At 62.9% G+C, this 211,427-nt stretch carries 173 protein-coding genes, 9 tRNA genes, 1 pseudogene and 1 riboswitch; of the genes and pseudogenes, 79 read left to right on the plus strand and 104 right to left on the minus strand.

Annotated elements, in window-relative coordinates; translation table 11 throughout:
• From BCL93_RS11455 to BCL93_RS11520, 15 genes are all read right to left on the minus strand, one after another.
• Positions 1–450, minus strand: a 450-nt coding sequence (locus BCL93_RS11455; RefSeq protein WP_112055419.1) for an IS1595 family transposase, incomplete at its 3' end; no start/stop codon positions are given.
• Positions 451–512: 62 nt separating this feature from the next.
• On the minus strand, positions 513–1,685 hold the full coding sequence (locus BCL93_RS11460; RefSeq protein WP_112055420.1) for a DGQHR domain-containing protein: 1,173 nt from the start codon (positions 1,683–1,685) through the stop codon (positions 513–515).
• Between the two features lie 2 nt (positions 1,686–1,687).
• Positions 1,688–2,194 carry a hypothetical protein gene (locus BCL93_RS17135; RefSeq protein WP_146742488.1) on the minus strand — a complete coding sequence of 169 codons (507 nt, stop codon included), beginning with the start codon at positions 2,192–2,194 and terminating at the stop codon, positions 1,688–1,690.
• Between the two features lie 615 nt (positions 2,195–2,809).
• Positions 2,810–2,897, minus strand: a tRNA-Ser gene (locus BCL93_RS11465).
• A gap of 109 nt (positions 2,898–3,006) precedes the next feature.
• On the minus strand, positions 3,007–3,504 hold the full coding sequence (locus BCL93_RS11470) for a YiiD C-terminal domain-containing protein (RefSeq protein WP_112055421.1): 498 nt from the start codon (positions 3,502–3,504) through the stop codon (positions 3,007–3,009).
• A 3-nt stretch (positions 3,505–3,507) separates the two neighbouring features.
• Entirely contained in the window at positions 3,508–4,068 is a 561-nt protein-coding gene (locus BCL93_RS11475; protein ID WP_112055422.1) for a nitroreductase family protein, read from the minus strand.
• Between the two features lie 87 nt (positions 4,069–4,155).
• The gene (gene queF / locus BCL93_RS11480; RefSeq protein ID WP_112055423.1) at positions 4,156–4,992 is read right to left on the minus strand and encodes an NADPH-dependent 7-cyano-7-deazaguanine reductase QueF; all 837 of its coding nucleotides are present in this window, start codon (positions 4,990–4,992) and stop codon (positions 4,156–4,158) included.
• A 2-nt stretch (positions 4,993–4,994) separates the two neighbouring features.
• Positions 4,995–5,768 (minus strand): ABC transporter permease, encoded by a 774-nt coding sequence (locus tag BCL93_RS11485; RefSeq protein WP_112055424.1) that lies wholly within the window; start codon positions 5,766–5,768, stop codon positions 4,995–4,997.
• The gene (locus BCL93_RS11490; RefSeq protein WP_112055425.1) at positions 5,765–6,703 is read right to left on the minus strand and encodes an ABC transporter ATP-binding protein; all 939 of its coding nucleotides are present in this window, start codon (positions 6,701–6,703) and stop codon (positions 5,765–5,767) included. Before BCL93_RS11490 ends, BCL93_RS11485 begins: the two co-directional genes overlap by 4 nt.
• A 194-nt stretch (positions 6,704–6,897) precedes the next feature.
• Positions 6,898–6,972 (minus strand) — tRNA-Gly (locus BCL93_RS11495).
• Between the two features lie 21 nt (positions 6,973–6,993).
• Positions 6,994–7,069 (minus strand) — tRNA-Glu (locus tag BCL93_RS11500).
• A 3-nt stretch (positions 7,070–7,072) separates the two neighbouring features.
• Positions 7,073–7,147 (minus strand) — tRNA-Gly (locus BCL93_RS11505).
• A gap of 40 nt (positions 7,148–7,187) precedes the next feature.
• Positions 7,188–7,263: transfer RNA gene (locus BCL93_RS11510), tRNA-Glu, on the minus strand.
• Positions 7,264–7,266: 3 nt separating this feature from the next.
• Positions 7,267–7,341 (minus strand) — tRNA-Gly (locus tag BCL93_RS11515).
• Positions 7,342–7,376: 35 nt separating this feature from the next.
• Positions 7,377–7,452, minus strand: a tRNA-Glu gene (locus tag BCL93_RS11520).
• A gap of 320 nt (positions 7,453–7,772) precedes the next feature.
• On the opposite strand from BCL93_RS11520, the gene msrB reads away from it, so the two are divergent.
• The 4 genes from msrB to htpX all read left to right on the plus strand — a co-directional run bounded on the left by msrB (position 7,773) and on the right by htpX (position 11,637).
• Positions 7,773–8,174: a peptide-methionine (R)-S-oxide reductase MsrB gene (msrB, locus tag BCL93_RS11525; RefSeq protein ID WP_112055426.1), complete on the plus strand. Its 402-nt coding sequence runs from the start codon at positions 7,773–7,775 to the stop codon at positions 8,172–8,174.
• Positions 8,175–8,266: 92 nt separating this feature from the next.
• On the plus strand, positions 8,267–9,238 hold the full coding sequence (gene ylqF, locus BCL93_RS11530) for a ribosome biogenesis GTPase YlqF (RefSeq protein ID WP_112055427.1): 972 nt from the start codon (positions 8,267–8,269) through the stop codon (positions 9,236–9,238).
• A gap of 144 nt (positions 9,239–9,382) precedes the next feature.
• Positions 9,383–10,615 (plus strand): pyridoxal phosphate-dependent aminotransferase, encoded by a 1,233-nt coding sequence (locus BCL93_RS11535; RefSeq protein ID WP_112055428.1) that lies wholly within the window; start codon positions 9,383–9,385, stop codon positions 10,613–10,615.
• 122 nt (positions 10,616–10,737) lie between these two features.
• On the plus strand, positions 10,738–11,637 hold the full coding sequence (gene htpX, locus BCL93_RS11540; protein WP_112055429.1) for a protease HtpX: 900 nt from the start codon (positions 10,738–10,740) through the stop codon (positions 11,635–11,637).
• Between the two features lie 147 nt (positions 11,638–11,784).
• On the opposite strand, the gene nhaC is transcribed toward htpX, so the two are convergent.
• Positions 11,785–13,302: a Na+/H+ antiporter NhaC gene (gene nhaC / locus BCL93_RS11545; RefSeq protein WP_112055430.1), complete on the minus strand. Its 1,518-nt coding sequence runs from the start codon at positions 13,300–13,302 to the stop codon at positions 11,785–11,787.
• Positions 13,303–13,490: 188 nt separating this feature from the next.
• A complete protein-coding gene (pdxB, locus tag BCL93_RS11550; protein WP_112055431.1) occupies positions 13,491–14,681 on the minus strand; it encodes a 4-phosphoerythronate dehydrogenase PdxB in 1,191 nt (396 codons plus the stop codon).
• Between the two features lie 227 nt (positions 14,682–14,908).
• Between pdxB and BCL93_RS11555 the strand changes: the two genes are divergently transcribed.
• Positions 14,909–15,190, plus strand: a complete 282-nt coding sequence (locus tag BCL93_RS11555) for a hypothetical protein (protein ID WP_112055432.1) — start codon at positions 14,909–14,911, stop codon at positions 15,188–15,190.
• Positions 15,191–15,225: 35 nt separating this feature from the next.
• Here the strand turns inward: BCL93_RS11555 and BCL93_RS11560 are convergent, their stop codons facing one another.
• From BCL93_RS11560 to rlmKL, 3 genes are all read right to left on the minus strand, one after another.
• A complete protein-coding gene (locus tag BCL93_RS11560; RefSeq protein ID WP_112055433.1) occupies positions 15,226–15,633 on the minus strand; it encodes a glutaredoxin family protein in 408 nt (135 codons plus the stop codon).
• Positions 15,630–16,286, minus strand: a complete 657-nt coding sequence (gene tmpT, locus BCL93_RS11565; protein WP_112055434.1) for a thiopurine S-methyltransferase — start codon at positions 16,284–16,286, stop codon at positions 15,630–15,632. Before tmpT ends, BCL93_RS11560 begins: the two co-directional genes overlap by 4 nt.
• A 242-nt stretch (positions 16,287–16,528) precedes the next feature.
• Entirely contained in the window at positions 16,529–18,892 is a 2,364-nt protein-coding gene (gene rlmKL, locus BCL93_RS11570) for a bifunctional 23S rRNA (guanine(2069)-N(7))-methyltransferase RlmK/23S rRNA (guanine(2445)-N(2))-methyltransferase RlmL (RefSeq protein WP_112055435.1), read from the minus strand.
• A gap of 276 nt (positions 18,893–19,168) precedes the next feature.
• Here rlmKL and rmf point away from each other — a divergent pair, with 276 nt between their 5' ends.
• On the plus strand, positions 19,169–19,375 hold the full coding sequence (gene rmf / locus BCL93_RS11575; RefSeq protein ID WP_092526096.1) for a ribosome modulation factor: 207 nt from the start codon (positions 19,169–19,171) through the stop codon (positions 19,373–19,375).
• Positions 19,376–19,516: 141 nt separating this feature from the next.
• Here rmf and BCL93_RS11580 read toward each other — a convergent pair whose 3' ends face one another.
• Together BCL93_RS11580 and BCL93_RS11585 are read right to left on the minus strand one after the other, a co-directional pair.
• Positions 19,517–20,539, minus strand: coding sequence for a quinone-dependent dihydroorotate dehydrogenase (locus tag BCL93_RS11580; RefSeq protein ID WP_112055436.1), 1,023 nt, complete (start codon positions 20,537–20,539; stop codon positions 19,517–19,519).
• Positions 20,540–20,752: 213 nt separating this feature from the next.
• The gene (locus BCL93_RS11585) at positions 20,753–21,043 is read right to left on the minus strand and encodes an encapsulin-associated ferritin-like protein (RefSeq protein WP_112055437.1); all 291 of its coding nucleotides are present in this window, start codon (positions 21,041–21,043) and stop codon (positions 20,753–20,755) included.
• A gap of 112 nt (positions 21,044–21,155) precedes the next feature.
• Here BCL93_RS11585 and mgtE point away from each other — a divergent pair, with 112 nt between their 5' ends.
• A complete protein-coding gene (gene mgtE / locus BCL93_RS11590; protein ID WP_112055438.1) occupies positions 21,156–22,511 on the plus strand; it encodes a magnesium transporter in 1,356 nt (451 codons plus the stop codon).
• A gap of 148 nt (positions 22,512–22,659) precedes the next feature.
• On the opposite strand, the gene BCL93_RS11595 is transcribed toward mgtE, so the two are convergent.
• From BCL93_RS11595 to BCL93_RS11610, 4 genes are all read right to left on the minus strand, one after another.
• On the minus strand, positions 22,660–27,501 hold the full coding sequence (locus tag BCL93_RS11595; protein ID WP_112055439.1) for an NAD-glutamate dehydrogenase: 4,842 nt from the start codon (positions 27,499–27,501) through the stop codon (positions 22,660–22,662).
• 160 nt (positions 27,502–27,661) lie between these two features.
• Entirely contained in the window at positions 27,662–28,768 is a 1,107-nt protein-coding gene (gene trmA / locus BCL93_RS11600) for a tRNA (uridine(54)-C5)-methyltransferase TrmA (RefSeq protein WP_112055440.1), read from the minus strand.
• A gap of 16 nt (positions 28,769–28,784) precedes the next feature.
• Positions 28,785–29,630, minus strand: coding sequence for a glutamate racemase (murI, locus tag BCL93_RS11605; RefSeq protein ID WP_112055441.1), 846 nt, complete (start codon positions 29,628–29,630; stop codon positions 28,785–28,787).
• 382 nt (positions 29,631–30,012) lie between these two features.
• Entirely contained in the window at positions 30,013–30,558 is a 546-nt protein-coding gene (locus tag BCL93_RS11610; RefSeq protein WP_112055572.1) for a hemerythrin domain-containing protein, read from the minus strand.
• A gap of 396 nt (positions 30,559–30,954) precedes the next feature.
• Between BCL93_RS11610 and BCL93_RS11615 the strand changes: the two genes are divergently transcribed.
• Positions 30,955–32,292 carry a replication-associated recombination protein A gene (locus BCL93_RS11615; protein WP_112055442.1) on the plus strand — a complete coding sequence of 446 codons (1,338 nt, stop codon included), beginning with the start codon at positions 30,955–30,957 and terminating at the stop codon, positions 32,290–32,292.
• Between the two features lie 176 nt (positions 32,293–32,468).
• Here BCL93_RS11615 and lolA read toward each other — a convergent pair whose 3' ends face one another.
• Both lolA and BCL93_RS11625 read right to left on the minus strand, forming a co-directional pair.
• The gene (gene lolA / locus BCL93_RS11620; RefSeq protein WP_112055443.1) at positions 32,469–33,098 is read right to left on the minus strand and encodes an outer membrane lipoprotein chaperone LolA; all 630 of its coding nucleotides are present in this window, start codon (positions 33,096–33,098) and stop codon (positions 32,469–32,471) included.
• Positions 33,099–33,254: 156 nt separating this feature from the next.
• Positions 33,255–36,548 carry a DNA translocase FtsK gene (locus BCL93_RS11625; protein WP_309251231.1) on the minus strand — a complete coding sequence of 1,098 codons (3,294 nt, stop codon included), beginning with the start codon at positions 36,546–36,548 and terminating at the stop codon, positions 33,255–33,257.
• Between the two features lie 223 nt (positions 36,549–36,771).
• Between BCL93_RS11625 and aat the strand changes: the two genes are divergently transcribed.
• From aat to infA, 3 genes are all read left to right on the plus strand, one after another.
• Positions 36,772–37,506, plus strand: coding sequence for a leucyl/phenylalanyl-tRNA--protein transferase (gene aat / locus BCL93_RS11630; RefSeq protein WP_112055444.1), 735 nt, complete (start codon positions 36,772–36,774; stop codon positions 37,504–37,506).
• On the plus strand, positions 37,499–38,239 hold the full coding sequence (locus tag BCL93_RS11635) for an arginyltransferase (protein ID WP_112055445.1): 741 nt from the start codon (positions 37,499–37,501) through the stop codon (positions 38,237–38,239). The genes aat and BCL93_RS11635 overlap by 8 nt, the downstream gene beginning before the upstream one ends.
• Positions 38,240–38,430: 191 nt before the next feature.
• The gene (gene infA / locus BCL93_RS11640; protein WP_007111068.1) at positions 38,431–38,649 is read left to right on the plus strand and encodes a translation initiation factor IF-1; all 219 of its coding nucleotides are present in this window, start codon (positions 38,431–38,433) and stop codon (positions 38,647–38,649) included.
• Positions 38,650–38,874: 225 nt separating this feature from the next.
• On the opposite strand, the gene clpA is transcribed toward infA, so the two are convergent.
• The 3 genes from clpA to BCL93_RS11655 all read right to left on the minus strand — a co-directional run bounded on the left by clpA (position 38,875) and on the right by BCL93_RS11655 (position 44,186).
• Complete coding sequence (gene clpA / locus BCL93_RS11645) at positions 38,875–41,157, minus strand: ATP-dependent Clp protease ATP-binding subunit ClpA (RefSeq protein WP_112055446.1); 2,283 nt, start codon at positions 41,155–41,157, stop codon at positions 38,875–38,877.
• Between the two features lie 156 nt (positions 41,158–41,313).
• Complete coding sequence (gene clpS / locus BCL93_RS11650) at positions 41,314–41,700, minus strand: ATP-dependent Clp protease adapter ClpS (protein ID WP_112055447.1); 387 nt, start codon at positions 41,698–41,700, stop codon at positions 41,314–41,316.
• Between the two features lie 251 nt (positions 41,701–41,951).
• Entirely contained in the window at positions 41,952–44,186 is a 2,235-nt protein-coding gene (locus tag BCL93_RS11655; RefSeq protein ID WP_112055448.1) for an NADP-dependent isocitrate dehydrogenase, read from the minus strand.
• Between the two features lie 285 nt (positions 44,187–44,471).
• Between BCL93_RS11655 and BCL93_RS11660 the strand changes: the two genes are divergently transcribed.
• The 10 genes from BCL93_RS11660 (at position 44,472) to BCL93_RS11705 (ending at position 54,124) form a co-directional block, all read left to right on the plus strand.
• Positions 44,472–45,185 (plus strand): pseudouridine synthase, encoded by a 714-nt coding sequence (locus BCL93_RS11660; RefSeq protein ID WP_112055449.1) that lies wholly within the window; start codon positions 44,472–44,474, stop codon positions 45,183–45,185.
• Positions 45,182–45,631 (plus strand): NUDIX hydrolase, encoded by a 450-nt coding sequence (locus BCL93_RS11665; protein WP_112055450.1) that lies wholly within the window; start codon positions 45,182–45,184, stop codon positions 45,629–45,631. The genes BCL93_RS11660 and BCL93_RS11665 overlap by 4 nt, the downstream gene beginning before the upstream one ends.
• A gap of 162 nt (positions 45,632–45,793) precedes the next feature.
• Entirely contained in the window at positions 45,794–46,966 is a 1,173-nt protein-coding gene (gene mnmA, locus BCL93_RS11670) for a tRNA 2-thiouridine(34) synthase MnmA (protein ID WP_112055451.1), read from the plus strand.
• Positions 46,963–47,598: a high frequency lysogenization protein HflD gene (gene hflD / locus BCL93_RS11675; protein ID WP_112055452.1), complete on the plus strand. Its 636-nt coding sequence runs from the start codon at positions 46,963–46,965 to the stop codon at positions 47,596–47,598. Before mnmA ends, hflD begins: the two co-directional genes overlap by 4 nt.
• 78 nt (positions 47,599–47,676) lie before the next feature.
• Complete coding sequence (purB, locus tag BCL93_RS11680; RefSeq protein WP_112055453.1) at positions 47,677–49,044, plus strand: adenylosuccinate lyase; 1,368 nt, start codon at positions 47,677–47,679, stop codon at positions 49,042–49,044.
• A 104-nt stretch (positions 49,045–49,148) separates the two neighbouring features.
• Positions 49,149–50,351 carry a cupin domain-containing protein gene (locus BCL93_RS11685; protein WP_112055454.1) on the plus strand — a complete coding sequence of 401 codons (1,203 nt, stop codon included), beginning with the start codon at positions 49,149–49,151 and terminating at the stop codon, positions 50,349–50,351.
• Positions 50,348–50,791 carry a GNAT family N-acetyltransferase gene (locus BCL93_RS11690; RefSeq protein WP_112055455.1) on the plus strand — a complete coding sequence of 148 codons (444 nt, stop codon included), beginning with the start codon at positions 50,348–50,350 and terminating at the stop codon, positions 50,789–50,791. Before BCL93_RS11685 ends, BCL93_RS11690 begins: the two co-directional genes overlap by 4 nt.
• Before the next feature lie 340 nt (positions 50,792–51,131).
• Positions 51,132–52,730, plus strand: a complete 1,599-nt coding sequence (locus tag BCL93_RS11695) for an isocitrate lyase (protein WP_112055456.1) — start codon at positions 51,132–51,134, stop codon at positions 52,728–52,730.
• A gap of 418 nt (positions 52,731–53,148) precedes the next feature.
• Positions 53,149–53,367: a hypothetical protein gene (locus BCL93_RS11700; protein WP_112055457.1), complete on the plus strand. Its 219-nt coding sequence runs from the start codon at positions 53,149–53,151 to the stop codon at positions 53,365–53,367.
• Between the two features lie 274 nt (positions 53,368–53,641).
• Positions 53,642–54,124 (plus strand): glycine zipper 2TM domain-containing protein, encoded by a 483-nt coding sequence (locus BCL93_RS11705; RefSeq protein WP_112055458.1) that lies wholly within the window; start codon positions 53,642–53,644, stop codon positions 54,122–54,124.
• 201 nt (positions 54,125–54,325) lie between these two features.
• On the opposite strand, the gene BCL93_RS11710 is transcribed toward BCL93_RS11705, so the two are convergent.
• Positions 54,326–54,610: a hypothetical protein gene (locus tag BCL93_RS11710; protein WP_112055459.1), complete on the minus strand. Its 285-nt coding sequence runs from the start codon at positions 54,608–54,610 to the stop codon at positions 54,326–54,328.
• 217 nt (positions 54,611–54,827) lie between these two features.
• On the opposite strand from BCL93_RS11710, the gene BCL93_RS11715 reads away from it, so the two are divergent.
• The gene (locus tag BCL93_RS11715; protein WP_112055460.1) at positions 54,828–55,310 is read left to right on the plus strand and encodes an FKBP-type peptidyl-prolyl cis-trans isomerase; all 483 of its coding nucleotides are present in this window, start codon (positions 54,828–54,830) and stop codon (positions 55,308–55,310) included.
• 142 nt (positions 55,311–55,452) lie between these two features.
• On the opposite strand, the gene BCL93_RS11720 is transcribed toward BCL93_RS11715, so the two are convergent.
• From BCL93_RS11720 to BCL93_RS11730, 3 genes are read right to left on the minus strand one after another with little or no spacing between them, the layout of a single operon-like run.
• The gene (locus tag BCL93_RS11720) at positions 55,453–56,148 is read right to left on the minus strand and encodes a DUF3047 domain-containing protein (RefSeq protein WP_112055461.1); all 696 of its coding nucleotides are present in this window, start codon (positions 56,146–56,148) and stop codon (positions 55,453–55,455) included.
• Entirely contained in the window at positions 56,145–56,771 is a 627-nt protein-coding gene (locus tag BCL93_RS11725) for a CDP-alcohol phosphatidyltransferase family protein (protein WP_112055462.1), read from the minus strand. Before BCL93_RS11725 ends, BCL93_RS11720 begins: the two co-directional genes overlap by 4 nt.
• A complete protein-coding gene (locus BCL93_RS11730) occupies positions 56,749–59,010 on the minus strand; it encodes an FAD-dependent oxidoreductase (RefSeq protein ID WP_112055463.1) in 2,262 nt (753 codons plus the stop codon). Before BCL93_RS11730 ends, BCL93_RS11725 begins: the two co-directional genes overlap by 23 nt.
• Positions 59,011–59,303: 293 nt before the next feature.
• On the opposite strand from BCL93_RS11730, the gene msrA reads away from it, so the two are divergent.
• A complete protein-coding gene (gene msrA, locus BCL93_RS11735) occupies positions 59,304–59,972 on the plus strand; it encodes a peptide-methionine (S)-S-oxide reductase MsrA (protein WP_112055464.1) in 669 nt (222 codons plus the stop codon).
• Positions 59,973–59,979: 7 nt separating this feature from the next.
• Here msrA and BCL93_RS11740 read toward each other — a convergent pair whose 3' ends face one another.
• From BCL93_RS11740 to BCL93_RS11750, 3 genes are all read right to left on the minus strand, one after another.
• Complete coding sequence (locus BCL93_RS11740) at positions 59,980–61,152, minus strand: MFS transporter (RefSeq protein WP_112055465.1); 1,173 nt, start codon at positions 61,150–61,152, stop codon at positions 59,980–59,982.
• 57 nt (positions 61,153–61,209) lie between these two features.
• Positions 61,210–61,818 carry a C40 family peptidase gene (locus BCL93_RS11745; protein WP_112055466.1) on the minus strand — a complete coding sequence of 203 codons (609 nt, stop codon included), beginning with the start codon at positions 61,816–61,818 and terminating at the stop codon, positions 61,210–61,212.
• A gap of 196 nt (positions 61,819–62,014) precedes the next feature.
• Entirely contained in the window at positions 62,015–64,492 is a 2,478-nt protein-coding gene (locus BCL93_RS11750; protein WP_112055467.1) for a YbeU/YbeR family protein, read from the minus strand.
• Between the two features lie 309 nt (positions 64,493–64,801).
• Between BCL93_RS11750 and BCL93_RS11755 the strand changes: the two genes are divergently transcribed.
• Both BCL93_RS11755 and gabT read left to right on the plus strand, forming a co-directional pair.
• The gene (locus BCL93_RS11755; RefSeq protein WP_258396503.1) at positions 64,802–66,223 is read left to right on the plus strand and encodes an NAD-dependent succinate-semialdehyde dehydrogenase; all 1,422 of its coding nucleotides are present in this window, start codon (positions 64,802–64,804) and stop codon (positions 66,221–66,223) included.
• 29 nt (positions 66,224–66,252) lie between these two features.
• On the plus strand, positions 66,253–67,551 hold the full coding sequence (gabT, locus tag BCL93_RS11760; protein ID WP_112055469.1) for a 4-aminobutyrate--2-oxoglutarate transaminase: 1,299 nt from the start codon (positions 66,253–66,255) through the stop codon (positions 67,549–67,551).
• A 109-nt stretch (positions 67,552–67,660) separates the two neighbouring features.
• Here the strand turns inward: gabT and BCL93_RS11765 are convergent, their stop codons facing one another.
• Together BCL93_RS11765 and BCL93_RS11770 are read right to left on the minus strand one after the other, a co-directional pair.
• Positions 67,661–67,903, minus strand: coding sequence for a GlsB/YeaQ/YmgE family stress response membrane protein (locus tag BCL93_RS11765; RefSeq protein ID WP_112055470.1), 243 nt, complete (start codon positions 67,901–67,903; stop codon positions 67,661–67,663).
• 303 nt (positions 67,904–68,206) lie between these two features.
• Positions 68,207–68,755, minus strand: a complete 549-nt coding sequence (locus BCL93_RS11770; RefSeq protein WP_112055471.1) for a DUF924 family protein — start codon at positions 68,753–68,755, stop codon at positions 68,207–68,209.
• Positions 68,756–68,898: 143 nt separating this feature from the next.
• On the opposite strand from BCL93_RS11770, the gene BCL93_RS11775 reads away from it, so the two are divergent.
• The 6 genes from BCL93_RS11775 to BCL93_RS11800 all read left to right on the plus strand — a co-directional run bounded on the left by BCL93_RS11775 (position 68,899) and on the right by BCL93_RS11800 (position 75,419).
• Positions 68,899–69,183, plus strand: coding sequence for a hypothetical protein (locus tag BCL93_RS11775; protein ID WP_112055472.1), 285 nt, complete (start codon positions 68,899–68,901; stop codon positions 69,181–69,183).
• Between the two features lie 272 nt (positions 69,184–69,455).
• Positions 69,456–71,051, plus strand: a complete 1,596-nt coding sequence (locus BCL93_RS11780) for a solute:sodium symporter family transporter (RefSeq protein ID WP_112055473.1) — start codon at positions 69,456–69,458, stop codon at positions 71,049–71,051.
• Between the two features lie 194 nt (positions 71,052–71,245).
• On the plus strand, positions 71,246–72,424 hold the full coding sequence (locus BCL93_RS11785) for an MFS transporter (RefSeq protein ID WP_112055474.1): 1,179 nt from the start codon (positions 71,246–71,248) through the stop codon (positions 72,422–72,424).
• 25 nt (positions 72,425–72,449) lie between these two features.
• Positions 72,450–73,841 carry a YcjX family protein gene (locus BCL93_RS11790; protein ID WP_112055475.1) on the plus strand — a complete coding sequence of 464 codons (1,392 nt, stop codon included), beginning with the start codon at positions 72,450–72,452 and terminating at the stop codon, positions 73,839–73,841.
• Positions 73,838–74,890, plus strand: coding sequence for a TIGR01620 family protein (locus BCL93_RS11795; protein WP_112055476.1), 1,053 nt, complete (start codon positions 73,838–73,840; stop codon positions 74,888–74,890). Before BCL93_RS11790 ends, BCL93_RS11795 begins: the two co-directional genes overlap by 4 nt.
• A gap of 88 nt (positions 74,891–74,978) precedes the next feature.
• A complete protein-coding gene (locus BCL93_RS11800; protein WP_112055477.1) occupies positions 74,979–75,419 on the plus strand; it encodes a universal stress protein in 441 nt (146 codons plus the stop codon).
• Between the two features lie 136 nt (positions 75,420–75,555).
• Here BCL93_RS11800 and BCL93_RS11805 read toward each other — a convergent pair whose 3' ends face one another.
• From BCL93_RS11805 to BCL93_RS11835, 7 genes are all read right to left on the minus strand, one after another.
• Positions 75,556–76,677, minus strand: a complete 1,122-nt coding sequence (locus BCL93_RS11805) for an ABC transporter ATP-binding protein (protein WP_112055478.1) — start codon at positions 76,675–76,677, stop codon at positions 75,556–75,558.
• 58 nt (positions 76,678–76,735) lie between these two features.
• The gene (locus tag BCL93_RS11810) at positions 76,736–77,614 is read right to left on the minus strand and encodes a carbohydrate ABC transporter permease (RefSeq protein WP_112055479.1); all 879 of its coding nucleotides are present in this window, start codon (positions 77,612–77,614) and stop codon (positions 76,736–76,738) included.
• Positions 77,607–78,536 carry a carbohydrate ABC transporter permease gene (locus tag BCL93_RS11815; RefSeq protein ID WP_112055480.1) on the minus strand — a complete coding sequence of 310 codons (930 nt, stop codon included), beginning with the start codon at positions 78,534–78,536 and terminating at the stop codon, positions 77,607–77,609. Before BCL93_RS11815 ends, BCL93_RS11810 begins: the two co-directional genes overlap by 8 nt.
• Before the next feature lie 92 nt (positions 78,537–78,628).
• Entirely contained in the window at positions 78,629–79,900 is a 1,272-nt protein-coding gene (locus BCL93_RS11820) for an ABC transporter substrate-binding protein (RefSeq protein WP_112055481.1), read from the minus strand.
• Between the two features lie 236 nt (positions 79,901–80,136).
• Positions 80,137–81,555: an ATP-binding protein gene (locus tag BCL93_RS11825; RefSeq protein WP_112055574.1), complete on the minus strand. Its 1,419-nt coding sequence runs from the start codon at positions 81,553–81,555 to the stop codon at positions 80,137–80,139.
• Between the two features lie 146 nt (positions 81,556–81,701).
• Positions 81,702–82,436, minus strand: a complete 735-nt coding sequence (locus BCL93_RS11830; RefSeq protein WP_112055482.1) for a response regulator — start codon at positions 82,434–82,436, stop codon at positions 81,702–81,704.
• Between the two features lie 228 nt (positions 82,437–82,664).
• Positions 82,665–83,462 carry a Cof-type HAD-IIB family hydrolase gene (locus tag BCL93_RS11835; protein ID WP_112055483.1) on the minus strand — a complete coding sequence of 266 codons (798 nt, stop codon included), beginning with the start codon at positions 83,460–83,462 and terminating at the stop codon, positions 82,665–82,667.
• Between the two features lie 192 nt (positions 83,463–83,654).
• Between BCL93_RS11835 and BCL93_RS11840 the strand changes: the two genes are divergently transcribed.
• Entirely contained in the window at positions 83,655–85,595 is a 1,941-nt protein-coding gene (locus BCL93_RS11840; RefSeq protein WP_112055484.1) for an exoribonuclease II, read from the plus strand.
• 114 nt (positions 85,596–85,709) lie between these two features.
• Here the strand turns inward: BCL93_RS11840 and BCL93_RS11845 are convergent, their stop codons facing one another.
• Entirely contained in the window at positions 85,710–86,966 is a 1,257-nt protein-coding gene (locus BCL93_RS11845) for a phospholipase D-like domain-containing protein (protein WP_112055485.1), read from the minus strand.
• 173 nt (positions 86,967–87,139) lie between these two features.
• Between BCL93_RS11845 and BCL93_RS11850 the strand changes: the two genes are divergently transcribed.
• Both BCL93_RS11850 and BCL93_RS11855 read left to right on the plus strand, forming a co-directional pair.
• Positions 87,140–88,258, plus strand: a complete 1,119-nt coding sequence (locus BCL93_RS11850; RefSeq protein WP_112055486.1) for a glycosyltransferase family 4 protein — start codon at positions 87,140–87,142, stop codon at positions 88,256–88,258.
• Between the two features lie 91 nt (positions 88,259–88,349).
• The gene (locus BCL93_RS11855; RefSeq protein WP_220086275.1) at positions 88,350–89,426 is read left to right on the plus strand and encodes a lysylphosphatidylglycerol synthase transmembrane domain-containing protein; all 1,077 of its coding nucleotides are present in this window, start codon (positions 88,350–88,352) and stop codon (positions 89,424–89,426) included.
• A 300-nt stretch (positions 89,427–89,726) separates the two neighbouring features.
• On the opposite strand, the gene sucD is transcribed toward BCL93_RS11855, so the two are convergent.
• The 9 genes from sucD to sdhC all read right to left on the minus strand — a co-directional run bounded on the left by sucD (position 89,727) and on the right by sdhC (position 101,339).
• Positions 89,727–90,599: a succinate--CoA ligase subunit alpha gene (gene sucD, locus BCL93_RS11860; protein ID WP_112055488.1), complete on the minus strand. Its 873-nt coding sequence runs from the start codon at positions 90,597–90,599 to the stop codon at positions 89,727–89,729.
• Positions 90,599–91,765 (minus strand): ADP-forming succinate--CoA ligase subunit beta, encoded by a 1,167-nt coding sequence (sucC, locus tag BCL93_RS11865; RefSeq protein ID WP_112055489.1) that lies wholly within the window; start codon positions 91,763–91,765, stop codon positions 90,599–90,601. The genes sucD and sucC overlap by 1 nt, the downstream gene beginning before the upstream one ends.
• Positions 91,766–91,905: 140 nt before the next feature.
• Positions 91,906–93,342, minus strand: coding sequence for a dihydrolipoyl dehydrogenase (gene lpdA, locus BCL93_RS11870; RefSeq protein ID WP_112055490.1), 1,437 nt, complete (start codon positions 93,340–93,342; stop codon positions 91,906–91,908).
• A gap of 49 nt (positions 93,343–93,391) precedes the next feature.
• Positions 93,392–94,993 carry a 2-oxoglutarate dehydrogenase complex dihydrolipoyllysine-residue succinyltransferase gene (gene odhB, locus BCL93_RS11875; protein ID WP_112055491.1) on the minus strand — a complete coding sequence of 534 codons (1,602 nt, stop codon included), beginning with the start codon at positions 94,991–94,993 and terminating at the stop codon, positions 93,392–93,394.
• 43 nt (positions 94,994–95,036) lie between these two features.
• Positions 95,037–97,871, minus strand: coding sequence for a 2-oxoglutarate dehydrogenase E1 component (locus BCL93_RS11880; RefSeq protein WP_112055492.1), 2,835 nt, complete (start codon positions 97,869–97,871; stop codon positions 95,037–95,039).
• 251 nt (positions 97,872–98,122) lie between these two features.
• A complete protein-coding gene (locus BCL93_RS11885; RefSeq protein ID WP_112055493.1) occupies positions 98,123–98,833 on the minus strand; it encodes a succinate dehydrogenase iron-sulfur subunit in 711 nt (236 codons plus the stop codon).
• A gap of 11 nt (positions 98,834–98,844) precedes the next feature.
• Complete coding sequence (sdhA, locus tag BCL93_RS11890; protein ID WP_112055494.1) at positions 98,845–100,617, minus strand: succinate dehydrogenase flavoprotein subunit; 1,773 nt, start codon at positions 100,615–100,617, stop codon at positions 98,845–98,847.
• A gap of 3 nt (positions 100,618–100,620) precedes the next feature.
• A complete protein-coding gene (gene sdhD, locus BCL93_RS11895) occupies positions 100,621–100,968 on the minus strand; it encodes a succinate dehydrogenase, hydrophobic membrane anchor protein (RefSeq protein WP_112055495.1) in 348 nt (115 codons plus the stop codon).
• Positions 100,962–101,339 carry a succinate dehydrogenase, cytochrome b556 subunit gene (gene sdhC / locus BCL93_RS11900; protein ID WP_112055496.1) on the minus strand — a complete coding sequence of 126 codons (378 nt, stop codon included), beginning with the start codon at positions 101,337–101,339 and terminating at the stop codon, positions 100,962–100,964. Before sdhC ends, sdhD begins: the two co-directional genes overlap by 7 nt.
• Positions 101,340–101,742: 403 nt before the next feature.
• Here sdhC and gltA point away from each other — a divergent pair, with 403 nt between their 5' ends.
• Positions 101,743–103,032, plus strand: a complete 1,290-nt coding sequence (gene gltA / locus BCL93_RS11905; RefSeq protein ID WP_112055497.1) for a citrate synthase — start codon at positions 101,743–101,745, stop codon at positions 103,030–103,032.
• A 120-nt stretch (positions 103,033–103,152) separates the two neighbouring features.
• Entirely contained in the window at positions 103,153–104,079 is a 927-nt protein-coding gene (locus BCL93_RS11910; protein WP_112055498.1) for an NAD(P)-dependent oxidoreductase, read from the plus strand.
• Positions 104,080–104,935: 856 nt separating this feature from the next.
• Here the strand turns inward: BCL93_RS11910 and BCL93_RS11915 are convergent.
• The 3 genes from BCL93_RS11915 to gltX form a co-directional block, all read right to left on the minus strand.
• Positions 104,936–105,011 (minus strand) — tRNA-Glu (locus BCL93_RS11915).
• A gap of 46 nt (positions 105,012–105,057) precedes the next feature.
• A tRNA-Ala gene (locus tag BCL93_RS11920) sits at positions 105,058–105,133 on the minus strand.
• 79 nt (positions 105,134–105,212) lie between these two features.
• The gene (gltX, locus tag BCL93_RS11925; RefSeq protein ID WP_112055575.1) at positions 105,213–106,691 is read right to left on the minus strand and encodes a glutamate--tRNA ligase; all 1,479 of its coding nucleotides are present in this window, start codon (positions 106,689–106,691) and stop codon (positions 105,213–105,215) included.
• 164 nt (positions 106,692–106,855) lie between these two features.
• On the opposite strand from gltX, the gene BCL93_RS11930 reads away from it, so the two are divergent.
• Positions 106,856–107,596, plus strand: a complete 741-nt coding sequence (locus BCL93_RS11930; RefSeq protein ID WP_112055499.1) for an SDR family NAD(P)-dependent oxidoreductase — start codon at positions 106,856–106,858, stop codon at positions 107,594–107,596.
• A gap of 55 nt (positions 107,597–107,651) precedes the next feature.
• On the opposite strand, the gene BCL93_RS11935 is transcribed toward BCL93_RS11930, so the two are convergent.
• The 4 genes from BCL93_RS11935 to BCL93_RS11945 all read right to left on the minus strand — a co-directional run bounded on the left by BCL93_RS11935 (position 107,652) and on the right by BCL93_RS11945 (position 110,093).
• The gene (locus tag BCL93_RS11935) at positions 107,652–108,548 is read right to left on the minus strand and encodes a LysR family transcriptional regulator (RefSeq protein ID WP_112055500.1); all 897 of its coding nucleotides are present in this window, start codon (positions 108,546–108,548) and stop codon (positions 107,652–107,654) included.
• Positions 108,549–108,650: 102 nt separating this feature from the next.
• Positions 108,651–108,785, minus strand: a complete 135-nt coding sequence (locus BCL93_RS17500) for a hypothetical protein (RefSeq protein WP_258396483.1) — start codon at positions 108,783–108,785, stop codon at positions 108,651–108,653.
• A 226-nt stretch (positions 108,786–109,011) separates the two neighbouring features.
• Positions 109,012–109,374: a hypothetical protein gene (locus tag BCL93_RS11940; RefSeq protein WP_146742489.1), complete on the minus strand. Its 363-nt coding sequence runs from the start codon at positions 109,372–109,374 to the stop codon at positions 109,012–109,014.
• Positions 109,375–109,760: 386 nt separating this feature from the next.
• Positions 109,761–110,093, minus strand: a complete 333-nt coding sequence (locus BCL93_RS11945; protein WP_112055502.1) for a TraR/DksA family transcriptional regulator — start codon at positions 110,091–110,093, stop codon at positions 109,761–109,763.
• Between the two features lie 329 nt (positions 110,094–110,422).
• On the opposite strand from BCL93_RS11945, the gene BCL93_RS11950 reads away from it, so the two are divergent.
• From BCL93_RS11950 to dusA, 3 genes are all read left to right on the plus strand, one after another.
• Positions 110,423–110,812, plus strand: a complete 390-nt coding sequence (locus tag BCL93_RS11950; RefSeq protein WP_112055503.1) for a tautomerase family protein — start codon at positions 110,423–110,425, stop codon at positions 110,810–110,812.
• A gap of 649 nt (positions 110,813–111,461) precedes the next feature.
• Entirely contained in the window at positions 111,462–111,815 is a 354-nt protein-coding gene (locus BCL93_RS11955) for a hypothetical protein (RefSeq protein WP_112055504.1), read from the plus strand.
• Positions 111,816–112,358: 543 nt separating this feature from the next.
• Positions 112,359–113,384, plus strand: coding sequence for a tRNA dihydrouridine(20/20a) synthase DusA (gene dusA / locus BCL93_RS11960; RefSeq protein ID WP_112055505.1), 1,026 nt, complete (start codon positions 112,359–112,361; stop codon positions 113,382–113,384).
• Between the two features lie 88 nt (positions 113,385–113,472).
• Here the strand turns inward: dusA and BCL93_RS11965 are convergent, their stop codons facing one another.
• The gene (locus tag BCL93_RS11965) at positions 113,473–114,504 is read right to left on the minus strand and encodes a succinylglutamate desuccinylase/aspartoacylase family protein (RefSeq protein WP_112055506.1); all 1,032 of its coding nucleotides are present in this window, start codon (positions 114,502–114,504) and stop codon (positions 113,473–113,475) included.
• 270 nt (positions 114,505–114,774) lie between these two features.
• Here BCL93_RS11965 and BCL93_RS11970 point away from each other — a divergent pair, with 270 nt between their 5' ends.
• Positions 114,775–115,431: a TetR family transcriptional regulator gene (locus BCL93_RS11970; RefSeq protein ID WP_112055507.1), complete on the plus strand. Its 657-nt coding sequence runs from the start codon at positions 114,775–114,777 to the stop codon at positions 115,429–115,431.
• A 213-nt stretch (positions 115,432–115,644) separates the two neighbouring features.
• Here BCL93_RS11970 and BCL93_RS11975 read toward each other — a convergent pair whose 3' ends face one another.
• The 3 genes from BCL93_RS11975 to BCL93_RS11985 form a co-directional block, all read right to left on the minus strand.
• Positions 115,645–118,821, minus strand: coding sequence for an efflux RND transporter permease subunit (locus BCL93_RS11975; RefSeq protein ID WP_112055508.1), 3,177 nt, complete (start codon positions 118,819–118,821; stop codon positions 115,645–115,647).
• Positions 118,822–118,824: 3 nt separating this feature from the next.
• Positions 118,825–119,997, minus strand: coding sequence for an efflux RND transporter periplasmic adaptor subunit (locus BCL93_RS11980; protein WP_258396484.1), 1,173 nt, complete (start codon positions 119,995–119,997; stop codon positions 118,825–118,827).
• 329 nt (positions 119,998–120,326) lie between these two features.
• Positions 120,327–121,793 carry a TolC family outer membrane protein gene (locus BCL93_RS11985; RefSeq protein ID WP_112055509.1) on the minus strand — a complete coding sequence of 489 codons (1,467 nt, stop codon included), beginning with the start codon at positions 121,791–121,793 and terminating at the stop codon, positions 120,327–120,329.
• A gap of 497 nt (positions 121,794–122,290) precedes the next feature.
• Here BCL93_RS11985 and BCL93_RS11990 point away from each other — a divergent pair, with 497 nt between their 5' ends.
• Positions 122,291–123,202: an alpha/beta fold hydrolase gene (locus tag BCL93_RS11990; RefSeq protein ID WP_112055510.1), complete on the plus strand. Its 912-nt coding sequence runs from the start codon at positions 122,291–122,293 to the stop codon at positions 123,200–123,202.
• Positions 123,203–123,275: 73 nt separating this feature from the next.
• Here BCL93_RS11990 and BCL93_RS11995 read toward each other — a convergent pair whose 3' ends face one another.
• Both BCL93_RS11995 and BCL93_RS12000 read right to left on the minus strand, forming a co-directional pair.
• A complete protein-coding gene (locus BCL93_RS11995; protein ID WP_112055577.1) occupies positions 123,276–124,145 on the minus strand; it encodes a fructosamine kinase family protein in 870 nt (289 codons plus the stop codon).
• A gap of 191 nt (positions 124,146–124,336) precedes the next feature.
• Positions 124,337–124,846 (minus strand): fasciclin domain-containing protein, encoded by a 510-nt coding sequence (locus tag BCL93_RS12000; RefSeq protein WP_112055511.1) that lies wholly within the window; start codon positions 124,844–124,846, stop codon positions 124,337–124,339.
• A gap of 208 nt (positions 124,847–125,054) precedes the next feature.
• Here BCL93_RS12000 and BCL93_RS12005 point away from each other — a divergent pair, with 208 nt between their 5' ends.
• Positions 125,055–125,366: an NGG1p interacting factor NIF3 gene (locus BCL93_RS12005; RefSeq protein WP_112055512.1), complete on the plus strand. Its 312-nt coding sequence runs from the start codon at positions 125,055–125,057 to the stop codon at positions 125,364–125,366.
• Positions 125,367–125,382: 16 nt separating this feature from the next.
• Here BCL93_RS12005 and BCL93_RS12010 read toward each other — a convergent pair whose 3' ends face one another.
• On the minus strand, positions 125,383–125,829 hold the full coding sequence (locus BCL93_RS12010) for a DUF302 domain-containing protein (protein ID WP_112055513.1): 447 nt from the start codon (positions 125,827–125,829) through the stop codon (positions 125,383–125,385).
• A 242-nt stretch (positions 125,830–126,071) separates the two neighbouring features.
• Entirely contained in the window at positions 126,072–126,977 is a 906-nt protein-coding gene (locus tag BCL93_RS12015) for a LysR substrate-binding domain-containing protein (protein ID WP_112055514.1), read from the minus strand.
• A 97-nt stretch (positions 126,978–127,074) separates the two neighbouring features.
• On the opposite strand from BCL93_RS12015, the gene BCL93_RS12020 reads away from it, so the two are divergent.
• Complete coding sequence (locus BCL93_RS12020) at positions 127,075–128,118, plus strand: YeiH family protein (protein ID WP_112055515.1); 1,044 nt, start codon at positions 127,075–127,077, stop codon at positions 128,116–128,118.
• A 206-nt stretch (positions 128,119–128,324) separates the two neighbouring features.
• Here the strand turns inward: BCL93_RS12020 and BCL93_RS12025 are convergent, their stop codons facing one another.
• Together BCL93_RS12025 and purE are read right to left on the minus strand one after the other, a co-directional pair.
• Complete coding sequence (locus tag BCL93_RS12025) at positions 128,325–129,503, minus strand: 5-(carboxyamino)imidazole ribonucleotide synthase (RefSeq protein WP_112055516.1); 1,179 nt, start codon at positions 129,501–129,503, stop codon at positions 128,325–128,327.
• 12 nt (positions 129,504–129,515) lie between these two features.
• Positions 129,516–130,022, minus strand: coding sequence for a 5-(carboxyamino)imidazole ribonucleotide mutase (gene purE / locus BCL93_RS12030; protein WP_112055517.1), 507 nt, complete (start codon positions 130,020–130,022; stop codon positions 129,516–129,518).
• Between the two features lie 276 nt (positions 130,023–130,298).
• Here purE and BCL93_RS12035 point away from each other — a divergent pair, with 276 nt between their 5' ends.
• Entirely contained in the window at positions 130,299–130,979 is a 681-nt protein-coding gene (locus BCL93_RS12035) for a YbaY family lipoprotein (RefSeq protein ID WP_112055518.1), read from the plus strand.
• Between the two features lie 178 nt (positions 130,980–131,157).
• On the opposite strand, the gene BCL93_RS12040 is transcribed toward BCL93_RS12035, so the two are convergent.
• From BCL93_RS12040 to BCL93_RS12055, 4 genes are all read right to left on the minus strand, one after another.
• The gene (locus BCL93_RS12040; protein ID WP_112055519.1) at positions 131,158–133,167 is read right to left on the minus strand and encodes a TRAP transporter permease; all 2,010 of its coding nucleotides are present in this window, start codon (positions 133,165–133,167) and stop codon (positions 131,158–131,160) included.
• Positions 133,168–133,279: 112 nt separating this feature from the next.
• On the minus strand, positions 133,280–133,681 hold the full coding sequence (locus tag BCL93_RS17505; RefSeq protein ID WP_112055520.1) for a DUF1850 domain-containing protein: 402 nt from the start codon (positions 133,679–133,681) through the stop codon (positions 133,280–133,282).
• A gap of 382 nt (positions 133,682–134,063) precedes the next feature.
• Positions 134,064–135,023, minus strand: coding sequence for a TAXI family TRAP transporter solute-binding subunit (locus tag BCL93_RS12050; protein WP_112055521.1), 960 nt, complete (start codon positions 135,021–135,023; stop codon positions 134,064–134,066).
• A 202-nt stretch (positions 135,024–135,225) separates the two neighbouring features.
• A complete protein-coding gene (locus BCL93_RS12055) occupies positions 135,226–135,768 on the minus strand; it encodes a YaeQ family protein (RefSeq protein ID WP_112055522.1) in 543 nt (180 codons plus the stop codon).
• Between the two features lie 183 nt (positions 135,769–135,951).
• Here BCL93_RS12055 and BCL93_RS12060 point away from each other — a divergent pair, with 183 nt between their 5' ends.
• The 5 genes from BCL93_RS12060 to BCL93_RS12080 all read left to right on the plus strand — a co-directional run bounded on the left by BCL93_RS12060 (position 135,952) and on the right by BCL93_RS12080 (position 142,071).
• Positions 135,952–136,239: an XRE family transcriptional regulator gene (locus BCL93_RS12060; RefSeq protein WP_092525639.1), complete on the plus strand. Its 288-nt coding sequence runs from the start codon at positions 135,952–135,954 to the stop codon at positions 136,237–136,239.
• A gap of 216 nt (positions 136,240–136,455) precedes the next feature.
• Positions 136,456–138,759, plus strand: a complete 2,304-nt coding sequence (gene selD, locus BCL93_RS12065) for a selenide, water dikinase SelD (protein WP_112055523.1) — start codon at positions 136,456–136,458, stop codon at positions 138,757–138,759.
• Between the two features lie 202 nt (positions 138,760–138,961).
• Positions 138,962–139,816, plus strand: coding sequence for a putative selenate ABC transporter substrate-binding protein (locus BCL93_RS12070; protein WP_112055524.1), 855 nt, complete (start codon positions 138,962–138,964; stop codon positions 139,814–139,816).
• Positions 139,816–140,469: an ATP-binding cassette domain-containing protein gene (locus tag BCL93_RS12075; protein ID WP_112055525.1), complete on the plus strand. Its 654-nt coding sequence runs from the start codon at positions 139,816–139,818 to the stop codon at positions 140,467–140,469. Before BCL93_RS12070 ends, BCL93_RS12075 begins: the two co-directional genes overlap by 1 nt.
• Positions 140,470–140,499: 30 nt before the next feature.
• Complete coding sequence (locus BCL93_RS12080) at positions 140,500–142,071, plus strand: PhnE/PtxC family ABC transporter permease (RefSeq protein WP_112055526.1); 1,572 nt, start codon at positions 140,500–140,502, stop codon at positions 142,069–142,071.
• Positions 142,072–142,201: 130 nt separating this feature from the next.
• On the opposite strand, the gene ilvD is transcribed toward BCL93_RS12080, so the two are convergent.
• Positions 142,202–143,890 (minus strand): dihydroxy-acid dehydratase, encoded by a 1,689-nt coding sequence (gene ilvD, locus BCL93_RS12085; protein WP_112055527.1) that lies wholly within the window; start codon positions 143,888–143,890, stop codon positions 142,202–142,204.
• A gap of 137 nt (positions 143,891–144,027) precedes the next feature.
• Positions 144,028–145,452 carry a sodium:solute symporter gene (locus BCL93_RS12090; RefSeq protein ID WP_112055528.1) on the minus strand — a complete coding sequence of 475 codons (1,425 nt, stop codon included), beginning with the start codon at positions 145,450–145,452 and terminating at the stop codon, positions 144,028–144,030.
• Positions 145,442–145,575, minus strand: a riboswitch (TPP riboswitch). It overlaps the preceding gene by 11 nt.
• 265 nt (positions 145,576–145,840) lie before the next feature.
• On the opposite strand from BCL93_RS12090, the gene BCL93_RS12095 reads away from it, so the two are divergent.
• Positions 145,841–146,512 carry a hypothetical protein gene (locus BCL93_RS12095; protein WP_112055529.1) on the plus strand — a complete coding sequence of 224 codons (672 nt, stop codon included), beginning with the start codon at positions 145,841–145,843 and terminating at the stop codon, positions 146,510–146,512.
• Positions 146,513–146,680: 168 nt separating this feature from the next.
• Here BCL93_RS12095 and BCL93_RS12100 read toward each other — a convergent pair whose 3' ends face one another.
• Positions 146,681–148,180 (minus strand): CoA-acylating methylmalonate-semialdehyde dehydrogenase, encoded by a 1,500-nt coding sequence (locus BCL93_RS12100; RefSeq protein WP_112055530.1) that lies wholly within the window; start codon positions 148,178–148,180, stop codon positions 146,681–146,683.
• Between the two features lie 279 nt (positions 148,181–148,459).
• Between BCL93_RS12100 and BCL93_RS12105 the strand changes: the two genes are divergently transcribed.
• Together BCL93_RS12105 and katG are read left to right on the plus strand one after the other, a co-directional pair.
• On the plus strand, positions 148,460–149,461 hold the full coding sequence (locus tag BCL93_RS12105) for a LysR family transcriptional regulator (protein ID WP_092525625.1): 1,002 nt from the start codon (positions 148,460–148,462) through the stop codon (positions 149,459–149,461).
• Between the two features lie 252 nt (positions 149,462–149,713).
• Complete coding sequence (katG, locus tag BCL93_RS12110) at positions 149,714–151,891, plus strand: catalase/peroxidase HPI (RefSeq protein ID WP_112055531.1); 2,178 nt, start codon at positions 149,714–149,716, stop codon at positions 151,889–151,891.
• Positions 151,892–152,013: 122 nt separating this feature from the next.
• Here katG and BCL93_RS12115 read toward each other — a convergent pair whose 3' ends face one another.
• Together BCL93_RS12115 and BCL93_RS12120 are read right to left on the minus strand one after the other, a co-directional pair.
• Positions 152,014–153,525 (minus strand): protein adenylyltransferase SelO, encoded by a 1,512-nt coding sequence (locus tag BCL93_RS12115; protein ID WP_112055532.1) that lies wholly within the window; start codon positions 153,523–153,525, stop codon positions 152,014–152,016.
• A gap of 70 nt (positions 153,526–153,595) precedes the next feature.
• On the minus strand, positions 153,596–154,282 hold the full coding sequence (locus BCL93_RS12120) for a GntR family transcriptional regulator (RefSeq protein WP_112055533.1): 687 nt from the start codon (positions 154,280–154,282) through the stop codon (positions 153,596–153,598).
• A gap of 169 nt (positions 154,283–154,451) precedes the next feature.
• Between BCL93_RS12120 and dctP the strand changes: the two genes are divergently transcribed.
• From dctP to BCL93_RS17140, 10 genes are all read left to right on the plus strand, one after another.
• A complete protein-coding gene (gene dctP, locus BCL93_RS12125) occupies positions 154,452–155,456 on the plus strand; it encodes a TRAP transporter substrate-binding protein DctP (RefSeq protein WP_112055578.1) in 1,005 nt (334 codons plus the stop codon).
• Positions 155,457–155,564: 108 nt separating this feature from the next.
• Positions 155,565–156,086: a TRAP transporter small permease subunit gene (locus BCL93_RS12130; protein WP_220086277.1), complete on the plus strand. Its 522-nt coding sequence runs from the start codon at positions 155,565–155,567 to the stop codon at positions 156,084–156,086.
• Between the two features lie 2 nt (positions 156,087–156,088).
• Positions 156,089–157,429, plus strand: a complete 1,341-nt coding sequence (locus tag BCL93_RS12135) for a TRAP transporter large permease (RefSeq protein WP_112055534.1) — start codon at positions 156,089–156,091, stop codon at positions 157,427–157,429.
• 114 nt (positions 157,430–157,543) lie between these two features.
• Positions 157,544–158,905: a malonyl-CoA decarboxylase gene (locus BCL93_RS12140; protein ID WP_112055535.1), complete on the plus strand. Its 1,362-nt coding sequence runs from the start codon at positions 157,544–157,546 to the stop codon at positions 158,903–158,905.
• Positions 158,902–160,425 (plus strand): malonate--CoA ligase, encoded by a 1,524-nt coding sequence (locus BCL93_RS12145; protein WP_112055536.1) that lies wholly within the window; start codon positions 158,902–158,904, stop codon positions 160,423–160,425. The genes BCL93_RS12140 and BCL93_RS12145 overlap by 4 nt, the downstream gene beginning before the upstream one ends.
• Positions 160,426–160,651: 226 nt before the next feature.
• A complete protein-coding gene (locus tag BCL93_RS12150) occupies positions 160,652–161,287 on the plus strand; it encodes a methylated-DNA--[protein]-cysteine S-methyltransferase (protein ID WP_112055537.1) in 636 nt (211 codons plus the stop codon).
• A 121-nt stretch (positions 161,288–161,408) separates the two neighbouring features.
• Positions 161,409–165,101 (plus strand): exodeoxyribonuclease V subunit gamma, encoded by a 3,693-nt coding sequence (gene recC, locus BCL93_RS12155; RefSeq protein WP_112055538.1) that lies wholly within the window; start codon positions 161,409–161,411, stop codon positions 165,099–165,101.
• The gene (locus BCL93_RS12160; RefSeq protein ID WP_112055539.1) at positions 165,098–169,183 is read left to right on the plus strand and encodes a UvrD-helicase domain-containing protein; all 4,086 of its coding nucleotides are present in this window, start codon (positions 165,098–165,100) and stop codon (positions 169,181–169,183) included. The genes recC and BCL93_RS12160 overlap by 4 nt, the downstream gene beginning before the upstream one ends.
• Entirely contained in the window at positions 169,180–171,444 is a 2,265-nt protein-coding gene (recD, locus tag BCL93_RS12165) for an exodeoxyribonuclease V subunit alpha (protein ID WP_258396495.1), read from the plus strand. The genes BCL93_RS12160 and recD overlap by 4 nt, the downstream gene beginning before the upstream one ends.
• A 301-nt stretch (positions 171,445–171,745) precedes the next feature.
• Positions 171,746–172,123 carry a Rap1a/Tai family immunity protein gene (locus BCL93_RS17140; RefSeq protein ID WP_146742490.1) on the plus strand — a complete coding sequence of 126 codons (378 nt, stop codon included), beginning with the start codon at positions 171,746–171,748 and terminating at the stop codon, positions 172,121–172,123.
• Between the two features lie 64 nt (positions 172,124–172,187).
• Here BCL93_RS17140 and BCL93_RS12170 read toward each other — a convergent pair whose 3' ends face one another.
• The 6 genes from BCL93_RS12170 to BCL93_RS12195 all read right to left on the minus strand — a co-directional run bounded on the left by BCL93_RS12170 (position 172,188) and on the right by BCL93_RS12195 (position 179,735).
• Positions 172,188–174,020: an ATP-dependent helicase gene (locus BCL93_RS12170; protein ID WP_112055540.1), complete on the minus strand. Its 1,833-nt coding sequence runs from the start codon at positions 174,018–174,020 to the stop codon at positions 172,188–172,190.
• A gap of 3 nt (positions 174,021–174,023) precedes the next feature.
• Positions 174,024–175,778, minus strand: coding sequence for an ATP-dependent nuclease (locus BCL93_RS12175; protein WP_112055541.1), 1,755 nt, complete (start codon positions 175,776–175,778; stop codon positions 174,024–174,026).
• Between the two features lie 633 nt (positions 175,779–176,411).
• A complete protein-coding gene (locus BCL93_RS12180) occupies positions 176,412–176,855 on the minus strand; it encodes a GNAT family N-acetyltransferase (RefSeq protein WP_112055542.1) in 444 nt (147 codons plus the stop codon).
• A gap of 198 nt (positions 176,856–177,053) precedes the next feature.
• Complete coding sequence (locus tag BCL93_RS12185; RefSeq protein WP_220086278.1) at positions 177,054–177,551, minus strand: hypothetical protein; 498 nt, start codon at positions 177,549–177,551, stop codon at positions 177,054–177,056.
• The gene (locus BCL93_RS12190; protein WP_112055543.1) at positions 177,548–178,768 is read right to left on the minus strand and encodes an AAA family ATPase; all 1,221 of its coding nucleotides are present in this window, start codon (positions 178,766–178,768) and stop codon (positions 177,548–177,550) included. Before BCL93_RS12190 ends, BCL93_RS12185 begins: the two co-directional genes overlap by 4 nt.
• A gap of 97 nt (positions 178,769–178,865) precedes the next feature.
• On the minus strand, positions 178,866–179,735 hold the full coding sequence (locus BCL93_RS12195; RefSeq protein WP_112055544.1) for a LysR family transcriptional regulator: 870 nt from the start codon (positions 179,733–179,735) through the stop codon (positions 178,866–178,868).
• A 93-nt stretch (positions 179,736–179,828) separates the two neighbouring features.
• Between BCL93_RS12195 and BCL93_RS12200 the strand changes: the two genes are divergently transcribed.
• Positions 179,829–180,893, plus strand: coding sequence for an NAD(P)H-dependent flavin oxidoreductase (locus BCL93_RS12200; RefSeq protein ID WP_112055545.1), 1,065 nt, complete (start codon positions 179,829–179,831; stop codon positions 180,891–180,893).
• Positions 180,894–181,022: 129 nt separating this feature from the next.
• On the plus strand, positions 181,023–182,018 hold the full coding sequence (locus BCL93_RS12205) for an ion transporter (RefSeq protein ID WP_112055546.1): 996 nt from the start codon (positions 181,023–181,025) through the stop codon (positions 182,016–182,018).
• Positions 182,019–182,075: 57 nt separating this feature from the next.
• Here BCL93_RS12205 and BCL93_RS12210 read toward each other — a convergent pair whose 3' ends face one another.
• Entirely contained in the window at positions 182,076–183,182 is a 1,107-nt protein-coding gene (locus BCL93_RS12210; protein WP_258396496.1) for a DUF2235 domain-containing protein, read from the minus strand.
• Positions 183,183–183,390: 208 nt separating this feature from the next.
• On the opposite strand from BCL93_RS12210, the gene BCL93_RS12215 reads away from it, so the two are divergent.
• Positions 183,391–184,407: a TauD/TfdA dioxygenase family protein gene (locus BCL93_RS12215; protein WP_112055548.1), complete on the plus strand. Its 1,017-nt coding sequence runs from the start codon at positions 183,391–183,393 to the stop codon at positions 184,405–184,407.
• A gap of 188 nt (positions 184,408–184,595) precedes the next feature.
• On the opposite strand, the gene BCL93_RS12220 is transcribed toward BCL93_RS12215, so the two are convergent.
• From BCL93_RS12220 to BCL93_RS12235, 4 genes are all read right to left on the minus strand, one after another.
• Positions 184,596–185,231, minus strand: coding sequence for a LysE family translocator (locus BCL93_RS12220; RefSeq protein ID WP_092525593.1), 636 nt, complete (start codon positions 185,229–185,231; stop codon positions 184,596–184,598).
• 139 nt (positions 185,232–185,370) lie between these two features.
• Complete coding sequence (locus BCL93_RS12225; protein ID WP_146742491.1) at positions 185,371–187,176, minus strand: sensor domain-containing diguanylate cyclase; 1,806 nt, start codon at positions 187,174–187,176, stop codon at positions 185,371–185,373.
• 113 nt (positions 187,177–187,289) lie between these two features.
• Positions 187,290–187,634: a DUF427 domain-containing protein gene (locus BCL93_RS12230; RefSeq protein WP_112055550.1), complete on the minus strand. Its 345-nt coding sequence runs from the start codon at positions 187,632–187,634 to the stop codon at positions 187,290–187,292.
• 131 nt (positions 187,635–187,765) lie between these two features.
• Positions 187,766–188,455 carry a nucleotidyltransferase family protein gene (locus BCL93_RS12235; protein ID WP_112055551.1) on the minus strand — a complete coding sequence of 230 codons (690 nt, stop codon included), beginning with the start codon at positions 188,453–188,455 and terminating at the stop codon, positions 187,766–187,768.
• A 259-nt stretch (positions 188,456–188,714) separates the two neighbouring features.
• On the opposite strand from BCL93_RS12235, the gene BCL93_RS12240 reads away from it, so the two are divergent.
• On the plus strand, positions 188,715–189,485 hold the full coding sequence (locus BCL93_RS12240; protein WP_112055552.1) for a DUF1499 domain-containing protein: 771 nt from the start codon (positions 188,715–188,717) through the stop codon (positions 189,483–189,485).
• A gap of 40 nt (positions 189,486–189,525) precedes the next feature.
• Here BCL93_RS12240 and blaOXA read toward each other — a convergent pair whose 3' ends face one another.
• Positions 189,526–190,332 carry a class D beta-lactamase gene (blaOXA, locus tag BCL93_RS12245; protein ID WP_112055553.1) on the minus strand — a complete coding sequence of 269 codons (807 nt, stop codon included), beginning with the start codon at positions 190,330–190,332 and terminating at the stop codon, positions 189,526–189,528.
• A gap of 238 nt (positions 190,333–190,570) precedes the next feature.
• Between blaOXA and BCL93_RS12250 the strand changes: the two genes are divergently transcribed.
• The gene (locus tag BCL93_RS12250; protein WP_112055554.1) at positions 190,571–190,864 is read left to right on the plus strand and encodes a coiled coil domain-containing protein; all 294 of its coding nucleotides are present in this window, start codon (positions 190,571–190,573) and stop codon (positions 190,862–190,864) included.
• Positions 190,865–191,023: 159 nt separating this feature from the next.
• Here BCL93_RS12250 and BCL93_RS12255 read toward each other — a convergent pair whose 3' ends face one another.
• Complete coding sequence (locus BCL93_RS12255; protein ID WP_112055555.1) at positions 191,024–192,532, minus strand: MFS transporter; 1,509 nt, start codon at positions 192,530–192,532, stop codon at positions 191,024–191,026.
• Positions 192,533–192,911: 379 nt separating this feature from the next.
• On the opposite strand from BCL93_RS12255, the gene BCL93_RS12260 reads away from it, so the two are divergent.
• Complete coding sequence (locus BCL93_RS12260) at positions 192,912–193,439, plus strand: YgjV family protein (protein WP_112055556.1); 528 nt, start codon at positions 192,912–192,914, stop codon at positions 193,437–193,439.
• 61 nt (positions 193,440–193,500) lie between these two features.
• Here BCL93_RS12260 and BCL93_RS17645 read toward each other — a convergent pair.
• Positions 193,501–193,578 (minus strand): annotated as a pseudogene (locus tag BCL93_RS17645) (oxygen-insensitive NADPH nitroreductase); the annotation flags it as partial.
• Between the two features lie 118 nt (positions 193,579–193,696).
• On the opposite strand from BCL93_RS17645, the gene BCL93_RS12270 reads away from it, so the two are divergent.
• Positions 193,697–195,409, plus strand: coding sequence for a chloride channel protein (locus tag BCL93_RS12270; RefSeq protein ID WP_112055557.1), 1,713 nt, complete (start codon positions 193,697–193,699; stop codon positions 195,407–195,409).
• A 34-nt stretch (positions 195,410–195,443) separates the two neighbouring features.
• A complete protein-coding gene (locus BCL93_RS12275; RefSeq protein WP_112055558.1) occupies positions 195,444–196,514 on the plus strand; it encodes an ABC transporter substrate-binding protein in 1,071 nt (356 codons plus the stop codon).
• Positions 196,515–196,719: 205 nt separating this feature from the next.
• On the opposite strand, the gene nfsA is transcribed toward BCL93_RS12275, so the two are convergent.
• Positions 196,720–197,451: an oxygen-insensitive NADPH nitroreductase gene (gene nfsA, locus BCL93_RS12280; protein WP_112055559.1), complete on the minus strand. Its 732-nt coding sequence runs from the start codon at positions 197,449–197,451 to the stop codon at positions 196,720–196,722.
• Between the two features lie 176 nt (positions 197,452–197,627).
• Here nfsA and BCL93_RS12285 point away from each other — a divergent pair, with 176 nt between their 5' ends.
• Positions 197,628–199,154: an FAD-dependent oxidoreductase gene (locus BCL93_RS12285; RefSeq protein WP_112055560.1), complete on the plus strand. Its 1,527-nt coding sequence runs from the start codon at positions 197,628–197,630 to the stop codon at positions 199,152–199,154.
• A 98-nt stretch (positions 199,155–199,252) separates the two neighbouring features.
• On the opposite strand, the gene BCL93_RS12290 is transcribed toward BCL93_RS12285, so the two are convergent.
• Positions 199,253–199,885: an SDR family oxidoreductase gene (locus BCL93_RS12290; protein ID WP_112055561.1), complete on the minus strand. Its 633-nt coding sequence runs from the start codon at positions 199,883–199,885 to the stop codon at positions 199,253–199,255.
• 222 nt (positions 199,886–200,107) lie between these two features.
• On the opposite strand from BCL93_RS12290, the gene BCL93_RS12295 reads away from it, so the two are divergent.
• On the plus strand, positions 200,108–200,323 hold the full coding sequence (locus BCL93_RS12295) for a DUF3820 family protein (protein ID WP_112055562.1): 216 nt from the start codon (positions 200,108–200,110) through the stop codon (positions 200,321–200,323).
• Between the two features lie 37 nt (positions 200,324–200,360).
• Here BCL93_RS12295 and BCL93_RS12300 read toward each other — a convergent pair whose 3' ends face one another.
• Both BCL93_RS12300 and BCL93_RS12305 read right to left on the minus strand, forming a co-directional pair.
• Complete coding sequence (locus BCL93_RS12300; protein WP_112055563.1) at positions 200,361–200,669, minus strand: antibiotic biosynthesis monooxygenase family protein; 309 nt, start codon at positions 200,667–200,669, stop codon at positions 200,361–200,363.
• 143 nt (positions 200,670–200,812) lie between these two features.
• Entirely contained in the window at positions 200,813–201,277 is a 465-nt protein-coding gene (locus tag BCL93_RS12305) for a hypothetical protein (RefSeq protein WP_112055564.1), read from the minus strand.
• Between the two features lie 214 nt (positions 201,278–201,491).
• Between BCL93_RS12305 and BCL93_RS12310 the strand changes: the two genes are divergently transcribed.
• Both BCL93_RS12310 and BCL93_RS12315 read left to right on the plus strand, forming a co-directional pair.
• Positions 201,492–202,433 (plus strand): hypothetical protein, encoded by a 942-nt coding sequence (locus BCL93_RS12310; RefSeq protein WP_146742492.1) that lies wholly within the window; start codon positions 201,492–201,494, stop codon positions 202,431–202,433.
• Positions 202,434–202,569: 136 nt separating this feature from the next.
• Entirely contained in the window at positions 202,570–204,552 is a 1,983-nt protein-coding gene (locus tag BCL93_RS12315) for a serine hydrolase domain-containing protein (protein WP_181463091.1), read from the plus strand.
• A gap of 15 nt (positions 204,553–204,567) precedes the next feature.
• Here BCL93_RS12315 and BCL93_RS12320 read toward each other — a convergent pair whose 3' ends face one another.
• The 3 genes from BCL93_RS12320 to BCL93_RS12330 form a co-directional block, all read right to left on the minus strand.
• Entirely contained in the window at positions 204,568–205,536 is a 969-nt protein-coding gene (locus BCL93_RS12320) for a magnesium transporter CorA family protein (RefSeq protein ID WP_112055567.1), read from the minus strand.
• Between the two features lie 86 nt (positions 205,537–205,622).
• Positions 205,623–206,855, minus strand: coding sequence for a DUF3422 domain-containing protein (locus BCL93_RS12325; RefSeq protein ID WP_112055568.1), 1,233 nt, complete (start codon positions 206,853–206,855; stop codon positions 205,623–205,625).
• Positions 206,856–207,021: 166 nt separating this feature from the next.
• The gene (locus tag BCL93_RS12330) at positions 207,022–207,735 is read right to left on the minus strand and encodes a DUF3581 domain-containing protein (RefSeq protein ID WP_112055569.1); all 714 of its coding nucleotides are present in this window, start codon (positions 207,733–207,735) and stop codon (positions 207,022–207,024) included.
• Positions 207,736–208,310: 575 nt separating this feature from the next.
• Between BCL93_RS12330 and nhaD the strand changes: the two genes are divergently transcribed.
• The 4 genes from nhaD to BCL93_RS12350 all read left to right on the plus strand — a co-directional run.
• Positions 208,311–209,732 (plus strand): sodium:proton antiporter NhaD, encoded by a 1,422-nt coding sequence (gene nhaD, locus BCL93_RS12335; RefSeq protein ID WP_258396502.1) that lies wholly within the window; start codon positions 208,311–208,313, stop codon positions 209,730–209,732.
• A gap of 467 nt (positions 209,733–210,199) precedes the next feature.
• Entirely contained in the window at positions 210,200–210,598 is a 399-nt protein-coding gene (locus BCL93_RS12340) for a hypothetical protein (RefSeq protein ID WP_112055571.1), read from the plus strand.
• Positions 210,567–211,133 (plus strand): hypothetical protein, encoded by a 567-nt coding sequence (locus BCL93_RS12345; protein WP_425339120.1) that lies wholly within the window; start codon positions 210,567–210,569, stop codon positions 211,131–211,133. The genes BCL93_RS12340 and BCL93_RS12345 overlap by 32 nt, the downstream gene beginning before the upstream one ends.
• Before the next feature lie 33 nt (positions 211,134–211,166).
• The coding region (locus BCL93_RS12350; protein WP_146742478.1) for a transposase at positions 211,167–211,427 on the plus strand (261 nt) is incomplete at its 3' end.

Raw genomic sequence — 211,427 nt, forward strand, 5'->3', positions numbered from 1 at the left:
CCGTTCACCGCCCAGATAGGCGTCATCCAGCTCGATGCGTCCAGAGAGCTTTTCGCCCTGGTTGTGCTCATGCATGACCTGCAGCAGCTTGTGCTTGAGCTTCCAGGCGGTGTTGTAGCTGACGCCGAGTTCCCGGGACAGCTGCAGCGCTGAGATGCCGCTCTTGCGCTGGGTCAGCAGATAGATGGCCAGAAACCAGGTGGTTAATGGCAGGTGCGTGGCATGGAAGATGGTACCGGCGGTCAGCGAGGGTTGATGATGGCAGCGATGGCACTGGTAGAGCCCCCGCGACAGCTGGCAGCCCGTGTTGTTGCCGCAGTCGGGGCACACGAACCCCCTAGGCCAGCGATGCTGGAAGAGGGCTGCCTGGCACTGCGCTTGGGTGCCGTACTGCTCGAGAAATGCCGGCAGCGACAGGCCGGGCTGGAACTGGATAGGATTGCGTGCCATGACGCGACCTCCTCTACTGGACATAACATCAGTATAGGAGAGCCTGGCGAGATGGTGGCTGATCAACATGAGTAATCAGGAAACTCTTTCAGAGTCCTATAAAGGGCAGCCTCGCCACTTGATCCTGGCTTATAATTTTCAGTCGTGAAATGATCGTCTTCAAGATTGATCTCCTCAAGAATACTCAAGAAATCCTCTTTCCTTGGCACCTCTTTTTCTAAGTATAAATAAGAATCCTTTAAAAGCCTCATCAATGCCATAAACCCGTTCGTCTTATTAAGCATCACACCTTTATGCTCAGACTCCCAAGCATCGGGCCATCTCTCCTTCACAGCCGAAAAGTAATTCCAAATAATATCGGTAAGCTCAAAATCTTTCTTCTGAATCATGAAATCTCGAAAGATAAGCTTCTTCTCTTCGCGCCCTGACGCTGGAGGTATTGACTTCTTTCTTATATAAAGATCTCTATCATATTGAGGGTTAGAGCTAACGTACTTCATCAGAGATTCTACAAAAGCAGCCTGCGTGATAGCACCAGGAATACTATGTGGTCCAGCAACACCTAAGCGCTTGATCCTATTTTCAAGGGGGCTACCGTCAGTGCTATTTAATGCTACCGCGATCTGGTGGCATAGCTTTTGTGGGCTTCGTGATTCAGCGAGCTCAAAAAGGTCGTAAAGAAGGCTTTTATTGATTTTTGTCTGAGCAATATTCACCGTTGAAAAAAGATATGCCTCCGAAGCGACATCAATATCAACAAAAATAGATACATTGACTTCAAAAGCCTCTTCCCCCTTGTAACCTTGCAGACCAGCTATACGGTGCTGACCATCGATAACTTTGGCGATTTTGTGAAGAGGAATGTCCACATCACCTTCTTCGTCAGTTTCACGATGGTAAGGCTCAAGAACAAGAACGTTTTTATCTTCATCAAAAAAAGCACACCGAGAGTCTACGGAAATAATAACAGCTGTTGGAAAGCATGCATCAGCAGTATTTACATAATCAGCAATCTCTTTACTTCTTTTCTTACTAAGAGGGCGCTGAATACCCAAATAGCTTTCAAAGCCACGCTCGCCTTCAATCCTTCTTACGTCAGTGTGAGTTATCTCTATTAAATCATTTGAATCTATGGCGCCGACAAAAAATTGCCCTAAAGGCTGACTGACAGGAACACAATTTAATTCGACGCGACCTTCGGCTCTAGCCGTGGGAAACTCCTTTTGAGAAAACATACTTATCCTCTTCCCTTCACATGGGCCGCATAGCTATTTGCGTACTCTTTATTTTGATCGGACATCACTTCACCCGGATCTTTTTTCTGAGTATTATTATAGTAAATAACACCAAAAAGCATGACACATGAAACAACCACAGAGATCCATGACGAATGCATCAAAATACTTGTATCAGTGCTACCCGGAGACTTGACGCTAATATACAAAAGCCCCCACCAAGCACAAAAAGAGAACAAAGAAATCTGAATAATCCCTTTGAATTTTATAGGAGGATCACCGACCACCGAGTATGCTACAGGCCCCAACAGGGCTATAGAGGCAATCAACACCTCTCCATCAGAAAAGTTGGCATAGAGCGCATCATGAAGCGTCGTTGATTCATTAAAAGTTAGCCATAAAACACTCAGGCCGATTGATGCAAAGGCAAACAGCGCCGTGATCAAGAATTCGAAAAAGCTTGATGCTACCCTCTTCCTAAGAGCTCGCTTTACGTCAAAAAGGCTCATGCCATTATCACACCCATTTGCCAATATTTGAGACCAAAAACATGCCCGAATCTCCTGCGTAAAATGCATTTAATTAATTTTAATCAACTAACCTGCCCAATCCGAATCTCACATCGCCCCTAGGTATCCAGGTTTTTCATGTCCTGCGGCTTGATCAACTCCTTCTCGCAGCGCTGGTTGTCGCTAATCAGCAGCCAAGCGCCGCCGCCGACACGCCGCTGCACGCGCATACTGTGCCGCTCACCTAGCGTGGCCCCCTTCCGGCTGTACTCACCAACTCCCAGCCGCTTTTGGAGGACTAACGTCGTACTCATTATGACCTCAGCTTTGGCGTGGTCACAGCGTTCAGAATGCTCATCAAGTTCGCCCCCATGATTGGTATTACATCAGGTTGACAGTATCGAAAGCCAAGGCGGCTGTCATTACCGAATCAGGTAAAAGCAAACCTCGACGGAAATGGTATACGGGAAGAGAAGCGCTCAGGAAATGCAGGTAATTGGAAGACGTTCAGGAATGAACTGAGAAAAGACGACCCAAAGGTGTGGCTCAAAGTGTAGGTCAAAAAGATACAGAAAAAGAAAAAGCCGCTGAAATCAGCGGCTTTCTCGATATTCGTGGCGGAGGGGGAGGGATTCGAACCCTCGAAGCCTTTCGACTTACACACTTTCCAGGCGTGCTCCTTCGACCACTCGGACACCCCTCCGCAATTTTTAGCTCTGCCGTGGGGGCTGCGCCTTCCGCGTCAGAACGGCGCATACTATATCGAGATCAGGCGGCGATTGCAAGCCGGGCGCGAAATTTTCCCAATATCTTCAGGGCAATACCGCATAGTCGCCGCGAGCGGTAAGGCACAGAGTGTCGTCGCAGTAGAGCTCTTGAACTAGCGCGATGCGTCCCTTGCCACGGCTGGCGAGGCGGTCGGCCAGGGTCACCTGCCCTTCCCGGTCTTCCGGGCGGCACAGGATGCGGTAGTCGCCGCTCACCGGCGCCTTGAAGCGCTGGCTGGCGTCGGCGACCACCACGTTTTGCTCGCGACCCCGGGAGCGCAGCCAGAGCGTGACCCAACTCCAACCGATCAGGGTGGTCTGGGCGGCCAGCGAGCCGCCAAAGCCGGTGCCCTTGTCGTTGAGGTTGGGCGCAAGCGACAGCGACCACACCAGTGTGTCGTCCTGCCAGTGCATATCCTGAATGCCCAACTGCGACACCAGCGGAATAGCCGCCTCTAGCCAGTCCCGAAAGGCGCTCAGGTCATCGCCCTGCCCGGCCGCAGGCAGCGGCAGACGCGGATGCAGCACACCCACCTCACGCACGGCTCAGGTCCAGCGCTCGACGAAGTCGGCCGGGTCGCGCTCCGGCAGCGGCTTGTGGCGCCCGCCCATCTGCCCCAGGTACAGGAAAGCCACCAGCTCGTCGTGCTCGCCAAGCCCCAGGCCCTTCTTCACCGTGGGGTCGAAGGCGTAGTGGCCGGTGCGCCACATCGCGCCTAGCCCCAGCGCCTGGGCCGCTAGCAGCATGCCATGGGCGGCGCAGCCGGCAGAAAGCGACTGCTCGAGGGGCGGCACCTTGGGCTGGTCCGGCGTGATCTTGGCAACCACGGCGATGATCATCGGCGCCCGCAGCGGTTTCTTGCGCGCGGCGTTCAGGGCGGCATCGTCGATATGCGGGTTGTTGTGGAACTCGGCCTCGGCGAATAGCTCGCCTAGGCGGGTAAGCCCCTCACCCGAGAACTCGATAAACCGCCAAGGAGTGAGCTCCTTGTGATCCGGTGCGCGCAGGGCGGCGCGGTAGATGGCATCCAGCTGGTCGGCGTCGGGGGCCGGGCTGCACAACTTGCCCATGGAGCTGCGTTCATGCAGCAGCGTCATTGCATCCATCCGGGTCTCCTTGCAGCAATGGGGTGGCGGGCCGTTTAAAGCGTGAAGCCCGCCTAAAAGCGTCTAGCGTGACTGTACGCCAGATGGCTACTGGCGCGCTAGGCGCAGCGGCTCGGGCGGGCGCTCGCCAGGCGTTGCCCGCCAGGGGCTGATATCCAGCCCACCGCGACGCACGTAGCGGGCCAGCACCAGAAGCCGCTCGGGGCGGGCACGGGCCATCAGGTCGGTGAAGATATGCTCAACGCAGTGCTCGTGGAAGTCCTGGTGCTGACGATAGGACACCAGATACTTCAGCAGCCCTTCGCGATCGATCTGCGGGCCGCGATAGCGAATCAGCACGCTGCCCCAGTCGGGCTGACCGGTAACCGGACAGTTGGACTTGAGCAGGTGCGAGTGCAGGGTTTCTTCAACGACCTCTTCACCCACGCTGAGCAGCGCGGGATCGGGCGTATAGGCATCGATCTCGACATCGAGATCGTCGATGCACTCGCCGGGTAGGCGCTGGGTAGCCAGGGCCTGATCATCGACGCCGAACAGTTCGACCGAGACCGGCGCCCCGGCAGCGGCGGCAAGGTCCTGTTCCAGCGTGGCACTCACCTCCGCGCGAGAGGCAAAGCGCGTCTGGTTGTAGCTGTTCAGGTACAGCTTCCAAGACTTCGACTCGATCAAATTCGGCGATTCGGCGGGCAGCCGAAAACGGGCCACCGCGACCACCGGCTTGCCACGCGGCGTCAGCCAGGAGACCTCGAAGGCGTGCCACTCATCTTCGCCGACGAACGGCAGGGCATCATTGGTGATGCCCAGCGGCGCCCGGTTGGCGGCCCGAGGAATGGGATACAGCAGCGCCGGATCATAGTGTTCCGGGTAAGCCGACTCGCGCCCCAGCGGGGCCTCGGCAAGCGTTTCTGGACGGTCGTGAGTCATGATCAGCCCCTGATGCCCTTGCCGCGCTCCAGCATCCATAGCGCGATGGCAAACAGCACCGTAATGAAGCCACCGATGGCGGCCAACGCCCAGCCCACCGGAATATCGGAGACACCCAGGAAGCCGTAGCGGAAGACATTGACCATGTAGAGGATGGGGTTAAGCATCGATACGCCCTGCCAGAAATCAGGCAGCAGCGAGATCGAGTAGAACACCCCGCCCAGGTAGGTCAGCGGCGTCAGAATGAAGGTCGGCACGATGGAGATATCATCGAACTTCTTGCCGAGCAATGCGTTGATAAAGCCACCGGTGGCGAACAGCGCCGCCGTCAGCACCACGACCCCAATGGTCAGTAGTGGATGCGCCACATCGATACGGGTAAAGAACAGCGACACCCCGGTGACGATGATGCCCACGCCCAGGCCGCGCGCCATGCCACCCAGGATGAAGCCCGCCAGTATCACCCAGTTGGGCATCGGCGAGACCATCATTTCCTCGATCGAGCGCTGAAACTTGTTCGAGAAGAAGCTCGAGGCCACGTTCGAGTAGCTGTTGGTGATCACCGCCATCATGATCAGGCCGGGCACGATGAAGTCCATGTAATCGTAGCCGTCCATCGCGCCGATCCGCGACCCGATAAGGTTGCCGAAGATGATGAAGTACATGGTCATGGTGATAGACGGCGGCAGCAGCGTCTGCGGCCAGATACGGGTAAAGCGACGCACTTCCTTGCCGACCAGGGTCCATAGCGCCACGGCTATCTGCATTGGATTCATTTCGCGGCCTCCGCGTTGGACTCTTCCACCATCGAGACAAACATTTCTTCCAGCCGGTTAGCCCGGTTGCGCATCGACACCACGGTCAGCCCCTGCTCGGAAAGCTGGCTGAACAAATCGTTGAGGCGCTGACCGCGCTTGACCGACACCGCCAGTTGGCTTGAGTCGACTTTCTCGATCTGGAAGTCGTCAAGGGTCGGCACCTCGCTTACCTGCTCGGCCAGGTCGAGCAGGAAGGTCTCGGTATTCAGCTGACCGAGCAGCTCACGCACGCTGGTGTTCTTAACGATCTCGCCGTGATTGATGATCGCAATGTTGCGACACAGGCTCTCGGCTTCCTCGAGATAGTGCGTGGTAAGGATGATCGTGGTGCCCTCCTCACGGTTGATGCGGCGCATGTAATCCCACATCGAACGGCGCAACTCGATGTCGACCCCGGCGGTGGGCTCATCGAGGATCAACAGCTTGGGGCGGTGAATCAGGGCGCGGGCGATCATCAGGCGACGCTTCATGCCACCGGAGAGTGCGCGCGCGCTGCCGTCGCGCTTATCCCAAAGCCCCAGATCCTTGAGCAGCTCTGCGGCGCGAGGCTTGGCCTCGCGATGCGACATGCCGTAGTAGCCGGCCTGAGCGAGGATGATGTCCTCGACCTTCTCGAACTGGTTGAAGTTGAACTCCTGGGGCACCACGCCGAGGTTGTTCTTGGCCCGAGCGAAGTCCTTGTCGATATCGATGCCGAACACCGACACCTTGCCGGCGGTTTTTTGCACCAGCGAGCAGACCACCCCGAGGGTGGTGGACTTGCCGGCCCCGTTAGGGCCCAGTAACGCGAAGAAGTCACCCTGCTGGACATCGAGATCGATGCCTTTCAAGGCATGAAAGCCGTTGCCGTAAACCTTGGTCAGGCCACGGATGGACAGCGCCGGTTCAGCCATCAGGACACCTGTGAGATGGTTAAAAAATTAGGACACTAAGGATAGGGGCGAGTGCTCAGAATTCAATGCCGGGGACGGAACTGAGGCGCAAACACGCGAAAAAACAGTGGAAAAACGGATGTTAGACTTGCTAAGGACGTGTAGCCAGGGATGGCCGGGGAGTCACGATTGAGCAAAGCAAATGGGGAGACGATTGGAGCGGAAAAGGAGATTCGAACTCCCGACCCTCGCCTTGGCAAGGCGATGCTCTACCACTGAGCTATTTCCGCTTATCGATGTGCGTTGTGAAGTGGCGTCCCATAGGGGGTTCGAACCCCTGTCACTGCCGTGAAAGGGCAGTGTCCTGGACCACTAGACGAATGGGACGCATGGAGCGGGAAAGGAGATTCGAACTCCCGACCCTCGCCTTGGCAAGGCGATGCTCTACCACTGAGCTATTCCCGCTTATCTCACAAACGCTGTGCTGCTTGTTGAATGACCGAAGTGGCGTCCCATAGGGGGTTCGAACCCCTGTCACTGCCGTGAAAGGGCAGTGTCCTGGACCACTAGACGAATGGGACGCATGGAGCGGAAAAGGAGATTCGAACTCCCGACCCTCGCCTTGGCAAGGCGATGCTCTACCACTGAGCTATTTCCGCATTTACTTCCCGGTCATCCGGCATCTTATAGAGGATGGCGTCCCATAGGGGGTTCGAACCCCTGTCACTGCCGTGAAAGGGCAGTGTCCTGGACCACTAGACGAATGGGACGTGGCCAGACCTCTTTAAGATGGCGCGTATGTTACTGAGCACACCTAACACTGTCAAGCGCCTGTTGTGCCGCGCGTTTCCTCATCGACAGGCTACCCTTTAAATCGTAAGGCAGGCCATCAAGCCGCTAGGCATTGAGCTTAGCAGACGTGAAAGGCGGCCATCCAAACTGGCCGAAACCAGAGGGCGCGCCGCGCATTGTGAGGCAACGGCCAGCGGTGGCACAGTAAGCTATCGGCGTGAAGGACGCGTGTCGGCTGATGTTTTCACCCGACCGCCTTCGCCCGACAGCGATCATTTCTGATATCGGAAGGTACGCCATGCGCAAGAAGATAGAGAAAAGCGACACCGAGTGGCGCAGCCAGCTCAGCCCCGAGCAGTACCGGGTCACGCGTGAGAAAGGCACCGAACGGCCCTTTACCGGTGACTACCAGGTAAAAGACGCCCAGGGCATCTATCACTGCGTCTGCTGCCATGCCCCGCTGTTCGAGAACGAGCACAAGTTCGATGCCGGGTGCGGCTGGCCAAGCTTCGACCGCCCGCTAGGCAAGGGCTCGGTCGAGGAGCATGACGACACCAGCCATGGCATGCAGCGTACCGAAGTGGTCTGCTCGCACTGTGATGCCCATCTGGGCCACGTCTTCCCGGACGGCCCGCCGGAGTCCACCGGCCTTCGTTACTGCATTAACTCGGTGGCCATCGACTTCAACCGCGACGAGTAGCACCAGAGGCCCGCCGCCCTTCCCCGCTGGCCCCAGCCCGCCGTCCATCTGCTAAGATGGGCGGCCGTTAGAAACGCGCAGGAGAAGAGGCCATGCTGGGCTGGTACCCGGGACACATGCACAAGGCACGCCGCCAGATTACTGAGGCGCTGCCGGAAATCGACGTGGTGCTGGAGGTGCTGGACGCCCGCCTGCCCTATTCCAGCGCCAACCCGATGCTGGCCGAGCTCACCGAGCACAAGCCGGTATTGAAGATCCTCTCTCGCGCCGATCTCGCCGACCCGGAGCGCACCAAAGAGTGGGTGGCCTATTTCGATGCCCAGCCCAACACCCGGGCCCTGGCGGTGACCACCACCCAGGCCCGCGAGCTCAAGCGCATTCCCAAGCTGTGCCATGAGCTCGCCGGTGAGGTGCGTGCCGACCGCGACGTGCGAGTAATGGTGATGGGCATTCCCAACGTCGGCAAGTCGACCCTGATCAATGGCCTTGCCAAGCGCAAGATCGCCAAGACCGGCAACGAGCCGGCGGTCACCAAGCGCCAGCAGAAGGTGCGCATCGATGGCCGGGTAGCACTGACCGATACCCCCGGGGTGCTGTGGCCCAAGATCGAGGATCAGGCGAGTGCTCACCGACTGGCCGCCAGCGGCGCGATCCGCGATACCGCCATCGACTACCTGGACGTCGCCGTGGTCACCGCCGCCGAACTGGCCAAGCGCTACCCCCAAGCGCTGAGCAATCGCTACAAGCTCAAGGCGTTGCCGCCTTACCAGGGCAACCCCGCCGCCGATTCGGTGGAGGCCGATGGCCCGGCACGCATCGATCTGCTGGCCCTGGCCGGCTTCGACGGCAACGCCATCGTGCGCGACATCGCCGCCAAGCGCGGCGGCCTTCGCCCGGGTGGCGAGGTGGACCTGCACCGGGGCGCCGAGGTGCTGCTGCACGAACTGCGCGATGGCAAACTGGGACGGCTGACGCTTGAGACCCCGGCGGATATTCCGCCGCCCCCGGCTCCCGAAGCCGATGAGGCCGACAGCGAAGATGCCGCGGCCAACGCCGACTCTTGAGAGCAGCTCTTTGTATTGGCTCTTTTGAGCGGCAATTGAGAACACCGCCCCTGAAGCAGAAAGCTACTTCCGTCTTGCGCCGACGATACGCGCGCCGGGCCCCGTTTAGCGGGGCCACCCCTGGACTCACTACCCGGACACCCCATGGATACCCCGACGCCCATCAACAAGTCCCAAAAGCTGCACAACGTCTGCTATGACATTCGCGGGCCGGTGCTCGACCACGCCAAGCGTCTCGAGGACGAAGGCCAGCGCATCCTCAAGCTGAACATCGGCAACCCGGCGCCGTTCGGCTTCGAGGCCCCGGAAGAGATCCTTCAAGATGTGATGCGCAACCTGCCTACCGCCCAGGGCTACTGCGATTCCAAGGGACTCTATTCGGCGCGCAAGGCGATCATGCAGGAATGCCAGCGCAAGCGGATTCCCGGCGTCGGCATCGAGGACATCTTCATCGGCAACGGCGTCTCGGAACTGATCGTGATGGCCATGCAGGCGCTGATCAACGACGGCGACGAGGTGCTGATTCCAGCCCCCGACTACCCGCTGTGGACTGCCGCCACCAACCTGTCCGGAGGCCGGGCGGTGCACTATCGCTGCGACGAGCAGGCCGACTGGGCGCCGGACATGGACGACATCCGCGCCAAGGTGACCAGCCACACCAAGGCCATCGTGCTGATCAACCCCAACAACCCCACCGGCGCCGTCTATGCACCGGAAGTGATCCGCGAGCTGTTGGAGATCGCCCGTCAGCACCACCTGGTGGTGTTCTCCGACGAGATCTACGACAAGATCCTTTACGACGAGGCAGAGCATGTCTCCACCGGGGCCCTGGCCGGCGATGACCAGTTGGTAGTGACCATGAACGGCCTGTCCAAGAGCTATCGCTGCGCGGGCTTTCGCTCCGGGTGGATGATTCTTTCCGGCAACGTCGCCAAGCAGCGCGCCGCCGACTTCATTCAGGGCCTCAACATGCTGGCCTCGATGCGCCTGTGCGCCAACGTGCCGGCCCAGCACGCCATTCAGACCGCCCTGGGCGGCTACCAGTCGATCAACGACCTGATCCTGCCCGGCGGGCGGCTCAAGGCGCAGCGCGACATCACCGTCGAGAAGCTCAACGACATCCCCGGGGTGTCCTGTGTCACTCCCAAGGGCGCCCTCTACGCCTTCCCCAAGCTCGACCCCAAGGTGCACCCGATCGTCGATGACCAGAAGATGGTGCTCGACCTGCTGCTGCAGGAAAAGATCCTGTTGGTGCAGGGCACGGCCTTCAACTGGCCGGAGCCTGACCATGTTCGCATCGTCACCCTGCCCTGGGCCGACCAGCTGGGCGACGCCCTGGAGCGCTTCGGGCGTTTCCTGTCGCGCTACCGTCAGTGATCACTTGAGGCATCTCTGTCTATAGGACTTGAAACCAGCACCCATAAGACGTATCTAAGCTAACGTATTGAACGCGCCGGCGACCGCCGGCGCCCAGCACTCAAAGCGGGAGCTTCCTCCACATGATGCGCATCCTTCTCTTCCTGGCCACTAACCTGGCGGTGGTGCTGATCGCCAGCATCACCCTGCGCCTGCTCGGGGTAGAGCCCTACCTGAATGCCCAGGGCATGAACATGAACAGCCTGCTGATCTTCTGTTTCGTGTTCGGCATGGCAGGCTCACTGGTCTCGCTGTTCATCTCCAAATGGATGGCCAAGCGCAGCACAGGCACCCAGGTCATCGAGCAGCCAAGCAACGCCACCGAAAAGTGGCTGCTGGAAACCGTCGCCGAACTGGCCCGTGAGGCAGGCATCAAGACCCCCGAGGTCGGCATCTTCCCGGCTCAGCAGTCCAACGCCTTCGCCACTGGCTGGAACAAGGACGACGCCCTGGTAGCCGTTTCTGCGGGCCTGCTCAACCGCATGCGCCCGGAAGAGATCCGCGCCGTACTGGCCCACGAGATCGGCCACGTTGCCAACGGCGACATGGTTACCCTGGCGCTGATCCAGGGCGTGCTGAACACCTTCGTGATGTTCTTCGCGCGCGTCGTCGCGCAACTGGTCGACAGCTTCTTGCGCAAGGACGACAACGGCGGGGGCCTGGGCTTCTTCGGCTACTTCGCGGTAGTGATCGTCGCCGAGATCGTCTTCGGCCTGATCGCCTCGATCATCGTCGCCTGGTTCTCGCGCTTTCGTGAGTACCGTGCCGACTCGGCCGGCGCCAAACTGGCCGGCAGCGGCGCGATGATCAACGCCCTGTCCCGCCTCAAGGCCGAGCACGAGATGCCGGACCAAATGCCCGACACCCTGATGGCTTTCGCCATCACCACCGGCCAGACCCGCAAGCTGATGGAGAAGCTGTTCGCCAGCCACCCGCCGCTGGATGATCGCATTCGCGCGCTAAAGGAATCGGCCTACCGCTAACCCAAGCCGGCGGCCCTTGCACCACCACAAGGCAGCGATAACGCAGCAATTATGAAAAGGGCCCGCCCTCATGATGAGGGCGGGCCCTTTTGCGTCAGGTCAGTGTCTGCCGGCATCGACGCCCTGCGTCACAGCGGCAGTTTCCGCCTAGCGGGCCTCGCTGACCAGCGACTCGGCCATCGGCGTCGGCTCGCTGTCCTCGGCCTCGGCGGCGGCCAGCGGCACCATCTTGAAGCCGACCATGGCATAGACGATCGCCAGGCCGAAGTTCACCAGATTGAAGATGGCGAACGGCAGGTAGGAAAGAGTCGCCACGCCGAGAGTGGCCGCCATATAGGCGCCGCAGCTGTTCCAGGGAATCAGCGGCGAAGTGATGGTCCCGGAGTCCTCAAGCGAACGCGACAGGTTGACCGGCGCCAGCCCGCGGCGGCGGAATTCGGCCCGGTACATGCGCCCCGGCAGAATCACCGAGATGTACTGATCACCGGTGATGATGTTGGACGAAAGCCCGGTGCCAAGCGCGGTGATGATCAGCGCGCCCGCGCTCTTCGTCACGCCCAACATGCCGCGTACCAGCCGCTCGAGCAGCCCCAGGCGCTCGATCACGCCGCCAAAGGCCATCGCCGAGAGAATCAGCCAGACGGTATTGAGCATGCTCGCCATACCGCCCTTGCTCAGAAGGTCATCGAACACTTCATTGCCGGTATTGGCCACGTAACCATCGAAAAGCGCCATCCACACGCCCTTGAGCAGCAAAAGCGGCGTGGCCAGGTTGGGCCCGCCAGCCAGGGAAAGCACTGCCTGGGGCTGGAAGATCACCGCAAACACCGCCCCCATCAGGGCACCGATCACGATGGTCGGAAAGGCCGGCCAGCGGCGCACCGCCATCACCAGTAGCACCGCCAGCGGAATCAACAGGTGCGGCCCGATGGCGTAGCTGTCATTCAGCCTACCCTGCAGCGTCAGCACCTGCTCGGGCGTTGCCTGGCCTGCCTCCGCCTGCAGGCCCAGCACCCAGAAGGCAATCAGCGCGATGACCAGGCTCGGCACCGTGGTCCACAGCATATGGCGGATGTGATCGAAGAGCTCGACCCCCGCCGCGGCCGGCGCCAGGTTGGTGGTATCGGACAAGGGCGAAAGCTTGTCGCCGAAATAGGCACCGGAGATCACCGCACCGGCACTTACTGCCGACGACAGGCCGAGGCCATCGGCGATACCGATCAGGCCAATGCCCAGGGTGCCGGCGACCGTCCAGGAACTGCCCACCGACAGCGCCACCACAGCGCACAGCAGGCAGGCGCTGGCATAAAAGTACTGCGGGGCGATCACGTCGAGCCCGTAATAGATCATCGACGGTACCACCCCGCCGAGAATCCAGGTGCCGATCATCGCCCCCACGGCCAGAAGAATCAGGATGGCACCCAGCGAAATCTGGATGCCGTGGTTGATCGCTTCCTCGATGTCCTGCCAGCCGTGGCCGTTCTTCATGCCCACCAGGCCTGCCAGCAAGGCGCCCAGCAGCAGCACGACCTGATTGGGGCCCCAGGAGGCATCGGCACCGAACAGCACGACCGCCAGCACCAGCATGGCCACCACCACCGCCACCGGCATCAGCGCATCGAGAAAGGAAGGAGCGCGCACCTCGCGCGACTGGGTATCAGACATGATCTTGCTTCCCTCGAACAATGAGCGGGCAAGCTTGCCTGTCCGCGCAGGGCGAGGGCAGCCCCAGTGTCCCGATCCTAGAGACGATGTCCCAGGATCGAAAAAACACGGAGCATTTTTATAAGACTAAGGTCGCATACGCCGACACCGCTCGGCTTAGTACCCCATCACCCCGTCTGTCCGCCGGATCAACCATCGACCACCACGGCGAAGCCAGCGGCGGTGAGCAACGGCTCGAGCGACGCCGCCGCCGGGCGCAGCCGTACCGTCAGGGTAGAAAACTCGCGGCGCAGTGGGTACTCGCTGCGGTAGGCGTCGAACCCGGCCGTCAGACCCTTCTGCTGCTGATAGCGGATCAACGCATCATGGTCCCGGCGCACGTCATAGCAGGCGCGCACACAGAGCCTTAGCGCCTCCCAGGGCGAGAGGCCGGCGTCCAGGGTCAGAGATGGCAGGGCCGGCGGCGGCGCCAGGTCCGCAAACGCGACCCGCACCGGCGAACCGAAGTATTTCATCGCCGACCGATAGACCTGATGAGTGCCGCGCAGCTTGCCGTCCAGGCTATGGCCGGCGATATGTGGGGTGGCGATATCGGCCAGCCGCCACAGAGCCTCGTCGATGGCGGGCTCCTCCTCGAACACGTCCAGCACGCTGCGCAGGTCGCCCCTGGCCGCCAACCGCGCCAGCAACGCCTGACCGTCGAGACAGTCACCACGCCCGGCGTTGAGCAGCCAGCTGCCCGGCTTGAGGGCCTCGATGCGCGCCTCATCGAGCAGGTGATGGGTGCGGTGCTCGCCCTCGCGCACCAGCGGGGTGTGCAGGCAAAGCACGTCGCACTCCTCGATCAGGGTATCGAGATCATCGAACGGGGGGCTTTGCGGATCACCGGCTTCTCGCTCAGCCACTTCTTCGGCTTCTCGTTCGGCCCTCGGCGGATCGCAGACCCGGCAATTCAGGCCCAGCGCTGTCAGGCGTCGATAGAGTCGCCCGCCCACGTTGCCGGCGCCGACGATGCCGATCCGACGTTGATCGAGCTCGGTGCCCTCACGTTCGGCCAGGGTCAAAAGGCTCGAGAGTACGTAGTCGACCACCGCCTCGGCGTTGCAGCCCGGCGCATTGGCAAAGCCGATACCCCGCGCCTCGAGGGCCGCCTGGTCAATGTGGTCGGTGCCGATGGTGCAGGTGCCGACGAAGCGCAGCGTCGAGCCCTCGAGCAGCGCTTCATCGACCCGGGTGATCGAGCGTACTACCAGCACCTCGGCCTGGGCGTCGCGCACCGCCTGACCATCGATCTCGCGGCCGGGCAGCCGGGTGATCGAGCCAAGATCGGCGAAGCAGGCCTCGGCCTTGGGTACATGGGAGTCGATAAGCAGACGCATGGCGATTCCTTGCAGCTTGCGAAACGGGTTGGCGGGCCGGTGCCCGGCACGACCGTGGCCAGTGAGATGGGTTGTTCATGCCGGTCAGGCCGTTACAATAGCATGCGAGCCACGCCCACTAGGGCGGGGCCCGTCTCGTTTTAGTCCCGTTTTACTATCGTTTTCACCCCCGTTTCCGCGCCCCCATTTTTTTGTTGCGCGCGCGCGGAATGCCGCCAGGAGCCGCCGTGATCGTTCGCTGGGAAAGTAACCACGACTATGTGCTGGTGCACGTACATCAGGACATGTTCGGCGATTGGATCTTCAGCCGCGCCTGGGGGCAGATCGGCACCCAGTTCGGCGGCCTGCAGCACCGGCTGGCCGACGACTATGCCCAGGCCATGCTCTGGCTCGAAGACGTCGCCACCATCCAGACGTCCCGCGGTTTCCACAAGATACTGGAAGCGCAGGACGATACCCCCGAAGGCCGCGACGCCGTGCAGCAGCTCTCGCTGCTCGACGCCCTCTAAGCACGACGCCTCAATCAGCGCCACGCCTCTAGGCGCTAATCCTCACCGCGCGAACCGCCAAGGCCGCCAAGATAGCGCCGGCCGTTATGCATCACCGCCCCTTCGGACTCAGGCTCGGCAGGGGCATCGACTCCTTGCGCCCGCTGCCAGGCCGCATGATCGAGCCATCCCCGCGCCTCAAGCCAGGCGGCTAACCGCGCGGGCTCGAAGCCCCGCTCCAGCTCGTTTCCCGACGCATCCCTGAGCACCGGAATCCGCTCGCCGTAGCGCTGAAGCAGCGCCGCATCGTCGGCGATCTCGATGCGGCGAAGCGCCGGCGTCTCTGGCCCCAGCAGCGCAAGCCAGGTCTCCAGCTCTTCGCAGAGATGACACCCCAGCGTGGTATAGAGCGTCAGGCCCGCGCGGCTGTTGATAACACAACCTCCATAAGGCCCACCTGTCATACCGCAGGCGTCAGCCGCCAGGCGACTTCCACAAAGCGGGTCACCCCTGCCTCGCGGAAGCGCTGCTGATTGGCGATCACGTCCTTGCGCGACAGCTCGGCAAGCGCGTGTGAACCGCCATAGAGGCGCTCCAGCTCATCGGGCAGCACCGGAAATGGCGGCCCATCCATCTCTTGTGGGTCGTATTCGAAACTGATCAGCAACTGCGGTGCGCCGTCCGATAGGGCCCGTAACTGTGCCACATAGGCCTGGCGCATCGCCGCCGGCAACGCCACCAGCGCTGCCCGATCGTAGACCAGCGCCACCGCCCCCAGGTCCACCGGTTCAAGCGCGAAGATATCGCCCTGATAGACTGTCAGCGCGCCATGACAAAAGCGACGACCGCCCTTCCAGGCATCGATCTGCGGCTCTACGCCCAGCTCGGCGAACAGCTGGCTGACTGCCCTTTCACTGAGCTCCGCGCCGACGACCCGGTAGCCCTGATCCAGCAACCAGCCGATATCCAGCGTCTTGCCGCACAGGGGCACGAAGACCCGCGCTCCGGCGGGCAAATCGTAGCCCGCCACAAATCGTGTGAGAATCGGATGAACGAAGGGCAGATGAAAGCCCAGTTGGTCGTTTTGCCAACGCTCTTGCCAGAACGCTTGCTCCATCGCGAGGCTCCAGGTGACGGGGTGAATCCCGATTATGGCGAATTGGCGTCGCAATGGCACCGCCGAGAGCAACACATCGCCGCTGATGCCATGCTCAGGCCTCGACACGACCCTTCTGTTCGCGGACATCAAGGACCCAGCAGCGGGCCCGTTATTTCATGCCGCCTCGTCCCGATGACGAATCAGGAAGCAATGGTGCCGGTCGGGGCGGCGTTGGCCATATCAAGAGTGAGTCGAAGGTCTCATGCTGCATCGTCCCGATGGCGGATCAGGAAGCAATGGTGCAGGTCGGGACGACGGGTGAAATCCGGGTCGAACGTCTTGGCCGAGATATCCTCCACTGCGAAGCGTTCCTCAAGCGACGCATCGAGCACGAAGCGGCGCTGGTTGTTGGAGAACACCAGGGTGCCTCCCGGCGCCAGGCGCGCTATGGCCAGCTCGACGAGCCGGCCTTGATCGCGCTGGATGTCGAGGGTCGCCTCCATCTTCTTCGAGTTGGAGAAGGTCGGCGGGTCGAGGAAGATCAGATCGAACTCGCTGCCGGCGGTTTCGAGCCAGCGCAGGCAGTCGTCACGCACCACCCGATGGCGGCTGGGGTCGAGACGGTTCAAGGCGAAGTTCTCCCGCGCCCACTCGAGATAGGTGTTCGAGAGATCGACGCTGACGCTGTCGCTGGCTCCACCCTCGGCCTGGGTGCCCAGCGCTGCCTGCACGGTCGCCGTGGCGGTATAGCAGAACAGGTTCAGGAAGCGCTTACCCGGCGCCATCTCGGCCAGCATCCGGCGCACCGGCCGGTGGTCGAGGAAGAGTCCGGTGTCCAGGTAGTCGCGCAGGTTCACCCACAGCTGGGCGCGGCCCTCGCGGACCTGAAAGCGCTCGCCGCTGGCGGCGTGCTTCTGGTACTGCGCCTTGCCGGACTGGCGCTCCCGCTGCTTGATGTAGACGTGCTCCGGCGAGACCTCGAGCACCTCGGGAATCACGCCCAGGGCGTCGAGCAGTCGGCGCTGAGCCTGGTTGGCATTCACCGACTTGGGCGGCGCGTACTCCTGTACATGCACCCGATCGCCGTAGACATCGATCGCCAGCGCATACTCGGGCATGTCGGCGTCATACAGCCGATAACAGGGCTCACCGCTGCGCTTGAGCCACGACTTGAGGCGCTTGCGATTCTTCAGCAGGCGGTTGGCGAACATCTGCGCCCCTTCCGAGCGCGCCGGGCGCTCGTCAGAGTGAGCGGCCGCCCCCTTGGACGACTTAGTGGCTGGCTTGGTGGCTGAGTTAGTGGCTGAGTTAGAGGCCGCCTTGTGGAACTCGTCGCCGGACGCGTCGCCATCATGATCGTCCCCGGATGACTGACCACCAACGGCGCGGCGTTTGGCAGGCGCCGCCTGATCAGGGGTCGGCGCCGACGCCTGGCCCTGATCCAGCTCGATCAGCAGCAGCTTGCAGTCCAGCGGACCGTTCTTGAAGGCATACTGCTTGCCGGCCCTGAGCCCGGTGCGATGACCAAGCTCCGGGTTACCGGTCAGCATCGCCAGGCGCCAGCCGGGAAAATGCGCCTGGGCGCGGGCACCGAGCGCGGCATAGAGCGGCACCAGTTCCGGCAGCTCGCCGATACGCTCGCCGTAGGGCGGGTTGGTGATCAGCAGCCCCAACGCTTCGGCGGGCAGGTCGGCGGGGCGCACCAGCTGCTTGACCGATGCCCCCTGGAAGTCGATCAGCGCCGGAATACCGGCACGCATGGCGTTGGCGCGGGCCGCCGAGATCGCCTGAGGGCTCTGGTCGCGACCATAAAGCTTGGCCTTGCAGCGCTTGCGCCCCAGGCTCGCCCGGGCTTCTGCCTCTCGCTTGAGCTCCTGCCACAGGGTGGCGTCATGGCCCGCCCAGCCGTGAAAGCCGAAGCGCTCGCGCAGTAAGTTCGGCGCCACATCGGCAGCCATCAGCGCCCCCTCGATGACCAGGGTGCCCGAGCCACACAGCGGGTCGATCAGCGCTTCGCCGGCCTTGGCGCGAGCCGGCCAGTCGGCTCGCACCAGCAGCGCCGCGGCGAGGTTTTCCTTGATCGGCGCATGCCCAAGCTCACGCCGATAGCCGCGACGGTGCAGGCTATCGCCGGACAGGTCGATGCCCAGGGTCAGGCGCCCGCGGTGCAGGTGGGCATAGAGACGCAGGTCCGGGTCCCGCGGGTCGACGCTTGGCCGTTCGCGGCCGGCACTTCTCAGGGCATCAACGACCCCATCCTTGACCGTCTGGGCGCCGAAGCGGGTGTGGCGGATAGCCTCGGACTGACCGTGGAAATCCACCGCCAGCGTCTTGCCCGGCGCCAGGTGGCCACGCCAATCGATGGCTTCGGCGCAGCCCTTGAGCTGGTCGGGTGTCTCGATGCCTTCTTCCCGCGACAGGCAGAGCACGATGCGATTGGCGAGGCGCGACCACAGGCAAGCGCGATAGGCGGCCTCGAGGGAACCCGTGAGGTGCACCCCGGCCACCGTCGTCTTGGTGACCGTCATCCCCAGACTGCCAAGCTCGTCGGCCAGCAGAAGCTCCATGCCTTTGGGGCAGGTGGCGAATAAGGTCATAGTTTCAATAGCTTGCTGATCTTTCATGAAAGAGCCACCTGGCGCGACGCGCCGTCATATTACTGAAATGCTATTTTGGTACTGCGCTTATTCCAAATCGCCTGTCGACATCGACTAGGCGGGTGCGCTAGTTGTAGAGGGGTAGCTACGCGGTACGCATGTGTTATCTGGTCCAAGGACGCTATCGGCATCAGGCGCTGAGCCTCGGGATTGCGGTTAGCCTTGTGCAATCTGTGCTCGTCCCAGCCTATGCCCCATAAACACTGGTTTGCATAAAAAACTGGTTCATCAAGAGGCCATCCGATGAAACGACAGAAACGTGATCGCTTCCAGCGCGCTTATGTTCACGGTTACAAGGCAGGGGTCAGCGGCCGTTCCCGTGATGAATGTCCCAGTCAGGATGTCAATCTTCGCGAATACTGGATGAGCGGTTGGCGTGAAGGTCGAGGGGATCAATGGTCGGGCATGACAGGCGTGTCCGGCATTCACAAAAATCCCATGGTCATGTAGTTCCCCATTTTCAATGCCCTAAGGCCCGTGAACCCACGGGCCTTTTTATATCCAGCCCTGTCTTAACTTCAGCCCTATCGCAGTATCCCGGCTTATTGCCGCATCCCGCCATATCGCCATCGCGCCTGCTCCTGCCTGCCTTCAGTCGGCGGCAAGCTTCAATGCCCGGGCGCATTCGCCCACCAGGGGCGGGCCACGATAGATGAAGCCCGAATAGAGCTGCACCAGATCTGCCCCGGCCCGACGCTTGGCCACCGCCGCCTCGCCGCTGTCGATACCGCCGACGCCGATGATCGGCATGTCCGGCAGCCGGCGCCGCAGTTCACGAATCACACGATTGGACGATTCAAATACGGGACGACCGGAAAGGCCCCCCGCCTCATCGGCGTGGGGCTGCCCGGTCACGGCATCGCGCGCCACCGTAGTGTTGGTGGCGATGACCCCATCGATGCCGTTGGCGACCAGCGCCTCGGCCACCAGGCCGACCTCCTCGTCGCTCATGTCCGGCGCGATCTTGACCGCCAGAGGCACACGCCGACCGCTGTCATGATCGAGTCGCAGGCTTTTCTCGCGCAGCGCACCGAGCAATCTGTCCAGATGCTCGCCGAACTGCAGGTTGCGAAGCCCTGGCGTGTTGGGCGAAGAAATATTGACCGTGATGTAGTCGGCGTGGGCATGCACCCGCTCGAGACAGAACAGATAGTCGTCGACGGCCTGCTCCACCGGGGTGGTCAGATTCTTGCCGATGTTGATACCGATCAAACCGTCATAGCGGCTCTTCTTGACCCGGGCAATCAGGTGCTCGACGCCTGAATTGTTGAAGCCCATGCGGTTGATGATCGCCCCGCTCTCGGGCAGGCGAAACAGGCGTGGCTTGGGGTTGCCCGGCTGCGGCTTGGGGGTGACGGTGCCGACCTCGACGAAGCCGAAGCCGAGGGCGCCAAGGGCATCAAGGTGATCGGCATTCTTGTCGAGCCCAGCGGCGAGGCCCACCCGATTGGGGAAGCGCAGTCCCATCAGCTCGACGGGATCGTCGACCCGCGCGCCGCCGCCCAACTTGCCAGACAGGCCCAGGCGATGCGCCATATCGAGCGCCATCAGCGTCACGCCATGGGCAGTCTCGGGATCAAGGCGAAAGAGGATCGAGCGGGCGGCGGCGTACATGGCACTCCCTAAACTGGTGAACACGAACGAAGCAACGCACACGAGTGAGCCACCTCGGATAACATCGCGGATGGCAACATGGCGGATAGCAACGTCGCGGGTAGAAAAAGCGGCGGGGATTATAGCGCATCGGCCCCATTAACGACGAACCCCGCGCGAAGCGGGGCCGTCGATAATATGGGTAATCAGGGGAAATCACACAGCCTGTCTGGCTCAGTGGGCGATCTCGCCGTCGGTAAACAGGAATTCCCGAAGATGCGCATCCAGCGTCTTGTCCTGGCGACGGAGCCACTCCAAGGTCATGACCGCATGCTCCTTTTCTTCATCCCTGTTATGAATCAGTATCTTGCGTAACTCTGGATCCTGACAGGCATCGACACGCTGGTTATACCAATCGACCGCCTCCAGTTCCTCCATTAGCGAAACGATGGCCCGGTGATAATCGCGGGTAGCGGCGCTAAGTTCTTCCACCGGCTCGTGATAGCTGTCACTGCTGCCTGCCATGGGCCTCTCCTTTTGTGGTCTACTGGGTGTATCCAACGTTAGGCCAAAGCGGCGTCGCTGTCAGCTTTCACCGTCAACGCGGCCACGCCCCGCTTCATCTCAGGGAGATCCTATGACCGACACCACTGACACCCTGGAAGGCCGGCTATCGCGCATTCATGAAGCCCTGGTCGATAATGATTTCGCCGTCATCGACGAGGTGCTCGATGACCTCGAACCGGCTGAGATCGCCCTTCTGCTCGAATCCCTGCCTCTGTCCGCGCGTACTCGGCTATGGGAACGGGTTTCGCAGGACGTCGACGGCGAAGTCCTGCTGCACGTCCATGATGAGGTTCGCAGCACCCTGATCGAGGACATGGACGACCATGAGATCGTCGCCGCCACCTCGAACATGGACACCAGCGACCTGGCCGAACTCTTCGAGGACCTGCCTCAACAGGTCGCCGAAGACATGCTGCGCTCGATGGACGAGCTGCAGCGCGCGCGTCTCAAGGAAGCGCTGGCCTTCGAGGAAGATTCCGCCGGCCGTCTGATGCGCACCGACACCGTCAGCGTGCGTGCCGACGTGACGCTCGAAACCGTGCAACGTTTCCTGCGCTGGAAAAACCAGTCCATCCCCGACAACACCGATGCCCTGATGGTGGTCGACCGCAACGGCGTCTTCCTGGGCGTGCTGCCGCTGGCTCGGCTGGTCTCGCAGTCATCGGAGCTTGCCGTAGCCGACGTGCTGGAAAGCGACATCGACAGCGTATCGGTGACCATGAAGTCGTGGGACGTGGCCACCCTCTTCCAGACGCACGATCTTGTGTCGGCGCCGGTGGTCGACGAGCACGGCCTGCTGCTGGGGCGCATCGTCATCGAGGACATCGTCGACGTCATCCGCGAGGGCTCGGACCAGGCACTGATGAACATGGCCGGCCTCGACGAGGAAGAGGACCTGTTCGCCCCGGTCATTCCCAGCGCCAAGCGCCGGGCGGTGTGGCTCGGCATCAACCTAATGACGGCCTTCCTGGCGGCTTGGGTGATCGGCCGCTTCGAGGCAGCGCTCGATCAGATCGTCGCCTTGGCGGTGCTGATGCCCATCGTCGCCAGCATGGGCGGCATCGCCGGCAGCCAGACCCTGACCCTGGCGATTCGCGGCCTGGCGCTGGGTCAGATCAGCCGCACCAACAGCAACTGGCTAATGCGCAAGGAAATCGGCATCTCGTTGATCAACGGCGTGCTGTGGGCACTGGTGGTCGCCGTGATCGCCACCCTGTGGTTCCAGGATGTGCGCATTGGCGGCATCATCGCCGTTGCCCTGGTCATCAACATGCTCGCGGCCGGCATCGCCGGCATCGCCATTCCCCTTGGCCTCAAGCGTCTGGGCATCGATCCAGCACTGTCGGGTTCTGTGGTGTTGACCACCGTCACCGACGTGATCGGCTTCATGGCCTTCCTGGGCCTGGCGACGGTCTTCCTGCTGTAAAGTGACCGATACGCGCCCCGCCTAAACGGGTGGGGCGCGTCCATGGCGCACCCGTTTCGCGCCTGTATCACGTCCCGACATTTCGTTGCCCCCAACGCAAACGACCCCGCCAATGGCGGGGTCGTTGCGTTGAGGACTATCGGCAGGATCAGCTTTCGGCGTTGCCTTCGGCCAGATCCACCAGCTCGCGAATGGCGACCGCAAACAGAGGGAAGCCGCCCTGGGAGCCGGAGTGGACCTCGACCAGCAGACGGCACCAGCGCTGGTACATGGCCGCATGGTTCTCGAACCACTGCTCGACGCGCTGCTCGACCTCGCGCGGTCCGCTCTCCATGCGCAGTACGCCGACGGTCAGCGCCAGCTGCTGGCGATCCAGATCATCGCGGAAGGTCTCGCGGGCCTGCGCCTGCCAGCTGTCGCGCACCTCGAGGGCGTTGATCTGCTCGGTCATCCACGGCAGTTCCAGGCGATGGCCGACCTCGTAGAAGACCTCGGCGACGCGCTGAATCTTCTCGTTGGTCTGCTTGGCGGCCTCGATGATGCCGAGTCCCGCATAGAGGCTGCCCGTGGCCGCCACCACGTTGGCGAGGCTGCCCGGCACGCCGGCTGCCGTCAGCTCGTCACGACGCGCGGCCCAGGCTTCGCGCTCGTCGCCACGCAGGCGCTTGCCGATGCTTTCCTGCAGCTGGGTCAGCCGTGGGGCGAAATGGGTGATGCAGTCCTTGGCGGTCATGCCGGTGCGCTGACGCAGGAACCAGCGAGTGGCACGGCGCAGCAGACGCATCAGGTCGAGCATCATGCGGTACTGAACCTGGCTTGGCACCTGGTTATCCAGCGCCTCGACCTGCTGCCACAGAGCGTCCAGGTTGAAGCTGTCGCGGGCCACGATATAGGCCCGTGCGATCTCGGCACGGCCAGCGCCGGTGGTATCGATCAGACGACGCACGAAGACGACGCCCATATGGTCAACCAGGTCATTGGCGATCTGGGTCGCGACGATCTCGCGCTTCAGGCGATGCTCGTACATCTCATCGTGGAAACGCTCGACCAGCACGCTCGGGAAGACCCGCTCCAGATGCTGCTGAATGTAGGGATCGTCCGGCACGTCGGAGGCAATCAGGTCGCCCTTGAGCGCGCTTTTGGCGTAGGAGATCAGCACCGACAGCTCAGGCAGGGTCATGCCCTGGTTGGCATTGGCGCGCTCCAGCATCTCCTCGTCGTTGGGCAGGAACTCGAGTTCGCGGTCGAGTTGCCCGGCCACTTCCAGCTCGTTGATGAAGCGACGGTAGGGGCCCAGTCCCTCGTGGGAGAGGATCTCGGACAGCGACAGCGCCTGGGTCTGGCGGTAGTTGTCGCGGATCACCAGCTCCGAGACCTCGTCGGTCATGCTCGCCAGCAGCTGATTGCGCTGCTTGTCGGTCATGTCGCCGCGCTTGACGATATCGTCGAGCAGGATCTTGATGTTGACCTCGTGGTCGGAGCAGTTGACCCCGCCAGCGTTGTCGATGAAGTCGGTGTTGACCCGCACGCCCTTGTGCGCGGCTTCCATGCGGCCACGCTGGGTCAGACCCAGGTTACCGCCCTCGCCGACCACACGGCAGTTGAGCTCGTTGCCATTGACCCGCAGCGCATCGTTGGCCTTGTCGCCCACGTCGGCATCTGTCTCGGCCTCGGCCTTGACGTAGGTCCCGATGCCGCCGTTCCAGATCAGGTCGATCTGCGACTTGAGCATGGCGCGAATCAGGTCGTTGGGCGACAGCTTGTCTTCGTTGATGCCGAAGGCCTTCTTCATCGCCGCCGAGATCGGGATCGACTTGGCGCTACGCTTGAAGATGCCGCCGCCCTCGGAGATCAGCGAGGCGTCATAGTCTTCCCAGCTGGAGCGCGGCAGCGCGAAGAGACGCTGGCGTTCGGCGAAGGAAGCCGCGACGTCCGGCGTCGGGTCGACGAAGATGTGCATGTGGTTGAAGGCACCCAGCAGGCGAATCTTTTCGGACAGCAGCATGCCGTTGCCGAAGACGTCGCCGGCCATGTCACCGATGCCCACCACGCTGAACTCGTCGGCCTGGATGTTCACGCCCTGCTCGCGGAAGTGGCGCTTGACCGACTCCCAGGCCCCCTTGGCGGTGATGCCCATCTTCTTGTGGTCATAGCCGTTGGCGCCGCCGGAAGCAAAGGCGTCACGCAGCCAGTGGCCATATTCCAGCGAGATCTCGTTGGCAATGTCGGAGAAGGTCGCGGTGCCCTTGTCGGCCGCGACCACCAGGTAGGGGTCGTCGGCATCGTGACGCACCACCTTGACCGGCGGCACGACCTCGCCGGCTTCCAGGTTGTCGGTGACGTCGAGCAGGGCGCGAATGAAGGTCTTGTAGCAGGCGATGCCTTCCTGCTGGATGGCGTCGCGATCGCCGCCTTCCGGCAGACGCTTGCAGACGAAGCCGCCCTTGGCGCCGACCGGCACGATAACCGCGTTCTTGACCTGCTGGGCCTTGACCAGGCCGAGCACCTCGGTGCGGAAGTCTTCGCGACGATCCGACCAGCGCAGGCCGCCACGGGCCACCTTGCCACCCCGCAGGTGAACGCCCTCGACCTGCGGCGAATAGACGAAGATCTCGAACATCGGCCGCGGCTTGGGCATGCCGGTGATCTGGGACGGGTCGAGCTTGAAGGAGAAGTAGTCCTTGAGCTCGCCGTCGTCTCCCGGCTGATAGTAGTTGGTGCGCAGGGTCGACTGGATAAGCTCGATGTAACGACGCATCAGCAGGTCGTCGTTGAGACTCGCGACATCATCGAGCAGGGCCATCAGACGTGCCTGGCAGGCTTCGGCCTCGGCGGCGCGGTCGCCTTCCTGCTCAGGATCAAAGCGCAGCTCGAACAGGGTCACCAGCTCACGGGTGATCTGCGGGTGGCTCGCCAGAGTGGTGGCGATATAGAGCTGGGACAGCCCGAAGCGAATCTGCTTCAGGTAGCGGCCATAGGCCCGGAGCATGGCAACTTCGCGCCAGCTCAGGTTGGCGCCGATCACCAGGCGGTTGAAGGGATCGTTCTCGGCCTGACCGCGCCAGATGCGCTGGAAGGCATCGGTGAAGGGCTCGCGCATTTCCTGCAGGTTGACGATTTCGCTGCCGTGATGCTCGAGGTTGAAGTCGTGAATCCAGTAGCTGCCATCGCGAGTCGTGATCTCGTAGGGGCGCTCACCGATCACGCGCAGGCCCAGGTTCTCCATGACCGGAAGTACGTCGGACAGCGGGATCGGACGGTCCTTGTGGAAGAGCTTCAGGTTGACGCCATCGACGTCTTCCTCGACCAGGCGATACAGGGACAGCGACAGCGGTGCGCCCTGCTCGACTTCGGCGCAGTGATGAATATCGTAGACCGCGGAGCGGGCACTGAAGTCCTCGCGGTAGCCGGCCGGGAAGGCATCGCGATAGATATCCAGCAGGCGATTGGCCTGCTCCTCGCCGAAGCCTTCCACCATGGCGTTGTGCAGGTCATCGCGCCAGCTGGTCGCCAGAGCGCTGACCTTTTGCTCCAGGCGCGCCAGGTCGTAGTCCACCGGGGCGTCGTCGTTGAAGCGCAGGATCAGTTGAATGCGCGCCAGTACTGACTCGGATAGATAGGTATTGAAATCACCGAAGCTGGCATTGAGCTCTTCGCAGAGCAGATTCTGAATGCGCACGCGCAGGTCGGTGGAGAAGACATCGCGCGGCACGAACACCAGGCAGGAATAGAACTTGCCGAAACGGTCTTCGCGCACGAACAGACGCACCCGACGACGTTCGCGAATATTGAGAATTCCCACCGCGGTGCGGGTCAATTCCTCGTTGCTGATCTGGAACAGGTCATCGCGCGGATAGACGTTGAGAATCTGGCGCAGCTGGTGGCCGTCGTGGCCGTCCGGATCGACAGCAGCGGCTTCCATGACCGCATTGATCTTGCGGCGCAGTACAGGGATGTGGCGCGGCGAGTCGTTGTAGACGGTGGCTGCGAACAGGCCCAGGAAGCGGCGCTCGCCGATCACATTGCCCTGCTCGTCGTAGCGATCGATGGAGATGTAATCGGGGTAAGTCGGACGGTGCACCCGAGCGTGATAGGCACTCTTGGCAAACGACAGCAGCTCCGGCACCAGCACATAGTGATCGCCATCGATGCCCTGATCGTTACGGATCCGCTCCTGATAGCGTGACGCATCGAGCGTGAAGACACCAAGCTCGCTGCCCTTGCGCTTCTTGAGCTGATCCTGACCATTGACCTGAACGACGTCGTAATCGTCATAGCCAAGGAAGGTGAAGTTGTTCTCGAGCAGCCACTCGAGGAAGGCAATCGCTTCCTTGTGGTCAGCGGCGGCAACCTTGGCCGGCTTGACGGCCTTGAGCTCGGCAAGGGATGCCTTGACCTGCTCGCGCATCGGCTCGAAGTCGGCTACTGCCGTGCGCACATCGGACAGCACATCGTGCAGGCTTGCTTCGATGTCAGCCAGCAGCTCGGGATCTGAATGGCGGTCGACCTCGATGACAATCAACGACTCACGCCCTTTCGGCGCATCCTTGGCATGGGTGCCCGTCATGTACTCGAGCTGATATTTGGCATCGCGCTTGGTGGCCAGCACCGCATTATAGATGGAGTGCACGGTGATGCCGCGGCGATTGAGCTCGATGCGCACCGAGTCGACCAGAAACGGCATGTCGCGTCCGATCACCTCGACCTGGGTGTGCGTCGACTGCCAGCCATGCCCCTCGAAGTCGGGGTTGAAGACCCGCACGACGGGCTCGTCGGGGTTGTGCTGCTGCATGAGATGCCAGGCGGAGAGCACGGCCCCGTAGAGATCCTCGAGACGGCGCTCGGCCAGATCGGCATAGGGGGCGTTGGCGAAGAATACCTCGGCGAAGGAGGCGATGGCCTTCACCTTGTCTTCGTCCAGACGGTGCGCCAGCTGTTCCTTAAGCTGGGCCAGCAATTCCTGCTTGTCATCGATCGCGACGTGTTGCATCAATCACCTCGGCTGACACCAACCCTCCTGGGTCGGCGGGAAATTCGTAGACACGTCCATGACGGTCATGGAGGCCTTAAGGATACGTCAGAGCCGCAACGGGCCCTACTGAATTAACCCTTTGTCATGGAGCATGTCAGTTACGCATCGGTCCTTGACTTCATGCCCGGCGCTCGAGAAGCACCCCACATTCACAGTGGTGCGTCCAGGGGAACTGGTCGAACAGGGCGAAGCGCGTGATGTCATGGGTCTGGGTCAGGCGCGCCAAGTTGGCTACCAGGGTATCCGGATTGCATGAAATGTAGATGATACGGTCATAACCGCTGAGCTGATCGCAGCTCTCGTCATCAAGGCCAGCGCGGGGCGGGTCGACCAGCACGGTAGAGAAATCGTAGTCGGCAAGCCCCATCTCGGCCACCCGGCGGCCGCCCTTCTCGCCCTTCAGCGCCAGGGAGAACTCCTCGGCGGACATCCGCGACACATGCACATTATCGACGTCGTTGGCGGCGAGGTTAGCCTTGGCCGACGCCACCGAGGTGCGCGAGATTTCGGTGGCCAGCACGCGGCGAAAGTTCTCGGCCAGCGCCACCGTGAAGTTGCCATTACCACAGTAGAGCTCGACCAGGTCACGCTCCTCGCTGTGGCGCGTGGCGTCCAGTGCCCAGCCAAGCATCGACTGGCAGATCGCGGCATTAGGCTGGGTGAAGCTGTTCTCGACCTGCTGATAGTTAAGCTCGCGCCCCTCGACGGTGAGGCGCTCCCAGACATGATTGCGGGTCAGTACCAGGCGTTGCTTGCGAGAGCGGCCGATGATCATCACCCCGAGACGCTTCTCCAGCGCCCGGGCCGCGGATTCCCAGTCCTCGCCCAGGGGGCGATGATAGATCAGAGTGATCAGTGCCTCGCCGGACAGGGTGGTGAGAAAATCGACCTGAAACAGCTTGCGGCCGAGCACCTGATCCTCGCGCACCGCCTCGAGCAGCAGGGGCATCAGCTCATTGATCCGCTCGCTGGCCACCGGGAACTGGTCGACTCGAACCGGGAGTTTCTTGCCCGGGCGCTCCGGGTCAGGCTCGAACATGGCATAGAAGAGCTCGTCGCCCTCGCGCCAGATGCGAAACTCACAGCGCATGCGGTAATGGCTCGCTGGCGAGGCAAAGACCTCGAGCTCAGGCGTCGCCAGGTGCGAGAACTGGGTGGTGATGCGCTCGCGTTTGGCCTCGAGCTGCTCGCCATAGCGGGCGGGGTCAACAACGGGTACGGCCACAGAGTCTCCTTGTGAATCAGTCAGTCGGTCTATCAAATGCGCAAACAGGGGGGCAGGCCTCGAACGCCGTCGTCGCCACCATGAGCTTTTGCGGGGCGGCAAAGCCATAGCCGGCCAATACCGAGGCGAGAGAAACACTCGCCGCGGTCACCCAGGCGGCGCCGAGGCCTTCACCGCCGGAACCTTCTGCGCGCGGCAGCGGCGCGACTACCTGCGCCACGCGGCGAGCAATCGCATCGCCTGAGTCGATCCAGGTGATCGGACGCGGCGCGGCCGCGGCAAGCGCTCGCGTCAGCAACGGAAAGTGCGTGCAGCCCAGCACCACGGTATCCAGTGCCGGGTCCTCCCACAGCGGCGCCAGGCAATCGGCGATCACTTGATCATCCAGCGGTTCGCCGGCCAGCTGACGCTCGGCTTGCCCGACCAGCGGGTCGGCGGCCAGTCGCATCACCTGGCAGTGACCCGCGAAGTCCTCGATCAGCCGGCGCGTGTAAGGTCGATGCACCGTCGCCGAGGTCGCAAGCAGTGCCAGATGGCCGCTGCGACTGGCCGCTGCTGCCGGTTTGATGGCCGGCACGGTGCCGATCACCGGAATCGCCAACCTATCGCGCAGTGCCTCGAGCGCCAGGGTGCTCGCGGTGTTGCAGGCCACCACCAGGGCACTGGCTTGGCTTGCCTCCACGGCCGCCTGGCAGACCGTTACAATGCGCGCCACCAACCAGTCATCGGGCTTGGTCCCGTAGGGCAGCATGGCATTGTCGCAGGCATAGCAAAGCGCCGCCTCGGGCAGGCGCTGGCGAATGGCGGCGACCACCGAAAGGCCACCGACACCTGAATCGAAGATCAGAATAGGACCGCTCATCCGCAACGGTCCTGAATCGACTGCATGGACTAGGTCTCCTTGGCGTGATGGTGCGCCCACTCCGAGGCTTTCTAAACGGTATTTCTCCAAGCGTCTTGTCCCGTCAACGACCTGCCTCGCTGGGTCAGGCCTGCTGAGAATGGCACTGAGGTCAAGAGCGCCGCAAAGGGAAGCATTCTACCCCAGCCGCCGGCCAGGGGCCGAGCCCATCGAACCGAATGGCGCCGCCGATACGACACCGCCCGGCCAAGTGGCCGGGCGGACAGGGCGATACGCGATTTCTGTCTATGAAAGACTCTATCTATGAAGGTCTCGATCTTAGAAAGCCGGTACAAAGCGTTCGTCTAAGGTCTCGGTCAGGAGACGCAAGGAAAGAGGCAGATCAGACCATCGGGTCCGGCGCCGCGCAAAGCTCGGCATAGAGCTCCGGGTAGGCTTCTTGAAGGCTTTCAAGCTTGGCTGCTGCACCCTCGGGCAGCGATTCGGCGAGAACCTTCATGGCCTCCTCATCAAAATGTTCACGAATCAGCGGGAAGAGCTCCTCGCGTTCGTCGCGCAGGTAGGCGCGGTGTGCCTCAAGGTAGGCACCTAGATCATCGGCGAAGCGGTCCATGGGGATCGCCACGTCCATCAGCACCATGTCCAGATCGTGAGACAGACGCATCAGGCGCTCATGCAGGGCATGGTAGTTATCAGCCAAGCGCTCGCTGAGCCCCTGGGCTTCGGGCGCCTTGTCCATCAACTCCTGACCGAAGACCTTCTCCAGCGGCACGGTAAAACCGTCCATGTACTCGAGGATGTAATCGACGACCTCGCGCACCAGTTGAAAATCTGGGCGCTCACCCTCCGCCAGCGTTTTATGTTTGAGCTGCAACACGTGCAGCAGCCGCGCCATGTTGGCATGGTCCAGGCGCAGTTGATTCAGCATCGGCATGACGGGACCTCCTGTGCTGTCCGGGGCGAACGTCTGTATGGTCATTGGATTCTCCGAGCGTCTCCGGGTTCGATAATCTTTCAGCGCAAGCATCTCTGACCGCTAATGTCTCACTCAACGATCTGGACAACCAGCATGAAAGCAGATGCAGTCCCCACTGGTGCAACGGCGACATAGGCGTTACGGGCGCTGCTCACTAGTGCCCCGATACTGGCCCCCGTCTGGATACGCCTAATAGGATGCGCCTATGGTGACCCTCCTGCTGCCAGCCTAGAATATCTAACCCTAGCGCCTCCTTCACCGATATGCCTAGCGCTAGAAGCTATATACATATAGACCTTAGCACTAAAAGCGACGCTGAACTCTACTCGTCACAGGACACCGCTAATCATGGATCTCTTCAGCCAGCAGCACGCCCAGGAGCACGCGCCCCTGGCCTACCGGATGCGCCCCCGCCAGCTGAGCGACTATGTCGGTCAGCTGGCGCTGGTCGGCCCCGGCAAGCCGCTGCGCCGCATGGTCGAAACCGCCACCGTGCGCTCGATGATTCTGTGGGGGCCGCCGGGGGTCGGCAAGACGACCCTGGCCGAGATTCTGGCCAATGAATCCGGTGCCGAGCTCGAGCACATGTCGGCGGTGATGGCGGGGGTCAAGGATATCCGCGCCGCCGTGGAGCGGGCGGGCGTCGCTCAGGGCCAGAACCGCCCCACGCTGCTTTTCCTCGACGAGATCCACCGCCTCAACAAGAGCCAGCAGGATGCCCTGCTGCCGCATGTGGAGTCGGGCCTGCTGACGCTGATCGGCGCTACCACCGAGAACCCGTCTTTCGAGGTCAACTCGGCACTGCTCTCCCGGGCTCGGGTCTATGTACTCAAGGCGCTCGGTGAAGAGGAGCTGCTCGCGGTGCTGCGCCAGGCGCTGGAGGATCGCGAGCGAGGCCTTGGCGCGCGACGCATCCATGCCGAAGACGACGTGCTCAAGCTGCTTGCCCATGCTGCCGGTGGCGATGCCCGCCGGGCGCTGGGACTGCTGGAAACCGCCTGCGACTTCACCCATCCCGACGGCGACGGCGAGCGGCTCGAGAAAGAGGGCCTGGCCGAGGTGCTCGGCCATCAGGCCAGTGCCTTCGACAAGCAGGGCGATCACTTCTATGACTTGCTCTCGGCCATCCACAAGTCGATCCGCTCCTCGCGCGTCGATGCGGCCCTGCTCTATATCGCCCAGTTCACCCAGGGCGGCGGCGACCCGCTGGATGTGATCCGGCGACTGACGGCCATTGCCTCTGAAGACGTCGGCAATGCCGATCCGCGGGCGCTGCCGTTGGTCATGGCGGCCTGGGATGCCTACCTGCGCCTGGGCGATTACGAAGGCCAGCGAGCCATCGCTCAGGCCGCCATTCATCTCGCCATCGCCCCCAAGAGCAATGCCATCGACCAGGCCTGGAAGAAGGCCAAAGCCTTTGCCGCCGAGCACCCCACCCTCGACGTCCCGAGCTACCTGCGCAATGCCCCCACCAAGCTGATGGAATCCCTCGGCCACGGTCAGGGCTATCGCTATGCCCATAACGAACCCAACGGCTATCCGGCCGGTTCGTCACATGATTGCTGGCCGGAGGGCGCGCCGCGCACCAGCCTCTACGCTCCCAGCGAATACGGCCAGGAGAAGCGCTTCAAGCAGATGCTCGAGTGGCGCGCCGAGCTCGACGCACAGGCCGATCAGCAGCAGTGACAATACCTGCCACTGCTGATGAACGTCCCTGACCAGGCAACGCTAACCAAAACGCCCCTGGCCTTGAGGCTCAGGGGCGTTTTGTCAGAGGCTTAGTTATTTCAGATGCTTAGCTATGTCAGGGACTGTAGCGTGCCAAAGGCTTCAGCGTGTCAGAGGCTTAAGCGTGCCAGAGGTTAGCGCGCGGTCTCGCGGATAACATCGACCCCTTCGGGAATCTCGAACGTGAAACGCGCGTCATCGATGGCAGCGTTCTGTTCCACGTTATCGAAGGCGATAGCGGTACGCTGGCCGGTGCTGTCGGTCATCTGCAGCATGCCGAGTTCCTCGGCGTAGAAGGTCAGCTGCAGTTCCTCGAAGAGCGTATCGGGACTGCGTGGGTCCAGGGTGAAGGTCTCAGCGGTTCCCTGCTGGCGACGTTCGACGTCGTAGTTCGTCGTGAGCTCATCGGCGCTACCCGAGAGCAACAGGGCCGGGGTATGGGTGACCCGCGTATCCAGCGGCTGCACGGTGACCTGCTCCAGGTCTGGGTCATGCAGGTAGATATCTTGACCGTCAGAGACCACCACCTGGCGGTAGGGTGACTCGACCTCCCAGCGGAAGCGGCCCGGACGCGACAGCCACATGCGCCCGCTGGCCTGCTGCAGACGCTGGCCGCTGCCGTCGAGGATCTGTTGCTCGAAATCGGCCTGGTAGGTGTTGATCGGCTCCAGCAGCTGCGTCAAGCGCTCGGCGTCTTCGTCGGCCAGCGCCGTAAGCGGCATCATCAGGGCGAAGCCGAAGGTGGCAAGGCGTGTCGGTGTCATGGCGTCTCCTTGGCCGGCAATCGCCGGCAAATGTATCCCGTCTCCGCGTGCATCCAGCAAGGGTGCACTACTGAGACCGGCGACGCGGCGCCGGGTTGCCCCGGCAACGCGCCTTCCTTGTTTGCTGCACGGTTTGTCGAATCACGATCACCGGCGTCAGTTGCCCACCGGCGGCGGCGCCAGCACTTCGCGGGAGCCGTTGGTGCCCATGCTCGACACCACACCGGCGCCCTCCATGGTCTCGACCAGGCGCGCTGCGCGGTTATAGCCGATCTTGAAGCGGCGCTGCACGGCCGAAATCGAGGCGCGACGGGACTCGGTGACAAACATCACCGCCTCGTCGTAGAGGGCATCCTGCTCGGCATCGTCATCGCCGCTGCCACTATCGCCCTCGAGGCCAGCCAGGGCATCCGCCGAGACACCGCCGGAGAGAATTTCGTCGATGTACTCAGGCTCGCCGCGACGCTTCCAGTCCTCGGCGACCCGGTGCACCTCGTCGTCATCGACGAAGGCGCCGTGCACGCGCATCGGCAGGCCTGCGCCGGCCGGCAGGTAGAGCATGTCACCGTGACCGAGCAGGTTCTCGGCACCGCCCTGATCGAGGATGGTCCGCGAGTCGATCCGCGAAGACACCTGGAAGGCCATGCGGGTGGGAATATTGGCCTTGATCAGACCGGTGACCACGTCCACCGAAGGCCGCTGGGTGGCGAGAATCAGATGAATCCCCGCCGCACGGGCCTTCTGGGCCAGCCGCGCGATCAGCTCCTCGACCTTCTTGCCGACGATCATGAACATGTCGGCAAACTCGTCGATGACCACCACGATGTAGGGCAGCTTCTCGAGCACCGGCGGCGATTCATGCATCTGCCAGGGCTGCGGTTCCCACAGCGGGTCGGCGACCTGAGCACCGGCCCGTTCGGCCTCGTCGAGCTTGGCGTTGAAGCCGGCGATGTTGCGCACGCCCATCGCCGCCATCAGCTTGTAGCGCCGCTCCATCTCAGCCACGCACCAGCGCAGGGCGTTGGCGGCCTCCTTCATATCGGTCACCACCGGCGCCAGCAGATGCGGAATGCCGTCATAGACCGACAGTTCGAGCATCTTGGGGTCGACCATGATCATGCGAACTTCGTCGGGTGTGGCCTTGAGCAGCATCGAGATCAGCATGGCGTTGACGCCCACCGACTTGCCCGACCCGGTGGTACCGGCAACCAGCAGGTGTGGCATCTTGCCAAGATTGGCCACCACCGGCGCCCCGCCGATGTCCTGGCCCAATGCCATGGTCAATGGCGAATTCGCATCCTGATAACTGTCGGAGTCGATGACCTCGCGCAGGCGGATCATGGCACGGTGCGGGTTGGGAATCTCGATGCCCACGGTGGGCCGCCCGGGGATGATCTCGACCACCCGCACGCTCTTGACCATCAGCGAGCGCGCCAGGTCCTTGGCCAGATTGCTGATCTTGGAGACCTTCACCCCGGCAGCGGGCTTGATCTCGAAGCGCGTGATGACAGGCCCCGGCCAGGTGTGCACCACCTCAGCCTTGACGCCATACTCCCGCAAGCGGACCTCGAGCAGCTCGGCCATCTCGGCGAGCTGTTCCTCTGTGTAGTTGGGCTGATGGGCTTCTGCCGGGGTCAGCAGCCGGAGCGAGGGCAGCTCCCCGTCGATATCCGGCAGGTCATCCATTGACGAGCGCTGGCTCTGCAGGTGCTCGACGGTCCAAAGCGCGGGCTCATCCGGATGATCCGCCGCCGCGCGAGCCTGCTCGGCGCTAGCGACCCGGGGCGCGGCGGGAGTCTCTGGCACTTGAGCGGAGCTTTCTGGGGTGGAGCTTTCTTGAGCAACGCTTCCTTGGGCCGACACTGGCTGCGCTGAGCGTTCTTCAGTCGACTCTTGGTGTCTCGCCGACTGTTGAGCTGTCTCGTCTCGCTGCTCCAGAGGCGGCGTAACAGACGCCGCAGGCTGCGCAACAGAGGGCGTGACAGGTGGCGGCACGGGCGCGGGAGATGACGCCACTTCGGATGCCTCGCGGCGGGGCTCATTCTCTTTCCCGCGCTCTTCCCAACTCTCTGTCTTGCTGTCTGCCTGACGCTCTTTTGCCATTTGAGACGGCTTGTCATCGTCCCAGTCCGCGTCCTGCCAGCTGATCATCGGCTCACGGCGGGCATGACGTGCAACGGACTGCGGCGAAGACCCCGAAGACGCCATGGCCGGCGCAGGGCGGTCATCCTGGTCTGCTGCGTCGTCAACGGGCCCAGGCGCTGTCGGCGTCTCTGAAACCGACTCTGATGCCGGTTCTGGTGCCTGTGTTTGAGCCGGCTCCGGGGGGGCTTCCGGTGCCTTGGCGGGCATATCGCGCTCGGCCCGCAGCGACATGCCGGTCCAGGGCGGCTCGTCGTCTTCCGGCAACACCGGCTCGGGAATCGTCTCAGCCCTCAGCGGGGGCGCCTTCGCGGGCTCGGGCTCGGCGCGCCGAGAGTCCGGTGACGCCTGCTCATTGGCGTCCTTCGGGGCCATCCGCTCGCTGTAAGCGGCGCCTGGCTGTTTGGCCGAAGGCGTGCGTTCGGGCACCTCCCAGGGAATATCGGTGCCTTGATCAGGATTCCACTGCGGCTCGCGAAGCCCAGCTTCCTCAGCGGGTATCTCGTCGTCGCTATAGCGACGGCTCCAGGGCCACAGGCGCTGCCACCAGCTAGGCGCCTGTGCCGCATCATCATCTTCGCCGCTGACTTCCGCGGGCTGAGGCTCAGACTCAGCAACAGGTTCCTGGGCATCGGCTTCTTCGCGTGCACGCTGCGACCGATCACGGCACCAGCCAATCACCCGCTGCACCAGATGACCGGACTCGTCCATCACCCGTAGCCAGGAGACTCCGGAGAAAGGCGGGAAACCGCATAGCAGCGCGACCAGTGACAGCAGCGTGGTACCGTGACTGCCGACCAGCGGCGTCAGGCTACGCACCATCTCTTCGCCGACGATACCGCCAGCGGCATAGGGCAACCCGCTTTCGGGATTGAAAAAATGCAGGGCCCCGAGGGTGGTGGTGCCCAGCATCAGCAGGAAGAGCCCGCCGGTACGCACGGCCAGCCCCAGCGTATCCCACTGCAGGTGCACCTGACGTACCCGGCTCATCCGCCAGCCGGCAAAGCCCAGCATGCCTGGCCACCAGAGAGCACTGGCGCCGAACAACGAATACAGTACATCGGCAAGCCAGGCGCCCACCGGCCCCATCCAGTTGTTAACGGTTACATCCGGGCCACTGTGCGACCAGCCGGGATCCGAGGCCTGATAGCTGAACATTGCCAGCAGCAGGAAAACGCAGGCCGCCAACAGCAGAATCACCACGCCCTCGCGGGCAGCTCCTTGCAGTCGCACCCCGAAGCGGCGCGCCCTCTCCTTGGCGCCGGCCGCCGCCTCGCGGCGGCTACTCGCCTTGTTCTTGACACTCAAGTCGCCATTCCCCTTGCGCCGTCTGTGGCGTCTTCGTGTGTCCTACATCGACAAGCATGATACCGAGCCTTGGGGCCAGGGCACAGGGGCCATGCCACACTTCACTCCTGTCGCCGCAGAACATCGGCCAGCCATGGCCACGCCACGCTTGAGGTGGACTGCGAAGCCCGTCACACTGAGCTTTCGACACCTTCGCTCCTCTACCAACGAACACGCTTCCGCCATGCTGCCCTGGTTGCCCACTTCTCCCGTGCAATTCCCGTCGCTCAATCAGGCACTTGACGAGCCGGATGGCCTGCTCGCGGCGGGTGGAGACCTGACGCCTGACTGGCTGATCGCGGCCTATCGATGCGGCATCTTCCCCTGGTTCAGCGACGACCAGCCGATCCTGTGGTGGAGCCCCAGCCCACGCATGGTGCTGTTCCCAGGCGAGATCCGCATTCGCCGCAGCCTGGCCAAGCGGTTGCGCAACGCGGGCTTCAAGGTGACCTGGAACACCGCGTTCCCGGCGGTCATCGAGGCCTGCGCCGCCACCCGATCGGCTGACGAGGGCACCTGGATCAGCGATGACATGCGCAAGGCCTATGTCGCTCTGCATTCACTTGGCTATGCACAGTCGGTCGAGGTCTGGCGCAACGGCTGTCTGGTCGGCGGGCTCTACGGCGTCGGCATGGGCCGGGTGTTTTTCGGTGAATCGATGTTCAGCCGTGTGCCGGATGCATCCAAGGTTGCCCTGGTCTATCTGGCCCGCCACCTGCAGGCGCTGGGGGACGGCCTGATCGACTGTCAGATGCACACCTCGCATCTTGCCAGCATGGGCGCCCGTGAGATCGCCCGCCAGGAGTTCATCAACTATCTTGATCTGTACATTCAGGGGCAAGATGGCACCGCGCCACGAATGGCCGCGAAGCCCCCAAGGATGACATCATTAACGAAGGGGGCCGTTGAACGTGAGTAGTCGCGCGCCACAACATCCGGTTCGGGATCTGCGTTTCTTCCTGACGGTTCCCCATGCTTGCAGCTATCTGGAGGGTCATGAGGCGACCACCCTCTTTCTGGATCCCCAGGAATCCCCCGGCCAGAGCGTCTACGATGCCCTGACGCTGCTCGGTTTCCGCCGCAGCGGCAGGCATCTCTACCGGCCTCATTGCGAAGGCTGTCGCGCCTGTGTATCGGTGCGCATTCCGGTCGCCGAGTTTGCGCCCAGCCGCAGCCAGCGCAAGATCATCAATCGCAATGCCGATTTAACCGTGCACGAACGGGGCGCCAACTACGATCCCGAGCACTATGAACTCTATGCGCGCTACGTTCGCACCCGCCACGCCGATGGCGACATGTTCCCGCCGAGTCACGAGCAGTATCGCACCTTCCTGACGCTGGACCATGCCTATGCGCGCCTGTTGGAGTTTCGCCTCGACGGCCGACTGGTGGCCGTCACCGCCATCGACCGCTTGGGGCATGGCCTGTCCGCCATCTATACCTTCTTCGAACCCTCTCCAACCCTCGACCGTCGCTCGTTGGGCACCTTCGCGGTGCTGAGCCTGATCGAACGCGCCCGCGCCGAGGACCTGCCTCACGTTTACCTGGGCTACTGGATTCGGGAATGCAGGAAAATGGACTACAAGCGCTACTTTCAGCCGCTGGAATACCTCGATGGCCGCCACTGGCGACGCTCGATTCCGACGACTTGATGCCTCGCGCTTAACCGTTGACCCACAGCATGTTTTGCCTTGACGTCCGGCATACGGCACAATACCGCGCTATATTGATGATCGGTGACAGACGTTGCCGTCCCAATCCCGGCCGTTCCGGCCGCGATGCTACCGGCACTGTCATCGTCGACACATCGCTTTGCAAAAAACCATCATGAGGAAATGCCTATATGGCTCGTGAAGACCATATCGAAATGGAAGGCGTCATCGTCGATACGCTGCCCAACACCATGTTCCGCGTCGAGCTGGAAAACGGCCACGTAGTCACCGCCCACATCTCGGGCAAGATGCGCAAGAACTACATCCGCATCCTCACCGGCGACAAGGTCAAGGTCGAGCTGACTCCCTACGACCTGTCCAAGGGCCGCATCGTCTACCGCTCGCGTTAAGCGTTCCGGGCCCCGCGCCTTTCGCCAACCGACCGGCCAAAAAAAGACGCCCCGTCATCAGACAGGGCGCCGGTCGGTGGTGGCTATTTCGGTAGTAGCCTAGTCAGTGGCAGCTAGGTCTGTTGTAGCCTAATCAGTAGTAGCTAGAGTCAGTGTCAATCGAGAAAGTGTCAGACAATGGCTCAAGCTACCGCTTGAACCATTGCCTTGGCCCTCACCCGACCCTCAGGGTTCCGCCAGCTCTTCCTCGGTGGCGAGATTCAACTCGTCGCTGCCCTCATCAAGCGTGACGTGCACGACCCCACCTTGATCGGCCAGATTGCCGAACAGAATCATCTCAGCCAGCGGTTTTTTGAGCTTCTCCTGGATCAGGCGAGCCATCGGCCGCGCGCCCATCTCCGGATCATAGCCACGCTCAGCCAACCAGGCGCGAGCGTCCTCGTCCACATCGAGCTGAACCCGCTTCTCGTCAAGCTGTGCCTGAAGTTCGACCAGGAACTTGTCGACCACGTTGCGCACCACTTCGGCGGGCAGCGAGCTGAACGGGATAATGCCGTCCAGGCGGTTGCGGAACTCTGGCGAGAAGGTCTTGCGAATCACCTCCATGCCATCGGTCGAATGATCCTGCGGATTGAAGCCGATGGAGCGACGCGAGATCTGCTCGGCCCCGGCGTTCGAGGTCATGATCAGCACCACGTGTCGGAAGTCCGCCTCACGGCCGTTATTGTCGGTCAGGCGGCCATGGTCCATGACCTGCAACAGCAGGTTGAAGACATCCGGGTGAGCCTTCTCGATCTCATCGAGCAGCAGCACGCAATGCGGCTGCTTGGTGACCGCCTCGGTCAGCAGGCCGCCCTGGTCGTAGCCGACATATCCCGGCGGCGCACCGATCAAGCGCGATACGGTGTGGCGCTCCATGTACTCGGACATGTCGAAACGCACAAGATCGACTCCCATCAGCGAGGCCAACTGGCGGGCCACCTCGGTCTTGCCCACCCCGGTGGGGCCGCTGAACAGGAAGCTGCCCACGGGTTTGTCCGGCGACTTGAGACCGGCACGCGACAGCTTGATAGCCGCCGACAGACCGGTGATCGCTTCGTCCTGACCGAACACCAGCATCTTCAGGTCGCGCTCGAGGTTCGCGAGTAGCTTGCGATCGGAGTTCGAGACGCTCTTCGGCGGAATCCGGGCGATGGAGGCCACTACCGCCTCGACCTGATCGACGTCGATGGTATCCACCCGCATCTCCGGCGGTAGCAGCCGCTGGTGTGCGCCGGCCTCATCGATCACGTCGATGGCCTTGTCCGGCAGGTGACGATCATTGATGTAGCGATCGGCCAGCCTCGAGGCACTTTCAAGCGCGCCATCGGTGTACTTGAGCTTGTGGTGCTCTTCGAAGCGGCCGCGCAGTCCCTTGAGAATGCGGATGGTGTCTTCGACCGACGGTGCCGGCACATCGACCTTCTGGAAGCGCCGTGCCAGGGCCCGATCCTTCTCGAAGATCCCGCGGAACTCCTGGAAGGTGGTCGAGCCGATGCAGCGCAGCTCACCCGAGGAGAGCAGCGGCTTGAGCAGGTTGGACGCGTCCATCACGCCGCCGGATGCCGCACCGGCGCCGATCACGGTATGGATCTCGTCAATGAAGAGAATGGAGTTGGGCTGTTTCTTGAGCTCGGCCAGCAGGCTCTTCAGGCGCTTCTCGAAGTCGCCACGGTACTTGGTGCCGGCCAACAGGGCGCCCATGTCCAGCGAGTAGACCACCGCATCGGCGATCACGTCGGGCACGTCTTCCTCGACGATGCGCTTGGCAAGCCCTTCGGCGATGGCCGTCTTGCCCACCCCGGCTTCACCCACCAGCAGCGGGTTGTTCTTGCGCCGCCGGGCGAGGATCTGCACCACACGCTCGAGCTCATGATCACGACCGATCAGCGGGTCGATCTTGCCAAGGCGTGCCTGCTCATTGAGGTTGGTGGCATACCCTGTCAGCGGGTGCGTATTGCCCTCGCTGACGCCCTCTTCGGCCTCTTCAGCATCGTGAGACGGCGAAGACGACGGCGACTGACCGTGACCAGACACCTTGGAAATGCCGTGGGCAATGTAGTTGACGGCATCCACCCGCGCCACGTTCTGCTGCTTGAGGAAGTAGACCGCCTGGCTTTCCTGCTCGGAGAAGATCGCCACCAGCACATTGGCCCCGGTGACCTCGCTCTTGCCGGAGGACTGCACGTGGAAAACTGCCCGTTGCAGCACGCGCTGGAAGCCCAGGGTCGGCTGGGTTTCCCGGTCGTTCTGGTCCTCGGGAATCAGTGGCGTGGTGGAATTGATGAAGTCCTGCAGATCCGAGCGAAGCTTGTCCAGATTGGCGCCGCAGGCACGCAGCACATCAGCCGCTGAGGCATTGTCCAACAACGCCAACAGCAGGTGTTCGACGGTCATGAACTCATGACGCTTGGAGCGCGCCACGGTAAAGGCCGTATTCAGCGTGAGTTCGAGTTCTTTGCTCAGCATGGCAGTCCCCTTCTCGCCACCTCGGGCGTCGGCCGGCGATCGCCGGCAATTTCACCATCGGGTACATTCTCGGGATTCGCAAGCTCGAGTTCGAGCCGGTCACGCCGATCCTGCACTGGCTGTCTTCCGCTTGCCTGACAATCAGCTTGCCAGTCGTCAGTCGGCCCTATCGATATCGCACAGCAACGGATGCTGGCACTCTTTGGCGTATTGATTGACTTGATGACTTTTGGTTTCCGCGATGTCGCGGGTAAAAATGCCACAGGTCGCCTTTCCCTGGGTGTGAACCGCCAACATCACTTGCACGGCCTTCTCGCTGTCCATGTTGAAGAAGGTCTGCAACACCTCGACCACAAATTCCATGGGCGTGAAGTCATCATTGTGCAGCACCACCTTGAACATCGGCGGCGGCGCCAGGTCCGGCTCGGCACGCTCGACCGCCACGTCGTCCTCGCCCTCTTCCTGAGGACCCGAAGGGCGGGTCATGCCGGCTTCCAGCGACGCCGTGACATAGCGTTGGTAAGGATCATCTATCTTGAACATAAAAGGCGTTACCCATCCTCTCAAGCCTGTGAGCCTTCAACGCATCAACTATGGTTGGACGCCAAGGCCCGCTGAGGGTTCAGTTATAAGATGCGGCCGTGATGAGCCGCTTGCAAGGGGCGCTGACCATCGAGCGCTGTCAAACATGCTCTCTAAGGCTGTTATTCAGCGCCCCTAGAAACGTAAAGGGCCCTCGCCCGCTAGGCGGACGAGGGCCGGGGACACATGCGTGCCGAGGGCGGCTAAGGGGGTTAACCCTTGGCCACCAGCGCCAGGGCCGCATTGAGTGTCGCACTGGGGCGCATGGCCTTCTCAGTCAGCTCACCGTTGGGGTGGTAATAACCCTGGATATCCACGGGCTGCCCCTGCACCGCATTGAGTTCCTCGATGATCACCGACTCCTTGGCGTGGAATTCTTCGGCCAGCTTGCCGAATAGCGCCTTGAGTTCAGCATCCTCGTCCTGGGCGGCCAGGGCCTCGGCCCAGTAGACGGCCAGGTAGAAGTGGCTGCCGCGGTTGTCCAGCTCACCGACCTTGCGCGACGGCGACTTGTTGCTGTCGAGGAACTTGCCGTTGGCCTCGTCAAGCGCCTTGGCCAGCACCCGAGCGCGGGCATTGTCGAAGGTCTTGCCCAGGTGTTCGAGGGAAGCGGCCAGCGCCAGGAACTCGCCCAGGGAATCCCAGCGCAGGTGGTTCTCCTCGAGGAGCTGCTGAACGTGTTTGGGCGCGGAGCCACCGGCGCCGGTCTCGAACAGACCACCGCCGTTCATCAGCGGCACGATGGAGAGCATCTTGGCGCTGGTGCCCAGCTCCATGATCGGGAACAGGTCGGTGAGGTAGTCACGCAGCACGTTGCCAGTGACGGAGATGGTGTCCTCGCCGCGACGGATCCGCTCCAGGCTGAACTGCATGGCATCCACCGGGGCCATGATGCGGATATCCAGGCCACTGGTGTCATGATCCTTGAGGTAGGTCTCGACCTTCTTGATCAGCTGTGCATCGTGAGCGCGCTGGGCGTCGAGCCAGAACACCGCCGGCGTCTCGCTGTCGCGGGCACGGGCCACGGCCAACTTGACCCAGTCCTTGATCGGGGCGTCCTTGGTCTGGCACATGCGCCAGATATCGCCCTGCTCCACGGTGTGTTCGAAGAGCACCTCGCCAGAATCGCTGGTGACGCGCACGGTGCCGTCGGCGGGAATCTGGAAGGTCTTGTCGTGGGAGCCGTACTCTTCGGCTTTCTGCGCCATCAGGCCGACATTGGGCACGCTGCCCATGGTGGTCGGATCGAAGGCACCGTTGGCCTTGCAGTCGTCAATGGTGGCCTGATAGATGGTGGCATAGCAGCGATCCGGGATCACCGCCTTGGCATCGTGCAGGGCATCATCGGCGCCCCACATCTTGCCGGAGTCACGAATCATCGCCGGCATGGAGGCGTCGATGATCACGTCGCTGGGCACGTGCAGGTTGGTGATGCCCTTGTGGGAATCGACCATTGCCAGGGACGGACGCTCGGCGTAGAGCGCTTCGATATCCGCCTTGATCTCATCCTGCTTCTCGGCAGGCAGCTTGGCGATGGTCGCATAGAGATCGCCGATGCCGTTGGTGGCATCGAAGCCGACCTCGTCCAGCACCTCGGCGTGCTTCTCCAGCACGTCGCGATAGAACTCGTTGACCACCATGCCGAACATGATCGGGTCAGAGACCTTCATCATGGTCGCCTTGAGGTGCAGGGAAAACAGCACGCCCTGCTTCTTGGCATCAGCGATCTGCTCGGCGACGAAGGCGGAGAGCGCCTTGCGGCTCATCATGGAACCGTCGATCACCTCGCCGGCCAGCACCGGGGTTTTCTCCTTGAGCACCGTAGTGGTGCCGTCCTTGCCAACCAGCTCGATCTTGACCACGCCCTCGGAAGCCAGCGTGGCGGACTTCTCGCTGCCGTAGAAGTCACCGTCGCTCATGCAGGCCACGTGAGACTGGGAATCGGCAGTCCACTTGCCCATGCGGTGCGGGTACTTGCGGACGTAGCTCTTCACCGACTGGGGCGCGCGACGGTCACTGTTACCTTCACGCAGCACCGGGTTCACGGCGCTGCCCTTGACCCGGTCGTAGCGCGCCTGGATATCGCGCTCTACGTCGCTGGTCGGCTCATCGGGATAGTCGGGCAGCTTGTAGCCCTGGCTCTGCAGCTCGCGAATGGCCGCCTTGAGCTGCGGCAGCGAGGCACTGATATTGGGCAGCTTGATGATATTGGCTTCGGGGGTCTTGGCCAGCTCACCGAGCTCCGCCAGATGGTCACCGAGTTTCTGCTCGTCGTTCAGGTATTCCGGGAACAGGCAGATGATGCGGCCGGCCAGGGAAATATTCCGAGTCTCCACGCTGATACCGGCGGAGTCGGTGTAGGCATCGATGATCGGTAGCAGGGAAAAGGTAGCCAGGGCCGGCGCTTCGTCGGTGAGCGTATAGATAATCTTCGGCGTTTTTGACATGTTGGCGTTGATCTCTCTGGTCACTGCGGTGGCATGAAACTGGATCGGTAGCGCGCGATCACGATGTCCGCCTCAGGGGCTCGGTGCGACCCACCCGGCAAGGTGATGAAGCCAGGTATCGCAGGGAACATCGGCGCCCAGCAGGTTACTCTTAGCAGGCCCCGATCGAGTCGAGGGCGCTCCCAGCAAGCTGCAGTATTATACCAGCGTGCCCGGCTCGGCGCATAAGCAATAATAGTGAGACGCCCCTGCCATCCCGCCCCGCTTGCCGGTAAGCTTGCGCTTATGAGTACTCTCTATCTCCTTCACAAGCCCTTCCGCATGCTCTCCCAGTTCACCGACAGCGGCGCCGGTGACGGAGAGCGACGCGCCACGCTTGCCGATATCATCAAGGTGCCGGGCATCTATCCGGCTGGGCGTCTCGACTACGACTCCGAGGGCCTGCTGCTGCTCAGCGACGACGGCGAACTGATTCACCGCATCACCCACCCCAAGCACAAGCAGCCCAAGACCTATTGGGTACAGGTAGAGGGTGAGCCTAGTGAGTCGGCGCTGGAAGCCCTCCGCAAGGGCGTGATGCTCAACGACGGCCCGACCCGGCCATCCAAGGTGCGTCGCCTCGACGCGCCACCGGTCGGCCCGCGCACCCCGCCGGTGCGTGAGCGTCGCCATATCCCCACCCACTGGCTGGAACTGACCATCAGCGAGGGCCGCAATCGTCAGGTGCGCCGCATGACCGCCGAGGTCGGCTATCCCACCCTGCGCCTGATTCGCGCGGCGATAGGCCCCTGGCGCCTCGACCACCTGGCCCCCGGCGAATGGCGCCAGGAAACCCTTCATGCTCCTGCCAAGCCGCAGCGCGCCGGCAAGGATGGCAAGGGCGGAAAAGCGAAAGGCACCGGGGCCAAGGTCATGAGCAAGCATTTGAGCAATAACCAGAGCAAGAGCGACACCAGGGCGAAGGCTCGAAAAGCCAAGACGCCGAGAGGGCCACGATGAGCCGCTGGTCACCCAGGGTCACGGTGGCCACCGTGATCGAGCGCGCCGGACGCTTCCTGATGGTCGAGGAGGATCGCGGCGGGCCTCATACGGTCTTCAATCAACCCGCGGGCCACCTGGAGTCGGGCGAGGGAATTCGGGCCGCCGCCGAGCGCGAGGTCCGCGAGGAGACCGCCTGGCACGTGGGCATCACCGACTACCTGGGCCTCTATGTCTACCGTGCACCGGATGGCCTGACCTTTCACAGCCACGGCTTTTCCGGCATGGCACTAGCGCACCTGGGCAACGATCTGGACCGGGACATTCTTGCCACCCACTGGCTGACATTCGATGAGCTGGAAGATCTGGAACGAGCCGGGCGCCTGCGAAGCCCGCTGGTGATGCGGCGCATCCGTGACGTGCAGCGTGGCCGCACTTTCCCGCTGGATGTGATTCAGGAACGCTGAGCCAGGGTCCTGGCAGCCCAGCCACCGAACACAGCCACCAGCGAGGTGCGACCCGGCGCGTTTCTGCCTGGCGAAAGCGTGGTCGAAGCGGCCGGCCACTATCGTGTATAATCCCCGCCCATTTAACGCCATTCCACTCCCCTCATGACGTCGAGAGCGCCTATGTCAGTTGCTGCGTCAGTCGCTGCCGGATCATCCGCCGCGCGCACCCCCGCGGCGGGCAAGGTCATCGTCGGCATGTCCGGCGGTGTCGATTCCTCCGTGTCCGCCCTCCTGCTCATCGAACAGGGCTACCAGGTCGAAGGCCTGTTCATGAAGAACTGGGACGAAGACGACGGCACCGAATACTGCACCGCCAAGGAAGATCTGGCGGATGCACAGGCAGTCTGCGACAAGCTAGGCATCAGGCTGCACACCGCCAATTTCGCCGCCGAGTACTGGGATAACGTCTTCGAGCATTTCCTGGCCGAGTACCAGGCCGGTCGCACCCCGAACCCGGACATCCTGTGTAACCGCGAAATCAAGTTCAAGGTGTTCCTCGAGTATGCCGAGATGCTCGGCGCCGAGAAGATCGCCACCGGTCACTATGTGCGTGAAGGGCAGGTCCGCGGTCATGTCGATGGCGACGAACGGCCGCGTCTGCTCAAGGGCCTCGACACCAACAAGGATCAGAGCTACTTCCTGCATGCCGTGCCGGAAGCCGCCATCGCCCGCACCCTATTCCCGGTGGGCGAACTCGAGAAGCCCGAGGTGCGCGCCATCGCCGAGCGCCATGACCTAGTGACCGCGCGCAAAAAGGACTCCACCGGCATCTGCTTCATCGGCGAGCGGCGCTTCTCTGACTTTCTGCGCCAGTATCTGCCGGCTCAGCCCGGGGTCATCGAGACCCCGGAGGGCGAAGTGATCGGCGAGCACATCGGGCTGATGTACTACACCCTGGGCCAGCGCCAGGGCCTGGGCATCGGCGGTCTGCCAAACCACCCGGATGCGCCCTGGTACGTGGCCCACAAGGATCTCGAGCGCAACGTGCTGATCGCCGTACAGGGCAAGCATCATGACCTGCTCTACAGCGATGTGCTGATCACCGAGCCGATGGACTGGGTCGCCGGTGAGGCGCCGGCGAGCGAGGGCCGCTTCATGGCCAAGACCCGCTATCGTCAGGAGGATGTCGCCTGCAGCATGCGCACTCGCGAGGATGGCGGCGTCGAGGTGATCTTCGATGAGCCGCAGCGCGCCGTGACGCCGGGTCAGTCGCTGGTGCTCTACGACGGCGAGATCTGCCTCGGCGGCGGCGTGATCCTGAACACCTGGCACGGCAAGGAGCGTCGCTCATGACCACCCCGATTCACCGCGCCCCGGATTCCCCCGTCAGCCGCCAGGTACTGGCGCTGGCCGGCGTCTTTCAGGCCGCCGTGGTAGTCGACGAGCTGGCCCGCACCGGTCAGGTCGACGAACGCGCCTGGCAGACCCTGATTCGCGCCACGGTCGACACCGACCCGGAAAGCTTCGAGGCCATCTACGGCGGCCATCCCAACCACCTGCGCCAGGGACTCGACACCCTGAGCGCCGTGGTCGGCAAGCAACAGGCCAACCCGGTGGTGCTGCGCTATGGCTTCTCGCTCTTGCTGCTCTCGCAGAAGCTGCGCAAGAGCCCGCAGATGATGGACACCCTCGGCACCCGACTGACCCGCGTTCAGAGCCAGGCCGGCCACTTTGGCGACACCCACGAGAACGTGGTGGCGAGCCTCGGCGAGATTTATCAGGACACCATCTCGACCTTCCGCTACCGCATCGTGGTGCAGGGTGAACCAAGCCTCTTGCAGCAGCGCATGATGCCGGAACGCGTGCGGGCTGCCCTGCTGGCCGGCGTGCGCTTTGCCCTGCTGTGGCATCAGCAAGGCGGTCGGCGCTGGAAGCTAATCTTCCAGCGCGGCGCCATGCGACGCGCCCTCGACGAGTTCGGCTAGCCCCTGATTAGCCGCTGGCTTATAGCGCCCACGCCCTTAACTCCAGCTCCCTTTTCCTCACCGCACTGGATGACTGTCATGCAACTCTCAGCCCTCACCGCTCTTTCCCCCGTCGACGGCCGCTACGGCACCAAGACCGAAGCCCTGCGCGAGCACTTCAGCGAGTTCGGCCTGATCCGCGCCCGCGTCACCGTCGAGGTTCGCTGGCTGCAGCGCCTGGCCGCTCATGACGGCATCAAGGAAGTGCCCGCCCTGTCGGCCGACGCCAGTGCCTGGCTCGACGCCATCGTCGCTAACTTCAGCGTCGAGGATGCCCAGCGCATCAAGGACATCGAGCGCACCACCAACCATGACGTCAAGGCGGTGGAATACTTCCTGAAGGAGAAGGTCGAGGACAACGCCGAACTCAACGCCGTCACCGAGTTCATCCACTTCGCCTGCACCAGCGAGGACATCAACAACCTGTCCCACGCCCTGATGCTGCGTGGCGGTCTGAAGGATGTGCTGCTGCCGGTGATGCATGAGGTCACCGAATCCATCGTCGCCCTGGCCCACGAGCATGCCGACCAGCCGATGCTGTCGCGCACTCATGGCCAGACAGCGAGCCCCACGACCCTTGGCAAGGAAATGGCCAACGTTGCCGCGCGCCTGCGCCGGCAGCTCAAGCAGATCGAAGCCGTCGAGCTGCTGGGCAAGATCAACGGCGCCGTGGGTAACTACAACGCTCACCTAGCGACCTACCCAAGCATCGACTGGGCGGCCAACGCCGAGACCTTCGTCGCCGAGCTGGGACTGACCTTCAACCCCTACACCACGCAGATCGAGCCCCACGACTACATCGCCGAGCTGTTCGATGCGGTATGCCGTTTCAACACCATCCTGATCGACTTCGATCGCGACGTCTGGGGCTATATCTCGCTGGGCTACTTCAAACAGCGCACCGTGGCCGGCGAGATCGGCTCCTCGACCATGCCGCACAAGGTCAACCCGATCGACTTCGAGAACTCCGAGGGTAATCTGGGGATCGCCAACGCCGTGCTGACGCACCTGGCCCAGAAGCTGCCGATCTCCCGCTGGCAGCGCGACCTGACCGACTCCACCGTGCTCAGGAACCTCGGCACCGGCCTGGCACAGGGCCTGATCGCCTACCAGGCGTCGCTCAAGGGCATCAGCAAGCTCGAAGCCAACCCGGAGCGCCTCGACGCCGACCTGGACAACAGCTGGGAAGTGCTGGCGGAGCCGATCCAGACCGTGATGCGCCGCTACGGCATCGAGAAGCCCTACGAAAAGCTCAAAGAACTGACCCGCGGCAAGCGCATCGACCAGGTCGGCTTCGCCACCTTCATCGATACTCTGGAACTGCCGGCCGAGGTGAAGACCGAGCTCAAGGCCATGAGCCCGGCCACCTATATCGGCAATGCCGCGGCCCAGGCCAAGGCGCTCTAAGTCGCTAAGGCCCGCGCCCACGCCCCGGTCATCCACCCATTGCGTCACCGACAGGCGCTGGCTCGCGCCAGCGCCTGTTTGCCTTCATCTGAGGACACCACACCATGACTGCCGACACGCCCTTGCCCATGCTGGGCGGCCTCAGCGCCGCCGACTTCCTCGGCCAGTACTGGCAGCGCAAGCCGCTGCTGATCCGCGGTGCTTTCCCGGATATCGAAAGCCCGCTGTCACCCGATGAACTGGCAGGCCTTGCCTGCGAGGAAGGCATCGAGGCACGCCTGGTCGAAGAACACGGCCACGATACCAAGGGTAATCCACAGCCCTGGCAGGTCAGTCATGGCCCCTTTGATGAGACCACCTTCTCGCGCCTTCCCGAGCGTGACTGGACCCTGCTGGTACAGGCCGTGGACCACTACGTGCCCGAGGTCGCCGAACTGCTGGAAGCCTTCAGCTTCCTGCCCCGCTGGCGTCTCGACGACATCATGATCAGCTACGCCCCGCCGGGCGGCAGCGTTGGCCCCCACGTCGATCAGTACGATGTCTTCCTACTACAGGCCAGCGGCCAGCGCCGCTGGCAGCTAGGCGGTGCCGTCGACGAGGATGCCCCGATCATCGACGGCATCGACCTGCGAATCCTCGAGCACTTCGAGGTAACGCCGAACAAGGACTGGGTGCTCGAGCCCGGCGACATGCTCTATCTCCCGCCGGGCCACGCCCACCACGGTGTCAGCCAGTCGGAAGACTGCATGACCGTTTCGGTGGGCTTCCGGGCGCTGTCCGCCGACGAGTCGGTGACCTCCTTCGCCGACTATCTGGGCGAGACGCTGCCGGCCTCCCAGCGCTACAGCGATGCCGGGATGACGCCGCCCGCCGATCCCGGCGAGCTGAACGACGAGGCGCTTGAGCGCATGCGCCGGCTGATCCTCGACACCCTGGATGATCCTGCCCAGTTGGCCCAGTGGTTCGGCCGGGTGATGACACAGCCCAAATATGTCGACCAGCTGGTGCCACAGGAAGAACCGACGCCGGTTGATGAGCTTACCGCCGAACTCGAGGCCGGGGGGTATCTGGAGCGCACCCTGGGCTCGCGCTTCGCCTGGCGCGGCCAGGACGCAACCCAGGCGACCCTGTTCGTCGACGGCGATGGCCTGCCCTGCACGCCGGGCCTGGCCCGGGCCCTTGCCTCGCAGACGCCCATCGACGCCGAGCTGCTCGCCTACCCCGGTGCGGCAGCACTCATTGCCGGCCTGCTCGACCGCGGCAGCCTGAGCTGGCCGCAAGACGGCGAGGATGAGGATGAGGAATGAGTCAGCAGCGACAGGATGAGATAACGCTCCAGCAGGGCAGCTGGCACGAGCTTCGCGACATCGCCAGCGAAATCCGCCGCCTGGTGTTCATCGAAGAACAGGCTGTCCCACAGCACGAGGAATGGGACGGCCGCGATGCCGACTGCCTGCATTTCCTGGCCTGGCGCGGCACCACCGCGCTGGGCACCGCCCGTCTGCTGCCCGATGGCCATGTCGGGCGCGTCGCCGTGCTGGCCGAGGCCCGTGGCCTAGGCATCGGGGTGGCACTGATGCAGGCAACCGTCGAGGCCGCTCGCTCTCATGGACATGCTCATGTAGAGCTCGCCGCCCAGACGCATGCACTTCCCTTCTACGAACGTCTGGGTTTCGTCGCCTTCGGTGATGAATTTCTCGATGCCGGCATACCGCACCGCAATATGCGCCTCACGCTAGGCGACTGATTCGAAAGCTCTTCCCTTGCGCCCCGGAAATAAGACTACATTCATGGCCGAAAAAGGCCTGGCTTGTAGTCTTACTACAACGCTCCCTACCGCTAAGTAATCATGGTGAGGCCCCGATGTCATGGGCCATAGTCTTTATCAGGGCGACATTAAAACAACCGTTTTAGATGCTGAATTCTGCAGGTCTATTACACCGAATTTAATGCTACGCCCCCTTCGACCAAGGCAGCACAGACAAGACCGTCTGCCTGACTAACGCTTGACATATCCTGCAGCGCAGCATGAAGCACTCGACGCGACATGCCGCCGTCAGGCACAACCGATCGATGAGGATGGCTCCATGTCAGCATATCAAGATGCAATCCAGACCCTGACCGCCCTGCGCGAGGCCCAAGGCGGCAAGTGGGACACCATCAACCCCGAGTACGCGGCGCGCATGAAGGCCCAGAACCGCTTTCGTACCGGACTGGAGATCGCCCGCTACACCGCCGGCATCATGCGTCGCGACATGGCCGCCTACGACGCCGATACCAGCCAATACACCCAGTCGCTGGGCTGCTGGCACGGTTTCATCGGGCAGCAAAAGATGTTGGCGGTGAAGCGCCACCACGGCACCACCGACAAGCGTTACCTCTACCTGTCCGGCTGGATGGTGGCGGCGCTGCGCTCCGATTTCGGCCCGCTGCCGGATCAGTCAATGCACGAGAAGACCAGCGTGCCGGCACTTATCGAGGAGCTCTACACCTTCCTGCGCCAGGCCGATGCCCGGGAACTGGGCCACCTGTTCAAGGCGCTGGACGAGGCCCGCGCCGAGGGCGATGAAGTCGGCGCCCGGGCCGCACAGGACAAGATCGATAACTTCGAGACCCACGTGGTGCCGATCATCGCCGACATCGATGCCGGCTTCGGCAACGAGGAGGCCACCTATCTGCTTGCCAAGAAGATGATCGAGGCCGGCGCCTGCTGCATCCAGATCGAGAACCAGGTCTCGGATGCCAAGCAGTGCGGCCACCAGGCCGGCAAGGTCACCGTGCCCCACGAGGACTTCCTCGCAAAGATCAATGCCGTGCGCTACGCCTTCCTGGAACTCGGCGTCGACGACGGCGTAATCGTCGCCCGCACCGATTCCCTGGGCGCCGGCCTGACCCAGAAGATTCCGGTCTCCCGCGAGCCCGGCGATCTGGCCAGCCAATACAACCGCTTCCTCGAGACCACACCCGTCGCCTCGGCGGACGATGTCGCCGAGGGTGACACCCTGATCAAGCTCGACGGCGAGCTCAAAAAACCGCTGCGTCTGGCCAACGGCCTCTACCAGTTCAAGCCGGGCAGCGGCGAGGATCGGGTGGTGCTGGACTGCATCACCTCGCTACAGCATGGTGCAGACCTGCTATGGATCGAGACCGAGAAGCCCCACGTCGGCCAGATCGCCGGCATGGTCAACCGCATCCGCGAGGTCTGCCCGGACGCCAAGCTGGTCTACAACAATTCGCCCTCCTTCAACTGGACACTCAACTTCCGCCAGCAGGTCTTCGATGCCTGGGAACAGGAAGGCCGAGACGTCAGCGCCTATGATCGCGCCGACCTGATGAACGCGGCCTACGATGACAGCGAGCTTGCGACGCTCGCTGATGACTGGACCCGCAACTTCCAGCGCGATGCCGCCCGCGAGGCCGGTATCTTCCACCACCTGATCACCCTGCCGACTTATCACACCGCAGCCCTGTCCACCGATGACCTGGCCAGGGGCTATTTCGGCGAGGAAGGCATGCTGGCCTACGTGGCGGGCGTTCAGCGTCAGGAGATCCGCAAGGGCCTGGCCTGCGTCAAGCACCAGGATATGGCCGGTTCCAACCTCGGCGATGATCACAAGGAGTACTTCTCGGGCGAAGGCGCCCTGAAGGCCGGCGGCAAGGACAACACCATGAACCAGTTCGCCTGATCGACGAACTCGCCACACCGAGCGAGTTATCACCAAGGGGGAGGCCATAGGCCTCCCCTTTTTGATGTCTGTTTTCCATGGCCCCGGGGCCATGAAAGATATCGACAAGTTCGCCGACGTTCCTGACACCTTGTAGTCGGGTTACAACACGAGCTGCGGCCAATGAGGCATGGTCGATTCTGCTGTGCTGCACCATAGTCAAATCACAGCGCAAGCCAGTGTCGCTACCCCGACCCAGGATCCCTTGCACTGAGCTACAACGAAGGCGCTCCGATCGATGACCCAGGCGCCTTGAGCGATGGTCTTTCCAAGCGTGTGACCACTTCGCCACTGCAGCGACGGGCGCTTACCCGGCCCGGCATGAGTAGCCAACGCTCCATAACGCCATCGCCGATGGCCACTGCACGAGGTGTTACACATGAACTGCATCGAACTGAGCCACCAAGCCGATCTGATCGCCGACACGTTCAGCAAGCAGGAACTCGCCAAGCTGGTGGTGGCCCTGAAAGGCCAGCGGGAATCCCTGCAGCACGCCGTCGAGGTCATCGACACCGTTGACAGCCGCGCGGGTTACTCGCTCGACGACGCCTGGGACGAAGTGTTGGCCGGCGACGCGCCATTGCTCGAAGAGGAATGACCCGCCAGCCCGGCGGCCAACAACGAAACAACGCATTACGTGACTGACCATGACCCATTCCGCACTGCGGGATGGGTTTTTTCATGTCTCGATAAGTGCCAACCAGGACGATATTCTTTCAGTTAGCGCCGTCAGGCACTCCGACGTGACTTTTCGGTCAAAGCATCGCTGGTCGAGCGCCGGGAATAGCGTTAGACTAGTTAAAGAACACTGTTTCCCAATGGCGATACGCACGCCTTGAGTTTCATATCGCGTAAGCGAAGGAGGATCTCCCATGCGCTACCTCAAATCACACGCCCTGCTCCCCGTGCTGGCCGCCGGTCTACTGACGCTTGCCGGCTGCGCCAACACCAGCCCCTATTCAGGGGACGTGTATCGAGGCAACCAAGCACAGACCGCCCAGACGGTCAGCTATGGCACTATCACCGCCTTGCGCCAGGTGCAGATCCAGGCCGGCGACCAGAACAGCGGTGCGCTCGGCGGCATCGGCGGCGCCGTTATTGGCGGCCTGTTGGGTAACCAGATCGGCGGCGGTTCCGGCCGTACACTGGCCACTGCAGCCGGCGCCATCGGCGGCAGCGTGGCCGGCAAGAAGATCGAGGATTCCGCCAACCGGACCACCGCCTGGGAAATGGAGATTCGTCGCGATACCGGTCAGAGCGTGGTCGTGGTACAGAAAGCCGACCGCGCCTTCCAGGTCGGCCAGCGCGTGCGCCTGATCGGCAGCGGCTCCAACCTCAGCGTGGCACCCTACTGATAACGGGGAACGCAGAAAGGGCGACTAGGACCGAACGATCCAGGGCCTAGCAGGAACTTGCAAGAAAAAGCCCAACAAGCCCTCAGAACGCAACAAGGCCCGCGAGCATGCTCGCGGGCCTTGTCGTTTCTGGCTGGCGGGACCTTGAGATAGGTCCCAGCAGCCAACACCAGCACACAGCGGTGGTGGCTGCGCATGGGTTCAGTGCAGCTTGACCCGGTTCATGGCCCAACTGATCAGGCTCTTGCCGAGCCACACGATCAGTGCCAGCAGCAGCACAGTGAACACCATGTCGACCGGGCGCACCACGGTGGTCGCGCCCAGCACGGCAATCGCCGGGCACCAGACCCAACGGTCATCACCACCGCTGAGCAACAGCGACGGCATCTTGCGCTCGAAGAAGGTTCCCAACGCCCCGCTCCAGCTCTTAACGGTCAATAACAGGATCACGGCAAAGGCGATCAGCCAGATCAGCGTCACGGTCATGGACATTCTCTCCAGCGGCATTCGTAGTCGGGTGAAAGGATGATGAACAATCGAATTCAGGGTATCCCTGCCTCGGGTGACACGCAACTGCGGCTCACAGGCTTGAATCAACATCATGATAGCCCCGAACAAGCTGAAAAATACCCAGACGCCCCTGACAGCCCTTGGGCCATCGCGTTACCATTGATGAGACATGCACTCACCGAAAGGTCCATCAATGCAAATTGCGCAGAACACCGTAGTCGCGTTCCACTACACCCTGAAAAATGATTCTGGTGAGGTGCTGGACAGCTCCGAAGGTCGCGATCCGCTTACCTACATGCACGGCTCCGGCAACATCATCCCGGGTCTGGAAAAAGAGCTGGAAGGTAAGGCAGACGGCGACAAGCTGCAGGTGGCCGTTACACCGGAAGAAGGTTACGGCGAAATCCAGGAAGGCCTGGTGCAGGAAGTGCCGCGTGATGCCTTCCAGGGTGTCGAAGACGTGCAGCCGGGCATGCAGTTCCAGGCTCAGACTCAGGGCGGCCCGCTGATGGTCACCGTGACTCAGGTTGAAGGCGACACCGTTACCGTCGACGGTAACCACCCGCTGGCCGGTCAGAACCTGAACTTCGACGTCGAAATCGCCGAAGTGCGTGAAGCGAGCGAAGAAGAAGTCGAGCACGGCCACGTGCACGGCGAAGGTGGCGTAGAGCACTAAGCTCGCCCACAGCGCTCAGCACACGCTGATCAAGAAAGGGGCAGCCCATTGGGCTGCCCCTTTTTTGTGCCTCTGCCTTTTGCATCTGCCGCATACCATGAGCATGAGCCGCGGATTAGGCTAGCGCCTTGCTATCCGCCCTTCACTGCCCCGGACAGCGGGGAGGCGCAGAAGAGTCGGAAAACGCCAGGCGGGCATACCAGGCGGTGGCATCGCCCCCTGCATTGTCGCCATCGGTCATCAGCGCGACGCCGCTCAGGCGCTCCGGGCGCTCACCGAACAGGCGGCTGAAGTCCTCACGCACATCGCGCACCTCGGCTACCCACTGGCCGACCGGGGCCTCCTTGCCCTTGAGCGCCAGCAGCTGGGCACGTTCGGTGAAGGCATTCGGCCAGGCGCTACCCGCCGCCTGGTTGGATGACCAGACATAGTTCACCGACTGCACCTGAAACGGCAACCAGCCGGTCTTGTGCGCCACATAGACTCGCGCCGGATAGTCATCGCCGGCCTTGGTGGTTTCCACAAGCCCCGGGTAGGTCGACGAAACACGCCAGCACCAGTGCAGATAGGGGGTGCGGTACAGGTCGATCTCCTGCTCCAGATACTTGGCCGAGGCCTGGCCGCGAGCCTGCGCCCTGAGCACCTGCTCTCCGTCCAGTTCCACCAGCCGGTAGTCTGTTTCGCCATCGAAGGCACGCGTCGACCAGGCCTGGATGTCACTTGGGCTGAAGGCGGTCTCGGCCGCCTTCAGCGGCCCAGCAGGAACGGTCAGCCCCAGGCCTGCCACCAGCAGTCCGGTCAGCGCCGAGGTCGGCTTACAATATCGTTGATGCTTCATGCGCTGCGCTCCCGCGCCTTGACGGTATGAAAGCCGCCCCATAGCCGAGTGCCGGTGGTCAGCAGGCAGGCAGCGGCAAAGATCGATGCCAGTAAGGCGAAGTGCTCAGGCCACAGGCAGAAGACCACGAAGGCCAGAATGGTTTCGGTGCCCTCGGTGAGGCCATGCAGGTAGTAGAACGCCTTGTTCTCGAAGCTAGGCCGTGCCAGGTCGTGCTTGGCGGCCATGATCGCGAAGGCCAGAAACGAGCTGCCGGTGCCGACGAAGGCAAACAGCAAGAGCGCTGCCGCCAGCGCATTGGCCGCCGGGTCGGCCAGAGCGAAGCCCAGCACCACGGCGGCATAGCACAGGAAGTCGAGCCCGATATCCAGAAAACCACCGGCATCGCTCGACTTCCCGGTATGCCGGGCCAGGGCGCCATCCAGACCGTCGCCCAGGCGGTTGACGAGAATCGCCGCCAGCGCCCAGCCATAGGCCTGCTGCGCCAGCAGCGGAAGCACCAGCATGCCGATCAGGAAACTGGCTACCGTCACCTGGTTGGGGGTCACGCCGCGCCCGGCCAGGCCCTTGGCGAGCCGGGCCAGCGGCGGCTTGATCCATTCACTGGTCCAGCGATCGAGCATGGGTTTCGCTCCTTGTCGCCGAACTCGTGGCCGAGCTAGTGGCGGCGGCCGAGGTTTTTGTGGTGGCCGACGAATGGGCACTGCGGCGCCGCCAGGCAAAGTAGCGCTCGAGCCAGCCCAGCAGACGCTCGGGCTTGTGGGCATTCTTCCACACGCCGGCGCTGGCCTTGGCGGCCTCCGAGAAGGTCGGATAGGGATGAATGGTACCGAGAAGCTTGTTGAGGCCGATGCCGTGGGTCATGGCCAGGGTGTACTCACCCAGCAGCTCGCCGGCGCCATGTCCGACAATGCTGGCGCCGAGGATGCGATCCTTGCCCGGCACCGTCAGCACCTTGATGAAACCCTCGGTGTGCTGGTCGGCGATCGCCCGGTCAAGCTCGGAGAAGGCATAGCGCGTCACCTCGACCTCCACGCCTTGGGCGGCGGCCTCACGCTCGTTGAGCCCGACCCTTGCCACCTCGGGGTCACAGAAGGTCACCGCCGGCAGGTTGCGATAGTCGACGGTGAAGCGTTTGAACTCGCCGAACAGCGCGTTGACCGTGGCGTGCCAGGCCTGATGGGCGCTGGCATGGGTCAACTGGAAGGGGCCCGCCACGTCGCCGCAGGCCCAGATATTCGGGTGCAGGCTGCGCAGGGTGCCATCGACATCTATCGTGCCATTGGCGCGGGGCAGCACGCCGAGCCCCTCTAGGCCGAAGCCACTGACGTTGGCCACCCGGCCCACCGCCACCAGCAGCCGATCGAAGACCAGATGTTCGGTCTCCACGCCCTGCGGGCCATCGCGCTCGATGACCAGCACCCGGCCACGGTCGCCATGGCTCGGGCCTGGCTCGACCCTTACCGCCCGCGCGCCCAGCGCCAGCCGCACGCCTTCGCGCTCGAGTCGCGTCTCGACGACCTTAGCGATATCGCGATCCTCTCGCGGCAGCAGCTGGGCCCCCATTTCCACCAGTGTCACGCGACTGCCCAACCGGGCGAAGCTCTGGCCCAGCTCGCAGCCGATTGGCCCGCCGCCGAGCACCACCAGTCGCTCGGGCAGCGCCTCAAGCTGCCACAGGTTGTCGGAGGTCAGCACGTCGCTATCTTCAAGCCCTGGCAGCTCGGGTACCCGCGGCCGGGCGCCGGTGGCCACGATCACATGACGGGTGGTCAGCACCCGCTCGCCGACGCGCACCTCCCAGGGCGTCTGCAGCCAGGCGTCGCCGTGAATCACCTCGACGCCGAGGCCGCGATAGCGCTCGGGGCTGTCATGGGGCTCGACCTCCTCGATGGCGCGATGAACGTGACCCATCACCGCTGGGAAGTCGACCTCGGGTTCACCCATCGTGAGGCCGAAGCGCTTGGCCTCGCGCATTTCCTGAGCGAGTCGCGCCGAGCGAATCAGCGCCTTCGAGGGCACGCAGCCGGTATTCAGGCAGTCGCCTCCCATCTTGTCGCGCTCGACCAGCGCCACCCGTGCCTTGACCGCCGCGCCGATATAACTCGCCACCAGACCGGCCGAGCCAGCCCCGATCACCACGATGTCATAGTCGTAGTGCCTGGGCTTGTCATACTGGCGGGCAATGCGGCGACGCTTGGCGATCTCCACTCCCCAGCGGGCCAGCCAGGGGAAGACACCGATCAGCGCGAAGGAGACCAGGAGCCCAGGGGACAATATCCCGCCCAGTGACTCGAGGGTTCCCAGCTCGCGTCCCGCATTCACGAACACGGCGGTGCCCGGCAGCATGCCCAGTTGGCTGACCCAGTAGAAGGTACGCAGGCGCATCCGGGTCAGGCCCATCACCAGGTTGATGACGAAGAACGGGAACAGCGGAATCAGACGCAGCGTGAACAGATAGAAGGCACCTTCCCGCTCGATGCCGCGATTGATGCTATCGAGCTGGCGGGAAAAACGCCGCTCCAGAGGCGTGCGGGCCAGCGTGCGAGCGATCAGGAAAGCCAGGCTCGCGCCGAGCGCGCTGGCAAACGAAATGATCACCAGACCCAGGCCAAGCCCGAACAGCGCTCCACCGAGCAGCGTCAGCAGCGTGGCCCCGGGCAGCGACAGCGCGGCCATCGTCACGTAGAGAGCGAAAAAGCCACCGATCACCGTCAGCGGGTCCTCGGCAAGCCAGGTCTGGAACCGCACCTGTTCGGCCTTGAGGGCATCCAGGGTCAAGAGTTGGTGGGCGCCGCTCAAGAAGAAAGCGCCGACCGCCAGGGCGATGAGGGCAAGAATCACGAGGCGTTGTCGGTTCAACGGATATACTCCTTAAATGACGGATTCGGCAGCGACCCGGGACCGGCCATGCCCATTGAGTCGCACGCCTGGATGCTTCCTTACAGACCCACGGCGGGATTTTTCATACCGCGCTGATCGAGACCCACGCCGACTGCCTGACGCCGGACTCTCGGTTCTGGGCTTTCGATTCTGGACTCTGGCTGCATCGCTTGCGGGAATGCCCTCGTCGGGCGAACGTTTAGCGCTATGGCAGGGAACCCTGAGCTCAAGTTCCCATCCAACCAGCATCTGCTAACAGATCGGGAGTGATCATGGCGCACAATCCGCATGCTGCTACACGCTTTGCTTTCCTGGCCACTCATCGCTGGTTCAGAGCCCTGCCACTGGCACTCGCCATTGGCGCCTCGGCAGACGCACTCGCCGCTGATCCCAAGGACGCCGTCTTCGCCGGTGGCTGCTTCTGGTGCATGGAAGAGGCCTTTGACAAGGTGCCGGGGGTACTCGAGACCACCTCAGGCTACAGCGGCGGCACCGCCGATACCGCGACCTACTCGCAGGTATCTGCCGGGCGCACCGAACATGCCGAGGTGGTGCAGGTGGAATACGACCCGGACGAAGTCAGTTACGAACAGCTGCTCAACGTATTCTGGCGCAACATCGATCCTTTCGCCGTTGATCGCCAGTTCTGCGATGTCGGCACCTCATACCGCAGCGCCATCTTCCCCATGAACGAGGAAGAACGTGTCCTTGCGAAGGACAGTCTCGACGAGATGCAGGCCCGCTTCGAGCGCGATATCGCGACCCAGATCGAAGCCTTCAAGGCCTTCTATCCCGCCGAGGATTACCACCAGAACTACTACAAGACCAACAGCTTAAGGTACCACTTCTACAAGTCTGCCTGCGGACGGGTCGACCGCCTCGAACAAGTCTGGGGCGATGAAGCCGGCACCCAGGGTGCCCTCAGCGCCAGCGCTCAATAATCGATCTTCAGCCGCGACGCCACAGCCAGGCACTCAGGGCAAGCGTCACCAGCAGGATCAGTTCGGCGGCCAGGGTCACGCCTCCCCAGCCGCCGAACTGCCAGAACGGCTCCAGATAAAAGCCCCCGAGGCTCGCCCCCAGATAGTAGAAAACCAGATAGAGCGCCGTAGCGGTGCCCCGGGCCCGCTTGGCGTTGCGCCCGACCCAGCCCGACGCCGTCGCATGACACAGAAAGAAGCCGAAGGCGTTGATGGTCAGCCCGACCACGATCACTCCAAGCCCTTCAGCCAGGGTGACAAGACTTCCCAGCATGAAGATGACGATGCCCGCCATCATGCACAGCGGCGATGCCCAGCGCTGTGACAGCCGCCCCGACCAGGCCGAGCCCAAGGTACCGCCCAGATAGGTCAAAAACAGCATGCCGAGCCACTGAGACCCCAGCCCGAAAGGCGCCTCGCTTAACCGGAAGGTGATGTAGCTGTACTGGTTGATGAAGACCATGAAATTCAGGCCGCCAATCAGACAGGCCACCAGCAGTACCGGGGTTTTCAGATGGCCCCGAATGCTTGCCAGCGCCTCTGCCAGGCGAAAGCGCGACGGCGTGAAATGCCGCGCCGGCGGCAGCAGCCGCCAGAATACCGCGACGCCTACCAGGCTGATGGTGCCTACCACCAGAAAGCTCAGGGACCAGCCGCCGGCCTCTCCCGCCCAGCCACCCATCACCCGGCCACCGATGCCGCCCAGGCTATTGGCGCTGATGTAGAGTCCCACCGCCAGCATCATCGCCTGGGGCTCGAACTCGTCGCTCATCCAGGCCACGGCTACCGCCGGCAGACCGGCAAGCACCAGTCCCTGCAGCAGACGCAGTCCCAACAGCCCTGCAAAGTTGGGCACCAGCGCAATCGCCAACGAGCAGAGCGCGACCAGCAGAAGGCTGACGCGCATGATGGTGCCTCGCCCCAGAGCATCGGAGAGGGTGCCATAGATCAGCAGCGAAGCCGCCAGCGCCAGGGTCGCGCAGGACATGACTAGGCTCGCCATCAGCGTCGAGACGCCGAAGGTGTTGCGCAGCTCAGGCAGCAGCGGCTGCGGAGCATAGAGATTGATGAAGACGATGAAAGAGCCCAGGCAAAGCGCCAGGGTGGCTCGCCACCAATCGCGAGTGTGGGCCTGAATCATAAGGCGTCAGTCATGTGGCATCCGAGGGTGGCGGGCTCGCCTGAAGGCGGACCCGTTTCAGCCGCTGGTGGCCAGGAGAGCTCGCTGGGCGAGTTGTGTCGGCGCCAACGGGCGGCGGGCCTGCCAGAAGTAGCGGCGCCAGTAGCTGTTGTCGAGGCGTGACAGGGCAACCCCCTGAGACGACGAGGCATGGAGGAAGAAACCGTTACCGACATAGATGCCGGCATGGCGATAGCTGCCCGGCGGACGGAAGAACACCAGGTCACCGGCCTTGAGACTGCCTCGCTCGACGCGCCGCCCCTGGTGGACCTGCTGCGAGGTAGTGCGGGGCAGCTCGGTCTCGAAGCGCTCACGGAAGATGGTCTGGATCAGCGCCGAGCAGTCGATGCCATGTCGGCTCTCCCCTCCCAGCCGATAGGGGGTGCCCAGCCAGCGTTCGTGCTCTTCAAGCAAGGCATCCCGGATCACCTCGCGACTCGGCTGACGCAGCCCCTGATGGTCGAGCAGCGGGTTATCCACCGGCGACATGGGACCGCGGGAGAGTCCCGGCAGCTGCATGGCGAAATAATCCGGTGGCACCTCAGAAGCCGGCGGCGGCGACGTCGTACAGCCCGCAAGCCCGGCTACCAGCGCCAAAAGCGCTGTAGTGACGGCAATCCGCGACATCGCGCTGACCTCCTCCCTGTGGTCCGGATCTCGCCGCGGCGACTCCGAGATAAAAGGCTGACGTGCTCAAGCATTTTGCAGGCCAAGAGCAGTAAAACATGCATGATAGCGACTGACGGTTGGCATGACGAGTCCTTATGGCCCGCCTCACGGGGACAGGCCCTCGCCAACGGCCTGGGCCAGTGCTTACTCATCCCTAATGAAGGGTGCGCGCATCTCCCGGCAGCGTATCGATATGCATCGGCGCCCAATGGCGGGGGCGGGCGCCGGGGAAATCCAGGCTCGCCCAGGGACCTGCCAGCGGCGGCGCGCCGGTCAGCCAGCCCACCAGTGCCTCACGGAAGCTCGACAGGAACGCCTTACGTTCATCGGTCTCGCCCATGAAAAACGAAAAGCCGGCATAAAGCCCCCGGGCGTAGGCCTGCCAGCCCGGATAATGCTTCGCGGCCAACGCCGAGGCCCGGTCGAGGGCGGAGCTGAACTGCGCCTCGCTCAGCCACGCAAGCTGGCGTCCGGCAATCGCCAGATCCACGGCCTGGGCGATATCCCAGGCGGCCATATCGAAGGCATTGCAGCCTGCATCGTTGTCTCGCACCCGCTTCAGGCGCAGCAGGTGGTTGCGTTCATCCTCGCTGCAGTCATCGCTCTCGAGGATCGCGATCTCTGCCTTGAGCCGCGCGGCATTGAGGGTATAGGGCGCATAGTTGATCTGATATTCCTGACGATCGCCGACCGTCAGCAGGTAATCGAGAAACTCCCTGAGTGCCTCGCCATCCTGCAGGCCGTAATGACCATCTATCCACTCCCGGATGGCCGCCACCTCACGATCGCTCTCGGGCAGTGGCTCACTCCAGGCGCCGCCGTTGAGCGGCCCCACCAAGGCAAGGGCAGTGAAGCTTGGCAGGCTGAGCCGTGGGCCGGGTTCCTGCCAGCTGTCCCCTGCCCGCCAGTCGAGCCAGTGAAAGGGGCTGCCGGGGTCGTCCCGATGCCAACGAATCTCGTGGGCCAGTGATACCGGGGTGCTATGCTCGAGCGGCGGCTCGGGCAGTGCGGCTTCCCAGCAAGCCCAGGCGTTGAGCAGCCGGCGTGCATCCGGGTAGAAGTGGCACAGCACGCCGCGCAGCGACGCCGCCAGTCGTGACAGGCCTTCGGCCTCGAACTCTTCGCTGTCACCGGCCATCTGCAGGTAGAAAGCATACTTCTCGGCCATGTGAACGGTGGCCGAGAAACGACTGCAGCCCCGCAGAGCATCGCGCTGAGCAAGCCCTTCCGCGACGGGCTGACCAAAGGGCGTGGTCAGACTCGGCAGGGCGCCATGATCCGCATCAGCGGCCAGTTGGTTGAGGTGATGCGCCTGCGCCGGCAGCCAGTAGCGGGCGAGCCCGGCCACGCCGTCATCGGGGTAGAGCCCGAGCACCTCCTGAAGATAGTGGCGCGCCTCCTTGCGGATCTGCTCAGATACTGAAGGCGCCGGCCCCTGACGCAGCAGCAGCTCGGGCTCGCGCACCGAAGCCAGCGCCAACACCCAATGACGCGCATCGGCGCGCCAGGCCCGCATCGCCATGCGCGATGCTTCAAGGCAGTCTTGGTCCTGCAGGGTCTTGAGCGGCTCCCGCCAGGGGCTTGCCGGTGACTGCAAGAGCAGCCCCCAGTCCCGGTTGAGCTCGCCCAGGCTGTCGCGTCCCTCGAAGAGGCTGCGCCCGCGCTGATAGGCCGTCACCATCGCGACCCAGTCGCTGTAGCGGCGCGTGATCAAATCCAGGGCATGGTGAGCAAAGGCCTGTGCTTCGGCTTGGTCGAGCCAGCCAAGCGCCAGGCCGGTATAGGCCAGATCAACCAGCCGCAGCCAGTCCCAGGCCGCCCATTCCAGGGTTTCGCCGCGCGCGAGGAAACCCAGCAACACCTTGCCGGAGGCCGTCGTTTCGCCCTTCTGCCCGGCAAGCCACACCTCACGCTGCTCGCGCGAGGCCTCGAGCAGCCGGGTGGCATCCAGATCCCAGGCATAGCGATCACCCTGCCCTGCCAGCCACAGCAAGAGGCGCACCAGACCATCGCGGTTACTGACCTGCCACTCATCGGCGAGAAAGGCTCGGGCCTGAGGGGCATCCAGCGCCTCATCGGCATCGGTCACCAGCACAGGAGCAAAGGCAGCGCGCAGTCGCCAGGCCTGCTCTCCTGCAGCCGACGGCCACAGCGGCGCCTGACGACGCCGCCTGACGGTCTCGGCGAGCAACTCCCAGGTAATGCCGGCGCCTTCGCGCTCCAGGGACGACAGGGCCGCGCAGGCTTCCAGGAAACCATCGTCCCCGCGCTCCCAGCCCAGCGCACTGCGTGCCTGACGCAGTACGGCCAACCAATCCTCGAGACTGTTGCAGTGCGCGCAGATGTCGACAGCGATACGGGCCACCCAGGCATGGGCCTGCTCGACGGGCAACCAGCCGGCTGCCGTCGCCAGGGCCAGCAGCTCCAGGCTTTCCAGGTGGCCCAGCGGGTTCACGTTCCCGGGCGAAAAGGCCTCGACCAGCCGCCAGCCCAGCTCGCCGCGATCCGCGACTTGCATCTCAGCGAGCCGCTGGACCGCCAGTTCCGGTTCCACGGCCGTCGGGTCGGGCGAAAAGGCCCAGTCGCACAGCACCAGTTGTTGAGCCCACCAAGCACTCAGGGGATCGACCAAGACTCACCTCACCACGCGCAGCTTGTCATCAAGACAACCATAGGAATTTTTGGCGCCTAGTTTAGCGGAAACTGGGGGATTCGCCGATGCCTAGCATACAGGGACACGCCCCGCACCGGCAGGAAAGAGGCCCAGGATGCCCGTACGATTCATCCATAACGCCGCGAACCAAGCCTCAAGAGTCTGCTTGTAAAGGCCTTGACGAAGCGTCTCGATAAGGCTTGGCGGATTGTTTTAAATAATGCACACTCGTTGAATATGATGACAACACCCCCTGGAGGCCTGTCGACGATGTCGTCCGATCTACTGATGTCCAATGCCTATATCAACGGTCAGTGGTGCGAGGCGCCGACGCGCTTTGCGGTGACCAACCCCGCCACCGGCGACACCATTGCCGAGGTCGCAGACCTTGATGCCGACGCGGCCCGCGATGCTGTGGCCGCCGCCGACGCGGCCTGGCCTGCCTGGCGCAAGCGCTCGGCCAAGGAACGCTCAGCGCTGCTGCGCCGCTGGTTCGACGCCGTCATGGCGCATCAGGAGCCACTGGCTCGCCTGATGACCCAGGAACAGGGCAAGCCGCTGGCCGAGTCGATGGGCGAAGTGGCCTATGGCGCCAACTTCATCGAATACTACGCCGAAGAAGCCAAGCGCATGGCCGGCGAGACCTTGCCTAGCCACAGCGACGACAAGCGCCTGATGGTAATGCGTGAATCGATCGGCGTGGTGGCAGCCATTACGCCCTGGAACTTCCCGCTGGCGATGATCACCCGCAAGGTCGCTCCAGCCCTGGCCGCTGGCTGCACGGTGGTCATCAAACCCGCCGAAGCCACACCGCTGACCGCCCTGGCGCTGGCCAAGCTGGCCGAAGACGTTGGCCTGCCGGCCGGCGTGTTGAATGTCGTCACCGCCAGCAAGCCGGCGGCGATCGGCGAAGTGCTGACCACCGACCCGCGTGTACGCAAGGTCTCTTTCACCGGCTCCACGCCGGTCGGCAAGAAGCTGCTCGAGCAGTGTGCCGGCACGGTCAAGAAAGCCTCCATGGAGCTTGGCGGCAATGCGCCCTTCATCGTCTTCGACGACGCTGACCTGGACGCCGCCGTGGAAGGCGCCATCGCCTCCAAGTTCCGCAACTCAGGCCAGACCTGCGTGTGCACCAACCGCTTGCTGGTTCAGGACGGTGTCTATGACGCCTTCCTCGACAAGCTCGCCGCCCGTGTCAGCGAACTTCGCGTCGGCAATGGTCTCGAAGAAGGTGTCGACCAGGGACCGCTGATCAATGCAGCGGCCGTGGAAAAAGTGCAGTCCCACGTGCGTGACGCGCTGGAACACGGTGGCCGTCTGATCTGTGGTGGCGAATCTCACTCACTTGGCGGTACCTTCTATCAGCCCACGGTGATTGCCGACGTGACGCCTGAGATGCGGGTCGCCCGGGAAGAGACCTTTGGCCCCCTGGCACCCGTCTTCCGCTTCACCGACGATGCCGAGGCCATCGCCATGGCCAATGCCACCGAGTTTGGCCTGGCGGCCTACTTCTACGCCCGTGACTATGCCCGCATCTGGCATGTGATGGAGGCGCTGGAATATGGCATGGTGGGAATCAACGAAGGGATCCTCTCGACCGAGCTGGCGCCCTTCGGTGGCATCAAGGAATCCGGGCTGGGCCGTGAGGGATCACGTCACGGACTGGACGACTACACTGAACTTAAGTACGTCTGCATTGGCGGCCTCTGAGCGCCAGGTGACTCTGACAGGAGAGATTGATGAATAACGCCCAACTCAACGAACTCAAGCAGCGCTACGTAGCCAACGGCGCAGCCAGCCCGGCCACTCAGTTTGCCGACCGTGCCGAGAATGCCCTGATCTGGGATGCCGACGGCAACCGCATCATCGATTTTGCCGGCGGTATCGGCGTACTCAACATCGGTCATCGCCATCCGAAGGTCGTGCAGGCGGTCAAGGACCAACTCGACAAGGTCATGCACACCTGCCAGACCGTGATGCCCTATGAAGGCTACGTGAAAGTCGCCGAGAAACTCAGCCAGGTCACGCCGGTTCGCGGTCATGGCAAGGTCATGCTGGCCAACTCCGGTGCCGAGGCTCTGGAAAACGCGGTCAAGATCGCTCGTGGCGCCACCGGCAAGAACAACGTCATCTGCTTTGACGGCGGCTACCACGGCCGTACCTTCATGACCATGGCCATGAACGGCAAGGTCGCGCCCTACGCTACCGATTTCGGCAGCATGCCGGGCAACGTCTTCCGCGCGCCCTATCCGGTGCCGTATCACGGCGTCAGCGAAGATGAAGCCCTGCGCGGCCTGAAGATGGCGCTCAAGACCGATGCCAACCCCAAGGATACCGCCGCCATCGTGCTGGAGCCGGTTCTCGGTGAGGGTGGTTTCTACCCGGCGCCGACCAGCTTCCTCAAGGCGATCCGCGAGATCTGCGACGAGCACGGCATGCTGATGATCATCGACGAAGTGCAGTCCGGCTTCGGTCGTACCGGCAAGATGTTCGCCATCGAGCACAGCGGCGTCGAGCCCGACATGATCACCATGGCCAAGAGCATGGCCGACGGCATGCCGATCTCCGCCATCGTGGGCACCGACAAGGTCATGGATGCCTGCGGCCCCAACTCTCTGGGCGGCACCTATACCGGCAGCCCGGTCTCCTGTGCGGCGACCCTCGCGGTGCTGGAAGTCTTCGAGGAAGAAAACATCCTCGGCAAGAGCCAGGCGCTGGGTGACAAGCTGGCCAAGCGTTTCGCACAGTGGCAGCAGGACTTCGATTGCGTCGACAACGGTCGCAACATGGGCGCCATGGCCGCCATCGACCTGGTGACCGACAAGGCCAACCACACCCCGGATGCCGACCTGGCCGGCGCCCTTTGCAAGAAGGCGCGCGAGAAGGGACTGATCCTGCTGTCCTGCGGTCTTTACGGCAATACCATCCGCTTCCTGATGCCGGTCACCATCGAGGACGAGATCCTTGAGGAAGGCCTGGCCATCATCGAAGAGACCCTCAAGGAACTGGTCGGCAGCAAGAGCGCCGCAACCGCCTGATCGCCATCTGCGGATGACGCGGCTGGACCAGCCCTGAAACGAAACCGCCCGGCCAATTGGCCGGGCGGTTTTTTTGCTGCCGATAAAGCGGCAAGGCAAGGCGATGGCGTCAGCCACTCTTGACCTTGGAAATGATCCACAGCAGAACCACGGCGCCCACCGTTGCCGTGACCAGCGAACCGATGAAACCGCCCGCGGATAGCCCCAGCAGGCTGAACATGAAGCCGCCCACCAGGGCACCGACCACACCGACCCCGATGTTACCCAGCACACCGAAGCCGCCGCCACGCATGATGTTGCCGGCAATCCAGCCGGCCAAACCACCGATGATCAACCACGCAATGATTCCCATAGATTGCTCTCCTTTGCTGTGAGGTGCTGCCTGACTACCTTCAGATAGCGCCGTTAAGTGGGTACCTCTGACACCGTGCATCTGACACCGTGCTTATAAAACGCTACTTATAAACCGGTACTAATAAACCGGTACTAATAAACAGTCTATGACACAGTGCCCGGAAAAGGCGGCGTCTGAAACACGCTGTTGAAAATAACCTCTGTTCGCTTTCGTACCCTTGCCTGTTCATCCATGCGGTTACGCCTTGCAGAACGGTGGACCACATGGCTTGCGGGCACTGCAATGCCCGATGCCAACGACTCAGAATCCTGAGCCCGGCTGCTCGAGAAAGGCCAGTTCCTCGGTGCTGGAATCACGACCCAGGATGGCATTGCGGTGCGGATAGCGCCCGAACCGCAAGAGGATGTCGCGATGGCGATGCTCGAAGCGCAGATTCTCCTCGAGACCCGGCTGATCAAAGAGCCGCAGCGCTTCTTGATGCACGGGCAGGGATTCACTGTGCATGTAGGGCATGTAGAGGAAGGGCCGCTGGCGGGTCGTCAGCGCCTGATCATCGCCCTGGGCCACCGCCTCCTGAGCCAGCACCAGTGCCAGCGCATCCTGAGCGAAAGCCAGCGGATGATCGCGATGCATGTTGCGCGAGAATTGATCCAGCACCAGGATCTCGGCCAGGCGCCCCTGCGGCGTCGCCCGCCAGGCCCATAACTCGGCGCGACAGGCGGCGCCCCAGGTCGGCTCGAAGCGCGTCGCGATCAAGGCATCCAGGGCCTCGTCCTTGGCGAACCACTGCTTGGGGGTCAGTTCCTCGAACCAGAAATCGATTACCGCCTCGGGCCCGGCGTCGGCCATGATCCTCTCCTCCTCGGCTATGACGATCAGGGCTGATACCGGCCGCCATGCCGGCGACCGAAACACCTTGATATGATGGGATTTCTATTTCCATCCTAGCCGACTCTCCACCCGGCCCCAAGCCACACTCAACGGGACGCCCTATGCCACTGCATGATCTCTTGCCCGCCCTGACACTGGTGCTGCATACCCTGGGTCTGGTCATCTGCCTGGTGGGGCTGACGATCGCACGTCAACCGAGTCGCAAGCGGCTCGGTCAGTTGCTGGCCGGCCTTGGGTTCCTAATAGCCGCCAGCCCGATGTTCGGCCAGCTGGCCGGTGTGATCCCTCCGCCACCGGCCACCCCCCTCGGGGGGGGGGGGGTGACTGATATATTGAACGTTGATCACAAGCCGTTCATGAAGATCGCCCTTAAGCGCCGTGCCTAACGAGCGTGCTTGAACTCCGGGCTAAGAACGGGGCGGCAAAACCGGGCAGCAAAACTGAGCATAAACACTATGCTGACGAGCCAGGGTGACGCATACAGAGGCCGACGATGATGGCAAACTTAGCCGCCATGGCGGGCCTTAGACCAAAGATGCATAGAGCTTTAGTCTAAGGCTCCCTAGCATCACCTCCCACGCTCGTAAAGTTACTCCATTCCTTGGCAAAAAAACGCTGAAGGTGCCGCTTTTGCCCGCAGTTTAAGGATTACTCCACCGTGCATGCCCTGACCCTGGCGTCGTTCGTGTTCTTTACCGGTCTGGTCGCCTTCATCACCTGGCGGATCACCCGGCGCGACGACCATAAAAGTACCCAAGGCTATTTCCTGGCCGGCCGTTCCCTGACCTTTCCGCTGATCGCCGGCTCACTGCTGATGACCAACCTGTCCACCGAGCAGATGGTGGGGCTCAACGGGGCGGCCTTCAGCGATGGCCTCTCCGTGATGGCCTGGGAGGTCGTAGCGGTCATCGCCCTGGTGGCGCTGGCGCTGTTCTTCCTGCCGCGCTTTCTCAAGAGCGGCATTGCCACCCTGCCCCAGCTGCTGTCGATCCGCTTCGATGCCGGCACTCAGCTGATCACCAACGTGATCTTCCTGATCGCCTATGCGGTGATCCTGCTGCCGATCATTCTCTACTCCGGGGCCATAGGCCTGCAGGGCATGCTTGACCTGTCAGGGCTGACCGGCATCGAGTCCAGCACCTCTCTGCTTTGGCTGACCGTCTGGGTGGTGGGCCTGATCGGCTCGGTCTACGCCCTGTTTGGCGGCCTGCGCACCGTCGCCGTGTCCGATACGCTCAACGGTATCGGCCTGCTGGTCGGCGGTTTCGTGATCGTGTACTTCGGCCTGCAGGCCGTCAGTGCCGACGGCGGCGTGCTCGCCGGCTGGGAGATTCTCAAGGAGACCAATCCGGAAAAGCTCAACTCGATCGGCGGTTCGGAGCAGCAGGTTCCCTTCTTTACCCTGTTCACCGGTGTCTTCCTGATCAACGTGTTCTACTGGACCACCAACCAGCAGATCATCCAGCGCACCTTCGCCGCCAAGAACCTTGCCGAAGGTCAGAAGGGCGTGCTGCTGACCGGCTTCTTCAAGCTACTGGGGCCGCTCTACCTGGTGCTGCCAGGCATTATCGCCTATCACCTCTATGCCGATCAGGGCGTGGCGGCGGATGAAGCCTACGGTCGTCTGGTATTCGACGTGCTGCCGCCCTACCTCACCGGTTTCTTCGCCGCGGTCATGGTCGGCGCCATTCTGTCGTCCTTCAACTCGGCGCTGAACAGCACCACCACCATCTTCAGCCTGGGCATCTACAAGGGGGTGTTCAAGAAGGACGCCACCGAAGATCAGGTCGTCAACTGCGGTAAGGTGTTCGGCTGGGTCATGGCCTTCGTCTCGATGACCATCGCCCCGCTGCTGGCCGGTCAGGAAAGCCTGTTCGGCTACCTGCAGAAGATGAACGCCATCTACTTCATCCCGATCCTTGCCGTGGTAGTCGTCGGCCTGCTGACCAAGCGCGTGCCGCCGCTGGCCGCCAAGGTCGCCCTGGTCGGTGGCTGTCTGCTGATCTTCGCCGGCTACTTCGTGCCGCCGTTCAACAAGCTGCCGACCATCATGCATGAGTTCCACTTCGTGGCCGCGGTCTTCGTGCTGCTGGTGGCGGTCATGCTGATCATCGGCAAGCTGCGTCCGCGCGCCACCGACTGGGTGCAGGAAGATAGCCAAGCCGTCGACCTGACGCCCTGGAAAGGCGCCGTGCCGGCCGGCATCGTGCTGGTGATCCTGGTGATCGCCATCTATGCCGCTTTCGCCGGCTAGCCGGTGACTGACCAAGTACTTCCTAAGTACTAGCCCGACGCCCTGCCCTTCGGCAGGGCGTCGTCGTCGTGGGGTGCCCATATCCCTCTCGGTGCGATATCGGTCATGATGAAGATCCGGCTCTGGACCCGGGCGCCAGGTCATCCCGCGCCATGGCATCTCGCCCGCTCTCCCCACCTAGAGAACGCCACCCCATGCCCTTGAGCGTCTTACTGCTATCGCTGTGCCAGGCACTGCTGATCACTGGCAATAGTATGCTCATCCCGGTGTCGCCGCTGATCGGCGCCAGCCTGGCACCGAGTCCCGCCTGGTCAACAGCGCCAGTGGCAACCCAGTGGCTGGGGCTGATGTGCGCGACCGTGCCGGCCTCGCTGATCATGGCGCGCCTCGGCCGGCGGCGCGGTTTCATGCTCGGCCACCTGGTGGGGCTGGTCGGCGTCGGCGTGGCCTGCGAGGCACTGGTCAGCGAGGATTTCTGGCGCTTCATGCTCGCCACCTGGCTGATCGGCATCGGTATTGGCTTCGGCCAGCTGTATCGCTTCGCCGCCACCGAAGTGGCCCCGCTGCGGCTCCGTGACCGGGCCATCGGCCTGGTCATGAGCGGCGGTGTCCTGGCCGCCTTCCTAGGCCCCTGGCTTGCCAATACCAGCCGCGCACTGGGGGAAACGCCCTTTCTGATGAGTTTCCTGGGGCTTGGAGTCCTCTACGTGCTGGCGCTACTGATACTCACCATGGTCCGCCTGCCACCTCCCGAGACCACCCATGAGCCCGGCACCTCACGCCCCTTGGTTCAGGTACTCCGCCAACCGACCTTTATCGTCGCCGTGCTGGCGGGGATGGTCGGCTATGGCGTCATGAACGTCGCCATGACCGCCACCCCACTGGCCATGACCGCCGCCGGCCACGACTTCGCCCATATTGCCACCACCATCCAGTGGCACGTGCTGGCGATGTTCCTGCCGTCTTTTTTCACCGGCCACCTGAGCGCCCGATTCGGGGCGCGCACCATGATCGTGCTGGGTTGCCTGCTGCTCGTGGCCAGTGCCCTAGTGGCCCAGGTAGCCCAGAGCGTGGGCGGATTCTATACCGGACTGGTGCTGCTGGGCCTGGGCTGGAACTTCACCTTCCTGCCCGCTACCGGCCTGCTCACCGAGAGCTACCGCCCGGCCGATAAGGCCCGCACCCAGGCCGCCAACGAATTCCTGATCTTTTCCACCGTCGCCGCCACCGCGCTTATGGCCGGTCCGCTGGTCAGCGAATTCGGTTGGGCCTACCTGAACACGCTGCTGATCCCACTATCGCTGGTGCCAATCCTGGCGTTGGCCTGGCAGCGACTTGCCAGCCGGGCGCCGCGCCCGCACATTGGGGGCTGAACTCTACGCTGAACGGAACTCCCTCATGCGCCAGCCCCTGGCTCGCGAATTTCATGATCTTCTCGATCGCGGCCGCGATCGCCAGCTGCGCCTGGCGGTCACCGGCCTGTCTCGTGCCGGCAAGACGGCCTTTTTGACCTCACTGGTCCACCAGCTGCGACACGCTGGGCTCGAGGCGCGCCTCGACCTGCTGCCTGCCGCCCGTGAGGGCCGCCTGCTCGGGGCCCAGCGGGTTGCCCAGCAGGACCTTGGCGTGCCGCGCTTTCCCTATGACCCGGCCATGGCGGCACTGGACGCCGACCCGCCGCGCTGGCCCGATCCCACCCGGGGCATCAGCGAGCTCCGCCTGGCGATTCGCTATCGCCCCAAGCGCAGCGGCCTGCTGGCCCGACGTGCCGCGACCCTGACCCTGGACCTGATCGACTACCCCGGCGAGTGGCTGCTCGACCTGCCGCTGCTGGATCACGACTACCTGAGCTGGAGCACCTCTCGCCCCCAGCGCGATGACGGCGAGTACGCGGCCCTGTTCGCCGACTGGCGAGCGTCGCTTGCCGATATTGACCCGGCGGCCACCGCCGATGAGGCGCGCCTTGCCGAGATCGCCGAGGCCTATGCATCCGGCCTGCGCGCCGCCCGCGAAGCCGGCTTTGCCGATCTGCAGCCAGGGCGTTTCCTGCTGCCGGGAGAGCTTGACGGCGCCCCGGTGCTGCAGTTCTTCCCGCTGCCCGGCCTTGACGAAGACGATCGCGACCGGCTCAAGGCCCTGCCGGCAGACAGCGTCTATCAGACCCTTGCCCGGCGCTTCGACTACTATCAGCGCCATATCGTCAGGCCCTTCTATCAGGAGCACTTCCGGCGTTTCGATCGTCAGATCGTACTGGTCGACGTGCTCGGCGCCCTGAATGCCGGGCCGGATCGCTTCGCCGACCTGTCCCGCGCCCTGGGCACCCTGATGAAGAGCTTCGACTACGGCCGCCGCAGCCTGCTGTCGCGCCTGTTCACGCCGCGCATCGACCGCCTGGCCATCGCCGCGACCAAGGCCGATCACGTCACCCCAGAGCAGCATCCCCATCTGGTGAGTCTGCTCGAGGCGCTGCTCGCCGAGCCGCTAAAGGACCTGCGCTTCGCCGATGTGCCGGTCAAGGCCTTCTCGCTGGCGGCGATCCGCACCACCAGCGCCCATAGCGTCGAACACCAGGGCCGCACAACCCCTGCGCTGCGCGGCACCACCCTGGATAATGAGTCGGTGCTGGTATTTCCCGGCGAGGTGCCGTCCCGGCTACCCGATGCCGATTTCTGGGCCCGCCAGGGCTTTGACTTCCGCGCCTTCCGCCCGGCCCCGCGGGGCCAGGCGGCGCTGCCCCATATCCGCCTCGATGCGACCCTCGACTGGCTGCTCGGAGACAAACTTCAATGAACGACCCTCGCCCCGCACAGCGCTTCTCGGAAGATCCAGCGGTGGAGATCGACCCGGGCTACCGGGACCCACGCCCCGCACAGGACTTTCCCGAGGCTCAAGCCAGCCGCCCGCTGGACGACGAATCAGCGGCCGAGGCCGACCTGGCCGCGAGCCTCGCCAGGCCGAGGCGTCGCCGCTGGGGGCTACTGGGCCTGTTAGGCGGCGGTTTGCTGCTCGGCGGCGTGGAGGCCGCACACTCCACCTTCACCGCGGCCCTTGACGGTGACTGGCTGGCCGGCGCCTGGAGCCTTCTCTTGCTCGCGGGGCTCGGCCTTGCCGGCAAGGCCATCGCCAGGGAACTCTTGCGCCTGCGTCGCCTGCGTCGCCACGGCGCCCTGCGCGAGCGTCTCGAAGACATCACCGAGGCCACGCCCCAACAGGCCCAGCACCTCGCCGAGAAACTCAGGGACCGGCTCGACCTGGAGGCGGACCACCCTCACTGGCAGGGCTATCTCGCCGCCCGTAACGACCATCACGGCGGCGCCGAGCAGCGCGTGCTGCTCGCCCATCACCTGCTCGCCCCGCGCGATCGTGAGGCCCGCCGGCTGATCGCACGGATGTCAGGCGACACTGCCGTACTGGTCGCAGCAAGCCCGCTGGGACTACTCGACATGGCGCTGGTAGCCTGGCGCAATCTGGCCATGATCGACCGCCTCGCCAGGCTCTATGGGCTGGAACTTGGCTACGCCAGCCGCCTCAAGCTGTTCCGCCAGGTGCTCTACAACGTCGCCTTCGCCGGCACTAGCGAGCTTGCCAGCGACATCGGCATGGAATGGCTGTCGATGGATCTCGCCGGACGGCTCTCGACCCGCGCCGCCCAGGGGCTCGGGGTCGGCCTGATGAGCGCACGCCTTGGGCTCAAGGCGCTGGGGCTGTCCCGGCCGCTGCCCTTCGAAGCCGGCGAGGCGCCACGACTCGTGGAGCTTCGCCGTGAGCTTTGGCAGCGCCTGTCACGGCTCGACGACGCCTCCAGCAAGGAAAGGGCAAAACCGCGCGGCGACGCCTGACAGCCAATCCCGTGGGGATTGATCAGGATCAAGTCAGCAAGGGGCGTCTAGACTAGGATGAAGGCATACTCATCAAGGAGGTGATGCCATGTTCAAGTCGGTCATGGTGCCCGTCGACGGTTCCGAACATGCCCGCAAGGCTCTCGAAGTCGCCTGTCAGCTGATCAAGGACAGCGACACCACCCTGCATATCCTGCATATCCCCGAGGCGCTGGCCCATGAGACCACGCTGATCTGGGGAGTCGGCGCTGTGACGCTGGAGACGACCTCGAGCCAACTCGAGAAATACGGCCGCGAATTGATAGACCGGGCCTCCCGCGAAGCCAGCGCGCTGGGCGCCGAGCATATCGATACGACCCTTGCCCAGGGCGAGCCCAGCCGCACCATCCTCGAGCAGGCCAAACGACTCGGCGTCGATGCCATCATCATGGGCAGCCGGGGGCTCGGCGACTTCTCGAGCCTGGTAGTCGGCGGCGTCTCGCATAAGGTCAGCCACTCCGCCAAATGCACCGTCATCACCGTGCACTAGTCAGGCGTTACTCTTCGCATCAAAGCAACGGCCCCCGCCGAATGACGGGGGCCGTTTCGTTTGAGCACGCTGGCATCTATCCGGCACATCACGCCAGGCTTGATGGCAGACACAGCAGCAGGAGCAATAACAGACGCTAGGCCAGCCGGCTTTCACTTTGTGGATCAAAGAGCACCGCGCGGCTCATGTCGATACGCAGCGCCAGTCGCTCGCCGGCCGCCACCGGGCACTTGGGCCCCACTCGCGCCGTCACCTCGCTATCCCCCAGCGGCAGGCGCAGCAGAATATCCGCGCCAGTGGGCTCGACGACGGTGACACGCGCCTCGAGCAGCGTGCCCTCCTGCTGGCCTTCGAGCCGCGCGTCCTGCTCGCTGAAATGCTCCGGGCGCAGCCCCAGCACCACCGGCCGCCCGAGCTGGTCGGCAAGCTCGGCGGTGATCCGGTCTACAGGCCAGGGCAGCACCAGTTCTTGCTCTTCGGGGGTAGTAATACGCAGCCGATAGTCGCCCACCTGGCCCTCAAGGGTCGCCGTGATGAAGTTCATCGACGGCGAGCCCATGAAGCCCGCCACGAACATGTCGGCGGGGTCGTTGTAGACCTCGTCCGGCGAGCCCAGCTGCAGGATATGGCCGTCGCGCATCACCGCGATGCTGTCGGCAAGGGTCATGGCCTCGATCTGGTCGTGGGTCACGTAGACGATGGTGGTGCCAAGGCGCTGATGCAGCTTCTTTATTTCGGTGCGCATCTCGACGCGCAGCTTGGCGTCGAGGTTGGAAAGCGGCTCGTCGAACAGATAGATCTGCGGCTCCCGGGCCAGCGCTCGGCCCATCGCCACCCGCTGGCGCTGACCGCCGGAGAGCTGAGCCGGCTTGCGCTCGAGCAGGTGGGTGATCTGCAACAGATCCGCGACCCGCTCCACGGCCTCTTCGCGTTCGGCCTTGGGCACCTTGCGCATTTCCAGGCCGAAGGCGATGTTCTGGCGCACCGTCATGCTCGGATAGAGCGCATAGGACTGGAAGACCATGGCGATATCGCGCTCGGCCGGCGTGCGCCAGGTGATGTCGTCGCCGCCGATCAGAATCTGGCCGTCGGTAACCGGCTCGAGGCCGGCGATGGCGTTCATCAACGTCGACTTGCCACAGCCCGACGGCCCGACCAGGATCAGGAACTCGCCGGAATCGATGGCCAGGCTGACGTCCTTGAGTACCCGGGTACTGCCGAAATCCTTGCGGACCTCGCGAATTTCCAAAGCTGACATGATGATTACCTCGTTATTGTTCGCGTCGTGATGGCTAGAGCTCGCCGTTCGCTCGCCATCAGCCCTTGACCGAGCCCGCAGTGAGACCCCGCACGAAATACTTGCCGGCCAGCACATAGACCACCAGCGTCGGCAGCGCGGCAATCATCGCCGCAGCCATGTTGACGTTGTATTCCTTCACCCCGGTGGAGGTGTTGACCAGGTTGTTCAGCGCCACCGTGACCGGCTGGGTGTCGTACGCCGAGAAGGCCACGCCGAACAGGAAATCGTTCCAGATCTGGGTGAACTGCCAGATCACCGAGACCACGATGATCGGCGCCGAAACCGGCAACAGAATCCGCCAGAAGATGCGAAAGAAGCCGGCGCCGTCGAGCTTGGCCGCCGAGACCAGCTCGCTGGGTACTGCGACGTAGAAGTTGCGGAAAAACAGCGTGGTGAAGGCGATGCCAAACACCACATGCACCAGCACCAGACCCGCCCGGGAGCTCGAGAGCCCCAGCCAACCGAGCGTCTGCGCCATCGGCAGCAGCACTACCTGGAAGGGAATGAAGCAGCCGAACAGCATCAGCGCGAACACCAGCTCCGAGCCACGAAAGCGCCACTTGGTCAGGGCATAGCCGTTCAGGGCGCCCACCACGGTGGAGATGGCGACGGCCGGGATCACGATGGCAAAGGAGTTCCAAAAGTAGCCGCCGACCCCTTCGCAGCGCATGCCGGTACAGGCCTCGCCCCAGGCAGTGATCCAGGGCGCCAGGGTCGGGTGCTCGGGCAGCGCCAGCAAAGTACCGGCACCGATCTCGTCGAGCGGCTTGATCGAGGTCAGCAGCATGATCAGAAGCGGCAGCAGGTAGAACAGCGCCATGATGATCAGCACGGCGTAGAGCGCCGCCCGGGCCAGCCGCGCGCCCGGGGTGCGCCGGCGAATCACGTTATCCATGACGACGGCTCCGCAGTTCGGAATACAGGTAGGGAATCAGGATCGCCAGCACTCCGCCCAGCATCAGCATGGCGCTGGCCGAGCCAAGCCCGATCTGGGCGCGAGTGAAGGCATGGGTGTACATGAAGGTGGCCGGCAAGTCCGTGGCATAGCCGGGGCCGCCGCCGGTCAGCGCCACCACCAGATCGAAGCTCTTGATGGCAATATGCGAGAGGATCATCACCGCGCTGAACACCACCGGCCGCAGGCAGGGCATCACCACCCGGGCATAGATGCGCGGCAGACTCGCACCGTCGAGCTGGGCGGCCTTGATGATGCTGTCGTCGATGCCGCGCAGCCCGGCCAGGAACAGTGCCATGACGAAGCCCGAGGCCTGCCAGACGGCGGCGATCACCAGGGTGTAGACCGCCATGTCCGGGTCCACCAACCAGTCGAAGGTGAAGCCCTCGAAGCCCCAGCCGCGCACCATGGCCTGCAGGCCGAGGCTCGGGTTGAGCAGCCACTTCCAGACCACGCCGGTGACGATGAACGACAGCGCCATGGGGTAGAGATAGATCGTGCGCAGGCTGCCTTCCTGGCGAATGCGCTGATCGAGAAGGATCGCAAGCCCTGCACCCAGCACCAGGCAGATGCCGACGAAGAGGCCGCCGAACACCACCAGGTTGGTGGCAGCCACCCACCAGCGATCGTTGGCCATCAGCTGCGCGTACTGGGCGAAGCCGACGAAGTCGTAGCTCGGCAGCATGCGCGAGTTGGTCAGCGATAGCACGAAGGTCCAGATCATGAAGCCGTAGACGAAGAACAGCGACACGGCGATCGAAGGCGCCAGCACCAGGCGCGGCAGCCAGTCGGTCAGACAACCAAGCGCCGAGCGCTTGGCGGGCCCGCGGGCGGCGGGCGCCGAAGAAAGAGAAGTCGACATGAGTACGTCCTCGAGGCGATGGCCTCGTCAACCAAAAGACGGGAGGGGCAGGCCGCGAGCCTTGCTTGGGCTCGCGGCCTGCGGCGAGGAGCCTAGAGCAGCGAGCTGCCGGCGTTCGCCAGCCGCTCGGCGGCGGCCTCGGGACTCATGTCCGGGTCGTTGAAGAAGTTGGTGACCACATCGAAGATGGCACCCTGCACCGAGGCGCGCACCGCCATGCCGTGGGCCATGCTGGGTACCAGGCCACCGTTCTCGGACGTCGCCTTGAAGTCGGCCATGGATCGCTTGGCGCAGGCGTCGAAGGCGCTCATGTCGAGATCGGCGCGGGCCGGGATCGAGCCTTTGGCCAGGTTAAAGGCCTCCTGGAAGGTCGGCTCCAGTACCAGCCGGGCCAGGTCATCCTGGGCCGCCTGGGCCTCTTCATCGCTTGCCTTGAACATCGCCAGGCTATCGATGTTGAAGGTGAAGGCGGACTCGGTGCCCGGGGCCGGCACACACACATAGTCCTCGCCCGGCGTCAGGCCAGCGGCGGTGAACTCGCCCTTGGCCCAGTCGCCCATCAGCTGCATGGCGGCCTGGCCGCCAATCACCATCGAGGTGGCGATGTTCCAGTCACGCCCCGACATGCCATCATCCATCAGCGTACGCATGCGCTTGAAGGTGGTCAGGGCGTCGATCATGGTCGGGCTGTTGAGCGCCTCGGGGTCGAGCTCGACCAACGCGCGACGATAGAACTCGGGGCCGGCCTCGGCAAGGACCACCGTCTCGAACACCGTGGCGTCCTGCCAGGGCTGGCCACCGTGGGCCAGCGGGATGACGCCCACGTCGCGCAGCTCGTCGGCGATCTCGAACATCTCATCGATGCTCGTCGGCACCTCGACGCCGGCCTCACTGAGCACCTCGGGATTGGCCCACAGCCAGTTGACCCGGTGCACGTTGACCGGCACCGCCACGTAGTGGCCATCGTGGCGCATGATGTCGGCGACCACTTCAGGCAGCAGGCTGTCCCAGTTCTCGGCCTTGGCCACGTCATCGAGATTGCCGAGCAGACCAAGCTCGCCCCATTCCTGAATCTCCGGGCCCTTGATCTGCGCCGCCGACGGCGGATTGCCGGACATGGCGCGAGACTTGAGCACCGTCATGGCGGTCTCGCCGCCACCGCCGGCCACCGCAAAGTCCTTCCAGGTGTGGCCCTCGGCTTCCATCAGTTCCTTCAATACGTTGGCGGCGCGGGCCTCGCCACCGGAGGTCCACCAGTGCAGCACCTCGACCTCGCCGGCCTGCACCGGGGCCGACGCCACGGCGCCGGTGACGGCGAGGCCGAGCAAGGTTTTCTTGAGCGGGAATCGCAGCAATGAGCGCATGGGGCGTGTCTCCATCGATTGTTATTGATTGTCGTGAGCCGATTCACTCGCGGCTGATGACACGCTACCCCATTCGAAGGCACGGGAGGGGTTACCTAGTGCTGGATAGTGTTGCGGGTTTCTTACAGGACTGAAATATATAACTCATTGATTAAACTAATGTTTATAGGCCAAAGGTCTATGCAACCAAGGTCGCGTCCCGCTCTGGCTCGAGGGTCTGTCAGGCCCGTCGGGCGTCATGCCAAGTCTGCGTCATGTCCAGGGTCATCATGCGCGTGACGCGATACCTCGAGGGTCACTACCAGGCCGCCGCCGGGATGATTATCAAGCGTCATCTCCCCGCCATGGGCCCGCAGGATGTGCCGGGCGATACCGAGCCCCAGGCCGCTGCCGCCGGTATGGCGACTCCTAGAAGGCTCGAGGCGCACGAAGGGCGAGAACACCCGCTCGAGCTGTCTCTCGGGTATCCCGGGGCCATGGTCACGCAGGGTGATCCTGAGCCTCGCCGCACTGTCTTCAAGATGCACCTCAGCGCGCTTTCCATAGAAGACGGCGTTCTCCAGGAGGTTGGCCAGACAGCGCTTGAGCGCCAGAGGCTTGGCAGCAAGCGGCGTGGCCCGGCCGGTGACCGTCACCTCGCCACCCTGCAGGGCCATTTCCTCGGCGAGGCCGTCGAGCAACGCGCGCACGTCGACCGGCTCGATGGCTTCATGCAGGTCGAGCCCCCTGACCGAAGCCAGGGCGCCCTTGACCAGCAGGTCCAGCTCGTCGAGGGCGGCGCAAAAACGCTCGCGCTGATGATCATCATCGAGCATCTCGGCCCGCAGGCGCATGCGGGTCAGGGGCGTCTTCAAATCGTGGGAGATCGCCGTGAAAAGCCGCTCGCGTTCTTCGACCTGGTGCTGAATGCGCTGCTGCATGCGGTTGAAGGCCACCGCCGTAGCCGCTACTTCGCGGGGGCCGGTCTCGCGCAGCGGCGGGCTGTCCAGATCGTCGCCGAGCCGGCGCGCGGCCCGCGACAGTCGCGCCAGTGGCCGGGTGGCGCTGCGGATGCCGAGCAGCGACAACCCGATCACGGCAAGCAGCACGATCAGCGCCGCGAACAGCCGTTCGCCGGACAGCCAGCCGTCATCGAAGAGCTCGGGCACCGGCAGCAGCGTCGCCACATAGAGCCAGCCCTGAGCATCCAGCGGTAGTTGCACGACGAGGATCGGCGGATCGATGGGGTCCATCAACAGGCTATGACGCCCCCAGCGGGGCGGCAGGTCGTTCAGCAGCACCTCATTGTTGAACAGGCGCAGGGTGTCGGGAGACGAAAACTCGACGCGCGCGTTGTCGACGCCGAGCTCGGAGGCGAGTATCTCGCGGAAGTTATCGGTCACCACCGCCTGGGCGGGCCCCCTGCCGATGTCCTGAATGGGAATGCGGTGATCGTTGACGCTGACGAAGAAGCGCGTGCCTCCCATGTCGCGCAGCTGATCGAGAACGATATGCCGGTAATCGACCGGCAACGAGCGGAAGAAGCGCACCGTAGAGGCGACGCTGTAGGCGACGTTGCGGGACAGCTCATCGACCTGCTCGAGGCGGCTGTCCTGCGCCTGGTGGGTCCAGATCGCATAGCTTGCGAGCTGGGCGCCCAGCACCCCAACCAGCATGATCAGCACGAAGCGACCGCGCAGACTGCGCGGCAGCCCTCGGGCCAGGCTGCGCCTCAGGCGGTGCCAGATGTGCCTGTCAACGCCCGAGGCCTCGTTGTGATTAGCGTCCGATATCGCGCTCTGATCAGCGCCCGACTCTGCGCTCACGCCAGCGCATCCACTCGTGTGGCCAGCACATAGCCGGCGCCGCGGACGGTGCGAATCAACTGGGAGTGCTGGGCGTCCTCGCCCAGGCGCTGACGCAGCCGGCAGACGTGGACGTCGATGGAGCGATCCAGCGGTGGCGCCGGGCGCCCGCGGCTCAAGTCATAGAGCGCCTCCCGGGACAGCACCTCTTCTGGATGTTCGAGAAACACCTGCAGCAGTTGGAAATCCGCGCCGGACAGGGCGCTGCGCTCGCCTTCTCCGTCGATCAGCTCGCGGGTCACCCGGTCGAGTCGCCAGTCGCCGAAGGCCACCAGCCGCGCCTGATCGGGGTGCTTCTCAACGCCCGGGTCGGCCAATCGGCGGGTGCGGCGCAGCACTGCCTTGATGCGCGCCAGGAGCTCACGGGGATTGAAGGGCTTGCCAAGGTAGTCATCGGCGCCGAGTTCGAGGCCCAGGATGCGATCGGTCTCGTCGGCGCTGGCAGTGAGCATGATGATCGGCACGTCGCTGTCGAGACGCACCCGGCGGCAGATCGTGAAGCCATCGTCGCCGGGCAGCATGAGATCGACGATCAACAGGTCCGGCATTTCAACGGCCAGCAGCGTCTCCAGCGAGTCGGCATCCTCGGCCACCAGGGTGCGAAAGCCATGGCGACCGAGATAGTCGGCCAGCAGCTCGCGGATTTCCGGGTCGTCGTCGACCACGATCAGGGTCGCAGGCGAATGGGTCATTGCAGCAGGTATCGCAGAAGAGGCATGGCAGTCCGTATCCATGGCGCCGACCGAGCGGGCCGCGTCGGGCCCCTATCGGCCATGAAGGAGATCAAGGCAATCTGCTGCGATGATGGTGGATGCTGTGGCGGCCCGGCAAGGTGCTTGCGACCAAGGTGGTAGGGGCATACACCCCTGCACGGGCCAATCACGGACCCGGCAACGACCGGCTAAGGACGCCCGACCCTGTCAGCCCAGCAGGCGCTCGCGCAGCGTGCTGGCAACGGCGGCATCATCATGATGGCCGATACGGGTGGCCCGGGGCACCCGCCCGGGCAGCTCGGGATGGGCATTGGCCATCACGAACGCCTGACCGGCCAGATCCAGCATCTCGGTGTCATTGAGGTTGTCACCGAAGGCCAGGCAGGCCTCGGCGGGCAGCGACAGCCGCTCCAGCAGTCGCGCCAGGGCAGTGCCCTTGTTGACGCCACCGGCCATGATCTCAAGCGACCCGGGCAAGGAGTACGTCAGGTGCAGGGCCGAACCGTAGCGTGCCTCCACGGCCTCCTCGATGGTTGAAAGCGCCGCCGGCTCGCCGATGAACAACACCTTGCCGACACCTCGACCATCGAGCTCCCCGGGCTCGGCCACCCGATAGCCAAAGCCGGTGTGGGCATGAAGCGCAAGCAGCTCCGGCGCCGGCGCATCGATCAACCAGTCGTCATCGCGATAGAGGTTCAGGCGCATGCCCGGCGGTCGCTCGAGCGCGATCAGCTCCCGGGCCATCGCCTCGGGCACATGCTGGGTCGACAGCACCGCATCGTCCGGGCCATGCAGATAGGCGCCGTTGGTGCTGATGATGTGGGCCTCTACGACGAGCCGCTCGCGCAGGGGCAGGATGTCCCGATAGTGGCGGCCTGAGGCGATGGCCAGATGATGGCCGCGCTCGGCGAGGGCCTGGAAGGTCTCGATGGTGAGCGGGTCCAGATCATGGTCGGCGTTGAGCAGGGTGCGGTCGAGGTCGGTGACGATCAGCTGTGGCGACATGTGGGCTCCTTGGCGTCTTAGTCGCTAGCATACCCAAGGGAGTCGATGGCTGTCTTCGCCGGTCTTGCCACGAGCTCACCCCTAACGTCTTGATTGGTCGTGCACACCTTCTGCGGCTGTCCGCCCCGATTGGCGCGGGCTGGAGGAATCCGTATAGTGGCCCCCACTCTTCCCGCCATGCAAAAGTGTCCGATGCTTCAGAACAACTCGATGCTTGCTCAGCTCAAGCAGCAGATCCGCGATACCACGCCCCGGGTCGAGGGCGTGATCAAAGCCACCGACAAGGGCTTTGGCTTCCTCGAAACCGACGACGGCGACTCCTACTTCGTGCCGCCTCCCGCCATGAAGCAGGTGCTTCACGGCGACCGGGTGAAGGCCATCCTCAAGGAGGAAGGTGAAAAGACCTCGGTCGAGCCGGATACCCTGCTGGAAATCGGCATGCAACGTTTCGTGGCCCGGGTCCAGAAGCGTGAAGGCCGCCTGGCCGTGGTGCCCGACCACCCGTCGGTCAAGAACGTGCTCAAGGCGCGCCTCAAGCGCAGCCTCGACGAAGACAGCATCGCCGATGGCGACTGGGTGGTGGCCCGCCTGGTGCGCCACCCACTGAAAGAAGGCGACCGCGGTTTCTTTTCTCAGATCGACGAGCTGGTCGCCAAGAGCGACAACCCGGCGGTGCCTTGGCGCGTGACGCTGGCGCGTCATGCCCTCGAGCAGGCCTCGCCGGAAGCCGGTGACGACTGGCCGATGGCCGATGAAGGCCTCACGCGCGAAGACCTGACCGCAGAGCCCTTCTTCACCATCGACGGTGAAAAAACGCGCGACATGGACGACGCCCTGCGCGTCGAGACCCTGGACAACGGCGGCTGGCGCCTGACGGTAGCGATCGCCGATCCCACCGCCTACGTCGACGAGAGCCATGCCGCCGACCTGGAAGCGCGCACCCGCGCCTTCACCGTCTATCTGCCGGGACAGAACGTCACCATGCTGCCGGAAGTGCTGGCCGACGATCTGTGCTCGCTGTGGGAAGGCAAGGAGCGTCCAGTGCTGGCCTGCGCGCTGGACATCGATGCCGAAGGCAACCTGGGCGACTACCGCTTCTTCGCCGCGAACATGATCTCGAAGTCACGCCTGGTCTATGACCATGTCTCCGACTGGATCGAAGGTCAGGGCGACTGGGCACCAGATGAAGCCATCGCGCCGCAGCTCACTGCCCTGCGCGACCTGACCGAGGCACGCAGCGCCTGGCGCGCCGCCAATGCGCTGGTGTTCAAGGATCGTCCTGACTACGTCTTCGATCTGGACGACGCCGGCAATGTGCTGAACATTCGCACCGAGGATCGGCGCATCGCCAACCGCATGATCGAGGAATCGATGATTGCGGCCAACGCCTGCTGCGCCGACCTGCTAGCGGACAAGGTCGGTCACGGCATCTTCAACGTGCACCGGGCCTTCGAGCCGGAGAAAGCCGACGCGGCTCACGAGTTCCTCGCCGCCCAGGATATCCAGGTCGAGCGCGAGGCCCTGCTCGAGCTGCCGCGCTATCGCGAGCTCAAGCGCGAACTCGAGGCCCGCGATGATGCCTGGCTTGATGTTCGCCTGCGCCGCTTCCAGGGCTTCACCAGCATGTCCGCCCTGCCCGGCCCGCACTTCGGCCTGGGCCTGGCCGCTTACGCCACCTGGACCTCGCCGATCCGCAAGTACGGCGACATGGTCAACCACCGCCTGATCAAGCGCGTGCTTAAGGGCGAGAGCGCCCCGGCCGAGGCCAGCCAGGCGCTGACCGAGCAGCTCACCGAACGCCGCCGCCTGAACCGCATGGCAGAGCGCGATGTGAAGGACTGGCTCTACGTGCGCTACCTGACAGAGGCAGCCAAGGAGCAGCAGGAGTTCGAGGCCGAGATCATCGCCGTCAACCGCGGCGGCATGCGGGTGCGTCTGGTCGCAAATGGCGCCACCGCCTTCATTCCGGCGCCGCTGATGCACAGCGAACGTGACAAGGTAGTGATCGACGACAAGGAAGGTCGCATCCAGATCGAAGGCGAAGAGCGCTTCAAGCTGGGCGACATGACCCGCGTGGCTCTCACGGAAGCGCGTGAAGAGACCCGCTCGCTGGTGGCCCGCCCCGCGGTCTGATCAAGCGCTGACCGCCTGCAAGACGCACAACGCCCCGGCCACTCGCCGGGGCATTGTCGTTTCAAGCCTGTGCCGCGCGGAGGCCACACAGCCGATCAATGGTCCCACACGGGCTCACAGCTGCTCCAGCAGCATTCGGGCCCCCTGCTCCATGAATCGTGTCCAGCGTCCGCGCCGACGGAACTCGTCGGCGTCCAGACGCTGCGCACGCTGGCAGTCATCGTCGAATTGCCCATCCAGGGTCGCCGTGACAGCCTCGGAGAGCATCAGGGCGCAACATTCCTCGTCCTTGCCCATCGACCGATGATTGACGTTCACCGACCCGACGCAGGCAAGCCGACCGTCGACGGTAATCACCTTGGCATGCAGCATGGTCGGCAGAAACACCCAGACCTTCGCACCGGCATCAAGCAGCCGCTCGATGCTCGGCTGCCCGGCCAGCTGCGACAGGCGGCTGTCGTTGTGGCGACCCGGCACCAGCAGCTCCACCGAGACACCTCGCTCGAGTGCCGAGATGATCTGCTCGATCAAGACATCATCCGGGGCAAAGTAGGCGGTCACGATGCGTAGCCTGACCTGACTGACCGCCACCAGCGAGCGCAGCATTGCAGCGGATTCGGTCCAACCGATGGTCGAGGAGGCCCGCACGCACTGGACCAGCAGTCCATCCTCGTGAACCGGCGGCCGCTGGCGAATCGGCTCCCACTGCCAAGGCCCACACTCGTTCCAGTTGTCGAGAAAGGCAGAATGCAGCCCGATGACCGCCGGACCCGACACGAGTAGATGCGTCTCGCGCCATTCATCCGGCGTGCGGGCATCGCCTTCCCATTCGGCAGCGATGCCGACCCCGCCGACGAAGCCGAGGCGGTCGTCGCATACCATGATCTTGCGGTGCGTGCGCTTGTCGATCTGCCAGGGCCTTGGCAGCTTGATCGGCCGGAAAAGGCGCACCTCGACGCCGGCCTCGCGCATCTGAGCGACCACCTCAGACGACATCTTCTGCGTTCCCACCGCATCCAGCACGACCCGAACCCGGAGACCCTCGCGAGCCCGACGGGCCAGAGCCTCGGCGAAGCGCTGCGCGATGTCACCCGTCCAGTAGACGTAGGTCACCAGATCGATGCTGGCCTCGGCGGCATCGATGGCATCGAGCATGGCGGGGAATATCTCCACGCCATTGCGCATCACCTCGACATGATTGCCGGCAGTGAACGGCGTCCCCAGCGCGTACTCGAGCTCGGTGCGGTAATAGGCCTCCTCTCGGGGCGACGCGGGCCCTGACGCGTCCGAGTCCCGTTTCTCGAGCGAGTGGGCCTCTTTGCGCTGACGCTCGCTTGAACGGCTCTCGCCTGAACCGGTGTCGGCTGGCATTCACTCCTCTCCTTGTCATGTGCGCGTGTCATCATATGTCTCATGCATGGCCGCAAAGCGCCACCCGTAGAGCCTCGAGCATTCTCTGCCGAGACGGCGAAGCCGACCTGTCGTCGAACTGTCGCATTGCCTCGCTACCCTTGAGCGAGAGCCAACGGCAACAGGAGACGGTCTTGCACCTTGCGGATATCACCATGTTTCATGCGCCGGATAGCGGCGGCGTGCGCACCTACCTTCAGGCCAAGCACCGTCACTTGGCGACCCTACCGGACGTCGCGGCTAACCTGTTGGTCCCCGCCGGCGAGCGTCAGACCCTGGGAGCCCTGCAGACCCTACCCGCCTTTCGTTTGCCGCTGGGCCAGGGCTATCGCTTCCCGCTGCGGCGCAGCCCCTGGCGAGAGGCACTGGTCGAACTGGGCCCGGATCTGATCGAGGCCGGCGACCCCTACGTCACCGCCTGGGCGGCGCTGGAGGCCGGTCAGCAGTTAGGGGTGCCGGTGGTCGGGTTCTACCATTCCGACCTGCCACGGCTGATGGGCGATCGCTTCGGCCCGCCGGTGGCCCGGCGCCTCAAGCGCTATGTGGCGGATCTTTACGGGCGCTTCGATAGCGTACTGGTGCCTTGCCGCTCGATGGGCGAACGCCTCGAGGACTGGGGCGTGCAAGGCGTGCGCGTGCAGCCGTTGGGGGTCGATCTCGACACCTTCCATCCCCGCCGGCGCCAAGAAACGTTGCGAGAGACCCTTGGCCTCGACGACGCCACCCGACTGCTGGTCTTCGCCGGTCGCAACTCCCGGGAGAAGAACATCAATGACCTGCTGGCGACCGCCCAGCAACTCGGTCGCGGCTATCACCTGCTGCTGATGGGGCCGGGGATGCCGACCCAGGTTCCGGACAACGTCAGCGTGATCAGCCGCTGCTGCTCACCCAATGAGGTGGCTCGCGCCCTGGCCAGTGCCGATGCCATGGTCCACGCCGGCACGCGCGAGACCTTTGGCCTGGTGGCGTTGGAAGCCATGGCCAGCGGCCTGCCGGTGGTGGCTGCGCGGGCCGGTGCACTGATCGAGAACGTACCGCTGGGCTGCGGCGTGCTCTGCGAGCCCCATGCGCCGAACGCTATGGCACGCGCCGTAGAGGAACTCTTTCTCAACGATGCCGCCGCCATCGGCCGCCATGCCCGTCGCCACGTGGAGCGTCATTACCGCTGGTCGAAGGTCATCGATGGCCTGCTTGACCATTACCGCACTCTGTCACCGACCCTTGCCACCACGACACGCTGCCAGCATGGCTAGACGACCGGTCGCTGAGTTCCCGGACGGTCGGCGCACCCTCAGGAACCGCACGGAAGCATTTATGAAAGGTCTGAGGCGCGCGTGGAGGCTGTTGCGTGGCCGAGCACTGCTGATCCTGGCGCTGCTGATGGCGGCGCTGATCCCGCTGTTGCTCGATGGCATGGCACCTTTCGCGGCCCTTCTCGACTTTCCGCTTACGCAACTGGCGCTGATGCTGTCGCTGGTGCTTGGCTGTTGGAACCTCAACGCGCTTCGCCTGCGCCTGCTGCTTGCCGGCCGTCTCGGGGCTGGCGATAAACCACTCGATCGATCAGGCAACGGCCGCTTGGCCGGGTCATCGCCGGCCCAAGGCTCGCCGACCTGTGCCTTTCAGGGCACTGCTCCAGGCACTCCACTACTCTTGGGCCAGCGCCGGGCACTGGCGATGGTGATGGCCACCGAATGCGCCACCTGTGCAACGCCGGGCGGCAGCGGTGGCCCCCTGACCCTGATGATGCTGCTCAGGGGTCACGGCCTGCGCCCCGCGACCTCCTCGGGGATCTTCCTGATCGATCAGGTATGCGACATGCTGTTCTTTCTGCTCGCCCTGGCCGCGATAGGCGGATACGCCCTGCTGCACCCGGACACCTGGCCTCGGCCCGAGCTTATCCGGCTGGCCGGTGCCGCCTTGGTGGCTATCCTGGTGATACTGATCGCACTGCTGCTTTGCCTGCCCCGCGTGCTGCGCCTGAGCCGTGCCCCGCTCGCCCGGCTGGGGCTCGCCCGCCCCCGGCGTCACCGCCTGGCCCGACAGCTGCTGCAGTTTCGACAGGGGCTTGCCACCACCCTGAGACAGCCGCCACTGACGCTCGCCGCCATCTTCGCCCTTTGCAGCGCTCACTGGCTCACCCGCTACAGCCTGCTGTACCTGACGCTGGATGGGCTGGGCGTCGACGTCGCCTGGGTCTGGACCTTCATGGTGCAGATGCTGGCCATGGCCGCCGGTCAGCTGAGCCTGCTGCCGGGCGGTGCCGGCGGGGTCGAACTGACCATCGGCGCCTTTTTGCTACCGACACTGGGCGGCGAGACCACCGCCGCCGCGGTCCTGATCTGGCGCTTTGTCACCTACCATTGGTACCTGTTGGCCGGCGCTCCGGTACTGGCTTGGCTGGTCAGTCAGCGACGCTAGATCTGCCGGGAAATCTCTGCGTCACTACCGTCCTGCCTGCGCTCGCCAACGGCTGACAAATCCCGCGCACCGCGTCTGGGCATGGCTTGATTCCATGCATGGCTGTTTCCTGGGTACGCTGCCTTCTTGGTACGTGATCTCTTTGCTTCGGCCTCTTTGCTTCGGCCTCTTTGCTTCGGCCTCTTTGGTCCGTCGCATACGTTGGAAGTTGCTTTCGTGGAAAACCGCCGTAAGAAAAAACCGCACATAAAAAAAGGCACCCCGAAGGGTGCCCTTTTGCCATGAGGCGGGTCCGCTGGCTTACCAGCCAGTGACCTGCTTCAGGGCGTCGCCGATGTCGGCGAGGGAGCGCACGGTCTTGACGCCCGCAGCTTCCAACGCGCCGAACTTCTCGTCGGCCGTGCCCTTACCGCCGGAGATGATAGCACCGGCATGGCCCATGCGCTTACCGGGAGGTGCGGTCACGCCCGCGATGTAGGCGACCACCGGCTTGGAAACGTTGGCCTTGATGTAGGCCGCGGCTTCTTCCTCAGCGGTACCACCGATCTCGCCGATCATGACGATGGCTTCGGTCTGCGGGTCCTTCTCGAACATCTCGAGGATGTCGATGAAGTTGGAACCCGGGATCGGATCACCACCGATGCCGACACAGCTGGACTGACCGTAGCCGTGGTCAGTGGTCTGCTTGACGGCTTCGTAGGTCAGGGTGCCGGAGCGCGACACGATACCGACCTTGCCCGGCTTGTGGATGTGGCCCGGCATGATGCCGATCTTGCTTTCGCCCGGGGTGATAACGCCCGGGCAGTTCGGGCCAATCAGGCGCACGCCCAGCTCGTCGCACTTGACCTTGGCATCCAGCATATCGAGCGTCGGGATGCCTTCGGTGATGCAGACGATCAGCTTGATGCCACCGTTGGCGGCTTCAAGGATGGAGTCCTTGCAGAACGGAGCCGGCACGTAGATCACGGACGCTTCTGCGCCGGTCGCGGCGACGGCTTCCTTGACGGTGTTGAATACCGGCAGGCCCAGATGCTCCTGGCCGCCCTTGCCCGGGGTCACGCCGCCGACCATCTGAGTGCCGTAGGCGATGGCCTGTTCGGAGTGGAAGGTCCCCTGGCCACCGGTGAAGCCCTGGCAGATGACCTTGGTGTTCTTATCGATCAGGATACTCATTACTTGCCCTCCGCTGCCTTGACGACCTGCTGTGCCGCGTCAGTCAGGCTGGTAGCAGCGATGATGTTCAGACCGCTGGACGCCAGTTTTTCGGCACCCAGCTCGGCGTTGTTGCCTTCCAGACGCACCACGACCGGCACGTTGACGCCGACCTGCTCGACGGCACCGATGATGCCCTCGGCGATCATGTCGCAACGCACGATACCGCCGAAGATGTTGACCAGCACGGCCTTGACGTTGTCGTCGGACAGGATGATCTTGAACGCTTCCGCCACGCGTTCCTTGGTGGCGCCACCGCCCACGTCAAGGAAGTTGGCCGGCTTGCCGCCGTTCAGGTTGACGATGTCCATGGTGCCCATGGCCAGGCCAGCACCGTTGACCATGCAACCGATGTTGCCGTCGAGCGCCACGTAGTTCAGTTCCCAGGCGGCCGCTTCGGCTTCACGCGCGTCTTCCTGAGACGGGTCCTGCATGGCCTGCAGGTCCGGGTGACGATAGAGAGCGTTGCCGTCCAGGCCCAGCTTGGCGTCGAGGCAGTGCAGGTTGCCTTCGTCGGTGATCACCAGCGGGTTGATCTCGAGCAGGGCGAGATCCTTGTCGTGGAACAGCTTCGACAGACCCAGGAAGATCTTGGTGAACTGCTTGATCTGTTCCTTGTTCAGGCCCAGCGCGAAACCAAGCTCACGGGCCTGGTACGGCTGCGCGCCGACCAGCGGATCGATCTCGGCCTTGAGGATCTTCTCGGGCGTTTCCTCGGCGACCTTCTCGATCTCCACACCGCCTTCGGTGGAGGCCATGAACACCACGCGACGGGTGGTGCGGTCGACGACGGCGCCCAGGTACAGCTCGTTGGCGATGTCGGTGCAGTTCTCGACCAGGATCTTGGCAACCGGCTGACCGTGCTCGTCGGTCTGGAAGGTCACCAGGTTCTTGCCCAGCCACTGCTCGGCGAACGCCTTGGCTTCTTCCGGGCTCTTGATCAGCTTGACGCCGCCGGCCTTGCCGCGGCCACCGGCGTGGACCTGGGCCTTGACGACCCACTTGTCACCGCCGATCTTCTTGCAGGCTTCTGCAGCTTCTTCCGGGGTATCCACGGCGAAGCCCTTGGATACCGGCAGACCATAATCGGCAAACAGCTGTTTGCCCTGATACTCGTGAAGGTTCATCGTGTCATGCCATTGGTTGCATTTGACTCGAACGATGACCGTGGCCCGCCACCACTGTAGCGGGCCAGGTCATCCCCGTTCACCCCGAACCGGCCGGGGCGAGGCGCCGCTCAGAGAGGCGGCGCTCGTTGTTCGACGACTTACTTGCGCTTCTTGCGGTTGGCCATGTGGATAGCGTGGCCGTCGACCGCCAGAGCGGCCTCGTGCACGGCTTCCGACATGGTCGGGTGCGCATAGCAGGTCAGCGCCAGATCCTCGGCGCTGGAGCCGAATTCCATGGCGATCACACCCTGGGCGATCATCTCGCCGGCATGCTGACCGACGATGTGCATGCCCAGCACGCGATCGGTTTCGGCATCGGTGATCACCTTGGCCATGCCTTCGGTGGCATTGTTGGCCATCGCGCGACCGCTTGCCGCGAACGGGAAGGTGCCGCACTTGACTTCAATGCCGGCCGCCTTGGCTTCCTGCTCGTTCATGCCTACCCAGGCGACTTCCGGGAAGGTGTAGATAACACTCGGGATGGCATCGTAGTTCATCTCGGCCTTATGACCGGCGACGATGTCGGCGACCATGATGCCTTCTTCAGATGCCTTGTGAGCCAGCATCGGACCGCGTACCACGTCACCGATGGCGTAGACGCCCGGCACGCTGGTGCGGCAGTGATCGTCAACGAAGATAAAGCCACGCTCGTCTAGCTTGACGCCGGCATCGTCGTCCAGCAGGCCCTGGGTGTAGGGACGGCGGCCGACGCAGACGATCAGCTTGTCGAAGGTGATTTCCTTGTCGCCTTCGCTGTCGGCGTACTTGACGACGACCTCGTCGCCCTTGATCTCGGAGCCGGTGACCCGCGCGCCCAGCTTGATATCCAGGCCCTGCTTCTTGAGCAGTTTCTGGGTTTCCTTGGCGACGGCCTGGTCGACCATCGGCAGGAAGCTGTCCATGGCCTCGAGGACGGTGACCTCGGAGCCCAGACGGTTCCATACGCTGCCAAGTTCGAGGCCGATAACGCCGGCGCCGATCACGCCGAGACGCTTGGGCGTCTCTTCGAATTCGAGCGCGCCGGTGGAGTCGACGATCAGGCCCTCAGTGAGCGGGGTCGGCGGAATATCGACCGGCACAGAGCCAGAGGCGATGACGATGTTGTCGGCTTCATAGACGGTCTTCTCGCCGTCCTTGCTGACCTCGACCTGCTTGCTGGACAGCACCTTGCCGGCGCCTTCCAGAGCGGTCACACCGTTGGCCTTGAACAGACCCGCGATGCCGCCGGTCAGGTTCTTCACGATCTTGTCCTTGCGGGCCATCATCTTCTTGACGTCCATCGTGACGTCGCCCGCCTGGATGCCCATGTCATCGAAGTCGTGCTGCGCTTCGACGAACTTGTGGGAGGCCTCGAGCAGTGCCTTGGACGGGATACAGCCCACGTTCAGGCAGGTACCGCCGTGAACGGTCTTGCCTTCCTTGTCGATCCACTTCTCGACGCAGGCAGTCTTCAGACCCAGTTGGGCGGCACGAATGGCGGCGACATAGCCGCCGGGGCCAGCACCAATGACGATCAGATCGAATTTATCGGCCATGGTTTCCTTCCTGTTTTCGGTTCGCTTGAATCGTTGGCGTCACGCCGGCTCAGATATCGAGCAGCAGGCGTGCCGGGTCCTCGAGGAGTTCCTTGATGGTCACCAGGAACTGGACCGCATCCTTGCCATCGATCATGCGGTGATCGTATGACACGGCAAGATACATCATCGGACGAATCTCGACCTTGCCGTTCACCGCCATCGGGCGTTCCTGGATCTTGTGCATGCCAAGGATCGCAGTCTGCGGCGGGTTGAGGATCGGCGTCGACATCAGCGAACCGAAGATGCCGCCGTTGGTAATGGTGAAGGTACCGCCCTGCATTTCATCGATGCCGAGCTTGCCAGCGCGGGCCCGCTTGCCGAAGTCGACGATGGTCTTCTCGACATCGGCGATCTTCATGCTGTCGGTGTCACGCAGCACCGGCACGACCAGACCACGCTCGGTGGACACGGCAACGCCGATATCCTGATAGCCGTGGTAGACGATGTCGCTGCCGTCGATGGAAGCGTTTACGTCCGGGAAGCGCTTGAGCGCCTCGGAGGCCGCCTTGACGAAGAAGCCCATGAAGCCGAGCTTGGTGTCGTGCGCCTTGAGGAAGGTGTCCTTGTACTGAGCGCGCAGATCCATCACCGCGCCCATGTCCACCTCATTGTAGGTGGTAAGCATGGCAGCGGTCTGCTGCGCTTCGACCAGACGCTTGGCAATGGTCTTGCGCAGACGGCTCATCGGCACGCGCTTCTCGGGGCGCTCGCCTTCGACGACCGGAGCGGTAGCAGCCGGCGCCGCGGCACTGGTCGGTGCCTTGGACTTCTTGGCGCTACCTTCCTTGACGGCCTTCTGGACGTCTTCTTTCAGCACGCGACCACCCTTGCCGGTGCCTTCGATCTTGGCCACGTCTAGGTCATGCTCGGCGACCATCTTGCGCGCCGCCGGGGCGAGAATCTTATCGCCGACCTTCTCGTCACTGCCTTGGTCGTCGCTGCCTTGATCGCTGCTGTCCTGAGACGCAGAGGCGCTGCCCTTGTCGGCCGAAGCGGCATCGCCGCCGGCGCCTTCGGCGAAGCTTGCCAGCACGGCCTCGGACTCGACCTGAGCGCCTTCCTCGACCTTGATCTCAGAGAGCGCGCCGTCGGCCGGTGCGACCACCTCGAGCACCACCTTGTCGGTCTCGATGTCGACCAGCACTTCATCGCGCTTGACCGCTTCACCGACCTTCTTGTGCCAGGTCGCGACCGTGCCTTCCTGGATGGACTCCGGGAAGGTCGGCGCCTTGACGTCATGGGACTTACCGGAGGCCTCGGCCTTCGGGGCCGGCTCGGCATCGCTCTTGTCTGCGTCGCTCTTGCCAGAGGCCTGGTCAGCAGACTTGTCGTCGGCTTTGGGCTCGGCTTTGGGCTCGGCCTTGGCCTCACCTGCTGCGCCGAGGATGCCCAGGACCTGCTCGGAGGCGACAGTGTCGCCTTCTTCGGCCTTGATCTCGCTCAGTGTGCCGGCCTCGGGTGCCACGACCTCGAGCACCACCTTGTCGGTCTCGATTTCGACGATCAGTTCGTCACGCTCGACGCTGTCACCCGGCTTCTTGTGCCAGGCAGCGACGCTGCCCTCGGCAACGGATTCCGGAAAGGTTGGCGCTTTGATCTCGGTAGCCATTGAATTTCCCTTGTGTGTTCTCTCTCGTCCGATGGAGACGCCTTCAGGCGTTGAAGGCGTCGTCCACCAGTTGGCGCTGCTGTTCTACGTGCACGGACATATAGCCGGCGGCCGGGGCCGCAGAGGCGGGACGACCGGCAAACTTCAGGTCGCGACCCATGCCTTCGCGCAGCATGTCGGCGACAACCCGCATGTGATGCTGGCTCTGATACCAGGCGCCCTGGTTGAGCGGCTCTTCCTGACACCAGACGACCTGCTCGAGGTTCGGATAGACCTTGAGGGCCGCCTGCAGCTCTTCCTTCGGGAAGGGGTAGACCTGCTCGATGCGCACCACCGCGGTGTCTTCACGCTCGTTCTCGGCACGGTAGGCGGCGAGATCATAGTAGACCTTGCCGGAACACAGCACCGCCCGCTTGACCTTATCGGCCTCGAGTTTGCCCTGATCAGGCAGCACCATCTGGAACTTGCCGTGGGCCAGTTCCTCGAGGGTGGACGTCGCTTCCTTGTGGCGCAGCAGGCTCTTCGGCGACATCACCACCAGCGGTTTTCTGAGCGGACGAATCACCTGACGACGCAGCAGATGGAAGATCTGCGCCGGGGTCGTCGGCACGCAGACCTGCATGTTGTGCTCGGCACACAGCTGCAGGAAGCGCTCGAGACGCGCCGAGGAGTGCTCGGGCCCCTGCCCCTCATACCCGTGAGGCAGCAGCATGGTCAGGCCACACAGCCGCCCCCACTTGGTCTCGCCCGAAGAGATGAACTGGTCGACCACCACCTGGGCGCCGTTGAAGAAGTCCCCGAACTGGGCCTCCCACACATCAAGCGCATTGGGCATGGTGGTGGAATAGCCGTACTCGAAGGCAAGCACGGCTTCTTCCGAGAGGAAGGAGTCGTGGATGGTGAAGCGCGGCTGACCGTCGGCGATGTGCTCAAGCGGCACATAGGTGCTGCCGTCCTTCTGGTTGTGCACCACCGCGTGGCGGTGGGAGAAGGTGCCGCGACCACTGTCCTGACCGGTAATGCGGATCGGATGGCCCTGATCGAGCAGCGTGGCGTAGGCCAGGGTTTCGGCGAAGCCCCAGTTCAGCGCCATGCCGCCGGCGACCATCTTGCGACGGTCCTCGTAGATCTTGGCGACCTGCCGCTGGACCTGAATGCCGTCCGGCACCTCGCACATCTTGTTGGCGAGCTGCTGCATGCGCTTCATGTCGACGGTGGTATCGGCATCGCCGGTCCACTCATGGCCCAGATACGGCGCCCAGTCGACGAACAGCGACGTATTCGGCTCCTTGACCAGCGCGTTGGCCACATGGTTGCCGGCCATCAGGTCGTCGCGATACTTCTCCATCTGCGCCTTGGCATCGTCTTCAGTGATGATGCCCTCATCGACCAGCCGCTTGACGAAGTGCGTGCGCGCCGACGGATGATTCTTGATCTTCTGATACATCATCGGCTGCGTGCCGGACGGCTCGTCGGCTTCGTTGTGGCCGCGACGACGGTAGCAGACCAGGTCGATGACCACGTCACGCTTGAACTGATGACGATAGTCGATGGCGACCTGGGTCGCGTGCAGCACGGCGTCCGGGTCGTCACCGTTGACGTGGAAGATCGGCGCCTGAACCATCTTGGCGATGTCGGTGCAGTACTCGGTAGAGCGCGTATCGCCAGGATGCGAGGTGGTGAAGCCGACCTGGTTGTTGATCACGATGTGCACCGTGCCACCGGTCTTGTAGGCACGGGTCTGCGACATCTGGAAGGTTTCCATGACTACGCCTTGCCCTGCTAGGGCCGCGTCACCATGGATGTTGATCGGCAGCACCTTGCTGCCATCGCTGTCGTCGCGACGGTCCTGACGGGCCCGCACCGAGCCTTCGACCACCGGGGAGACGATCTCCAGGTGGGACGGGTTGAACGCCAGCGCCAGGTGAACTTCGCCACCACTGGTCATCACATTCGAGCTGAAGCCCTGGTGATACTTGACGTCGCCGGAGCCCTGAGAGATCACCTTCTTACCGTCGAATTCCTCGATCAGCTCGGAGGGGCTCTTGCCCAGAATGTTGACCAGCAGGTTGAGGCGACCGCGGTGCGCCATGCCGATGACGACTTCCTTGGTGCCATAGCCGCCGGCCCGCTGGATGATCTCGTCCATCATCGGAATAAAGGTCTCGCCACCCTCGAGCCCGAAGCGCTTGGTGCCCGGGTACTTGGACGCCAGGTAGCTTTCCAGACCCTCGGCCGCCGTCAGCCGCTCGAGCACGTGCTTGCGTACGTCCGGGCTGAACTTGGGCTTGGAGCGCACCGACTCGAAACGCTGCTGCAGCCAGCGTTTCTCTTCGGTGTCGACGATGTGCATGATCTCGCAGCCGATGGAGCGGCAGTAGGTCTGCTCCAGGGCGTCGACGATTTCCTTGAGCGGCGCCTTGTCCTTGCCCAGGAAGAAAGACCCGGTCTGGAACTCGGTATCCAGGTCGGCCTTGGTCAGCTGGTGGAAGGACAGGTCGAGATCCGGCACCGGCACCTGACTGCGCAGGTTCAGGGGATCGATATCGGCCTTCTGGTGGCCACGAAAGCGATACGCATTGATCAGCTGAAGAACTTTGACCTGCTTCTTGCTCTCACCGCTGTCGACGCTGGCAACGGCCTGTGTGCCACGACGGGACTGGCCGAGCTGATAGAACTGGTCGCGAATCGGACTTAGCGGAATATCCTGGGAGGGGCTGCCATCCGGGCGGGGCAATTGATCAAAGTAATTGCGCCACTCGTCGGGGACAGCGTTTGGATCGACGAGGTACTGTTCGTATAGCGCTTCCACATAGTGGGCATTTCCGCCACTGACATGGGAGGTGCGCCACATCAACTCCATTATGCCTTCTTGCATGTCTCGGTCACCCTACACTGATGGGGTGTTATCGGCGCCATCTACGGCATCGCCGCATCGGCGTGACTGTTGCCCTGCCGGTTGGGCTTGTGTCCTGATCCGGCGAGCTTCGGCACGAACCGTAAGCCCAGGTCTCGATCGTCAAAAGCCGGTGCACAGGGCACCGGCTCTTGGCGACGGGGCCGGCTCAGCCGCGGCGAAACGCCACGGCCTGAGATCGGCGCCCATGATAGCAAGACGAGCGCGACGATTTAAGTGGCATTCGCCAGCAGCATCTCGCGGATCTTGCCGATCGCCCGCGTCGGGTTGAGACCCTTCGGGCAGACCGCGACACAGTTCATGATCCCACGGCAGCGGAAGACGCTGAACGGATCCTCGAGTTCGGCGAGACGCTCACTGGTCGCCTCGTCACGCGAGTCGGCCAGGAAGCGGTAGGCCTGCAGCAGGCCGGCCGGTCCGACGAACTTGTCCGGGTTCCACCAGAACGACGGGCAGGACGTCGAGCAGCAGGCGCACAGGATGCACTCGTAGAGACCGTCGAGCTTGTCGCGATCTTCCGGCGACTGCAGGCGCTCGATGGCCGGCTCCGGCGTGTCGTTCTGCAGGTACGGCTGAATACGCTCGTACTGCTTGTAGAACAGGGCCATATCGACCACCAGGTCACGAATGACCGGCAGGCCGGGCAGCGGACGCAGGGTCAGCTTGCCGCCCTTGACCACTTCAGACAGCGGCGTGATGCAGGCCAGGCCGTTCTTGCCGTTCATGTTCATACCGTCGGAGCCACAGACCCCTTCCCGGCAGCTGCGACGATAGGCCATGGAGCTGTCCTGCTCCTTGATCATGGCCAGGACATTCAGAACCATTACATCGCGGCCCTGAGTGTCCACCTGAAACTCCTGCATGTACGGCGCGGAGTCGGTTTCCGGATTGTAGCGGTAGACGGATACCTGAAGCATGGACATCGTGGACCCCCTTAGTAGGTACGGACTTTAGGCTCGAAGGTGTCGACGGTCTTCGGCGTGAAGTTGACGTCGCGCTTACCCAGCGTTTTGGTGGCCGGGAAGAACAGCGAGTGCTTCAGCCAGTTGACATCGTCACGGTCCGGATAGTCGTAACGGGAATGCGCACCGCGGCTTTCCTTGCGTTCCAGCGCAGAAATCGCGGTGGCCTCGGCCACTTCCATCAGGTTGTCGAGCTCCAGGGCTTCGACACGTGCGGTATTGAAGGCATTCGACTTGTCGCCCAGGTGAGCGTTGTTGATCCGCTCACGCAGTTCGGCGAGCTTCTTGACGCCTTCCTGCATGTTGTCTTCCTGGCGGAAGACGCCGAAGGCGCTCTGCATGATGTCCTGCAGCTCGGCCTTGAGGGCCGGCACGGACTCGCCGCCGCTGGACTCGTTCCAGCGATTCAGGCGCGTCATGGCCGCGTCAATGTCGGACTGAGTGGCGTCAAGGTACTCGATGCCCTCATTCAGCGCGCCTTCGATGTACATGCCGGCAGCGCGGCCGAACACCACCAGGTCGAGCAGCGAGTTGCCGCCCAGACGGTTGGCACCGTGAACCGACACGCAGGCCGCTTCGCCACAGGCGAACAGGCCGTTGACGATCTGATCGTTGCCGTCCTCGTCCTGCATGACCGCCTGGCCGTGAATGTTGGTGGGGATACCGCCCATCATGTAGTGGCAGGTCGGCACGACCGGGATCGGCTCCTTGGCAGGATCGACATGAGCAAAGGTCTTGGACAGCTCGACGATGCCCGGCAGGCGCTTGCCGAGGACGTCCTCGCCAAGGTGGTCAAGCTTCAGGAAGACGTGATCGCCCTTCTCGCCACAGCCGCGGCCTTCGAGGATCTCCAGGACCATGGAACGGGCGACCACATCGCGGCCGGCCAGATCCTTGGCGTTCGGCGCATAACGCTCCATGAAGCGCTCGCCGTCCTTGTTGATCAGATAACCACCCTCGCCGCGGCAGCCCTCGGTGACCAAGGTGCCGGCGCCGTAGATACCGGTCGGGTGGAACTGCCACATCTCCATGTCCTGCATCGGGAAGCCCGCACGCATGGCCATGCCGATGCCGTCGCCGGTATTGATCAGGGCGTTGGTAGTGGAGGCGTAGATACGGCCAGCACCGCCGGTCGCCAGCACGGTGGCCTTGGACTTGACGTGCACCACTTCGCCGGTCTCGATGCACATGGCGATACAACCCACCACGTCGCCGTTGGCGTTCTTGACCAGATCGACCGCATACCACTCGTTGAGGAAGGTGGTGTTGTTCTTCAGGTTGTTCTGATAAAGCGTGTGCAGCAGCGCATGGCCGGTACGGTCGGCGGCCGCACAGGTACGTGCCGCCTGACCGCCCTTGCCGAAGTCCTTGGACTGACCGCCGAACGGACGCTGATAGATGCGGCCGTTGTCGAAGCGGGAGAACGGCAGGCCCATGTGCTCGAGCTCGAACACCGCCTTGGGACCTTCAGAACACATGTACTCGGCCGCGTCCTGGTCGGCGATGTAGTCGCCGCCCTTGACGGTGTCATACATGTGCCAGCGCCAGTCGTCGTCCGGATCGGAGGACGCGATGGCACAGGTGATACCGCCCTGAGCAGACACGGTATGCGAGCGAGTCGGGAAGACCTTGGAGAGTACCGCGGTCTTCTTGCCGGACTTGGCCAGCTCGAGAGCGGCACGCAGGCCGGAGCCGCCACCACCGATGATGATTGCGTCGAAGGTCAGGCTACGCATGTTAGACATTTATCAGGCTCCCCACAGGACTTGAACGCCCCACACCAGAAAGACAAAGATGGCCAGGATGATCACGGCCTGGGCTGCGAGACGGATGGCGGTCGGCTTCAGGTAATCGGTGGTCACCGTCCACAGGCCAATCCAGGCGTGGGCGGCCATCGACACGAAGGCGAGCAGCGAGAAGATACGCATCCAGGTCGAGCCGAACAGGCCGCTCCAAGTGGCGTAGTCAAGGTTCGGGTGCAGCAGCAGATAGCCGACCATGAAGAGCGTGTAAAGCGCCAGAATGACGGCCGAGGCGCGCTGGATCAGCCAATCAGACAGGCCGCTACGACCGAAGTTCGTGATGTTGGTTACCATACCCAGACTCCTGCCAGAATCACCAGAACGGCGCTGATCACGACGGTGATCTGCGCCTTCTTGATACCGCCCTCAAGGGTCACACCAATGTCAGCATCCATCAGCAAGTGCTTGATGCCGGCCACGAAGTGAAAGGCCAGGGCGGACAGCATGCCCCAAGTGATCAACTTGGCCAGGAAGTTGTGGGCAATCGCATCGCTTACAGCCTCAAATCCCTGCGGGGAAGACAGCGACGTGTCCAGCGCCCAGAAGGCGAAGATCAGGCCGATGAAGAGGATGACGCCTGTGATGCGGTGAGCGATCGACGTTAGTGCCGGGAGGGGGAACTTGATCGTACTGAGATCGAGATTTACGGGTCGTTTGCTATTCACGGCTCTTTACACACTCTCTTGGCCCGCTGTGGGTGCGTCGGGACTAGTGCCCGAGCGGGCGGTGGTTTTGAGGAAGGGCTCGGCCGTCTGCCAAGTCGACACGACCATACCTGTAGGCCAGTCGCGCGGAGTGGATTATAGGGATTGGGCGCAACCATGACAAATTGCGACAACCGGAGCCCCGCTAGTTACGCCTTGACCCATACCGGGAAAGGCGCACAATGATGCAAAGCACCAATAACTGTACAAAACAAGTACAGAAATCACAAGATTGCACAAGGCGGCCCGCCCAATGGCGAATTGACAATCCTTGGATCGCTTCTATAGTGGGCTAACTTTTTTTGCCCGTACATCAAGCGAGTCAAGGACTTATCGCCGGATACCAGACAATGAGGAGCCTAGCATGGCTGACAGAAAAGCACATTTGACGATAGATGGTCTGGACGAGGCTATCGAGCTGCCGGTCTATTCCGGCACCGCGGGCCCCGACGTCATCGACGTGCGCAAGCTTAGCGCGGCGGGCCTGTTCACTTATGACCCAGGCTTCATGGCAACCTCCGCCACCGAGTCAGCCATTACCTTCATCGATGGCGGCAACGGCATTTTGCTGCATCGTGGCTACCCGATCGACCAGCTGGCCGCTCACTCTGACTTCCCGGAGCTCTCCTACTTGCTGCTGTTCGGCGAACTGCCGACCGCCGAACAGTACGAAGAGTTCGAGCGCACCGTGCGCAGCCACACCATGGTCCACGAGCAACTGTCCAACTTCTATAAGGGCTTCCGTCGCGACGCCCACCCGATGTCGATCATGTGCGGTGTGATCGGTGGCCTGGCCGCCTTCTATCACGACCATATGGACATCACGCGCGAGGAGGACCGCCGCATCAGCGCGATTCGTCTGATCGCCAAGATGCCAACACTGGCTGCCATGTGTCATAAGTACAACATCGGCCAGCCCTTCATGTATCCGCGTAATGACCTGAATTACGCCGAGAACTTCCTGTACATGATGTTCGGCAACCCCTGCGAGACCTACGAGATCAACCCGGTGTTCGCCAAGGCCATGGACCGCATCTTCATGCTGCATGCCGACCATGAGCAGAACGCCTCGACCTCTACGGTTCGCCTGGCCGGCTCCACTGGCGCCAATCCTTACGCCTGCATCAGCGCCGGTATTGCAGCACTCTGGGGCCCGGCCCACGGCGGCGCCAACGAGGCCGTGCTGAACATGCTCGACGAGATCGGCGACGATTCCGAGGAGAACATCCAGGCCTTCATCGATCGCGCCAAGGACAAGAACGACCCGTTCAAGCTGATGGGTTTCGGCCACCGGGTCTATCGCAACTTCGACCCGCGCGCCAAGGTCATGAAGGAAACCTGCGACCAGGTACTCAGCGAACTGGGCATGGCCGACGACCCGCAGCTCAAGATCGCCAAGCGCCTCGAACAGATCGCCTTGGAAGACGACTACTTCATCGAGCGCAAGCTCTATCCCAACGTCGACTTCTATTCCGGCATCATCCTCAAGGCGATTGGCATTCCCACCAACATGTTCACGGTGATCTTTGCGGTGTCGCGCACCATCGGCTGGATCTCGCACTGGAACGAGATGATCAGCAGCGGCAATTACAAGATCGGCCGCCCGCGCCAGCTCTACACCGGCTACACCCAGCGCGATTACCCGGCCAAGTAAGCCAACGTGATTGCGTCATGAATGAAAGAGGTCGCCCACGGGCGGCCTCTTTTTGCATGCCTCTAGTGGCGCGTGCTCTTATTTGCGTATGACTCGAATTGCGCATGCCCTGATTTGCGTATGCCCCGACGACGGTGGCTGCCAATCCACAAGGAGATCAAGATGAGTGACAACGCCATCCAGACCGTCAGCTTCATTGGCCTTGGCGTCATGGGGTATCCCATGGCCGGTCACCTGGCCAAGGCAGGCTATACGGTGCGGGTCTACAACCGCACCGCCGCCAAGGCCGAGACCTGGACAAACGACTATGCCGGCAGCCATCACGCCACGCCCAAGGAAGCCGCCGAGGGGGCCGACCTGGTACTGGTATGCGTCGGAAACGATGATGACGTACGCCAGGTCTCGCTGGGCGAGGACGGCGCCCTTCACGGCATGCACGAGGGCGCGGTGCTGGTCGATCACACCACCGCCTCGGCCAACCTGGCACATGAGCTCGATGCCGCTTGCCGGGCGCAGGGAGTTGCCTTTATCGATGCCCCGGTCTCGGGCGGCCAACAGGGGGCAGAGAAGGGAGCCCTGACGATCATGTGCGGTGGCGAAGAAGCCGATTTCCAGCGCGTGCAGGGCGCCCTTGACGTCTATGCGCGGGCACTCAACCTGCTCGGCCCTGCCGGCAGCGGCCAGATGACCAAGATGGTCAACCAGATCTGCATCGCCGGCGTCGTTCAGGGTCTTGCCGAGGGCCTGCACTTCGCTGAACAGGCGGGGCTCGATCGCGAACAGGTCATTGAGGTGATTTCCCAGGGAGCCGCCGGCTCATGGCAGATGGAAAATCGCCACAAGACCATGATCGAGAATGAGTACGACCATGGCTTCGCGGTGAACTGGATGCGCAAGGACCTGGCCATCTGCCTCGACCAAGCGCGAGAGCTCGACGCCCGCCTGCCCATCACCGCACTGGTCGATCAATTCTACGGCGATGTCCAGGCCATGGGCGGAGGCCGCTGGGACACCTCATCGCTGCTCAAGCGCCTCCGCCGCGACTGACGCCACCCGCTGACCGCTACCACCTACCCACTCAGACGCTTCCACCCAAGGCCCGGGCGCTCCCCGGGCCGACTTGTCACCCCATCCGCCCCGCAATATCTCCCCCCTATCGGCATCGTCAGCCTCGGCATGGCGCGACTCACCATATAACGACTCACCATATAACGACTCACCATGAACCGACCCAACATGGAAAGGCTCAGCCTGGAAGCCACCGACATCCCGACAAGGCCTCACGCTGGCATTCGATACAGGCCGCGACGCCTGACAGAACGCAAGGCATGAAACAGGAACAGCGGGGGATTTACCCTTGCTTACTGCACAAGGTTTGTCGAAGCCTCATACCGGCAATTCCTGCTTTGGGGTCGATCGGAGGGCACGATGGACACTGGTTTTTGCCTGCCGTTGGCCTTGGTACCCCAGCTGTTTACAGGCCTCATCGCGTTTTCCACACTTTCTGTGGATAAGTCTGTTTAAAACCTTGAGAAAACTGCCAGCAGCCACCATGACAGGGGGGTTACGCTCAGATTGATTATTTTTTGACCAATAGTAACTTGTTGATTTTAATGCTTTTATTTAAAATTGCGTGACAGGGGTTGACGAGTACAAGAATTATGCACAAGACGAAGCGGCGACAAAGGGGACGTGGACAACTCGGCGCCCATGTCAAGTATCAAGAAGGCCAAATCGGCGGATGACGCCAGAATCGGCTATAGCGGAGCGGACATGACCCGAAGTCACCAGAACGGTGTAGGTCAAGTTCAATAGAAGGGGGATCAGACGGAATGACAGCGACAAAAAAAGACGCCTCGGGCGTCTGGTCTCTTATGCTGACAACTGCTGTAGGAGAATCGGGTGGCGTCCCATAGGGGGTTCGAACCCCTGTCACTGCCGTGAAAGGGCAGTGTCCTGGACCACTAGACGAATGGGACGCATTGTAACCCGTTCTTTTTCCGAAATGAGAATTTCGGACGAGATTGGTGGAGCCTAGCGGGATCGAACCGCTGACCTCAACACTGCCAGTGTTGCGCTCTCCCAGCTGAGCTAAGGCCCCGTGTCTCTCGAGAACGAGGCGTATATTACTGATGCGCCCCGCTCTCGTCAATATACTTCGGCAACTTTATCGTAGCGACCTATAGCTCGCGGAATTCCTTCTCGAGGCGCTTGGCCTGCTTCTTCGACACGCCCCCGAGCACCGCGATGGCGTGGCGCAAACGCGCGCGAGTCATGTCGGAGCCGAGGATGGCCATGGCATCCATCACCGAGGTGGAAGTCGCCGAGCCGGTGATCGCGATGAACACCGGCGCCAGGAAGGCCTTCATCTTGAGCTCGAAGTGCTCGCCCAGCAGTTTGACCTCAGCAAGCAGCGACTCCTTGTCCCAGCGGGTCACGCCCTCGAGGCGCCAGACCAAGAACTGCAGCAGCTTGACCAGCTCATCACGCTCGAGCTTAACGCTTGAAAAGCTCGACTCATCGATGGCCGGCAGACCCGAGAAGAAGTGCCCGGCCAGCGGCATTACCTGGGACAGGGTATCCACCCGGGGGCGCACCTGAGGCAGGATCTCGCGGACATAGTCTTCGTTGAAGGCCCAGTCGCGCAGCGCCTGCAGTAGGGCCGCATCGTCCAGATCCTCGCGGATATAGACGCCGTTGAGCCAGGTCAGCTTCTCCAAGTCGAAAACCGGGCCGCCGAGGGACACACGCTGCACATCGAAGTGCGCCATCATCTCGTCGAGGGTGAATTTCTCGCGCTCGTCGGGCATCGACCAGCCCATGCGACCCAGGTAGTTGGTGACGGCCTGTGGCAGGAAACCCATGCGACGATAATAGTTGATCGAGGTTGGGTTCTTGCGCTTGGAGAGCTTCGACTTGTCCGGATTGCGCAGCAGCGGCATGTGGCAGAGGGTCGGCATCGGCCAGCCGAAATACTCATACAGCAGCTGATGCTTGGGCGCTGAGTTGATCCACTCTTCGCCGCGCAGCACATGGGTGATCCCCATCAGGTGGTCGTCGACCACATTGGCCAGATGGTAGGTCGGCATGCCGTCGGACTTGAGCAGGATCTGCGCATCGACCTGGGTCCACTCGACCTCAATAGTGCCACGCAGCATGTCCTCGACCACGCAGGTCCCTTCGCCGGGCACGTTCATGCGTACCACATAGGGCCAGCCCTCGGCCTCGCGACGCGCATGCTCCTCGGCGGGCAGTGCCAGGTCGGCCGGTTTGAGCGCCATGTGCTGACCGGCGGCCTTGCGCGACTCGCGCAGCTCGTCGAGCTCTTCACTGGTGCGGTAGCATTTGAAGGCATGTCCCGCTTCGAGCAGCTGACGGGCGTGCTCGGCATAGATATCACCGCGCTCGCTTTGCCGGTAGGGGCCATGGGGGCCGCCGACATCCGGGCCCTCGTCCCAATCCAGACCCAGCCATTGCAGGGAATCGAGAATCATCTGCTCGGATTCTGCGGTGGAGCGTTCGCGGTCGGTATCTTCGATGCGCAGGATGAACTGGCCACCGTGAGCGCGGGCGAAGCACAGGTTGAACAGTGCGATGTAGGCGGTGCCCACGTGGGGATCGCCGGTGGGGGACGGCGCGATGCGGGTACGTACGGTCATGTCGATCGATCCATGGGTGGTTGAAACCTGGTGGGGCATTATACGCACTCCCTCGTCCCCCATCAGCCGGGAATCATTCGCGCCTCGCCGAGTCCATAGCCCCACCGGCTCGACTTGGCTCTCTTGAGCTCCACCATGACAAGGACAACGACAAGGACGCGCCCATGCTCAAACATCTTCCCGATAACTTCACGGCCGTGATCACCGGCGCTGGCGGCGGCATCGGCCGGGCCATGCTCGAGGCGCTGCTTGAAAGCCCGCGCCTGGGATGCGTGATCGCCGTTTCACGCCAGACGCCTGACCATGACGACCCGCGCCTCACCCACCTGGCACTGGACGTCACCACCGACCAAGGCCTCGACGCGCTGGCGGACCACCTTGCTGGCACCCCCGTGCACCTCGTCTTCAATGCCATCGGCACCCTGCACGACGAACAACGCGGGATCGCCCCCGAGAAGAAACTCGATGAGCTAAGCTTCGCTGCCCTCGAGCATCTCTATCACATCAATGCGGCCACACCGGCGATGCTGCTTCAGGCACTGACGCCGTCGCTCAAGGGCAAGCATCCCACCATCTTCGCCAGCCTTTCGGCGCGGGTCGGCTCAATCGGCGACAACGGCCTCGGCGGCTGGTACGCCTATCGCGCCAGCAAGGCGGCCCACAACATGCTGCTGAAGGGCGCAAGCGTCGAACTCAGGCGTCTCAACAAGCAGGCCATCCTGCTAAGCCTGCACCCGGGGACCACCGATACCGCGCTATCCAAGCCCTTCCAGGCTCGGGTGCCCGAAGGCAAGCTGTTCACGCCTACCTTCGTGGCCGAACGGCTACTCGAGGTAATGGATGCCCGCACCCCCGCCGACAGCGGCAGCTTTTGGGACTGGGCCGGAGAGCCGATCCCCTGGTAAGCGCATTTGCTTGGAGCATCTGCTTACGGACCCTCGATGATCGGCCGGGTGGCTATTACAGCACCAGGTTTTCACGAAACCAGTCGGTGATGAAATCCAGGTAGGCGCGGGTCTTGTCCGGCAGGTACTTTCGGGAGCGAAACAGCACTAGCATGCTGCCATGCTCGTTCCAGTAGGGCTGCAGCAGCGGCACCAGCCGCCCTTCGGCCACCGCCGAACGGGCGGCGAAGGTCGGCAGGTAGGCAAGGCCGAAACCGGCCTTGGCCGCCTCTACCACCCCCAGCAGGTTGTTGATGACAAGCCGTGAGTGGGGCTCGATGTCCAGCGGCTGGCCATTGAGTGAAAAGCGCCAATGCGCGCCCAGGTCATAGTTGCCGTAGAAGATGGTGTCGTGGTCGCGAATGTCCTGGGGATGCACAGGGTCGGTGACCCTCGCCAGATACTCCGGCGCCGCATAGAGGCCATAGACCACCTTGCACAGCGGACGCGAAACCAGACTAGAAGGCGGCAGCGGTCCCATGCGGATGGCCAGATCGACGGCGTCGTCGATGGGCTCGAAGCGCTGATCCTCGAGCAGGATCTCCACCGCGACGTCAGGATAGCGTCGCATGAAGGCGGTGGTCGGCTCTGCCAGATACATGAAGCCGAAACTGACCTGGGCACTGACCTTGAGCTGGCCACGCGGCCTTGCCGTGACCGACTGTACCTGCGCCTCGGCGGCATCCAGCTCCTCGCGGATGCGCAGGCCGTGTTCGTAATAGATCTGCCCCGCTTCGGTGAGGTGCAGCGAGCGGGTCGAACGATGCAGCAGGTTGACCCCCAGCTCATCTTCCAGTGCCGCCACACGCTTGGAAGCCATGGACTTGGAAATCCCCAAGCGACGCGAGGCAGCGGTGAAACTGCCCGCTCTCACCACCTCGACGAAGACCCTGAGTGCATCGAGTACTGCCATCGTCGGCTCCTTAGCGATACGTTCGAGCTAGTGTTTCCAAATTGGAAACACTAGTTTTCGATTGTACCCACTTATTCCGCAAAGGCCGACTCCCTATACTGCTCAGGCGTGTTCAAGGCAGGCCCAAATCACCTCCTTGGCCACGTCAACGTCATCAGGCGCAGGCAATCCCGCCATCGCCTGGATGTCGCCTTCAGTGCATTTCTTTTTTGCGTGACCGGCAAGACCGGCACGCATTTCTTTTTTATCCGCCAGTTATCCGCCAGCCTTTTCCTCTTCGACACGACTCTCGCCTTCTACCCTCGACCGAAGACCTCTCATCTCGGGAAGGACTCGCGGCTTTCTTTTACTAGCGACCTGGTAGCAACCTCCTAACTACTTTCAAGCTACCTCCTGGCAACTTTCTAGCCACTTACGGGCAACCCCAGGCCGTGTCCCATTGGACTGACGCTCCCACGGGACGCTACTGATCGAACAGATACTCCTGGCGATACTCGATGACGTTGCCAAGCCCATGCGGCGAGCGTGCGACCAAGGGCCCGGTCAGATGCTCGCCGCTTGCGCCGATGCGCGCCTTGACCGCCGGCGGCTGCACGTCGGCCGCCGGCATCGACACGCGAATCAGATAGCGCCCGGCGACCAGCCCGCTGCCCGGGCCCAGCGGCCCGGCGGTGAAAAGTCCGTCACGGGCTTCGGTACGCACCTGCCAGTTGACGCCGCTGGCCTCGCGCTCCAGCACCACCAGCAGTTGGGTCCGGTCCGGCAGGTTGGTGCGCCCCGTCACCTCGAGACGCCGCGCCTTGGTCAGCTGCGTCGTCACGGTCACAGTGACGGGCTCGGTCAACGCTTCCGGCTTTTCAATTGACGATGTGGACGCCCCTGCTGGCACCGATGATGATGTCTGAGCCTGAGCGGAAGATGTCCCCTGGGTTCCCTCTTCGGACGGCGGAGCCGAGCCTCCTTCGCAACCGACAAGCATCAACAGTGATGCGACACAGAGTACGCCAGGCCGCCAATGCCAAGGCCATGCCCTCTTCAGAGTTATCGTCTTGCTGGCACCATCACGCATGCTTGCCTCTATCGCCCATTTGCTGTGCCTCATTCTGACGCCTGCAGTCCGTCATCGCGAGCATGATAGTTCGCATGGCAGAAAGTAAAACATGGCAGGTGCCAGCCGGATGAGAAAGCCTGCTCCGGCTCGGCGATAGAACATCAGACGCCGGGTAGCTGCTCGGCGCAGTTCATGCAGCGCGTGGTATAAGGCAGCGCCGCTAACCGCTTGTCATCAATGGTGGTGCCACAGCGCTCGCAGCGCTCCCCTTCTCCCGCCTCGACCCGCTCGAGAGCATGCATGACCTGCCTGAGTTCAGCTTCGGCCTCGTTCTCCAGAGAGTCGACCACCTCACTATTCTCAAGCTCGATAGACTGGTCTTCCATATCCTTGTCCAGCGCGCCTTCTGAGCGCTGCTTGCTGGCCTGATAGCGCTCGATACGGGCGATCAGGTCGTTTCGGAGGGCCTCGAGGGCCGCAGTGCGTTGACTCATGTCATTCCCTTCAGCGACCGGCCCGCGGTTGCGCAAGCCGTATGAATAGTCCTAGCACAAGCACCAACGGCACACACAGCCAATCTACTGCCTACAGGCCTGTTATCGCTTCGAACGGCGCCCCCAACTCACTGTCATGCTGCAGTGCCTGACACTATCAGCGAGGTGCACGTTATCTGTTGCCGACCTCTTTCGCCGCCACTGGCCTTTAAAAAAACCTCGGCAAGCCCCATTTCTTTAGCACGCAAATAGTCATCCACTCTTCATCATTCTGCGCATGCCTTCAGGCATGCTGGAATGCCATCAGGCGACTGCCAGAGGGACTAACCGTGCCGCTATTACGTTTCGATGTGGTCAAAGGGCGCGACGAGAAAGCGCTGAGGACCATGCTGGATACCGCCCATGCGGCCATGCTGGAAGCATTCGAGGTGCCGGCAACGGACCGCTATCAGATCGTGCACCAGCACGAGCCTAACGAACTGATCGTCGAGGACACCGGTCTCGGGTTCAGCAGAAGCGACAACCTGGTGATGATCAGCATCGTCAGCAAACCTAGAACGCAGCACCAGAAAGAACGACTCTACGCTCTACTCGCCGAACGGCTGGAATCCGAGTGCGGTATTTCATCTCAGGACCTGATGGTTTCTATTACCGAGAATGGAGACGCCGACTGGAGCTTTGGCATGGGTGAAGCTCAGTTCCTGACCGGCAAGCTGTAACCACGCTCGAATCATCGCCCTCTCGACACGACCTTTCACAATGGAAGACCTGAGGGCGGCGGTGATAGTGAAGACGATCGTGCCGTCGGGGGCTGGCTCCTTATGGCCACCAGAAAAGGGCTCCGACAGCCTATTCAGGCCATGAGGGCAGACCTGGAGCCAATAGTAGCCAAAGCGCTAAGGGTCATGTATCTTCAGCTGAATATCGACAATTTTTGGCCGCTAGGCCACAGGCGAGCAATCAGCGCCGCAACACCTGTCGTCGGTTTCATCACCTCGATGCCCCATGGCCCCATGCGCATATCAGAGCTTTCACTGCCCGATGGTCGCAGCAATGCTCACCTACGTCGTTCACCTACGTAGTGGTCATTAAGGGCACTCGATTGAAGTGACCAAGCCTTGTCCGAGGGAAGCATTGAGACAGGCACACAGGCCAGTGGATTGATGTATTCGCCTGAATGATCGAAGCCACCGACAAGAAAGACTGATTGCTTGTCACGTGCCGCTCAACTTCATTAAAGCTGTTCGCCAAGTTACATCTTGCGAGCAACTTTTTTACAGAACCGAGCATTTAAAAAGTTAACGCATTGTCACAACTGCCATCATCCGATTAAAGGATGGCAACCATATTATTAGGAACAGCACTATCATGATGACTAATCTAAGCGAATTTGAAGAGAGCATGCGTCGCGAGATTGACGCATTCCAAGACAACAGCGAGAAAGAAAAAGCCAAGCGCCAGGCACAAGCCGCCAACAAGACCCCGGCCCCGGATACCAAGCCACGCAAGACGCAGCGCCCAACCAAGGAACAGGTTGAATCCTACAAGACGGGCCACTTGGTCAAACTCGCCGTGCGTACTAAGCGCCTCGAACTCGATACCATCTTCGAACATCGCTCAAGCAGCATTTCTCGCCTGGAAGCGCAGATGGAAGCGGAAGAAGCCGCCAAGAAGGCGGGCTATCCCATCATTGGCCACCTGGTAGACATTGAGCGCCTCTGATAGGCCAATGCTCCAGACGCAGGGCGGGGCGGTGCTCCAGGTTATGTGCAGAAAGTTTTGTTCGAGAAGTTCAGTGTGAGAAGCTCAGTGCGAAAAGACAGCAACGCTCAACGATTTGATTATCATTAGAGTGCGGCACTAACGTCTAACGTAACTCTTGCAGACCATGCAGTCGTAGGTGCGATTAACGACGCACCGTTTTCATCGTTGAGGTTGAACCCCGCATATATGTGCTCTCGATACACTCATGCCAGATGCCCCCGCAAAAGCACTTACATCACCTAACCCACTTGACCAAATCACTTGGTCTAAGCGCTTTTCTGAGGCTGGATGCCCACTAGAGCGGAGCGCGCGAGTGGCTGCAGCCATCCGCTGTCGATGGCCACATGCACCCGGCAAGCAGTTATGGGAGAATACGCCCCTTTTCAGGGTGCGCTCGTCGCACCGACTCTGACCAAGCCCCTGCCCTTCGGCCCAGGCGAGACACCTGCGAACACGCGGCGTGGCGCCGATCACCGGGCATCACCACGGCACTGCAACGTTATGACTGACCTGGCCAACGCGACCTCGCCCCCCGCACCTCTGGATCGCACCTTCTCCGTCGCGCCCATGATGGATTGGACGACTCGCGACTACCGGGCCTTCGCTCGCACGCTGAGCCGTCATGCCCTGCTGTATACCGAGATGGTCACCACCGGCGCCATCCTGCACGGCAGCCCGCGCAAGCGCTTTCTGGGCTATGAGGCCGTCGAACATCCGCTGGCGCTGCAGCTGGGCGGCAGCGATGCCGGCGAGCTCGCCGAGTGCGCGGCGATCGCCGAGGAATGGGGCTATGACGAGGTTAACCTGAACGTTGGCTGCCCCAGCGACCGGGTGCAGAACAATCTCATCGGGGCTTGCCTGATGGGGCATCCAGACAAGGTGGCGTCAGCGGTCAAGGCGATGCAGGCGGCGGTGTCGATCCCGGTGACGGTGAAATGCCGCATCGGCATCGACGATCAGGATGAGGACGCGGATCTCGAGCGCTTCATCGACGAGGTCGCCGCCGCCGGCTGCGAGGTGTTCACACTGCATGCCCGCAAGGCCTGGCTCGAAGGCCTGTCGCCGAAAGAGAACCGCGACGTGCCGCCGCTCAACTACGGCCGCGTACACCGTTTGAAGCAGCAACGTCCCGAGCTTCACATTGGCATCAACGGCGGCATCAAGACGCTGGATGAGTGCCGAGAACACCTCGAACGGGTCGACAGCGTGATGCTCGGCCGCGAGGCTTACCAGAACCCCTGGCTGCTGGCCGGTGTCGATGAGGCGATTTACGGCAAGCAGGGGCCGGCCACCAGTCGCCACGATGCGGCCCGGGCCTTCCGCCCCTACATCGCCATGCGGCTTGCGGAGGGCGCCAAGCTCAACCACATCACCCGCCACCTGTTGGGACTCTTCCAGGGCTGCCCAGGCGGCCGACGCTTCCGCCGTCACCTCTCTGAAAACGCCCACCGAGACGGCGCCGGCCTAGAGGTCTTCGACGAAGCGTTGTCACTGGTGTCTGAAGAGCGTCTGGCCCAGCCGGCCTGAGGGGCTAAAAAGCCCCGAGGGCTATGTCATCAAGGGACTATAATAATAAGAAGAACCTATGACATGAAGAGGTTATGATACAAATAGCCTATGACATGCCTTCCGGGGCCGGATCGTAATCCGACTGGAAGGTCTCGACGGCGTTTTCGGCTTCCTCGATGGCATCAAAGCGCGCCACGTGAAAAAGCGCCTCGCCCTCATTGGCGAGCGGCAGGTTACCCATGCCGATGACGATACCATCGGCCGGCGCCAGCACATCTTCTTCCGAGTTGCCGAACGGATCGGCAACCTTGCCCAGCACCTCCCCCTTGGCGACTCGAGTACCAAGGCGCACCTTGGGCCTCAAGATGCCGTCGATCGGCGCCCGCGCCCAGCTCGAGCCATTGGCGACCTCCGCCTGGCGAGGCGTGGCGCGGCGACGGTCATTGGCCAGCATACCGATCGCGCGCATCACCCGGCGCACGCCACGCACGCCGGGCGCGATCGCCCACTCATCGAAGCGCAGCGCCTCGCCCGCCTCGTAGGTCAGCACCGGCATACCGCGGGACTGCGCATAGTGGCGCAGGCTTCCCTCGCGCAACTCGGCATTGAGAATCACCGGCACGCCGAAGGCCATGGCGATGGCCTCGGTTTCGCTATCCGGTGTCAGCTGAGCGCGGATCTGCGGCAGGTTGGTGCGATGAATGGCACCGGTGTGCAGGTCGATGATATGGGTGGCCTGATCGACGATCTCTTCGCGGAACAGCGCCGCCACTCGCGAGCCCAAAGAGCCGGACTCGCTGCCAGGGAAACAGCGGTTGAGGTCGCGACGGTCGGGCAGATAGCGGCTGTGCTGCACGAAGCCGAATACGTTGACGATGGGCACTGCGATCAGCGTGCCACGCAGCCCCTGCAGGCCCTTCGAGCGCAGTAGCCGGCGCACGATCTCGACGCCGTTGATCTCGTCGCCGTGGATGGCGCCACAGACCAGCAGTGTGGGGCCGGGCTGGCGGCCGTGCACCACCTCGACGGGGATATGCAGCGGCGCATGGGTGTAGAGCTTGGCCACCGGCACATCGATCTGCGCGCGGGCGCCGGGGGCCACTCTGACACCGGCGAGTTCAAAGGGGGCACGAGCCATGAGCAAAGCTTCCTTGTGGCAATCGAGGCAATCGAGCGAGAACCGTGTGGAGAGTAAGAGTCCAGCGCATCATGCGAACGCGGCCCTGGTCGGGTTCAGCTTTGAAAACAGTGTTTTCTGATGAATGACGTTATACGCCTTCATGACCCTTCTGACGAGCCTGCCGCCGCTTGGCTAAGACGATAGATGCATACATGCATGCATGTAAGTGGGCGCTTATTGCGCTAGAATAGCCCTACATTTACCGTGATAATCAACGCTGTCTTCCTTATGGCCCGAAAGACCAAAGCCGACGCCGAAGCGACCCGCGAGGCACTGCTGGATGCCGCCGAAGATGTCTTCTTCGATAAAGGCGTTGCCCGAACCACCCTCGAGCAGATCGCTCGCCACGCGGGCATGACCCGCGGCGCCGTCTATTGGCATTTCAAGAATAAGGCGGATCTTTTTCACGCCATGAGTGACCGGGTGCATCTGCCCTTCGAGGAGCTGACTCGCGAACTCGAGTCACCGCAGCAAGGACGTACGCCGCTTGATACCATTCGCCTGACGCTGCGGCACGCCTTCATTCGCATTGAACAGCCCCGCCATCGTCGGGTGCTGTCGATCATCCTGCATCGCTGCGAATTCTTCAGCGACATCAACCCGCTGCAGATGCAGCATAAGATGGCTGAGGACTGCTATTGCTCGATGCTGCGCCATTTCGAAATGGCCGAGCAGTCCGGCCAACTGGCCCCCCATATCAATGCCGTCCACGCCGCCCAGCTGATGGAGTACACCATCGGCGGAATGATTCAGGACTGGCTGCGCACGCCCGAGGAATATTCGCTGGCCGAGCGGGGTCGGGTCATTATCGACAGCCTGTTTGATCTGCTGTCGCGTAACGCCCCAGGCGACGCGTCCACGGCACCGGGTGCGCTCCCTTCCTGAGCCGGTCGTAGCTAAGCTTGTCGTCACTTACCGCCTTCCTGCGCGCAATGACGTGTGCGCTCACACCGCTTGTCACTGATTGACCGTAGCCGCGACTGTCGGCCGTGATCCGCAAGGGCAGGCAGCCATTCCTGACTCGCCAGGTTAGCCGTCACACAAAAAAGGCCGCTTCCCCGAGGGGAAGCGGCCTTGTCGTGACGTGATGCGACGCGGTCAGTCGTGCGACTGCTCTAGCGACGCCTCGTCATGGTGCTTGCCACGCTTGTCGGCCAGCCACTGCTGGATGTTGGCGATCATCGCATAGTAGGTTGGCACGAACAGGCTCGCCAACACGGCCACCGAGGCCATGCCCACCGCGACGGTGGTCCCGATGTGATGGCTGCTGGTGTCACTGGCACCGGTAGCGGTGGCCAGCGGCAAGGTGCCGAAGATGAAGGCCAGCGAGGTCATCACGATTGGCCGGAAACGCAGCTCGGACGCGATCATCGCCGCCTCCCGGATCGACTTGCCGTGCTCCTTGCGCTGCAGTTCGGCGAATTCGACGATCATGATGGCGTTCTTGGCGGCAAGGCCGACCACTACCAGCATGCCGATCTCGACATAAATGCTGATATCCAGCCCGCGCAGCACGATACCGCCGATGGCGCCCAGGAAGGCAAAGGGCACCGCTGTAATCACCGCCAGCGGCAGGGACCAGCTTTCGTACTGGGCCGCCAGGATCAGCAGAATCATGATGATACCGAACACGACAGCGAGGGTAGCCGCGCTGCCGGCGTTGGTTTCCTGATAGGCCGTACCGGTCCAGCCCATGCCCCAACCGTCGCCGAGGGTGTCCTGAACCACCTCCTGCATGGCCTGGACCGCCTGACCGGAGCTATAGCCCGTTGCCGGACCGCCCTGGAACTGCGCCGCTGGATAGACGTTGAAGCGGGTCATCACCGAGGCCGTCGACTGACGCTCCAGGGTCACGAACGCGGAAAGCGGAATACGCTTGCCATCACCGCCACGCACGAAGATCTGATCCAAAGCGTCCGGCGTCTGACGGAATTCCGATTCGTTCTGCATGTAGACCTGGAAGTTGCGGCTACGATACGAGAAGTAGTTCACGAAGCCACTGCCCAGCGTATTCGACAGGGTGGTGTAGAGATCATCCAACGACACGCCATAGCTCAGCGCCTTCTCACGATCGATATCGGCGCGATAGGACGGCACATTGGCGTTGTAGGTGGTGAACACCCGGTTGAGTTCGGGGCGTTGATTGGCCGCCTGCATCACCTTCATCGAGGCCTGGTAGAGCTCGTTGGCATCCGCGCCATCATAGGACTGCAGATAGCCGGTAAAGCCGCCGGTGGTCGACAGCCCGATGATCGGCGGCAGGTTGAAGGCCATGGTCTTGCCGCCATCGATACTGCCGCCGAACTTCATGATCTGCCCGATCAACTGCGTGGCACTGATGTCGCGCTCGGCCCAGGGCTCCATGGCGATGAACATGATACCGCGGGCGCTGTTGACGGCGCTGGACAGCATGTCGTAACCCGCCACCGCGGCCACGTAACGCACCGCGGGCACCGCTTCGATCTTATCGCTGAGCTCGGCCATGTAGTCTTGGGTCCGCTGAAGCGAGGCAGCCTCAGGCAGCGACACGCTGGCCAGCACCATGCCCTGGTCGGTCTCCGGTACCAGCGAGGTCGGAGTCCGCTCATAAAGGGCGTAGGAACCCACGCAGGTAGCGACCCCTAGCGCCAGCGCCAACACCCAGCGCTTGATCAGCAAGTCCACCAGCCAAAGGTAAGCCCGGGTAACAGCGGCGAAGGTGCGATCGAAAGCCCGCAGCGGTGCGGTCAGGCCTCTGACGAGCTTGGAGCGCGGATGACGAGACTTGTGGCGCACGAAGATCGCGCACATCGCCGGGGTGAATGTCAGCGCCACCACCGCCGAGATCGCCACCGACACCGCGATGGTCAAGGCGAACTGCTGATAGATCTGCCCGGTGAAGCCACCGAGGAAGGCAACCGGCACGAATACCGCCGCCATGATCAGCGAGGTGGCGATAACCGGGCCACCGACCTCCTTCATCGCCCGACTTGATGCGGCCAGGATCTTGATGTTGGGATCTTCTTCGAGAATACGCTCGACGTTCTCCACCACCAGGATGGCATCATCGACCACGATGCCTATCGCCAGTACCAGCGCGAACAGCGATAGCAGGTTGATCGAGAAGCCAAACAGGTAAAGCCCAGCAAAGGTGCCCACCACCGAGACCGGTACTACCGACAGGGCGATGGCGGTGGTCCGCCAGTTCTGCAGGAAAATCAGCACGATCGCCGCGACGATCAGGAACGCCTCGATGAAGGTGTGCTCCACGGTGGTCACCGAGGCATCGATGAACAGCGTGGTGTCGTAGGGCACTTCATAGTCGAGCCCCGGCGGGAAGCGCTCCTTGAGACGGTCCATGGTGGCGACCACATGCTTGGCCGTTTCCAGGGCATTGGCGCCGGGCTGCTGGTTGATCATGATCGGCGTCATGGTGCCGCCGTTCAGACGCGCATCAATATTGTAGGAGGATGCCCCCAGTTCGATGCGCGCGACGTCATCCAGGCGCAGCGCCGAGCCGTCCGGATTGGTACGCAGGATGATGTCGCGAAACTGATCGGCGTTGCTCATACGGCCGGGGGCGGTAATGGTATAGCTATAGGCCCGTGACTCGCCCTGCGGCGTCTTGGCCAGGCCCCCTGCCGCTACCTCGGTATTCTGCGAACTGACCGCATCGGCCACCTCGGCCGGGGTCATGTCGTACTCGGCCAGCTTGTCCGGGTTGAGCCAGATGCGCATCGCGAACTCGCCACCCCCCAGCACCTCGGCGCTGCCCACGCCAGGCACCTGGCGCAGCTCGTCGAGGAGGTTGAGGGTCGCGTAGTTCTGCATGTAGATCTTGCCGTAGTCGTTCTGCGGCGAGGTCAGGCCCAGCACCATCAGGATGCTGCTGGAGCTAAGTTCGACCGTCACCCCTTGCGCCTGTACCGACTCGGGCAGCTGCGACAACGTCTGCTGAACGCGGTTGTTGACGTTGATGGTGTTGGTATCGCCGTCCGAGCCGATGGCAAAGGCGATGCTCATGGAGAGCGAGCCGTTATCGGCAGTGGTCGAGTTCATGTAGAGCATGTCCTCGACGCCATTGATCGCCTCGGCAAGCGGGGCGGCCACGGTCTGCGATACCGTGTCGGCATCGGCGCCCGGGTAGGTGGCCTTGACCGAGACCGTCGGCGGCACCACGCTCGGATACTGCTCGATGGGCAGCACACGAAGCGCCATGATGCCCACCAGGGCAATGATCACCGAGAGCACGGTGGCAAACACCGGCCGCCGGATGAAGAAATCGGAAAACGTCATGGATCAGCTCCCGCTTGCTGCGTCGCCGTCGAAGGGCTGGGGTTCGATCGTGGTGCCGGGCTGGATACCGCCCGGGTCGCTGGCCAGCACTCGCTCACCGGTTTCCAGACCGCTCTTGATGATCAGCCAGTGGCCGGCGGTTTCACCGAGTTCGACGGTGCGCGCACGGGCCTTGTTGTCGTCATCCAGCACGAACACCTGCGGGCCCATCAGCCCCTCGGTCACGGCAATCTCAGGAACCGCCAGCACGTCATAGCGCTTGAGGCCGGCAAGCGAGATACGCACGAACTGACCCGGCAGGAAGCTGCCCTCAGGGTTGTCGAACATCGCCCGCGCCTCCACGGTGCTGGTGCTCTCGCTGACCCGGCTACCCAGGAAGTCGAGCTTGCCGTCAAGGCTTTGCGCGGCATTGCCCTGCTCGGCGGGACGCGACAGAGTGGCGCCGATCGGCGCTTCCTTGTCGTCACGCTGACGGCGCAGCGCCAGGGCATCCGTCTGGGGCAGTTGGAAGCGCACCTCGAGAGGGTCCAGCGGGGTGATGGTGGCAAGCTCCGTGCCGGGATCCACCAGGTTGCCCACGTTGATCTCGCTCAGGCTTATCGCTCCGCTCACCGGCGCCTCGACGTCGGTGTAATTGAGATCGATGCGCGCACTGTCCAGCGCGGCTTCGTTCTGCGCCACGGTGGCGCGTGCCACCTGCAGATCCGCCAGGGCATCGTCGTAATCCTGACGGCTCACCGAGTTCTGGTTCAGCAGGCGCTGGTAGCGGTCGGCGTCGCGCTGGGCGCGCTCCCGCTCGGCCTTGGCACTCTTGAGGTCGGCTTCGGCGCTACGCACCGACGCCTGATAGGTGGCCGGCTCGATGGTATAGAGGCTGTCGCCCTTCTCGACCCGGTCGCCGGGCTCGAACTGACGCGCCTCCAGAAGACCGCTGACCCGCGCCACGACGGTGACCTCGTTCTCGCTGCTGAGCAGCGAGGGATAGGACTTGTCGAGCGCGATATCACGACGCTCGACGCTCATGACCTGGCCGGGCGTCGCAGGTGCCGCCTGGTCACTGCCCGCTGCCTGCGCCTGGCCGCCCGACTCGCTGCCGCAGCCGGCCATGAGACCGGCAAGCCCCAGGCCGAGCAGCGCCAGTCGCCAAGGGCGCATCGCGTTTGCGTTGTTCTGCATGTCTGTCTCCCGCTCGAATGATGAAATCAATGCGTGGCTTGTCCACCACCGTCGATGCCCGATATTAAACATCCATACATGTACGGATATTGACGATGCGAAACGGGCCTGAATGCAGACTCAGGTCCGGGGCAATGGGGGTATGACGGTGGGTGGCTAGCGTGTAAATGACCAGTTCTTGTCACTGGCTCTTATGGACTGGCTCTTATGGACTGGCTCTTGACTCACCCGTCGTGCAATACGCGCCAGCGAAGGGGTCACTGGTGGGTGACAAGGGCGGATGGCCAGCCCGACAAGAAACCGCCGCCCGACGGGGCGGCGGTCATGGCTCAGGCGTCGGGTTGCGGACGCTCGCCGATATCCCTCATGGAATCGTAGGAGCCGCCGCCGTCCTCGCTGACTTCCAGCAGCACGGCCTGATCGGCGCTGAGCTGAGCATTCAGCTCGCGAATCACCTCGACATCCAGGGTGCCGGCCTGCTGGCGCAGCTCGAGCTTGTCGAGCACATAGTCATAGCGCGCCTCGGCCAGGTTGGAGATAGCGTCATAGAGGTTCTGTTCGGCCGCCAGGACATCGACGATGTTGCGGGTACCGACCTCATAGCCCGAACGGGTCGCGTCCAGAGCGCTGCGGTTGGAGACCACCGCCTGACGGCGCGCCTCCACGGTGGCGACATCGTTGCGCACCTGGGTGTAAAGCGAGCGTACCTGCTGGATGGTCAAGCGGCGCTGCGCCTCGGCATCATACTGACTGGCCGCCAGTGTGTAGGTGCTTTGGCGAATCTGGGCGCTGGTCGAGCCGCCGGTATACAGCGGCAGGCTCGCGCGCACGCCGAGCTGACTGGATGAATCATGGCCCTCGACCTGATCGCGATCGCTGTCGGCATAGTTGTAGGCAGCAAAGGCCTCTACCACCGGCAGACGAGCTGCCTTGGAGATATCGACGCTTGAGCGTGAGACGTCGACTGCCGCCATGGCGCTTTTCAGCAGCGGACTTTCCTCGAGGGCCATATCGACCCATGCATCACGTTCAGCAGGCGTCGGCAGCTCGACCGGCAGGTCTTCGGTGAGGCTCTGGATGCTCTGGTAACGCTTGCCGGTCAGGCGTTCGAGTTCCTCGAAGCTGACCTCCAGATCGCTCTGGGCGGTGATGCGCTCGGCCCGGGCCTGGTCGAAGCTGGCGCGGGCCTCCTCGACGTCGGTGATCGCGATCAGGCCGACCTCGAACTGCTCACGGGCCTGCTCCAGCTGGCGCGAGATCGCGCGTTCCTGAGCCCGACGGGCGGCGAGGATGTCATTGGCACGCAGGATCTCGAAATACGCGGTCGACGCATCGAACAACAGCTGCTGCTCGCTGGCAATCAACGACAGTCTCTCCTGATCGATCTGGTTCTCGGCCTGATCGACTTCCCGTGCATTGGCCGCGTCATACAGGGCCTGGCTGGCATCGAGGGCCAGGCTGCCACTGTTGTAGTCATCATCCGCGCTCTGGCTGACGCCCGCACCCGATATGGTCGACTGCTGGCTGTCGTAGGTGCGGTTATTCGCCAACTCGGCAGAGGCATTGATCTGCGGCAGCAGGTCACCACCGGCCACGTCACGGCTTTCCTGGGTGCTTTTCAGGCTGGCTCGCGCTGAGGCAAGGCTGGCATCGTTTTCCAGGGCATCGCTTGCGATACCCAGCAGGTCAGCGCCCTGAGCCTGACTTGCCAGAGCAATGGACATCGCCAGGGGCAGCATGATGGCCCGCCGAGTCAGGCGCCTGCCGGATGCAGAGAGATCAGTGATGAGCGGCATGAGCTTTCCTTGGTCAAGGGAAGATGGAGGCAGATATAGCATAGGGGGAAGCGCTATCACTCGTCCCCCCTCTCCGTCGCCAGACATCATGCCAGAAACGACGGTTCACGCTTATGTCAATTGGCGAGCATTATAGCTACATGCGTGTATGTATACTAGCAGGCTAATGATTATTCCTTTTTTCGACCATGATTGAGCCTGCCTATCAATATCCGGCCTCCTGCTGGAAAACTGCGCCTCGACGGGCTCATGAACGGGCTCATGAGCCTCAAGCCGCTCTCCAGGACGCCCCAGGCGACGTCAGCTATCCATCTCACTCACCATCATGGCGTCTGCCTCTCGATGTTGTAGTCTATGCTGCATGGCAGCATAACGCCCCGCAAGCCGACGCGCCTTTGCCGGCTGCAACGCAGGGCACGGCATGACTCTTCGCCACATACCTCTACACCACATACCTCTACACCACATACCTCTGCCCCACGTCAAAAGGTAGCACTATGGATCGCCTGGAACTGGTCAAGGTCAGGGCACTGCAGATCGCGGTGCGCATCTGGAATCCCGATGCCCCACGCACGCTGGTAGCCTGGCACGGGCTGGCCCGTCACGGCGGCGATTTTGCGGCCCTGGCGCGCGAGCTGGGCCCCGAGTGGCGCGTACTGGCCCCTGACACGCCGGGACGCGGCCTGTCCAGCTGGTCGCTCTACCCCGCCCATGACTATCTGTATGAGCACTACCAGCAAGTCGCCGTGGCCCTGCTCGACCACTTCGAGCTTGAGCGGGTGCCTTGGGTAGGCACTTCGATGGGCGGGCTGCTGGGCATGCTGCTCGCCGCCGAGCCCACCACCGCCTCGCGCATCGAGTGCCTGGTGCTCAACGATGTCGGCCCCGAGCTGGACCCGGACGGCCTGTCGAGTCTCGCGACCTACTTCGGCGCCATGCATCGCTTCGTCCACTTCGGCGACCTGGAAGCCGAACTGCGCGAACACTACGCGGGTTTTGGCATCGACAGCGACGCTGCCTGGCGACAGCTGGCGCTGGACAGCGCTCGGCGCCTGCCGGACGGCAGTTGGACCTACCATTACGATCCGCGCATTGGCGAGCAATTCATCCATGACACGCCACGCGACACCTGGGCCGACTGGCGCGCCATTCAATGCCCGCTGATGGTGATTCGCGGCGCAAGCTCGCCGCTGCTTGCCCACGAGAGCATCGAGCGCATGCGACAGGAGCAGCCGGCGCTTGTCAGTCTGGAAGTGCCGGGCTGCGGCCACGCGCCGATGCTCGATCGCCCCAGCCAGGTCGCCCCCCTCGCCGACTTCCTGCGCCACACCGGGGGCACCAGGGCACCATCAGAGCGGCATTGGTGGCAGCGCGGTCGCGACTGGCTAAAGCGCAGGATAAGCAAATGAAACCAAGCGTTAAGAGGGTCAACACCCGGTTCTTCTGCGGCCATGCCACGTTTGGAACTACTTTCGCCGCCCCCTAGCCCTGCTCGACGCGTGCCAGGGCCCGCTCCACGGCGCCCCGGTAGCTGCCACCGAACATCAGCAGATGATTCAGCAGCGGATAGAGCTGGAACAGGGCTTCCCGCCTCGGCCAATCGCCGGGGCGGTTTCCGTTCCAGTAGGCCTCGAAGAAGGCCGCCGAGGGCGAACCAAACAGCGTCAGCATGGCCAGATCCACCTCCGGGTAATGGGCATACACCGCCGGGTCGATAAGCGCCGGGCCGTGGTCGGTATGCATCACGTTGCCCGACCACAGATCGCCATGAACGAGGCTTGCCGGGGCGTCGGGCAACCAGTCCTCGAGCCGCTCGGCCACGTCTTCCAATCGTGCTCGCAGTCGCTGATCAAGCAGCCCATGCTCATGGCAGGCGGCCGCCAGGGGCTTCAAACGGCGCTCACGCTGGAAGGCGCGACCGTCGTCAAGCCGGGCATTGGGCTGAGGCGTACGGCCGCAGGCGTTGTCCCGCGGCCAGCCGTGGGCTTCAAGGGTCACACCGTGCAGCGTGCGCAACCCCTCGCCCAGCGCGGTATCGCTGTCGCCCTTTCTGGCAACCTTGTTGACGCCATCGTGCGATGCGGGGTTCAGCGCTTCCATCAGCAGCCAGGGGCCTTCCTGGCCGAGCACCCTGGGCACCCGCAGGGGACTGCCAGTCAGGGCATTTCGCAGCGCGTTGAGCCCCTCAGCCTCGCCAGCCAGGCGCTCAGAATCGTCACGTTTGACCACTATCGCGCCCTGCCGGGTCTCGAGACGCGCCACCTCGGCAATATCACCGCCGCTGAGGGGCGATAGAGCCCCGCTCGGCTCGAGATCCAGACGCTCAAGCAGCGCGGTCAGTCGATCGTCCATGCTCATCTCCAGCCAGGTGAATGATGTCTCCATCAATGCTGTATACGCACAGGCACAAAAATACCGCCTCCCGGGGGAGGCGGTACAGGGGGCGCGACGGGATGGTGTCGGGCTAGCCAGGAGCAGGTCGCTCGAAGAACCCTGAAACTCATGCAGCGACGAATGCGGACATCAGCTCAGGCATCGTCGCCTTACTCGGGGATCAGGACCTTGTCGATCACATGGATGACGCCGTTACTGGCCATCACATCGGCAGCAGTCACGGTGGCATCATTGATCATCACCTTACCGTCCATGGTGGTGATGGTCAGATCCTGTCCCTGAACGGTGGTAGCGGAGCTGGCGGCCATGGCGTCTTCCGCCATGATCTTGCCGGGTACCACATGGTAGGTCAGCACGGCTTGCAGCTGATCCTTGTTTTCCGGCATCAGCAGGGTGTCGAGAGTACCTTCCGGCAAGGCAGCGAAGGCGTCGTCGGTAGGGGCGAATACCGTGAACGGTCCCTCTCCTTTGAGAGTGTCAACAAGGCCAGCGGCCTTTACCGCGGCCACGAGAGTGTCGAACTGACCGGCTTCGATGGCGGTGTCGACGATGTCGGCCTGGGCCATACCATGATCATCCGCCTGTACCGTACCGGCGAGCATCATGCCAACCAGACCGATGCCCATCCACTGGGGTGCTGCGACTGCGATGGCTTTCATGGAACTTACTCCTGTAGGACGTACCTGAGGAAAGACGTTGACCTTGAGCGCTTACCGCTTCACTCAAGTAGTCACCCGAGGCGGCCTTCGAGACGCGAGAGGGTCGCGCCAGCCCTGTACCACACAACCTATTTGTACAAAGGCTGGACAATTAGTTCCGATCGCACAAGTTTTTTTTGTCATTCCCCCATCCATCAGGGAGAGAGCCATGTACAAGCTCGCCTTCTTCGCCCCCACCGAGGCGGCCGAAACCGTGAAAGAGGCCGTCTTCTCAAGCGGTGCCGGACGCATCGGTGACTATGAAGCCTGCTGCTTTCAGACGTCGGGCATCGGCCAGTTTCGCCCGCTGAGCGGCGCCGACCCGCATATCGGCCGCGTCGGCGATCTTTCGCTTGTCGAAGAGGTAAAGATAGAGCTGGTGTGCCAGGACGCGCTGATCCGCGACGCCGTGGCGGCCCTCAAGAAGGCCCACCCCTATGAGGAGCCGGCCTATGAGGTATGGAGACTGGAAAACTTTTAACGGCGCCGTGGCGACGCTAGTCGGCAACTGTCTGTTCGGCAATGGCCGCGAAGATAGCATCCAGCTCTGCCGCCATGGCATCCAGTTCGGCACTCTCATAGGGGGCGAACACCGCAGACGGCTGGCGATAGCTGAGAGTCGAGGCGCCATCACCGTTCTCGGTTAAGTAGAAGCGGATCGGCGCCTCAATGCCGGCAGGAACACTGGCCTTGAGCATGCGTACCGCGAAGTCGTTGCGATAGACACCGATGACCATATTCCCGGGGATCGTTACACCGCGATTGGCCGCCCCCTTGCTGGCACTGGCCCTCGTCACCAGGCCCATGTTGTGATCCTCGATGGCCTGTTCCAGGCGCGTAACCAGGGTGGCGAAGTCATGAGGCGTGGCCTTGACCACCATGCCCGTCGGGGCCGCCTGTGAAAGCGGTGGCACAAGCAGGCAAAGTAGCATCAAAGCCGCCATCAGCAGACTCTGCCGTCCAGGTGTCGCCAGGCGTCTTAAACAAAGGGGCATGGCAAGAGGGATGAAGCGGCGAAGGGCTTTGGAGTTCGTGCGGATCATCGGCAGGCTCCCGTCGACAGGCGAGCGTCGTGACAACGCCCCGTCCGTTCAACATAGCCCACGACCGCGCCCATCACCCAGACATGACCTAGCCATGGCTGCACCAGCACGTCCTCGGTAGGTAAGCCTCTCAAAGCGCCCCACTAGCGTTCCTCGTCGAGAAACACCTTGAACGCCTGCCACAGCGGGCTGCGATAGCGCTCGGGGTGCCACACCAGCGAGAAAGACCGCACCAGCGAAAGCGGCGTTGAGAGCGCCACCAATTCGCCGCGTTCGAGTTCCCCCACCACGCTGAGCCGCGACAGGCAGCCGAGCCCCAGCCCCGCCTTCACCGCCTGCTTGATGGCCTCGTGCTGGCCAAGCTCCATGCGCACCTGCAGGCGGTGCGAAGGAGCCGCCTGCAGCACCGGTGCCATGGCCGCCTCGAAGACTTCACGGGTGCCAGAGCCCTGCTCACGAAGAATCCATCGGGCCTCGGCCAGCGCCTCGCCATCGAGGTCTTGCCGCGTGGCCAGCGAGTGACGGGGGCTGGCCACCACCAGCAGTTGATCATCGCACCAGGTCTCGCTGGCAAGCCCGGGTTCGTGGCACTGCCCCTCGATCAGGCCAAGGTCCGCATCGAAGCGCAGCAGATCCGTCATTACTTCACCGCTGTTGCGCAGCCTCAGGCGCAGGTCGGCGCCGGGATGACGCTCACCGAAGACCCCCGCCAGGGGCGGCAGCAGATAGGTGCCGATGGTGGCGCTGGCCGACACCGTCAAGGTGCCGCGCAGCGCCCCCTCCGGCTCCCGGGCCGAGGCGACGAACTCCTGCATGCCATCGAGCAGCCGCTCGGCCTGGGGCAACAGGTACCGCCCACGATCATTGAGGCGCAGACGGCGGCCCAGCCGCTCGAAGAGTGCCACGTCGAGCGCCCGCTCCAGATCGGACAGCGCCTGACTGGTCGCCGACTGGGAAAGGCTCAACTGGCGGGAAGCGGCGCTTACCGTGCCGCTGCGAGCCACTGTCACGAAGACCTGGAGCTGGCGAAAACTCACGGGGGGCGTCATATCGGCTCTACCGAATAGGGATATCGTTATTAAACCATAACGTTTCGATCTATCCTCGCCTAGCCTTGTCATCTCACGCTTCGAGGAGATCCGATTCATGTGGCAAGGCCTGCTGCTCTGTGCGCTCGTTTCGTTGGCCGGCATCGGCGCGGCCGCCCTGCCGGGGCTCGCCGACAGCGGCGTGAGCCCCCTGGTGTTTGCGCTGCTGATGGGCCTGGTGCTCGGCAATATCCCCGGTAATAAGCTGCACGACCATCTGCCCGGCAATTTGTCCAACCAGCTGCGCCTGGAGCGCGCCGGCCCCGGGCTCGCCTTTGCTACCCGCTGGCTGCTGCGTGGGGGGATCGTGCTGTTCGGGCTGTCGCTGACGTTTGGACAGGTGATGGCACTGGGCCCCAGGATCCTGCTGCTCGACCTGCTGGTCATCTCAAGCGTGCTTGTCATCGGCTACCAGCTCGGCACCCGCTGGCTGGGCATGGACCGTGAGACCGCCCTGCTGACCAGCGCCGGCAGCGCCATCTGCGGCGCCGCTGCGGTACTGGCCACCGAGACCACGATCCGCGCCAGGCCTGCCGCCACCTCGATGGCGGTAGCCACGGTAGTGCTGTTCGGCTCACTGGCCATGCTGGTCTACCCGCTGCTCTACCCATTGACTGGGATGCCCGAGGGACTCTACGGCATCTACATCGGCGCCACCGTGCATGAGGTCGCCCAGGTAGTCGCTGCCGGTGACGCGGTCGGTCCCGATGCGCTGGCCAATGCGGTGATCGTCAAGCTAGTGCGGGTAATGCTGCTGGTGCCCTTCCTGCTGATCGTCGGCCGCTGGTGGCTGAGCCGCACGACAGACGATGCCGATGAAGGCGCCGGACGCCCGGCAGGCGGCATGACGATTCCCTGGTTCGCCTTCGGCTTCGTGGCCATGGTCATCTTCAACAGCCTGGTCACGCTGCCGGCGCCACTGCACGAAGGGCTGGTGATGATCGGCCAGCTGGCACTCACCATGGCCATGGCCGCGCTCGGCCTCAATACTCGACTGGCAAGCCTCAAGGCGCTGGGCGTCAAGCCGCTGATCCTGGCGCTGTGTCTCTTTACGCTGCTGATGCTGGGCGGCGGGCTGGCGAGCCTTGCGCTGATGGGCTGATCATCTAGACCGACCACCAGCCATCATGCATTGCCGGTACACACAAAGACGCCGCGCCCCGAGGGGGTGCGGCGGCGTCGTGCTCGGGGGCTGACCAGCGAGTGAAGCTTATTCTTAGAAACTGAGTCTTGGAAACTGAGTCTTAGATACTGAGTTTACAAAGCTTAGTCTTCAAAACTTAGTTCTCAAAACTTAGCTCTCAAAACTTAGTCTTCGAAGCTCATCTTCGGCGCCGGTGCATCGGGCAGCAGGGCGGCACAGGCGCGCACCTTCTCCATCAGCGCCGCATGCGTCGGCGCCACCAGATTGACATGACCAAGCTTACGCCCGGCCCGCTCGCTCTTGCCGTAGCGATGCAGGTGGGCGTCCTCGATGGCAAGAATCTCGGCGGGGTCGCCCTCGCGACCGATCACATTGACCATGCAAGTCGGCGCCCGAGCCGCGGTATCGCCAAGCGGCAGGCCCTGAATGGCGCGCAGATGGTTCTCGAACTGGCTGGTCGCCGCGCCGTCCTGGCTCCAGTGGCCAGAGTTGTGGACCCGGGGCGCCATTTCGTTGGCCATCAGGCCACCGTCGCGGGTCTGGAACAGCTCAAGCGTCAGCACCCCGACGTAGTCCAGCTCATCGAGCAGCGCGCGAATGTAGTCGTCGGCGGTCTGCTGAACGCTGTCGTCAAGATCCGGCAGCGGGGCCACCGAGTAGCGCAGGATGCCATCGACATGCTGGTTCTCGGCCATCGGATAGAAGACCACCTGACCGTCGCGGCCGCGCACGGCGATGATCGACACCTCGCGCACGAAGTCGACGAAGGCTTCGACGATCAGCCGCGAATGGTTGATCGAGGCCCAGGCGTCCTTGGCCTGGTCCGGCGACTTGAGCACCGCCTGACCCTTGCCGTCATAGCCCTCAGTGACCGATTTGGCGACCACCGGCGTGCCAAGCTCGCGAGCAGCGGCCTCGAGCTCTTCGGCACTCTCGACCAAACGATAGGCGGGGGTGGGGATATTCAGGCGATCGAACAGCGCCTTTTCTTCGGCCCGGTTCTGGCAGACGCGAATCGCCTCGCTAGAAGGATAGACCGGCTTGTGCGCCTCGATGGCCTGCACCAGCGACACCGGCAGGTGCTCGAACTCGTAGGTGACCAGATCGACCTTGGCAAGAAATTCCTCGAGCTGGCGCTGCTGCACCTTCGGATCGAGGATCATCACATCGCCGATACCGGCGCTCGGGTTGCCCGTGGTGTCCAGGAACACGAAGCGGTTGGCCAGCGGATAGCCCGCCAGCGCCAGCATACGACCCAGCTGGCCGGCTCCCAGCACGCCGACAGCGGTTCCGGTCGCGTTGTTCGCAGCATCGTTCGCAGCATCGTTCGCAGCATCACTCATGACAGCTTCTCCTCACTCGGCCCGGGGATCGGGATTATCCAGCACCTTCTGGGTCTGCTCGGCACGGAAGGCCTCGACGGCCTCGCGCACCTTGGCATCCTGCAGACCAACGATCTGCGCGGCCAGCAGGCCGGCGTTGGTGGCGCCGGGCTTGCCGATGGCCAGGGTGCCCACGGCGATGCCGCCAGGCATCTGAGCGATCGACAGCAGCGAATCCAGCCCCTTGAGCGACTTCGACTCCACTGGCACGCCGAGCACCGGCAGCGGCGTCTGGGAGGCCACCATGCCGGGCAGATGGGCAGCCCCGCCGGCACCGGCAATGATCACCGAGAGGCCGCGCTCAGAAGCGCTCTTGGCGTAGTCGAAGAGCAGGTCCGGCGTGCGGTGGGCAGACACCACCTTGGTCTCGTAGGCCACGCCGAGTTTCTCGAGCATCGCCACCGCGTGCTCCATGACCGGCCAGTCCGACTTGGATCCCATGATCACGCCAACGCGTGGTGGCTCGTTCGACGGCTGCATCGCCTTGCTCCTGATGGTTGGGCTGCACGATCTGAGGACGCCGCACAGCGGGGCGAGGAGACGGCCCGACACAACCCGGTCCAGCCGTCTGAAAACCGCGCAGCATACCGCCTCGCGGGCGTTGGGGGAAGTCTCTTGGCCGCTTAGCGTCGCTCAGCGGAGACAGCAACTTGCACCCTGAGTGCGTACTTGCTTGTTAGGGTCTTCCCATCGACACCGGCAGGATTGCCGGTCAACCCGGGGCCCGCCCCCGATCTCGATTGAAGGAGACGCCCCATGACACGCCATCTTACCCTGATTGCCGCCCTGACCAGTGCCCTGACCCTGGCCGCCTGCGATGCCCGTAACGAGGAGAACGCCGCCAGCAACGGCACTAACGCGGGCTCAAACACCAATCAAACGACGGATCAGGCCATGGCCGAGAAGGGCTTAGCCGAAACGACCGACACCCAGCAGAACGCCGACAGCAACAATGACGATGCTCTGGACAATTCCCAGGACGATGCCCTGGAGAATGCCGCCACACTGACACTGAGTGGCACGCTCAGCGCCCCCGAAAGCATCTCACTGCCGGCCGAAGCCGAGATCCACGTGCAGCTGATCGATGTGTCTCTCGAGGACGGTGGCGCCAAGGTGCTGACCGAGGAAGCCTTCGACGCCGACCAGGTCGCCCTGCCCATGCCTTTCAGCCTGACGATGCCAAGTGCAACCCTCAACGATGACCATCGCCAGGTGCTGCAGGCCGAGGTGCGCAATGCGAATGACCTGGTGCTGTGGTCGACGGCCGAGCCCGAAGCCCTGGCCCTGAACGCCGACAGCAAGCCGGGCCCGATGGCCCTCATGCTGGAGCCCGTGGAAAACGCACCGAGCGAACAGGTATTCAGCCAGTCAGACCAACAGGCCAAACCTGCCGCGGAAAAGGCACAGGCTGAGCCAGAGGCGCCCGAACAGAGCTGAAGCCGGTCATTGCTCAAGGCGTGAACCAATCACCGCTATCACGTCCCGGCCGCAAAAAGCACAGGCCCCACCCGCGTTGCCCGGGTGGGGCCTGTGCTTAGTGATACGACCTGTTCCCCACACGACGTATCTTGCCTACGCGCTGACCGGTCATTCGGCCTGTTGCATCAAACGGCGCTCAGGCAGCCGTTGGTGACGCTTCCCGGCGGCAGGCCAGCCAGTTGCCGGCGATGGCCAGCGCCATTACCGCTGCGCCTGCAATCTCGGCACGCAGATCCGGATAGAAGACCCCGACGATCGCCGGCACGATGACCAGGCGCACCGGCCAGGACATGCGGGTGAACAGGTAGCCTTCCAGGGCCGCAGCGAAGGCGCCCAGCGCCAGGATGGCAATCACGCCATTCCAGATCACCACCGGCACCGGACCGCCGATGATGATCTCCGGATTGAAGACCATGAACAGCGGGATCAGATAGAGCCCCTTGGCGAACTTCCAGGCCTGGAAGCCGGTTTCCATCGGCTTGCTGCCGGCTATCGCCGCCCCGGCGAAGCCCGCCAGCGCAATCGGCGGCGTGACGTTGGAGTCCTGGGAATACCAGAACACCACCAGGTGTGCGATCAGCAGCGGCACGCCGAACTCGTTGGACAGCGCCGGACCGACCAGCACGATGAGCACGATGTAGCTCGCCGTCACCGGCAGGCCCATGCCCAGCACCAGGCTAGCCAGCAGCACCATGACCAGCGCCAGCAAGAGGTTGCCGTCCGAGAAGGCCAGCATCATCGCCGAGAACTTGAGCCCCAGGCCCGTCAGGCCGACCACCCCGACGATGATGCCGGCTACCGCACAGGCCATCGAGACCGCCACGGCGTTACGCGCCCCAAGCTCCAGACCCTGGGTCACCTTCACCACCCCGGCCCACAGCGCCTCACCGATACGCTGGCCGGTCACCGGTTTGCCTTGGGCCGGAGCCACGAACAGGAACCACACCGAGAAGCGCAGCGCCGCCACCGTAAGCATGGTGATCACCGCAAAATAGCCGACCCGCATCGGCGACATGTTCATCACCAGAAGCCATACCAGCACCCCCAGCGGCAGCAGGAAGTGCCAGCCCTCGCGCATCACGTCACGAACCTGCGGCAGCTCAGAGCGCGGCATGCCCTGCATGCCCTGTTTGAGGGCGATGATGTGCACGAACAGATAGACGGTGGCGAAATACAGAATGGCCGGCAGCACGCTGACCTTGACCACCTCGAGGTAGGGCACCTGGGTGTATTCAGCGATCAGGAAGGCGCCCGCGCCCATCAGGGGAGGCATGATCTGCCCACCGGTAGAGGCCGCCGCCTCGATGCCGCCGGCCTGGGCCGGCTTGAAGCCCAGCCGCTTCATCAGCGGAATGGTAAAGGCCCCGGTGGTGACCACGTTGGCAATCGCGCTGCCCGAGATCGAGCCCATGCCCGCCGAGGCAAGCACCGCTGCCTTGGCCGGGCCGCCGCGCTGGCGACCGGTGGCCGCATAGGCCAGATCGATGAAGAACTTGCCGGCGCCGGTGATTTCGAGAAAGGCACCGAACAGCACGAAGATGAAGATATAGGTCGCCGCGACCCCCATCGGCAGGCCGAAGATGCCTTCCTGGCCAAGATACAGCTGACCCACGACCCGATCGAGGTTGTAGCCGCGATGCTCCATGATCCCGGGCAGGAACTGACCCAACCAGGGCAGCTCACCCCTTGGGCCGGCAAAGGCATACAGCAGCGCCAGGATGCCGATCACCGTCATCCCGAGTCCCACCGCGCGGCGGCTCGCCTCGAGCACGGTGACCGTAGCGATGCAGCCCACCACGATATCGGTCTGACTCCAGAAGCCGGCGCGATTGAAAATATCGTCGAGGTATAGCACCAGATAGCCACCGGTGATCAGCGCCCCGGCAAAGAAAACCAGGTCGATGACCCCACCTATAATGCCCCGCCGCCGGTTGGGGCCGAACACCGGGAACATCAGGAACGCCAGCATCATGATCAGCGCCAGGTGAATGCTGCGCTGATAGAAGAGGCCCAGCGGCTGGATGCCGGCGGAATAGAGCTGGAACAACGACAGACCCACCGCTACCAAGGCGATCAGCCACAGGATCGGTCGCGCATGTTGGGCCTGGCTGCCAGGCACGATGGGGGAAGTGGCCGAATCGCTCATGAGGACCCTCTAGAAAATGGAATATCCCGGCCACCAACGCGGCGCCGGACCAACGAAAAAAGATAGGACTCTGTCGAGCAACGGTCTTCGTGCGCCGCCTTTCGAACAGAGCCTAGGAAGCCGGCACAGGTCGCAGCCCGATGCTCACCCGCTGCCCGGCCGCAAGATCGCTCAAGCTTACCGTCTTGCCCTCACGAACCAGGCGGTGATTGACCCGCGGCGCGCCAACTCTCAACAGGTAGCGGTCGCCCGGCACCGGCTCATGGATATCCTTGATCCAGTAGCCGCCATGGCCATCGCTTACCTGGCGCCCCCGGCCCGGCACATGGCCAAGCCCGGCGGCAAAGTCCGGCTGGTGGCTGCGCTCGAGCACCATCCGACCATGCTCGTTACGGTAGCAGTCGAGGACCGGGAAGCCCTCTACCGAGTGGTTCCACTTGAGACACCAGCCTTCTCCCTGCGGCACCGACAGACTGACCAGCAGCGAATCGCTGCGATCCCGCACCTCTAACACCCGGTTCTCAGACGCGCCTTCGGCGGCGTTAGCGACAGCGTTCTGGGCTGAGGCGTCCGACGATGCGCTCTCTTGAGCAATACTGCCCCGAGAAGTACTGGCCTGAGAAGTAGTGGCCTGAGAAGTACTGGCCTGAGAAGTACTGCCTTGAGAACTGCTGTCCTGAGAAATACTGCCTTGGGAACTGCCGTCTGGAGAAGCACTAGCCGGGACGACCAGAACCAGCATCGCTATCGGTGCCAACAGCATCAAGACAGCACGCGACCGAATACCGGGGCGACGGGGCAGTCTAGCACTCAGACTAGACAACAGGCCGGAACACAAGGGGGCGAGCCTTCCGGCTCGCCCCTGTGGATACTGATTGAAAATAGGCATCATTGCTTCACGGCCGCTGATAGTCCGCCACCTCGGCACCCACTTCCTCGTAGTAACGCAGGGAGCCCGGATGGAAGGGAATCGGCGTGGCGTCGGTGCTGAACTCGACGGTGGTGTCGTTGGCCGCCGGATGGATGGCGATCAATTTATCGGTCTGCTCGAACAGCAGCTTGGTGATGTCGTAGGCGAGCTGGTCGTCCATGGAGGCGTTGACGGTCAGCACGTTGGGAATGCCGATGGTCTGCACGGGCTCCTCGACGCCATCATAGATGCCGGCACGCAGCATGTAGGGCGCGAATACCTCGGACTCCCCGCGGGCATTAGCGATTTCATCGTCGGTCAGCCCGATCAGGCGAATATCACGGGTGGTGGCCAAGTTAAGGATCGAGCTGGTCGGCGGGCCAACGCTCCAGAAACCGGCAGCGATATCGCCATCGCGCAGCGCATCGGCGGTCTCGTTGAAGTTCAGCCGGCGCGGATCGAAGTCGTCATAGGTGATGCCATTGGACTCGAGCACGGCGCGAGCGTTGAGCTCGGTGCCGCTGCCCGGCGCACCAACGGAAACCACCTGGCCCTTGAGATCGGCAAGGCTCTCGATGCCGGAATCGGCCAGGGTCACGATCTGTACCGCGTTCGGATACAGCGAAGCGATGGCGCGCACGTCCTCGACCTGACGGCCTTCGAAGTCACCGGTTCCGGTGTAAGCCTGATAGACGGTGTCGGCCAGGGCGATGGCCAGGTCCGAATCCTCGCGATAGATCAGCGCCATGTTCTCAACCGAGGCACCGGTGACCTCGGCAACGGCTTCATAACCGTCGAGCTGGTTGTTGATCAGCTCGGCGAGGCCGCCGCCATAGGGATAGTAGGTGCCGCCGGTACCACCAGTGGCGATCGACAGCTGCTGGGCCACGGCCGAAGACGAGGCGGCGATCAACGACGCGGCGAGGGCATACTTGAGAACGCGCATGGAGACTCCTTGCTACAGGGCTTGGTTGGCACAGAGCCATGACCCCGATGTTGTTATATATGATGACTAGGCGTCCCGGCCATGCCGGCTGCCCTGTCGTTTGCATGCATATTCCCTAAAAAGCTAGCACGTCGTCGCGCGATGTCACCATGCTCTTACGACTATTGGATACTTCCAGCAAATATCCTCGGCATTGCCTCGATCAATCGCGCCCGCCCTGGAGCCACTCGAGCGCCAGCTCGTGCTGGCCGCGCTCATCTGTCACGAAGAGGGTGTCTTCCGAGATCATGATCGCCCAGTTGATGCTGCGCGGCAGGTCCTCGGCCAGAGCCTCCAGCGCCTCCTGGGGCAAGGCTGCGATGGACAGATTCTTGAGGGTCGACACCGCCGGCAGCACCTTGGTCTCCCAGACCCGCAGGCTGCCATAGGCGAGCAGCGACACCTGCTCGGTGCGCCGCGAACACCAGGTCAGGCGCTCGGCATCCGGCTGGCCGACCTCGATCCAGTGCAGCACGCGCCCGTCCAGGCTCTTGACCCACAGTGCCGGCTCATCGACATCAGACAGACCGCGGCCGAAGGCCAGCGCCTCGTCATACCATAGCGCATGAGCCAGCAGGCGGGCCGCCATGCGCGGCTCGGTCTCGGAAGGATGGCGGGCCACGGTGAAGCGCAGCGTCTGGTAGACGTTGCGGTCAAGATCGGTGAGGTTGAGATCCACTTTGTAAGGGGTCGCGGTAAGCGCCATGCAATACGTCCAGTCAGGGGTGTCGGGGCGGCAGTCTACTCCCCTCGGCGCCTCAGCACGATGAAGACGAGGCAGGCCTTGACCAGGAGCAGAAAAGATCGCAAAAATCGTGACAATTCCTCTGGCGGATGTCGCCAAAACCTTGCATGCTGAGCCCATCGAAAGCCAAGTCTACGGAGCGTCATGAGTACGGCACGATTATCGACCGGTTGGGATGCCCTCGAACCCTCGCGAATGGCACCCGACCTGGACGTCAGGGAACTGGAGAAGCGCTCGCGCCTGATGCGCATCGTTTCTCGCAAGATCGCTCTTTCCGAGCTTCCCAATCGCGAAATTGCCCAGCGCGCGGGCATCCCTTCCAAGCGGCTCAGCGACCTGCTGGCCGGCAAGATCGAGCAATTCTCGGTCGATGAGCTTCAATCGCTGCGCAACTGCGTCTGCGTCGACGACGGCAGCCCACTGCCGCCCTAAAACATGACGCTCCAACTCAAGCCCTATGATCGATTCCTCGCCCCGGCCTAGCGCTGCGCGGAGGACGGCATGGCGTAACGCCACGCCCGGTCGATAGACTATAAAGGTCCAGCCCCGACGACGGGGCTGGATTTTTTGTGTGGTCGGCGCATCACCGTCTATCAGTCACCTTCATCAGTTACCTCCATCAGTCACCCACTTGCAGAGACCCAGCGCATGCAGTCAGCGGACACCCCGATCAGTCGAGATATCGTGCTCATCGGTGGCGGGCACAGTCACGTCGCCGTGCTGCGGCGCTTCGCGATGCGCCCCGAGCCCGGGGTGCGCCTGACGCTGGTCTGCCGGGACACCCACACGCCCTATTCCGGCATGCTGCCGGGCTATGTCGCCGGGCACTATGACTTCGACGAGGTGCACATCGACCTGCGCCGCCTGGCCCAGGCCGCCGGCGCACGCTTCGTGCGCGACGAGGCCACCGGTATCGATCGCCACGCTCGCACGGTAACCTTCGCCCACCGCCCGCCGCTGCCCTATGACAAGCTGTCGATCAATATCGGCTCGACCCCACGGGTCGGCCAGGTAACCGGCGCCGCGGATCATGCGGTTGCGGTCAAACCGATCCGTGCGTTCCGCGAGCGCTGGCGCGAGCTGCTCACACGACTCGCCGAGCGCCCTACCGAGCGAGACGGACCGCTGCGCCTCGCGGTGGTGGGCGGCGGTGCCGGCGGCGTTGAGCTGCTGCTGGCCATGCAATACCGCCTGCGCCATGAGCTCAACGCCCAGGGCCGCGACCCCGACGCGCTCCAGTGCGCCCTTTTCACCCAGAGCGCCGAGGTGTTGCCCACCCACAACCGCCGGGTACGGGCACGCTTCACGCGGCTCTTGGAAGCCCGCGGCGTCGCGCTGCACCTCGATTGCCAGATCACCCGGGTCGAAGCCGGCAGGCTGATCGATGCCCGGGGCGAGGTCTTCGATACCGACGAAACCGTCTGGGTGACTCAGGCCGGCGGTGCCGCCTGGCTTGAAGGCACTGGCCTTGCCCTGAATGAGCAGGGCTTCATTCGGGTCAACGATTACCTGCAGAGCGTCAACGACCCCGATATCTTCGCCGCCGGCGATATCGCCAGCCAGGACGGGCGGCCCCGGGAAAAGGCCGGTGTGTTCGCGGTGCGCCAGGGACGTCCCCTGGCCGACAACCTGCGTGCCAGCCTGATCGGCAAGAAGCCGACGGCCTATTGCCCGCAGCGCCAGTGGCTGGCACTGATCAGCAGCGGCGACCGCTACGCCGTGGCCTCCCGCGGCCCCCTCTCCTGGGCCGGGGCCTGGCTGTGGCGCTGGAAGGATCATATCGACCGACGCTTCATGGCGCGCTTCAGCGAGCTGCCGGCGATGACCGACAAGGCGCCCGCTCGCACCAACAGCCGCGTGACACTGGACGGTGACGAGCACACCCAGGCGCTCTCGGCACTGGCCATGCGCTGCGGTGGCTGCGGGGCCAAGGTCGGCGCCTCGGTGCTGTCGCGCGCGCTGGCCGAGCTTTCCCCGATCGAGCACGACGAGGTAGTGGTAGGTCTCGCCGACCCCGACGATGCCGCCGTGGTCAGGGTGCCGCCGGGCAAAGCCATGGTGCACAGCATCGACTTCTTCCGTGCCTTCATCGACGACCCCTATGTGTTTGGCCAGGTTGCCGCTCACCATGCGCTGGGCGATATTTTCGCCATGGGCGCCGAGGCCCAGACCGCGATGGCGGTGGCCACAGTGCCGCCGGGGCTCGAGGACAAGGTCGAGGACACCGTGCGCCAGATGATGACCGGCGCCGTGAAGGTGCTCGACGCCGCCGGCTGCCAGCTGGTCGGCGGGCATACCGGCGAAGGCCAGGAGCTGGCGCTCGGTTTCGCCGTCAACGGCCTGATCGACGACGTACCCGACCGCCCCATGCGCAAGAGCGGCCTGCGCCCGGGAGATGCCCTGATCCTCACCAAGCCGCTGGGCACCGGCACTCTGTTCGCCGCCCAGGCTCAGCTCGCCGCCCGCGGCCGCTGGATCGATGCGGCACTCGACAGCATGTGCCGCTCGAACCAGGCCGGTGCGACCTGCCTGCAGACCCATGGTGCCCGGGCCTGTACCGATGTCACCGGCTTCGGCCTGCTCGGCCACCTGATCGAGATGACCCGCCCCTCGGGCGTCGATGCTGAACTGACATTGTCGGCGCTGCCGCTGCTCGAAGGGGCCGAGACTACCGTCGCCGCCGGCATCCTGAGCTCGCTGCAGCCGTCCAACGTGCGTCTGCGCCGAGCCATTCAGGATCAGGCACGCTGGCGCGAGCATCCACGCTACGAGCTGCTCTTCGACCCGCAGACCGCTGGCGGCCTGCTGGCCGGCGTCCCGGCCGACAAGGCCGAGGCCTGCCTCGCCGAGCTCAAGGCATTGGGCTACGACGAGGCGGCGATCATCGGCCGGGTGATCGCGCCATCGGAGGATGCGACCGACGACCCGGCCCCGATCCGGCTCTGCGAGTAAGCGGCGAGTAAGCGGCGAGTAAGGGCATCGACGATGAACGCGGGCATCCATTGACCCACTCGCGGCAGACACACGACAAGGTGTAACTCGCCTTGCTGGCGCTTGCCCCCTGCGCGGGACAAGTCAGCCCGTTTTTGAGTACCATAGCGCCTGATCAAGCCCGCCACGGCGGCTCTCCACTCGCGCCACAAGGATAATATCGATGCTCAAGCGCCTGACCCTAGCACTGACCGTGCTGCTGGCTGCCCCGGTCGCCAGCGCCGAAACCTTCGTCTTTACCGCCATTCCCGACGAGGACGAGACCCGCCTGCAGCAGCGCTTCCAGAATGTTGCCGACTACCTGGAGGAGCAGCTCGAGGTCGACGTGCGTTTCGTGCCCGTGAAGTCCTATGCCGCCGCCGTGACCGCCTTTCGCAACAATCAGGTCCAGTTGGCCTGGTTCGGCGGCCTCTCCGGCGTCCAGGCCCGCGCTCGGGTGCCGAATTCCCGCGCGCTGGCTCAGGGCGTCGAGGATGCCGAGTTCATGACCTACTTCATCGCTCACCAGAGCACAGGGCTTGAAGCAGGCGAAGGCCTGTCGGACAAGATGCGCGACATGACCTTCACCTTCGGCTCCAAGGGCTCCACCTCCGGTCGCCTGATGCCCGAGTACTACCTCCGCGAGGCCTTCGGTCAGCCGCCGGAAGAGGTCTTCTCGCGGGTCGGCTTCAGCGGCAACCACAGCCGCACCATCTCGCTGGTGGCTTCCGGCGCCTATGACCTGGGCGCCGTCAACTACACGGTGTGGGAAAACGAGGTCGAGGCCGGCAACATCGACACCGACCAGGTCGAGGTGGTGTGGAAGACCCCGAACTACCCGGACTACCAGTGGACCATCCGCGGCGACGTCGATGAGCGCTTCGGCGCAGGCTTCGCCGATCGTGTCCAAGAAGCCCTACTCAACATGGAAGACCCCGAGCTTTTGGAAAGCTTCCCGCGCTCCGGTTTCATCCCGGCCAGCAACGATGACTATGCGATCATCGAATCCGTCGGCAAGGAACTGGACCTGATCGACTGATGAGCACCCTGGTCCTGACCGAGGCGGTCGCCGACTATGGCCACCAGCGAGTGCTGGGGCCACTCAGCCTGACCCTTCAGCGCGGCGAACGCGTCGCGCTGGTGGGCAAGAGCGGTGCCGGCAAATCGAGCCTGCTCTCGGTAATGCACCAGCACTGGCGGAGCCGCGGCGCGGCCCTGATGCCTCAGGAGTTGGGCCTGGTGCCGTCGCTCAGCGTCTTTCATAACGTCTATATGGGCGCGCTGGCGACACACCCCACCTGGTACAACCTGGTGACACTGGCGAAACCCTTCCGCCGCGACGTGGCCGCCATCCGGCCACTGCTAGCGCGGTTGTCGATCGACGACAAGTGCTGGGCGATGGCCGGCGAGCTCTCCGGTGGCCAGCGCCAGCGGGTGGCGGCGGCGCGGGCGATCCATCAGGGCGGCGAGGTGCTACTGGCCGACGAGCCGGTCTCGGCGCTGGACGGCCCCCAGTCGGAGACGCTGATGATCGAGCTGACCCAGGCTTACCCCACCGCCGTGCTGGCCATGCACGACGTCGAGCTGGCGCTGCGCTTCACTGATCGGGTGATCGGCATCGCCGATGGCGGCATCGCACTGGACGCTCCCAGCGTGCGCCTCACCGCTCAGGACCTGTTGCCCCTCTACTGAACTGAAGCACCCTACCCGCAAGGCCTTCCCATGTGGCATTCCGCAACGGTTCGTTTAAGCCTTGGCTTCGTGGCCCTGGCGGTTTTCTGCCTCGGCATCGCCGACCTGTCCATCACCGCCCACGATCCCTGGCATGAACTCGGCCGACTGGTGCAGGGCCTGGTACAGCCGGATGTCAGCGCCGTCGATGACTTGTGGGTGGCGCTGCTGCGCACCCTGGCTTTCGCCTTCGTCGGCGTGGGGCTTGGCGCGACGGCAGGCTTCCTGTTAGCGCTGGTCTTTCACTCACGCCTGGTGCGCGGCATCTGCGCCTTCGTGCGTGCCATCCATGAACTGTTCTGGGCACTGATATTTCTACAGTTCTTTGGTCTGCATCCGCTGACCGGGGTGCTAGCCATCGCCCTGCCCTATGCCGGGGTCTTCGCCAAGGTCTTTGCAGAGATCCTCGAGGAAACCGACCCGCTCCCCGAGCGCGTGCTGCCCGCCGGCAGCGGCCGGCTCTCGACGCTTGCCTTCACGCGGCTGAGCGAGGCCTGGCCGCATCTGGTCAGCTATACCAGCTACCGCCTCGAATGCGGCCTACGCTCCAGCGCCGTGCTGGGGTTCGTCGGCATGCCGACGCTGGGGTTCTACCTGGAATCGGCCTTCGCCCAGGGCCACTACGACACCGTAGGTGCATTGCTGCTGCTGTTCTACGCCCTGATCGCCAGCCTGCGGCTCTGGGTGCGCCCACTGCTGGTGCCGGTGTATCTGGTGGTGGCGCCCTTCTGCCTGGGCAGCGGCCTACCGATCGTGTGGAGCAACGTCTCGCGCTTCTTCACCGAAGACATCGTGCCGTCGCCGCTGCGCCATGGCGAGGGGGTATCCGGTCTTGTCGGCTGGCTTGGCGACATCATGGCCAATGAGGCACTGCCCGGCATCTGGCAAACCCTGGTGCTGACCCAGATCGCCCTGGTGCTGACCGGCCTACTGGCGCTGGCGCTCTACCCGCTGGTGTCTCGCCACTTTTTTCAAAAGCGCGATTTTCAGCGAGCGTTTTGTCAGCGCCTCCCCTTTCGACAACACCTCGCTGTCGCCAAAGGTCACAGCACTGGCTCCGGTCGGCCGGGCAACCGCCTGGCCCACCTGCTGGGCCATGGGCTGCTGGTGATCATGCGCTCGACCCCCGAGTACCTGCTGGCCTTTATCCTGCTCCAGCTGTGGGGCCCCTCGATGCTACCCGCAGTGGTGGCGCTGGCGATTCACAACGGCGGCATCATCGCCCACCTGGTCGGCCGGCGCAGCAACGAGGTGCGCCTGCGCCAGGATGCGCCTCATGGCCTTGAACGCTATGCCTACGAGCTCACGCCGCGCCTATACGGGCCCTTCCTGGCGCTGTTGTTCTACCGCTGGGAGATCATCATGCGCGAGACGGCCATTCTCGGCATCCTCGGCATCACCACCCTGGGGTTCTACGTCGACAGCGCCATTCAGGAGATCCGTTTCGACCGCGCCATGGTGCTGATCCTGATCACCGCCCTGCTCAACATTGGCGTCGATGTGCTGGCCCGTCACCTGCGCGCCCGCCTGCGGCTGCGCCATACCGCCAACTGCGAGCCCTGAGCGACCGGCTGGAGGATCAGGACTCCAGCCAATCTTTTCTGCAAGCCCGCATGACAAGACTGCATAGCAAGCTTTCCTGACGAGCTTTCCCGCCAACCTTGCCGGCTTCCACCCGCCACAGCGACACTGACTAGTCAGGCAGGTCGGTCACTGCACCGGTCGAGGCGGAACTCACCGTTTTGGCGTACTTGGCCAGCACCCCGCGGCGATAACGTGGCGCCGGCTGCTGCCAGGCGGCACGACGACGCTCGAGCTCGTCTTCGTGAAGCGCCACGGTGATGGTGTCGGCTTCGGCGTCGATGGTGATCTGATCGCCATTCTCGAGCAGCGCCAGCGGCCCACCGTCAAAGGCCTCCGGGGTGATATGGCCGACCACGAAGCCATGACTGCCGCCGGAGAAGCGCCCATCGGTGATCAGCGCCACCGAATCACCGAGCCCACGCCCCATGATCGCTGAGGTCGGAGTCAGCATCTCCCGCATGCCAGGGCCACCGCGGGGGCCTTCGTAGCGAATCACCACCACGTCGCCGGCCACCACGGTGCCGTCATTGATGCGCGCCTGAGCCTCCTCTTCAGAGCCAAACACCCGGGCGGTGCCGGTGAAGCGCACCCCTTCCTTGCCGGTGATCTTGGCCACCGCCCCTTCCGGCGCCAGGTTGCCATGCAGGATGCGCAGGTGGCTTTCGGCCTTCAGCGGCGCATCGAGCGGCGCGATGATGCGCTGATCGTCGGGATACGGCGCCACGCCCGCCAGGTTTTCGGCCAGTGTCCGGCCGGTCACGGTCAGGCAATCACCGTGCAGGAGCCCTGCCTCCAGCAGCATCTTCATCAGCGGCTGAATGCCGCCAATCTCGATCAGCTCGCTCATCATGTAATGGCCGCTGGGGCGCAGGTCGGCGAGCACCGGCACCCGCTTGCCAAGCCGGGTGAAATCGTCGAGACCCAGTTCGACGCCGATACTATTCGCCATGGCGATCAGGTGCAGCACCGCATTGGTAGAACCGCCCAGCGCGATCACCAGGGTGATGGCGTTTTCGAAGGCCTCGCGGGTCATGATGTGAGAGGGACGAATATCGCGCTCGAGCAGTTCGAGCACCTGGGCCCCGGCAGCCGCGCAGTCGTCGCGCTTGGCCTGTGAAACGGCGTTCTGCGCCGAGCTGCCAGGAAGGCTCATGCCCAACGCCTCGATGGCCGAGGCCATGGTGTTGGCGGTGTACATGCCGCCGCAGGCGCCGGGGCCAGGAATCGCGGTTTCCTCGATGTGCTTGACGTCGATCAGGTCGAGATCGCCCTTGGCGTGACCGCCCACCGCCTCGAACACCGAGACGATATCGGTGTGGTTCTCGCCGGGCAGGATGGTGCCGCCGTAGACGAACACGCTGGGACGATCGAGGCGGGCCAGGCCGATCAGGCAGCCCGGCATGTTCTTGTCGCAGCCGCCGATCGCCACCAGGCCATCAAAGCCCTCGCAGCCGGCCACGGTTTCGATGGAATCGGCGATCACCTCCCGCGAGACCAGGGAATACTTCATGCCCTCGGTGCCGTTGGCGATGCCATCGGAGATGGTGATGGTGTTGAAGATCACGCCCTTGCCACCGGCGCCATCGGCACCGGCACTGGCCTCGTCGGCGAGGCCGTCTATATGGCTGTTGCAGGGCGTGACCTGGCTCCAGGTCGAGGCGATGCCCACCTGTGGCTTAGCGAAGTCTTCATCGGTAAAGCCCACCGCGCGCAGCATGGCGCGACTGGCGGACTTACCGAGGCCATCGACCACCGGGGCGGAATAGCGCCGGCGTGAATCCTTGGGCGTGTCAGACATGGAGCCTCCTATCAGCGGGTTGGTCGTCAATCCCCTGATAGTGGGCGCCATGCCCTGCCCTTGTAAACGGTCTTGCAAACCGCCTTTGCAAGCCGCCTTGGCAAGCCCCCGCGTCTAGGCAGCCTGTTCGGCGACGGTTAGACGGCGCGAGCCTCTCGCGCCGGGCGCAGAGATGCAACGGTGAGGCTTAAAAGCGTCGAGGCGACCAGCGCGCCGAGGAAAGGCTCAAGGGTCGGTACGCCACCGGGGAAACTTGCCGCCAAGAGCCCCGCCGTGAAGCTGCCCTGTTCCAGCCAGCCGGGCAGCACGGCACCCACAAGGCCCGCCAGACCGCCGGCCACCGCCGCCAAGGTGGTCATGCGCGGCCACAGGCCGAGCAGCACCGGCACGATCGCCGAGGCGCAGAGCAGATCGGCGATCAGGAACAGTCGCAGCACAGAGAGATTCTGCAGCGCCAGCACCACCACCGGCACCATCAGCGCCACCGTCAGCCAGCGGGCCATCGGCAGACCAAGCCCCGTCCGGCCGCGTTCACTGCCATCGCCGACCGCCAGCGAGGCGATAGCGTTCTGCAGGGTATCGACGCTCGAGGCCACCAGCGTTACCGCCAGCACCAGGCCAAGCAGCTTCAGGCCGGCCGACGCGTCGATCAGCAGGGCAAAGAACGGCATCGGCGGCTCGCCGAGGGCAACGCCTGACATGGCGGCGAGAATGCCCAGGCCCCCGACCACCGCCACCACCGCTACGGTCACCAGGCCACCCAGCAGCGCCCCACGTCCCAGCGCCTGACCGCTCTTTGCCGCCCAGACCCGCTGCCAGTAGCCCTGATGAAAAAGGTTTGCCGCCGTGACCGCGATCACCAGGGTCAACGCCACGGACAGCGCACTGCCGGTGGGGATGCCCGGCATCGTAGCCTCTTCCGGCAAAGCCGGCAGCCGCGACAGGCCCAGCCAGCCGACCACCGCCAGCAGCGCAATCAAGAGCCCCGCCTGCCAGCGATCGGTGGCGAGGCTCGCCCGCAGCCCACCGAGCGCCGTGTAAAGCAACGTGGTGAGGGCCACACCGCTCACCACCAACGCCGGCGATACTTCGGAAAGCAGCGCGGTGATGCCGCCGATGGCGGTCAACTCCGCCGCCAGGAAGCAGGCCATGTAGAGGATAGAAATCAGCGACACATAGCGGCGCACGCCGGCTCCGTAGCGACGCTCGGCGAATTCGCCGATGCTGCGCCCTTCGGGGAGATAGCGGCGGATCGCCGGGCCGCAGGCGGCGAGCACCAGGAAGGGAAGTGCCGCGCCAATGGCATAACCGGCCAGTGCGACCGGCCCCGCGAAGGCACCCACTTCCGGCGGCGCGAAGAGAATCCACGCCCCCATGCCGGAAGCCAGGAAGGACAGCCCCAGGGTCGAGGCGTTCTGGGAGTTGCGGGCGGTGACATAGTCATCGAGGGCGTCATCGGGAACACCGTCACCCAGCGCCCTGTTGAAATGCCGGGCGCGCAGGCCAAGCAAAGTGAAAAGCACAAGCGTCGCGCCCAGCGCGGCTAACGTTGGGTAAGGCATGTCGCACTTCCTCCGCCGGTATTAACCGGATCAGGTTCCAGGGTCAGCACGTGGTGCACTCTCAGTCCCAGCTCGCGCCTGTCCATATTGACGGCACAGCCGGGGACTCCCCTGGCGACAGTGAATGAATTGTGAGTACTAAAATGGTCAGTACTAAAATGGTCAGTACTAAGTCGTCAAGTACTCGTCAGCAAGTACTACGTTAGTAAGTACTTCGATGGTGAGTACTTTGCTGACGAGTATAACGCTGTGATTATCTCGTGACAGGATACTTGAGTCATCCCGGCCGGCCAAATCGCCTCAATCACTCAGGTAATGCCATTCTCAGCCGATAACCTAGGCGATGCTCAGAATACCCCATGCCAACAATTACCTGCAGGAATTCAGGATGAACTACACAGAAGCCAAGGAGCACGCCGAAGGGTGCCTGCACCAGATATTTGCGATGCCCTACGAAGCCTTCGATAACGATGTCCCGGAACGCAAGCTTCATCTGCGCGTAGCACTTCAGGCGCTACTGGACGAAGCGCTGCGCGAGCAACGACTGACCCTGCAGGTAATCCATGGCTGGGAAAATGGCGCCTTCGCACCCGCGGATTTGCATCACCACGAGCATAAGCTTCGCGGTACAGACGACATCGCCGCCAGCCTCGCCTACTACCGTGATGCTCTGGCTAACCTGACACCGCTGCCGATCGATACCGGCTCACTGCTGGCCGAGCCCCTGGCCAACGCTATCGCCTCGGCCGAGCAAAACGGCGCAACAATCGATGCTGAGACCCGAGAAAGTCCTGCCCGCTGGCCAGACTTTCCCAACGGCCTTGCCCTTTACACTTTCTTCAAGGTCTACCACCGCCTGACCTACGGCGAAGACGATGCCTACCGCTCGATCTGCTGTAAGACCTCAGAAGGCCTGCGCGAAATCCATGAGTTCCACCTCGAGGAAGGCGAATTTGCAGTGGTTACGCCGCTGCACGATGCCAAGGCCGGCGGAGTGAAACTGGTACTGCACGTCAGCCAGGTCGAGCCGGTGTTAGCGCTGCTGAGCGACTTGAGCTGAACGCCCGGGAAAACGTTAGCCAACGACGCAGACGGCCCCGCCTCTCTCGAGACGGGGCCGTGTATTACCGTGCGGGAAAGCACTTCGCCGCAGCGCTCATGTGACAAAGCTCTTGTGACAAGGTGCCGGCGACCCAGCGCCGGCTACAAAGCTTTGGCTAGAACGCGATCAACCCAGCGAGATGGTGCTGTTGATGCCGCCGGAGATGTTCTCTGGCTCGAACCAGCGGGCGGTGACGGTCTTGGTCTGAGTCCAGAAGGCGATCGCCTGCTTGCCGTTGGGGCCGAGATCGCCAAGCTTCGAGGCCCGCGAGCCGGTGAAGCTGAAGTAGGCGACCGGCACAGGGATCGGCACGTTGATGCCCACCTGGCCAACATCGATGTCGCTTTCGTAACGCCGTGCCACCCAGCCGGAATTGGTAAAGATCGAGGTGCCGTTGCCGTTGGGGTTGGCATTGACGAAGTCGATGGCGTCATCGAGGGTCTCGACGCCCACCACGCATAGTACCGGCCCGAAGACCTCTTCGCGGTAGATGGTCATCTCGGCGGTCACGTCACTGAACACCGTAGGACCGACGAAGTTACCGTTAGGATAGCCCTCAACCTTGAGGCCGCGACCGTCCAGCGCCAGGGTCGCGCCCTCTTTGGCTCCGGCCTCGATCATCGCTTCGACCCGCTCGCGGGCGGCGGGCGACACCAGCGGCCCCAGATCGGCGTCGCGCTGGGTGCCGGGGCCGACCTTCATGTTGCGAGCGCCTTCGATGATGTCCTCAAGCCATGTCCTGGCCTCACCCACCAGCACCACCACCGAGTTGGCCATGCAGCGCTGGCCGGCGGCCCCGAAGGCCGAGCCCAGGAGGTTGTTGATGGCCTGGCTGCGGTTGGCATCCGGCATCACCACGCAATGGTTCTTGGCGCCCATCATCGACTGCACCCGCTTGCCGGCCTCTGAGCCACGGCGATAAATATGGGTGCCGACATGGGTCGAACCGATGAATGACAGCGCCTTGATGTCCGGGTGATCGCAGATCTGGTTGGCCACGTCCGGGCCGCCGTGCACCACGTTGAGCACCCCGGCCGGCACGCCGGCCTCGTGGGCCAGCTCGACCAGGCGCATGGTCGAAGAGGGATCTTGCTCAGAGGGCTTCAAGACGAAGGTGTTCCCGGTGGCGATGGCCAGCGGGAACATGAAGCAGGGCAGCATGATCGGGAAGTTGAAGGCGGTAATGCCCGCACCCACGCCGAGAGGCTGATTCATGGTGTAGACATCGACTTCGTTGGCGGCATTCTCGGCAAGCTCACCAAGCTGCAGGCTCGGAATCGAGCAGGCATGTTCGACCACTTCCAGGCCGCGACCGACCTCGCCTTCGGCATCCGGCAAGGTCTTGCCGTGCTCCTCGGTGATCAGTTCAGCGAGCTCGGCGGTGTGCTCACGAATCAGTGCCTGGAAGGCGAGCATGATGCGCATGCGTTTGCCCAGCGGCACCTTGCGCCAGGTCTTGAAGGCCGCCTTGGCACTGGCTACGGCGCGGTCGACCTCGTCGCTTGTGCAGAACGGCACCCGGGCCACCACTTCCTGGGTCGCCGGATTGAGCACGTCGCGCCATTCCCCGCTCTGGGAGGGCACCGGTTGACCGTCGATATAAAGGGAAATCTCACGCACTGACATGATGGCGGCTCCTGGGCAGACCTCTGGCGATGGCGACACGGCGCCACGCGCGGGACAGCCTCTTGTGATTGTGGATGAACTGGCGGAGGTATAGTGCATTAAGCCATGGCACCCCGGCTTCGACTTTATGTGCATATCGACACGGCCAAAGCGTAGGAAGCGGCTAGTTCGAGTGTAGACAGGGGATGAATTGACACACAACGGGCAGCGCAGCACATTGCTTGTGCATCCACGCACAACTGACATCACTCCCAAGGCAACCAAGAGAGGGCCATTGCAATGCTCGACTGGCAGGACATTCAGGTCTTTCTCGAGGTCGCCCGCAGCGAGCGGCTGACCGATGCGGCCCGACGCCTGGGGGTCGATCACTCGACACTTTCGCGGCGCACCAAGCGCTTCGAACAGAAGCTCAATACCCAGCTCTTCGAACGCAGCACCCATGGCTACCGGCTCACCGAAGCCGGCCATCGCCTGCAGGCCCACGCCGAGGAGATGGCGCGCCACGCCAGCGAGGCGGCCGAAGGCCTGAGTGATCAGGACCGGCAGCTCAGCGGCCAGGTTCGCCTCGGTGTGACCGAGGGCTTCGGTACCTGGGTCATCGCGCCCTTGCTTGCCGCCTTCGGCGAGCGTCATCCGGCGCTGACGCTGGATCTGCTAGCGCTGCCACGGGTGGTCAACTTGAGCCGCCACGAGGCCGACCTGGCCATTACCATAGAGCGCCCCAGCAGCGCGGGCCTGGTGATCTCGCGGCTGTGCGACTACCGGCTGCGGCTCTACGCCAGCCGCGACTATCTGGCTCGCCATGGCCGGCCGACCGGCCGCCATGAGCTCAGTCAGCATCGGCTGATCGGCTATATCGATGACCTGATCTTCAGCGATCAGCTCAACTATCTCGAGCCGCTGCTCGACCTCTCCCCGTCCGCCGCCTCGGCGGCGCATCAGGCGCTCGTTAGTCAGGACCACGAGCGCCATACCCCTCAATTCAGCATTCGCAGCACCAGCGTTACCACCCAGTACAGCGCGGCCGTGCAGGGCGCAGGGCTCGCCGTATTGCCCTGCTTCATGGCCGAGCAGCATTCAGCCCTTGAAGCGGTGCTGGTGGAGGAAATCGACCTCACCCGCCAATTCTGGATCACCGCCCGTCAGGAACAACGCCGACTGTCACGGGTCCGTTTAACCTGGGAGTACCTGCGCGAGACCGTCGAGGCCAACCGCGCCTGGCTGATGGGCGAGCCCGACGCTTGCCTGTCATGTCCCTCAACAGGGGAAAGCGCCGAGTAATGGCGGTTTTGCCTGTATGCAGAGTTGTTGATGAAAATTAGCTATCAGCTTCTTGAGTAAAGAAAAATTGAAGCCCTCAGGCCCGCCACTAAGCTGTGGTTAAGAACAAACGCAGCGCTAGTAACGAAAGACTATGAGCCCTTCCACTGACACAGCCGTCAGTGGGTCACTTGGCACGCCAGGCAAGCGATAGGGCCATCGACGATGAAGGAGGAAAACCTCCTTCAGACCAACAGGACGGGAGATATCGCGATGGGTAGTGCACAACAAGGCAAGTGTCCGGTCATGCACGGTGGCCAAACCGCCACCGGCCATTCCAACACGGACTGGTGGCCGGAATCGCTCAATCTGGACATCCTTCACCAGCACGACCGCAAGACCGACCCCATGGGCGAGGACTTTGCGTATCGGGAAGAAGTCCGCAAGCTCGACTTCGATGCCCTCAAGCGGGACATGCATGCCCTGATGACCGACAGCCAGAGCTGGTGGCCGGCCGACTGGGGGCACTACGGTGGCCTAATGATCCGTATGGCCTGGCACGCCGCAGGCTCCTACCGGCTCGCCGACGGCCGCGGCGGCGGCGGCACCGGCAATCAGCGCTTCGCGCCGCTGAACTCCTGGCCCGACAACGCCAGCCTCGACAAGGCACGCCGCCTGCTGTGGCCGATCAAGAAGAAGTACGGCAACAAGGTTAGCTGGGCCGACCTGATCATCCTGGCCGGCAATGTCGCCTATGAGTCCATGGGCCTCAAGACCTTCGGCTTCTCCTTCGGCCGCGAGGACATCTGGCATCCCGAGAAAGACGTCTACTGGGGCGCGGAGAAGGAATGGCTGGCGCCCTCCGACGAGCGCTACGGCAACGTCGACAAGCCGGACACCATGGAGAACCCGCTGGCCGCCGTGCAGATGGGCCTGATCTACGTCAACCCGGAAGGCGTGAACGGTCAGCCCGACCCGCTCAAGACCGCCGCTCAGGTGCGCGAGACCTTCGCTCGCATGGCCATGGATGACGAAGAGACCGCCGCCCTGACCGTCGGCGGCCATACCGTCGGCAAGTGTCACGGCAACGGCGATGCCGAAGCGCTGGGCCCGGAGCCGGAAGCCGCTGACGTCGAAGCGCAAGGCATGGGCTGGAACAACCCGAACATGCAGGGCATGGCCTCCAGGGCGGTGACCTCGGGCATCGAAGGGGCTTGGACCAAGTACCCGACCAAGTTCGACATGGGCTACTTCGATATGCTGCTCGACCATGAGTGGGAAAACCGTAAGAGCCCCGCCGGTGCCCACCAGTGGGAGCCGGTCGACATCAAGGAAGAAGACAAACCGGTCGACGCCAGCGACCCCTCGATCCGTCACAACCCGATCATGACCGACGCCGACATGGCGATGAAGATGGATCCCAGCTACCGGAAGATTCTCGACGGCTTCCGTCAGGATCCTGCCCGCTTCCAGGATGCCTTCGCCCGCGCCTGGTTCAAGCTGACCCACCGTGACATGGGGCCCAAGGCGCGCTATATCGGCCCGGAAGTGCCGGCCGAAGACCTGATCTGGCAGGACCCGGTGCCCCAGGGCGAGACCAACTACATCGAAGATGTGGTCAAGGCGAAGATTAACGAGGCAGGCCTGAGCCTCAACGAGCTGGTGTGCACCGCCTGGGACAGCGCCCGCACCTTCCGCGGCTCCGACATGCGTGGCGGTGCCAATGGCGCGCGCATCCGCCTGGCACCTCAGAAGGACTGGGCCGGCAACGAGCCCGAGCGCCTGGCCAGGGTGCTGAAGGCCTACGAGAAGATCTCAGCGGACACCGGCGCCAGCATCGCCGACATCATCGTGCTCGGGGGCAACCTGGGCATCGAGCAGGCCGCGAAGGCGGCGGGCCACGAGGTCCACGTGCCGTTCCACAAGGGACGTGGCGATGCCAGCGACGCTGACACCGATGCCGAGTCCTTCGAGCCACTGGAGCCGCTGGCCGATGGCTTCCGCAACTGGCTGAAGAAGGAGTACGTGGTCAAACCGGAGGAAATGCTGCTCGACCGTGCCCAGCTGATGGGGCTTACCGCCCCGGAGATGACCGTGCTGATCGGCGGCATGCGGGTGCTGGGCACCAACCACGGCGGCACCCAGCACGGGGTCTTCACCGACCGCGTGGGCCAGTTGACCAACGACTTCTTCGTCAACCTGACCGACATGGCCAACAGCTGGAAGCCGGCCGGCGAAGGTGTCTATGAGATCCGCGACCGCGCCAGCGATCAGGTGAAATGGACCGCGACCCGCATCGACCTGGTGTTCGGCTCCAACTCCATCCTGCGCGCCTACGCCGAGGTCTATGCCCAAGACGATAACGAAGCGAAGTTCGTCAACGACTTCGTGGCGGCCTGGACCAAGGTGATGAACGCCGACCGCTTCGACCTGGAAAAGCTCAGGGCCTGATCACCGTCGCTAGCTAGCAAACCGCAATAGAAACGCCCGGGGATGCTCACGCTCCCCGGGCGTTTTCTTGTCCGTTCAACGAGCCGCTTATTCCAGAGCCGCTTAACCCAAAGCGCCGCGCCTCAGGTACCACAAAAGGTGCGCAGCACCCGCTCGCTTGGCTGCGGCGGCTGGGTGTAATCGAGCTCGCCCTCGAGCTCCTCGAAGGGGTGGGTCACGGCGGCCAGCAACGCTTCGAAGGGAGCGAAGTCGTCCTTGTCGTCGGCCGCCTTCAAGGCCTGCTCGACGAAGTGGTTGCGGGGAATCACGGCCGGGTTGGTGGCACGCAGCCGCGTGGCGATGGTTGCAGCGTCGGCGTCTTCTCGGGTCAGGCGCTCGCGCCAGCGCGAAAGCCAGGCGCTGATCGCCTCGGGCGTGTCGAAGAGCGACACCAGCCGCGACTCGCCGCCATGCTTGTCATCACCCTTACCGTGATTCTCACCTTGATCCTCTAGGGCATCGGCCAGGGTGCGGAAGGTCAGGGTATAGTCGGCATGCCCGGCCTGCATGGCGTCCAGCAGCTCCTGAGCAAGGGCTTCGTCGCCGGCCTCGACACGCTCCAGGCCCAGCTTGGCACGCTTGATCGCGCCGTAGCTCGCTTCGAAGTGCTCGGGAAAGGCCTCGATGGCGTCGGTGGCCAGGGCAATGGCCCGGTCGTGATCATCATCGAGCAGCGACAGCAGCGTCTCGGCGAAGCGCGCCAGGTTCCACTGCGCACTGTGGGGCTGATTGGCAAAGGCATAGCGACCCCGCTCATCGATGGAGCTGAACACCGTGCGCGGATCATAGGCATCCATGAAGGCACAGGGGCCATAGTCCAGAGTCTCGCCGGAGATCGTCGAGTTGTCGGTATTCATCACCCCGTGGATAAAGCCCACGCCCATCCAGCGGGCCACCAGTTCGGCCTGGCGGGCTATCACCGCCTCGAGCAGGGCCAGGTAGCGTGCGCCGCCGCTCAGCGGCTCGAGATGCGGGTAGTGGCGCTCGATGGCCATGTCGGCCAGCAGTTGGATCGCCTCGACATCCTTGCGGACGGCGAAATATTGGAAGGTCCCCACTCGCAGGTGGCTCGACGCCACTCGCGTCAGCACCGCGCCGGGCTCGGCCAGGCGGCGCACGATGCGCTCGCCGGTGGTCACCGCGGCCAGCGCCCGGGTGGTGGGAATCCCCAGCGCATGCATGGCCTCGCTGACCAGGTATTCGCGCAGCACCGGGCCCAATGGCGCGCGGCCATCACCGCCGCGCGAGAAAGGCGTGCGCCCGGCGCCCTTGAGCTGCAGCTCGCGAATCTGGCCGTCGCGATTGATGACCTCACCCAGCAGCAGCGCCCGGCCATCGCCGAGCTTGGGCACGAAGTTGCCGAACTGATGGCCGGCATAGGCCATCGCCAGAGGCTCACTGCCGGCAGGCGGCGCATTGCCGGAGAGCGCCTCGGCGGCCTCGGTCGCATCGAAGGCGGCCGCCTCGAAGCCAAGCTCTTCGGCGAGGGCGTGATTGAACGCCACCAGCCGCGGATTCGCCACCCGGGTCGGGGCGCACTCGGCGCTCATGCGTGACGGCAGGTGCGCGTAGCGCAGGGAAAAACTCGGGAACATGACGCCTCCTCCAAATCGGGCTCACCCACCCTACAGGGACAGGCAAATGCGGCCAACATTCCCTGCCTTTCTATACGGGCTCGTCGGCATCCTTGATACCGAAATCCTTCACACTGGCGATCAGGTCGCTGAAGCGCTCGCCCTGAATCAGCACATGATCCCGCAGTGCCTGTTCTGCCCGGACGGCATCACCGGCCTCGATGGCCGCGATGATCTCACGATGCTCGCTCAGCGAGTTGCTCATGCGATGGCGGACCTGTAACTGCAGTCGCCGATAAGGCTTCAGTCGCAGCTTGAGCTGACGGGCCTCCGCGGCCAGGAAGGCATTGTGGCTCGCCGCGTAGATCGTGTGATGGAAGACCTCGTTCTCGTAGTAATACTCATCGGGATCTCCGCCTGCCGAGGCGGCCTCACAGCGCTCAAGCGCCTGATGCAGGTCGGACAGCTCACCGGGCGTGATGCGCCGCGTGGCCAGGCGTCCGCACATGCCCTCGAGTTCAGCCATGACCTCGAACATCTCGATCAGTTGCTCGATGCTCACCTTGGCCACGAAGGTGCCCTTCTTCGGCGAGACCGTTACCAACCCACTGGCCACCAGTTGCTGGATGGCTTCACGCACCGGCGTGCGGGATACCTCGAACTCATTGCCCAAAACTTCCGGATCGAGACGCTCACCGGGGACCCGTCGACCATTGATGATGTCGTCCTCCAGCGAATCCTTGAGCCGCTGAGCATTCGATCGCTTGGTGCCCGCCATATTTTCCCCCTTGCCCGATCAATCGCTTGCGTCACCGCATCGACCATGGTCTAGCGTCATTTAATTGACACAAATATCCCAGAAGCCTATTCAAGTATACATCATCGTCGATGATAAACATTTCACAAGAATAATAGACCGATGGAGTCACGCCACTATGACACGCCCGATGACACACCAGCTCACCTCCACCGCCGCCATCGCGGCCGCCACCCTGACCCTTGCCTTTTCAAGCGTTGCCTCGGCAGAAACCGTGCTGCGCGCCTCGCACCAGTTCCCTGGTGGACAGGGCGATGTTCGAGACGAAATGGTGCAGTTGATGGCCAAGGAAGTCGCCGCAGCCGACGTTGATCTCGCCATCCAGGTCTATCCAGGCCAATCCCTGTTCAAGGCCAAGGAACAGTGGAGCGCCCTGGCGCGTGGCCGCCTGGACATGACATCGCTGCCGCTTGACTACGCCAGTGGCCGTCACCCGGAGTTCTCGGCAACTTTGATGCCGGGGCTGGTGCGCAATCACGAACGTGCCCAGCGGCTCAACGATTCCGAGTTCATGACCATGATCAAGGACGTGATTCATGAAGGCGGCGCCCGCGTGCTGGCCGACGCCTGGCTGGCCGGGGGCTTTGCCTCGAACAAGCGCTGTATCACCTCGCCGGAAACGGTCGAGGGCCAGACCCTGCGCGCCGCCGGCCCGGCGTTCGATGAAATGCTGGCCAGCGCCGGCGCTTCTATCACCTCGATGCCGTCCTCGGATATCTACACCGCCATGCAAACCGGGGTGCTCGACGGCGCCAACACGTCGTCCGGCTCGTTCGTGTCATATCGCATCTACGAGCAGGTGTCTTGCCTGACAGCGCCCGGTGAAAACGCGCTGTGGTTCATGTATGAACCGGTCCTGATTTCAGAACAGAGCTGGAACAAGCTCGACGAAGCGCAGCAGCAGGCGTTGGTCGAGGCCGGTCAGAAGGCAGAAGAGTACTTCGCCGGTGAAGCCGCGGCACTGGATCAGAAGATGATCGACGAGTTCAAGGCCAATGGCGTCGAGGTAGTCAGCATGTCTGAAGAGGACTACCAGGCCTGGCTGGATATCGCCCAGCAGAGCTCCTACAAGACCTTCGCCGAGAACGTGCCCAACGGCCAGGCCCTGATTGATGCGGCACTCGCCGTGGAGTGACACCACCTCCGCTACCTGTGACATCAATGCCGATGACCGCCTGACGGTTCAAGGCTTGCCGGGCCGCCCTGCATGAGGCGGCCCTCCTTCACACTATCCGGAGGGCATATGGAGCACTTCTCTCGCCGCGAGCTCTCGACCCCCGTCAAGATCATCGGCATCTATACACACGTCATGGATCGCCTGTCGCGCGCCATGGCCTACCTGGCCGCGGCCATGCTGATGGCCGGCGTGCTGGCCATTTGTCACATGATCTTCGTGCGTACCATCCTGGGCATGAGTTCCACTTGGCAGACCGAATTCACCATCTACATCGTCAGCGGCGCGATGTTGATGGGCAGTTCCTATGTACTGATGACGGGCGGCCATGTGGCGGTCACCCTGCTGCCTGACATGATCGGCGGGCTGCCCCGCAAGATCATGCGCCTGGTGTCATCCCTGGTCGGAATCGGCTTCTGCGCCGCCCTGGCCTATGCCGCCTGGCTCTATGTGGCCGAGGCCTACCACCAGCAGTGGACCACCGGCTCGGTATGGAACCCACTTCTATGGCCGGCACTGGTGCCGATGGCGCTCGGGTCCACCCTGCTGACACTGCAATACGTCGCCGAAACCCTGCGTAAGGAGCCTTGACCATGGACCCGATTACCGCCGGCATTGCCGTGGCCGTGGGGCTGCTTGTATTGATGGCCATCGGCACCCCGATCGCCTTCGCCCTGGGCGCCGTGTCGCTGATTGCCCTGGTGGCCGACCGCGGCATGAGCGAGCTGACCTACTTCGGCGAGACCTTCTTCGACCGCATCGCCGAGTTCGGCTTCGTGGCGATTCCAATGTTCATCCTGATGGGCGCGGCCGTGGCCTCGTCACCCACTGGTCGCGACCTCTATCGCTCGCTGGATCTGTGGCTCGGACGCCTGCCCGGTGGTCTCGCGATCTCCAACATCGGCGCCTGCTCGATCTTCGCCGCCCTCTCAGGCTCCTCTCCCGCCACCTGTGCCGCCATCGGCAAGATGGGCATCCCCGAAATGCGCAAGCGCGGCTACCCGGATGGCGTGGCCGCCGGCTGCATCGCCGCTGGCGGCACGTTGGGCATCCTGATTCCTCCCTCGGTGACCATGATCGTCTACGGCATTGCCACCGAAACCTCGATCGGACGCCTGTTCATCGCCGGTGCGATCCCAGGGCTGATGCTAGCCGGTCTGTTTATGGTCTGGACGCTGATCGCCTGCAAGTTGGCAGGAGGCTATGACACCCCGATGGTCACGGCCACCGACAAGATGAAGGAAACGATCAAGGCCAACGTCGACAGCAACCTAAAGGCGCTGGTGCGAGTGCTGCCATTCCTGGCGGTGGTGGCCGGCATCCTGTTCGCGCTATACGGCGGTCTGGCCACGCCTTCGGAGGCGGCCGGGGCCGGTGCCTTCCTGTGCCTGGCGCTAGCGATCATCGTCTATCGCATGTGGCACGTCGCTCCGATCAAGCTGATCATGCGCGACTCCCTGCGCGAGAGCGTGATGATCATGCTGATCATCGCCGCCGCCGAGGTCTTCGCCTATGCACTGTCATCGTTGTTCATCACCCAGACAGTGGCGGCCACCATCGCCGATCTGGAGGTCAACCGCTGGGTGCTGATGGGCATCATCAATCTGTTCCTGCTGGTGGCCGGCTTCTTCCTGCCGCCGGTAGCAGTGATCGTGATGACAGCACCGATCCTGCTACCGATCATCCTGGCCGCTGACTTCGATCCCTACTGGTTCGCCGTCATCCTGACCATCAACCTGGAGATCGGCCTGATCACGCCGCCAGTGGGCCTCAACCTGTTCATCATCAACAGCATCGCCCCGGACATCTCACTGCGTGACGTGCTGATGGGCAGCCTGCCCTATGCCTTGTGCATGGTGCTGGGCATCGTGGTGCTGTGCTTCTTCCCGGGCATTGTGACTTGGCTACCCAACCTGATCATGGGCCAGCCCTGACCATGCGCCAGCTGATCATGCGCCAGCATTGCACTTGCACCCGGACGCCGACGCGCCCTTGTCATTGTCCTTATCTTTGTCTTTGGACCTGGGCTCACCAATGAGGGATCAATAATGAATATGAGCTTCCTGCAGGAGCTGTTCAGCAACATCACTCAGCGCGATGTACTGCTCAGGCGCCGAGAAGATGAGCGCTCTCCCGTCGATCACGCCATGCTGATCAAGGCCTGTCAGGCGCTGCTCGAAAGTGACGGCGAGGCCTCGAGCATCACCTTGGCGAGCCAGACCCTGGCGATCTATGCCCGCCTTGACGACGACCAGAAACGGCAGTTCTTCATGGGGCTGGCCGACGATTTCGCCGCCGACCCCGAGGGGATCGATGCCGCTTACGCGGCCTACCGCGAGACCCGCGACAACCTCACGCAGCAGCACCTGTTCGATGTCTGCGAGCCCCGTCGCCAGGAACTGCTGCGCCGGCTCAACCTGCCAAGCGGCGGCACGCATGAGCTGGTGCACATGCGCGAGGATCTGCTGGCGATGCTCGGCGAACACCCCGATCTCAAGGCCATCGATGCAGACTTCGCCCACCTATTCGCCTCCTGGTTCAATCGCGGCTTCCTGGTGCTCAAGCGTATCGACTGGAACACGCCGGCGGTGATCCTCGAGAAGATCATCCGCTACGAGGCGGTGCATGAGATCCACGACTGGAACGACCTGCGCCGGCGCCTCGATGCCCGCGACCGGCGCTGCTTCGCCTTCTTCCATCCGGCGATCGGCGACGAGCCGCTGATCTTCGTCGAAGTGGCCCTGCACAAGGGACTGCCCGACCAGATCCAGGCGATCCTCGATCCCGCCACCTACGACATCGAGGACCCGGAGGCCGCCGACACCGCCGCCTTCTTCGGTATCAGCAACTGCCAGACCGGGCTGCGCGGCATCTCCTTCGGCAATTTCCTGATCAAGCAGGTGGTGCAAGAACTCAAGCAGGAACTGCCCCATCTCAAGCACTTCGTCACCCTGTCGCCGGTGCCGGGCTTTCGCAAGTGGCTGGAGACCGTGTTGCAAGACGCAGGCGACGGCCTCGACGAGGACGCAAAGGCGGCGCTTGAGCACCTCAATGCGCCCGACTGGGCCAGCGACCCTGAACAATCACAGCGGCTCAAGGAACTCATCAAACCGCTGGCGGCGCATTACCTGCTCAAGGAAAAGAATGCCAAGGCATTGCCGCTCAATCCCGTAGCCCGCTTTCACCTGGGCAACGGCGCCCAACTGCATCGCATCAACTGGCTGGGCGACACCTCGGGCAAGGGACTCCATCAGGCCGCCGGGCTGATGGTCAATTACCTCTATGTGCTCGAAGACATCGAACGCAATCACGAGAAATACACCACCCACGGCACGATCGCCTGCTCGTCGGCCGTGCGCGACCTGGACCGACGTGCCCGCAAACTGCTCAAGGGAGAACCAACAAAATGAACCACAACCTGTTCGATACCTTCGCTCAACGGATGCGGGCGCGCGGTGACGCCGATTTCATCACCACCCGCGACGGTCGTGGCTACAGCTATGCCCAGGCCCACGCAGCCAGCGAACGACTGGCCGGTGCCCTGGTCGCGCTCGGCGTGAGCCCGGGGGACCGGGTCGCCGTGCAGGTCGACAAGAGCCCCGAAACCATTCTGCTGTACCTGGCCACCCTGCGCGTCGGCGGCGTCTACCTCCCGCTCAATACCGGCTACACCGGCGAGGAGATCCGCTACTTCCTCGGCGATGCGGAGCCTGCGCTGTTCGTCTGTCGCCCCGCGGTCGAGGACGAAGCACGGCGCATCGCCGGCGAGACCGGCTGCCCGCAGGTGGCCACCCTGGGCATTGAAGCCGACGGCAGCCTGATGACGGCCGCCGCCGAGGCAACGCCATACGAGGGCATTCAGGCCCGGGAAGGCGATGACCTGGCCGCCATCCTCTATACCTCCGGCACCACCGGTCGCTCCAAGGGCGCGATGCTGACCCACTCAAACCTCAGCTCAAACGCCACGGCGCTGGTCGACACCTGGCAGTTCAGCGAAGCCGACCGGCTGATCCATGCCCTGCCGATCTTCCACACCCATGGGCTCTTCGTGGCCTGCAACGTGGTGCTGATGTCCGGCGCCAGCATGTGCTTCCTGCCACGCTTCGACGTTGAGGCGATCATCGACGAGCTGCCAGCCGGCACCACCATGATGGGCGTACCGACCTTCTATACCCGCCTGCTTCAGGACCCGCGCCTGACCCCGGAACTGACCGCCAACATGCGCCTGTTCACCTCCGGCTCGGCCCCGCTGACCGCCGACACCCACCAGGCCTTCGAGGCCCGCACCGGCCATGCGATTCTCGAGCGCTACGGCATGACCGAGACCAACATGAACACCTCCAACCCCTACGAGGGCGACCGGATCGCCGGCACCGTCGGCATGCCGCTGCCCGGGGTGGAGGTTCGCATCACCGACCGTGAGAGCCGTACCGCCCTGCCCCAGGGCGAGATCGGCATGCTCGAAGTGCGCGGCCCCAACGTCTTCGTCGGCTACTGGCGCATGCCGGAGAAGACCAAGGAGGAACTGCTCGCCGATGGCTTCTTCGTCACCGGTGACCTGGCGATGATCGACGAGCGTGGCTATGTACATATTGTCGGGCGGGACAAGGACCTGGTGATCTCGGGGGGCTACAACGTCTATCCGAAAGAGGTCGAGCAGGTCATCGACGAGCTAGACGGGGTGGTCGAATCGGCCGTGATCGGCGTGCACCATCCCGACTTAGGCGAAGGCGTGACCGCCGTGGTGGTCAAAAAGCCCGGCGCCACGATCGACGAGGCACTGGTAATCGCCTCGCTGAGCGACCACCTCGCCAAGTACAAGCAGCCCAAGCGAGTCCTGTTCGTCGACAGCCTACCCCGCAACACCATGGGCAAGGTGCAGAAGAAGCAGCTACGCGACGACTACCGCGACCTATACAGCGACGCCTGACCGGCTCCTGCCCGTACCTGGACATAAGCACTCACCGAGGCCGCCCCATAAGGCGGCCTCGTCGGTTGTAGAGACCGGCGACGGGAGCAAAAACAAGAACCGATAACACGCGCAGAGACGAACACCGTAGCAAGCATCACCAGCAGCCAGGGCCAGTTTCCGCTATGGTCTCGGTAGCGCTTTCCAAAGATCCTTCTCCAGAACGATCATCTCAGGAGTCACCGTCATGTCCTCTGCCCCCGCTGCCTCCCGCTCGCTTTTTGATCAACCGGATGCCCTTCTGGATAAGCATCCGGATAAGCGCCTTGATGAGCGTGACGATGTCCGTCCTGCCGACCAGGTCGCCGAATCCCGGGGCGATATCCTCGACGATCAGGCCCTCGACTACTATCGGCCGCCGGAAACCGCCGCGCTGGGCCTGATCCGCCTGCGCGCCAGCGATAAGGGTCTCACCGAAATCGTCTTCGTCGGCGAGGCGGAGGCCGATGAAACGCCCCGTCCCAACGCCCTGACCGACCGCGCCCACGCCCAGCTCGAGGAATACTTCGACGGCCTGCGCCAGACCTTCGACCTGCCGTTGTCGCCCAAGGGCACCGACTTCCAGCAGCGGGTCTGGCAGGCGCTTTCCACCATTCCCTTCGGCGAGACCCGCTGCTATGCCGAGATCGCCGAGCAGCTTAACCGTCGTGGCGGCCAGCGCGCAGTGGGCCGCGCCAACGGCCAGAATCCGCTCGCCATCGTGGTGCCCTGCCATCGCGTGATCGGCAGCGACGGACGCCTGACCGGCTACGCCGGCGGCATCGGCCGCAAGCAGTGGTTGCTCGCCCATGAGGCCGGCGAAATTCCCTTCGACTTGGGGTGAGTTCGGCTAAGCCCGGCGGCTCGAAACACGCCCATCGACCTGAAATGAGCGACAGCTGATTTATGCCGTGGGCGATTTGCGGCACCATTGACCTCCGTCTCAACGCCGCGAAGGAATCGCCATGCCCCTCCGTCTCTCTCAGGGATCCGAGCTCAGCCCCGGCTTCATGGTGATCCACGGCAATCGCCTGGAAACGCTGCGCGACCTGGCGGTGGAATGGCTGCGGACCCATCCGCTGGGGCCGCTGGAAGACGAAGTGATTCTGGTGCAGAGCAACGGCATCAGCCAGTGGCTGAAGCTGGCGCTGGCCGCCGACCCGCCCGCCGGCGCCGGCATCGCCGCGGCGATGGATGTCACCCTGCCAGCCCGCTACCTGTGGCAGGCCTACCGCGCAGTGCTGGGCAATGAAGCCGTGCCGCCGTCATCACCCTTGGACAAGCCGCGCCTTATCTGGCGACTGATGCGTCTGCTGCCGGAACTCACGAATGATGAGACCTTCGCCCCCCTGGCACGCTTTCTGGCCGACGACGATGACCTGCGCAAGCGCCATCAGCTTGCCGAGCGCCTGGCCGACCTGTTCGACCAGTACCAGGTCTACCGCGCCGACTGGCTGGCCGCCTGGGCCGAGGGCCGCGACGAGCTGATCGATGCCCGCGGCCAGGCCCGGCCGCTCGCCGAGGACCAGTGCTGGCAACCGGCGCTGTGGCGGCGGCTGCGCGACGACATTTCTCAAGGACTGGGCGAAAACGGCCTCGCCACCAGCCGTGCCTGGGTACACACCCGCTTCCTTGAGGCCTGCCGCGAACTGACGCCCGAAGCCCTGAACAAAGAGACGCGACCGGCCGGACTACCGCGCCGGGTAGTGGTATTCGGCATCTCCTCGCTGCCCCGCCAAACGCTAGAGGCACTAGCCGCGGTGTCGAAGGTCACCCAGGTGCTGCTCTGCGTGCACAACCCCTGCCGCCACTACTGGGCAGACATCATCGAGCACAAGGACCTCTTGCGGGCCGCCCGCCGGCGCCAGCGTCACCGCCCCGGCATGCCGCTCGAACTCGATGACACCCAGTTGCACCTGCACGCCCAGCCGCTGCTGGCCGCATGGGGCAAGCAGGGCCGCGACTACCTGCGCCTGCTCGACGAGTTCGACGACCAGGACGCCTACCGGGCGCTATTCGACGCCGAGGCGCTGCGCATCGACCTGTTCGACTCGCCCGCCGACGGCGAGGCGCCGGGGCTGCTGCAGCAACTGCAGGACGACATCCTCGAATTGCGCCCGCCCCAGGAGACTCGCGACACCTGGCCAGCGGTGAACCCGGCCCTTGATCGCAGCCTGCGCTTCCACGTCGCCCACAGCGCCCTGCGCGAGGTGGAGATCCTCCACGATCAGCTACTGGCCGCCTTCGACGCAGACCACACGCTGCGCCCGCGCGACGTGCTGGTGATGGTGCCGGACATCGACACCTACGCCGCCGCTGTACAAGCGGTATTCGGCCGGCTGCCCCAGGATGACCCGCGCCATATTCCCTTCACGCTCTCCGACCAGACCAGCCGCCACCGCCAGCCGCTGCTGGTGGCGCTGGAGGCGCTGCTGCACCTGCCGGAATCGCGGCTCACGGTCAGCGACCTGCTCGACCTGCTGGAAGTCCCCGCCCTGCGCGGGCGCTTCGGACTGACCGCCGACGACCTGCCGGTGCTGCGCCGCTGGATCGAGGGCGCCGGCATCCGCTGGGGGCTCAACGCCGAGCAGCGCGCCCGGCTCGACCTGCCAGGCGGTCTTACCGCCAACACCTGGGCCTTTGGCCTGCGTCGCCTGATGCTGGGCTACGCGGTGGGCCAAAGTACGGACAACGAAAGCGCCGGCGGTCCCTGGCACGACATCGAGCCCTATGGCGACATCGGCGGCCTGGAGGCCGCGCTGGCCGGCCCACTGATGGACCTGCTCGACGCCCTCGAGGCCCAGTGGCGCGCGCTCAGCGAGCCCGCCGACGTAGCCACCTGGTGCCGCCGCCTGCGCGCCTTACTGAGCGATTGCTTCGCCGCCGAGGACGAGGCCGACCTTGCCACCCTCAACCGCCTGGGCGAACTGCTGGAAGACTGGCAGGAGACCACAGAGGACGCAGGCCTCACCGAAGCCCTACCGCTCTCGGTGGTACGCGAGCACTGGCTTGGCCAGCTCGACGAAGCCAACCTCTCCCAGCGCTTCCTGGCCGGCGCGGTGAACGTCGCCACCCTGATGCCGATGCGCGCCATCCCGTTCCGCCACGTCTGCCTCTTGGGCATGAACGACGGCGAGTACCCGCGGGTACAGCGCCCGCTGGATATCGACCTGATGGGGCACGACTACCGCCCCGGCGACCGCTCGCGCCGCGAGGACGACCGCTACCTGTTCCTCGAAGCACTGCTCTCGGCCCGCGACAGCCTGATGATCAGTTGGGTCGGCCGCAGTATCCACGACAACGAGCCGCGTCCGCCCTCGGTACTGCTCGGCCAGCTCCGCGACCATCTGGCCGCCGGCTGGAAACTGGCCGGCGCAGAAGAAGGCGACGCCGCCGGCCAGGCCCTCGTCGACGCCCTGACCACCGAGCACCCGCTGCAGCCGTTCAGCAGACACTACTTTACGGGCGAGCGAGGCCTGTATACCTATGCTCATGAATGGCGAGCGATCCATGCCGGCCATTCATCTCCCGAAACCGCCGTCGACGGCGAGCTGCCGCCGATGGAGTTCGACACGGCACTGCCACTGGCGCGCCTAAGTAGCTTTCTCAAGGACCCGGTGAAGGCCTTCTTCACCACCCGGCTCGGCGTCTACCTCGAGCGCGAGGCGCTGGAAAGCCCGGACCACGAGCCCTTCGCCCTGGACGGCCTAGACCACTGGCAGCTCCAGCAGGCGCTGATCGAGGCCGGGCGCCGCGCCGTCGATGCGGCCGAACCGCCAACGCCTGCCATTCACGACACTCTGGAGCGCCTGGAGCGCGAGGGTCGGCTGGCCATGGGCGGCTTCGCCGAGCTGATGCGCGAGCAACTCGTCGAGCCGCTGGACAAGGTGCTCAGCGACTACGCCGACCAGCTCGAGGCCTGGCCCTACGCCTGGGAGACCCCGGCGGCCGTGTCGCTGACGCTTGATACGGGCGAGGACCCACTGTCGACTGATCCGCTGCGGGTGGAGGACTGGCTGGACGGCCTGCGCGAGAACGCAGACGGCGAACGCTGCCGCCTGGTGCTGATGACCAGCAGCCTGGTCAACAAGGGCAAATACAACTGGAAGCACTGGCTGGCCCCCTGGGTCGCCCACTTGGCCGGCCAACTCGCCCTGGGCCCCATGACCACAGTGCTGCTCTCCCGCGCCGGCGGCGGCACCCTGGCGCCGCTGGAGGCCAGCACCGCCCGCAAGCATTTAGAGGCCATCGCCCGCGCCTGGCGCGCCGGCATGACCGCCCCGCTGCCGCTAGCCCGGGACACCGCCTTCGCCTGGCACGAGAAGGGCGGCGACGAGAACGCCCTGGCCCGCGTCTTCGGCGGTGAAGGCTCTTCACAGACAGACAAGGCCGAAGAAGCCGACCTCAAGGCCTGGAAGGCCGCCGTTCAGGTGTTCGAGGGCAACGACTACACGCCCGGTGAGCGCGACCGCGACCCGTATCTGGCCCGCCAGTGGCGCGACCTCGCAAGCCTAGTACGCCATCAGGCCTCCGGGCGGCACTTCACCGAGCTGACGAATGCGCTCTACGCGCCGCTGCACGATGCCGTCAAGGCAAAGGGCGGCGGCGATAAAAAGAACGAAAAGAATGGCAGCAAGGGCCAGGGAGGCAAGGCATGACGATGACGGAAGCCATGCAAGCGGCCGAGACGCCACGCCTCGACCCGGTCGCCCTGCCGCTTACCGGCAGCCGGCTGATCGAGGCCAGCGCCGGCACCGGCAAGACCTTCACCATTGCCCTGCTCTACCTGCGCCTGGTGCTCGGCCCGCGGAACGAAGACGACGCGGCCAGCTTCCCGCGGCCGCTGACGCCGCCGGAGATCCTGGTGGTCACCTTCACCAACGCCGCCACCCAGGAGCTGCGCGACCGCATCCGCGCGCGGCTGGTGGAAGCCGCCGAAGCGTTTCAGCCCACCGACAAAGACGGGGAACCGGGAGCAGATCAAAGCGGAGGTCCGATGCCAGGGATGGCATCGGTAGCGCCCAGGGAGGGGTTCACAGCGCCTCCGCAGCGACCTGATACCGGGCCGAATCTCAATCAGACAGGCGACCTCTTCGCCGAACCGGCTGTGGATAACTCAGCGCCCGAAGACAAAGCACCGAGCGATGAGAAGCCGAGCAGTGACCCGCTGCTCGCCCTGCGCGACAGCTACCCCCGCGAGAGCTGGCCGACCTGCGCCCGCCGGCTGCGGCTGGCCGCCGAATGGATGGACGAGGCCGCGGTCTCGACCATCCACGCCTGGTGCCACCGCATGCTGCGCGAGCACGCCTTCGACAGCGGCAGCCTATTCGCCCTGGAGATGTCGCTGGACCAGTCGGAGATGGACCTGGAGATCGCCCGGGACTACTGGCGCAGCTTCTACTACGACCTCGACCCCGAGGCGCTGCAGATCGTCGCCCGCTACTGGACCACACCGGACACCCTTAACGACACCGCCGGCCGGCTGCGCACCCACGCCGCCGCCCTGCCCGTGGCACCGCCGCCCTTCGAGGCGCTGGCCAACTACCGTGAGCAGCGCGCCGCGGCGCTGGCCGAGTTCAAGGCGCCGTGGCCGGCCTGGCTGGACGAGTTAGAAGCGCTTCTTGAGGCCGCCGCCAAGCGCAAGGCGTTCAACGGCCAGAAGCTCAACGCCCGAAGCCGCGCCAACTGGCTCGCCGCCCTGCGCGACTGGGCGAATGACCCCGAACTAGCCAAGCCGGCACTGACCGACGCCGCCTGGAAACGCCTGACGCCCGAAGGCATCGCCGAGATCTGGAAGGAAGATCCCGTCCCCAACCTGCCGGCGCTGGAGGCCCTGGAAGCGCTGCCGGATCAGCTCGCCGAGCTGCCCGACCCCTTTGCCGACCTGCTCGCCCACACCGTGCACTGGATGGCCGCCCGCCGCGAGACCGTGCAGCGCCGCCGCGCCGAGCTCGGCCCCGACGACCTGCTGCACCGGCTGGACGCCGCCTTCGCAGGCGAGGCCGGCAAGACCCTGGCCGCCCGCATCCGCGAGCAGTTCCCGGTAGCGCTGGTCGACGAGTTCCAGGACACCGACCCGGTGCAGTACCGGCTGTTCGACCGGGTCTACCGGCTGGCCGAGAACCGCGGCGGCGTCGATGACAGTGAAACGAGCGCAGCTTCGGGCGCTGACAAGAGCGCGGCTTCGGGCGCTGAAAATAGCGCGGCTTCGGGCGCTGAAAATAGCGCAGCTTCGGGCGCTGACAAGAGCGCGGCTTCGGGCGCTGACAAGAGCGCCGTGCTGCTGATCGGCGACCCCAAGCAGGCGATCTACGCCTTCCGCGGCGCCGATATTCATACCTACCTTCAAGCCCGGCGCGACACCGCCGGCCGCCACGTCACCCTGGGCACCAACTTCCGCTCCGCCACGCCGATGGTCGAGGCGGTCAACCGGGTGTTCGAACATGCCGAGCAGAGCGAAGCCGGCGCCTTCCTCTTCCGCCGCGGGGATGACAATCCGGTGCCTTTTGCACCAGTGAACGCGAACGGTCGCAAGGATGCCCTGGTTCGCCTCGGCGCGCCCCAACCAGCGCTGACGCTCTGGCACCTGGATGCTGAAGACGCCTTGTCGAAATCGGCCTACCTCCACGAGCTTGCCGGACGCTGCGCCACCGAGATGGCCAGTCTCTTGCGCGAGGGCCAGGCCGGGCAGACGGGCTTTATCCAGACAAACACCCAGCAAGACGGAGCGCTTAAGCCGCTGGCGCCGTCGGATCTGGCCGTGTTGGTCAACAACGCCGGCGAGGCCCGCGCCATCCGTGGCGCCCTGCTGGCCCGGGGCATCCGCAGCGTCTACCTCTCCGACAAGGAGGGCGTGTTCGAGACCGAGGCCGCCGCCGAGCTGGAGATGTGGCTGGCCGCCTGCGCCGCGCCGGACGACGAACGCTCCCTGCGTGCCGCGCTCGCCACGCCGAGCCTGGGGCTGTCGCTTGCCGAGCTCGACGCCCTGAACGGCGGCCCCCAGCAGGACGAGCTGGCCTGGGAGGCGCGGGTAATGCAGTTCCGCGACTACCACCGCCAATGGCAGCGCCGTGGCGTGCTGCCCATGCTGCATCGGCTGCTGGCCGACTTCGCGGTGCCCGGCCGGCTGTTGGCAGTGCCCGAGGGCGAGCGAAGGCTCACTGACCTCTTGCACCTCGGCGAATTGCTGCAGGAAGCCAGTACCGAGATCGACGGCGAGCACGCCCTGCTGCGCTTTCTCGCCGAGTCCCGCGCGCATCCACAGGCCCAATCCGACACCCACCGCCTGCGCCTGGAAAGCGACGCCGACCTGGTGCAGGTGGTCACCATCCACAAGTCCAAGGGCCTGGAGTACCCGCTGGTGTTCCTGCCCTTCATCGCCGCCTTCCGCCCGGTAAAGGCCGGCGACTTGCCGCTTCGCTGGCACGACGACGACGGCTACCTGTGCCTGACACTGTCCGCCGACGAGGCCACACTCGCCCGCGCCGACCACGAGCGCCTGGGCGAGGATCTGCGCAAGCTCTACGTCGCCCTGACCCGCGCCCGCCACGCCACCTGGCTCGGCCTGGCGCCGCTGGAGGCCATGGAACGCAGCGCCGTCGGCCATCTGATCGCCGGCGGCCAGGCGCTCTCACCCGACAAGCTGCGCCCGGCACTCGAAGCGCTGGCCGACGAGCACGCCGGCGATGGAGCTCAAAGAGTTACGGTGCAGGACGCTCCCGAGCCCGATGCCACGCCGGTGGAACTCGCCAGCGACGACACGCCGCTCGGTGAGGCCCGCGCGCCCACCCGGGCGATCCGCGAGCACTGGTGGATCGCCAGCTACTCGGCGCTGCGCACAGGCGCCACCCCGGATGAGGACAATACAGAAGCCAGCGCCGAGGCGGGGCCGTCGCCCGAGCCCACCACCGCCGATGAGGCGACGGCCATGGAGGTGATCCACGAGCCCTTCGATGCCAACGCCGCCACGGTGAGCGAAGGCTCGCTTCACCGCTTCCCCCGCGGGCCCTCTGCAGGCACCTTCCTGCACGGCCTGTTGGAATGGGCCGGCGAGGAAGGCTTCGCCAAGGTAGCCGAGGACGCCGAGCTGCGCACCGACACCCTGGCCCGGCGCGCCAACCGTCGCGGCTGGGAAGGCCAGATCGCCGCACTCGAACAGTGGCTGCCGGAGCTTTTGACCACGCCGCTGCCAGTGCCGGATTCAGGCGATGGAGAGGCCGCGCCGCTGCGCCTGGATGCCCTGGACGGCGCTACCGACTACCGCGTCGAGCTGGAATTCTGGTTCGCCGCCCACAAGGTGAATACGCGCAAGCTGGACGCCCTCGTAAGCGCTCGCACACTCGACGGGCGACCACGGCCGGCGCTCGAGCCCGACACGCTGAACGGCATGCTCAAGGGCTTTATCGACCTAGTGGTGGAACATGAGGGGCGCTTCTATGTGCTCGACTGGAAGTCCAACCACCTGGGTGCCGACGATGCCGCCTACACCGAGGCGGCGATGGCCGATGCCGTACTCGAGAAGCGCTATGACGTGCAGTACTGCCTCTACCTGCTGGCCCTGCACCGGCTGCTCAAGGCCCGGCTGCCGGACTACGATATCGAACGCCACCTGGGCGGGGCGCTCTACGTCTTCCTGCGCGGCACCCGTGCGCCCTCCCGCGGCGTGCACGCCGAACGCCCGCCAAGCGAGCTGATCCTCGCGCTCGATGCCCTGTTCAGTGCCGAGGAGGCCACCGCATGATGCCGACATTTTCCAACACCTCCCCGGTCAATACCGACGCCCCGGAGACCGCGCTGATTCAAGCGCCCGAAAACGCGCTTATTAGAGCGCCCGAAAACGCGCTGGCCGATCACGCGGTGCTGTTCGCCCTACTCGACCGCTGGGTGGAGCGCGGCTGGCTGCGCTCGCTGGACCGCGCCTTCGCCGCCTTCCTGCATCGCGAGGCGAACCGAGAAAGCAGGGAGAATAACGGAAACACGGTAAGTGAGGCCTCACCTCTGCTATTACTGGCGGCGGCGCTGGCCAGCCACCAGCTCGGCCGCGGCCATGTCTGCCTGGACCTGGCCCAGACGCTGGCCACCCCGGACCTGGCACTCTCGCTGCCGCCGGAAGGCGACAGCCTGGACGACCCGCCGCCGCTGCCCAGCCGGGTGATGGCCGCGCTGGACCTCGACGCCTGGCGCGCGGCGCTGGCCCAGCCCGAGTTGGTGGCCGAAGGCCCCGGCAGCACCCCGCTGGTACTCGCCGGCAGCCGAGAGCGCCCACGGCTCTACCTACGCCGCTACTGGCAGCACGAGCAGGATATTCACAGCCGGATCGTTGCCCGGCTCGGTGGAACGGATAACGACGACGCCCCGGACGCGGCCCGCCTACGCCCGATTCTCGACGCGCTTTTTCCCGAGCCGACACAGCCCGCACCCCTCGACTGGCAGAAGGCCGCCTGCGCCCTGGCCGGCCGCTCGCGCTTCGCGGTAATCACCGGCGGCCCCGGCACCGGCAAGACCACTACCGTGGTGCGCCTGCTCGCCCTGCTTCAGGCGCTGGCGTTCGGTGAAGACGAACAGGCCCTGCGCATCCGCCTGGCCGCCCCCACCGGCAAGGCCGCCGCCCGGCTCAACGAGTCCATCGCCGGCCAAGTGGCCAGGCTCAACCTCAACGGATTGGCCGACGATCCCGAGCGGCTGCGTGAGGTGATTCCCAAGGAGGTTTCCACCCTGCACCGGCTGCTCGGCTCGCGCCCCGACACCCGCCGCTTTCGCCACGACCGCCACAACCCGCTGCCGCTGGACGTGCTGGTGGTGGACGAGGCCTCGATGGTGGACGTAGGCATGATGGCCGCGATGCTCGAGGCGCTGCCGCCCCGGGCACGGCTGGTGCTGCTGGGTGACAAGGACCAGCTCGCCTCGGTGGAGGCCGGCTCGGTGCTCGGCGATCTGTGCGCCCGGGCCGAGGGCGGCCACTACACCCCGGCCACCGCTGAGTGGCTAGCCAAGGCCACCGCTGAGTGGCTAGCCAAGGCCACCGGCCAACCGCTGCCAAGCGACACCCTGGACGCCAACGGCCAGCCGCTGGACCAGGCCATCGCCATGCTGCGCGTCAGCCACCGCTTCACCGCCGAGAGCGGCATCGGCCAACTGGCCGCCGCGATCAACCTGGAAGCCGAGCCCGCCCCCAAGCGCCGCGCCATCACTGAGGCGCTAAGCGCCGGCTTTGCGGACCTCTCGCACCTGAAGCTTGCCGCCGACGACGAGCGCAGCCTGGCCCGCCTGGCGGTGACCGGCTACCCCGAGCGTTTTCCCAATGCCGGCCAGGGCCGCATACATCGCGGCGAAACGCTGCCGCCCCCAGTGGGCTATCGCCACTTCCTGAGCGTGATGGCCGAGCGGCGCCCGGCGGATGACGCGGAACAGGAACAGTTCGATGCTTGGGCCCGCGCCGTGCTGGCGGCCCACGGCCACTTCCAACTGCTGTGCGCGCTGCGCCGCGGCCCCTGGGGCGTGGAAGGCTTGAACGAGCGAGTGCGCCAGGCGCTGGAGCGGGAGAAACTGATCGACAGCCAGGATGGCCGCCAGCGTTGGTACCCCGGCCGCCCGGTGCTCGTCACCAAGAATGACTACGGCCTGGGGCTGATGAACGGCGATATCGGCATCACCCTGGATATGCCGCGTCCAAGCGCCGCGAATGGCGAAACCAACCGCCGCCTGCTGCGGGTGGCCTTCCCCGCCGGTGATGGCACCGACCGCATCAAGTGGGTACTACCCTCGCGCCTGCAAGCGGTGGAGACGGTATTCGCGATGACGGTGCACAAGTCCCAGGGCTCGGAGTTCACCCACGCCGCCCTGGTGCTGCCCGACGCGCCGAATCCCATCCTCACCCGGGAGCTGGTCTACACCGGCATCACCCGCGCCCGCCACTGGCTGACGCTGTTGGAAACCGGCCGCGGCCAGTTGATGGACGCGGCGCAAAGGAGAGTGATGCGAGTGAGTGGGTTGGGGAGCTGATGAGCATCGGCTCCCTTATTAATGTCACGGACGCGACTCGCATTCTAGTCATCGGTGGAAACTCAATGGTGAGACCGCTCGTTTCATTGGCACATCCCCAAACGCTCATGTATTCATTTGGATATGTTCATACTGTAAGTGTTTACTTGGATTGTAACTGGCTGCTTATGAACACGAACACCGCGGGATGCGGCTGTGCTTGCTCAGGTATACTCAGTGATGACGCATATGCTCTTGATAGGCTTTGCCTTTATAGAGTGAAGAACTTGCTTGTCTAAAGACCTAAAATTCATGAGGGAATATGAAGCATATAAAAATTTGCATCATTTGTTTTTGTCTTTCATTCTCACATTTTTCAAATGCGCAGCAGTTTGAAACAGGAAATGGATTGATATCTGCTTGCAAAAAAGCAGAGGCATATATGGATGGGGAGAATGTCCAAGATTACATATCTGCTGCATGGTGTGTAGGTATCGTGCAAGGCACAAAGAATGTCTTAGCCGCAGTATCTCAGTCTATCCCAGAAAGGCAGTATGCCGTTTGCCTTCCAGATAGGGTTACTAAAGCTCAAGCAGTTCGAGTAGTTAATGATTACCTTGAAAGGAATTCGGATATTCTTCACCTTCCTCCTTCAATACTGATAACTTATGCTTTGAGAGAAGCGTATCCATGTGACTGATTTTGGGTTTTATAACATGTGGGTCTATGGCCAGAGTCGCACATGGTGCACTCTGGCCTGTCATTTAAAAATCAGTAAGGAATCTAGATACCCTTCTTCTTCGTACATCTCCCCACGGCATGGTTCGACTACTTGGCCATGTTACATATAGCCATCTCTTGGACCGCGTAAATGCTACATACATGTTGTTTTTTTCTTGCTCAATTTCTATGCCACCAGCTCTGACTGCTCGGTAATCGGGGAATGTTTCATCATCAGTGCCCAAGACAAAAACGATGTCAAACTCTTGGCCTTTCATTGTGTGAATCGTGCTAAGGGTTATGCCAGAGTGCTGTGCAAGAGGGTGCGTTTGGCCGAGTGCCATGGAGTTTTTGAACTGTAGAAGAGACGTGCTATTAGAGTTCTTTGCATAGTTAATCCAATGCTTTTCTAGCTCGTCTAAGTCATTAAAGAGCATAGCTTTCTCATCTTCATCCGCTAGCTCCAGATCTTCTTTTATTGCGCGAATAAGTTGCTTTAAGTTTTTTCCTTCTTCATTTAGGTTGTACGCAAGATCGATGGCTGACTTTAAATCATTCCTGTCTGTAAGCACGGCGATGTCTTCTGCCGCGTCTAGGGTTTCGTTTGTTGTACCCAAGGCATGGCTCAGCTTGGTCTTATGTAGTTTGTCCTTAGGATTGAGGCGAACTCGTAACGCCATATCAAAAACTTTCATTGCGGAGGACTCGAATTTTACTGCGCCGGGAGTCATCTTATAATAAAAGTCTAAAGTTAAATTTGATAGCTCATTTTCTAATGATTTGAAGAGGTATTTGTTTCTTGCAAGAATCGCTATTCTTTCAGCTGTGATGCTGCCTTCTATATCTTCGTGTTTTTTTAATTGAATAAGCTCGTGGATTTTGTTGGCGATCCAGCTTGCTTCATCAAATTCATTGTTGAAGCACTTGAGTTCGAAAATTCCTTCCTTTACTACGTTTTCGACATGCTCAGCTTCTGGAACAATCTTTTGAGCGGCCTCTAAAACCCTTTTTGATGATCGGAAGTTTTCATTTAGCTCAACTATTGCAGGCTGGTAATCATCAACAAATAACTCGTTCATATATTTGGCCGATGAGCCGTTAAAATGAAAAATTGATTGGTTGGGATCGCCAACCAGCATAATATTATCAAAGCCGTCGTCAGCTATAACTTTCAAGACTTGATATTGCGCGTTGTTTAAGTCTTGAGCTTCATCAACACATATGGCATAGAAACTCCTTCTATACATCGAGGAAAGTTTCGGAAAATCTGTCAGGAGCTTGAATGCATAGAGAAGAATGTCATCGAAATCTAAAGCGTTTTGAGAGCGAAGAATTCCTTGGTAGCTCTTGTAGAGCAGGATTAAATTTTGGTTGTCGGTATGGTTCTCAAAGTCTTCGTCATCAATAAGGTCCCTCTTTACCTTCGAGATGAAGGAAAGAGCTTTGAATTTGAAGTCTCTTTTTTCTTTTTCGTTCTTTTCTACGTATTTCAATGCATAGGTTGGTATTTCTTCTATGGCTTGCTCTATCAGCTCCATCCTATCCGCATTATCTTCAAAAATGTGCGGCATCCCAGAAAAGCCAAGAAGATTACCATGGCTTTCTAGGATCGATTGACAAAAACCATGAAATGTACCGATAAAAGCTCTTGACTCAATGTCATCGATTTCATTAAGGCGCTGTTTGATTTCGGCACCGGCCTTATTGGTAAAAGTCAAAGCAAGAACTTTCTTTTTTGTTTTGCTTAAGAGGTGTCTCAGCCGTTCGGTCAAAACCCTCGTTTTACCACTGCCCGCGCTAGCCTTTACGTACAGAGGGCCATTTTCTGCATATACTACTGAGTACTGCTTTTCTGAAAGCTCAATTGTTTTTTTCATAGTTCAATGCCCCTGCTGTAGAGTCCGTTCAATCATTTCCATGAGTTCAACAACTTTTTCGGGAAGTTGTTTTTCGCTATCCACAATCTGATAGGCTACAGCTGGTCCATAGCGAGTCTTTTCTGATGTCATTTTCTCATATAGCTCTTGCGAAGAATAGCCTTCGATTTCTTCTAGCCTTGTGGCTTCCCTCGCTTCCCTATGTTGCTCGCTGTGGTAAAAGTCAAAAGAAGCGATTGCTTTTCTTACCTCAGCTTCATATCCGCCAGCTAATATTTCTTTTTCAAAGTCGTTTCCATCTTCCACGAAAACAACGTGCTGCCCAATATCTCCCTCTTTGCCTATTTTTTTCAAGGCTTTTTGCACAGACTGCTTGGCATCGGCTTCAGCGTCACTAAAAATCATCCAAGGGATGTTCATTCCCTCAGAAAACCTGAGAAATGGTAAGTAAGCCGTGTGACTCGAAACTGATACGAAATCTACGCCTCTTTCAATGCTCTCATATCCAAAATATTTTTTGAAAAATATTGGTAATGCTTGCTCTTCTGTCTCGCCTTCAGCAAAGACGAGGAGCTTTGAGAAAAACATCTCGCCCCGAGTGTTGATCACTTGTCTGTATATTTTTCTGGTGTCTTCATCAGTTAAGCCTTTAAGGTTTATCTTTCCGCAGTGTACCGTGTGGTCTTTATATAAGCTTCTTATATTGCTTAAGGACGAAGAGGCTGTGACATATGGTGAGTGCGTCGAGATAATTTTTTGCCCTTTTATACTGTGTATTTGTCCGAACAACTTTTTTTGGGCGTTGGGGTGTAAATGTGCTTCAGGCTCTTCGATGGCAAGGATTGGAAGGAAAACACCTGACGAAGCTTGGTAGTTTCTCTCTAGCAACTGTATAAAGGCCTTCAGAGTTAAGAGCGATGACCAGCTCCTTGTCCCCATGCCGTGATACTCCATGGAAAAGCTGTCTTGACTATCTGAGTAATATATAGTCATTCCTTTTCCCAGGTCGCGAAGCTTCTTCGTAAAGGGTGTTAGCTCGACGCCAGAACTGTCTCCATCCATAGCTGAGTTAAGCTCTTGCAAGCTGCTTTTTAACCCCTTCAATATTTCACTGTTGTCAACGGTTTTTTCATTCAGCTCTGCTATTTGATCCTCTATCTCTTGAATGCTCTCTTCAGTGTACTCTACTTTAGAAAGCATCTTACCTATGTAAGAGCTTTTTAGTCTTGTATCTTCTAGGATGTCCCTTTGAGCATCCATATAGAAGAATGGGAGCTCGTCTAGCCGAAAAGAGGTCTTTTTTCCTTTGGGTTTTTCATACCAGTACCCACTTTCATCATGGAAACTTGGCCAGTCTGGCAATATAGAATGAGTTGTTTGATAGCTATTGCTTGCCTCATCGAGTTCGACGCATGCTCGTAACGGAACATAGCTTCTGGTCCCGTCAGTTTTAATTCTTTCTGTTCCAAATACTATCTCCCAATCTTCATCGAAGTCATCTTGTTGCTGGTCGGTATCACTTACTGGGGCTATGAGTAAGTCAATCGTTATCTTTTCGATGGTGGAGGAGTCTTTGATATAAAAATCGTCTTGGGATATGGAAGCTCTTGCCCCGGTTGCAAGCTGTATGGCTCTAAGAAGTGATGTCTTTCCAGTGTTGTTCATCCCAGTAAGGACGGTTGTTCTTTCTAGTTCTACCTCTATATTCTCTATGCCTCGAAATCCACGTACTCGCACTGTCTTAATTAATACACTCATTGCAACCTCCTTGTTCACTCCTGATGTCAGTTCAGGTATATATTTCAAAGCCAGCTTATTCTTTTAAATTTTAAAAATCTTCAGGTTGTAGTTTGAGAAATGACTTATCATGAGTTTTACGCTGGCTATGTAAGGTAGGTCAATCCTTGACGGTATGCCTACGTCGCGGCCTAGAGCGAGGCCCAGTGTAGCAAGCCTTCAGCGCCAATGGGGGGCACATAGGTCTAGCGAATGCTATCCTGTACGCTCATGTTGAGGTTGGCCTTATAGGCAAAAACCCTTTAAAAACATAATGTTATGCTATTTTTTGAATCGGCGTGATGGACGCGTGTGCCGGGATGTGGCTGTCGGGGTCACCTCCGCGGACATGGTCGACATTGAGAGCTACGCCTGCCTATGCGCCTCAAAGTGCCGCTAGTGGTGCTACGCGGCATCTGGGACGGCAAGGTAGAGTCAATACGCCGACGACTGGACGGTGATTTTACCCAGCAATCGTAGACACCGATCTAAGCGATCATTCGGGCCTCGAAGGCCTCCGGGCTGATCATCCCAATCGCACTGTGCCGACGCTGCAGGTTACAGTCCATCTCGATGTACTCAAACATCCGCGCGGCGGCTTCCGGCCATTGCTTTTCACGGCGTGCCCACCAGCTCCATATGCAGCAATGGGTAGGGCTTATCCAGCCCATCTAGCGATGAGCGGTCTCTGACGGCAAACCCCTTGTGCTGGTAGAAGCCCAGCGCCTGTGGGTTCTGTTCGTTGACGTCTACCTTGGTGGCGCCTTGGGCCGTTACCGCATCATCCAGCAGCAAGGAGCCGATGCCTTGGCCGCGGGCCTGCGGTGCGATGAATAGCATCTCGATATTGCCGTCCTGCACGCCACAGAAGCCTAGGATTTCACCGTTCCCGCCTTTTACGCACGTCAAATCGATCGCGCCGAAATACTGCTCGTAAATAAGCGGCTTCAGCTCCAGGAGGTCCTGTTCGCGCAAGAAATCATGGGTTGCTCTGACCGATGCCTCCCAGACATCCAGCAGCTCACGATAGTCGGCTTTCCCTACGCTTTCGACGTTCATCAAACATTCCCTTGTTGCTTCTTGTACCGCTACCGCGCCGATAAAAGACGCCATGCCGCCCGCCGCTGTCAAACGATGAACGCGCTGGGGCGCAGCCAAGGTGGCGTTCAACCAGGTCGACGACTGGATGGTGTACCTGCACGTCATCGACTAAACGCTGGCCGCCGCGGTGGATCGACTCGGCGAGATGCTCGCCGTTCAGAGATAATCTCGTATCTCCGGGATCGGCGAACTGGCCTCGCAGTGGATGACGGCCATCACTCGGATGCCGTGGTGGTTCTCCAGCCGTTCCTGTTCCGGCTTGGGCAGCAGGCCATTGGTTACCACCACGGCTTTTTCCTCTACCCGCCCGCGGGCTTCCTCTTCCAGACAAGCCACCAGCTGCCGATATTCCGCCCGATGACGCTTCACATAGGCCAACTGCTCGAAGGCATGCGGAATATCACCGGCTCCCTTGAGTTCGACGAGCACGGCGGCATGGCGTTGATTGCCCTGCCAGAGGAAGAGGCCATCGCACTTCGGTTGGTTGTCACGCAACACGCAGCCATCCAGCACGATAGCGACGCCCCGCTCTCCTGTCTTGGGGGTCAGACGAACCTGCTTGCCCTGCTCACCGAGCGTGTACTCCCCGAGGCAATGCGCCTGTGTGTTGCCCATCTTGCGGCACACGCAGTGCTGATACTCGCCCAGGTTCATGCCTCGCGATGCTCCCACTCGATATCCCGCATCTCGTCATAGAGACGATTGATGGCATTGAAGTGGCCGAGCAGCTTGTCATCGAGCAGGCCCAGATCGGCATCCATCAGCGACTGAGCCTCGTCCGGCGTCACGTGATAGGCGGCCACCTCTTCCGGCGAAAGCGGCAGCAGTGATCGGATGGGCTCGCTGGCGATCTCGAGGCCGTCGATTTGGCTGCGCTTGAGGTGATTGTTGAGCGCCTCGACGATAAAGGGGCTATGCGTGGTGACGATGAACTGGGTATTGGAGAAGGTGGCCAGCAGGTCTCCCAGCACTCGCCGCTGCCACTCGGGATGCAAGTGCAGATCGACTTCGTCGATCATCACCACCGCTTCAGCTGCCAGCGGATCGTCCAGCTGCGGATTGGCCATGGCCATTCGTGAACTGAGATCTATGACCAAACCCAACAGGGTCTGATAGCCATCGCTGAGCTGGGCGATGTCAAGCCACTCGCCTTCCTGCTTCACCGCGAAACGCAGTGGATTGAGCTCGACATGCGGCTCGGATAGGTCCGGAAACAACCGTGTGATGGCACGGCGGACGGCGTCCAGCTCGGGAAGTGTCACATCGAAGCTTTTGTGCTGCTTCTGCAGGCGATGCTCCTCGTTTTCCTTGTTGTAGAACCAGACGAAGGCCGACTTGAAGCGCGTATCGGCGTTCAGCGCATTGGCCAGGGCATCGAAGCGTTCATGTGACTTGGGAAATCCTTTGCGACTCCGGGGCAAATCCAGCAAAGCGCGGCTGACGCCATAATAGGCAAACACCGGCAGTTCGAAGGATTCACCGGCCGACCAGGGCTCGATCACGGAAGTGTCCAGATGCTGCTTGAGCGCCTTCACGCCTTGTCCCGGGGGAATCTCGCCGGTCGTCTTCTTGCTGTTGTCGCGCCGCTGCAGGCGGTCCCAGCCCAGCCCCTGCGGGGTTTCCAGGCTAATCCGCGTGTAGGGAGCCAGGCGGTTATCCCGCTGATGTATCTCACCGCGTTTCTTGAAGGTCATGCCCGACACACCCGGCAGATAGGTGAGGATTTCACCGAGCCCGATGGCGATACCATCCAGCAGCGTGGTCTTGCCGCTGCCATTCGCGCCCATCAGCAGGGTCAGACGCGGCCCAAATGTCATCGACAGAGAGGGCTTAGCACGAAAGTTTTCCAGTGTCAGGCACTTGAGCTTCATTCAGAGGCATTCCGCCGGCGAGGATTAGGCATGGAAGTCTGGCATGTTTGCGAAGGACGGTCGACTGATTGCCCGGTGGGCCACCCGAATCGCAGGATCAGGTACATGTCTCCCCCAGAAACTCACCGGCGAACGCCTGGAACACAGGTGTCTCGTAGCCGCGGCGCCACAGCAGACGCGTGGTGACGGTGCCCATCTCCAGCGTGTTCAGATCGTTCGACACGCCGCTTACATCCAAGACGCTGCGAGGCAGCAGGGTGACGCAGGCGCCCGCGGCCACGGCCGCCACCATGGCATGGTAGGAACCCAGCTCCTGGATGCGCCACGCGCTCCCGGCAACGATGCCGAGCCGTTGCTCCGCCATGGCCCGGTAGGTGCAGCCAGGCTTGAAGGCCGCCAGGGTGCGGGTGCGCAATTCTGCAGGCGCGGTGGCCCCGGCATCGGCGGGCGGCAACAGCAGCAACAGCGATTCCTTCCATACCGGCGCGCTTTGCAGCCCCATCTCGATCAGGGCTGGCTCGTTCTCGAGCTCGGCGGGCAAGGCCACGAAGGCGCAGTCCAGCCGCCCGTCGCGCACCTCTTCCACCAGCGGGCCGGAGGGGCCGGTGCTGACCTCGAGCCGGGTCGCCGGATGGGTGCGGTTGAAGGCTGCCAGCGGTGCAGGCAGCCGGCTGGCGGCCGTGCTTTCCATGCTGCCGATGCGCAGGCTGCCGCTGCCGCCCAGGGCCTGCCGGGCCTCGTCCTCCAGCGCCAGCAGGCGCTGCGCGTAGGTCAGGAAGCGCTGGCCCGCCGTCGAGAGCGTGATGCGCTTACCGAGGCGAATGAACAGTTCCGCGTCCAGCTCCGCTTCCAATTGCTGGATGCGCGTCGTGACGTTGGAAGGGGCACGCCCGAGCCGCGCGGCGGCCCGCGTCACGCTAAGTTCGGCGGCGACGGCCTCGAAGATTTTCAGGGTTTCCAGGTCCACGATATTCGCCTTTTGGAATTTATTAACCTATTTTATTCTCAAAATGAGAATAAATAAAAGCCATCGTTTCTTGCGCTCGTGGAGGTCGTTCACATGACATCATCGAATCCCCTGACTGACCGGCTGGGCATCCAGCCCCTCATCCAGGCGCCCATGGCCGGCGTGGCCACTCCAGAGTTGGCGGCGGCAGTATCGAATGCCGGCGGCCTGGGTTCCCTGGGCATCGGCGCCAGCGGCGTCGATAAGGCCCGGTCAATGATCGAACAGACCCGGGCGCTGACGTCACGCCCGTTTAACGTCAACGTCTTCTGCCATGCACCCGCACAGCGCGATGCGGCTCGGGAGTCGGCCTGGCTGTCGCATCTGGCGCCGCTGTTTCGGGAAAGTGGCGGTGAGCCGCCAGCCGAGCTCGATGAGATCTACCGCAGCTTCGTGGAGGATGATGCGGCCTTCGCGATGCTGCTCGAGACGCGGCCCGCCGTGGTCAGCTTTCACTTCGGCTTGCCGTCCGAGGCGCGAATACGCGCGCTGCGCGAAGCCGGCATCTACACGCTGGCGACGGCGACCAGCCTGCAAGAGGCTAGAGCTATTCAGGCGCGTGGCGTCGACGCGATCGTGGCCCAGGGCTATGAGGCGGGCGGGCATCGCGGCTGCTTCGATCCGCAGGCCGAGGATGAACGGCTAAGCACGTCTGTGCTCGTTCGCCGGCTGGTCAGCGAGACGACACTACCGGTCATCGCGGCCGGCGGTATCATGGACGGCCAGGGCATTCGCTCTGCCCTGGCGCTGGACGCCTGTGCCGCCCAACTGGGAACTGCTTTTATCCTGTGCCCCGAATCAGCAGCCAACGAAGGCTATCGCTCGACCCTCAAGAGCGAACGTGCCGAAATGACCCGCATGACGTCGGCGCTGTCGGGGCGGCCGGCACGTGGCATCCTCAACCGCCTGATTCGCCATGCCGAAGCCACCCCCGGGGCAATGCCCCCCGCTTACCCCGTGGCGTACGACGCGGCCAAGCGGCTCAACGCGTCGGCGGCCGGCCTCGGCCATCATGAATTCGCGGCGCACTGTGCCGGACAGGGCGCGCCACTGGCCCGTGAACTCCCCGCCGGCGAGCTCGTGAATCGACTGCTTCAGGAATGGCGAAACGCCACCTGACGCCACGGGGGCGATAAGCGCCTGAATACCGCGCGGTGCCGGCGCCGAGGTGCACGCTCTGGGTGTCAACGGCAGGCGGAGACTATAGGATAGGCAACGACCCCTCGGCATCGAGTTCAAGGAGGCACCATGCCTGCCACCCGCACGACCTCGCCCGCCCTGGAACGGGCCCACCTGGTGTGGGATCTGTTCATCATCGTGCTGGTGGTCGTCAACCTGTCGCTGCTGCTGTTCGATAGCCTGTTCCTGCTGCCGCCGCTGAATGCTGCCTTCGAGGCGGTGGCGCCCGGCCTGCATGGCGCTTACGAACAGAACATTCACGCCAATTTCCTCAGTATCGACCTGGCATTCGTGAGTATCTTCCTGCTCGACGTGCTGCTGGGCTGGGCGGTGGCCATCGCCGAGCGGCACTATCACCGCTGGTTCTTCTACCCCTTCGTGCACTGGTACGACGTGCTGGGCTGCATCCCGCTGGGTGGCTTTAGGTTGCTGCGTATCCTGCGCGTCATCTCGCTGCTGCACCGGCTGCAGCGCATGGGCCTGATCGACGTGCGGCGCTGGTATGTCTACAGCGTGGTCGCCAAGTATTACGACATCCTGCTGGAGGAGCTCACCGACCGTATCGCCATTCGCATGCTCGATAACGTGCAGCAGGAGCTGCGTTCCGGCGATGGGCTCTCGTCATCTGTGGTCGAGCGGGTGGTGGAGCCCCGCAAACAGGCGCTGATACGCGAGATCAGCCAGCGGCTGGAGACCATGGCGGGCGATGCCTACACCAATAACCGAGACGATACCCTGCGCTATGTGCGCGGTCTGGTCAGCCGCACCCTGGCGGAAAGCCCGGAGCTCAAGCGGCTCTCGCGCCTGCCGATGGGCAGCCAGTTGACGCGCGGCCTCGAAGGATCGCTTTCCGACCTGGCCTGCCACCTGGTCGACGAGGCGCTGGCGGGGCTGAAATCGGCGGAGTTTTCATCGCTGGTGGAGCATCTAGCCGAGAGCGGCTTCGATGCCTGGCTGCGCACCGATCCCAAGACCGAACAGATCACCGAGCAGGTGCTGGTGGATATGCTGGAACTGCTCAAGGAGCAGATCGCGGTGAAGCGCTGGCAGCAGCACTACGAATAGCGAGGCGGCCTGACCTCGCGAGCGTGGCGTGACCGCGTGCCGTCGATACGCCAGCGGTCAGGCGCCCACGTCCAATTGATCCCAGCCATAACGATCGACCAGTATTTTCAGTTGGGGAGGCCTGTAGCTGGGGTCGGCTTCGTAGCGGCGTCTGACACTGGGATGGATGAGCGTAGGCTTGCCTGAGACGATCAATGTCCGTTGCAACGGAGGCTTCATTCGGTACACGTGTTTGCGGGATTGGTGGAGCTTGCCCTGCTCTCCCTGCGTCAGGCTATCCCGCAGATGCCGTTCCACCATCAGGCCAGCGCCTTCGGCTTCGTTGAGCATCCACTCCAGGGGCGTATCAGAGGCGCGAATGCCCGTTCCCTTATCCGGCGGATAGGAGCCACCCACGTCGGTATGCACGCCGGCAAACCAGACCTGCTTCATGTCGACACCCGCTCTGGGCAGCCAGATGGTGGGCTCGAAGTCTTCGCGCTTTTCATCAATGGCCAGGGCCTGGCGTACCACCGAGGCGTTGGCACCGATCTTCGTGTCGTAGAATTCGTCATCCCGCTCGAAGAGCCCCATCAGGCTATGCGGAATCCCCAGGGCGCCAACGGTGTCCCAGGCGCCGATGAAATGCACCTGCCGCGACGCATGGCTATGGCGGGCCCGAAACGCCATGGCCGCTTCTCCGCGGGGATGGTTCTTCGCGCTGGGGCTCTTGTAGATCCTCCAGGCTTCTGTCACCAAGCGCGCATCCTGGCGTTTGAGAATGCCGCAGTTGTTGATCAGCCCGCTTATGGCTCGCACGGTGTAGGCACCACGGCTGAAGCCAAACAGAAAGATTCGGTCGCCGGGAGCGTAGTTATGCAGGATATAGCGATAGCCATCCATGATGTTCTTCTGAATGCCCTTGCCGGTCACTCCCGCGCTCAGGCTATCGTGGTATGAGCCAAGCCCCCAGTCGTAAAAGACATGCTGCTTCAGGTCACCGCGTTCCGGCTTGATGGCTCGGGAAAGCCGCAGCACATTGGTGGGAAAGTCCTGTTTCAGGTCATCCTCGGGGCGGTTCCAGGTACCGTCTGCGCAGACAACAATATTCGCCATCTCCCCATCCTCGCTTGCCACTGTCTCCTTCAGTGTAATTCGCCCATGAAAATCGCCAGTGCCGGTCACGGATCGCGAGTCACCAGTGGCCATTCTTACCCTAGTTGCCGGTCGTTTGGTCCTGCTGGAGCACTCTGAGAGAATAAGGCCACATTCATCCCGTGCAGCCTTTGATTGGTCCCTGATAGTTACCCGGCGCTATCGAACGGCCTCACCACGCCAGGTCGCTTTCGTTACCCAGCGACCGCCGCACGGGAACAGTGATAGGAGGTTAGCCATGACGACTAACCCATCGACCATTGCGCCCCTAGACCCCACCCGCATCGCCATCATCGAACGATTCGGCGGCTCCATCACACCACTCGACCCGCTAGGCGCCGAGGTGCGCGGCATCGATCTTTCTGCTCAGGACGCGCCGCCGCACGAGGTGATCGAAGCGCTTGAGCAGGAAATGGCCAATCGCGGTTTTCTGGTGTTCAAGAACGACACGCCGCTTGAGCCCGATGACTTCCTGCGCGCCAGCTGCTGGTGGGGTGGTAAGGAGCTGCACAGCACCCATGGCGTGCACCCGGCCACCCCCAAGGGCAATCGGCATATCTTCCGCCTGTCGAACGATGAGCGTCATGGCATTCCTGGCGTGGGGCCACAATGGCACAACGACGGCAGCTTCAACCCGGATACCTTCTCGCATTCGGGCTACCACATCATCCGGCCGGCCGAGAAAGGCGGCGGCACCTACTTCGCCCATCAGGGTGCCGCCTATGACGCCCTTCCGAAGGATCGGCAGGCCTACTGGAGCCGCCTCGCCTCAGTGAACTCTTCTTCTGGCGTGGTGCACCCCGTGGTACACGAGCACCCCATCTCCAAGCGCAAGTGCATCTGGCTGCACCTGGGCATGACGGGAGCGGTGATCGAAAAGCTCCCCGACGAGGAGGCCTTTCGTCTGCTGACCGCCGATGAACTGACGCAGCTGTGCCATGAATACAACGACATCCTGAATGCGGGGCTTGAGAACGGCTACGCCGCCGAATTCGAGTATCAGGAAAACGACTGCGTGTTTATCGACAACCTGGCCGTCGCGCATCGGGCGGCTTCCGGCGCCCACCTACCCGCCGAAGAGCAGGGCCTGCGCATCATGCACCGCAGCACCGTTCGCGGCACCCAGGACCTCGCCCCCGGCTTCGGCTTGCCGCAGCATGTCGACATCCATGGCCCCAGCCCGCTGGATGACGGCGTTTGGCAAGGCGGCGGCATCGGCTTTCGCTGGGAAGATGGTATTCCCATGCAAAACTAGCCCACCCTTGCGGCATTCAACGCAGGGCGGGCTAGTCGATGTGTCGGATGTGAAGGTGAGCTCTTTGACGTAGCGCTTATCGCTCTTCTGGGCAGCCTTGAGCAGGTAACGCTGACTCAAGGCTGCCCAATGGCGGGCAGGAGACCAGTGCACTGGTCATGCGAAAGAGCGATCACCTGTCCTTGGTATCACTGCTTACTCGCGGCGAGGCGCATCCCCAGAGAGATAAATACAGCGCCGAGGCCTCGGTCCATCCACAAACCGACCTGGCGGTTGCGTTTCAAGAAGTCGCCTAACCGTGCCCCCATCATAATCAGCGGCGGTTCTATAAAGGCGGCCACAAAGATGATCAGGCTGCCATGCAGGAATAGCTGGGCGCCAACGGGTCCGGCCCCTTCAACGACGAACTGGGGCAACAGGGCGAGGAAGAAAATCGCCACCTTGGGATTCAGGGCGGACACCAGCACGCCTTGCCAATAGATCGAGTGCTTGCTTACGTCACCAGCGCCTTCTTTTGAGATGAAGGCATCACCGCGCGACAGCAGCATTCTGATGCCAAGCCATATCAAATAAACCGCACCCACCCATTTCACGATGGAAAACGCCAACGCGGATGTTGCAAGGATCGCCGAAAGCCCGGCAGCGGCCATCACCACATGCAACGACGCGCCTGTCCAACTGCCCAGCATCGCCACAAGCCCCTTCTGGCGCCCATGGCGCAGGGTCTGGCCCAGGATGAAGGCGATATCCGGCCCTGGCGATAAATTGAGCAATACCGCCGTTGATAAGAAGGCCATCCAGTGAACAACCGTGTAGTCAAACATCCCCCCCTCCCCTGGCTATTTCTGTGCTTATGTCAGCAACAGTAACACCAGTGCTACAGGCTCTGCAGGACGTCGTTCCAGCAGCCGGCTTAAAGCGGCACGATATAGAGTGCACAAACCGTGGGCGGGCCTAATGAGATTAGTGCGACAACGGGCCGGCCTGCTGGACTTGGTTACGACCGCCCACCTTGGCTTTGTATAGCGCCTCGTCAACGCGTCGTACGAAGTCCCGCTCGGCTTCTTCTGGATCGAACGCTGCCACCCCAAAACTTGCACTGATTCGCCCCACGGCCGCGTAGGGGTGTTCATACAACGCCTGGCGCAGCCGCTCTGCGAGAGCCAAGGCATCCTGCAATGAGGTTTCCGGCGTCAGGATGGCGAACTCTTCCCCTCCCCAGCGACTGACGATGTCACTGTCGCGAACCTCGTTTTGCAAGGTCTTTGCCACACCGCGAAGCACGTCATCGCCCACGGCATGTCCGTGGTTGTCGTTAATGGACTTGAAGTGGTCCAGGTCCAAGAAGATTAGTGATAACGGGCGGCTGTAGCGTCGAGCCGTCGCACAGGAGATAGCAAGCCGATCATCAAACCCCTGGCGATTGAATGCCCCCGTCAAGTAGTCCTGCTCGGCGCGCTTGAGGTCGCTGATATCACGAACCATTGAGAAAAAGCCCTGAACATCGCCTTGGGCGTTGCGCACCGGCGTATAGTCCACCTCTACCGGCGTAACGGTGCCATCCGGATGCGTATAGCGATTCTCAAATGTGACTCGCTCGCCTGCCAGTGCCGACAGCATGTAAGGACGGTTTGATTCGAATGCCTCTTGGCCCATGACCTCAGCCACTCGCCTACCGACCAGCTGCTCGGTCGGGAGGTTATACCAGCGGTTGTAGGCGACGTTGATCTCGACATAGCGCAATTGATTATCGACGTACGAAATCATAATGGGCAGCGAATCCACCAGCAGGCTGCGCCGGTCGCGCTCACCCTTGAAGAGGCGGGCATCGGAAAGCGAAGAAGCAAGCACGTGGCTTGCCATATTGAGCAGTTGCAGGTCGCCCTCGTTAAAGGCGTGTGGACGACCTGAATAGACCTTGAGCACACCGAAGCAGTGCTCCTGATGGACAAGTGGTACCAGAAAGCCTGAACGGAAGCCGACTTGGTCGGCGGCGTCCCTTGCCACGCGAGTATCCTCATGGGTATCGCGACAGTAAATCGATTCGCCCTGGCGATAGCAGAGGCCGGATAGGCTGCCCGAAATCGGCAAACGTATCCCCGGTGAGCCGGCGACCCTACCGCTGGTGGCGGTATACACCATCTCGCTATCTTCGGGTTCCTCAATCGCGGCGCCATCTGCGCCTGTCACCGCTCGCGCTATATCGGCCACCCGATCGCGCAGCGCCTGTAAATCCAAACCGGCGGTGCTCACGCGGGTCTGGATCTCGGCCAGGGTCTGCAGTTGCTGGCGTTGCTGCTCGAGGTTGCGGATTGCCGACACATCGCGCAGAGAGGCAATGAAATAGCGCGGCTCGCCCTCGGCGGGAAAAGGGCGAATAGTCCATTCCATACGAAACGGACGGCCGTCCTTGCGGTAGTTCACGGTCTCGCCTTCAAGCACTTCACCCACCGAACCCGCCGACAGCCGCTGTCGCAGGGTTTGCATCACGCCGCCGTCGGCTTCCTCGCCCTCAAGCAGTGCTGGCGTTTGCCCCAATAGCTCCTCAGCGGTATAGCCGGTTAGCTCAAGAAAGGCGGGGTTAGCGTAAAGGATGGCCGGGCCAGGATGTGCCAGTCGACTATCAGTGATCAGAACCGCTTCACGAACGGTTTCGACGGTGGCTTTCAACAGCTCCTGGTCGTTTATAACGAAATTCATTGCCTGCCTATAGCCTGTCTGGGCCGGATTTTGGATGGTAGCACCGCCCATTGAATACTTGTTCGACAAGGGCTTCCAGGAAGCAGTTTACTATAGCGATTGGCGCTCGATATCGGCTAACAAACGACCGATTGCGGCGTATTTATCGGAAGTTGCGCTTAGAAATTGCGGCCAAGCAGCCATCACTCAGTCTGCTGCGTCACTTTCTTAGTATCAAACGCCAAGCGCCCGGCAATTGCCTGCATTTGCTCAACCGGCTGGTCATAGCTCCAGGCAACGTCGGTAATGCTCGAGAGCGAATAATAGGTGGAATCCCCCTTGAAGGGGCAATGGGTCACGGTGGAAGACGTCGACAGCTTCGACATGTCCACATCCTCTTTCGGGATGTAGTGGCGGTTTGGATAGCCACGCTCACGCAGTTCGATGGCACCTTTCGTGTCAGCGATCAGGGTGTCGCCTGAATAGATGCGTACCCGGCGAGTGTGGGGGTGCAGGGTGATGCGGGCAGTGTTTGAGGTATCCAGCACTACGCAGGCCCTCTGTGAGATTTCGGTAAGCCTCTAGGCTATCAGGATGTCTGCCTCTGTCACCCCGTGCCTTAGCATGGCGTTATCAACTCTCTAGTCGTTACCAACTCTCTAGTTCATGCCAGGCTGATTCAGGAAAAGAGGGCCAAGTCGGCTACCTGGTCGATATCCAGATGTATGCCGGGATCGTCGACTTCAAGCGCAACGTAGTGCTCACGATGGGCGCGGATCACGTCTTTCGCGCCCTCGTGACGGTTCTTGCCTGCCATGAGGTTGGCAAGCTCAGGCCAGAAAGCGCGGCCGAACAGCACCGGATGACCGGGACTGCCAGCGTGAACCGGACGCAGGATAAGCTCGCGCCTGGCTTCACGCTGCAAGGCCTTCAGTGTGGCGAGACGCAGAGCCGGCATGTCGCCAAGCAGGATGGCGGCAGCCTGAACGTCAGCCAGTTCAGCATCTTGCTCTAGCGCTGCGAAGGCGTCACCAATGCTCGCGCCCAACCCTTTGCTGGCATGAGGCGCGCGTAAAATGGGAGTTGTGGCCGCAAGCCCGAGAGCTCCGGGGTCATCGTCTTCACGCAGCACCACTCTGATGACCGGGAAAACGGCCGCAGTAGAGGCCAGGGTAGCGGCGAGCAGACCTTGGCCATTCGGCAGGCTGGCCAAGCGCTTGTCGGCGGTGCCGAAACGGCTTGAGGTGCCGGCGGCCATGATCACGGCAACGCTCTTCCTGGCGTTTTGCTTTTCCCTCTGTCTTCCGCTCTGGTCGGTGCTCTGGGTGCCCGGATCGTTGCGCGGATGCGAGTCTGGCGTGGCATTCATGGCAGCTTGGGGGTGTCTCCATCAGTCAGGAATGGCGGGGGCTAGCAGCTAGACTAGCGCGCTGGAGTTTATACTGGCCGAACCGCTGACTAGCGCCAAGCAAACCGTCACCGGCAGGTGAATAGGCGTAGGAGCATTCCTGCACGTATGCTGAAGCCATTGATACATCAGCAATTAAACGAACACCATGACATCACCCATAGCGCATAGCTAGAGCATCATCAATGCGTTGCGGGTGACAAACCGGCAAGGAGTCATTATGGCATCCTCGAGATTCAAGTCGCGACCGCGCGGCGGAGCTTGGCCGGTAAGGATCGCTTGGCTGGGGGTGGTGCTATTGGTGGCCGCGGCGGCGCTGATGGCGGGCTCAGGCAGCGCTTACCGCTGGGACTGGGTGTCGCTTAGCACGTCGTTCTCGATGCTGCGACAGGGCGCACACCTGGCGATAGGCGCAGGCGCGTTGGGGCTGGTCACAGCGCTGGTTGCGGCCTTCTGTCGACGCTGGCGTCCGGTGATGGTGGGGCTGCTCACCAGTACCGCAGTGGTGGCGCTGGTCGCCCTGCCCGCGCAGATGATGCAGCGGGCCCAGACGGTGCCGCCAATCCATGACATTACTACCGATCTCGACAATCCGCCCGCCTTTGAGGCGCTGGCCGCGGCGCGGGAAGCCGCCCCCAACGAGGTGGCCTATCCACAGGACTTCGCCGACCAGCAACGAGCGGCCTATGGCAGGCTGCACGCGATCACCCTCCCCGTGTCGATGGCTGAGGCCATGGCCGCCGTGAAGGCAACGGTAGAGGCACAGGGCTGGGACGTGGCCACCGCTAGCGACTCGAGGCTTGAGGCCACCGCCACCACCCGCTGGTTCGGCTTCAAGGACGATGTAGCGATCCGCCTGACGCAGACGGACGCCGGGGTTCAGGTCGACATGCGTTCGGCCTCACGCATCGGCAAGAGCGACCTGGGCACCAATGCCGCCCGCATCCAGGACTTCCTGGTGGCTCTGGATGCGCGGGTGGCGGCGGACTAGCGGCTAAAAAGTGCCAGTTAGCGTTAGCGTGGGGCTTTGCTCATTCCGGTGCCGGTAGCGCTTCCAGGCGATGCAGTACGGCTCGGGTGATTGCCTCGCGCTTGGGCAGGTCGGCCATGCGCTCGGGGGTGTCGAGGTTCAAGGCGAAGAACACCGGGCCGCTGGGCCGCTCGACCCAACCCATCCACCAGCCGACTTGGCCGTCCCAGCCGCTCTTGGCGCGCAGAATCCAGTCACGACCGGCTTCATTGATCATGATGTCTTTCACCAGCCGCTGGTCGGCTTCGGTGAAAGGCAGCGCCATGTCATAGAGCCGTTCGAGGAAGTCGACCTGCTCGACGGCGCTGACTCTCAGGCTGCCATCCAGCCAGAAGGTTTCGACATCGTCACCTACCCGGGCGTTGCCATAGCCGATTTCGCCCAGGTAAGCCTGCTCGCGCTCGCGGCCGATCTGGTTGACCAGACGCTGGAAGACCCAGACGGTGGAGTAGCGCAGCGCCGAGCGTAGGGTCTGGTCCTGATTCCATGCGGGCACATCACGCTCGGTGCCATCCCAGGGAAACACCTCGAACTCGTCCTCCACAGCGCCGGCATCCAGCGCGAAAAGCGCGTGGGGCACTTTGAAGGTGGACGCCGGCGAGAGCCGCTCATTGGCACGTCCGGGGTTCACCACGAAGCGCCCTGCACGGCCCTCACGCTTATCGACGATCACCAGCGTGCCGTTGACGGCCTTCTGCTCGGCGAACACGCCGGCCCAGTCCGGGCGCTGTTGCCAATCATCGGCCGAGGCGTTCAGGGGTATCAGAGCAAGCAGGGCCACAGCGGCCAGGTGAACGAGTCGTGTCATGAGATCGGCGTTTCCGTATGGGCGAGCGTTATCATAAGGGCAACGGGAGAGCGTATCGAAAAACGTGACGAAATAGCCGGCAAGGTAGCGTGCGCAACATAACATGTTGGCCGTTGGGACTATCCTGGCCTTGCAACCGCCCCGGCTCGGTATGTCACGCTGGCACGAAACTGCCTTGTCGCCCAGGACGAGCTATCTTCAAGGTTCCCTATATCGGCAAAAAGGAAAGGAGTTTCCCATGAGCGAGAAGAGTGCCTACGAACAGAAGCTGCGCGCCAAGCTGGATGAGCTACAGGCCGAGGTGGATAAACTGAAGGCGAAAGCCCAGGGTGCCCAGGCCGATGCGCGTATCAAGCAGGAGCAACAGCAGGAGATCGATAAGCTCGAGGAAAGACGCGATGAGATGCGCGAGAAGCTCGATGAGCTTCGCAACTCAAGCGACGACGCCTGGGACGACATCAAGGCCGGCGCGGAACGTGCCTGGGACTCTCTGAGCGACTCCCTGGAGAAAGCGCGTTCCCGCTTCAAGTAATCCACCACCTCATACCTTGGGCGCCCTTCTCGGGGGCGCCCTTCTCATGCCAACCCTTCTCATGCCAACTCGGCGCGGCCCCCTCACTGCCCCGTTCTTCTCTTCCCTTCACGCAAGGAATGCCGTCGCCCTGACCTTGGCCGTTGTGGGCGACGTCCCTCAGTTATCGCCCTTAGGGGTTGGCTTCCGCGGATCGGTGGCTTTTTCGGCTTTGGCGGCCTCTTCGCCTTCAGGAGCGGTTTCGGTTTTGGCTTCTTCACCTTCAGAGGCGGCCTCGGTCTTCGCTTCTTCGGCCTTGGCAGCTTGTTCAGCTTCAGCTTCTTCTGCCTTTATGGCTTCTTCTGCCTTAGCCGCTTCTTCGGCTTCGGCTTCGGCTTCGGCTTCGGCTTCGGCTTCCTCAGCCTCTTCGACAATATCCGCCTCGGGCTGAAGCGGCTCGCCCTCTTCGTCTTGCAGCTGGTAATCGTAGGCCGCCTGGAGACCAGACTCTTCTTCGGTGTCTTCCTCTTCGGCCTGGGCGATGTAGCCCGGATAGAATGGCGAGAGGATGGCCACCAAGATGCCGAGGGCGGAGAACATGGCAAAGGCACTGGCGTAGCCGAATGCGTTCACCAGCATGCCGACGACGGGCGAGCCGGTCGCCTGGCCCAGCGATACGGCCATGAAGGGCAGCACCGGCCCTACCGACAGCCGCCCCGGCAACAGGCGGATGCCGGTCATCAGATAGAGGCCCGTCAGGCTCATATAGGCCAAACCGAAGACCAGCGCAGAAAATGACGCCAGCAGCGACTGACCGGGGCTTGCCGCGAGCAATGCTAGGCTTGCCGCCAGCATCATCAACATCAGGGCATGGGTGATGGGGGGATTGTTGCGATCGGCCAGGTCAGCCACCACGGCCCCGCCAAGGCCGGCGACACCCACCGCGAGCCACAGCCACCCGGTGGCACCAGCCGGCAGGCCGCCCAGGGTGACCACCAGATCAGGCGCGAAGATCCAGTAGGCAGCGGAGACGAAGCCCATCACGAAGGCAAACAGCGAGAGCCTGACGAGGCGCGACCACGGCAGTTCGCTGACCGGAGGCGGCGGAGCGGCGTTCGCCGGCAAGATCCGTGACACCGAGGGCAGGAGAAACCATGCGGCGATCACGCCGATGCCTGCCAGAACGGCGAAGGAAATATAGGCGAGGCGCCAGGCACCGGTCAGGAACAGCACCGTTGGCACGGCCACGACCACGCCGATACTAGTGCCCGCGTTCATGACCGAGCTAACACGCCCGTGCAGCGAGCGCCTGACCAACGCCTGCATGGCCGCCGTGAGCGCTGGCATCATCAGGCCGGTACAGATGCCGCACGCGAACACCCCTGCACCGAGGGTCAGTGCGCCAGTGGACTGACTGATCAACGCCAGCCCGACGACGCCGAAGGCTCCAGACAGCACCGCCGCATTACGGGCACCGAGATGATCGGCAGCGAACGGGGCAACTAGCGTGGCCAGCAGGAAGCTGATGAGGGGCAGCGCGCCGATGATACCGATCACGGATGCCGTGAGTTCCAGCTCATCGCGAATGGGAGGCACGAACAGGCCGAAGGCAAAACGCGCGAGCCCGAAACTGATCGCGATCAGCGCTGCACCAAAGAGCGCAAACCCGGTACTAGAGAGCGGCTTCATTCGGACTCCTTCTGGCAAGCATCGACACTGGCGGCCCGCTTCGGCTTCAGGTACTGCCCCTGCAGCGCTGACCGCACGCTCTAGTCAAGCAGCATATGAAGGCGCCGACTATCGCAGGCCCGACGGTAACAGACTCACCCCCGCCTTGGCCCGAGCATGAACCAACGATAGACGCTAATGCGCTTAGCGATAGCCCATTTATCGACGCCACGCATTTTTCCGCAAACCTGGCGGGGCTTGTCGCCAGCGGATCTGGCTAGCCAGGGCGACCACTGTCGCGCAATCAGCGTGATAGCATGGGCCGATCTCCGATCGTATCCCCCGACCACTCCCGCAACCCGACAGCGGATGTTGCATGGAGTGTTGAATGGAATCTTGCATGGAAGAGATCAGCCCAACATGGCTATTGGGCCAAGGCGTCAGCCTGGTGGCCCTGGCCCTCTGTTTAGTCGCTTTTGCCAGCAAACGCGACGACAAACTGTTCGTACTGCTGCTGTTCGCCAACGTCGCCTTCGCCGCACAGTTCGCGCTGTTCGGTAGCTGGGTGGCGGCGGGAATCTCGGCGCTGATCGTGCTGCGCATCGCGCTGGTGCGCCGTTTCCCACGCAACGTCAGGCTTATGCTCGGGATGCTACTGGCCACCCTGGCGGTGGCTATGCTGACCTGGAGCGGCCCGCGAGACATCCCGGCGGTGGCGGCGGGGCTGCTGGGCACCTGGGGCATGTTCATGCTGCGCGGTATTGCCATGCGCGCCGCCCTGGCGGTGGCGGCGCTATGCTGGGTCGCCAGCAACCTGCTCGCTGGTTCGATTGGCGGCACCATCGCCGAAAGCCTGATTTTCGTGACTAACGTGATCACCATTATCCGCCTTCGGCGTGATGCCCACCTGCGCTATATCCACGGCTGATGCCGAGACCAGTTGAGGCCGTTGCTGAGACTGTTGCTGAGGCCGTTGCGGAAACAGTGCCTCACTTCATATCGAAGCCGCGCTCGATCAGGAAATCCCGCATGTGAGGGCGCAGCTTGGTATCGAACAGTGGGATTAGGCGGCCTATCCTCGCCCCGCCAGGGTCGGTCATCCTTGCAAGGGGTTACCGGCCCGCCTACACCTTGAAGATGACCATGCCGGATGTAGGGGAAGATGTTCCACCAGGGCCCAAGGGAATGCTGCGCTTCCTGGGACTGGTGGCGCTGGGCGCGCTGATCGGCGGCCTGGCGGCACTCGCCGCGGTGGGGTTCGTGGCGGCCGTGCTGTGGCTCAACGACCTACTGCTGGTCTCACCCCGGGGACGCATGATGTTCGCCCACCCCGAGGCGCTGGCGATCGCCACCGTGCTGGTACCGACCCTGGGCGGGCTGGTAGTTGGCCTGCTGCACCGCGCCACCCCCGAGCGCCGCCCTCACACACCTGCCGACGTCATCGCCGCCGTGCAGACTCGCCGCGGCCGACTGCCGGTGCGGGCCGGGGTGCTCTCGGCGCTGAGCGGCCTGGTCTCCCTGGGCGCTGGCGCCTCGGTGGGGCAGTACGGTCCCCTGGTGCATCTGGGGGCGAGCCTGGGGTCCTGGGGGGCACGGTTACTCAGGCTGGACCGCTCCGACGACAACATCACCATCGCCTGCGGCGTGGCGGCGGCCATCGCCACGGCCTTCAACGCGCCCCTGGCCGGCATCGTCTTCGCCCATGAGGTGGTGCTGCGCCACTACGCCCTGCGCGCCTTCGCCCCGGTGGCGGCCGCGGCCATCGTTGGACACGTCATCGCCACCAATGTGCTCTCCCGCGGCGCCCTCTTCCATGTCGCCGATACCGTGCTGCCCCGCCCCTGGGAATTCGCCGTATTCGTGCTCATCGGCGGCCTGGGCGCCCTGGTGGCAGGTGCCTACATGCGCTCGATCCTCGGCGTCGGTCGGCTGGCCGAACACCTGCCCTTCTCTCCCTCTCTGCGACCTGCGATTGCCGGGGCCCTGCTCGGCGTGACCGCCCTGTGGGTGCCAGACATCCTGGGCATGGGCCAGGAGACGCTGCGCTTCGCCACCATCGCCGGGGCCTTCGGCGGCCTGGAACTGCTGGTAGTGCTGGGCCTCAAGCTGGCTGCCACGGCGTTGTGCCTGGGCATGGGCTTTGGCGGCGGGGTGTTCAGCCCGGCGCTGGTGATCGGCACGCTGTTCGGGGCCCTGTGCGGCACCCTGGTCGGCGGCCTCGGCGGCGCCCAGGACACCTTCGTCTTCTATGCCATCTGCGGCATGGTGGCGGTGACCGCGCCAGTGATCGGCGCCCCCCTGACCAGCCTGCTGATCGTCTTCGAGCTCACCGGCAACTACGCGCTAACCACCGCGGCCCTGGCAAGCGTGACCCTCGCCAGCCCCATCGCAGCCCAGCTGTTCGGTCGTTCGCTGTTCGACATCCAGCTGGCGAAGCGGGGCCTGGACCTCTCCGCTGGTCGCAGCCGCGCCGTGCTGCAGGATGCCCGGCTCCACGACCTGCTGAGTCACGACTGCGTGACCCTGCCTCCGGATCAGTGCGTCAGCGAGGCAGTGACCCGGTTGAGCCGCTCCGGCCACGGCGAGGCCCACCTGGTCGACGCTCAGGGCCGCTACCGGAGCAGCGTGACCCTAGCCGACCTGGAGGCCATGCGGGAGGACGGCGACGGCCAGCGCCCGGTGGAGGAATGCCCCAGCACGCCGCGCCCCGTGCTGGGGCCCCAGGCCTCGGTCTGGGAGGCGATGCGCCATCTCCAGGAGGTCACCGGAGAGGCCATCGCCGTGGTGGACGAGGCCGCGGACGGTGTCTTCCTGGGCGTGGTCTACGAGACCAGCATCGCCCGGGCCTTCCTGCAGCACAGCGATGCGCTGCGCCGAGAAGAATATGGTGCGGGCTGAGCGCAGGCGGGGAGCCCCCGTCCTGGCGTGGGTCATGGCCCTGGTCCTGGCAATGGGCATGGCGCTGTGCAGGCCTCTGCCGGCCGCCGCTTCGCCGGCCGCCCTGACGGTGCTGAGCTGGGGCGGTGCCTACGAACGGGCCCAGCAGCGCGCCCTGTTCGAGCCCTTCACCGAGACCACCGGTATCCCCGTGCGCGTGGCCCGCTACAACGGCGGCCTCGCGGCCCTCCGCCGTGCCGTGGCCGAGCAGGACGTACCCTGGGACCTGATCGACATGACACGCAGCGAGGCCATGGCCGCCTGCGCGGATGGCCTGCTCGAACCGCTGTTGCCCTCGCTGGTGGCCCCGGCACCCGATGGCACCCCGCCCGCCGAGGACTTCCTCCCCGGCTCCTTCGACCACTGCGCGATCACCCACTCGGTGTTCGCCACCGTGGTGGCCTATCGCCGCGACGCCTTCCCGGGACGCCGCCCCACCTCCATCGCCGACCTCTTCGACCAGCGCCGCTTCCCCGGGCCACGCGCCCTGCAACGTACCCCGGCGGCCAACCTGGAGTGGGCCCTGCTCGCCTACGGCGTCCCCCGGGAGGAACTCTACCGGCTGCTCAGCACCCGGCGCGGCCTGGACCTCGCCCTGGCGCGCCTGGCCGGCCTGGAGGACCTGCGCTGGTGGCAGGCCGGCGACACGCCGCCGCGGTTGCTGGCCGAGGGAGAGGTGGTCATGGCCTCGGGCTACAACGGACGCTTCTTCGACGCCATGGTCAACCGAGGCCTGCCCATCGAGATCCTCTGGGACGGCCAGTTCCAGGAGCACGAGACCTGGACGATCCCCCGCCACGCTCCCCACCCCGAGGCGGCCCGCCGCTTCCTGCGCTTCGCCACCGCCACCGAGCGCCAGGCGGAGCTGGCCCGGCACATTCCCTACGGCCCGTCCCGGCAGTCGGCGGCACGTCTGGTGTCCACCCACCACGACACCGGCATCGACATGCGCTTGCACATTCCCACCCATCCCCTGAATGCCGAGCGCGCGGTGACCCGCGACGATGACTGGTATGCCCGGACCCGGGAGCGGGTCGGCGAGTACTTTCATGAGTACTTTCGTTAGTACTTTCGTTAGTACTTTCGTTAGTACTTCCGCGCGGCCCTGTTCGACACGCCCAACGAGGCATCCGGCGCCAGCGCCGAGCCCCCTGCGGGCGGCGAGACGCTCAGCCCGGGTTCCTGAGAGACCAAGCACGACCTCGGCCTGGGTCGGATGCCCTCTGCGCCACATTCACGGCTGAAGCTGGGACCGTTTTTGAGACCGAATCTCACTTCATCTTGAAGCCGCGCTCTATCAGGAAGTCGCGCATGTGCGGGCGCAGCTTGGTATCGAACAGTGGGGTGAGGTTCTTGGACCAGTTGGTGTCCTTGGTGCCGCCGCTGCGCTCGCTGTAATAGCGCTGCATGGTGTCGTCGAAGGCCGCCACCTGCTCATGATCCTCGTCGTAGTAGTCTTCCTTGAGAATCGCCTCTACCGGCAGCCGCGGCTTGATGTCCGGGGTCTGGGCCGGGTAGCCGAGGCACATGCCGAACACCGGATAGACGTGTTCGGGCAGCCCCAGCAGATCGCTGACGGCCTGGGGATCGTTGCGGATACCCCCGATATAGCAGATGCCCAGCCCTTCGGATTCGGCGGCGACCGCCACGTTCTGCGCCATCAGGGCGGTGTCGACGCTGGCCACCAGCAGTTGCTCGGTCATGCCGCGCACGACATTGGCACCGGTGCTCTCGGAAGCCTCGGTGGGGCGTTTCATATCGGCGCAGAACACCAGGAAGTCAGAGGCGTCGGCCACATAGGCCTGTCCGCCGGCTAATTCGGCAATTTTTTTGCGGTTAGCCGGGTTCTTCACGTGGATGACGCTATACGCCTGAACGTGACTGGAGGTGGCGGCACTCTGGCCGGCACGGATCAGCTCCAGCAGCAGCTCGTGGGAAATCTTCTGCTCGGTGAACTTGCGGATCGACCGATGGGATTTCAGCAACTCGATGGTGGGGTTCATGAGACCTCGCGGAATGCAGTAGGGTAACAGGCCAAGATACCTAGCCTGCTTATTATCTTCCACCCTGAATGTCAGCACCGGACCTCGACTCGACGCAGGGTGAAGCGCCAACGCGACTTCTGGGTACGGCTCCTATAGTGACTGAAGACATCCCTTCATTCACAGGAGTGAGCGCCATGAGCACCGACAAGTCCCCGAGTGGCCCGGACCTGGCCGACGGCATCCCATTGAGCGAGCTGGCCGAGGGCGAGATGCTCACTGGCCATGTCGGCGAGGATGCCGTGCTGCTGGCTCGCAGCGGCGGCGACTTCCATGCCGTCGGCGCCCACTGCACCCACTATGGCGCGCCGCTCGGCGATGGGCTGATCGTCGATGACAGCGTGCGCTGCCCCTGGCATCACGCCTGCTTCAGCCTGCGCAGCGGTGAGGCCCTGGCCGCGCCGGCTCTGGACGGCCTAGCCTGCTGGAAGACGGAGGTGGTCGGCGACCGGGTCCACGTGCGCGAGCGCGCCGACCCTGCGCCCGCGCGCCGTCCGGCCCGGTCGCCCTCCTCGGTGGTGATCGTGGGCGGTGGAGCGGCCGGCGAGGCTGCCGCGGAGATGCTGCGCCGCGAGGGCTACACGGGGCCGGTGACGATCTTGAGCGAGGAGGCGGCCCCGCCTTGCGACCGGCCAAACCTCTCCAAGGACTACCTGGCCGGCACGGCGAAGGCCGCCTGGATTCCGCTGCGTGGCGATGACTTCTATGCACGCCACGATATCACCCTGCGGCTCGCCACCGCGGTGGCGGTGATCGAGCCCAAGGCCGCGCGACTGCGTCTCGCCGATGGCGAGGTGCTCGGCTACGGGGCGCTTTTGCTCGCGACCGGCGCCGAGCCGGTGCGCCTGGCGGTGCCGGGCGCCGAACTGCCCCACGTGCATACCCTGCGCAGCCAGACCGACAGCGAGGCGCTGATCGCCGCCGTCGAGGCCGGTGCCCGTCACGCCGTGGTGATCGGCGCCAGCTTCATCGGCCTCGAGGTGGCGGCATCGCTGCGCCAGCGTGGGCTCGAGGTGCGGGTGGTCGCCCCCGAGGCACACCCGCTTGAGCGAGTCCTCGGCGAGAAGCTCAGTGACTTTATCCGCGGGCTGCACGAATCGAAGGGCGTGATCTTCCACCTGGAAGAGCGCGTGGCGAGCATCAGCGCCGATATGGTGGAACTCGAAGGCGGCGAGCGCCTCGACGCCGATCTGGTGGTGGCCGGCATCGGCGTGCTCCCGCGCACCGCACTGGCCGAGGCCGCGGGCCTTAAGGTGGACAATGGCGTCTGGGTAAGCGACACCCTGGAAACCAGCGTGTCCGGCATCTATGCCGCCGGCGACATCGCCTGCGGGCCGGATCCGCTGAGCGGTGAGCGCGTGCGCATCGAGCACTGGACGGTGGCCCAGCGCCAGGGGCAGCGCGCCGCTCGCAATATCCTCGGCGCCGAGGATACCCGGGCCGCCGTGCCCTTCTTCTGGAGCCAGCACTACGACATCGGCATCAACTACGTGGGCCATGCCACGCACTGGGATCGCATCGAGACCGACGGCGCCCCGGCTGCCCACGACTTCACTGCGCGCTTCATCGCCGGCGGCCACGCTCTGGCGGTGGCGACAATCTTCCGGGATAGGGAGAGCCTAGAGGCCGAGGCCAAGATGGAGGCCCGTATCCGCTCACGCTAGGCGCGGCCTGTGGTGCACGCCTGCCGGAAGGCGACGGCATCGCCCCGCCGGGCGACGCAGGGACGGGCATGCCGGGTCGAGTGATACCAAGCGGACGGCTAGCGCAGCACCGCGGCAATCTCGCGCTCGCCGTCGAGCAAGTAGAACTCGCGGTCGGTGAGGTCATCTGCCTTAACCAGATGCGCCAGCGCATGGGCGACGTTGGCGCGAGAGACGGTATTCACGCCGCCGGTTTCCTCGAGCGAGGTAGCGACGCGCTCGCTGGCGGGCTCGTCGGTCAACCGCCCGGGCTTGAGGATCAGGTAAGGCACACCTGAGCTGCGCAGATACGCATCGGCGGCGAACTTGGCGGCCATGTAGGGGCGCAGTTTCTCGGGGGCTTCCTGCGGATTTTCGGCGCGCAGGGCGCTGACCATCAAGAAGCGCTTGATGCCGAGTTCGCGGCTGGCATCCACAGCGCGGGTGCCGGCGTACAAGTCGATCAGCAGCGTCTTGTCGGGCCCGGTATGGGGTCCGGAACCGGCGGTGAAGAGCACCTGATCGCAGCCTTCGAAGGCATGGCGGAAGTCGCCTTCGAGATCGGCGATCACGGTGTCGATGCCCTGCTCGGCGAACCAGGCGCGCTGGTCTTCATTTCGGATCATGGCCTTGATGGGCAGGCCGGCCTTGGCGGCAATCGCGCAGAACTGATGGCCGATCTGGCCGTTGGCACCGATCACTAAGGTGGTCATGCTCGTCTCCCTGTCGGTTCGTGTTGCTCGCTAGGTCCCTGATATTGGGTTCCTGCCATTAGGTTCCTAATATTCGTTACCACCAGCATTCTTAACATGCTGGCGCTTGCTGGCAACAGGCCGACAAGGCGCAAACGAGGCTGGAGCGAAGACGCCCGCTGACGTAAGCTCGCCGCCCTCATAGATGCCACAAACCATCGCTCCCTTTTCAAGGAGAAAGCCGTGAACCCCGAAGATCTGGAACGCCTGGTGACCCTGAAGATGCCGTTCGGCAAGCACCAGGGCACGCTGATCGCGGACCTGCCCGGCGGCTACCTCAACTGGTTTGCCCGGGAGGGTTTTCCTAATGGCGAGATCGGTCGGCTACTACAGCTGATGCAAGAGATCGACCACAACGGCCTCAGCGGGCTGCTCGATCCGCTGCGTCGCCGTGGCTAACGCTATATAAAGGCGGCCTCGAGCGCTTCTTTGCTTATCACTCTGGCATTACGACCCAATCGGGTTCTTCGAACTCGCCGATAACGCGAACCTCACAGCAAGGGGCCGCGCTCTTGATAATGGCGTCGATGGCTGGCGGATGCTCGGCTTCCATGGCGTCGCGACTGGCCTTGCTGTCCCAGTGGGCGATGGCGATCAGGGTGTCGGGATCGCCGATCTTGCGATGTAACTCGGTGCCGCGGGCGCCGAGCGCCTGTTGGATCAGTTCGCTGGCCCGCACCCAGGCTTCGGCATACTCCTCGGCGGTATAGCCGTCCTTGATACGCACTTCGAAGAGATACTTCATGCGGGTCTCCTGTCGATCGGCCCCTAATTGACCTTTGTCATCCCTTCCACGGCAGGTTAGTCAGGCCGGCCAACCCCGGACCTCAGCCCGGGTGGCCTCAAGAATGTGAATTCGCCCTCGCGGCTGAACGGAGGGTGCAGCGGCTATTCGAAGCTTGCGCAAACCGGGGACTGCGCGGAGGGGTCGTGGCTTTCGACATGTGTCGTTGCCATATCTCCGGCCTCGATAGGGATATGCCACTGGTGGTCATTCTGCATGCCGTCGCAGGTGCCGACGCTGCCGCCACCGAAGTTGGAATCGATCCAGTAGTCGACCGCATAGCTACCACCGGCCTGCAGCGCACCGGGGAAGGTAAACGAGAAGGCCGGGTCGCCGTCGGCGGAAACGGTGTCAGACTGCACGGCAAGCACCTCGCCCGAGGCAGTATCCACTAGGGCGGCCTTAATCGCCTGACCACCGTGTGGGCCGCCGAAGCTGGCGTCTCCCTGGAAGGTAAGATCCTGCCCATCGGCCGCCAGCGCTGTAGTGCTAAGCAAGGCGGTGGAAATGACAGCCGTGGCGATCAGCCATGAAGTGACTGACCTCAACGTGAAGTGATTCCTGTCCATGATGCGAAACCTCCCGAAGCATGACGAAGAGGCCCGAACGGGCCTTAACACAGCATAGTGGCTTGCCCGGCCTGTTGCCGACAAAGACAGCCTGGAAGGCTCCAACTCAGTTGATCGTTCAGGCCAGGCGCTCAGCTAAGGAGTCCAGGAAAATCACCCCAAAAAGTCTTGCATCGCGTGACATTCTCAGCATTTCTGACCATATTAGCCTGCGATGTGCCTCGTCATCGCTCTCTCATTGCAAGGAAATGCAGTCATGATGTCCGCTTCACGTTGTGCCGCCTTCGTCGCCGTCCCGCTGCTGTGCCTGGCCAGCACTGCCCAGGCGCTGAACTGGCAGGCCGCACCGCTCTACGAAACCATTGAGTTAAAGTCTGGCTTCCAACCTGATCCTCACCAGATCAGCATAAGCGCGGGCGGCGATACAGACGCCTCAGAAGCCGGCCCCAACTGCAGCGGCTTCGTAAACGGCGAAACGCCGGATTTGGAAATCAACTTCCAGGCTGGCCAGTACCCACTCTCCATCTATGCTGAGTCCGAAGCAGACACGACGCTGGTGGTCTATGACGCCAACGGCAACTGGCACTGCAACGACGACTATTCGACCAACAGCGGCAACAATCCAGCGCTGCAATGGAGTTCAGCGCCTTCCGGCAACTATAACGTCTGGGTTGGCACCTTTAACCCCAGCGAAATGCCCCAGGCGGTCGTCAAGATATCCGAGCGCGACCCTGAATGGACAGGCATGCCGAGCGACTCCTCTTCGAGCACCACGCCGGTCAACAATAGCGGTGACATCGAATGGGGCGACAATACCAGCCGGTGGGCCAATGATGGCGAATGCGATGACCCGCGCTTCGCAGGCGAAGGGGTGCACTCGCTCAATGTCGATGAGGACCGCTATCACGACGCTGTGGATTGCCAGAGTCTCTATGAACAGGGCCGTATCACGCTCGCGTCGGAAAGTGGCACGGTCAACAGCTCAAGCGACATCCAATGGGGCGATAACACCAGCCAATGGTCCAATGACGGTGAGTGCGACGATCCGCGCTTCGCCGGCCCCGGGGTGAATTCGAACAACCTTGCCGAAGACCGCTATCATGACGCCGCCGACTGCCAGAGCCTCTATGAGCAGGGGCAAATCTACTTGCAGTAATAAAGCATCGGCCATGAACGATGGCCGGATCAGCATGCTGCCTTTTCTTGCGCCAGGTCATCTGACCTGGCGCTTCGTTCGTGTCTACTGACCCCGTCGGGATCGAATAAACAGGCATATGAGCGAGGCGAAAAGAATGCGCACACTGATCGGCCTGGTGATGCTGGCCTGTAGCCTGTTGGCTCCCTCGGTACAGGCCGAATCACGCCTACTGCCGCGGGATAACCTGGCGGCCTTCGTCGATGGCTTCGTCGAGGCACGCATGACCGCCCATGACATCGCCGGAGTCAGCGTCGCGATCGTGCATCAGGGTGAGCTTGCACTGGCCAAGGGCTATGGCCATGCCGATCTGGCTAACGGCCGGCGCGTCGATGCCAGCCGCACGCTCTTTCGTCCGGGCTCGATCTCCAAGCTGTTCACCTGGACCGCGGTGATGCAGTTGGTAGAGCAGGGGCGGCTGTCGCTCGACGCGGATATCCGCCGCTACCTGCCCGACTTCCCCCTCGAGACGCGCTTCGACACCCCGATCACCCTGGTCGACCTGATGGCCCATCGCCCGGGCTTCGAGGATTCAGCCATGGGCCACCTGTTCGAGGACGACCCGACGCAGGTACAGACGCTGCGGGACTACCTGATCAGCCATCATCCCACCCAGGTTCGCCCGCCGGGCACACTGCCCGCCTACTCGAACTTCGGGGTAGCGCTGGCTGGTCTGATCGTTGCTGAGGTCAGCGGGATGTCCTGGGAGGCCTACGCCGAGCAGCATCTCTTCACGCCGCTAGGCATGGCCCACAGCACCTTCCGAGAACCCTGGGGGCCGCAGCGGCCGGGCAGGCCCATGAGCGAGGCACTGCGGGCAGAGGTCAGCCGGGGCTATGCCTACCGCCATGGCGCCTTCCATCCCGGCGGCTTCGCGTTCATCAGCGGCATCGGCCCCGCCGGGGCACTTTCGACCACCGCCACCGACATGGCCCGCTGGATGCTGGCGCACCTCAACGCCGGAGAACTGGACGGCCAGCGCATCCTGGCCGCAGAAACGGCGCGGCGCATGCACCTCCAACACGCCACCCTCGCCCCGGGACTGCCGGGCCTCGCCCACGGCTTCATCGAGAGCGAGATCGGCGGCTACCGGGCCATTGGCCATGGCGGCGGCACGGTCCACTTCGTCTCCGACCTGCAGCTAATTCCGGCCCTCGGGCTCGGCGTGTTCGTGTCGACGAACACCCCCAGCGGCGAGGCGTTGGTACGCGACTTCGTGCGCGAGCTGGTGACCCGCTATTTTCCTGGCCCGTCGGCGGCTGGACGCTCCACACCCGATTCAGCAGCTGCCGCACCGGCCGAGAGCCATGCGGCTCTCTCCATGGACGACTATGTCGGCAGTTACCTGTCTACCCGGCGCGCCTATACCACCGTCGAAGCGCTGCTTAACGTGCCGCTGGCCTCGATCGGCGCCGGCGAAGAGGGAGACCTGCTACTGACCTGGCATGGCCGGGAAACTCGGCTGGCGAGGGCGGGGAATAGGGACAGAGAGGACGAAAGCGACACTTTCGTGATCCCGAAGACCGGTGAGCGGGTCAGGTTCCTGCGCGATGAGGATGGCCAGGTAACTCAGCTGGCACTGCCGATTCCGGTGATGGTGATGGAGAAGGTCTCGGCTTTGAAGAATCCCCAGCTTCGCCAGCTCGCCCTCGGCGCAGCAATGCCGGTCTTCGCCGCCGTGCCGGTGGGGGCCTGGCTGCGGCGCCGTCGACGCCCGCGGCAAGCAGCGGGTGAGCGCTGGGCTGGCCGCCTGATCGTGGCAGCGGCACTGGCCTGGCTGACCACCTTTACAACCGGCATGGTCGCCGCCCTGCCGCTCAGCCGAGACGCGGCCAACGTCTTCTACCACTTCCCGTCGCCGCTGTTCCTCGCGGCCCTGGCCATCGCCCTGCTCGCGGCCGGGTTGACCCTGGTCAGCGTGGGGCTGCTCTACCCGGTATGGCGCCGCGGGCACTGGCCATACTGGCGACGCCTGCGGCATACCCTGGTGGTGCTGATCATGGTGACCTGCATAGCAATCCTTTGGAGCTTCAATGCCCTAGGGTTTCATTTCCTGGGCTTTCAGCTTCTGGGTACCTGAGTCCCGTGAGTCCGGCTACATCCAGCCCTTGCGGCGGAACAACCAGATCAGGCTGGTAGCAATCACGGCCATCACGCCAAGCAGAGCAAAATAGCCATATTGATAGCCGAGTTCGGGGATATAGGCGAAATTCATCCCGTAGAGACCGGCCAGGAAGCCGAGTGGCACGAAGATGGCGGTGATAACGGTGAGCACGCGCATGGTGATATTGAGCTGGTGAGACGAAATTGAGATATAGCCGTCTACCAGGTCACCGCAGTTGTCGTAATACATCTGCGTCAGGCTATACAGGCGCTCGAAACGCTCATGAACGTCGTTGACGGCGTGCAGGGTGTCGGCATCTTCCCGGGGCAGGTGATCATAATCATAGGCCATCAACTCCTGGGTGATCGACTGATGGTAGTTGAATATCCGCCGCATCTTCACCAGCCGCGACTTGTAGCTGATGATCCGCTTCATCAGGCTATCGTTGCCCGCTTCGATCAGGCCATCCTCCAGATCACTGAGCTGGGTCTCGAACTCCAGTAGGCTCTCGAGGTAGAACCCCGCCGAGAGGTGCATGATCTTCATCGCCAGTTGGCCGGGGGATTTGGCCAGCAGTTTGCTGCCATCCTGTCCCCACATACGATCAATGCTCATGGCGAGGCTCGGATGCAGACTGATCAGAAAGCGATCGCCGATAAAGAAGGCGACCTGCTGCGGGGCATAGTTGAGCTCAGCGTCAAAGGACGATATGCCCCGATAAATAATCAGGGTGTGCGTCTCGAACTCTTCGATCTTGGGAGGATGGCGCTCCCGCTGGGCGTCGATGATCGCCAGCGGGTGGCAGTCGAAGGCCTCGAGCAGGGCTCGCTGCCCTTCAGGTGAAACGCCCTGCAGGTCAATCCAGATGCGACTGTCCGGTTGCTCTCGCCAGTCGGCGATCAACTCTTCTCCGCCCGTGTGCGCATGACCTTCGGTGTCGAGCAGTAGCGTGCGAATCATGAGGCCCGATCCTTCCTGGATAATGGAAAGGTGCCAAGATAAGCCAGTCTCCATGACTTTGCACTGGCTCACCGTCGGCACGCCGTTCAGTGTCGTCGCAGTTTCCAGATACGCCAGGCTAGTCCGCCGATGATCAGGATACCCAACGGCGCGACGATGGCGGCAGCCTGGCGCGGCTCCATGCCCAGACCGACGGCATCGAGCCCCTCGAGGGAGAGCTTCAACAGACTGATGATGTAGTAGCTGATGACGATGATCGACAGGCCTTCGACGGCCTTCTGGATCTTGAGCTGGGAGCTGGTGCGCTCATTGAGGCTCTTGAGCATCACCGCGTTCTGTTCCTCGATCTCGACCTGCGCCCGGGTGCGTAGCAGGTCGCTCAAGTGGGCCACGCTCTGCTCCAGGCTGGCCTGACGGCGGTCGATGGCCGAGCAATAGCGCACCGTGGGCTGGAAGCGGCGCAGGATGAAGAGCCCGAGTCGTTGGCCATCGCCAGTGCGAGTCTCGCGCAGCTCCTCGATACGGCTGAAGACGATCTTCGCGTAGGCGTCGGTGGCACTGAAGCGTACCCGGGCGCCGGCGCTCGAATGCACCAGTCGCGCCGACAGCGCCGTGATGTCGCGCAGCAGGGGCCGGGAGTCGGTATCCTCGGCGGCGGCGTTGCGGTCCGAGAGTGCCGCCAGTTCCTGCTCGAAGCATCGCAACTCGCCGCTGCGTTCCTTGGCCAGCGGCAGCGCCAACGAGGCCATCATGCGATAGGTCTCGATCTCCAGCAGACGCCGGGTCATGCGGCCCAGCCGGTAATCGTTGAGGTGGCGGTTGACGATCAACAGATGGTTGACGCCATCCTCGGTCAGGCGGAAGTCGCTCCACACCGTGGCGTCTCCGCCACCGATATGCGAACCCGCCGGGTCCTTGAAGCCATAGGCGGCCAGATCGCCGTCAGGTTGCACGTCCTCCTCGACCAGAATCAGGGTCGCGTTGATCACCTGATCGCGGTGCGCGTCGATGATCTCGGCGAGCATCGCTGGCGGCGCCGGCCAGGTCGCGGTGTCCGGTTGCCTGGGCACCAGCAGCGAAAGGGTGAAGAACTCGGTGTGCCGTTCCCACTTCAGCACCATGCCTTCCAGGGACAGCACACCCTGGGCGGCGTCCTGATCCAGCCATTCGCCAAGATCCTCGGCCAGGCGAGCGATCAAGCGATCACAGGCGCCGTCGGCGTCTAGAAAGGCATAATGGTACAGATGAGCAGGCTCGGAGAAATACAGCGAGGGGCGAGCATGAAGCTCGTTGTGCAGGGTGGCGCGTTGGGGATGCATGGCCGAACCTGATGAGAGGCAAAAGCTTGAGGCTACCCGTTGGCCGGGCGGCGTCAAGCCTCTCGCGAGAGTTTTACGCCCTGACGTTGCCTCGGAGGTGGCCAACGCAGGAGGCGCCCACTCGGGGCGCCTCCTGGGCAGGCGGGATTCGTCGCCATGGTCCGGGCTAGACCGCGGCCTCGTAAGCGGCCTTGAGGCGATAGAACTCGCAGACAATCTCGTCCATGGCGGCGGTGTCATAGTCGCGCAGGCCGCTGACCACCAGCTTCTTGGAGCCTCGCCCGATTTTCTGGCCACAGGCGGTAAGACCGAACTCCAGCAGGGCCTCGCCGCGCTTGCCGAGCACTTCGAAAGACGAGTCCTCAAGCTCAAGGCCAGGGTCTTCGACGTCGAGGCGGTCCAGCGAAAAGCCCATGCTGTCGTAGATCACCAGCGGACGCTGGGGATTGAACATGACGCCATGCGTCTGCATCAGCGGCTTGAGGTAATGTGGGAAGTTCTTGCCGGAAAACGCCACATACCGACGCGTAAAGGCCGCAATCACGTCTTCGTCGTGCGTCAGTCCACCGCTTCGCTCAACTTCCAGGTACACCTTGCCCTGTTCGTCGGTGACGCGGATAGAGCCATCGTCATGCTCCTGGAAATCCAGCGCGACGTCCGCCCCTACCATGCTGCGAAAATGGAAGGCCATGCATTGAGACAAGCCGAACTTCGACAAGACCAGTGCAAAGAGCAGATCCCCCGGCACACAAAAGCGCCGCGCATCCGGGTTGTGGATCGGGTTGTAGTCTCCGGCGACCTGCTTGGCGAAATGGCTGGCTTGCTCCGCACTGATGCTGATGCGGCCGTCGTGGACCTGATGGAATTTGTCGAGAAACATGCGTCGTCTTATTGCACCTCAAGAAAAGATTAGGCTTCGCCCTTCCCGGGGCGAGAGCGGTCACGACAGTCCAAGGACAGCGGACATCCTGTTTACCTGACGCCATTGGCCGGCAAATTGTCGGCGATGAGCGACATTATTGTCTCACCTAGTCCTCATGCTTCGCGGAAGCCAGCACTCTCTGCTGTATCACTAGACTTCGCGGGGGTAACGTAACATGTTGTCAAAAATTCGCCTATCGCTGCGATGCGATATCCGCACCAACTCGCAAGTCCACTCCTTCCTGAATACCGCCATCACCGCCATGATTGACGACGATCTGTCGAATCGGTGCTCTCTGTATCGCGGGTATTCAGAATTCCCTTCTCAGATGCTTCTCTGTCCACCCTAAAGCTGAATAAGAATCATGATGTAGAGCATGCACGCAGGTTAATTGCCGCTATGCATCGAAGGTCTCTAATTGGTGTGACTACGCGGCATGATAGCATCGTAGAAAACCGTTATTTAAACCAAAGCCGATACAATAAATTATGAACAATAAATCGCCTTTTTCATGGCAACGCTACCTCCCAGCAATGGCACTCGCCCTGCTCTGCCTGGCCGTCAGCCCCTCGGTGCTGGCCATGTCCGGCGAGCTCGACCTAACCGGTTCGGCGGTAGGCATGTTCACCGTCGCCATCTTCGTTCTTGCCTATGTGCTTGTCATGCTTGAAGAAAAGCTGCACATGCGCAAGTCGAAGCCGGTGTTGGTGGCCGCGGGCATCATCTGGGGACTGATCGGCTGGGTCTATGTTAGCAATGGCATGCCGGACGCTGCCGAACATGCGTTTCGGGCCACGCTACTCGAATTCTCGGAATTGATGCTGTTTCTGCTGGTCGCGATGACCTACATCAATGCCATGGATGAACGCGGGGTGTTCGATGCCCTGCGTGGCTGGATGCTGGAACGCGGCTTCAGCTACCGCAGCCTGTTCTGGCTGACGGGCGGCCTGGCCTTCGTGATTTCCCCCGTCGCCGACAACCTGACCACCGCCCTGCTGATGTGCGCCGTTGTCACCAAGGTGGCTGAAGGCAATCACCGCTTCATCAACCTGTGCTGCGTGAATATCGTGGTGGCCGCCAATGCCGGGGGCGCCTTCAGCCCGTTTGGCGATATCACGACCCTGATGGTCTGGCAGGCCGGTCTGGTGGAATTCTATGAATTCTTCGAGCTACTGGGGCCGTCGTTGACCAACTTCCTGGTGCCGGCGGTGGTGATGAGCTTCTTCGTCCAGAAATATCATCCCAAGGCCCACGGTGAGCATATCGAGATGAAGCGCGGCGCGCGGCGAATCGTGCTGCTGTTCCTGCTGACGGTGGCGACGGCAGTGGCCTGTCATACCCTGCTCCATCTGCCACCGGTGCTCGGCATGATGACAGGCTTGGGTTACCTGCAATTCTTCGGCTATTACCTGCGCCGCAGCCTGCCTCGCGAACTGGAGCGCCAGCGCAATCATTACCGGCAGCGCGGAGACCTCCAGGCGCTGGAACGCCTGGGCAGTGTCGTGCCATTCGACGTATTCAACCGCATTGCCCGTGCCGAGTGGGATACGCTGCTGTTCTTCTATGGGGTAGTGATGTGCGTTGGTGGCCTGGGGTTCATGGGTTACCTGTCGATGCTCTCCGAAGTGCTTTACAGCCAGTGGGATGCCACCTGGGCCAATGTGTTTCTGGGCCTGATCTCAGCAGTGGTCGATAACATTCCGGTCATGTTTGCGGTACTGACCATGGAACCGGATATGTCGCATGGTCACTGGCTACTGATCACCCTGACCGCTGGCGTCGGCGGCAGTCTGCTGTCGGTCGGCTCGGCTGCGGGCGTGGCGCTGATGGGCCAGGCACGCGGCTCCTATACCTTCCTCGGACACCTCAAGTGGACACCCATCATTTTCCTCGGCTATGTGGCCAGTATCCTCGTCCATCTGTGGCTGAATGCAGGCAGTTTCGCTCTGCACTAACCTGCTCTAGCCGGCAGTTTCCGCTGCCGGCTACCTTTCTCCGACCTTATTTCCCCTTTTCATAGCGTTTGTCTGTCTCGACTCACCTGTCACTGACTTTTCCAGCTCAGGCAGCAGCCGGCATAGCCAATACCTCAAGCGTGCTTTAAGATGCTTAAATAAGCATAATTCATGAGTGCAATAATATTTCAAGTTGTAACTAGAACCTGATCGCACAATTTTGACCACTGCGACATGAGGAGTGAAAGGTCTATCAATCAGCCGACGTTAAATATAGCTCGCTGTGCGTGCCTTTCTCCCGGCCCAAGCACTTGTTCTGCCAGCAGCAGCGTGAATGACGCTGTCAGGGCAGTTTGTGAACAGCGAAGTGCCCGACCAGGTTCCATTAACCGTTTGGGTGAACCATGTCGGGAATAAGGTCTGGTCTGCCGCTCAGCTTGGCGCGCTGGCTGCTAACGAGCTTGGCCATGGTGCTCGCACCAATCTCTATTGCTGAGGAAGGACAGCTCGATATCGTCATGGTCGCGCACCAGGGTGTCAGAACAACATCGCTAAACCGGGATACCGCCCGAGCTATGTTCGCCATGCGGCAACGCACCTGGCCAGACGGACAAGCATTGAGGGTCTTCGTGCTGCCAAATGACCATCCGGTACATGAGCGCTTCGCCAAGCAGCGCCTGTCGGTCTACCCGCACCAGCTTCAGCTGTCCTGGGATCGTGTCGTTTTTTCGGGAACCGGGCAGGCCCCCACGAAAGTGATATCACAATCGGAAATGCTAGAACGCATCGCCACCACCCCGGGAAGTCTGGGGTATCTCGACAGGGAGCATCTGGATGATCGTGTCCAAGTCATATCAATGGAGTGAAGCAGGGGCACGACTCCTTGGCGTCATCGGCATTGTGGGTCTGTTCGGAACTGCTACAAATGCAGATGCTCAGAATATGGGCGATACACTACAAGTCCATGGCTTTCTCAGCCAGGCACTAGTGATCACTGATGACAATAATTTCTTCGGGCCCAGCAGCGAAAGCGGTGGCAGCACCAAGTTCACCGAAGTCGGCGTTAACTTTTCCGTGCGTCCCCACGAGGATGTTCTGGTCGCCGCGCAGGTACTAAGCAGGCGCGCAGGTGGCGATGGAAGTGAGGCGCAACCCGAGCTGGACTATGGAGTAATTGACTATCAAATACTCTCAAACCAGAAGCGAAACATAGGCTTGCAGCTGGGGCGATTCAAAAACCCTTTCGGCTTTTACAACCAGACACGCGATGTAGCTTTTACACGGCCAAGCATCCTGCTTCCTCAATCGATCTATTTTGACAGAACTCGCTCTCTGGGTCTGGCTGGTGATGGCGCTAGCCCCCTCTGTCAGCCTAGTTGTCCAGTTGGCGATTTTGCCTGAATCCACATCAGAGTGGGCGGCATAGGATTGTTCATGCCACGTTATTCCGAGGAACGTAAGGCCGCGGTGCTAAAGAAGCTGCTACCGCCTGACAACCGCAGTGTGGCGTCGGTGGCCGCCGAGGAAGGCATATCGGATGCGACCCTGTATGGTTGGCTGAAAACATGCCGCCGACAAGGAGTGCCTGTGCCAGGGAACCGTAAGACCGGAGATGATTGGTCAGCTGACGCCAAGCTGGCTGTGGTGATTGAAACGGCTTCTCTATCAGAGACCGAGCTTGGCACGTATTGCCGG

The sequence above is a fragment of the Onishia taeanensis genome, from assembly GCF_003268885.1.
Classification (GTDB): domain Bacteria; phylum Pseudomonadota; class Gammaproteobacteria; order Pseudomonadales; family Halomonadaceae; genus Onishia; species Onishia taeanensis_A.

Coding starts and splice junctions, on each gene's coding strand:
- BCL93_RS11460 (WP_112055420.1), bottom strand. CDS start 1,685: ATGTTTTCTCAAAAGGAGTTTCCCACGGCTAGAGCCGAAGGTCGCGTC.
- BCL93_RS17135 (WP_146742488.1), bottom strand. CDS start 2,194: ATGAGCCTTTTTGACGTAAAGCGAGCTCTTAGGAAGAGGGTAGCATCA.
- BCL93_RS11475 (WP_112055422.1), bottom strand. CDS start 4,068: ATGGATGCAATGACGCTGCTGCATGAACGCAGCTCCATGGGCAAGTTG.
- queF (WP_112055423.1), bottom strand. CDS start 4,992: ATGACTCACGACCGTCCAGAAACGCTTGCCGAGGCCCCGCTGGGGCGC.
- BCL93_RS11485 (WP_112055424.1), bottom strand. CDS start 5,768: ATGAATCCAATGCAGATAGCCGTGGCGCTATGGACCCTGGTCGGCAAG.
- BCL93_RS11490 (WP_112055425.1), bottom strand. CDS start 6,703: ATGGCTGAACCGGCGCTGTCCATCCGTGGCCTGACCAAGGTTTACGGC.
- msrB (WP_112055426.1), top strand. CDS start 7,773: ATGCGCAAGAAGATAGAGAAAAGCGACACCGAGTGGCGCAGCCAGCTC.
- ylqF (WP_112055427.1), top strand. CDS start 8,267: ATGCTGGGCTGGTACCCGGGACACATGCACAAGGCACGCCGCCAGATT.
- BCL93_RS11535 (WP_112055428.1), top strand. CDS start 9,383: ATGGATACCCCGACGCCCATCAACAAGTCCCAAAAGCTGCACAACGTC.
- htpX (WP_112055429.1), top strand. CDS start 10,738: ATGATGCGCATCCTTCTCTTCCTGGCCACTAACCTGGCGGTGGTGCTG.
- nhaC (WP_112055430.1), bottom strand. CDS start 13,302: ATGTCTGATACCCAGTCGCGCGAGGTGCGCGCTCCTTCCTTTCTCGAT.
- pdxB (WP_112055431.1), bottom strand. CDS start 14,681: ATGCGTCTGCTTATCGACTCCCATGTACCCAAGGCCGAGGCCTGCTTC.
- BCL93_RS11560 (WP_112055433.1), bottom strand. CDS start 15,633: ATGACAGGTGGGCCTTATGGAGGTTGTGTTATCAACAGCCGCGCGGGC.
- tmpT (WP_112055434.1), bottom strand. CDS start 16,286: ATGGAGCAAGCGTTCTGGCAAGAGCGTTGGCAAAACGACCAACTGGGC.
- rlmKL (WP_112055435.1), bottom strand. CDS start 18,892: ATGAAAGATCAGCAAGCTATTGAAACTATGACCTTATTCGCCACCTGC.
- rmf (WP_092526096.1), top strand. CDS start 19,169: ATGAAACGACAGAAACGTGATCGCTTCCAGCGCGCTTATGTTCACGGT.
- BCL93_RS11580 (WP_112055436.1), bottom strand. CDS start 20,539: ATGTACGCCGCCGCCCGCTCGATCCTCTTTCGCCTTGATCCCGAGACT.
- BCL93_RS11585 (WP_112055437.1), bottom strand. CDS start 21,043: ATGGCAGGCAGCAGTGACAGCTATCACGAGCCGGTGGAAGAACTTAGC.
- mgtE (WP_112055438.1), top strand. CDS start 21,156: ATGACCGACACCACTGACACCCTGGAAGGCCGGCTATCGCGCATTCAT.
- BCL93_RS11595 (WP_112055439.1), bottom strand. CDS start 27,501: ATGCAACACGTCGCGATCGATGACAAGCAGGAATTGCTGGCCCAGCTT.
- murI (WP_112055441.1), bottom strand. CDS start 29,630: ATGAGCGGTCCTATTCTGATCTTCGATTCAGGTGTCGGTGGCCTTTCG.
- BCL93_RS11610 (WP_112055572.1), bottom strand. CDS start 30,558: ATGCTGAATCAACTGCGCCTGGACCATGCCAACATGGCGCGGCTGCTG.
- BCL93_RS11615 (WP_112055442.1), top strand. CDS start 30,955: ATGGATCTCTTCAGCCAGCAGCACGCCCAGGAGCACGCGCCCCTGGCC.
- lolA (WP_112055443.1), bottom strand. CDS start 33,098: ATGACACCGACACGCCTTGCCACCTTCGGCTTCGCCCTGATGATGCCG.
- aat (WP_112055444.1), top strand. CDS start 36,772: ATGCTGCCCTGGTTGCCCACTTCTCCCGTGCAATTCCCGTCGCTCAAT.
- infA (WP_007111068.1), top strand. CDS start 38,431: ATGGCTCGTGAAGACCATATCGAAATGGAAGGCGTCATCGTCGATACG.
- clpA (WP_112055446.1), bottom strand. CDS start 41,157: ATGCTGAGCAAAGAACTCGAACTCACGCTGAATACGGCCTTTACCGTG.
- clpS (WP_112055447.1), bottom strand. CDS start 41,700: ATGTTCAAGATAGATGATCCTTACCAACGCTATGTCACGGCGTCGCTG.
- BCL93_RS11655 (WP_112055448.1), bottom strand. CDS start 44,186: ATGTCAAAAACGCCGAAGATTATCTATACGCTCACCGACGAAGCGCCG.
- BCL93_RS11660 (WP_112055449.1), top strand. CDS start 44,472: ATGAGTACTCTCTATCTCCTTCACAAGCCCTTCCGCATGCTCTCCCAG.
- BCL93_RS11665 (WP_112055450.1), top strand. CDS start 45,182: ATGAGCCGCTGGTCACCCAGGGTCACGGTGGCCACCGTGATCGAGCGC.
- mnmA (WP_112055451.1), top strand. CDS start 45,794: ATGTCAGTTGCTGCGTCAGTCGCTGCCGGATCATCCGCCGCGCGCACC.
- hflD (WP_112055452.1), top strand. CDS start 46,963: ATGACCACCCCGATTCACCGCGCCCCGGATTCCCCCGTCAGCCGCCAG.
- purB (WP_112055453.1), top strand. CDS start 47,677: ATGCAACTCTCAGCCCTCACCGCTCTTTCCCCCGTCGACGGCCGCTAC.
- BCL93_RS11685 (WP_112055454.1), top strand. CDS start 49,149: ATGACTGCCGACACGCCCTTGCCCATGCTGGGCGGCCTCAGCGCCGCC.
- BCL93_RS11690 (WP_112055455.1), top strand. CDS start 50,348: ATGAGTCAGCAGCGACAGGATGAGATAACGCTCCAGCAGGGCAGCTGG.
- BCL93_RS11695 (WP_112055456.1), top strand. CDS start 51,132: ATGTCAGCATATCAAGATGCAATCCAGACCCTGACCGCCCTGCGCGAG.
- BCL93_RS11700 (WP_112055457.1), top strand. CDS start 53,149: ATGAACTGCATCGAACTGAGCCACCAAGCCGATCTGATCGCCGACACG.
- BCL93_RS11705 (WP_112055458.1), top strand. CDS start 53,642: ATGCGCTACCTCAAATCACACGCCCTGCTCCCCGTGCTGGCCGCCGGT.
- BCL93_RS11710 (WP_112055459.1), bottom strand. CDS start 54,610: ATGACCGTGACGCTGATCTGGCTGATCGCCTTTGCCGTGATCCTGTTA.
- BCL93_RS11715 (WP_112055460.1), top strand. CDS start 54,828: ATGCAAATTGCGCAGAACACCGTAGTCGCGTTCCACTACACCCTGAAA.
- BCL93_RS11720 (WP_112055461.1), bottom strand. CDS start 56,148: ATGAAGCATCAACGATATTGTAAGCCGACCTCGGCGCTGACCGGACTG.
- BCL93_RS11725 (WP_112055462.1), bottom strand. CDS start 56,771: ATGCTCGATCGCTGGACCAGTGAATGGATCAAGCCGCCGCTGGCCCGG.
- msrA (WP_112055464.1), top strand. CDS start 59,304: ATGGCGCACAATCCGCATGCTGCTACACGCTTTGCTTTCCTGGCCACT.
- BCL93_RS11740 (WP_112055465.1), bottom strand. CDS start 61,152: ATGATTCAGGCCCACACTCGCGATTGGTGGCGAGCCACCCTGGCGCTT.
- BCL93_RS11745 (WP_112055466.1), bottom strand. CDS start 61,818: ATGTCGCGGATTGCCGTCACTACAGCGCTTTTGGCGCTGGTAGCCGGG.
- BCL93_RS11755 (WP_258396503.1), top strand. CDS start 64,802: ATGTCCAATGCCTATATCAACGGTCAGTGGTGCGAGGCGCCGACGCGC.
- gabT (WP_112055469.1), top strand. CDS start 66,253: ATGAATAACGCCCAACTCAACGAACTCAAGCAGCGCTACGTAGCCAAC.
- BCL93_RS11765 (WP_112055470.1), bottom strand. CDS start 67,903: ATGGGAATCATTGCGTGGTTGATCATCGGTGGTTTGGCCGGCTGGATT.
- BCL93_RS11770 (WP_112055471.1), bottom strand. CDS start 68,755: ATGGCCGACGCCGGGCCCGAGGCGGTAATCGATTTCTGGTTCGAGGAA.
- BCL93_RS11775 (WP_112055472.1), top strand. CDS start 68,899: ATGCCACTGCATGATCTCTTGCCCGCCCTGACACTGGTGCTGCATACC.
- BCL93_RS11785 (WP_112055474.1), top strand. CDS start 71,246: ATGCCCTTGAGCGTCTTACTGCTATCGCTGTGCCAGGCACTGCTGATC.
- BCL93_RS11790 (WP_112055475.1), top strand. CDS start 72,450: ATGCGCCAGCCCCTGGCTCGCGAATTTCATGATCTTCTCGATCGCGGC.
- BCL93_RS11795 (WP_112055476.1), top strand. CDS start 73,838: ATGAACGACCCTCGCCCCGCACAGCGCTTCTCGGAAGATCCAGCGGTG.
- BCL93_RS11800 (WP_112055477.1), top strand. CDS start 74,979: ATGTTCAAGTCGGTCATGGTGCCCGTCGACGGTTCCGAACATGCCCGC.
- BCL93_RS11805 (WP_112055478.1), bottom strand. CDS start 76,677: ATGTCAGCTTTGGAAATTCGCGAGGTCCGCAAGGATTTCGGCAGTACC.
- BCL93_RS11810 (WP_112055479.1), bottom strand. CDS start 77,614: ATGGATAACGTGATTCGCCGGCGCACCCCGGGCGCGCGGCTGGCCCGG.
- BCL93_RS11815 (WP_112055480.1), bottom strand. CDS start 78,536: ATGTCGACTTCTCTTTCTTCGGCGCCCGCCGCCCGCGGGCCCGCCAAG.
- BCL93_RS11820 (WP_112055481.1), bottom strand. CDS start 79,900: ATGCGCTCATTGCTGCGATTCCCGCTCAAGAAAACCTTGCTCGGCCTC.
- BCL93_RS11825 (WP_112055574.1), bottom strand. CDS start 81,555: ATGCTGGTTGGGGTGCTGGGCGCCCAGCTCGCAAGCTATGCGATCTGG.
- BCL93_RS11830 (WP_112055482.1), bottom strand. CDS start 82,436: ATGACCCATTCGCCTGCGACCCTGATCGTGGTCGACGACGACCCGGAA.
- BCL93_RS11835 (WP_112055483.1), bottom strand. CDS start 83,462: ATGTCGCCACAGCTGATCGTCACCGACCTCGACCGCACCCTGCTCAAC.
- BCL93_RS11840 (WP_112055484.1), top strand. CDS start 83,655: ATGCTTCAGAACAACTCGATGCTTGCTCAGCTCAAGCAGCAGATCCGC.
- BCL93_RS11845 (WP_112055485.1), bottom strand. CDS start 86,966: ATGCCAGCCGACACCGGTTCAGGCGAGAGCCGTTCAAGCGAGCGTCAG.
- sucD (WP_112055488.1), bottom strand. CDS start 90,599: ATGAGTATCCTGATCGATAAGAACACCAAGGTCATCTGCCAGGGCTTC.
- sucC (WP_112055489.1), bottom strand. CDS start 91,765: ATGAACCTTCACGAGTATCAGGGCAAACAGCTGTTTGCCGATTATGGT.
- lpdA (WP_112055490.1), bottom strand. CDS start 93,342: ATGGCCGATAAATTCGATCTGATCGTCATTGGTGCTGGCCCCGGCGGC.
- odhB (WP_112055491.1), bottom strand. CDS start 94,993: ATGGCTACCGAGATCAAAGCGCCAACCTTTCCGGAATCCGTTGCCGAG.
- BCL93_RS11880 (WP_112055492.1), bottom strand. CDS start 97,871: ATGCAAGAAGGCATAATGGAGTTGATGTGGCGCACCTCCCATGTCAGT.
- BCL93_RS11885 (WP_112055493.1), bottom strand. CDS start 98,833: ATGTCCATGCTTCAGGTATCCGTCTACCGCTACAATCCGGAAACCGAC.
- sdhA (WP_112055494.1), bottom strand. CDS start 100,617: ATGTCTAACATGCGTAGCCTGACCTTCGACGCAATCATCATCGGTGGT.
- sdhD (WP_112055495.1), bottom strand. CDS start 100,968: ATGGTAACCAACATCACGAACTTCGGTCGTAGCGGCCTGTCTGATTGG.
- gltA (WP_112055497.1), top strand. CDS start 101,743: ATGGCTGACAGAAAAGCACATTTGACGATAGATGGTCTGGACGAGGCT.
- BCL93_RS11910 (WP_112055498.1), top strand. CDS start 103,153: ATGCCCCGACGACGGTGGCTGCCAATCCACAAGGAGATCAAGATGAGT.
- gltX (WP_112055575.1), bottom strand. CDS start 106,691: ATGACCGTACGTACCCGCATCGCGCCGTCCCCCACCGGCGATCCCCAC.
- BCL93_RS11930 (WP_112055499.1), top strand. CDS start 106,856: ATGCTCAAACATCTTCCCGATAACTTCACGGCCGTGATCACCGGCGCT.
- BCL93_RS11935 (WP_112055500.1), bottom strand. CDS start 108,548: ATGGCAGTACTCGATGCACTCAGGGTCTTCGTCGAGGTGGTGAGAGCG.
- BCL93_RS17500 (WP_258396483.1), bottom strand. CDS start 108,785: ATGCGTGCCGGTCTTGCCGGTCACGCAAAAAAGAAATGCACTGAAGGC.
- BCL93_RS11945 (WP_112055502.1), bottom strand. CDS start 110,093: ATGAGTCAACGCACTGCGGCCCTCGAGGCCCTCCGAAACGACCTGATC.
- BCL93_RS11955 (WP_112055504.1), top strand. CDS start 111,462: ATGATGACTAATCTAAGCGAATTTGAAGAGAGCATGCGTCGCGAGATT.
- dusA (WP_112055505.1), top strand. CDS start 112,359: ATGACTGACCTGGCCAACGCGACCTCGCCCCCCGCACCTCTGGATCGC.
- BCL93_RS11965 (WP_112055506.1), bottom strand. CDS start 114,504: ATGGCTCGTGCCCCCTTTGAACTCGCCGGTGTCAGAGTGGCCCCCGGC.
- BCL93_RS11970 (WP_112055507.1), top strand. CDS start 114,775: ATGGCCCGAAAGACCAAAGCCGACGCCGAAGCGACCCGCGAGGCACTG.
- BCL93_RS11975 (WP_112055508.1), bottom strand. CDS start 118,821: ATGACGTTTTCCGATTTCTTCATCCGGCGGCCGGTGTTTGCCACCGTG.
- BCL93_RS11980 (WP_258396484.1), bottom strand. CDS start 119,997: ATGCAGAACAACGCAAACGCGATGCGCCCTTGGCGACTGGCGCTGCTC.
- BCL93_RS11985 (WP_112055509.1), bottom strand. CDS start 121,793: ATGCCGCTCATCACTGATCTCTCTGCATCCGGCAGGCGCCTGACTCGG.
- BCL93_RS11990 (WP_112055510.1), top strand. CDS start 122,291: ATGGATCGCCTGGAACTGGTCAAGGTCAGGGCACTGCAGATCGCGGTG.
- BCL93_RS11995 (WP_112055577.1), bottom strand. CDS start 124,145: ATGGACGATCGACTGACCGCGCTGCTTGAGCGTCTGGATCTCGAGCCG.
- BCL93_RS12000 (WP_112055511.1), bottom strand. CDS start 124,846: ATGAAAGCCATCGCAGTCGCAGCACCCCAGTGGATGGGCATCGGTCTG.
- BCL93_RS12005 (WP_112055512.1), top strand. CDS start 125,055: ATGTACAAGCTCGCCTTCTTCGCCCCCACCGAGGCGGCCGAAACCGTG.
- BCL93_RS12010 (WP_112055513.1), bottom strand. CDS start 125,829: ATGGCGGCTTTGATGCTACTTTGCCTGCTTGTGCCACCGCTTTCACAG.
- BCL93_RS12015 (WP_112055514.1), bottom strand. CDS start 126,977: ATGACGCCCCCCGTGAGTTTTCGCCAGCTCCAGGTCTTCGTGACAGTG.
- BCL93_RS12020 (WP_112055515.1), top strand. CDS start 127,075: ATGTGGCAAGGCCTGCTGCTCTGTGCGCTCGTTTCGTTGGCCGGCATC.
- BCL93_RS12025 (WP_112055516.1), bottom strand. CDS start 129,503: ATGAGTGATGCTGCGAACGATGCTGCGAACGATGCTGCGAACAACGCG.
- purE (WP_112055517.1), bottom strand. CDS start 130,022: ATGCAGCCGTCGAACGAGCCACCACGCGTTGGCGTGATCATGGGATCC.
- BCL93_RS12035 (WP_112055518.1), top strand. CDS start 130,299: ATGACACGCCATCTTACCCTGATTGCCGCCCTGACCAGTGCCCTGACC.
- BCL93_RS12040 (WP_112055519.1), bottom strand. CDS start 133,167: ATGAGCGATTCGGCCACTTCCCCCATCGTGCCTGGCAGCCAGGCCCAA.
- BCL93_RS12050 (WP_112055521.1), bottom strand. CDS start 135,023: ATGCGCGTTCTCAAGTATGCCCTCGCCGCGTCGTTGATCGCCGCCTCG.
- BCL93_RS12055 (WP_112055522.1), bottom strand. CDS start 135,768: ATGGCGCTTACCGCGACCCCTTACAAAGTGGATCTCAACCTCACCGAT.
- BCL93_RS12060 (WP_092525639.1), top strand. CDS start 135,952: ATGAGTACGGCACGATTATCGACCGGTTGGGATGCCCTCGAACCCTCG.
- selD (WP_112055523.1), top strand. CDS start 136,456: ATGCAGTCAGCGGACACCCCGATCAGTCGAGATATCGTGCTCATCGGT.
- BCL93_RS12070 (WP_112055524.1), top strand. CDS start 138,962: ATGCTCAAGCGCCTGACCCTAGCACTGACCGTGCTGCTGGCTGCCCCG.
- BCL93_RS12075 (WP_112055525.1), top strand. CDS start 139,816: ATGAGCACCCTGGTCCTGACCGAGGCGGTCGCCGACTATGGCCACCAG.
- BCL93_RS12080 (WP_112055526.1), top strand. CDS start 140,500: ATGTGGCATTCCGCAACGGTTCGTTTAAGCCTTGGCTTCGTGGCCCTG.
- ilvD (WP_112055527.1), bottom strand. CDS start 143,890: ATGTCTGACACGCCCAAGGATTCACGCCGGCGCTATTCCGCCCCGGTG.
- BCL93_RS12090 (WP_112055528.1), bottom strand. CDS start 145,452: ATGCCTTACCCAACGTTAGCCGCGCTGGGCGCGACGCTTGTGCTTTTC.
- BCL93_RS12095 (WP_112055529.1), top strand. CDS start 145,841: ATGAACTACACAGAAGCCAAGGAGCACGCCGAAGGGTGCCTGCACCAG.
- BCL93_RS12100 (WP_112055530.1), bottom strand. CDS start 148,180: ATGTCAGTGCGTGAGATTTCCCTTTATATCGACGGTCAACCGGTGCCC.
- BCL93_RS12105 (WP_092525625.1), top strand. CDS start 148,460: ATGCTCGACTGGCAGGACATTCAGGTCTTTCTCGAGGTCGCCCGCAGC.
- katG (WP_112055531.1), top strand. CDS start 149,714: ATGGGTAGTGCACAACAAGGCAAGTGTCCGGTCATGCACGGTGGCCAA.
- BCL93_RS12115 (WP_112055532.1), bottom strand. CDS start 153,525: ATGTTCCCGAGTTTTTCCCTGCGCTACGCGCACCTGCCGTCACGCATG.
- BCL93_RS12120 (WP_112055533.1), bottom strand. CDS start 154,282: ATGGCGGGCACCAAGCGATCGAATGCTCAGCGGCTCAAGGATTCGCTG.
- dctP (WP_112055578.1), top strand. CDS start 154,452: ATGACACACCAGCTCACCTCCACCGCCGCCATCGCGGCCGCCACCCTG.
- BCL93_RS12130 (WP_220086277.1), top strand. CDS start 155,565: ATGGAGCACTTCTCTCGCCGCGAGCTCTCGACCCCCGTCAAGATCATC.
- BCL93_RS12135 (WP_112055534.1), top strand. CDS start 156,089: ATGGACCCGATTACCGCCGGCATTGCCGTGGCCGTGGGGCTGCTTGTA.
- BCL93_RS12140 (WP_112055535.1), top strand. CDS start 157,544: ATGAATATGAGCTTCCTGCAGGAGCTGTTCAGCAACATCACTCAGCGC.
- BCL93_RS12145 (WP_112055536.1), top strand. CDS start 158,902: ATGAACCACAACCTGTTCGATACCTTCGCTCAACGGATGCGGGCGCGC.
- BCL93_RS12150 (WP_112055537.1), top strand. CDS start 160,652: ATGTCCTCTGCCCCCGCTGCCTCCCGCTCGCTTTTTGATCAACCGGAT.
- recC (WP_112055538.1), top strand. CDS start 161,409: ATGCCCCTCCGTCTCTCTCAGGGATCCGAGCTCAGCCCCGGCTTCATG.
- BCL93_RS12160 (WP_112055539.1), top strand. CDS start 165,098: ATGACGATGACGGAAGCCATGCAAGCGGCCGAGACGCCACGCCTCGAC.
- recD (WP_258396495.1), top strand. CDS start 169,180: ATGATGCCGACATTTTCCAACACCTCCCCGGTCAATACCGACGCCCCG.
- BCL93_RS17140 (WP_146742490.1), top strand. CDS start 171,746: ATGAAGCATATAAAAATTTGCATCATTTGTTTTTGTCTTTCATTCTCA.
- BCL93_RS12170 (WP_112055540.1), bottom strand. CDS start 174,020: ATGAAAAAAACAATTGAGCTTTCAGAAAAGCAGTACTCAGTAGTATAT.
- BCL93_RS12175 (WP_112055541.1), bottom strand. CDS start 175,778: ATGAGTGTATTAATTAAGACAGTGCGAGTACGTGGATTTCGAGGCATA.
- BCL93_RS12180 (WP_112055542.1), bottom strand. CDS start 176,855: ATGAACGTCGAAAGCGTAGGGAAAGCCGACTATCGTGAGCTGCTGGAT.
- BCL93_RS12185 (WP_220086278.1), bottom strand. CDS start 177,551: ATGAACCTGGGCGAGTATCAGCACTGCGTGTGCCGCAAGATGGGCAAC.
- BCL93_RS12190 (WP_112055543.1), bottom strand. CDS start 178,768: ATGAAGCTCAAGTGCCTGACACTGGAAAACTTTCGTGCTAAGCCCTCT.
- BCL93_RS12200 (WP_112055545.1), top strand. CDS start 179,829: ATGACATCATCGAATCCCCTGACTGACCGGCTGGGCATCCAGCCCCTC.
- BCL93_RS12205 (WP_112055546.1), top strand. CDS start 181,023: ATGCCTGCCACCCGCACGACCTCGCCCGCCCTGGAACGGGCCCACCTG.
- BCL93_RS12215 (WP_112055548.1), top strand. CDS start 183,391: ATGACGACTAACCCATCGACCATTGCGCCCCTAGACCCCACCCGCATC.
- BCL93_RS12220 (WP_092525593.1), bottom strand. CDS start 185,231: ATGTTTGACTACACGGTTGTTCACTGGATGGCCTTCTTATCAACGGCG.
- BCL93_RS12235 (WP_112055551.1), bottom strand. CDS start 188,455: ATGAATGCCACGCCAGACTCGCATCCGCGCAACGATCCGGGCACCCAG.
- BCL93_RS12240 (WP_112055552.1), top strand. CDS start 188,715: ATGGCATCCTCGAGATTCAAGTCGCGACCGCGCGGCGGAGCTTGGCCG.
- blaOXA (WP_112055553.1), bottom strand. CDS start 190,332: ATGACACGACTCGTTCACCTGGCCGCTGTGGCCCTGCTTGCTCTGATA.
- BCL93_RS12250 (WP_112055554.1), top strand. CDS start 190,571: ATGAGCGAGAAGAGTGCCTACGAACAGAAGCTGCGCGCCAAGCTGGAT.
- BCL93_RS12255 (WP_112055555.1), bottom strand. CDS start 192,532: ATGAAGCCGCTCTCTAGTACCGGGTTTGCGCTCTTTGGTGCAGCGCTG.
- BCL93_RS12260 (WP_112055556.1), top strand. CDS start 192,912: ATGGAAGAGATCAGCCCAACATGGCTATTGGGCCAAGGCGTCAGCCTG.
- BCL93_RS12270 (WP_112055557.1), top strand. CDS start 193,697: ATGCTGCGCTTCCTGGGACTGGTGGCGCTGGGCGCGCTGATCGGCGGC.
- BCL93_RS12275 (WP_112055558.1), top strand. CDS start 195,444: ATGGCCCTGGTCCTGGCAATGGGCATGGCGCTGTGCAGGCCTCTGCCG.
- nfsA (WP_112055559.1), bottom strand. CDS start 197,451: ATGAACCCCACCATCGAGTTGCTGAAATCCCATCGGTCGATCCGCAAG.
- BCL93_RS12285 (WP_112055560.1), top strand. CDS start 197,628: ATGAGCACCGACAAGTCCCCGAGTGGCCCGGACCTGGCCGACGGCATC.
- BCL93_RS12290 (WP_112055561.1), bottom strand. CDS start 199,885: ATGACCACCTTAGTGATCGGTGCCAACGGCCAGATCGGCCATCAGTTC.
- BCL93_RS12300 (WP_112055563.1), bottom strand. CDS start 200,669: ATGAAGTATCTCTTCGAAGTGCGTATCAAGGACGGCTATACCGCCGAG.
- BCL93_RS12305 (WP_112055564.1), bottom strand. CDS start 201,277: ATGGACAGGAATCACTTCACGTTGAGGTCAGTCACTTCATGGCTGATC.
- BCL93_RS12310 (WP_146742492.1), top strand. CDS start 201,492: ATGTGCCTCGTCATCGCTCTCTCATTGCAAGGAAATGCAGTCATGATG.
- BCL93_RS12315 (WP_181463091.1), top strand. CDS start 202,570: ATGCGCACACTGATCGGCCTGGTGATGCTGGCCTGTAGCCTGTTGGCT.
- BCL93_RS12320 (WP_112055567.1), bottom strand. CDS start 205,536: ATGATTCGCACGCTACTGCTCGACACCGAAGGTCATGCGCACACGGGC.
- BCL93_RS12325 (WP_112055568.1), bottom strand. CDS start 206,855: ATGCATCCCCAACGCGCCACCCTGCACAACGAGCTTCATGCTCGCCCC.
- BCL93_RS12330 (WP_112055569.1), bottom strand. CDS start 207,735: ATGTTTCTCGACAAATTCCATCAGGTCCACGACGGCCGCATCAGCATC.
- nhaD (WP_258396502.1), top strand. CDS start 208,311: ATGGCACTCGCCCTGCTCTGCCTGGCCGTCAGCCCCTCGGTGCTGGCC.
- BCL93_RS12340 (WP_112055571.1), top strand. CDS start 210,200: ATGGTGCTCGCACCAATCTCTATTGCTGAGGAAGGACAGCTCGATATC.
- BCL93_RS12345 (WP_425339120.1), top strand. CDS start 210,567: ATGATCGTGTCCAAGTCATATCAATGGAGTGAAGCAGGGGCACGACTC.